This window comes from Pseudomonas sp. 9_2_1, assembly GCF_059295275.1.
This window is the reverse complement of the sequence record NZ_CM181239.1, coordinates 5,008,183-5,233,261: the sequence shown is the minus strand read 5'-3', so window position 1 is coordinate 5,233,261 and position 225,079 is coordinate 5,008,183. Positions and strand designations below refer to the sequence as shown.

Below are 225,079 nucleotides of genomic sequence, written 5' to 3'. Positions count from 1 at the left end.
GGGAAATCGGCAGGGCCTTGGCCGGGTAGCGCAACAGCAGCACCAGCCAGGTGAGTATGAGCAAGGCACCGATGATCATGGGGCTTGCAGACCTTGGTTGCGAGGGGTTCGACTATCGTAGCCTGAAATGGCATGTGCTCAAAAGCGGGAGGCTGCCTTGCAGTTGGCATGCGCTACGCCACGTGCAGCGCATGCGCTCGAAAGTCAGCGCAATCACATTGCGAGGCTATCTGTAACTCCCAACACTGTGAGTAGCAGCAGAGCGCAAATTCTCATAAATTTTTTCTCGCCACTGAAAATAAAACATTTTCGGGCGTGGGTCTTCAGGGCACTAAGGCCCAGTTAATGTCATTTGAATTTATCAACAACGTGCGAGTGAACAGAACATGATGAACATTCAGGAAAAACAGGGCGTGGAATTTGAACCGGAAATGATGACCGCACAGTGGAAAGCGCTTAAAGGCAAGAGCACTGCGGCGCTCTCTCCGGCTTACCTCGGTCACAACAGTTACTATACCGAGTCGCCTGAGATTTCGGAGGCTTCTGAGGGCGGTATGATCTTGCGGGCGTATGAAAATCTGAACAACGGGAAACTGGGCGTCTTCTTCCGCGCCGGCATAGATCGCGATGGAGAATTTATTATCTATCGGGCATTTGGTAATTTGGGTGCGGGTTTGTATAACGCGAGAAACCTGGTTGTGGAAAACATGAAATGGCAACCGGGCCAACAACTCAGCTTCAACTATCGTCTGAGCTTTGCAGTCGGGGAGGTAACGTATGAAATGTCACAAGGGCATTACTGCGTAAACTTTTAATTTTTTCTTTCGGGCGTGATGCCCTTGGACAGACCCGCTACGGTAAAGCCCGCAGCGGGTTTGTGCATTTATCGACTGCGCTTTACTGCGCGATGGTCTTCACCGAAACCCCACGCTCGACCGGCGTGGAGGTTCGCCCATACACATCCTCGAAGCGCTCGATATCATCCTCGCCCAGGTAGCTGCCGGACTGCACCTCGATGATCTCCAGCGGGATCTTGCCCGGGTTGCGCAGGCGGTGCACCGAGGCGATCGGAATGTAGGTCGACTGGTTCTCGGTCAGCAGGAACACGTTCTCGTCGCAGGTGACCTCGGCCGTGCCGGACACCACGATCCAGTGCTCGGCACGGTGGTGGTGCATCTGCAGCGACAGGCTGGCGCCCGGTTTGACGGTGATGTGCTTGACCTGGAAGCGGCCGCCCATGTCCACCGAATCGTACGAGCCCCACGGGCGATACACTTCCAGGTGGTTCTGGGTTTCGCTGCGGCCCTGCTCGTCCAGGGTCTTGACCATTTGCTTGACGCCCTGGACCTTGTCCTTGTGGGCAATCATCATGGCGTCCTTGGTCTCCACCACCACGATGTTCTCCAGGCCGATCACCGACACCAGCTTGCCGTTGCCGTGGATCATGCAGTTGTGGCTGTCCTGCACCACCACATCGCCCTTGGTAACGTTGCCATTGTGGTCTTTCTCGTGCACTTCCCACAGCGACGACCAGCAGCCCACGTCGCTCCAGCCAGCCGACATCGGTACTACACAGGCACGCTGGGTTTTTTCCATCACCGCGTAGTCGATGGAATTGTCCGGGCAGCAGGCAAACGTTGCCTCGTCGATGCTCAGCACATCGCCGTCTTCTTCGCTGCGTTCCAGGGCCAGCACGCAGGTGTCGTAAATGTCGCCGTCGTGCTTTTTCAGCTCTTCGAGGAAGCGGCTGGCACGGAACAGGAACATGCCGCTGTTCCAGAAGTAGCCACCGGCCTGGACAAATTCGGCGGCGCGTTTTTCGTCGGGCTTCTCGACGAACTGCGCAACGCGTGCCACGCCTTCGGGCAGCAACGCGTCCTGGCTGGAGCGGATGTAGCCGTAGCCGGTTTCCGGCCGGGTTGCCGGCACGCCGAACAGCACCATCTCACCACGCTCGGCGGCCACGGTGGCCAGGGCCAGTGCACGTTGCAGGGCTTTCTGATCATCGATCACATGGTCGGCGGGCAGCACCAGCATTAGCTCGTCGCGGCCTTCATTGACCAGTTTCATGGCAGTCATGGCCACGGCCGGCGCGGTGTTGCGGCCGAACGGTTCCATCAGGATGCCTTGGGTTTCCAGCTTCAGTGCGCTCAGCTGCTCCTGGACGATGAACTTGTGGTCCTTGTTGCAGACCACGATCGGCGTGTCCATGCCTTCGAACACCAGGCGCTCGATGGTTTGCTGGAACAGGGTGTGTTCACCGGTCAGGGCCAGGAACTGCTTGGGGAACTGCTTGCGCGACAGAGGCCACAGACGCGAACCGCTACCACCAGAAAGAATTACCGGGATCATCATGTTTCTCCAATAGTCGTTTAGAGGCAGGGGGATCAGTTGCTAGCCACGGGGCGAGTTACCCACACCGGCGACAAGCTGTTGCCGGAACCTGTTACGTACAGCACGGCAGCTTCGCCGCGCTCCAGAGCGACGGGTTTCACGTCACCGACTTTCTTGTCGCCCTGGTACAGCGCCAGGCTGACCTTGACCGGGTTGATCTCGCGCTCGCCACGGCCGTTGGCGGCCACCGGCTTGACCACTTCGGTCTTGCCGTCGGCAGTTTTCAGGGTCAGTTGCTGGTCGCTCAGGTTCTGCACGCGAACCAGGGCTTTCTGCTTGTTCTTGAACGGTGGCTCTTCGATCAACTTCGGGTTGCCGCCGCTGCTGTTGACCAGGGTGTAGTACTTGTCCGCGGCCAGCTTCACCGGCACGCTCTTGCCGCCGACCTGGGCGGTGTAGTCACCGCCCGGCAGGAAGCTGAAGTCGCTGCTGGCCTGGGCGCCAACCTGCTTGATCTGGGTGTTGCCGACGCTGGCAGCAGCCGGTGCGCTGGCGGCGTTGAACAGGCGCACGAAGGTGGAGCCTTTGGGTGCAGTCGGGCCATACAGCGCAGCGTCGGCGCCGGCGAAGGCGTGCATGGACGCAAGGGAAAGGCCGGCCGCAAGGGTGAGGGCTTTGGCAATGGAAGTCTTGGTAGTCATGTGCATTTCCTCTCTATCAATGGTTCGTCCGGGCGGACGACAAGGCCAGGTTTTCTTCGGATTTACGGGCGTTCTTCAGCTGCGCGATCCACTGCGGATCGAAGCTGCTCAGGTCGTTCTTCATGGGCAGGTAACGTTCGGGGAATTCCCACACCACCACTTGTGGCGCGGCGTTCTTGAAGGCGTCGCTTTGCAGGTACTTGAGCATTGGCAGCAGCGGGCCGTGGCCGTCTTCGGCGTAGTTGGCCACGTCGCTGCGCAAGGCCTGTTGCAGCGCACCGAGGAAGTTCCAGTGCGGGTTGGCGCTGTAGCTGGTGCCTACCAGCGCCACCGGAATCTGCGTGTCGGCAAACAGCGCATCGCCGCCTTCGCCCTCGGCCTCGGCAGGCCGGGTGGTGCGTTGCTGCAGGGTGTCCGGCGCCGGCAGCAGGTTGCTGAACAGCGGGTCAAGCGGCAGGAAGTTGGTCAGGTCGCCCTTGTACGGTGCGGTATCGCCGGCTTCGGTGATGAAGGTCTGCGGTTCGCCGTCGAGCAGGCTTTGCCGCGCCACCGCTTCGGCCAGGGCCTGGGCCACGACTTCGGCGCCCATTGGCGTCCAGTGGGTGTCGGTGCGCAGGAATACCTGGCCGCGGGCCTTGGCCTGCTCCAGCGGTGCCATCAGGTCCGGGGCGAACACGTTGGCCTGGCGTGCCTGGGCGTGGAACTGGTTGTACAGGTCGTCATGCAGGCTGGCAGGTGCTTCTTTACCGACATACTCGGAATAGACCCGCGCCTTGGCCGGCACGATCGCCAGCACCAGCTGGCTGCCGTGCTGCTGCAGGGTGTCGCGCACGCCGCGGATCAGTGCCAGGTTTTCCTGCATCAGTTGCTCGGCACCGGCGGTGGGCTTGAACTCTTCGTCGCTGAACAGCCACTGGTCGCGGCCCAGCACCACACCGGGGCGGCCTTCGTTGAACAGCTTGAAGTCCATCGCCGCCCACAGGTTGGTGCCCAGGCGCTTGATCGGGAATTCTTCGTCGTAGTGGGTCTCGGCTGCCTTGGCCAGCTTGCCGTTGAGCAGGGTCATCTGCTCGGTGCGCTGGAAGCTCTGCAGGCCACCGGTGGACCAGGCGCCCATGCCCACCAGCAGGCCGAGGAACGACAGCGAATAGGTGATGCGTAATGTCCGGGTCATGTCATCCACCTCAGAACTGGAAGTACAGGAACGGCGAGTAGCTCTGCGCCGAGAGCTTGAGGATCGAGGCCACGAACAGCAGCAAGACGAGGGCGCGGGTCATTACCCGGGTCCAGTCCAGGCCGAGCGAGCCGTCGCTGTTGATTTGCACCGGGGTGGCCGTTGGCGTCGGCCGGGCGTTGCGGTAGAAGTCGCGCAGGCCGAAGAACGCCAGGGTGAGGTAGGCGATCACCAGGGTGGCCACCTGCAGGCCGGTGAGCTGCGCGCGGTTGAGTTCCGACAGCTGCCAGTCGCCGAAGCTGAACATGGCGCCGTACATGCGGGCGGCCACGTGCAGGTTCTCGGCGCGGAAGATCACCCAGCCGACCACCACCAGCAGGAAGGTGAAGGCCCACTTGACCGGGTTGAAGCGCTGCGGGTTGGTGTCCAGGCCCAGCGCCCGCTCGATCGCCAGCCACATGCCATGCCAGGCGCCCCAGATGATGTAGGTGAAGTTGGCACCGTGCCACAGGCCGCCCAGCAGCATGGTCAGGAACAGGTTGCGGTAGGTGTTGAAGGTGCCTTTGCGGTTACCGCCCAGGGTGATGTACAGGTAGTCGCGCAGCCAGGTCGACAGGCTGATGTGCCAGCGCCGCCAGAACTCGGTGATCGACTGGCTGATGTACGGCTGCTTGAAGTTTTCCATGAAGCGGAAGCCCATCATCAGCCCAAGGCCGATGGCCATGTCGCTGTAGCCGCTGAAGTCGAAGTACAGCTGCGCGGTGTAGGCCAGGGCGCCCAGCCAGGCATCGCCGGTGGTGGGGTTTTGCAGGGCGAAGCAATGGTCGGCGACCACCGCCAGGGTGTCGGCGATGAACACTTTCTTGATGAAGCCCTGCATGAAGCGGGTGCAGCCTTCGGAGAACTTGTCCAGGGTGTGGGTGCGGTTGTTGAACTGGTCCACCAGGTCCTTGAAGCGCAGCACCGGGCCTGCGATCAGGTGCGGGAAGATCGCCACGAACGCCGCGAAGTCGATCAGGTTGCGGGTGGCCGGGGTGTCGCCGCGGTACACATCGATGATGTAGCTGATCGACTCGAAGATGTAGAACGAGATACCGATCGGCAGCAGCACATGGGTGAGGATGAACGGCTCCAGGCCAAACGAGCTGATGATCGCGTTGAGGCTGTCGACGCCGAAGTTGGCGTACTTGAAGTAGCCGAGGATCGCCAGGTCGACACCCACGCCCAGCAGTAGCCAGCGCTGCGCCGGCTTGGTGCGCACGCCAGCGGCACCGACTTTCAGGCCGATCCAGTAGTTCCACAGGGTGACCCCGGCGAACAGGGCCAGGAAGTCCACCCGCCACCAGGCATAGAAGACGTAGCTGGCGATCAGCAGCAGCAGGTTGCGATAGCGTTGCCCGCTCAAGTAGTACAGGCCGAGGAATATCGGCAAGAACAGGAACAGGAACACGTTGGACGAGAAGACCATCCCGGTTCTCCTAATTTGTTCACAGCATCCAGGGCAAAGCGCCCCCCAAACCCCCCAGCGCAAGACCGGAAGGCAACTTAGTACCTCTGTGGGAGCTGGCTTGCCGGCGATGCAAGGCGAAGCCTTGCCCATCGGTAGTCAGGGGCCGCTTCGCGGCCCCTCGCCGGCAAGCCAGCGCCCACAGATTCCACCCCCGCATTGGGGTGTGCTACTTCTTGCTTTCTGCGCTCGGGTCGTAGACCCGGGTCAAATCGCCGCCGAGCCTGAAACTGTTGAACGGCTGCATCTCATGCTTGCGCTCCAGCGTGTCGCCCACGCAGTGGTACAGCGCGCACCACGGCTCGAGCCAGGCGTACTTGCTGTCGACCTTGAGGTCTTTCATGTCCTGTTTCTCACCGGCCCGTGCCTTGAAATGGCTTGGGTCGCGGGCGCCCGCCAGCACGCCTTCGCCCAGGCGCTGCAGGGCGAAGTTGTTTTCGCTGCGCAGGTCCACGCCATTGGCCTGGGCGAAGCTGGCGATCATCGCCAGCGGCGGCAGGGCATAGTTGTGGTAGGCCAGGGCACGCTGCTTGCGCTTGATTTCGTTGGGCAGGAAACCTTGCTCGTCGACCTGGTTGGCACCCACCTTGAATTCCTTCACGGCCCAGTCGAACAGGTCGCGACGGTCGGTGGCCACGGCGGTGGCCATCACCGACCAGGCGGCCCAGTAGCTGTGGTTGTTGATCTTCTGCAGCGGCAAGTCGCTCCAGTCGCGCACGGTCTGTTCGGCCAGGCGGGCGAGCCACTTCTCGATCAGCTCGGCCTCGGCCTGGTGCGCGGCCAGTGGCTGCGAGTTGGAGAACTTCAGGCGCAACCACGACCCGCTCATGCTGCCCAGCGCCCATTTGCGCATGGACTTGCCGGTGTGGTTGTAGTCGGTGGACAGCAGCGCACCGGCGCGTGCCCAGTCGCCCAGCCAGGCCAGGGTGCAATCGAGCTGCGCCGGACGGCCGTCACGCATGTACTGGCCGACCATCTTGCTGACGCCTTTCTCCAGCGTGGTGATGTCGGCAGTGGAATCGCGAAAGGCCTTCTCCGAGGCGACATTCAGCGTCGCCCGGGCCTTGTCCGAACCCTCGTACTTGCTCCGGAACTGCAGCGCGCCGGTGTACGGCTTTGGCGCGGCTTCGCAGCGGAAGTTGCCGTCGCCGGTCTTGAGCTTTTCAATGCCCTCGTAATACCCCTGCGGGGGCACCAGCGCAGCCTGCGCGGCGCCTGCGCACAGCGCCAGGGCCAGTAGGGCAGGGCGGAAGATTCGCTTGGATACAGTCATGTTCGCCTCACTGGCCGGCCTGCGCGGTTTGCGCAGGCACGGCGAAGTTGTTGCGTTTGCAGAGCTTGGCCTCGACCTTCTGGGTACCGTTTTCCGGCCCTTGTACTTCGAACGCCAGCAGGCTCTGGCTGGCCCAGTCCTCGTCTTCGCGCATCTGGAAGACGAAACGGCCGTCGGTATCGGAGGTCTCGGGTTTTTCCAGCTTGATGTCTTCGTGGCGGCCGTTGAGGTACCACAGGGTGGCCTGCAGCACCTTCACCGACGGATCGTCGAACTTGACGTCCATCTGCAGGTTGCGGTTGATCAGGTCCTTGATCACGCCGCCCTTGCCGTTGACCATCAGCTCGTTCTTGCCCGGCTTGAGGGTGGCGCTGGCGCTCATCAGCGCCGGGCGGTCGTCGCAGCCGTCGTCGAGCAGGCCAAGGATTTGCCGCCAGATGGTTTCCTGGTCCAGGCGGTACAACGGGGAGAATTCCCAGATCAGGATCTTCGGCGGGTTTTTCTGGAACTCCTCGCTGCCCAGGTACTGGATCATCGAGCCTTCCAGGCCACCGCCAGGGAAGGCGACATTGAGCACGTCGGCGCCGATGTATTGTTCGAGGAAACCCGAGAAGTTGTAGTTCTTGCCGCTGTGGCTGGTGCCGACCAGGGTGATCTGCGCGTTGCCGCTGTCACCGAACAGGTCGTCGCCGCCGCCGGTGGAGCCTTTCGGCTCGGTGGCAAACTGGTCCATGTACTGGACGGCGTAGCTGGTGTTGCACAGCTGGCCGGCAACGTTGTGCAGGGTGCCGGTCTTGCCCATGCGCCCGGACTTGGTAGTCTCGAATTCCTTGCGCGGCACGCCTTCGAAGGCCGGCATGTGGTGCACGGTATCGGCCACGATCCTGGCCGCACGCTGGGCACCGTAAGGGGTCCAGTGCTGGTCGCCACGGAAGTAGAAGTCCTTGCCCTGGTCGGCGGCAGCCAGCTGCTCGTTGGTCAGCGGCGACAGGTCGGGGACGTTGTAGCCCATGCTGGCGAAGCGTTTGAGCATGGCTTGGTAGTTGCCCAGGGCCTTCTGGTAGTCGAACGCGGCTTTTTCGGCCGGGTTGAGCATGTTGCGGTTCACCAGGCCACGGGTTGGCTGGTACACCACCACCAGTTCCACGCCGCGCTTCTTGAAGGCGTCGTGCACTTGCTGCAGCCGCTTGTAGCCGGCCGGGGTGGTGTTGAACTCGGTGCGCAGGTCTTCGCGGGTACGGAACAGCCAGTCGCCCTTGGCCTGCACCAGCGTGGTGAAGTTCTGTTGGTAGCGGGTGGTATAGCGGCTGGCATCATGCGCTTCAGGGCACAGCTGGCAGCAAGGCTCGGCGCTGAAGGAAGGGGCCTTGACCTCTTCGGCGCGCACGCCCTGGCTGATCGCCAGGAGGGCGGCGGACAGGCCCAGCAGTTTCATCAGGTGTGGAGTCATGGTCTGGGCTTCCTTAATCGATCATTTCGGTCTGGCGTTCGACCGGGTCGATCAGCACTGCCTTCTGCTGGCGAACCAGCAGGTCGAGGATTTCGTCCTGGCGCTCGCCCAGCACGCCGTTGAGGCTGATGCCGCTGGCCTTGCGCGGGGCGAGCATGGCGACCTTGTACAGCTCGACCGACAGCGGCGAGTCGATCGACAGCGGGCCGGAGCCGTTGGCCACCAGCTCGCCACCCACCACGATCAGCGAGACCTTGGTGTCGAACGGGTCGAGGGCGATATCGCGGTCGGTGTCGGACAGGTCCTTGATGTGGCCATACACGCCCACCAGGCCGTTGGCCATGGCCACGTTCTCGTACAGGCGGATGTTCACGCTGTTACGCACGCGGATGCCGTGGCGACGGTTGTTGATCAGCTTGTTGCCCCAGATCAGGTTGTCGCCGCTTTCGTACAAGGTGATGCCGTCGGTGTGGTTGCGGTAGATCTCGTTGTAGGCGATCAGATTGTTGACGCTGTTACGGTCGATCACCACGCCCGAGAGCTTGTTGTCGTAGCTCTTGTTGTTGATGATCCAGCTGTCGTTCACCTCACGCGAAACGATGATGCCGTGCTTCTTCTTGGTGCCGTACACCGTGTTGCCGGCGATGATCAGGCGGTGCGAGCGGTCGTGCGGGTCGATGCCATAGACGATGTTGTCGCGGTAGGTGCTGTCCTTGACCACGAAATCCTGGGTCTCGTAGCAGTAGAAGCCGTACCACATGTCGCTGAACTCCGAGCCGATGATCCAGCCGGTGGGCTCCGGGCGGCCCATGCGCTTGGCCATGTTCGGCGTGTACTGCGAAATGCTCACGCCATACGACTTGGACTTGGCGTAGCCGAAGCTGGCCATTTTGCTGTTGACGATGTAGGTCTCGGTGCCGCCCCACGACAGCAGGAACGGGCGGAATTCCTTGGGCGAGCGGAAGGTGGCCGGGCCGTTGTCCTTTTCACGCCAGCCGGTCACCTGGGTGTCGCTGACAAACAGCTTGCCGTCGTTGACCAGGAACGAACCGCCTTCCTGCGACAGGCGCAGTTGCTTGACCTTGCCGTCGATCTCGAGAATGCCCTTCTGCCCGACCACGATCGGCAGGCGCGCCAGGTACACGCCAGGCTCGACTTCGCTGAAGTACTGCCTGGGCACCTTCTTGCTCAGTTCGACCAGGTCGACATGGCCGTCATCGACGAAGATCGCCTGCGGGATGCCGTGCTGGCGCTGTACCCATTCGGCCGCCTTGTTGTCGCCGCCGATAAACTCCTTGAGGCTGTCCTCCTGGAACATGCGGCGCAGGCTGACCTTGCCTTTGTGGCTGCGGTCGATTTTCTTCTGTACCGCCTCGGCCGTGAAACCGGTGAGGTCGGGCAGCTTTGGCGGGTCCATCTGCAGCGGCTCGATCGGCGCGCTGGAGATCGTGTAGGTCTTGGCCTGCTGCAGTTCCTTGGCGATCACCTGGGGCTCTGCGGCAGCGACCAGGCCGCTGGCCAGCAGCAAGGCGCTGGCCAACAGGCTGTGGCGTAAGTGCGGGTGAAGGTTCATGGCTGGTCCTCGGCCTCAGAAGCGCCAGATGACGTCGACGAAGGCGCGGTGCATGTACGAGTCCGCTTCCTTGCCATAGGCGTCGCCCGGCTTGAACACGCCGGCACGCAGGCGTACCAGGGCGGACGGTTCGTCGATGGCCTGGCTCATCGAAGCGGGCAGCAGGCCTTGCTTGAAGTACTTGGTCACGACCACGTCCATTTCCTGGCCAAGGTCTTTTTCGCCGTCGACCAGGGGGCGGTTGACGCCGTTGTCGTTGACCACCGCGTTGATGCCGCTGGAGCCGATGTTCTGGTTGCCATCGACACGCCAGAACTTGTGATAGATGAGGCTGGCGTCGTAGTCGTCGCGCAACTGCCAGGAGGCGAACAGGGTGGCGGCCTGCAAGTTGCCCAGCTCGCCGCGGAAGGCTTCACCGAAGCGGTGCACGCGCGAACGGGTGCCGGTGAAGTTGGAGCGGTTGCTCTCAAGGCCGGTCTGCTCGAAATTGTTCGAGCCGTCGTCGCCACCGCCGCCGCTGCCGCGAGCGTACGCCGCACCGACCTGCCACTGCGGGTCCAGGCGCAGGCGGATGCCCAGGTCGGTGGCCCAGGCGTTGACGTCGCCGCTCTGCTTGCCGGTAGCCACTTGGTCGTTGCCGACAGCCTGGCTGCTGAGGGTGTCGCGGTCACCGGTCAGCCAGGTGACGCTGCCCCAGTAGTTGACGGTGTGGTCATTGCGCCAGTTGTAGGCGTCGCTGTTGGCCTCCAGGCCCAGCCAGGTGAGGTCGCCGGTGCGGGTCTTGTCCAGTGCGTCGACGGTTTCGCCGGGGCTTTTAAGGCTGCCGCTGTCATGGCTGTGGTGGGCGCGCACGCCGACCCAGTGACCTGGGGTCCACTGCGTGGCGACGTTGCCGTAGATGTGCGTGCGGTCCTTGTCTTCCGGGGCCAGCTCGGTGAGGTCGGTGCGGTATTCGCTGAAGCGCTGGGCCACGCCCAGGTCGGCCTTGAGCAGGGTGGTGTCGAAGGTCCAGTTCAGCGCCTCGATGTTGGTGTCTCGCCACATGCCGTCGTCGCTACGCAGGCGTTGGCGGCCCAGGCGCAACTGCTCGCCCGGGTAGGCGGTGAGGCCGCTGTAGCCGACCCAGAACTCGCGCATGGCCAGGTAGCTTTTGTCAGGCTGGCGGCTGTCGTCGCCAGTGTCGGTGCTGGTGCCGTCGTCATTCTGGCGCAGGGTGTCGGTTTCGATGGTGTCGGTGGCTGCGACGGCCTGGCCCATGGCGTAGGCGCTCCAGTTGCCGCGTTCGCCGTAGACCCAGGGGCGCAGGTCCAGGCCCAGGCCGTTGACGTCGCCGCCCGAGCGGGTGCCCAGGTCACGGTCGTCTTCTGACTGGCCGGTGATTTTCACATCCAGGCCGAAGTTTTTTTCAGCGGTCATTTCCGCCAGGGTCGGGCAGGACCACAGCAGGGCGAAGCTCAGGCCGATGCCGGCTTTCACGAAGGGATTGAGCGTCATAGCGAGTCCTCACCGTCTACTTCTTTTTCGTCGTCTTGCAGGGCTTCGATGGCCAGGGTGCTGTTGGCGCCCTGACTCATGCTGCCGCGTGCCTGCTGCTCTTGCGCCAGCAGTTGCCGGGCCTGGTTGCGCTGTTCAGGCGTCAGTTGCTGATCGAGCTGCTGCAGCAGTTCGGCGGACTGCGGCGTCGGGTTGGCCTGGGCCAGCTGCGCAAATACCCACGCGTCACCCGGTTGCGGGCGAATGCCGTGGCCTTCGCTGAATAGCTGGGCCAGGGCGTAGTCGGCGCTGTTCTGCCCGCCACGGGCAGCAGTCAGCAGGTTGTCGACGGCTTTTTGCGGTTCGACATTGCCCAGGTAGCCGCGGCGGTACAGCTGGCCGAGGTAGTAATGGGCACTGATCTCGCCGGCATCGGCAGCTGCCTGCAGGTGCTGTTCGGCTTTGCTGGCGTCAGCCGGCAGGGTCTTGCCTTCGTAGTACAGGCGGCCCAGCAGCAGTTCGGCACGTGGCTGTTCGGCTTCGCGGCCCTTGTCGATGTAGGCCAGCAACTGGTCGGTGTCGCCCAGTTCGGGGAAGTCGTATACCAGCTGCGCCAGGCTGACCCAGGATGCCGGGTTGGCCGGGGCCACCTGCTCGAGCAGGGCCTTGGCGGTGTTCTCGTCGGTCTGGCCGAGGCTGCGGTCGGCCAGCACCCGGGCGACGCTGTCGACCCGGGTGGCCGGCACGGCGCCGCGGGCGTAGGCGGATTTCAGCTGGCCGAGCAGGGCGGCTTGCTGGTCGGCCTGGGCACGCTTCTGGTACACGGTGGCCAGTTCTACGTAACAGATGTCGGTGCTGTTCAGCGCCGCCTTGCAGATGTTCTCGACCTCGCCCAGGTGCTGGTCGTAGGTGCCCTGGGTGCGGTACAGCAGCACCTGGGCCAGGCCCGCTTCCGGGTTGCCGGCGGCGCGCCACTGGTCGATCTGCTGCTGCGCGTTGACCGCGGGGAAGCTCTGTGGGTAGCTGAGGTAGAGCATCGCCAACGGGATCAGGGTGTTGCTTTCGCCTTGGCGGGCCGCTTGCTTGAGCAGGGTTTCGGCTTCTTCGCGTTCGGCCTGGGTGCTGTCGGGCTTGGCCACCAGCAGGCGCCCGAGGCGTGCCTGAGCACGTGGCGACGTGGCGGCAGCGGCGCGGTAGGTGGCCTCGGCTTCCTTGATTTGCGACGGGTCGCGGCTGGCGACCTTGATGTCGGCCAGGCCCACTTGCGCTTCGCTGTAGCCCAGGTCGGCCAGGGCCTTGTAGTTGCGCTCGGCCAGCGCTGTGTCGCCGCGCTTCATGGCTTCGTTGGCCAGGCGCTGGTCGGGCAGACCGGCGCAACCGGCCAAGGCGATGGCTGCAGCCAGGGCACACAGGCCCAGGCTGGCGCTTTTCTTGTAGGGAATCATGTGGTGATCCTCTTACAGCCCACGGGCCATGGCTTTGTCGATCAGCCAGTTGAACGACGGGCCACGGTCGCTGTTGACCGAAGCCGGGCGGCCGGCCAGTTCGGCTGGCATGCCATCATCGGGCTTGATCTGCACACGGATGTCCGAGGCGAGGTTTTCACTGTCCAGGCTGCTGCTGCTGACGATCTGGCCAGTGCGCACTTCGTCTTCGCCAGCGACCTGGAAGTTGACCCGGGTACCTGGCTTGACCTCGTCGAACTGGCGGTAGCTGAAGCGCGCCTCGACCATCGGCGTGGTGGTACGCGGGATCAGCTGGAAGATCGGCTGGCCCTTGGCGGCGTACTGGCCGTCGTCCACCAGCTGGCGGGCGACCACGCAATCGCAGGGGCTGGTGAGGGTGCCGGACAGCTGTTTGCCGAACAGTTCCTCGATTTTTGCCGGGTCCAGCTGCGCGTCGTCCAGGTTGCCCTTGAGCATGTCCAGCATGCTGGTGGTGAAGCTGGCCAGTGGCGCGCCCTTGGCGACCTGCCCACCGCTTTGCACCAGGCTGTTCACGGTGCCGTCGCGCGGCATGGTGATGTTGGTGGTAGGCACCGCGACCACGCCGGCTTCGGCATGGCTGACGAAGTACATGCCGTACAGTGACTTGGCGACGAAGCCGAAGGCGGCGACGCCGACCACGAACACGCCGAGGGTGACGGTAACCGCTTTGAGGCGGCCGAAGGCGCTCAGGCCACTGCCGCCGTCCTTCTGCTTGCGGGCCTTGGTGAAGTTGTCGCGCTGCAGGGTGCTGAGCACGTCGCCGATGCTGATCAGCTCGCCGGACAGGTGGCTGGTGATGATGTGCCGCAGCGTGGCGATGTCGCGCGGTTCGAGGTTCTGGAACTGCGCACCGGTACGGCCGCTGCTCGGGTTGTACGAGCGCACCTGGAACTCGATGTCGATCGACAGGCCCAGGTTGTCGACCACGAACTGCAGGCGCCCGCGCAGCACATCGCCCACCTTCAGCGGCTGCTTGGTGTGGAAGCTCAGGCCACCGGCGGACAGGTCATCGACCTTCACTTCGTGGGTCTGGCGCTGGGCATCCAGAAAGCGCAGCTTGGCAGGAATGCGCACCCGGGCGTGTTGGCGCTGGGCTTCGGACTCATGCACGACATTGACGTTCACGGCGGTATTCATGGTGGTTTGTTCCTGTTAGATCCGATCCGGGTTGGGCTCACACGACCATGAACAGCACAGCAACGAAGATGCTGGCGGCCGAGAAGGTCATGGTCCGCGAGGACCAGGTGTTGAACCATTGTTGAAAGCTGGCGAGGTCACGCTTGAGGGCAGTGGGCTGACGCGTCCACGACTGCTTGTCGAGGCGGAAGAACACGTAGATCTTCATCAGCGCGCCGATGATCTGGTTGTAATAGAGAATCAGCGGGTAGGCCGGGCCGACCTTGTGGCCGGAGCACAGCAGCATCACGGTGAGGATCAGCCGGGTGATGCCGATCCACAGCAGGTACACCAGCAGGAAGGCAAGGCCGAACTTGAGGCTGGCGATGACCGCCACGGTCAGGCCCAGCAGGCTGGTCCACATCGACACGCGCTGGTCGAACAGCACGATGCTGGTGAACAGCCCCAGGCGGCGCATGCCCAGGCCAAGGGCACGGGAGTTCTGCCGCAGGTTGTTGCCGTACCAGCGGTACATCAGCTTGCGGCTGGCCTTGAAAAAGCTCTTCTCCGGCGGGTGCTCGACCGTGTTGATGGCGGCGTCCGGCACGTAGAAGGTGTCGTAGCCAAGGCGCATCAGGCTGAACCAGCTGGACTTGTCGTCACCGGTGAGGAACTTGAAGCGGCCCAGGCGCCAGTGCATCAGCGAGTCGCTTTCGACGTCGGCGATGAACTCGGGGTTGGTCACCACGCTGGCGCGGAACATCGACATGCGCCCGGTCATGGTCAGCACGCGCTTGGACAGGGCCATCGAGCACATGTTGATGTGGCGCTGGGCGAAGCGCAGCTTGTGCCATTCGCTCATGATGTAGCCGCCACGCACTTCGCAGAATTCGTTGGTGGTCAGGCCGCCGACATTGGCGAACAGCTTGAACCACGGCACGGTCTTGCGCACCACGCCATCGGCCAGCACGGTGTCACCGTCGATCACCGCCACCACCGCGTTCTCGTCCGGCAGCATGCGCGAGATGGCGCGGAAGCCGTAGGCCAGGCCATCGCGCTTGCCGGTACCGGCGATGCGCACGATGTCCAGCTTTACGTGGGCCGGCGGGTTGTACTTGGCCCACAGGCTTTTCACCAGCAGTTCGTCCGACATCTCCACCAGCGAGCAGACCACGGTGGTGGGGAAACCGCAGTTGATCGCTTCGCGGATCACCGAGCTGTACACCTGGGCGGTGGTCAGCGCTTCGATACGGAAGCTGGTCACCATCAGGTACACATGCGACGGGTTGGTCGCGTCGCCCATTTTCTGTACCTTGCGGCGCAGGTACGGGTACACGCCGTAGAGAAATATCATGCCGCGGATGAAATGGGTGGCGCCCATGGAATAGCGCCAGATGCCGACTGCGCCGACCAGGAAGATGAAGTGCTTCGACTGCGAGTCGAAGATATCGGCTGGCAGGGCCAGGGCGATCAGCATGAGCAGGCTCATGTAGAGCAGCCAACCGGCGCACTGCAACAGCACTGTCTGGAGCCTTTGCATGTTCAGCATCCGTGGAGAATTCGGGAAAGGGTGGGCGGCACAACGGCTCTGTACAGAACCCTTGTGCCGCCTGGCCGGGCACTTACCAGCAGATGCCTTCGGTGCGGCTGGTGGTGCTGGTCGGGTTGTTCATGAACCCGACCAGGTCGATCACCTGCTTGCCGGCCGGCGCTTGCTGGGCCAGCGCACGGAACTGCTCGTCACGGTTGCCGAGGACGATGATGTCGGCGTTGTCGATGACCTTCTGGAAATCGGCGTTGAGCAGCGACGACACGTGCGGGATCTTCGATTCGATGTAGTCCTTGTTGGCGCCGTGGACACGGGCGTACTCGACGTTCTCGTCGTAGATGTCCAGCTGGTAGCCCTTGCCGATCAGGCGCTCGGCCAGTTCCACCAGCGGGCTTTCGCGCAGGTCGTCGGTGCCGGCCTTGAAGCTCAGGCCGAGCAGGGCGACCTTGCGCTTGTCGTGGCTTTCGATCAGCTCGAAGGCGTTCTGCACCTGCGATTCGTTGCTGCGCATCAGCGAGTCGAGCAGCGGTGCGCGGACATCGAGGCTGGCGGCGCGGTAGGTGAGGGCGCGCACGTCCTTGGGCAGGCACGAGCCGCCGAAGGCGAAGCCTGGGCGCATGTAGTACTGGGACAGGTTCAGGACCTTGTCCTGGCAGACCACTTCCATCACCTCGCGGCCATCGACGCCTACCGCCTTGGCGATGTTGCCGATTTCGTTGGCAAAGGTGACCTTGGTGGCGTGCCAGACGTTGCAGGTGTACTTGATCATCTCGGCCACTTCGATCGGCTTGCGGATGACCGGGGCGTCGAGCTCTTCGTACAGTGCCTGGAGGATGTCGCCGCTGGCACTGTCCAGTTCGCCGATGACGGTCATTGGCGGCTGGTCGTAGTCCTTGATCGCGGTGCTCTCACGCAGGAACTCGGGGTTGACCGCGACACCGAAGTCGACCCCGGCCTTCTTGCCCGAGCAGTCTTCGAGAATCGGGATGACCACGTTCTTGACGGTGCCTGGCAGCACGGTGCTGCGCACCACGATGGTGTGACGGCGGGTGGTGTCACGCAGTACGTAACCGATTTCGCGGCACACCGACTCGATGTATTCCAGGCCCAGGTCGCCGTTCTTCTTGCTGGGCGTACCCACGCAGATCATCGACACGTCGCTGGCACGGATGGCTTCGGCGAAGTCGGTGGTGCCGCGCAGGCGGCCATTGGCGATGCCCTGTTGCAGCAGTGCTTCCAGGCCAGGTTCGACGATGGGCGACTTGCCCTGGTTGATCAGGTCGATCTTGGTGCTGGACACGTCCACACCGATCACTTCATGGCCACGCGCCGTCAGGCAGCCTGCACAGACTGCACCCACATAACCCAAACCAAAGATGCTGATACGCATCGCTATCACCTCATGTGTTTATCACGCCGGCCACTGCGGAAAGTGCCGTGCTGGATGGATTAACAACAGTTTCAAGGCGCACGGGTCCATGGCGAATGCACACTTCACCGAGCGCAGGCAAAATAAATCCGGAGCGCAAAAAGTTATGCACTCAAATAGGCATTAAATAGCCATTAATTAAAAACGTGCCCTGAAATGCAGCCGTCTTAATTGCAAAGTGCTACTTGGCGCTTTGCTGTGCTTGTTTTTTCAAGTGGGATAAATCCTTTGAAATCAACCACTAGGACGAGTTGTAAGGGACGCTTGTCTCCTGCATGGACAGGGGCTGCGGGAGATACCGGCCTGCCTGTCTAAGTTATCGCGGCAGGTAGCGGATACCTGCCATTGTCATCTGTAAGTCATCTCTCACAACCCGAAGGCAGGAAAATCGTTACGGCACTATGAGCGATGGGTTGCAGGAGAAGTTCCTGTGTGGATTCTGCCGGGATGAAAGATTTCTAAATATTTATTCAGTTGGGTGCAGTTTCAATTTGATAGCACACAGGTGTTTTACCCCCGTGTATCAAGGGTGAGACTGTTACGAGATGTTTTTATGCCAGTATCGGAAAATATTTTTCGAGATTCGTCAAAAAAGGTATGAACGGTCTTATGACGGTTGGCGATAAAGGGAGGGGTGGTGGATTATTGACGCCGGATTTGTGGCGTAGTGGCAGTTTGCGCCATGGCCGGCTACAGGGCGGCTGGCCTCTTTGCGGGTTAACCGGTCGCCGCACCGCCGCTCGCACAGGGCCCGCATCAGGGCTGACAGGCGCTGCATCTCTTGCGGCGAGCCCCTGTCAGCCTGGATGCCCCCCCCTGAAGGCGATCCGATTGACCCACGAAGAGGGCATAGCGGGCTTACTCAGCAGGCTGATCGCGCAAAAACACCAGATGATCCGCCTTGGACTGCTCGGCGCTGTAGTAGTAACCCTGCACATCGAACCGCTTGAGCTGTTCGGGATCGCTGATGCGCTGCTGGATCACAAAGCGGCTCATCATGCCGCGGGCTTTCTTGGCGTAGAAGCTGATGATCTTGTACTGGCCGTTTTTCCAGTCCTTGAAATCGACATTGATCGCCCGAGCGTTCAGCGCGCTACGTTTCACTGCACTGAAATACTCGTTGCTGGCCAGGTTCAACAGCACGTCATCGCCCTGTTCGGCCAGCGCCTGGTTCAGCCATTCGCTGATGCGCGTGCCCCAGAAGGCGTACAGGTCCTTGCCGCGGGCGTTGGCCAGCTTGGTGCCCATCTCCAGGCGGTAGGGCTGCATGAGGTCCAGCGGACGCAGCAGGCCGTAAAGGCCCGAGAGCATGCGCAGGTGGTCTTGCGCGTAGCTGAAATCGTCCTCGCCCAGGCTTTCGGCGTCGAGGCCGGTGTACACGTCACCCTTGAACGCCAGCAGCGCCTGCTTGGCATTGGCCGGGGTGAAGTCTGGCGTCCAGCTGCCGAAGCGCGCGGCATTCAGACCGGCAAGCTTGTCGGACAGGTGCATCAGCTCGCTGATCTGCGCTGGCGACAGGTCGCGCAGCTGCTGGATCAGTTCCTGGGAATCGTCCAGGTACTGGGGCAGGGTGAAACGCTCGGTCACAGGCTTGGTGTCGTAGTCGAGGGTCTTGGCGGGGGAAATCACCGTCAGCATCGGGTCGGCTCCTGGCATCTTTGACCGCAGATTCTACGGGTTGGGCGGTGCAAGTCCAAACTATGGCGACGATAGTCACAGACCATGGCCGAAGCAGGCGCTATAGTTCGCGTTTTGCCGTTGCGGAGCCTTCCACCGTGCGCATTGCCTCTGCCTTGCTGGTCGCGCTGCTGAGCCTGACTGTGCAAGCCGCCCCTTCCACCCAGGTCAGCCTCGACCGCAGCCTGTGGCCCGAGCAGCTGGACAGCCCGGCACTGTTTGACGTGGCTTCGCGCGCCGAGATCCTGTCGTTCGCCCAGGTGCTGCACGAAAGCGAGCTGCTCGACGACGCGGCACTGGCGGCGCGGCTGGGGCTACGGCAGATCAACCTGCAAAAGGTACGCCTGGTTCGGGCGCGGCTGTGGCAGCGATTGTGGCAGGGCTATCAGCAGGCGCAGCGCAGTTGCGAGCAGGATGCGTCGTTCTGCTACCCGGTAGCTTCGATGGCTGATTTGCGCACGCAAGCAGCTACTTTCGCCGCAGATGTAGGCACGTTCTATGCCGGATGGGTCGAGCCTAGCCATCAGTTCCATGTTCGTTACCTGGATGAACAACTGCGCAAGGCGGCGTTGCTGCCGCAGACCAGCAGCGAGGTGGAGCGGCTGTACCCCCGTGAGCGTAATGGTGATGAACTGAATGACCGCATGTTCCTGCTGACTTTCGTCGGTGGCCCCGGGCCGGACAGTGGCAGCACTGACCTGCTCACCGACTACCTGCGCAGACAGAAACTCCAAGGTACCTTCTTTGTGCTCGGCAACCGCCTGCAGCAACGGCGTGACGCGGGGCCGGCCAATGCCTTGCGCCAGCTCTACGACGGTCAGTGTGTGGGTATCCAGGGCTGGGAATACCGCTCCCACGCGCAGTGGACGGACTGGCAGGATTCGCTGCGGCGTAGTCAGGCGCGGGTGCAAGCCGACCTGCCAGCGCAGTATGTGCCGTTGTTCCGGCCGCCCTATGGCCAGCGCCGGGCTGACGGCGAGTCGTTCATGGCCAGCCAGCAGTTGCGCGTGTCATTGTGGGATATCGATGCCCAGGATGATGGCGCGTTGAGTGCCCAGGCCTCTGCGCAGCGGGTGTTGACCTTGATGTTGCTGTGGCGCAAGGGCGTGATCCAGTTCCATGACAGCCTGCCCAAGGCCCAGCCGGCAGTGGAATGGTTGCTGCGCAGCACCGCGCAGAGCGGTATCGGCTGGCAGGATTGCCGGGAATATGGATATGCCGAATAGAGGGTATGACTTTTGAATGTAGTACCCTCTGGCGTCCGCGCCAAGGCCTCATCGTCAATCGGAAAAATAAACTTCAAAATCTCGTAAAAATGCTTTTTCCGGTCATGGCTTTTGCGGTATGAAGAAACCAGACAGCCGATTCCTGCAGCACAGGTGGCGTCATCCAGGCCCACCTAGGCAGGTTCGCTTCCCGCCCGTAACAACGCGGATACGGGGAGACGGTAGTCACTTTGCGGCGTAACAGACCACGCCGTGTGGCTTCGACATAAGGTGACCGAGTATGGATGACCAAGGACGCAACCCTTCCTCCAGCAAGCCAATCCTCTATGTGCTCGATACCAACGTCCTGATTCACGACCCCAACGCATTGCTCAACTTCGAGGAGCACCACGTCGCCCTGCCGATGACGGTGCTGGAGGAACTCGACAAGCTCAAGACGGGCAAACAGACCATCGCCGCTGAATGCCGCCAAGCCATCCGCCTGATCGACCAGACCCTGGGCGACGCCTCGCCCAGCGATGTCGAGCAGGGCGTGCCGATTCAGCGTGGCAAGAGCGGGCCCAAGGGCTTCCTGTCCATCCTGATGACGCCGCGCAACGAGCCGAACAGGCTGCTGCCGGAAAACCTCAACGACAACATCATCATCAACCAGCTGCTTGAAGTACGGGCTCGGCGCAGCGACCTGGACGTGGTGCTGGTCACCAAAGACATCAACATGCGCCTGAAGGCGCGCGCTTGCGGGATTGCGGCCGAGGATTACAGCACCGACCAGCTGGTCGATGACGTGTCCTTGCTGTCCAAGGGCTACCACTCGGTCACCGGCTCGTTCTGGGACCGGGTGAGCAAGGTCGATACCCGTCAGGAGCGGGGGCGTACCTGGCATCGGGTGCAGATGATCGACAACCTGCCGGCCGTCCACGTCAACGAATTCATCATCGATGAGCAAGGCTTCGTCGGCTGGATCAAGGGCATCCGCAACGATGAGCTGCTGTTGCTCGACCTGCATCAGGAGCCCCTGTTGCACCAGGAAGCCTGGGGCCTGAAGCCACGCGACATCCATCAGAGCCTGGCACTCTTCGCCCTGCTTGACCCGGATATTCACCTGGTCAACCTGACCGGCCCTGCCGGCTCGGGCAAGACCATTCTGGCGCTGGCCGCAGCCATCGAGCAGACCATGGTCAGCAAGCGCTACCGGCGCATCATTGCCACCCGCAGCGTGCAGGGGCTGGACCAGGAAATCGGCTTCCTGCCGGGCACCGAAGCGGAGAAGATGGAGCCTTGGCTGGGCGCGATCACCGACAACCTCGAAGCCTTGCACATGGATGACGAAAGCACGCATGGCAGTGTCGAGTACATCCTCGAGCGGGTACCGTTGCAGTTCAAGTCGCTCAACTACATTCGCGGTCGCAGCTTCCAGCAGAGCCTGATCCTGATTGACGAGTGCCAGAACCTTACGCCGCACCAGATCAAGACCATCATCACCCGTGCCGGCTCCGGGTCCAAGGTGGTCTGCCTTGGCAACCTGGCGCAGATCGATACCCCTTACCTGTCCGCGACCAGCTCGGGCCTGACTTACCTGACCGAGCGCTTCAAGGACTTCCCCCACGGCGTGCACCTGACCCTGCAAGGGGTGCCACGCTCGGTGCTGGCCGAGTACGCCGAGTCGCATCTGTAAAACCATGCAGCCGGGCAGATCACTGCCCGGCCTTTTCGCGGGCACGCCCGCTTCCACAGGATCTCCACTTGATTCAAGGCGGTGAGGACCCTGTGGGAGCGGGCGTGCCCGCGAAAAGGCCGGGCCTGCCGACACATACCTCTGCTCAAACCTGACCCACAGGTTTACACTGCGAGTTCCCCTCACAGGAGCAGAGCAGTGCTGACACATCTTGATTCCCAGGGCCGGGCCAACATGGTCGACGTCACTGAAAAGGCGGTGACCGAGCGTGAGGCCATTGCCGAAGCGCGGGTGCGCATGCTGCCGCAGACCTTGCAGATGATCGTCGACGGTGAGCACCCCAAGGGCGACGTGTTCGCCGTGGCGCGCATTGCCGGGATCCAGGCAGCGAAGAAGACCAGCGACCTGATCCCGCTGTGCCACCCGCTGATGCTGACCAGCGTCAAGGTCGAGCTCAGCGCCGAGGGCGAGGACGCCGTGCGCATCGTCGCCCGCTGCAAGCTGGCCGGGCAGACCGGCGTCGAGATGGAAGCGCTGACCGCCGCCAGTGTCGCCGCGCTGACGATCTATGACATGTGCAAGGCGGTGGACAAGGGCATGGTCATCGAGCAGGTGCGCCTGCTGGAAAAGCTCGGCGGCAAGAGCGGCCACTACAAGGTGGAGGCGTGATGAAGGTCAAGGTGATGTACTTCGCCCGTTACCGTGAGCAGCTGGACGTGGATGCCGAACAGGTGGAGGGCGCGTTCCAGGTGCTCGACGATGTGCGCCAGGCGCTGGTGGCCAAGGGCGAGCGTTACGCGGTACTGGCCGAGCAGAACCTGATGTGCGCGCGCAATGAAGAGCTTTGCAAGCTCGATGAGCCCTTGGAAGACGGCGATGAAGTGGCGTTCTTCCCACCGGTGACCGGAGGCTGAACATGGCAGTGCGAGTGCAGGAAGGCGCGTTCGACCCTGGGGCCGAGGTGAATGCCATGCATGCGGCCAACGTGGGTGTGGGCGCGGTGGTCGGGTTTGTCGGCTATGTGCGGGACTTCAATGATGGGCGCGATGTGGCGGGGATGTTCCTCGAGCACTACCCGGGCATGACCGAGAAGGCCCTGGCCAAGATCGTGGTCGAGGCCGAGCAGCGCTGGCCGCTGCTGAAGGTGGAGGTGCTGCATCGCATCGGGACGCTGGAGCCGGGCGAGCCGATCGTGTTCGTCGGTGTCGCCAGTGCCCATCGGCAGGCCGCATTCGAGGCCTGCGATTTCATCATGGACTACCTGAAGACCCGCGCGCCGTTCTGGAAGAAGGAAACTACCCAGGAAGGGCCGAGGTGGGTGGAAGGCAGGCAGAGTGACCAGGACGCTGCCGGGCGCTGGTAGTCAAGGCTGCGCCGATCCCATGTAGGAGCGGCCTTGTGTCGCGAAAGGGCCGCGTAGCGGCCCCAGGATGTCAGCATTAATGCATGAATTGCTGGGGCCGCTGTGCGGCCCTTTCGCGACACAAGGCCGCTCCTACAAGGGCGGCGTTGGCATTCAGGCAATCAGTGATGCTTGCGCGGCACCGGCTTGAGTAGCTCATCCGGCGGCATCTCGCACTTGATCTTGCGCCCCAGCAGCTCCTCGATCCCCGGCAACTGATACGAATCATCCTCACCGGCAAAGCTGATCGACACGCCATCAGCCCCCGCGCGTCCGGTACGGCCGATACGGTGCACGTAGTCGTCCGGATCCTCGGGCAGGGTGAAGTTGATCACGTGGCTGATGCCATCGATATGAATGCCACGCCCTGCCACGTCAGTGGCCACCAGCACCGTGACCCGACCTTCGCGGAAGTTTTCCAGGGTTCGAATACGCTTGTGCTGCGGCACGTCGCCCGACAACTGGGCGGCATTGATGCCGTCGCGCACCAGCTTTTCCTCGATGCGCCGCACTTCGTCCTTGCGGTTGGCAAACACCATCACCCGTTCCCACTTGTTCTGGGTCACCAGGTTGTACAGCAGCTTGTACTTGTCGCTGCCGGCCACCGCATACACGTGCTGCTCGACCGTTTCGCTGGCCACGTTCTCCGGCTCGATCTCGACGATGGCCGGGTTGGTGGTCCATTGCTTGGCCAGGTTCATCACGTCTTCGGTGAAGGTGGCCGAGAACAGCAGGGTCTGGCGCTCGCTTTTTGGCGGCGTCTGGCGAATGATCTGGCGCACCTGCGGGATGAAGCCCATGTCGAGCATGCGGTCGGCCTCGTCCAGCACCATCACCTCGACCATGTCCAGGTGCACCTCGCCGCGCTGGTTGAAGTCCAGCAGGCGGCCAGGGGTGGCGACCAGGATGTCGCAGTGGCGCGCTTCCAGGGCCTTGAGCTGTTTGTCGAATTCCATGCCGCCGACAAAGCTCATCACGTTCAGGCCGGTGTACTTGGTCAGCGCTGCGGCGTCCTTGGCGATCTGCACCACCAGCTCGCGGGTGGGGGCGATGATCAGCGCACGCGGCTCGCCCATGTAGCGTTCTTTGGGGGGTGGCGTCTGCTGCAGCTGGGAAATGATCGAAATCAGGAATGCCGCAGTCTTGCCAGTACCGGTCTGGGCCCGGCCGATGGCGTCCTGGCCACGCAGGGTGTAGCCCAGCACCTGGGCCTGGATCGGCGTGCAGTACGGGAAGCCCAGGTCGTGGATGGCGTGCATCACCTCGTTGGACAGCTTGAAGTCGTGGAAGCGGGTCTTGCCTTCCTGCGGCTCGACCACGAAGTCTTCCAGCTTCCACAGGCTGGCCTGCGGCTTGGGTTTGCGCTCGCGGCGCGGTTTGGCATTGACCGGCTTTTCGACCGCAGGTGTCACAGCGGCAGGCTGTTCAGCCGCAGGGGTGGGATTGGCGCGCGGTGCGGCCGGGGTAGGCGCAGGCCGCGCCTCGGTGGGCGCGGGCGCAGGCGGCGTTGCACTGGCAGCAGGAGCGACGGCCTGTGGCGCGGCGTCTCCCTTGCCGAATATTTTCTTGAGTGCCTTGAGCACGATCGTCTCATCAACTGATTAAGGAATGTACGCCGGGCAGTGTAAAGCAAGAATCAGGCTCGGCGTAGTGGAATAGCCCTACAACTACAGGCGGCTTCTGCTTATTGCAGTTGCATGGCCAGCCACTCGTGGACGTCGTTCAACTCCTCGACCACCACTTCGTGCTCCATCGGGTATTCCTGCCAGCGGGCGGCGACGCCCCAGGTGTTCAGGTACTCGAAGGCGGTGCGGCCCATGGACGGGATCACCACCGGGTCGTGCACGCCATGCAGGCACAGGGCCGGGGTGCGTTGCTGGCACGCACTCAGCTGGTGCTGTTCGTTGAAGGTAGGGGCGTAGGTGGACAGGGCGATGACCCCGCCCAGTGCCTCTTGCCACTTTATATAGGCAGTGTGCAGCACCACCGCGCCGCCCTGGGAGAAACCGGCCAGGAAGATTCGCGCCAGGTTGATGCCTTTGGCCTGCTCGGCCTTGATCAGGGCGATCACCTGCTCGGCCGATTCCTCCAGCTGCGCTTCATCGATGGCGCGGGCCGGGGTCATCGCCTTGATGTCATACCAGCTGGGCATGGCGTAGCCGCCATTGATGGTCACCGGGCGGGTCGGCGCCTGCGGCATGATGAACCGCGTGGTGAGCAGGCGTTCCTGCATGAATTCGGCGACGGGTAGGAAGTCGTAACGGTCGGCCCCCAAACCGTGCAACCAGATCACACAAGCGTCTGCGGTTTTCTGCGGTTCGAGGATCAGTGGGTTGGTCATGACTGCTCCGAAAGTGTGCGGATCTTGTTATGGCGTGCGTGAAATGAAGGCGCGGGAAATGATTGTCGGAAAAAGAATGTCGCAACGATACAACTTTCCCTACTTGACGTGCGCTTAAACGCTACAGCCAGGAGTTCTGGTACGCGCTTTGCAATTGAACCTGCGATGCAAAGGGCAGGCCGAGACGGTAACACCCTTTGTAAGCGAAGGCTGTCACAGAACAGTCCATTGCGCCAATTGACCCAATAACAAGCCAACACGGGTCGGATACGCCTCAAAAGGGTGCGGTGCAATTCCGGCTCGATACAACAAGAGCGATTTGGAGGTTGTGAATGAAGATGTTGAAAACCACCCTGGCAGTCCTGACCGCTGCCGCCGCACTGGGCGCCGTGAGCACTGCCCAGGCCGGCGCCACCCTCGATGCGGTGAAGAAAAAGGGCTTCGTCCAGTGTGGCGTGAGCGACGGTCTTCCAGGCTTCTCGGTACCTGATGCGCAGGGCAAGATCGTCGGCATCGACGCCGATGTCTGCCGCGCCGTGGCCGCCGCCGTGTTCGGCGACGCCAGCAAGGTCAAGTTCAGCCAGCTCAACGCCAAGGAACGCTTCACCGCCCTGCAGTCGGGGGAAGTCGACGTGCTGTCGCGCAACACCACCTGGACCAGCTCGCGCGATGCCGGCATGGGTCTGGTGTTCGCCGGTGTCACCTACTATGACGGCGTCGGCTTCCTGGTCAACAAGAAGCTCGGTGTTTCCAGCGCCAAGGAGCTCGACGGCGCCACCATCTGCATCCAGGCCGGTACCACTACCGAGCTGAACGTGTCGGACTACTTCCGCGCCAATGGCCTGAAGTACACCCCGATCACCTTCGACACTTCCGACGAGAGCGCCAAGTCGCTGGAGTCCGGCCGTTGCGACGTGCTGACTTCGGACAAATCGCAGCTGTTTGCCCAGCGTTCCAAGCTGGCCGCGCCGACCGACTATGTAGTGCTGCCGGAAACCATCTCCAAGGAGCCGCTGGGCCCGGTGGTGCGCAAGGGCGACGAAGAGTGGTTCAGCATCGTCAAGTGGACCTTGTTCGCGATGCTGAATGCCGAAGAAGCAGGCATCACCTCCAAAACCGTCGAGGCCGAAGCCAAGTCTACCAAGAACCCCGACAACGCCCGGCTGCTTGGCGCTGACGGCGAGTATGGCAAGGACCTCAAGCTGCCCAAAGACTGGGTAGTGCAGATCGTCAAGCAAGTCGGCAACTACGGCGAAGTGTTCGAGAAGAACCTCGGCCAGAGCACCGACCTGAAGATCGACCGTGGCATGAATGCCCTGTGGAACAACGGCGGCATCCAGTACGCGCCACCTGTGCGCTGATGGCTGCATCCTGCGGCGGCATCCCGCCGCCGCAGGTTGTTCGGAACCCTACTTTCCGGGGCACCTCATGCAAAATCGAATCGGCGCACAAAAGGGCTTGTCCCTGAGTGATCCACGTGTGCGCGCGTGGCTGTTCCAGGTCCTCACGATCGTGTTCGTGGTCGGCCTGGGCTGGTACCTGTTCCACAACACGCAAACCAACCTGCAACACCGGGGGATCACCTCGGGCTTCGACTTCCTCGAGCGCAGTGCCGGCTTCGGCATTGCCCAGCACCTGATCCCCTATGTCGAATCCGACAGCTATGCGCGGGTGTTCGTCATCGGCCTGCTCAACACCCTGCTGGTGACCCTCATTGGCGTGGTGCTGGCGACCATTCTCGGCTTCATCATCGGCGTGGCGCGGCTGTCGCCGAACTGGATGATCAACAAGCTGGCGACCGTGTATGTGGAAACCTTCCGCAACATCCCGCCGTTGTTGCAGATCCTGTTCTGGTACTTCGCCGTGTTCCTGACCCTGCCGGGGCCGCGGGGCAGCATCAACATCGACGATATGTTCTTCATCAGCAACCGCGGCCTGAACATGCCCGGTGCTGCCATGACCGATGGTTTCTGGCCGTTCGCCATTGCCTTGGCCCTGGCGCTGCTGGCGACCGTGGCGATGGTGCGCTACGCCAACAAGCGCTTCAACGAAACCGGCGTACCGTTCCACAAGTTCTGGGTGGGGCTGGGGTTGCTGGTTGCCATCCCCGGGGCCTGCGTGCTGCTGTTCGGCAGCCCGGTTACCTGGGAAATGCCGCAGTTGAAGGGCTTCAACTTCGTCGGTGGCTGGGTGCTGATCCCCGAGTTGCTGGCGCTGACCCTGGCACTGACCATCTACACCGCAGCGTTCATCGCCGAAATCGTGCGTTCCGGTATCCGCTCGGTCAGCCATGGCCAGACCGAAGCCGCGCGCTCGCTGGGCCTGCGTGAGGGCCCGACACTGCGCAAGGTGATCATCCCCCAGGCACTGCGGGTGATCATTCCGCCGCTGACCAGCCAGTACCTGAACCTGGCGAAGAACTCGTCGCTGGCGGCCGGTATCGGCTACCCGGAGATGGTCTCGCTGTTCGCCGGTACCGTGCTCAACCAGACCGGCCAGGCCATCGAGGTGATCGCCATCACCATGAGTGTCTATCTCGCCATCAGCATCAGCATTTCGCTGCTGATGAACTGGTACAACAAGCGCATTGCGCTGATCGAGCGGTGAGGATACGCCCGTGAATGCCCATGTTTTCAAACCTGATATGCCGCCCCCGGTGAAAACCGTCGGCGTGCTCGCATGGATGCGTGCCAATCTGTTCTCCAGCTGGCTCAACACGCTGCTGACCCTGTTCGCCATCTACCTGGTGTGGCTGATCGTGCCGCCGTTGCTGCAGTGGGCGCTGATCGATGCCAACTGGGTTGGCACCACCCGCGCCGACTGCACCAAGGAAGGCGCCTGCTGGGTGTTCGTGCAGCAGCGCTTCGGCCAGTTCATGTACGGCTACTACCCGACGGAGCTGCGCTGGCGCGTGGACCTGACCGTTTGGCTTGCCGTGCTCGGCGCCGCGCCGCTGTTCATCAGGCAGTTCCCACGCAAGGCTTTCTACGGCCTGGGCTTCCTGGTGCTGTACCCGGTGCTGGCCTACACCTTGCTGCACGGTGGCTACCTGGGCCTGCAAAGCGTCCCGACCAGCCAGTGGGGCGGGCTGATGCTGACCCTGGTGATCGCCACCGTGGGCATCGTCGGCGCCTTGCCGCTGGGTATTCTGCTGGCCCTGGGACGGCGTTCGAAGATGCCGGCGGTGAAGGTGGTGTGCGTGACCTTCATCGAGTTCTGGCGCGGCGTGCCGCTGATTACCGTGCTGTTCATGTCGTCGGTGATGCTGCCGTTGTTCCTGCCCGAGGGCATGAGCTTCGACAAGCTGCTGCGGGCGATGATCGGGGTGATCCTGTTCCAGTCAGCCTATATCGCCGAGGTGGTACGCGGCGGCCTGCAGGCCATCCCCAAGGGCCAGTACGAAGCCGCTGCGGCGATGGGCCTGGGATATTGGCGGGCGATGGGCCTGGTGATCCTGCCGCAGGCGCTCAAGCTGGTGATCCCCGGCATCGTCAACACCTTCATAGCCCTGTTCAAGGACACCAGCCTGGTGATCATCATCGGCCTGTTCGACCTGCTCAACAGCGTCAAGCAAGCCGCCGCCGACCCGGCCTGGCTGGGCATGGCCACCGAGGGCTACGTGTTCGCCGCCCTGGTGTTCTGGATTTTCTGTTTCGGTATGTCCCGCTACTCCATGCACCTGGAGCGCAAGCTGGACACTGGCCACAAGCGTTAGGAGTTTCGACATGAGTGAAGCGATCAAGCAGCCTGCCGGCCCCGAGGGCATCATCCAGATGCAGGGTGTGAACAAGTGGTACGGCCAGTTCCATGTGCTCAAGGACATCAACCTGAACGTGCGCCAGGGCGAGCGTATCGTGCTGTGCGGGCCGTCCGGTTCGGGCAAGTCCACCACCATCCGTTGCCTCAACCGCCTGGAAGAGCACCAGCAAGGGCGCATCGTGGTCGATGGCGTGGAGCTGACCAACGACCTGAAGCAGATCGAGGCCATCCGCCGCGAAGTGGGCATGGTGTTCCAGCACTTCAACCTGTTCCCGCACCTGAGCATTCTGGAGAACTGCACCCTGGCGCCGATGTGGGTGCGCAAGATGCCCCGGCGCAAGGCCGAGGAAATTGCCATGCACTACCTGGAACGGGTGCGTATTCCGGAACAGGCGCACAAGTACCCGGGGCAGTTGTCCGGTGGCCAGCAGCAGCGTGTGGCGATTGCCCGTGCGCTGTGCATGAAACCGAAGATCATGCTGTTCGACGAACCGACGTCGGCGCTGGACCCGGAAATGGTCAAGGAAGTGCTCGATACCATGGTGGGCCTGGCCGAGGATGGCATGACCATGCTCTGCGTCACCCATGAAATGGGCTTTGCCCGCACCGTGGCGAACCGGGTGATCTTCATGGACAAGGGGGAGATCGTGGAGCAGGCGGCGCCGGATGATTTCTTCGACCGGCCGCGCAGTGACCGGACGCGGTTGTTCCTGAGCCAGATTCTGCATTGATACTGTTGGGGCTGCTTTGCAGCCCATCGCCGGCAAGCCAGCTCCCACAGGTACTGCACAGGGCTTGAGGCCGGTGCTATCCCTGTGGGAGCTGGCTTGCCGGCGATGGGCCGCAAAGCGGCCCCGTTTATTACTTCTCTTCTGTGGTCACTGCTGGTGCCGGTGGCGGCCGTAGCCCCACCTCGGCAATCAGCTTCAACTGTTGCCCATTGCGCATCACCTCGATGGTGATCTTCTCGTTGGGCTTGATCCGCGCCACCTGATTCATCGACTTGCGCCCGTCACCGGCGGGCTCGCCGTTGATGCTCATGATCACATCACCCAGCTGCAGCCCGGCCTTGGCCGCCGGCCCTTCGCGGAAGATGCCCGCCACCACGATGCCCGGGCGGTCTTTCATGCCGAACGACTCAGCCAGCTCCTGGCTCAGCGGCTGCACTTCGATACCCAGCCAGCCACGGATCACCTGGCCGTGCTCGATGATCGACTTCATCACCTCCAGCGCCAGTTTTACCGGAATGGCGAAGCCGATGCCCTGTGAGCCACCCGACTTGGAGAAGATCGCCGTATTGATGCCGACCAGGTTGCCGCTGGCATCCACCAGCGCACCGCCGGAGTTGCCCGGGTTGATCGCCGCGTCGGTCTGGATGAAGTCCTCATAGTTGTTAAGGCCCAGCTGGTTGCGGCCGGTGGCGCTGATGATGCCCATGGTCACGGTCTGGCCGACCCCGAACGGGTTGCCGATGGCCAGCGACACGTCGCCGATGTGAATGGTGTCGGAGCGGCCGATGGTGATGGCAGGCAGCTTCTTCAGGTCGATCTTCAGCACCGCCAGGTCGGTTTCCGGGTCGCTGCCAATTACCCGGGCCAGGGTCTCGCGGCCGTCTTTCAGGGCCACGACGATCTGGTCGGCGCCGCTGGTGACGTGGTTGTTGGTCAGCAGGTAACCCTCGGGGCTCATGATCACCGCCGAGCCCAGGCTCGACTCCCAGCGCCGCTGCTTGGGCAGGTTGTCGCCGAAGAAACGCCGGAACTGCGGGTCTTCGAACAGCGGGTGGGCGCTCTTGTTCACCACCTTGGTGGTGTACAGGTTGACCACCGCCGGGGCGGCCAGGGTCACGGCATCGGCGTAGGACACCGGGCCCTGCATGATCCGCGTAGTCTGCGGGGCTTGTTGCAGGTTGACGTCCTGGCTGGGCAGGCCGACCCATTGCGGGAAGCGCTGGATGATCAGCATGGCGATCAGTATGCCGGTAAGCAGGGGCCAGCCAAAGTAACGCAAAGCCTTGAACATGAACGAATCCTGGAAAGAGCGAAGGCCGGTGGCCGCGCGGTGGGGCATGAGCGCGCGCGATGATACACCGGTTCCCCCAGTGCCGGCGACGGCCCATAATGGCCGGCATTATACGGGCGTTCCATAGGCGTTGTGCCCGAGAAAAGCGCAGTTTTCGAGGAGATTTGCATGGCCGTCGCTCTAAACACCCTGGTCGAGGAAGCCGAGCGTTACCTGGGCAGCGCGAAGATCCAGGACTATTGCCCCAACGGCCTGCAGGTCGAGGGCCGGCCGCAGGTCAGCCGGATTGTCAGCGGCGTCACCGCCAGCCAGGCGTTGCTGAATGCCGCGGTGGAGGCGGGGGCCGACCTGGTGCTGGTACACCATGGGTATTTCTGGAAAGGCGAAAACCCGTGCGTCACCGGCATCCGCCAGCGCCGCCTGAAGACCTTGCTGAGCAACGATATCAGCCTGCTGGCGTTCCATCTGCCACTGGACGTGCACCCGGAGGTCGGCAACAACGTGCAGCTGGCGCGGCAACTGGACATTACCGTCGAAGGGCCGCTGGACCCAGCGAACCCCAAAGTGGTCGGGCTGGTCGGTTCGCTCGCCGAGCCGATCACCGCGCGTGATTTTGCCCGGCGGGTGCAGGAAGTGCTGGGGCGTGAGCCGTTGCTGGTCGAGGGTGATCAGATGATCCGTCGGGTCGGCTGGTGCACCGGGGGCGGGCAGGGCTACATCGACACCGCGATCGCGGCCGGGGTGGATTTGTACCTGACGGGCGAAGCGTCCGAGCAGACCTATCACAGTGCGCGCGAGAACGGCGTCAGCTTCATTGCTGCCGGGCACCATGCCACCGAACGCTACGGGGTGCAGGCGCTGGGTGATTACCTGGCACGGCGGTTTGCCGTGGAGCACCTGTTCATCGATTGCCCGAATCCGATCTGAGATCGGCGTTGCCTTCTTCGCGGGCGCGCCCGCTCCCACAAGGACTCCACCGTACCTGTGGGAGCGGGCATGCCCGCGAAGAGGCCGGGCCTGCAAGCCCAAACCCCCAGTCATATCGTTAGACTTTTTCGATCTAGCCCGCCTCCTAAATAGAAGCTACCGCTGTGATAAAGTGGCTCGCTCGAACACGGCCCGCAGGCCGTCCATAAGATCGTTTTTCGTGAGTAGCCATGGTCGACAAACTGACGCACTTGAAACAGCTGGAGGCGGAAAGCATCCACATCATCCGCGAGGTGGCCGCCGAGTTCGACAACCCGGTGATGCTGTACTCGATCGGCAAGGATTCCGCCGTGATGCTGCACCTGGCGCGCAAGGCCTTCTTCCCGGGCAAACTGCCGTTCCCGGTGATGCACGTCGACACCCAGTGGAAATTCCAGGAGATGTACAGCTTCCGCGACAAGATGGTCGAGGAAATGGGCCTGGAGCTGATTACCCACGTCAACCCGGAAGGTGTGGCGCAGGGCATCAACCCGTTCACCCATGGCAGCTCCAAGCACACCGACATCATGAAGACCCAGGGCCTGAAGCAGGCGCTGGACAAGCATGGGTTCGACGCCGCCTTCGGTGGCGCGCGCCGTGACGAAGAGAAGTCGCGGGCCAAGGAGCGCGTGTATTCGTTCCGTGACAGCAAGCATCGCTGGGACCCGAAAAACCAGCGCCCCGAGCTGTGGAACGTGTACAACGGCAAGGTCAACAAGGGCGAGTCGATCCGCGTGTTCCCGCTGTCGAACTGGACCGAGCTGGATATCTGGCAGTACATCTACCTCGAAGGCATCCCGATCGTGCCGCTGTACTTCGCCGCCGAGCGTGAAGTCATCGAGAAGAACGGCACCCTGATCATGATCGACGACGAGCGCATCCTCGAGCATCTCAGCGACGAAGAGAAAGCGCGCATCGTCAAGAAGAAGGTGCGTTTCCGTACCCTGGGCTGCTACCCATTGACGGGTGCGGTCGAGTCGGAAGCCGAGACCCTGACGGACATCATTCAGGAAATGCTCCTGACCCGTACGTCCGAACGCCAGGGCCGTGTCATCGACCACGATGGCGCCGGTTCCATGGAAGACAAGAAACGCCAAGGCTACTTCTAATTTCAGGGTTACTCCATGTCGCACCAATCTGATCTGATCAGCGAGGATATCCTCGCCTACCTGGCCCAGCATGAGCGCAAGGAACTGCTGCGCTTCCTGACCTGCGGCAACGTCGACGATGGCAAGAGCACCCTGATCGGGCGGCTGCTGCACGACTCGAAGATGATCTACGAGGACCACCTCGAGGCCATCACCCGTGATTCGAAAAAGTCCGGTACCACCGGCGAAGAAGTCGACCTGGCGCTGCTGGTAGATGGCCTGCAGGCCGAGCGTGAGCAGGGCATCACCATCGATGTCGCCTACCGCTACTTCTCCACCGCCAAGCGCAAGTTCATCATCGCCGACACCCCGGGCCACGAGCAGTACACCCGCAACATGGCCACCGGTGCCTCCACCTGCGACCTGGCGATCATCCTGGTCGACGCCCGCTACGGCGTGCAGACCCAGACCCGTCGCCACAGCTACATCGCCTCGTTGCTGGGCATCAAGCACATCGTGGTCGCGGTCAACAAGATGGACCTCAAGGGCTTCGACCAGGAAGTCTTCGAGTCGATCAAGGCCGACTACCTGCAGTTCGCCGAAGCCATCAACCTGACCCCGAGCAGCCTGCAGTTCGTGCCGATGTCGGCGCTCAAGGGCGACAACGTGGTCAACCACAGCGAGCGTTCGCCGTGGTATACCGGCCCGACGCTGATGGAAATCCTCGAAACCGTCGAAGTGTCGGCCGACCGCAACTTCACCGACCTGCGTTTCCCGGTGCAGTATGTCAACCGCCCGAACCTGAACTTCCGCGGCTTCGCCGGCACCCTGGCCAGCGGCGTGGTGCACAAGGGCGACGAAATCGTCGTGCTGCCATCGGGCAAGAGCAGCCGTGTCAAATCCATCGTCACCTACGAAGGTGAGCTGGAGAACGCCGGCCCCGGCCAGGCCGTGACACTGACCATGGAAGACGAGATCGACATCTCCCGTGGCGACCTGCTGGTGCATGCCGACAACGTACCGCCGGTGACCGACCAGTTCGACGCCATGCTGGTGTGGATGGCCGAAGAGCCGATGCTGCCTGGCAAGAAGTACGACATCAAGCGTGCTACCAGCTACGTGCCGGGCTCGATTGCCAGCATCACCCACAAGGTGGATGTGAACACCCTGGAGAAGGACGCTGCCAGCGCCCTGCAACTGAACGAGATCGGCCGCGTCAAGGTGTCCCTGGATAGCGCCATCGCCCTGGACGGTTACGACAGCAACCGCACCACCGGCGCGTTCATCGTCATCGACCGCCTGACCAACGGCACCGTCGGCGCCGGCATGATCATCGCCCAGCCCGTCCTGCCGCATGGCAGCACCGGGCAGCATGGCAAGCAGGCCCACGTGTCCACCGAAGAGCGCGCCTTGCGCTTCGGCCAGCAGCCAGCCACCGTGCTGTTCAGCGGCCTGTCCGGCGCTGGCAAGAGCACCCTGGCCTATGCCGTGGAGCGCAAGCTGTTCGACATGGGCCGTGCGGTGTACGTGCTCGATGGTCAGAACCTGCGGCACGACCTGAACAAGGGACTGCCACAGGACCGCGCCGGCCGTACCGAGAACTGGCGCCGCGCCGCCCATGTGGCGCGCCAGTTCAACGAAGCCGGCCTGCTGACCCTGGCCGCATTCGTGGCCCCGGATGCCGAAGGCCGCGAGCAGGCCAAGGCACTGATCGGCAAGGAGCGCCTGGTGACCGTTTACGTCCAGGCCTCGCCGCTGGCCTGCCGCGAGCGTGACCCGCAAGGCCTGTACGCTGCCGCTGGCGACAACATCCCGGGCGAAAGCTTCCCGTTCGATGTGCCGCTGGATGCGGACCTGGTGATCGACACCCAGTCCACCAGCGTGGACGAAGGCGTGAAGCAGGTGCTGGACGTGCTGCGTCAGCGTGGCGCGATCTAAGCGCTGGCCCGCAATTAAAAAACCCGCTTCGGCGGGTTTTTTTGTTGTGCGCCAGGCATGGCGCGTTGCGCGTAAGCGCAACCTGCTTGGCTGTGGTGGCCGAGCGGGTGACTTGGAGGTGAAAGTCCTCTACACACCCGGCAAGGGGAAGTGTTAGCCGGAGGCAAGGGTGTCGCGGGCGACTGCGAATCTGAAGGAAGCCCGAGGCAAAATGCTGGCCTGACGAACAGGAAGCGGATCAGGCGGCACAGCGGGGTCAGGCGGCAACAATCGCCAAAGCCCAATACTTGCACGGAGCGCTGTGACGTAAATCCGACAGGCATAAGCAGGAAGGTCGCGCGAATTACCCTGGGAGATCTGTACGCTTGCCATAGTGCTACCGAGCGTCGAGAGGCGATGGGATGAGCGTGCAGAAGTCAGCCGAAGCCGTAGTAAGTGGCGGTTAACCGCGCCACCAAGGGCCGAACAGGTTATGCCGCTAGTAGGCGTCACTGTCTCGTTGGTAGCCGTAATGCAGAAATTTCCTACAACGGAATCTGTCACTCCGAATCCTGGCCAGAAGCCGAGGGTGATGCCTGACAGTGCAAAGGTGCCGGCGGCGTCAGCGACGTGGACGAACGCAGAGCCGGACACGCTGATGGAGCGGGTGCTTGCACCGACCAACCTCAGGCGTGCGTATCAACGCGTGGTTAGCAACAAGGGGGCTCCGGGTGCTGATGGCATGACGGTCGCTGACTTGGCGGGCTACGTGAAACAGTATTGGCCAACCCTCAAGGCCAGGTTGCTGGCCGGTGAATACCATCCCCAAGCAGTGCGAGCGGTTGAAATTCCCAAGCCGCAGGGCGGCACACGGCAACTGGGAATCCCCACCGTCGTGGATCGCCTGATCCAGCAAGCACTGCAGCAGCAGCTCACACTTATCTTCGACCCACTGTTCTCGGACTACAGCTATGGTTTTCGTCCGGGCAGAAGTACGCATCAAGCCATCGAGATGGCTCGTGCTCATGTGACAGCGGGACACCGCTGGTGCGTGGAAATCGATCTGGAGAAGTTCTTCGATCGAGTCAACCACGACATCCTGATGGCCTGTATCGAGCGCCGGGTCAAAGATAAGTGCGTACTCAGGCTTATCCGCCGCTACCTTGAAGCGGGAGTCATGTCAGGCGGTGTCGTCAGCCCACGGCAGGAGGGGACGCCGCAAGGCGGCCCGCTCTCGCCGCTGCTGTCGAATATCCTGCTCGACGAACTTGACCGCGAACTGGAACGGCGGGGTCACCGCTTCGTGCGCTATGCCGATGACGCGAACATTTATGTACGCAGCCCTCGGGCTGGCGAACGGGTACTGGCCGGTGTCGAACGCTTCCTGAATCAACGTTTGAAACTGACGGTGAATCAGAAGAAGAGTCGAGTCGCGAGAGCCTGGAAGTGTGACTACTTGGGCTATGGGATGAGCTGGCATCAGCAGCCAAGGCTGCGGGTGGCAACGACGAGCCTGGGTCGCCTGCGCGACCGGCTCGCAGAGCTGCTACGCGGTGCACGGGGTCGCAAGATGACGAATACCATCGGGCGGATAAACCCTGTCCTGCGAGGCTGGGCGGGTTACTTCAAGCTTAGCCAGAGCAAACGGCCACTTGAGGAACTGGATGGCTGGATCAGGCACAAACTCCGCTGTGCCATCTGGCGCCAATGGAAGCAGCCCTCTACGAGGGCGCGCAACCTGATGCGTCTGGGCTTGAGCGAAGAGCGTGCCTGTAAATCGGTCTGTAACGGCCGAGGCCCGTGGTGGAACTCGGGGGCGCCACATATGAATCAGGCGCTGCCGAAGAAGCTATGGGATCGACTCGGACTGGTCTCGATACTGGATACGATCAACCGGCTTAGCCGCATAGCTTGAACCGCCGTGTACGGAACCGTACGCACGGTGGTGTGAGAGGACGGCGGGTGTGAGCCCGCCTCCTACTCGATTCTCGTTTCCACGGGACCGCGGGTGCCGTTCAGATATGTTTTTCAGACACTGGAATTACGCGCCGCTCCTTCACCGCCTTGTAGGAAAAACTCGAATAAATCTCCTTCACCCCCGGCAAGCGTTGCAGCACCTCGCGGGTGAATTCCCCGAACGACTCCAGGTCGCGCGCAAGAATTTCCAGCAGAAAATCATAGCGCCCCGAGATGTTGTGGCAGGCCACGATCTCGGGAATTTCCATCAGCCGTTGCTCGAACGCCAACGCCATGTCCTTGGTGTGCGAATCCATCATGATGCTGACGAAAGCGGTCACGCCAAACCCCAGCGATTTGGGCGAGAGGATGGCCTGGTAGCCAGTGATGTAGCCGTTGTCTTCCAGCAGCTTGACCCGCCGCCAGCAGGGCGAGGTGGTCAGTGCCACCTGGTCGGCCAGCTCGGCGACGGTAAGGCGGGCGTTGTCCTGCAGCGCGGCAAGCAGCGCGCGGTCGGTGCGGTCGAGAGTCGAAGGCATGTCTTGCCCTCCAGGTTTGGTTTTTGTTGTTTTTGTTCCAGCATCTACCCGAACGCATGGGCCAATTTGGAAAAAAACGGGCAGGCCAGTGGCATAAGCTTATAGCAAACCACAAGAGGCTGTTGCCATGCGCGACTCCCACAATAAAACCGGTTTTTCTACACGCGCCATTCACCACGGTTACGATCCCCTGCCTCACGGTGGCGCCCTGGTCCCGCCGGTATACCAGACGGCTACCTATGCCTTTCCCAGCGTTGAATACGGCGCCGCCTGCTTTGCCGGGGAGCAGGCGGGGCATTTCTACAGCCGCATATCCAACCCTACCCTGGCCTTGCTGGAGCAGCGCATGGCCTCGCTGGAGGGCGGGGAAGCGGGCCTGGCGCTGGCGTCGGGCATGGGGGCCATTACTTCGACGATCTGGACGCTGTTGCGGCCGGGCGACGAGTTGATTGTCGGCCTGACGTTGTATGGCTGCACCTTCGCGTTCCTGCACCATGGCATCGGTGAGTTCGGGGTGAAGATTCGCCATGTCGACCTTAACGATGCGCAGGCCTTGAAAGCGGCCATCAACGGCAAGACGCGGATGATCTACTTCGAAACACCCGCCAATCCCAACATGCAGATGGTGGATATCGCGGCGGTTGCCGACGCCGCGCGAGGGCATGACTTGTCTGTGGTCGTCGACAACACCTATTGCACGCCTTACCTGCAGCGGCCATTGGAACTGGGTGCTGACCTCGTGGTGCACTCGGCCACGAAATATCTGAGCGGCCACGGCGATATCACTGCGGGCCTGGTGGTGGGGCGCAAGGACCTGGTTGACCGGATTCGCCTGGAAGGACTGAAGGACATGACCGGCGCGGTGCTGTCACCGCACGACGCGGCGCTGCTGATGCGCGGGATGAAGACCCTGGCCCTGCGCATGGACCGGCATTGCGAAAATGCCATGCAGGTCGCGCAGTTCCTGGCCCGGCAGCCACAGGTTGAGCTGATCCATTACCCAGGGTTGACGTCGTTCCCGCAGTACTTGTTGGCCCAGCGGCAGATGCGCTTGCCCGGCGGGATGATTGCCTTCGAGCTCAAGGGGGGTATAGAGGCGGGGCGACGCTTCATGAATGCCCTGCAACTGTTTGCCCGGGCGGTGAGCCTGGGGGACGCGGAGTCACTGGCGCAGCACCCGGCGAGCATGACCCATTCCAGCTACACCGCCGAGGAGCGGGCGCAGCATGGCATTTCGGAAGGGCTGGTGCGGTTGTCGGTGGGGCTGGAGGATGTGGAGGACCTGCTGGCGGATGTCGAGCAGGCGTTGCAAGCCTGCACATGAGCTGGTCATGCGGAGACGGAAAGTTTGCCCGATGCCTGATTCGGCAGGACAGGGGCAGTCTGGATGGGCTGGCGCAATGGCCAGTTCATCCAGCAGGAGTATCACCATGAAAGTAGTGCCAGAATACCTCGAACTGTTCATCTGCCGCAGCGGCGGTGACGACGAGGAGGGCGGTCAGTCCTGGCGTAAGCCTTGATCTGAATGAAAACCCCGCTTCGGCGGGGTTTTCATTGTTGGCGCGTTATCGGCCGTCAGCGTTTGAGCCCGTAGCTCTCGTCGAGCATGCCCGGCGAGTTCGGCGCTTTTGGTGCATAGTCGCGCGGGACTTCGGCAGTGTCCTTCGGCGGGGTCAGGCGATCACGCGGGCCTTGCGCGCCTTCGGAGTGCAGTGCGGCCAGCAGGCGCTGGCGAGTGACGTCATCGAGGGCCAGGCTGTTGGCGCCTTCGGCCAGGTGATCCTGGACATCCTGGTAGCTCTGGGTCAGTTTTTTGACCAGCATGGCGGTGCTGTTGAAGTGGGTAACCACTTCGTTCTGGTAGCTGTCGAAGCGCTTCTGCATTTCATCCAGCTGACGCTGAGTGCTGCTTGGCGCGGCATTGGGCAGCAGGCGGGCCACGACGAAACCAACTACCACACCAATGACCAGGGCCAAGGTCGGCAACAACCAAACAAGGAGCGAGAGTTCCACGAGTCCTTCCTCTATAAACGGCTTTGCTTTACGTTAACGGCTCAGACCTGCGCTGTATACCGCGAGCGATCGCAAATCAGAACAGAATTCCTCACCTAGACGAATCGACCCTTCACCAGGTCACGGAGTAGTGCCTTGCTTGTCCGCGAAACCCCCTTGTTCATCGATGGCCCCAGCGGCCAGCTGGAAGCCTTGTACCTGGACGTGCCCGAAGCCCGCGGCGCGGTGCTGATCTGCCATCCCAACCCGGTCCAGGGCGGCACCATGCTCAACAAGGTGGTCTCGACCCTGCAACGCACCGCCCGCGATGCCGGCTATGTCACCTTGCGCTTCAACTACCGTGGCGTCGGCCAGAGCGCTGGCAGCCATGACATGGGCGCGGGTGAGGTGGCCGATGCCGAGGCTGCGGCAGCCTGGCTGCGTGAACAGCATCCGCACCTGCCACTGGTGCTGATGGGCTTCTCGTTCGGCGGTTTTGTCGCCACCAGCCTGGCCGGCCGCCTGGAAACCGACGGCGTGACGCTGCAGCGGCTATTCATGATCGCCCCGGCGGTGATGCGCCTGACCGCGCAATTCCCGCTGCCGCAGCGCTGCCCGATCACCGTGGTGCAGCCGGACGCCGACGAAGTCGTCGATCCGCAGCTGGTTTACCAGTGGTCCGACAGCCTGTCGCGCCCCCATGAGCTGCTGAAAGTGGCAGAATGCGGACACTTCTTCCATGGCAAGCTGACCGATCTGAAGGATCTGCTGCTGCCGCGCCTTTCGAACTGAGCCAAGCCTGAATAAGCGAACACCCATGACCACGCGCATTCTTACCGGTATCACCACCACCGGCACTCCGCACCTGGGCAACTACGCCGGCGCCATCCGCCCGGCGATTCGTGCCAGCCAGCAGCCCGGTGTCGATTCGTTCTACTTCCTGGCCGACTACCACGCCCTGATCAAGTGCGACGACCCGCTGCGTATCCAGCGCTCGCGCCTGGAAATCGCCGCCACCTGGCTGGCCGGTGGCCTCGACCCGGACAAGGTGACCTTCTACCGTCAGTCCGACATCCCGGAAATCCCCGAGCTGACCTGGCTGCTGACCTGCGTGGCGGCTAAAGGCCTGCTCAACCGTGCGCATGCCTACAAGGCCTCGGTGGACAAGAACGTCGAAGCGGGCGAAGACGCCGATGCCGGCGTGACCATGGGCCTGTTCAGCTACCCGGTGCTGATGGCTGCAGACATCCTGATGTTCAACGCCAACCAGGTGCCGGTCGGCCGTGACCAGATCCAGCACGTGGAAATGGCCCGCGACATCGGTCAGCGCTTCAACCACCTGTTCGGCCAGGGCAGCGACTTCTTCGCCCTGCCGGAGGCGGTCATCGAGGAAAGCGTGGCGACTCTGCCGGGCCTGGACGGGCGCAAGATGTCCAAGAGCTACGACAACACCATCCCGCTGTTCACCAGCGCCAAGGACATGAAAGACGCCATCTCGCGCATCGTCACCGACTCGCGGGCGCCAGGCGAGGCGAAAGACCCGGACAACTCGCACCTGTTCACCCTGTTCCAGGCGTTCTCGACGCCGGTGCAATGCGCCGAGTTCCGCGACGAGCTGCTGCAGGGCCTGGGCTGGGGCGATGCCAAGCAGCGCCTGTTCCAGCTGCTGGACGGCCAGTTGGCTGAAAAGCGCGAGTATTACCACCAGCTGATCGCCCGCCCGGCCGACCTGGAAGACATCCTGCTGGCTGGCGCGGCCAAGGCCCGGAAGATCGCCACCCCGTTCCTCGAGCAACTGCGCGAGGCCGTTGGCCTGCGTTCGTTCCGCAGCAGCGTGCAGGCCAGCACCGAAGTGAAGAAAAAAGCCGCCAAGAGCGCGCGTTTCGTCAGCTTCCGTGACGAGGACGGCAGCTTCCGCTTCCGCCTGCTGGCCGCTGATGGCGAGCAATTGCTGCTGTCGCGCAGCTTCGCCGACGGCAAGAGCGCCGGCGCTGTCAGCAAGCAGCTGCAGCAGGGTGGCGAGGCCGATGTACGCGTCGAAGGCCTGGGCTTCGGCCTGTGGCTGAATGGCGAGCAGGTTGCCGACGGGCCGCAGTTCGACAGCGCTGAAGCCCGCGATTCGGCTATCGAAAGCCTGCGTGTAGCGCTTCAGCCACAACAAGACTGAGGCATTTCGCCGCAAGTCGCATTGCCATTAGGCGGGCCTGTCGCTACAGTGACGGCCCGTTTTTTGTTGCCTCGCTAACGAATTATGACTCCCTTAGAACGCTATCAAGCAGATCTGAAACGTCCCGACTTCTTCCATGACGCGGCGCAGGAAACTGCGGTGCGTCACCTGCAGCGCCTGTACGACGACCTGGTACACGCGCAGAACAACAAGCCGGGCATGTTCGGCAAGCTGTTCGGCAAGAAGGAGCAGACCCCGGTCAAGGGCCTGTACTTCTGGGGTGGGGTAGGGCGAGGCAAGACCTACCTGGTCGATACCTTCTACGAGGCGCTGCCGTTCAAGCAGAAGATGCGCACGCACTTCCACCGCTTCATGAAGCGTGTGCACGAGGAAATGAAAACCCTCAAGGGCGAGAAGAACCCGCTGACCATCATCGCCAAGCGCTTCAGCGATGAAGCCAGGGTGATCTGCTTCGACGAATTCTTCGTCTCGGACATTACCGACGCGATGATCCTCGGCACCTTGATGGAAGAGCTGTTCAAGAACGGCGTATCGCTGGTGGCCACCTCCAACATCGTGCCGGACGGTCTGTACAAGGACGGCCTGCAGCGTGCGCGCTTCCTGCCGGCCATTGCCATGATCAAGCAGTACACCGACGTGGTGAACGTGGACAGCGGCGTCGACTACCGCCTGCGTCACCTGGAGCAGGCCGAACTGTTCCACTACCCGCTCAACGACGCGGCGCACCAGAGCATGCGCGCCAGCTTCAAGGCGCTGACCCCTGAGTGCACCCAGGCGGTCGAGAACGATGTGCTGATGATCGAAAACCGCCCGATCAATGCCCTGCGTACCTGCGACGATGTCGCCTGGTTCGACTTCCGCGCCCTGTGCGACGGCCCGCGCAGCCAGAACGACTACATCGAGCTGGGCAAGATCTTCCATGCTGTACTGCTGAGCAATGTGGAGCAGATGGGCGTGGCCACCGACGACATCGCCCGCCGGTTCATCAACATGGTGGACGAGTTCTACGACCGCAACGTCAAGCTGATCATCTCGGCCGAGGTCGAGCTGAAGGACCTGTATACCGGTGGCCGCCTGAGCTTCGAATTCCAGCGGACCCTGAGCCGGTTGCTGGAGATGCAGTCGCACGAATTCCTGTCGCGCGCTCACAAACCGTAAGAAAGCCGGGGCCGCTCTGCGGCCCATCGCTTGTGGGAGCCGCGCTTGCCGGCGATGGGCTGCGAAGCAGCCCCGAGGTCCTCAAGCCTCTTGCATGAACTGCTGCCGATACTGGTTCGGTGACAGCTCGGTATGCTGGCGGAACAGCCGTGCAAAGAAACTCGCATCGTCATAGCCGACCTCATAGCTGATGGTCTTGATGCTCTTGCGCGTGCTCGACAACAACCCCTTGGCCGTCTCGATCCGCAGCCGCTGCAGGTAGTGCAGCGGCTTGTCACCGGTTGCCCCCTGGAAGCGACGCATGAAGTTGCGGATGCTCATGCCGTGGTTGCGGGCCACGTCCTCGAAGCGGAACTTGTCGGCGAAGTGCTCTTCCAGCCAGTGCTGGATCTGCAGGATGATCAGGTCCTGGTGCAGCTTCTGGCCACCAAAGCCCATGCGCCCCGGGGTGTAGTTGCGCTGCACTTCGTAGAGGATGTCGCGGGACACCGCGCGGGCCACGTTGGCGCCACAGAACCGTTCGATCAGGTAGATGTACAGGTCGCAGGCCGAGGTGGCGCCACCGGCACAATAGATATTGTCAGCGTCGGTCAGGTGCTTGTCCTGATTCAGCCGGATCTTCGGAAACCGTTCGGCAAAGGTGGTGAAAAAGCGCCAGTAGGTGGTCGCCTCCTTGCCGTCCAGCAGGCCCGATTCGGCCAGCCAGAACACGCCACTGGCTTCGGCGCACAGCACCGCGCCACGCGCATGCTGCTGGCGCAACCAGGGCAGCACCTGTGGATAACGTTGCAGCAGGTTGTCGAAGTCGTCCCAGTAGGCCGGGAGGATGATCACATCGGCGTCGTCCAGGCCGCCGTCAACCGGTAGCTGGACATTGCTGAAACTGTCCACGGGCTGGCCGTCGGGGCTCACCAGGCGGATCTCGAACATGGGGTCGAGGCCCAGGCCCAGCTGTTTGCTGTAGCGCAGGCTGGCGAGGTGGAAGAAGTCCTTGGCCTGCATCAAGGTCGAAGCGAACACCTTGTCAATGGCCAGGATGCTGACGCGCCGCAGCGACGCGGGGGGTTGGGTAAACATCATTGTCATTGTTCTTATAGGGTAGAGTGGTCAATCACCGGCTGGATCGTCTTATTTTTTGGCGATTGTGTCTAGCCCAAGCAACAGAGGGGCTGCTGTGCAGCCCAATCGCCGGCAAGCCAGCTCCCACAGGTACAGCGCAGGCCTCAGGTTCGATGCCATCCTGCGGGAGCTGGCTTGCCGGCGATCGGGCCTCAAAGCGGCCCCTTTACGCTCAAGGCGCAGGGTTCGGCTGCTCCTGATGAATCGCCTCGATCGCCGCCAGCAGCTCGTCGCTCAGGTTCAGCTCAGCGCTGGCCAGGTTGCTCTCCAGCTGCTCCAGGCTGGTCGCTCCAATGATGTTGCTGGTCACGAACGGCTGCCGGGTGACGAACGCCAAAGCCATCTGCGCAGGGTCCAGGCCGTGCTCGCGGGCCAGCTGCACGTAGCGGCTGCAGGCTGCCACGGTCTGCGGGTTGGAATAGCGGGCAAAGCGGCTGAACAGGGTCAGGCGTGCGTGCTCAGGCCGTGCGCCATTCTCGTACTTGCCCGACAGCATGCCGAAGGCCAGCGGGGAATAGGCCAGCAGGCCGCACTGCTCGCGGATGGCCACTTCTGCCAGGCCCACCTCGAAGCTGCGGTTGAGCAGGTTGTACGGGTTCTGGATCGACACCGCCCGCGGCCAGCCACGGCTCTCGGCCAGCTGCAGGAACTTCATGGTGCCCCACGGCGTTTCGTTGGACAGGCCGATGTGGCGGATCTTGCCCGCGCGCACCTGCTCGTCGAGCACTTCGAGGGTTTCTTCCAGTGGGGTGAAATGGTCCTGTGGCAGGTGCTGGTAGCCCAGCTTGCCGAAGAAGTTGGTGTTGCGTTCCGGCCAGTGCAGCTGGTACAGGTCGATGCGGTCGGTCTGCAGGCGCTCCAGGCTGGCATCCAGCGCCGCGACGATGTGCTGGCGGTTGTGCTTGAGCTGGCCGTCGCGGATGTGGCTGATGCCGTTGCCGGGGCCGGCGACCTTGCTGGCCAGCACCCAGTCGTCGCGGTCACGGTTTTCGCGGAACCAGTTGCCGATGATGCGTTCGGTGGCTGCATAGGTTTCCGGGCGGGGCGGCACCGGGTACATCTCTGCGGTGTCGATGAAGTTGACCCCGGCGGCCTTGGCCCGGGCAATCTGCGTGAAGGCATCGGCCTGGACGTTCTGCTCGCCCCAGGTCATGGTGCCCAGGCACAGGGCGCTGACGGTGAGGTCGGTACGGCCGAGCTGGCGGTATTCCATCGGTTGGACACTCCTTGGCAATGGAAGCTCATCAAAGCAGGTTGAAATTTTTCGCGCAATCTGGATAATCCACCCCCTCTCCGCGTGGCGGAAGTGATGCACCACCGCGCAGGAAGAACCCCGTCGAACATTGGCGTGCCCGACCCGAGCCCCCAAAAGCGTCTGTGTTCGGCTGCGCGCTTGCCCTTGGCAAGCTGTGCACTATCCAGTAAGATTCGCCGTCTATTTTTCGCTGGGCGGCCTCTGAGGCTTTAGAGAATGAAAACTTTTACTGCTAAACCGGAAACAGTAAAGCGCGAGTGGTTCGTAGTCGACGCCGCTGGCCAGACCCTGGGTCGTCTGGCTACCGAAATCGCTAGCCGTCTGCGTGGCAAACACAAACCAGAATACACTCCTCACGTTGACACCGGCGACTACATCGTCGTCATCAACGCCGAGCAGGTTCGTGTGACTGGTGCCAAGTCTTCCGACAAAATGTACTACTCCCACTCCGGTTTCCCAGGTGGCATCAAGGAAATCAACTTCGAGAAGTTGATCGCCAAGGCCCCTGAGCGTGTTATCGAAACCGCGGTCAAAGGCATGCTGCCGAAGAACCCGCTGGGTCGCGACATGTACCGTAAGCTGAAAGTGTACGCGGGTGCAGCTCACCCACACACTGCTCAGCAGCCTCAAGAACTGAAGATCTAACGGGAAAGTTCATTATGTCGGCGACTCAAAATTACGGCACTGGCCGTCGCAAGACCGCAACCGCTCGCGTATTCCTGCGTCCGGGTACTGGTAACATTTCCATCAACAACCGTTCTCTGGACGTGTTCTTCGGTCGCGAAACCGCTCGCATGGTTGTTCGTCAGCCGCTCGAGCTGACCGAAACCGTTGAGAAGTTCGACATCTACGTCACCGTTTCCGGTGGTGGTGTCAGCGGTCAAGCCGGTGCGATCCGTCACGGTATCACCCGCGCTCTGATGGAATACGACGAAACCCTGCGTGGCGCTCTGCGTCGTGCTGGCTACGTCACCCGCGACGCTCGTGAAGTCGAGCGTAAGAAAGTGGGTCTGCGTAAAGCGCGTAAGCGTCCTCAGTACTCCAAGCGTTAATATCGCTTCGGCAGTCGAGAAAAGCCCGGTTCCTTGGAACCGGGCTTTTTTTTTGCCTTGAACTAACCTGTCAGCATGTCGGTGACCGCTTGTCGCATAGACGCAGATCAAGCAAAGCGCTGGTAGGGGCCCTCGCCGGGGTATTCACCTTGTCAGTGTGTGGTTTTGTTTCTTACCATGACGACCAAAATTTAGCGCCACTGACACAACCTAAGTACAGGTCTGGTGCAACAGGCCAAGCAAGCTGATGGGAGAGGACTGAATGAGCAATGACGGCGTCAACGCAGGCCGGCGCCGCTTCCTCGTAGCCGCGACATCCGTGGTCGGGGCAGCGGGAGCAGTGGGGGCTGCGGTACCGTTCGTGGGGTCATGGTTTCCCAGTGCCAAGGCGAAAGCCGCAGGTGCACCGGTGAAGGTCAATATTGCCAAGGTCGAGGCCGGGCAGCAGATGGTGGCCGAGTGGCGTGGCCAGCCCGTGTTCATCGTACGGCGAACGGAGGAAATCCTCGGCAACCTCAAGAAAATCACCGGCGAACTTTCTGATCCCGAGTCCAAGGCTTCGGTGCAGCCGACCTATGTCGACCCGGAGGTTCGCTCGATCAAGCCGGAAATCCTCATTCTCGTCGGCCTGTGCACGCATTTGGGCTGCTCGCCCACCTTCCGCCCGGAAGTCGCGCCTGCCGACCTTGGACCGAAGTGGGTGGGGGGCTACTTCTGCCCGTGCCACGGTTCCCACTATGACCTGGCTGGGCGTGTCTACAAGTCGCAGCCAGCGCCTCTCAACCTGCCAGTGCCACCGCACTCTTACGAGTCGGACGATGTCATCGTCATCGGCGTCGATCAGGAGAACGCATGATGAGCAAGTTCATGGACTGGATTGATGCTCGCTTCCCCGCCACCAAGATGTGGGAAGACCATCTGAGCAAGTATTACGCGCCCAAGAACTTCAACTTCCTGTACTTCTTTGGCTCCCTGGCGCTGCTGGTGCTGGTCAACCAGATCGTCACCGGGGTGTGGCTGACCATGAGTTTCACGCCCTCGGCGGAGGAGGCGTTCGCCTCGGTCGAGTACATCATGCGGGACGTCGAGTACGGCTGGATCCTGCGCTACCTGCACTCCACGGGGGCGTCGGCGTTCTTCATCGTGGTCTACCTGCACATGTTCCGCGGCCTGCTGTACGGCTCCTACCAGAAGCCACGCGAGCTGGTCTGGCTGTTCGGTATGCTGATCTACCTGGCACTGATGGCCGAGGCATTCATGGGCTATCTGCTGCCGTGGGGGCAGATGTCTTACTGGGGGGCCCAGGTGATCATCTCGCTGTTCGGTGCCATTCCGGTGATCGGTGATGACCTGACCCAGTGGATTCGCGGCGACTACCTGATCTCGGGCATCACCCTTAACCGCTTCTTCGCCCTGCATGTGGTTGCCCTGCCAATCGTGATTCTCGGTCTGGTGGTGCTGCACATCCTCGCGCTGCACGAAGTGGGCTCGAACAACCCCGATGGTGTGGACATCAAGAAGAAAAAGGACGAAAACGGCATCCCTCTGGACGGTATTCCGTTCCATCCGTATTACACGGTCAAGGACATTGTCGGTGTGGTGGTGTTCCTGTTCGTGTTCTGCGCCGTGGTGTTCTTCTTCCCGGAAATGGGCGGCTATTTCCTGGAAAAACCGAACTTCGAGCAAGCCAACGCCTTCAAGACACCGGAGCACATCGCGCCTGTGTGGTACTTCACGCCGTTCTACGCGATCCTGCGTGCTGTGCCTGACAAGTTGATGGGCGTTATCGCCATGGGTGCGGCCATCGCCGTACTGTTCGTTTTGCCCTGGCTCGACCGCAGCCCGGTGCGCTCCATGCGTTACAAGGGCTGGATCAGCAAGACCTTCCTGCTGGTGTTCTGTGTGGCCTTCGTCATCCTGGGCGTGCTGGGCGTACTGGCGCCGACACCTGGGCGCACCTTGCTGTCGCAGGTGTGCACGGTGTTGTACTTCGCCTACTTCCTGTTGATGCCGTTCTACACAAGGCTCGAGAAGACCAAACCGGTTCCGGAAAGGGTGACTGGCTGATGAAAAAGTTGATTGCAGTATTTTTGCTGGCAGTGATGCCTGCCTTTTCCTTTGCTGCCGAACATGGCCTGGAGCTGGACAAGGCCGATATCGACCTGACCGACAAGGCCGCCATGCAGGACGGTGCGCGTACCTTTGCCAACTATTGCATGGGTTGCCACAGCGCCAAGTTCCAGCGCTACGAGCGGGTGGCCGATGACCTGGGGATCCCTCACGAGCTGATGCTCGAGAAACTGGTGTTCACCGGTGCCAAGATTGGTGATCACATGCAGATCGGCATGAAGCCCAGCGACGCCAAGACCTGGTTTGGTGCTGCGCCACCTGACCTGACCCTGGTGGCACGGGTGCGCGGTACCGACTGGCTGTACACCTACCTGCGCAGCTTCTACGAGGACCCGTCGCGGCCTTATGGGGTGAACAACAAGGTGTTCCCTAACGTCGGCATGCCCAACGTGCTGGTCGGCCTGCAGGGTAACCAGGTGGTTGGCTGCAAGCAGGTGCAGACCGTGGTCGATGGCAAGAAGCAATTCGACCCGCTGACCGGCAGCCCATTGACCCATGAGGCCTGCGACCAGCTGACCATCACGCCGAATTCCGGTACTCTGACGACCGAGCAGTTCGACGAGAAGGTCAAGAACCTGGTGACCTTCCTGGCCTATTCGGCCAACCCGGTAAAACTGGAAAGCCAGCGCATTGGTACCTACGTGTTGCTGTACCTGGCTTTCTTCTTCGTATTCGCCTATTTGCTCAAGCGGGAATACTGGAAGGACGTGCACTGATCACGCAGTAGTTTCTGGTTGTTGAACGCGCCCGCGGGGCCCTGGCAAAACTGCCAGGGCCCCGCGGGCGCGTTTTCATTTACAGTTTCACGAGCATCCCGTGCGAGGAGGCGTTACATGGGCGCGACCAACCGGTTAGCCTGCTATTCCGATCCCGCTGATCATTATTCTCATCGGGTACGCCTCGTTCTGGCCGAGAAAGGTGTCAGTGTGCAGGTCATCGATGTCGACCCTGCGCGCATGCCGCCCAAGCTGGCTGAAGTGAACCCTTATGGCAGCGTGCCGACCTTGGTCGATCGCGACCTGGCGTTGTATGAGTCGACCGTGGTGATGGAGTACCTCGACGAGCGTTACCCGCACCCGCCGCTGATGCCTGTTTACCCCGTGGCGCGGGGTAATACGCGTTTGCTGATGCACCGCATCCAGCGCGACTGGTGTGCCTTGGCAGATACCGTGCTCGACCCTCGCAGCAGCGAGCCCGCGCGTGCCGAGGCACGCAAGGCCTTGCGCGAGAGCCTTACCGGGGTCTCGCCGCTGTTCAATGAGTTCGCCTGCTTCATGAGCGACGAGCAAAGCCTGGTCGATTGTTGTCTACTGCCCATCCTCTGGCGTTTGCCGGTAATGGCTATCGAATTGCCGCGGCCGGCCAAGCCGCTGCTGGATTACATGGAGCGGCAGTTTGCCCGCGAGCCTTTCGAGGCCAGCCTGTCCTCCGTAGAACGTGAAATGCGCAAGCTTTAAGGAGCCCGTTGATGAACTCCAGTCGCCCCTATCTGGTTAAAGCACTGTACGAGTGGATCGTCGACAACGATTGCACGCCCCATATGCTGGTCAATGCCGAATACCCCAAGGTGCAGGTGCCGGACGGTTTCGCCAGTGATGGCCAGATCGTCCTGAATATCTCGCCCAGCGCCGTGCGCAGCCTGCACATGGACAACGACGCCGTCAGCTTCGAGGGCCGCTTCGGTGGCGTGGCTCACTCGCTGTTCGTGCCGGTGTCCGCGATTCTGGGTATTTATGCCCGCGAGAATGGCCAAGGCATGGTCTTCGAGCTCGAGCCGTCGCTGATGGAAGGTGAAGATGACCTGGAAGACGATGCTGTTCAGCCAGATGACGATGGCCCGCCAGAAGGTGGCGGTCAGCCGCCGCGCCCGAGTGGCCGGCCAAGCCTGAAGGTGGTCAAGTAACAAAAAAAGGCGATCCAACCGGATCGCCTTTTTCTTTGCTGCACGTTCAGGGTTACAGGTCGCTGATGGTGCGTACCTGGTCCTTGTTGATGCGGGTGCGCTTGCCGTCGAGTTGCTGGAACTCGTAGAAGCCGGTGGCACGCTCGTACTTAGGAGCGTCGACAGCCTGGATTTCACGCCCATCGTTGAGAATGATCAGGCTTGGGGTGGAGCAGCCGGCCAGTGTGGCGAAGGCGCCAGACAGCAGGGCAGGCAGCAGAAGCTTTTTCATGCGGTGTTTCCTGGATTTCTGAAAAGAGAGGCTGAGCAATCAGTCGATGTACTCGAACAGCTTGACGATCTTCTGCACGCCCGACACACCCTGCACCACGGCGGTGGCCGAGTTGGCCTCTTGCTGGGTCACCAGGCCGAGCAGGTAGACGATACCGTTCTCGGTGATCACCTTGATGCGCGAGCTGGGCACGGCATTGTCGGTCAGCATCTGGGTCTTGATCTTGGTGGTCAGCCAGGCGTCGTTGTTGCGTGCCAGGATGGAGGAGGGCTGCATCACCTGCAGCTCGTTGTGCACTTTCTTGACCCGTTGTACCTGGCCGGCGGTCTGCTCGGCGAGGCTCTTGAGCTCGGCGCGAGGGGTTTGCCCGGCCAGCAGCACGATACCGTTGTAGCTGCTGACGACGATGTGCGAGCCCTTGTCCAGGTCGGGGTTGGCCTTGGCGATGTTGACCGCAGCCTTGGTCTCGATCAGCGAATCGTCGATCTTGCTGCCGATGGTGCGCGTACCGCGATCATCGTCGATCGGCGAATTGCGGGTAGAGGTGAGTACCGAGCTGCAACCGGTGACGCTCAGGCAAAGGGTCAAGGCCATCAGGCCGAGGCGCATAGGGGTCATTCTTCACTCCCGAACAGTTGGCTGTCGATCAGATCGCACAGGCAGTGGATCGCCAGCAGGTGGACTTCCTGGATGCGCGCGGTAACGGTCGAAGGCACGCGGATTTCCACGTCCTCGGGCAGCAGTAGCGAAGCCATGCCGCCGCCGTCGCGACCCGTCAATGCTACGACAATCATTTCGCGGTCATGTGCGGCCTGGATCGCCTGGATCACGTTGGCCGAGTTGCCGCTGGTGGAGATCGCCAGCAGTACGTCGCCGGGTTGGCCCAGCGCGCGAATCTGCTTGGAAAAGACTTCGTTGTAGCTGTAGTCGTTGGCGATCGAGGTCAGGGTCGAGCTGTCTGTGGTCAGCGCGATGGCCGGCAGGCTCGGGCGTTCGCGCTCGAAGCGGTTGAGCAGCTCCGACGAAAAGTGCTGCGCATCGCCGGCCGAGCCGCCGTTGCCGCAGGCGAGCATCTTGCCCTCGTTGAGCAGCGCATTGACCATGACCAGGCTGGCCTGCTCGATGTGCGGTGCCAGGATGTCCATTGCCTGTTGCTTGGTATCGATGCTGGCCTGGAACAGCCGGCGGATTCGGGATTGCATGTCCATCTGGTGACCTTAAAGGGGGCGGTGGCCGGTGCGGCGCGCAACAACGACCAGCCCGCGATACATAGAGCAAAAAAAACGAAGTGGGTTCAGCATTCGAAGGCGTTTTTCAGCCATTGAAGCGGTCTGCCTGCATGGTGGCTGCCCTGCAAGGCGACTACGTCGAAGCGGCAGGGGTGGTTGCCCCAATGGGGCTCCTTCTGCAGGAAAAGGCTGGCGGCGAGCACCAGCCTTTTCTGCTTGCGCCCGTCGATACTGTCGAGGGCGCCACCGAAGGCCGCGTGCAACCGGTAGCGGACTTCGACAAATACTACTGTATCGGCGTCGAGCATGACCAGATCAAGCTCACCGCCTTTGCATCGCCAGTTGCGTGCCAGCAGCTGCAGGCCGTGCCCCTGAAGGTACTCAAGGGCCTGGGTCTCTGCTGCCTGCCCGGCGCTGGTCGGCGATGCTGCTGCCATCAGCGCGGGGTGTCAGGCAGGCGCTTGACCTGGCCGCCGGCGAACTCGGCCCAGGGCAGCTGGCGCTCGACGCGCTGGTTGGGGTTGATGCTCAAGCTGCCCGACAGGCCCAAAATGCGGTTGTCCGGCAGTGCTTTCAGCTGGCCCAGGCGTGGCGCCAGGCTGTAGGCATCGACACCCATGGCGTACAGGCGGCCCAGGCTGCCGGCGGCCTGTGGCCACTGCTGCACGACCTGCTGGCGCAGGCTGTTGCTGGTGTCGAGCAGCCACGGCGTTTCGCAGAAGCGGATACCGTTCATGTCGTTGTACTGGTTCACGTCACCGCTGGCGCTGTACAGGTTCGAGGTGGCGTAGACCGGCACGTCACCGGCGTACTGGAAGTTCAAGGTCGGCTTGATCTGCTGCGCCTGTTGCGGGGTCGAGGCAAGGAAGATGAAGTCGATATCCTGGCGGCGCGATGGTTGTGCGGAAATGCTGCCGCCGACCGTGCTTTGCAGGCTTTTGGCTCGGCCTTCGCTCTGGCGCAGCTGGAACAGATCGGCGATCTGCTGGGCCAGGGCAACTGGTTGGGCGATGCGCTGGGCGGCGAGCAGGGTGCCGCCATTACCTTCCCAGTCCTGGCGGAAGGCGGCCAGCACGCGGTCACCCCATTCGCCGCTCGGCACCAGGGCTACCGCGCGAACCATGCCGTCGGCGCGGGCGCGGCGGGATACCTCGCGGGCCTCGTCTTCGGCAGCCAGGCCGAACTGGAACAGCTGCGGCGGGGCTTTCTGCCCAGCGTCAGCGTAGTTCAGTGCCAGGGTGGTGATCGGCAGTTGCGGTTTGGCGGCCAGTTGCTTCACCAGTGGTTTTTCCAGTGGGCCAATGACCAGTTGCACGCCAGCGGCCTGGGCCTGGCGATAGAAGTCGTCGAGCGAGCCGATGCGCGAGCTGTCGAACAACTGCACCGCAGGTGCTGCCTGGCCGGCTTGCTGGGCCTGGAAGTGGGCGGCCATGAAGCCGTCACGCAAGGCGCGGGCAACCCCGGCCAGCGGGCCTTCCTGAGGCAGTAGCAGGGCGATTTTGGTCAGCGGCTGGCTGGCCAGTTCCTTGAGCTTGGTCAGGGCTGTCGGCAGTTGCTTGGCGGCAGGGTGGTCCGGGTGCTGTTTCACCCAGTCCTCGATAGCCGCCTGCTGCTGTTCCAGGGTGCCGGCACTTTTCACGACGAAGGCCAGGCTGGTCCAGCCAGCCAGGGTCTGGTCGTTGCCAGGTTGCTGCAGTTGCTCTGCCGGCAGTGAGGCGACCAGGGCCCAGATGGCGTCGTTGTTGGCGCTGGCGGCCTGGCCGCTGAGCAGCGGGCCCAGCAGCATGCGCTGTTGCGCGGCAGGCAGCGCCTGGCCGTCGGCTTCGAGGGCGGCGGCGTGCACGCTGTAGGTACGCACTTGCTGCGCTTCAGGCAGCTCGGCAACGCGCTGCAGGCTGGGGTGGGCCAGGGCAGTCAAGGCTGCCTTGGGCTGGTTGCGGCTCATGGCCAGCTCGGCCGCCAGGGTGCTGGCGAACACTTGCTGGGCCGGCTTGAGCGTGTCCATCGGGACCTGCTCGAGGATGCGCGCGGCGCGCGGGAAGTCCTTCTGCTTGTAGGCCAGGTCGGCCGCGCTCAGGCGCAGCAGCGCAGCGTCTTCTGCAGACTTGCTGGAAGCAGCCTTTTCCAGCAACTGCTCGATGCTGGCGTCCGGGGTGCGCGGCAGTTCGCCCAGGCTGGATGAGGGCGAGCTGGCGCAGGCCGCCAGCAAGGCAGCGAGGCAGAGGGCTGTGAGCAGCCGCAGGCAAGCGATCATGTAAAGGTCCTGTTACTCGATCAAGTTGGCCGGCAATTGTACCCAAGCACTGGCCGGGGCGCGATGTTGCTGTGTCGATCCTTCACTATAGGTGGCCTGGCGCCGATCGCTGGCGAAGTTCTTTGCGCCCTGTTACGGGCGCTCGGGCTACAATGGCGCCTTTGATCCGAATGACAGGTGTGCGCAGTGACTGATGTGGCAGGGGCTTCGAAATCCGCGGTGGGGACGCTGTATGTGGTGGCAACCCCCATCGGCAACCTTGACGACATGAGCGCCCGGGCGCTGAAGGTGCTGGCGGACGTGGCGCTGATCGCCGCCGAAGACACCCGTCATTCGGTCCGCCTGCTGCAGCACTTCGGTATCGACACGCCGCTGGCAGCGTGCCATGAGCACAACGAGCGTGACGAGGGCGGGCGTTTTCTTACCAAGCTGCTGGCCGGCGAGAATGTGGCGCTGGTCTCCGATGCCGGCACGCCGCTGATCTCCGACCCCGGCTACCACCTGGTACGCCAGGCGCGGGCCGCAGGGGTGAGCGTGGTGCCGGTGCCGGGTGCCTGCGCCTTGATCGCCGCGCTGTCGGCCGCCGGCCTGCCGTCGGACCGCTTCATTTTCGAAGGCTTCCTGCCGGCAAAGACTGCGGGGCGCCGGGCGCGTCTGGAGCAGGTAAAGGAAGAGCCGCGCACGCTGATCTTCTATGAGGCGCCGCACCGCATCCTGGAATGCCTTGAAGACATGGAGGCCGTCTTTGGTGGTGATCGCCCGGCCTTGCTCGCGCGCGAACTGACCAAGACATTCGAGACCCTCAAGGGCCTGCCCCTGGCTGAGCTGCGTGCCTTCGTTGCCGGTGACAGCAATCAGCAGCGCGGTGAGTGCGTGGTGCTGGTGGGTGGCTGGAGTGCACCTGAAGGCGAACAGGCCATCAGCGTCGAAGCGCAGCGGGTGCTCGATTTGCTTCTGGCCGAGTTGCCGCTCAAGCGCGCGGCGGCGCTTGCCGCTGAAATTACCGGGGTAAGGAAGAATCTGTTGTATCAACTTGCCCTGGAAAAACAGAAAGCCGAATAGTGGCAGTTTGATATAAATGCCGGTATCACTTGTTCTTGGGCGCGTGTGCCGTTAACCTTGTCGGCGGAGAGTCGATCGGACAGTCGCTGCCGTCTTTTGTTCCGCAAAAGGCGGGGGAGGAAAGTCCGGGCTCCATAGGGCAGAGTGCCAGGTAACGCCTGGGAGGCGCGAGCCTACGGAAAGTGCCACAGAAAATAACCGCCTAAGCACTTCGGTGCCGGTAAGGGTGAAAAGGTGCGGTAAGAGCGCACCGCACGGCTGGCAACAGTTCGTGGCTAGGTAAACCCCACTCGGAGCAAGACCAAATAGGGTTCCATCAGGCGTGGCCCGCGTCGGAACCGGGTAGGTTGCTAGAGGCGTCCAGTGATGGCCGTCGTAGAGGAATGACTGTCCTCGACAAAACCCGGCTTACAGATCGACTCTCCACCTTTCCTTCCCTGCTGTAATCGTCAGCAGCGCCCTCTGGTAAGACCGAAAAAATCTTACTCTTGATAAATCACTTTAACTTCGAACTCCTACTGCTTGCGTGGGTTTGATTTTTATCGCGTTTTTTTCCCATTGGTATTCCTTCCACATTCCTTTATCGCGCTAAATCTCGGTCCTGTAAGACTTTTCCTCATGAACGTGCCTTGACGGTGCTGCGGGCGGATTCCTATAGTGTGCGCAAGTGGCAGAAAGTGGGATGAAGTGGGTTTTCTGACACAAAAAAGCTACCATTGTGGGGAATCGCAGCCGTGTTCCGCGGAGCCAACGCCGTCAGCCTCGATGCCAAGGGCCGTCTCGCCATGCCGAGCCGGTACCGTGACGAGCTCGATTCGCGTTGCAATGGCCAGCTGATCGTGACCATTGATGCTGTGGATCCCTGCTTGTGTGTTTATCCCCTCGACGAGTGGGAACAGATAGAAGCCAAGTTGCGTGCCTTGCCATCGTTGCGTGAGGAAAACCGCCGCCTGCAGCGTTTGCTGATCGGTAATGCGGTTGACCTGGAGCTCGATGGCAGTGGGCGTTTCCTGGTACCGCCCCGTTTGCGGGAGTACGCCAAGCTCGACAAGAAGGCGATGCTTGTGGGGCAACTGAACAAATTCCAGCTGTGGGACGAAGATGCCTGGAACGCGGTTTCGGCAGCCGATCTTGCAGCTATCCAACAACCGGGCGCCATGCCCGACGAATTGCGTGACCTGATCCTGTGACCATAGATAGCGGCTTCAACCACATCACCGTCCTGCTCGACGAAGCTGTCGAGGCATTGGCCCTGCGCGCCGACGGTTGCTATCTGGACGGCACCTTTGGCCGTGGCGGACACAGCCGGCTGATCCTCAGCAAGCTCGGGCCGCAAGGGCGGCTGCTGGGCTTCGACAAAGATCCACAGGCGATTGCCACAGGGCAAGCGCTGGCGGCCGAAGACGGCCGCTTTGTCATTGTGCAGCGCAGCTTTGCCGAGCTGGGCGCGGAAGTGGCCGAGCGTGGCTTGCACGGCAAGGTCAGCGGCGTATTGCTGGACCTGGGCGTGTCTTCGCCGCAGCTGGATGACCCCGAGCGCGGCTTCAGCTTCCTCAATGATGGCCCGCTGGACATGCGCATGAACCCGGGGCAGGGCATCAGTGCCGCCGAGTTCATTGCCACTGCGCCGGTCGAGGAAATCGCTCGCGTGTTCAAGGAGTACGGTGAAGAGCGCTTTGCCGGCCGCATGGCGCGTGCCGTGGTCGAGCGCCGCGAAAAGCAGCCGTTCACCCGTACCGCCGACCTGGCGGAAGTGCTCAAGGTCGCCAACCCTGCCTGGGAGAAAGGCAAGAACCCGGCTACCCGCGCCTTCCAGGGCCTGCGCATCCACGTCAACAACGAGTTGGGCGACCTCGAGGCCGGTCTTGAGGCCGCCCTGGATGCGCTCGAGATTGGCGGCCGCCTGGCAGTGATCAGCTTCCACTCGCTGGAAGACCGCATCGTCAAACTGTTCATGCGCAAGCTGGTGAAGGGCGAGGCCGACAACCTGCCGCGCAACCTGCCGGTTCAGCACAAGGCCTTCGAACCGAAAGTAAAGCTCATCGGCAAAGCCCAGTTCGCCTCCGAAGCCGAGCTCAAGGCCAACCCGCGGTCGCGTAGCGCCGTCATGCGTGTGGCGGAGAAGCTGCGGTGAGCAGGCTCTTTGCCAAACCCTTGCCAGGCGGAAGCTTCCTGATGCTCCTGCTGTTCGTCGGCGTGCTGGTTTCGGCCATCGCGGTGTCCTACAGCGCGCACTGGAACCGCCAGCTGCTCAATACCCTGTATGGTGAATTGAGCGAGCGTGACAAGGCCCAGGCCGAATGGGGCCGGTTGATCCTGGAGCAAAGCACCTGGACCGCCGCCAGCCGCATCGAGAGCCTGGCTTCCGAGCAACTGAAGATGCGCGTGCCTTCGGCTGACGAAGTACGGATGGTGGCGCCATGATGAAACTCGAAGGCGCACTCTACCCGTGGCGCTTCCGCGTGGTGATCGGCCTGCTGGCGATCATGGTCGGTGCCATCTGCTGGCGCATCATCGACCTGCAAGTGGTCGACCGTGCCTTCCTCAAGGGCCAGGGCGATGCGCGCAGCTTGCGGCATATCCCCATCCCGGCACACCGTGGCCTGATCACCGACCGCAACGGTGAGCCACTGGCCGTGAGTACCCCGGTCACCACCTTGTGGGCCAACCCCAAGGAAATGCAGGCGTCCCGCGAACGCTGGCCGCAGTTGGCCGCCGCGCTGGGGCAGAACCCGCAGCAGCTGACCGAGCGCCTGACCCAGCAGGCCAGTAAAGAGTTCATCTACCTGGTGCGTGGCCTGACCCCGGAGCAGGGCCAGCACGTGCTCGACCTGAAAGTGCCGGGCGTGTATGGCCTGGAAGAATTCCGCCGTTTCTACCCGGCCGGTGATGTCACCGCGCACATGGTCGGCTTCACCGACCTCGACGACCACGGTCGCGAAGGGGTGGAACTGGCCTATGACGAATGGCTGGCCGGCGTGCCCGGCAAGCGGCAGGTGATCAAGGACCGGCGCGGCCGGCTGATCAAGGACATCCAGGTCACCAAGAACGCCAAGGCCGGCAAGACCTTGGCGTTGTCGATAGACCTGCGCCTGCAGTACCTGGCCACCCGCGAGCTGCGCAACGCCATTGCCGAACAGGACGCCAAGGCCGGCAGCCTGGTGATCATGGACGTCAAGACCGGTGAAGTGCTGGCGATGGTCAACCAGCCCACCTACAACCCCAACAACCGCCGCAGCATGTTCCCGGCGGCGATGCGCAACCGGGCGATCATCGACGTGTTCGAGCCGGGCTCCACGGTCAAGCCGATCTCCATGAGCGCGGCGCTGCAGAGTGGCCGCTGGAAAACCACCGACAAGGTCGAGGTTTACCCAGGCAGCCTGCAGATCGGCCGCTACACCATCAAGGACGTGTCGCGCAGCGAGGGCCCGATCCTCGACCTGACCGGCATCCTGATCAACTCCAGTAACGTCGGCATGAGCAAGATCGCCTTCGACATTGGCGGCGAGGCCATTTACCGGGTGATGTCCCAGGTTGGCCTGGGCCAGTACACCGGCCTGGGCTTCCCGGGTGAGCGTGTCGGCAACCTGCCCAACCACCGTGAGTGGCGCAAGGCCGAGACCGCCACCCTGTCCTATGGCTACGGTCTGTCGGTAACCGCCCTGCAGCTGGTGCATGCCTACGCGGCACTGGCCAACGACGGCAAGATGGTGCCGCTGTCGATCCTCAAGGTCGACAAAGCCCCGGAAGCCGTGCAGGCGATCCCGAAGGAAACCGCCGAAACCGTCCAGGGCATGCTGCAGCAGGTGATCGAAGCGCCGCGCGGCGTGTTCCGCGCCCAGGTGCCGTTCTATCACGTGGCCGGCAAGTCCGGTACTGCGCGCAAGGCCACGGTGGGCTCCAAGGGCTACACCGAAAACGCCTACCGCTCGCTGTTCGCCGGGTTCGGGCCGATGAGCGACCCGCGCTACGCCATCGTCGTGGTGATCGACGAGCCAGGCAAGGGCGGCTACTTCGGTGGCCTGGTTTCGGCACCGGTGTTCAGCAAGGTCATGTCCGGCACCCTGCGCCTGATGAACGTGCCGCCAGACAACCTGCCGCCACCAACCGAACAACCGCAAGTCAATGCAGCAGCCGCCAAGGGAGGGCGTGGATGATGACAATGCCATTAAGCAAACTTTTCGCCCACGCCAGCCGCGACCCGCTGATCCGTGAACTCACCCTGGACAGCCGCAATGTGCGCCCGGGTGACCTGTTCCTGGCCGTGCCGGGTGCCAAGGTCGATGGCCGCGAGCACATTGCCGATGCCCTGGCCCGTGGCGCTGCCGCCGTGGCCTACGAAGAGCAGGGCGCCAACGTGCTGCCGCTGACCGATGTGGCGTTGATCCCGGTCAAGGGCCTGATCGCCCAGCTTTCGGATATCGCCGGGCGTTTCTATGGCGAACCGAGCCGCCAGCTGAACCTGATCGGCGTCACCGGCACCAACGGCAAGACCAGCGTCACCCAGCTGGTGGCCCAGGCGCTGGACCTGCTGGGCCAGCGTTGCGGCCTGATCGGCACCCTGGGCACCGGCTTTTACGGCGAGCTGCAAAGCGGTCGCCTGACCACGCCGGACCCGATCGCGGTGCAGTCGACCCTGTACGACCTGAGAAAAGCCGGCGCCAAGGCCGTGGCGATGGAGGTGTCCTCGCATGCCCTGGAGCAGGGCCGGGTGGCGGCGCTGGAATTCGATATCGCGGTGATGACCAACCTGTCGCGTGATCATCTGGACTACCACGGCAGCATGCAGGCCTACGAGGCTGCCAAGGCCAAGCTGTTCGCCTGGCGCAGCCTGCGTTGCCAGGTGGTGAACCTGGATGACGATTTTGGCCGTCGCCTGGCACAAGCTTTTGCCCGTCGCCCGAGTACCGATCATATCGAGACCCGGCTGCTCAGCTATAGCCTGGAAAACCCGGACGCCTCGTTGTACTGCCACACGGCGAAGTTCAGTGACGGTGGCGTGTGCGCCACACTGGTCACCGGCCAGGGCGAGCGGACCCTGCGCAGCCAGCTGCTGGGCCGCTTCAATCTCAGCAACGTACTGGCTGCCGTGGCGACCCTGCTGGCGCTGGATTATGCGCTGGACGAGATCCTCAAGGTAATCCCGCAACTGCAGGGGCCGGTGGGTCGCATGCAGCGCCTGGGTGGCGGTGACAAGCCGTTGGTGGTGGTCGACTACGCGCACACCCCTGACGCGCTCGAGAAAGTGCTCGAAGCCCTGCGCCCGCACGCCCACGGCAAGCTGCTGTGCCTGTTCGGCTGCGGCGGCGACCGTGACCGCGGCAAGCGCCCGCTGATGGCCGAGGTGGCCGAGCGCCTGGCCGACCGCGTGCTGGTCACCGATGACAACCCGCGCAGCGAAGACCCGCTGCGCATCTTCGACGACATACGCCCCGGTTTCACCAAGCCTGACGACGTCGAGTTCGTCGCCGGCCGTGGCGACGCCATTGCACACCTGATTGCTTCTGCTGGCGCCAATGATGTGATCGTGCTGGCCGGCAAGGGACACGAGGATTACCAGGAGATCAATGGCGAGCGCCATGATTTTTCCGACCTGACCGAAGCCGAGAAGGCACTTGCCGCCTGGGAGGCTCCACATGCTTAAGCCGATGTCGCTCAGCCAGCTGACCGCAGCACTGGATGCTCAGCAAATCGGTGCCGATGCCACATTCACTGGTGTCAGCATCGACAGCCGCAGCGTCGGCACCGGGCAACTGTTTGTCGCCTTGGCCGGCCCGCGTTTCGATGGCCATGACTACCTGGCTGATGTCAAAGCCAAAGGTGCAGTAGCTGCCTTGGTCGAGCGTGAAGTAGCCGACGTCGACCTGCCGCAATTGCTGGTCAAGGATTGCCGGTTGGCACTGGGTCAGCTGGGCGCCCTGAACCGCGCCGGTTTCGACAAGCCGGTGGTGGCCATTACCGGTTCCAGTGGCAAGACCACGGTCAAGGAGATGCTCGCCAGCATCCTGCGTACCCGGGGCCTTGTGCATGCCACCCGCGGCAACCTCAACAACGATCTTGGCGCGCCGCTTACCCTGCTGGAAATCGCTCCGGAGCACAGCGCCGCGGTGATCGAGCTGGGCGCTTCGCGCATTGGCGAAATCCGTTACACCGTCGGCCTGACCAAGCCTCAGGTTGTCATCATCAACAACGCCGGTACTGCCCACGTAGGCGAGTTCGGTGGCCCGGAGAAGATCGTCGAGGCCAAGGGCGAGATCCTCGAAGGCCTGGGCGAGGGCGGTATCGCCGTGCTCAATCTGGACGACAAGGCTTTTGCCACCTGGAAGGCCCGTGCCGGGTCGCACCAGGTCATCACTTTTGCTCGCAGCAACGAGCGGGCCGATTTCTACGCCACACGCATCGGTCGCGATGCCCGTGGTTGCCCATCGTTCACGCTGCACGGCGCCGGTGAAACGGTCGATGTGCAACTGAATGTGCTGGGTGAGCACAACGTCAGCAACGCCCTGGCGGCGGCTGCAGCTGCCCACGCCGTTGGTCTGAGCCTGAGCGGCATCGCCGCCGGCCTGGCGGCCGTGCAACCGGTCAAGGGCCGCACCGTGGCGCAGATTGCGGCAAACGGCGTGCGCGTGATCGACGACAGTTACAACGCAAATCCCACCTCGATGTGCGCAGCCATTGATATACTCGCCGGCTTTTCCGGACGCACCGTCCTGGTGCTTGGGGATATCGGCGAACTGGGGCAATGGGCGGAAGAAGGCCACCGTCAGGTGGGTGACTACGCGCGTGGCAAGGTAGACGCCCTGTACGCAGTGGGTTCCAACATGACACATGCGGTCCAGGCGTTTGGCGCCAATGGCCGCCATTTCGCTACTCAAGCTGAGCTTATCGACGCGGTTAGCGCCGAAAATGCCAGCGATACCACTATCTTGATCAAGGGCTCGCGCAGCGCTGCGATGGAAAACGTCGTGGCGGCATTGTGCGGTGCCAGCGGGGAGAAACATTAATGCTGCTGCTGTTGGCCGAGTATCTGCAACAGTTCCACAAAGGCTTCGCGGTCTTCCAGTACCTGTCCCTGCGCGGGATCCTTGGTGTACTGACCGCGTTGTCCCTGGCGCTGTGGCTGGGGCCGTGGATGATCCGTACCCTGCAAATTCGACAGATCGGCCAGGCCGTGCGTAACGACGGCCCGCAATCGCACTTGTCCAAGTCCGGCACCCCGACCATGGGTGGTGCGCTGATCCTGTCCGCCATCGCCATCAGCACCTTGCTGTGGGCCGACCTGTCCAATCGCTATGTGTGGGTGGTGCTGATCGTCACCCTGGCGTTCGGCGCCATCGGCTGGGTCGACGACTACCGCAAGGTGATCGAGAAGAACTCCCGTGGCTTGCCGAGTCGCTGGAAATACTTCTGGCAGTCGGTATTTGGCCTGGCTGCGGCCGTGTTCCTGTACAAGACCGCGCCGACCAGCGTCGAAACCACGCTGATCCTGCCGTTCATCAAGGACGTGACCATTCCGCTGGGCGTGGGCTTCGTGGTGCTGACGTACTTCGTCATCGTCGGCTCCAGCAACGCGGTCAACCTCACCGATGGCCTCGACGGCCTGGCAATCATGCCAACGGTGATGGTCGGCGGCGCCCTGGGCATCTTCTGCTACCTGTCGGGTAACGTGAAGTTCGCCGAATACCTGCTGATTCCCTACGTACCGGGCTCGGGCGAGCTGATCGTGTTCTGTGGTGCGCTGATCGGCGCCGGCCTGGGCTTTCTGTGGTTCAACACCTATCCGGCGCAAGTGTTCATGGGTGACGTCGGCGCGCTGGCGCTGGGCGCAGCGCTGGGCACCATCGCCGTGATCGTTCGCCAGGAAATCGTGCTGTTCATCATGGGCGGCATCTTCGTGGTGGAAACCCTGTCGGTGGTTATCCAGGTCGCCTCCTTCAAGCTGACCGGCAAGCGCGTGTTCCGCATGGCGCCGATCCACCACCACTTTGAACTCAAGGGCTGGCCAGAGCCACGGGTGATCGTCCGCTTCTGGATCATCACCGTGATCCTGGTGCTGGTTGGCCTTGCAACCCTGAAACTGAGGTAGATGAGCGTGTCTTTGATCGCTTCCGACCAATTCCGCATCGTTGTCGGCCTCGGCAAGAGCGGCATGTCCCTGGTTCGCTTCCTGGCGAGCCGGGGCATTGCCTTTGCGGTCGCCGACACCCGCGAGCAACCGCCGGAACTGGACACCCTGCGCCGTGACTACCCGCAGGTGGAAGTGCGCTGTGGCGAGCTGGACGTCGACTTCCTTTGCCGCGCCAACGAGCTGTACGTGAGCCCCGGCCTGGCCCTGGCCACCCCGGCCCTGCAGCAGGCGGCGGCGCGTGGCGTGAAGCTGTCTGGCGATATCGAGCTGTTCGCCCGTCACGCCAAGGCGCCGATCATTGCCATCAGCGGTTCCAATGCCAAGAGCACCGTCACCACCCTGGTCGGCGAAATGGCCGCCAAGGCTGGCAAGCGTGTGGCGGTGGGGGGCAACCTCGGCACCCCGGCGCTGGACCTGCTGGCCGATGACGTCGAGCTGTACGTGATGGAACTGTCCAGCTTCCAGCTGGAAACCACCGACCAGCTCAACGCCGAAGTGGCCACCGTGCTGAACATCAGCGAAGACCACATGGACCGCTACAGCGGCCTGCCAGCCTATCACCTGGCCAAGCACCGGATTTTCCGCGGCGCCCGCCAGGTCGTGGTCAACCGCCAGGACGCCCTCAGCCGGCCACTGCCGGTAGAAGGCATCCCCTGCTGGACCTTCGGTCTCAATCAGCCGGACTTCAAGGCCTTCGGCCTGCGTGAAGTGGACGGCGAAAAATACCTGGCGTTCGAGTTCCAGGCCCTGATGCCCGCGCGCGAGCTGAAGGTTCGCGGTGCCCACAACCAGAGCAACGCCCTGGCGGCGCTGGCCTTGGGTCACGCGGCCGGCCTGCCGTTCGAACCCATGCTCGAAGCCCTGCGCGAGTTCGGTGGCCTGGCCCACCGCTGCCAGTGGGTGCGCGAGCGCAACAGCGTCAATTGGTACGACGATTCCAAGGCTACCAACGTGGGTGCTGCCTTGGCCGCCATCGAGGGCCTGGGTGCCGACATCGAAGGCAAGCTGGTGCTGATCGCCGGCGGTGATGGCAAGGGTGCCGACTTTGCCGCCCTGCGCGGGCCGGTGCAGCGCTTCTGCCGCGCCGTGGTGTTGCTCGGCCGCGATGCCGAGCGCCTGGCCGAGGCGCTTGGCGAGGGTGTGCCACTGGTTCGCGTCAAGACCCTGGACGATGCCGTGCAGCAATGCGCCGCGCTGGCCCAGCCAGGCGATGCCGTGCTGCTGTCGCCAGCGTGCGCCAGCCTCGACATGTTCAAGAACTTCGAGGAACGCGGGCGCCTGTTCGCCCAGGCAGCGGGAGGTCTTGCATGATCTTCGGCATCCTCAAGCCTTATCCGTCGCCGCTGATCAGCGGCCGTGGCATCGACCTGGACTTCGCCATGCTCGCCGGCTGCCTGGCGTTGCTGGGCCTGGGCCTGGTGATGATCACCTCGGCGTCCTCGGAAGTGGCTGCGGTGCAGTCGGGCAACCCGCTTTACCACATGTTCCGCCACCTGGTGTACGTGGCCATCGGCCTGGTCGCCTGTGGCGCGACCATGCTGGTGCCGATCGCCACCTGGCAGCGCATGGGCTTCATGATGCTGCTGGGCGCCTTCGGCCTGCTGGTGCTGGTGCTGGTGCCGGGTATCGGCCGTGAAGTGAACGGCTCCATGCGCTGGATCGGCTTCAGCTTCTTCAACGTGCAGCCTTCGGAAATTGCCAAGGTGTTCGTGGTCATCTACCTGGCGGGTTACCTGGTACGCCGGCAGACCGAGGTGCGTGAAAGCTGGATGGGCTTCTTCAAGCCGTTCATCGTGCTGCTGCCCATGGCCGGCCTGCTGCTGATGGAGCCGGACTTCGGCGCCACCGTAGTGATGATGGGCGCGGCCGCGGCCATGCTGTTCCTTGGCGGGGTGGGGCTGTTCCGCTTCAGCCTGATGGTGGTGCTGGCCGTGGTGGCGGTATTCGTGCTGGTCCAGGCACAGCCCTACCGGATGGCGCGGCTTATCACCTTTACCGACCCCTGGTCCGACCAGTTCGGTTCGGGCTACCAGCTGACCCAGGCACTGATCGCGTTCGGCCGTGGCGAGTGGCTGGGCGTTGGCCTGGGCAACAGCGTGCAGAAGCAGTTCTACCTGCCCGAAGCGCACACCGACTTCGTGTTCTCGGTACTGGCCGAGGAGCTTGGCGTGGTCGGCTCGCTGGTGACCATCGCGCTGTTCGTGTTCGTCACCGTGCGCGCGCTGTACATCGGCCTGTGGGCCGAGAAGGCCAAGCAGTTCTTTGCCGCCTACATGGCATTCGGCCTGGCTTTCCTGTGGATCGGCCAGTTCCTGATCAACATCGGCGTGAACGTCGGCCTGCTGCCGACCAAGGGCCTGACCCTGCCGTTCCTCAGCTACGGGGGCAGCTCGCTGGTGATCTGCTGCGCCTGTGTGGGGCTGTTGTTGCGCATCGAGTGGGAAAGCCGCACGCACCTGGGCAGCGAGGAACACGAATTCAGCGAAAGCGATTTTGCCGAGGAGACCAATCATGGCCGCTGACGGCAAGAACGTACTGATCATGGCGGGCGGCACCGGGGGCCACGTGTTCCCGGCCCTGGCCTGCGCCCGTGAGTTCCAGGCGCGTGGTTACAGCGTGCACTGGCTGGGCACCCCGCGTGGCATCGAGAACGAACTGGTGCCCCAGGCTGGCCTGCCATTGCACCTGATCCAGGTCAGCGGCCTGCGCGGCAAGGGCAAGCTGTCGTTGCTCAAGGCGCCCTTCACCCTGGTCAAGGCCGTGCTGCAGGCGCGACGCATCATTCGCCAGCTCAAGCCGGTATGCGTACTGGGCTTTGGCGGCTACGTGACCGGCCCCGGCGGCGTGGCCGCGCGGCTGTGCGGCGTACCGCTGGTGATTCACGAACAGAACGCCCGGGCCGGAACCGCCAATCGGTTGCTGGTGCCGCTCTCGGCGCGGGTCTGCGAAGCTTTCCCGAACACCTTCGAGGCCAGCGACAAACGTCGCACCACTGGCAACCCGGTGCGCCCGGAGCTGTTCATGGACGCGCAACGCGCGCCCCTTGCCGAACGCCGTGCACGCCTGTTGGTGCTGGGCGGCAGCCTGGGTGCGGAACCATTGAACAAATTGTTGCCTAAGGCCCTGTCCGAAGTGCCCGCCGCCGTGCGGCCAGAGGTGTTCCACCAGGCCGGCAAGCAACACGCGCCGATCACCGCCGAGCGTTATCACGAGGTGGGCGTCGCGGCTCAGGTAGAGCCTTTCATCAAGGACATGGCTCAAGCCTATGGCTGGGCCGACATGGTGGTGTGCCGGGCCGGTGCCCTGACCGTCAGCGAACTGGCGGCAGCGGGCCTGCCCTCGATGCTGGTGCCCTTGCCCCACGCCATCGACGACCACCAGACCCACAACGCCCAATATCTGGCCCGCGAAGGCGCTGCCTTCCTGATGCCACAAGCGACAACTGGCGCAGCGCAGCTCGCTGAACGCCTGAACGAGGTGCTGATGCAACCCGAGAAACTCAACGTCATGGCAGGCACCGCACGGCGCCTGGCCAAACCTGCCGCAACCAGCACCGTGGTCGATATCTGCCTGGAGGTGGCCCATGGTTGAGAGCCAGAAAGCCATGCCCCAGCCGAAGATGGGCCGTATTCGTCGCATCCACTTCGTCGGTATCGGCGGCGTAGGCATGTGCGGCATTGCCGAAGTGCTGCTGAACCTGGGCTATGAAGTGTCCGGTTCCGACCTCAAGGCTTCGCCGGTCACCGAGCGCCTGGAGTCGTTTGGCGCCGAAATCTTCGTCGGCCACCGCGCCGAGAACGCCGCCACTGCCGATGTGCTGGTGGTGTCCAGCGCGATCAACCCGGCCAACCCGGAAGTCGCCACCGCCCTCGAGCGGCGAATCCCGGTGGTGCCGCGCGCGGAAATGCTCGCCGAGCTGATGCGCTACCGCCATGGCGTGGCCGTTGCCGGCACCCACGGCAAGACCACCACCACCAGCCTGCTGGCTTCGGTGTTCGCCGCCGGCGGCCTGGACCCGACCTTTGTCATCGGTGGCCGCCTGACCGCTGCCGGCACCAATGCCCAGCTGGGCACCAGCCGCTACCTGATCGCCGAAGCCGACGAGAGCGACGCCAGCTTCCTGCACCTGCAGCCGATGGTGGCCGTGGTTACCAACATCGACGCCGACCACATGGCGACCTACGAGGGTGATTTCAATAAACTGAAGAAAACCTTCGTCGAGTTCCTGCACAACCTGCCGTTCTATGGCCTGGCAGTGATGTGCCTGGACGACCCGGTGGTACGCGAGATCCTGCCGCAGGTGAAACGCCCGACCGTAACCTATGGCTTCAGCGAAGAGGCCGACATCCGCGCCATCAATGTTCGCCAGCAGGGCATGCAGACCCACTTCACCGTGCTGCGCCGCGACTGCGAGCCGCTGGAGGTATCGGTGAACATGCCCGGCAACCACAACGTGCTCAATGCCCTGGCTACCATCGCCATCGCCACTGACGAAGGCATCACCGACGAGGCCATCATTCAGGGCCTGTCCGGCTTCCAGGGTGTCGGCCGACGCTTCCAGGTGTACGGCGAGCTGCCGGTCGACGGCGGCAGTGTGATGCTGGTCGACGACTACGGCCACCACCCGACCGAAGTGGCCGCAGTGATCAAGGCCGTGCGCGGTGGCTGGCCAAGCCGCCGCCTGGTGATCGTCTACCAGCCGCACCGCTACAGCCGTACCCGCGACCTGTACGACGATTTCGTCCAGGTGCTGGGCGATGCCAACGTGTTGTTGCTGATGGAGGTCTACCCGGCCGGCGAAGAGCCGATCCCCGGTGCCGACAGCCGCCAGCTGTGCCACAGCATCCGCCAGCGCGGCAAGCTGGACCCGATCTACATCGAACGTGGTGCCGAACTGGCGCCGCTGGTCAAGCCACTGCTGCGTGCTGGCGACATCCTGATCTGCCAAGGTGCCGGTGATGTCGGCGGCCTGGCCCCGCAACTGATGAAAAGCCCGCTGTTCGCTGGCGCCAAGCAGGAGAAGTCGAAATGACCAGCGCCTACGACAAGCTGCACTCGACCCTGGACGTCAAGGCGTTCGGCCGAGTCGCGGTGCTTTACGGTGGCAAGAGCGCCGAGCGTGAAGTATCGCTCAAGTCCGGTGCTGCGGTGATCGAAGCGCTGACCTCTGCCGGTGTCGACGTGGTCGCCATCGACGTTGGTGACGACCTGCTCGACCGCCTGCAAAGCGAGAAGATCGACCGTGCCTTCATCATCCTCCACGGCCGTGGCGGTGAGGACGGCAGCATGCAAGGCCTGCTGGAGTGCCTGGGCATTCCCTACACCGGCAGCGGCATCCTCTCCTCGGCCTTGGCCATGGACAAACTTCGCACCAAGCAGGTGTGGCAGAGCCTGGGTATTCCGACCCCGCGCCATGCCGTGTTGAGCAGCGAAAACGATTGTGTTGCAGCCGGCACGGAACTGGGCTTCCCGCTTATCGTCAAACCTGCCCATGAAGGCTCTAGCATCGGCATGGCCAAGGTGAACAGCGTCGAAGAACTGACCGCTGCCTGGCAGGCTGCCGCCAAATACGATTCCCAGGTTCTGGTCGAGCAATGGATCCGCGGCCCGGAGTTCACCATCGCGGTGCTGCGTGGCCAGGTGCTGCCGCCGATCGCCCTGGGCACTCCGCACGTGTTCTACGACTACGACGCCAAGTACATCGCCAATGACACCCAGTACCGCATCCCGTGCGGCCTGGACAGCGTCAAGGAACAGGAACTGATCGACCTGACCGCACGCGCCTGCGATGCCATCGGCATCGAAGGGTGGGGGCGGCTGGACGTAATGCAGGACGAGCAGGGCCGGTTCTGGCTGCTCGAAGTCAACACCGCACCGGGCATGACTGATCATAGCCTGGTGCCCATGGCGGCCCGCGCGGCCGGCCTGGACTTCCAGCAACTGGTGCTGGCAATCCTGGCCGAAAGCGTGACGACGCGAGGTTAATCAACATGCAAGGCGCAATGATACGTCAGCAGCAACCCGTTACCGGCCGTAGCAAGCCGGTGCCGCGTGGTGCCAGCCGGCTGGTGGCCGACGAGCCCGTATCGGCGCGCCTGCCGCGGCCCAGCCTGGGCGGCCTCAAGCGCCTGCTGTGGCCGGTGCTGCTGGTGGCGGCCGGTTTTGCTGCCTATGAGGGCGCCATCCGGCTGATGCCGTATGCCGACCGGCCGATCACCAAGATCGATGTGCAGGGCGACCTCAGCTACATCAGCCAGCAGTCGGTGCAGCAGCGTATCGCGCCATACGTGGCGGCGAGTTTCTTCAGTGTCGACCTGCCGGCGATGCGCGCAGAGCTCGAGCAGATGCCATGGATTGCCCACGCCGAAGTGCGTCGGGTGTGGCCGGACGAGGTGGTGATCCGCCTGGAAGAACAGCTGCCGGTGGCGCGCTGGGGTGAAGAGGCTTTGCTCAACAACCAGGGCCAGGCCTTTACCCCGCGCGAACTGGCCAACTACGAGCACCTGCCGCAGCTGGCCGGGCCGCAGCGTGCTCAACAGCAAGTCATGCAGCAGTATCAGGTATTGAGCCAGATGCTGCGCCCCCTGGGCTTTTCCATCGCTCGCCTGGAGCTGCGCGAGCGAGGCAGCTGGTTCCTGACTACGGGCGCGAGCAGCGCCGGGCCGGGCGTCGAGCTGCTGCTGGGGCGCGACCATCTGGTGGAGAAGATGCGCCGTTTCATTGCCATTTACGACAAGACACTCAAAGACCAGATCACCACTATCGCCCGCATTGATCTGCGTTATTCCAACGGACTTGCCGTTGGTTGGCGGGAACCGATTGCACCGACGACGGCCCAACCCGCCGTTGCGAAGAATTAGAGAGAGGCAGGACCATGGCAAACGCGCATAGCGGCAAAATGATCGTCGGGCTGGACATTGGCACCTCCAAGGTGGTGGCGCTGGTGGGCGAAGTGGGCGAAGACGGCACCCTGGAGATCGTCGGGATCGGCACCCATCCGTCCCGCGGCCTGAAAAAAGGCGTGGTGGTGAATATCGAGTCCACCGTGCAGTCGATCCAGCGCGCCGTGGAAGAAGCGCAGCTGATGGCTGGCTGCCGCATCCACTCGGCGTTCGTCGGCGTGGCCGGCAACCACATCCGCAGCCTGAACTCGCACGGCATCGTCGCCATCCGCGACCGCGAGGTCAGCCTGGCCGACCTCGAACGCGTGCTCGACGCGGCCCAGGCCGTGGCGATTCCGGCTGACCAGCGCGTGCTGCACACCCTGCCGCAGGACTACGTGATCGACAACCAGGAAGGCGTACGTGAGCCACTGGGCATGTCGGGCGTGCGCCTGGAAGCCAAGGTCCACGTGGTCACCTGTGCGGTCAACGCGGCGCAGAACATCGAGAAGTGCGTACGCCGCTGCGGCCTGGAAATCGACGACATCATCCTCGAGCAGCTGGCCTCGGCCTACTCGGTGCTGACCGACGACGAGAAAGAACTGGGCGTGTGCCTGGTAGACATCGGTGGTGGCACCACCGACATCGCGATCTTTACCGAGGGCGCGATCCGTCACACTGCGGTGATCCCGATTGCCGGCGACCAGGTCACCAACGATATCGCCATGGCCCTGCGTACCCCCACCCAGTACGCCGAAGAAATCAAGATCCGCTACGCCTGCGCCCTGGCCAAACTGGCCGGCGCCGGCGAGACCATCAAGGTGCCAAGCGTGGGTGACCGCCCACCGCGTGAGCTGTCGCGCCAGGCCCTGGCCGAGGTGGTGGAGCCGCGTTACGACGAGCTCTTCACCCTGATCCAGGCCGAGCTGCGCCGCAGTGGCTACGAAGACCTGGTGCCCGCTGGCATCGTCCTCACCGGCGGCACCGCGAAAATGGAAGGCGCCGTGGAACTGGCCGAGGAAATCTTCCACATGCCGGTACGCCTGGGCGTACCGCACAGCGTTCGGGGGCTGAGCGACGTGGTTCGCAACCCGATCTATTCCACCGGCGTGGGCTTGCTCACCTACGGCCTGCTGAAGCAGTCCGAGGACTTGATCCTGACCGGTAACACCAACAGCAGCAACAACAGCTATGGCGATGAACCGAAGGCCCCAGTGCTTGAGCGCTTCAAGAAGTGGGTCCAGGGCAACTTCTAAGTTTCAAAGCAGTAGTGGTAGGCGCAACAACTAGAGAACTGTAAGGAGAGGGAAAATGTTCGAGCTCGTAGACAACGTCCCGCAAAGCCCGGTCATCAAGGTGATCGGCGTTGGTGGTGGTGGCGGCAACGCCGTCAACCACATGGTCAAAAGCAGCATCGAAGGTGTGGAATTCATCTGCGCCAACACCGATGCCCAGGCGCTGAAAAGCATTGGCGCGCGTACCATCCTGCAACTGGGCACTGGCGTGACCAAGGGCCTGGGTGCCGGTGCCAATCCGGAAGTCGGCCGTCAGGCCGCACTGGAAGACCGTGAGCGCATCGCCGAAGTGCTGCAGGGCACCAACATGGTGTTCATCACCACCGGCATGGGCGGCGGTACCGGTACCGGTGCAGCGCCGATCATTGCCGAAGTGGCCAAGGAAATGGGCATCCTCACCGTTGCGGTGGTGACCCGTCCGTTCCCGTTCGAAGGCCGCAAGCGCATGCAGATCGCCGATGAAGGCATCCGCATGCTGGCTGAAAGCGTCGACTCGTTGATCACCATCCCCAACGAGAAACTGCTGACCATCCTGGGCAAGGATGCCAGCCTGCTGTCCGCCTTCGCCAAGGCTGACGATGTGCTGGCCGGAGCCGTGCGCGGTATCTCCGACATCATCAAGCGCCCGGGCATGATCAACGTCGACTTTGCCGACGTGCGCACCGTGATGGGCGAGATGGGCATGGCCATGATGGGTACTGGCTGCGCCAGCGGCCCGAACCGTGCGCGTGAAGCGACCGAAGCGGCCATTCGCAACCCGCTGCTGGAAGACGTCAACCTGCAGGGCGCCCGCGGCATCCTGGTGAACATCACCGCCGGCCCGGACCTGTCGCTGGGTGAATACTCCGATGTGGGTAGCATCATCGAAGCCTTCGCCTCCGACCACGCGATGGTCAAGGTCGGCACCGTGATCGACCCGGACATGCGCGACGAGCTGCACGTGACCGTTGTGGCCACTGGCCTGGGTGCGCGCATCGAGAAGCCTGTGAAGGTGGTCGACAACACCCTGCAGACCGCGCAGCAGGCGTACGAAGCGTCCAACCCGGCACCGGTTCGCCAGGAGCAGCCTGCAGTCAACTACCGAGACCTGGAGCGCCCGACCGTGATGCGCAACCAGGCCCATGCAGGTGCTGCCGCAGCCGCTAAACTGAACCCTCAGGATGACCTGGACTACCTTGATATCCCGGCTTTCCTGCGTCGCCAGGCTGATTAATGGAATTTATCAGGGGTATAAAGGTGATTGGTATTCATCAAAGGTTGGGTCTGTTATCATCCTCAGCCTTTGTTGATACCTGTTCGCAATTTGCGCTGAAGCGGCCAATGCCATGATTAAACAACGCACCCTGAAGAATACCATCCGTGCCACAGGTATCGGCCTGCACTCCGGTGAGAAGGTCTACCTGACCCTCAAGCCTGCACCTGTGGACACCGGCATCGTCTTCCGCCGCGCCGACCTCGACCCTGTGGTCGAGATCCCTGCGCGTGCGGCCAACGTCGGCGAGACAACCATGTCGACGACGCTGGTCAACGGTGACGTCAAGGTCGACACGGTCGAGCACCTGCTCTCTGCCATGGCGGGCCTGGGCATCGATAACGCCTACGTCGAGCTCTCCGCCTCGGAAGTGCCGATCATGGATGGCAGCGCCGGACCCTTTGTATTCCTGATTCAGTCTGCCGGCCTGGAAGAACAGGACGCAGCCAAGAAGTTCATCCGCATCCTGCGTGAGGTAACTGTGGAAGAGGGCGACAAGCGCGCCACGTTCCTGCCTTTCGAAGGGTTCAAGGTGAGCTTCGAGATCGACTTCGATCACCCGGTGCTTCGCAACCGGACCCAGAGCGCCAGCGTCGACTTCTCCAGCACCTCGTTCGTGAAGGAAGTCAGCCGCGCCCGTACCTTCGGCTTCATGCGTGATATCGAGCACCTGCGCAAGCACAACCTTGCGCTGGGTGGCAGTGTCGAGAACGCCATCGTGGTCGATGAGGACGGTGTGCTCAATGAAGACGGCCTTCGTTACGAAGACGAATTCGTCAAGCACAAGATCCTCGACGCCATTGGCGACCTGTACCTGCTGGGCAACAGCCTGATCGGCGAGTTCAAGGGCTTCAAGTCCGGCCACGCGCTGAACAACCAGCTGCTGCGCAAGCTCATTGCTGAAACCGATGCCTGGGAAGTGGTTACGTTCGAAGATGCCAGCACGGCACCGATCTCCTACATGCGCCCTGTTGCGGCGGTGTAAGTTCGAACACTCTCTAGTTCATTGAGGCCACCGCGAGGTGGCCTTTTTTATTGGGGATTCTGTTCCAGGGCCTGAGTTATAGCGGTGTGGTGAATTTGAAGAAGTCCATGTAGATGTGATCCTGAGCCTCGATCACGATGCTGGCGATAGTTTCTGCATCGCCGCAGCGATAATTTATCGAATGATCAAGGCCATCCACTTTTTTCAAGTCCAGCGTATGCAAGGGTTTGTGCGAGGGGCTGAAAAACTGGATTTTTGCATCAGCCTGAAGCCAGGTCAGTTGAAAATCGACCTGGGAAAACGCTCCGTTCAGATCCAGCTTGAGTTCCTGCTTCTTGTCATCCATGCCCATCGCCAAGGCTTCTTTCTCCAGCTTTCCGGGGGTCTGATAAGTGTATCTGTGGATGCCTGCTTGTCCTTCGCCCGACACGAAGTGGACCGTCATGACTTCTCGATCAATCTTCGCGCCTTCGCGGATGAGCTGATGCGGGGAACCGTCAAAAAGTTCTTCGCATTGGCTTGGATGAATCCAGATTTCATCTAGTAGAAAATGGGCTGGTGACGGTGCTGAATCTGGGATTGGCGGGAGGCTGCGTACGGTCAGCGCTACTCGCTGCTCGCCCCCTGAGGCGGTAAAGCGCGCCCGGTAGGTGTGCCAATCTTGACTGGTCAATCGTTCGGCGGTGTTCGAATCATGGCCGTCAAATGTCCATCGGAGCTCTGGATCAAAGTCGCTTCCTTCCAGACGCTTCACGCGCGCGGATATTACATACTCAGTGCCACTTGTGAGCCCGCTGAAAGTTTTCGAAATGGTAGTGCCCAGCAGGTGCTGGGCGAAGCTCAGGCAGTGGTTGTCTGTGTGTTCTTCCTTGATGATAATTACCAGATGCTTGTAGGTCGGATTGACGCTCCAGTCGTTCCAGGCATCAGACTCAAAAGTGGTGTGATCAAAGAAGTAGCTCATGGCATTGAACCTCATGTGTCGGGGTTCAAATAGTCGGGCGCATCGGCAGGCTGCGTAAACTGGCAAAACTATCAGTTGCGGGAGGGCGGATATCGAGCGTCAGGGCTTTAACGAGGCGTGAGAAGCCAGGCGTTCCAGTGCCGCGCGCAATTTAGGGTCGGTGATACCTTCCGCCGTATCGCGCAAGCTTTCGGCAGCACTGCTCGACAGCTCAGCAATGTGCCCACCGCGCTTGGCCGGCACCAGCGGGGGCTGGACCTTGAACAGAATTCGCCTGAGATTGCCGAATGCCTCCATGCCCTGCAACACCGCCAGCAACCGCTTCTGCTGATAGCGCAGGCGTGTCGCCCAATGGCCGTCGGTTACCACCAGCAACAACGTGCCATCGCGCCACGACGCCACGTGGCAATGCTCGCGGGCAGCGGGTTGCAGCTGGCTTTCCAGCAGGCGCTGCAAGTGTTCCAGACGCTCGGCCTGGTTCAACAGCAGGCGCAGCGGGCGCACCTGGCGCAGCAGGGCGGACGGTGGCTGGGCGGGGGAGGGTTTGTAGGCCATGGGGTACGCATGTGGTTACAAGAACGGCAGTCTACCACCTCAGCTGCCCGTGCCGGCCTCTTCGCGTCGAACCGCCAAGAAGAGGCGACACAGGCAAGACGAGATAAGACTAATTCTCGATACCTTTCATGTAGCCAGGCCTTGAACTCAGGGACAATGCCCCTATCTAAGACAAGCCCCTGCCAAAACGCGGTAAAAGTATCGTGGAAATCCACCACTTTCTTCACCATCGTTTCCGGGTAGAATGCTCGTTCGCATGCGGCCTTAGGGCTGCACGGGCGACTCATGGGGCCGCCCTCCATCCCTACGTGTGGAAGATCCTGCCAATATGTTTGCGCCTTTGTTAAAAAAACTTTTTGGAAGCAAGAACGAGCGTGAAGTGAAACGCATGCTCAAGACGGTAGCTATCGTCAATGCCTTCGAAGAGAAGATGGTGGCCCTCTCCGACGAACAACTGCGGGGCAAGACCGCAGAGTTCAAGGAGCGCCTGGCCAAAGGCGAGACACTGGACCAATTGCTGCCCGAAGCCTTCGCTGTCGCGCGCGAGGCCGGCAAGCGCGTGATGGGCATGCGTCACTTCGACGTGCAGCTGATCGGCGGCATGACCCTGCACGAGGGTATGATCGCAGAAATGCGCACCGGTGAAGGCAAGACCTTGGTCGGTACCCTGGCCGTGTACCTCAACGCACTGTCGGGCAAAGGCGTGCACGTGGTCACCGTCAACGATTACCTGGCCCGCCGCGACGCCAACTGGATGCGCCCGCTGTACGAGTTCCTCGGCCTGTCGGTCGGCATCGTCTCGGCATTCCAGCCGCCGGAAGAAAAGCGCGCCGCGTACGCGTCCGACATCACCTACGGCACCAACAACGAATTCGGTTTCGACTACCTGCGCGACAACATGGCGTTCAGCCAGGAAGAGAAGTTCCAGCGTGAACTCAACTTCTCGGTCATCGACGAAGTCGACTCCATCCTCATCGATGAAGCGCGTACCCCGCTGATCATCTCTGGCCAGGCCGAAGACAGCTCCAAGCTGTACATCGAGATCAACCGCCTGATCCCGCGCCTGAAGCAGCACATCGAGGAAGTGGAAGGCCAGGTTACCCAGGAAGGCCACTTCACCATCGACGAGAAGAGCCGGCAGGTCGAGCTCAACGAAGCGGGTCACCAGTACATTGAAGACATGCTCACCCAGGCCGGCCTGCTGGCCGAGGGCGAGAGCCTGTATTCGTCGCACAACCTGGGCCTGCTGACCCACGTCTATGCCGGCCTGCGCGCGCACAAGCTGTTCCATCGCAATGTCGAGTACATCGTCCAGGACGGCCAGGTGCTGCTGATCGACGAGCACACCGGCCGTACCATGCCCGGTCGTCGCCTGTCCGAGGGCCTGCACCAGGCCATCGAAGCGAAAGAAAACCTGAACATCCAGGCCGAAAGCCAGACCCTGGCTTCGACCACCTTCCAGAACTACTTCCGCCTGTACACCAAGCTGTCCGGCATGACCGGCACCGCCGACACCGAAGCGTTCGAGTTCCAGTCCATCTACGGGCTCAACGTGATGGTCATCCCGCCGAACAAGCCGCTGGCGCGCAAGGACTTCAACGACCTGGTGTACCTGACCGCCGACGAGAAATACGCCGCGATCATTGCCGACATCAAGGAAAGCATGACTCTTGGCCGCCCGGTGCTGGTAGGTACGGCGACCATCGAAACCTCCGAGCACATGTCCAACCTGCTGCAGCAGGAAGGCATCGAGCACAAGGTGCTCAACGCCAAGTATCACGAAAAAGAAGCCGAGATCATCGCACAAGCAGGCGCGCCGGGTGCCCTGACCATCGCCACCAACATGGCTGGTCGTGGTACCGACATCCTGCTGGGCGGTAACTGGGAAGCCGAAGTGGCCGCGCTGGAAAGCCCTACGGCCGAGCAGATTGCCCAGATCAAGGCCGACTGGCAGAAGCGTCACCAGCAGGTGATCGAGTCGGGTGGCCTGCATGTGATCGCTTCCGAGCGCCATGAATCGCGCCGTATCGACAACCAGCTGCGTGGCCGTTCCGGCCGTCAGGGTGACCCGGGTTCCAGCCGCTTCTACCTGTCGCTGGAAGACAGCCTCATGCGCATCTTCGCCTCTGACCGGGTGAAGAACTTCATGAAGGCGCTGGGGATGCAGTCGGGCGAGGCCATCGAGCACCGCATGGTCACCAACGCCATCGAGAAGGCCCAGCGCAAGGTCGAAGGCCGCAACTTCGACATCCGTAAGCAATTGCTCGAATACGACGACGTGGCCAACGAGCAGCGCAAGGTGATCTACCACATGCGCAACAGCCTGCTGGCCGCCGAGAACATCGGCGACACCATCGTCGAATTCCGCAAGGAAGTGCTGGACGCTACCATCAGCCAGCACATTCCGCCGCAGTCGCTGCCCGAGCAGTGGGACGTGGCCGGCCTGGAAGCTGCGCTGGCCAGCGATTTCGCCATGAAGCTGCCGATCCAGCAGTGGCTCGACGAGGACGATCACCTCTACGAAGAGACCCTGCGCGAGCGGCTGCTCAGCGAAATCACCACGGCCTACACCGAGAAGGAAGACCAGGCCGGTATCGACGCCCTGCGCACCTTCGAGAAGCAGATCCTGCTGCGTGTGCTGGACGATCTGTGGAAAGACCACCTGTCGACCATGGACCACCTGCGTCACGGTATCCACCTGCGTGGTTATGCGCAGAAGAACCCGAAGCAGGAGTACAAGCGCGAGTCGTTCAGCCTGTTCCAGGAACTGCTCGAGTCGATCAAGCGCGATACCATCCGCGTGCTGTCGCACGTCCAGGTTCGCCGCGAAGACCCGGTCGAAGAGGAAGCCCGCCTGCGCCGCGAGGCCGAGGAGCTGGCCAGCCGCATGCAGTTCCAGCACGCCCCGGCCCCTGGCCTGGAAAGCGAGCAACTGAGCGAGGAGGGCGCTGAAGTGGCGGTTGCTGCCGCGCCAGTGCGCAATGACCAGAAGCTGGGCCGCAACGAGCCGTGCTGGTGTGGCTCGGGCAAGAAGTTCAAGCATTGCCACGGGCAGATCGAGTGATCTGATCCGGTTGTTGTAACCTGAACCATCCGGGGGCCGCTGTGCGGCCCATCGCGACACAAGGCCGCTCCCACAGGAATCGCGACAACCCTGTAGGAGCGGCCTTGTGTCGCGATGGGGCGCGAAGCGGCCCCGTTTTTCGCTATCAACCGTAATTTCTAGGAGCGCTCTAATGGCTGTTGGTCTTGGTCCTTTGCCTACCCTGCACCCGGTTCCGGGTTTTGAACTCGGCATCGCTTCTGCCGGCATCAAGCGCCCGGGGCGCAAGGATGTAGTGGTCATGCGCTGCGCCGAAGGCTCCAGCGTGGCCGGCGTGTTCACCCTCAACGCCTTTTGTGCCGCGCCGGTGATCCTCTCCAAGCAACGTGTACAGGGCACCGTGCGCTATCTGCTGACCAACACCGGTAACGCCAACGCCGGTACCGGCGCCCCAGGCCTGGCCGCTGCCGAGCGTACCTGCGCCAAGCTGGCCGAGCTGGCTGGTGTGCCCGCCGAAGCGGTACTGCCATTTTCCACCGGCGTGATCGGCGAGCCGCTGCCGGTCGAGAAGATCGAAGGTGCGCTGCAGGCCGCCCTCGACAACCTGTCGGAAAACCACTGGGCGGAAGCCGCCACCGGCATCATGACCACCGACACCTTGCCCAAGGGCGCCAGCCGTCAGTTTCAACATGATGGCGTGACCGTTACCGTCACCGGCATCAGCAAAGGTGCAGGCATGATCCGCCCGAACATGGCCACCATGCTCGGCTACATCGCTACCGACGCCAAGGTGTCGCCAGCGGTGCTCAAGGACCTGATGCTCGACGGCGCCAACAAGTCGTTCAACCGCATCACCATCGATGGCGACACCTCGACCAACGACTGCTGCATGCTGATCGCCACCGGCAAGGCCAACCTGCCGGAAGTGACCGAAGCCGGCGGTGCGTTGTTTGAAGCGCTGAAAAAGGCGGTGTTCGAAGTGTGCATGGAAGTTGCCCAGGCCATCGTCCGTGACGGCGAAGGTGCCACCAAGTTCGTCACCGTGCAGGTTAACGGTGGTGGCAACCACCAGGAATGCCTGGACGTGGGCTACGCCGTGGCCCACTCGCCGCTGATCAAGACCGCCTTGTTCGCCTCTGACCCCAACTGGGGTCGTATCCTGGCAGCAGTCGGCCGTGCCGGCGTGCCAGAGCTGGATGTCAGCCTGATCGACGTGTACCTGGACAGCGTCTGCATCGCCAGCCAGGGCGGCCGCAGCCCGAGCTACACCGAAGCGCAGGGTTCGGCAGTAATGGCCCAGGAAGAGATCACCATCCGCATCGAGCTGGGCCGTGGCCAGTGCAGCGAAACCATCTGGACCACCGACCTGTCGCACGAATACGTGAAGATCAACGCCGAGTACCGTACCTGATGTGATCGGGGCCGCAACGCGGCCCCGATTTTTCCAAATGATGGAGCCGAACCATGAGCTATCACCTGATCATCGGCGACAAGCTGTACTCCTCCTGGTCGCTGCGTGGCGCCCTGGCCCTTGAGCTGGCCGGCGTGCCATACGAAGAATCCTTGATCAAACTCAATCAGCCTGACACCCGTCAGCGCCTGCTCGCGTACTCGGCTACCGGCAAGGTGCCGTTGCTCAAGACCGAGCACGGAGTGATCGCCGACTCGCTGGCGATTGCCGAATACCTCAACGAACGCCACCCCGAGGCCCAACTGTGGCCTGCCGACGTGGCTGCCCGCGCCCAGGCGCGGTCGGCGTGCGCGCAGATGCACAGCGGCTTCTTCGCCCTGCGCGGGGCCATGCCGTTCGATCTGTCGCGCGATCAGGCACTGGACAGCGTGCCGCTGGACGTGCAGATCGACATCGATCGTATGGTTGCGCTGTGGTCCGAATGTCGGGTGCTGGCCAAGGACAGCGGCCCGTTCCTGTTCGGCAAGCCGAGCCTGGCCGATGCCTTCTTCGCCCCGGTGGCCGTGCGGCTGCGTACCTACCGGGTGGAGGTACCCGCAGAGGCGGCAACCTACATCGAGACCATTTATCAGTGGCCAGCGTTCAAGGCCTGGCAGCAGGCTGGCCTGGCGGAGCGTGCAGGGTGAAACGTATTCATGTAGTAGCCGCTGTGATTCGCGGCAGTGATGGCCGCATTCTGATCGCACGCCGTGCCGACACTCAGCATCAGGGCGGCCTGTGGGAGTTTCCTGGCGGCAAGGTAGAGGACGGCGAGGGCGTCGAGGCGGCGCTGGCCCGTGAGCTGCGCGAGGAGTTGGGTATCGAGGTGAGCCGTTCGCGGGCCTTGATCAAGGTCAGCCATGACTACCCGGACAAGCAGGTGCTGCTGGATGTTCGCGAAGTCGAGGCGTTCACGGGCGAGCCGCACGGCGCCGAGGGGCAACCGCTGGAGTGGGTTGCCCCGCGCGATCTGGCTCAGTACGAATTCCCCGAGGCCAACAAACCGATCGTTGCTGCCGCGCGCCTGCCTGATCAGTACCTCATCACCCCGGAGGGGCTGGAGGTGCCGCGGATGCTCAAGGGCATCCAGAAGGCGGTTGCCAGTGGCATCCGCCTGGTCCAGTTGCGGGCCCCGGACATGTACGACCCCAAGTACCGCGACGTGGCGGTGGATGCGGTCGGGCTGTGTGCAGGCAAGGCGCAACTGATGCTGAAAGGGCCGTTGGAATGGCTGGGTGACTTCCCGGCTGCCGGTTGGCACCTGACGGCAGCGCAGTTGCGCAAATACGCGGCCAAGGGCCGGCCGTTCCCCAAGGAGCGCTGGCTGGCGGCGTCCTGCCACAGTGCCGAGGAGCTGGCGCTGGCCGAGCAGATGGACGTGGATTTCGTCACCTTGTCGCCGGTGCAGGCCACCCAGACCCATCCCGAGGCCGTGCCATTGGGCTGGGACGAGGCGCAGCGCCTGATCGCCGGGTTCAGCAAGCCGGTTTATCTGCTGGGTGGGGTAGGGCCCGATGAGCGTGAGCAGGCCTGGAATATCGGGGCACAGGGTGTGGCCGGGATCCGGGCGTTCTGGCCTGACGCCTGAGTAATTGGGGCCGCCATGCGGCCCATCGCCGGCCAGCCAGCTCCCACAGAGCCCGCGCAGGGCTTGAAGTCTGTGCCAGCTCCCACTGAGCCTGCACAGGGTTTGAAGTCTGTGCCGTCTCTGTGGGAGCTGGCTTGCCGGCGATGGGCTGCGCAGCAGCCCCAAAAATATCAGCCTTCAGGCTTTACCGCCGGCTGCCACAAAACCTCGGCCACCCCCTGCCGCCGCCCTATGATCCGCGCGGCCACAAACAGCAGGTCCGAAAGCCGGTTGATATACGCCAACCCAACCCCTTCCAGCGTTTCAACGGTATTCAACTGCTGACACCGCCGCTCGGCACTGCGCGCCAGGCTGCGGCACACATGTGCCTGCGCCACCAGCATCGAGCCGCTGGGCAGGATGAAGTTCTTCAACGGCCCCAGCTCTTCGTTCCACACATCGATGGCCGCCTCCAGGCGCTCCACCTCTGTCTGGTTCAACGCCTGGTAGCTGGGCATCGCCAGTTCCCCGCCCAGGTCGAACAAGCGGTGCTGACAGGGCGCCAGCACTGTACTCACCTCATCCAGACCGGCCTCGGCCAAGCACGCCAACAGTACGCCCAACTGGCTGTTCAAGCTGTCCACCTCGCCAATCGCCTCGATCCGCGGGTGGTCCTTGGGCACTCGGCGTCCGTCGCCCAGGCCGGTTTCGCCCTTGTCTCCGGTGCGGGTGTAAATCTTCGACAGGCGGTAGCCCATGTCATTTCTCCGTGTTGGCCGGCGCCGTCGTTGCCGGCTGGCCCAGGGGCAGGCGCAAGGTGAAGCAGGTGCCTTGGCCCGGCGTGGACTGCACCTCCATCTGCCCCTTGTGGTTGTTGGTGATGATGAAGTACGAGACCGACAGGCCCAGCCCGGTGCCCTGGCCGATTTCCTTGGTGGTGAAGAACGGCTCGAAGGTGCGTTTGCGCACCGCCTCGGGCATGCCCACGCCATTGTCCTCCACCTGGATTTCCGCCCACGGCGGGTTCAGCCGGGTGCGCAGGGTAATACGCCCGGGCTCGCTCGGCTGCGGCCTCAGGTGAATGGCCTGGGCGGCGTTTTTCAGCAGGTTGAGCAGCACCTGCTCAAGTTCGTTGGCGGTGCACGGTACCGGCCCCAGCGCCGGGTCGAACTGGCGCACGATGGCCTGGCCCTTGAAGTCGAAGCCGATCGCCAGGTCGAAGTCGTTGCCGGCAATGTCCACCGCCTGGTCGATCAGTGCCGGCAGGTCGCATGGTGCCAGCTGGCGGTTGCTGCGGCGGCTGAAGCTGAGCATGTGGGTGACGATCTTGGCCGCGCGGGCACCGGCCTGCTGGATACCATCGAGCAGCTGCGGCACTTCGCGGCTTTGCAGGTAGCGGTTGACGGTGGACAGGTCGATGCCAAGCTCTTGGGCCTGCTCCAGGTTGCGCGGCAGGTCGGGCGACAGGCGCCGACGGATGTTCTGCACGTTATGCAGGATGGCACCCAGCGGGTTGTTGATCTCATGGGCCATGCCGGCAGCCAGGCCGCCGACGGAGAGCATTTTCTCGGACTGCACCATCATCTCCTCCAGCGACAGGCGCTGGGTGATGTCGTCGATGCGGATAACCACGCCACGGCCGCCCCCGCCGGTCAGCGGGTAGAAGGTCAGGGCGTAGTGGCGCAGGTCATCGCCCTTGGGCCAGGTCACCCGCTCGATCTTCGCCACCCGGTGCTTTTCCACGGTTTCCTTCAGCTGTGGCAAAAACGGCTTCAACGGCTCGAAGGCGATGAAGATCGGTTGGTTCAGCGCTTCGTCCAGTGGTGTGCCTGAAAGTACCGTGGCTTCGTGGTTCCACTGGGTCACGTAGAGCTGTTCATCGAGGGCGATCAGCGCCGAGGGCATGGAGTCGATGATGCTGTTGAGGTAGTTCTGGAAACCGGTGAGCTTTTTCTCGATCTTGCTGCGCACCTGGACTTCCAGCTCCAGCTTGCGGTTGGTATGGCGGGTTTCCTCGGCCAGGCCCTGGGCCTGATCATAGGCGTCCTGGAATTCATCGCGGGTGCGCTTGAGCTGGTGTTCGCGGGCTTCGATGCGCGAGAGCATGGTGTTGAAGGCTTCTGCCAGGCTACCGATTTCGTCATCGTTGCCACGCTGGGCGCGCAGTGCGTAGCTCTCTTCGCGGGTAACCTGGCGGCTGAGCTCTTCCAGCTGGTTGATCGGCTGGGTGATCAGGCGTTTGATCTGCCGGGCGATCACGATCCACAGCAGGATGCTGAACACCAGAATGCCCAGGCTGGCGCTGAGGGTACCGGTGTAGAAGGCGGTGGGCAGTTCGCTGCTGGCCACCAGCAGCAGGTGCGCCGGCGGGTTGGCCTCGCGCGGGATGCGGATCAGCTGGGTGCTGCGAAACTCCATCAGGCGCCAGCCGTCGATGTTGCGAAAACGCTTGGGCAGGGCCAGCGGGTCACCATGCTGCAGTTGCGCCAGCATCCGGCCATCGCCGCCGTAGACGGCGGCAGCGCGTAGCGGGGTGTAGCTGTCCAGTTCCTTGAGCAGGGCGCTGGCGGTTTCCGGGGTGTCGCCCGCGCGGGCCGCCAATTGTGGGTTGGCCACCAGCCGGCCGATGGTCTGCAGCGCCTGCGGCGCCATGCTTTCCTGGGTGATCCAGTAGGCGGCGCTGATGAACGTGAGGTTGGCCACCAGCAGGATGGTCACCAGCAACACCAGCAGGGCGGCCAGCAGCTTCTGCCCGACCGGGAGGTTTTCCAGGCGTTGGCGCAAGGTCATGGGCTAGGCAATGTCCGTATCCGGTTGTTGGGGCCGCGTCAGTCGCAGGGCAAGCCACGCAGGCGCAGGTTTTCGACCAGACGCTGCAGCAAGTGTTCCAGCTGCGGCAGCTGCAGGCCATGACGAGCAGCGGCGCGGCAGGCGTGGCCGAGCAGATAATGCACCTCGGTACGCCGGCCAGCACGCACGTCCTGGTACATGGAAGAGTAGTTGGCTGCGGTAGCAAGGATCACCCGTTGCACCTCTTCATCCAGCCCGTCCGCCGCTTCGGGCTGGCCACACCGGCGCAGCAACCTGGCCAGTTCGGCGCACAGCGCCTCGACCTCGTCCAGGTGGCCCAGCAGCCCGCCGTTCTGGCAGTCGTACAGCACGGTCAACGGGTTGATGGCGCAATTGAGCGCCAGCTTGCGCCACAGCCGGGTGAGGATATCCACCGTCCATTGGGCAGGGATGCCAGCCTGCTGCAGGTCATCGAACCAGCTCGGGACCGCCGGGTTGCGCGGGTCGCCCAGCCAGTTGAAACCGTGGCCGGCAAAACGCACCTGCCAGTCGCCTTCGCGGAACGCTCCTTCGGTACTGGACACGAATACGCAACGCGCGTGCGGCACCAGGTCGGCGGCTTCGTCCTGGCTACCCATGCCGTTCTGCAACAGCAGCACTTCGGCACCTTCAGCCAACCGTGGGGCCACGCTGGCGATGGCCGGCGCTGCGTCATAGGCCTTGCAGGCCACCAGCAGGCGGTGGATCGGCCCGTGTGCCCGTGCGGTTTCGGCGGGGATGGCGTAATGCCGGGGCTGCTCGTTTTCGATCAGCGTCAACCCGCCCGATTGTTGGTAGCCGCGCAGGCGCTGCTGGTCACGCACGATCAGCCGTACCGCTTTGCCCGCGCGTGCAAGGCGGCAGGCCCACAGGCTGCCCAGGCTACCGGCGCCGAGAATATGCCAGGTGCTGCTCATATGCGTTTCGCAACCCGTTATAATGAGTCCGCATTTTAACCGCCTAACCCTGACGCGCTCCATCTTCAGACTGAGCGCGCTTTCATTTTTGGAGAATCACCATGCCTTCGTTCGACGTGGTATCGGAACTGGACAAGCACGAAGTGCAAAACGCTGTCGACAATGCCATCAAGGAGCTGGATCGCCGCTATGACCTCAAAGGCAAGGGCAGCTTCGAGTTCAAGGACAAGGACCAGACCGTCCTGCTGACCGCCGAGGCCGAGTTCCAGCTCGAGGCCATGATCGAGATCCTGCGCGGTGCACTGGTCAAACGCAAGATCGACGTAAAATGCCTGGAAACCCAGGACGCCTATGCCTCCGGCAAGGAAATGAAGCAGGAAGCCAAGTTCCGTGAGGGCATCGACAAAGAGCTGGCGAAGAAGATCGTCGCGCACATCAAGGACGCCAAGCTGAAGGTGCAGGCCGCCATTCAGGGCGAGCAGGTGCGTGTCACCGGCAAGAAGCGTGACGACCTGCAAGAGGCGATTGCAGCCCTGCGCGCCAAGGAATTCGACATGCCGCTGCAGTTCAACAACTTCCGCGACTGATGCAGGTGCTACCCGGAACCCTGATGGCCTGATGATGTCCATGGGGGCCGGGGCTGCGCAAACAGGCGCGGCCTGTTTTACCGTGTACTTGCCGCTCGGCATCAGGAGATGAGTATGGATTTGAACGCTGAAGTCGATCAGCTGGTCCGCCAATCCCAGACGTGGGTCCCCTTGATCATGGAATACGGCAGCCGTGTGCTGCTTGCGCTGCTGACCCTGGCGGTCGGCTGGTGGATCATCAACAAGGTCAGCGCGCGCCTGGGCAAGCTGGTTGGCCTGCGCAATGCCGACCTGGCATTGCAGGGCTTTATCAGCACCTTGGCCAATATCGTGCTGAAGGTGCTGCTGATGGTCAGCGTCGCCTCCATGATCGGCATCGAGACAACCTCCTTTGTCGCGGCCATCGGTGCTGCAGGCCTGGCCATCGGCCTGGCGCTGCAAGGCAGCCTGGCGAACTTCGCCGGTGGCGTGCTGATCCTGATGTTCCGCCCGTTCCGCATCGGTGACTGGATCGAGGCGCAGGGCGTGGCCGGCACCGTCGACAGCATCCAGATCTTCCACACCGTGCTGCGTACCGGTGACAACAAGACGGTGATCATGCCCAACGGCAGCCTGTCCAACGGTATCATCACCAACACCAACCGCCAGCCTACGCGCAAGGTGGTGTTCGACGTGGGTGTGGACTATGAGGCCGACCTGCAGAAGGCCCGCAACGTGTTGCTGGAACTGGCGCAGGATCCACGCGTGCTGGCAGACCCGGCACCGCAGGCGGTGATCTCGACGCTGGGTGACAGCTCGATAACCGTGTCGCTGCGCATCTGGACCAAGACTTCGGATTATTGGGACGTGATGTTCATGCTCAACGAGCATGCCCGTGACCGGTTGAAGGCGGAAGGGATCGATATCCCGTTTCCGCAACGGGTGATTCGCGTGGTGCAGGAGACTGCAACGCAGTAACACCGTAGTGAAACCGGGGCCCAAACGGCCCCGTTTTTACACTTGTTCACAGCAATTTCCCGGCATATCTGGCATATAGGCTGACCCCTCCTGCCACACCCGATACGCCATCATGAAGCCATTGCTGTACATCACCCCGCTGCGCGCCTTGCTGTTCGGCCTGACCCTGGCACTGTTCGAGCTGCTGACCTACCTGGCCAGCGACGCCGTCATGCCGGCCATGCCGGTGGTGGTTGGCGACCTCGACGCCAGCCCTGAATACATCCCCCATGCCCTCAACCTGTATCTGCTGGGTGGCGTGGTCCTGCAATGGCTGATCGGCCCGCTGGCCGACCGCTACGGCCGGCGCCCGTTGCTGCTGATCGGTTGCACGTTCTTCGGGGTGGCCTGCCTGGCTACCTTCTGGGTGCATGACATCGGCCTGTTCAACTTGTTGCGCCTGCTGCAGGGCATTGGCCTGGGCTTTGTGGTCACGGTCAGCTACCCGGCCCTGAACGAAGCCTTCAGCGAGGCGGATGCAGTGCGCATGATGGCCTTGTTGGCCAACATCGCCTTGTTGTCGCCCCTGCTCGGGCCACTGCTGGGCACCTTGCTGCTGCAGTGGCTGGACTGGCGCTGGCTGTTCGTGGCCTTCGCCACGGGGGCGGTACTGGTCTGGGTACTGCTGTACCGCCTGATGCCGGAAACCCTGGGGGTGGAACGCCGGGACGGCACGCGCCTGGCGTTCACGCCGATTCACCTGCTGCCGCTGCTGGCGGGCTATGGCCAGTTGCTGGCCAACCGCCGCTTTGTCGCTGGCAGCGCGGCCCTGGGCCTGGTCGGTCTGCCGCTGATTGGCTGGATCGGCCTGTCGCCGGTGCTGCTGATTCACGACGAGGGGCTCAGCACCCTGGAATACGCCTTGTGGCAGCTTCCCGTGTTTGCCGGGCTGATACTCGGCAACCTGATCATCAACCGCATTGCCGACCGCTATCCGCTGCCGGCCCTGGTGCGCGGCGCGTTGTGGCCGTACCTCGCCGGCCTTTGTCTGATGGTGCTGGCCACCTGGTACTGGCCGAGCGTAACCAGCGTAGTGGCAGGCATGTCGCTGTACGCGCTGGGCCTGGGCGTGGCCAACGCGGTGCTGTACCGCATGACGCTGTTTTCCAGCGAACAGAGCAAGGGCCTGGTGTCGGCCATGCTGGGGATGATCACCATCGCCTTGCTGGGGCTGGGCGGGGCGCTGTTGGCGATGATCGGTGCCGGTGCCAGCTTGCTGCACTTTGCCCTGGCGGCGGGGGTGGCGGGGGCTCTGGCGCTGTGGCCGCTGTGGTTTGTAGTGGGTGGGCGGCCTGGGGAAGGGGCTGTTACTCAGTAAGCTTTTATTGCCTGTACCGGTCTCATCGAGGCGTCGAACCGCCGCGAAGAGGCCGGTGCAGGCGATGCAAACCTCTCACGGCCGCTCGGCCGCTGAGCTGTCCTCCGCCACCGGCGTACCCCGCCCAGCTTCCTGGCGCCACTGCAGGGCAATCAGGATCAGCGTCGGTACGCCCAGCAGCGCGGTGATCAGGAAGAAGTCGTGATAGCCGAACTTCTCCACTATCACTCCCGAATAGCCGCCGATCAGTCGCGGCAACAGCAGCATGATCGAGCTCAGCAACGCGTACTGGGTCGCCGAGAATTTCAGGTTGGTCAGGCTCGACAGGTAGGCGACGAAGGCCGAGGTGGCCATGCCCGAGCTGAAGTTGTCCAGCGAGATGGTCACCACCAGCATTTCCAGGTTGGGGCCCATGTCGGCCAGCATCAGGAACAGGATATTGGTACCCGCCGAAGCCACCCCTCCGATGAACAGGATCGGCATGATACCGAAGCGCACGATCAGCAGGCCGCCGACACCGGCGCCGACCAGGGTCATGATCAGGCCGAAGATCTTGCTGACGCTGGCAATCTGGTCCTTGGTGAAGCCCATGTCGATGTAAAACACGTTGGCCATCACGCCCATCACCGTATCCGACATGCGATAGGTAGCGATGAGGCCGAGCAGCAGCAGGGCCTGCCAGCGGTAGCGGGCGATGAAATCGTTGACCGGCGTCAGTACCGGGGCCAAGCCGCGGCGGCCAAGGCTCGACAGGCACGCCCAGCTCAGCAGTACGTAGAGGATCAGGCGCAGGAAGGCGCGGTCCTCCAGCAGCAGGTCGAGGGGGGTGGCATCACCGGCGATGACGCTGGACCAGCCGGTATTGAACATCTGGGTGAAGCTGGCCGGCACCGACACCAGCAGGATGATCAGCACGAACACCGAAGCCAGCTGATGCACCAGGCCGTAGCGCGCAGCCGAAAGCTGGGTGCGCATGGGTACCGGCGGCTCACGCATGACCAGGGTAGTGAACAGGGCAGGCAGCATCATCACCCCGAACATCACGTAGGTGCCGGCCCACGCCTTGTGCAGGTAGCTGTAGCCGGTGGAGCCGAACCACTCGGCGAAGAACAGGGCGCCAGCCGTGGCGAGCAGGGCAGCGACCCGGTAGCCGGCCATGTAGCTGGCGGCGAGTGCGGCCTGACGCTGGTCGTCGGCGATTTCCAGGCGGTATGCGTCGACGGCGATGTCCTGGGTGGCCGAGGCAAATGCCACCAGCACGGCCATGGCAATCAGCCAGGACAGGTGCTGCTGCGGGTCGCACAGGCTCATGCCGACCAGCCCGACCACCACCAGCGACTGCGAAAGCAGCAACCATGAACGGCGGCGCCCCAGGCCGCCGAGCAGCGGCAGGCGCCATTGGTCGAGCAGCGGCGACCACACCCATTTGAAGGCGTAGGCCAGGCCGATCAGGCTGGCGTAACCGATGGTCTCGCGGGCCACGCCCGCTTCGCGCAACCACACCGACAGGGTCGAGAACACCAGCATGTAGGGCAGGCCGGCGGCGAAACCGAGCAGTAAAAGTACCAGGGTTGACGGGCTGGCATAGGCAGCGAGCGCAGCGCGCCAGGTTTTACGGGGCATGGGCCAACATCTGCCTCAAGTTTCAGAAAACAAAGCGCGCACTCTAACCGCTGTGCTCCATTGGGCGCCAGCCATGGCGCGTCATATCCACACGATTATTGGCTACATTGATCCCCTCCGCGCGCAACCGCGCCCGTTGTTCATCACCCGACGGGGTGCCCAGTGTCAGGCTCAACCGGCCACCTGCGCCGAGCACCCGGTGCCACGGCAAGCGGGTATCCGCCGGCAACTGCCCGAGGGTACGCCCGACCCAGCGTGCCGCGCGCCCCAGCCCGGCCAGTTCGGCCAGCTGGCCATAGCTCACAACCTTGCCGACTGGCACTTGGCCCAGTACCGAATACAGCGCCGTTCGTCGGCCCTCGGCCGAATCCAGAGCGTGCTCGTAACCATCAGACATCACGCCCCCCCTGGGCTGCAGGTGAAACCGGACCGGTGGTCCGGTAAATGAGATTTGAACTCAACGGCAGGCTGCCGGTCAGTGCTTGCTCTGGTTGTCGGTATCTGGATAATGCCCGGCTTTTTCGTCAAACCGAACCCATCGTCCGCAATCCAAAGTCCGTTTATGAATTCTAGATCCCTGTTATGCCTCCTTGCTGCCTCCCTGTGCGCCTCCCCGGTGTTCGCCGACACCGTGTGGATGAAGAACGGTGACCGGCTAAGCGGCAAGATCAAAGTCTTCGACGGCGGCAAGCTGCTGCTGGAAACCCCTTATGGCGGCTCCATCGCGCTGGACTGGAAACAGGTCCAGACCCTGGAAAGCGACCAGGAGCTGCTGGTCAAGCAGGACGCCTACAGCGGTGAGAAAGCCAAGTCACTGAAGGCCGCGGAGGCTGGCAAGGTGATCCTGGCCAACGGCGAGGCGCCGAAGACCGTGGAGCTGGCCAGCATCGAGCAGATCATGAAGCCCAAGCCATTGGTCGAAGACTTCGTGTGGAAAGGCAACGTCGACGTCGCGCTGGACTACAAGCGCGCCGAGAACGACACCGACGACTATGATGTCGGCTTCAAGACCACGGCCCGCCACGGCCGCTGGCGGCATAACGCCGAGGGCGAATACAACCGCGAGACCAAGGACGAGGTCACTACCACCGACAACTGGAGTGCCGAGTACGCCCTGGACCGCTTCATCACCGAGAAATGGTTCTGGCAGGGGCGTGCGGAGTACAAGCGCGACCGCATCGAGGATCTGGCCCGCCAGCGTACGGTGGGTACCGGCCCGGGTTACCAGTTCTGGGACGATGAACTGGGCGCGTTCTCGTTGGGATCGCTGATCAACCGCACCGACTTCGAGTACCAGGACGGCGGCAAGGACAACTTCTATTCGGCAGCCGTGAAGTGGGACTACACCCGCTACCTGATCGGCAAGAATGTGCAGTTGTTCACCAACGGCGAGTTCGCCAAGCCGCTGGGCGGCGTGGCCGACTATTCCCTGGATGCCGAGGTTGGCCTGCGCTACAAGGTCACCGAGTGGGCTTCGCTGAACCTGAAGGCGGAGAAGGACATCATCACCGGCACCCGTGAGAGTGACCTGGACAAGACTCGCTATACTGCTGGGTTCGGCGTCACCTGGTAGATTGCGGGCTGCCCAGCAGCCCCATTGGCACTGGATCTGATAATGATTATCTTGTCTGTTGTCCAGTCCACAGCCAGGAGTCGTCCCCAAGTGAGTACCAACGCCATCCGCCCCGCCCGGGAACTGCTGCTCAGGGAATACCGCGGCGTGCTGTCGACCCATTCCAAGTCGATGCCCGGCTATCCTTTCGGCTCGGTCGTGCCGTACTGCCTGGACGCCCACGGCAACCCGCTGATCCTCATCAGCCGCATCGCCCAGCACACCCACAACCTGCAGAAAGACCCCAAGTGCTCGCTGCTGGTGGGTGAGCGCGAGGCCGAGGATGTGCAGGCGGTGGGGCGCCTGACGGTAATGGCCGAGGCGCACAAGCTGGTCGACGAGGCCACTGTCGAAGCTGCTGCCCAGCGCTATTACCGCTACTTCCCGGAAGCGGCCAACTACCACAAGGCCCATGACTTCGATTTCTGGGTGCTGCAGCCGGTGCGCCATCGCTACATTGGCGGTTTCGGCGCGATCCACTGGCTTGACCAGGTGACGTTGGCCAACCCGTTCGCGGGCAAGGCCGAGGCGAGCATGGTCGAGCACATGAACAGCGACCACGCCGACGCCATCGCCCACTACGTGGCGCTGACCGATCTGCCGCGCCATGTGCCGGCGCAGATGGCCGGAGTGGACAGCGAGGGCATGCACCTGCGTATCGGCCAGGGGGTGCACTGGCTGCCTTTCCCAAGTACTTGCAACACGCCGACACAAGTCCGCGAAGCCTTGGTTTTGCTGGCGCGCGCCGACCAGTGGCCGGTTGCGACTGAAGTCGAGGGTTGAAATCCGGAGCGCGCGCATCCATCTGAGGTCTTATTGGAAGGTCTCTTCCGCTGAGGAATCTTTGATGCGTGCTTTTCTACTGCTGTTTCTGATTTTTCCTGTGCTGGAGCTGTTCGTCTTCGTCAAGGTCAGCGCGGCCATCGGTTTCTTTCCGGCGCTGCTGCTGATCATCGCAGGCTCCGCCCTGGGTGTGCTGGTAATGCGGGTGGCCGGGCTGGCCACCGCCCTGCGCGCCCGTGAAAGCCTGCAGCGTGGCGTACTGCCCGCCGAAGACATGTTCCAGGGCATGATGCTGGCCGTCGGTGGTGGCCTGCTGTTGCTGCCGGGCTTCATCAGCGATGTGCTGGGCCTGCTGTGTCTGCTGCCGTTCACCCGCCGTCTGGCCGCGCGCAAGATGCGTGAGCGTGCCGAGGCCCAGGCCATGCGCCAGCGTGCGTTCCAGGACGCCCCGTTCCAGGCGCAGCCGCGGGATGACGGGCACCGCCCGAACGTGATCGAAGGCGAGTACGAGCGCCGCGACAAGTAACACCACCGGGGCCGCGCAAGCGGCCCCGGTCTTTTGTAGCCCGATGAAAAATTTTGTATCTCAAGCCTTGTAATTGAATATGCCGGCCTCATGTATGTGGTCACCGCAAGGTTTCTGGTGGCAACGCCAGACATTACACAGGTGGTTCGCCCTTTGCGGGCCACCTTCCGGCTCCGCCGGACAGCATCAACCCGCCGGTGTCGATACCGGCCGATGAAAACCATAATTTGGGAGAGATCGACAATGAAGCTTCGTCCTCTGCATGACCGCGTCGTTATCCGTCGCAGCGAAGAAGAATCGAAAACCGCTGGCGGTATCGTCCTGCCAGGTTCGGCCGCTGAAAAACCAAACCGCGGCGAAGTTGTTGCCGTCGGCACCGGTCGCATCCTGGACAACGGCGAAGTTCGCGCGCTGGCCGTGAAAGTGGGTGACAAAGTGGTTTTCGGCCCTTACTCGGGCAGCAACACCGTGAAAGTCGATGGCGAAGACCTGCTGGTAATGGCTGAGAACGAAATTCTCGCCGTTGTCGAAGGCTGATTTACCCGACTTCCCGTTACTCCAAAGAATTCCAAGGATTAAACGATCATGGCTGCTAAAGACGTAAAATTCGGCGATTCCGCTCGTAAGAAAATGCTCGTTGGTGTCAACGTTCTGGCTGACGCGGTAAAAGCGACCCTGGGCCCGAAAGGCCGTAACGTGGTACTGGCGAAGAGCTTCGGCGCGCCAACCATCACCAAAGACGGCGTTTCCGTCGCCAAAGAAATCGAGCTGAAAGACGCCTTCGAAAACATGGGCGCCCAGCTGGTCAAGGAAGTTGCTTCCAAGGCCAACGACGCTGCCGGTGACGGCACCACCACCGCTACCGTCCTGGCTCAGTCCATCGTCAACGAAGGCCTGAAAGCCGTCGCTGCCGGCATGAACCCGATGGACCTGAAGCGCGGCATCGACAAGGCCACCGCTGCCGTTGTCGCCGAGCTGAAAAACCTGTCCAAGCCATGCGCCGACTCCAAGGCCATCGCCCAGGTAGGCACCATCTCCGCCAACTCCGACAGCTCCATCGGTGAAATCATCGCCGAAGCCATGGAAAAGGTCGGTAAAGAAGGCGTGATCACCGTTGAAGAAGGCTCGGGCCTGGAAAATGAACTGTCCGTCGTAGAGGGCATGCAGTTCGACCGTGGCTACCTGTCGCCATACTTCGTCAACAAGCCGGACACCATGGTTGCCGAGCTGGAAGGCCCGCTGCTGCTGCTGGTCGACAAGAAAATCTCCAACATCCGTGAGCTGCTGCCAGTTCTGGAAGCCGTTGCCAAGGCCGGCCGCCCACTGCTGATCGTTGCCGAAGACGTTGAAGGCGAAGCGCTGGCTACCCTGGTAGTCAACAACATGCGCGGCATCGTCAAGGTTGCAGCGGTCAAGGCACCGGGCTTCGGCGACCGCCGCAAGGCCATGCTGCAGGACATCGCTGTCCTGACCGGCGGCCAGGTCATCTCCGAAGAAATCGGCCTGTCCCTGGAAACCGCTACCCTGGAGCACCTGGGCAACGCCAAGCGCGTCACCCTGTCCAAGGAAAACACCATCATCATCGACGGCGCTGGCGCTGAAGATGACATCCAGGCTCGCGTCAAGCAGATCCGTGCCCAGATCGAAGAAACTTCCTCGGACTACGACCGTGAGAAGCTGCAAGAGCGCCTGGCCAAGCTGGCTGGCGGTGTTGCCGTGATCAAGGTCGGTGCCGGCACCGAAGTTGAAATGAAAGAGAAGAAAGCCCGCGTTGAAGACGCCCTGCACGCTACCCGTGCAGCCGTTGAAGAAGGCGTGGTACCTGGCGGTGGTGTTGCCCTGGTGCGCGCCCTGTCGGCCATCGTTGACCTGAAAGGCGACAACGAAGACCAGAACGTCGGTATCGCCCTGCTGCGTCGCGCTGTCGAATCGCCGCTGCGCCAGATCACTGCCAACGCCGGCGACGAGCCAAGCGTTGTTGCTGACAAGGTCAAGCAAGGTTCGGGCAACTTCGGCTACAACGCTGCTACCGGCGAATACGGCGACATGATCGAGATGGGCATCCTGGACCCAGCCAAAGTCACCCGTTCGGCGCTGCAAGCTGCTGCTTCGATCGGCGGTCTGATGATCACCACCGAAGCCATGATTGCTGATGCTCCAAGCGAAGCTCCGGCTGGCGGCGGCATGCCAGACATGGGCGGCATGGGTGGCATGGGCGGCATGATGTAAGCCAGCCTTACCCCTAGCACCATGAAAAAGCCCCGGTTCGCGAGAACCGGGGCTTTTTCGTTTTCCTGTGCGGGCCTAGGGGGCCGCAAAGCGGCCCCTGGCTCAGGCTGCGCTACGTTCGGCCGCTGGCGTCTCAGCCATACCCCGGCGATACAGCACCAGGTAATACGACCCCAGCCCGATCAACCAGCAGAACACCCCCGTCCACACGTTGTGCGACAGAAAGTGCGCCCCCTGCATCATCCGCCCCACCCCCAACACCGACCCAGCCAGCAGGGCCACCACAAACGCCACCCGCGCCAATCGCGGTTTGCGATCACGCAACATGAAGAACAGGCCGAACAGACAGAAACCGGTCGCGGCATGCCCGCCAGGCCAGCACAGCCCGGGCTTGTCGGTTGCCGGCCGTGGCTCCAGCAGCTTGCTGTACGTTTCCGTGCCGCCAAACTGGGTCAGGCTCCATGGGCACTGCACCTGGGTGACTTTCTTCAGCGGCGTGACAAATGCCGTGGACACGCCCAACGCCAGCACCAGGCAGCCCAGTTCGCGGCGCCAGCCAAACAGAGGCTTGCAAAAAAAGCTCGCGGCAAAGGCCAGCAGCGACAATACCCCCAGCAAGATCACCCCCTGCTTGACCCGGTCGTGCAGGATGTTTTCCAGCCAGTAACTGTGGCGGCCAATGAACTGCCCGGCAGCAGGGTCGAAGAACAGCTTGGCTACGTCCATGTCGACCGAAGTGAGCTCCAGCAGGATCAACGCCACTGCAGTCGCCAGGGGAATGCCCAGGTACAGCCACAGATTGATCGGGCGAGGGCGGTTTTGTAGCTGCATGACGGCTCCAGGGCGCGAAAAGGATCGGGCATTGTCAGTCGCCCGCTATCCTCTGTCCGTGAAGGATCAGTGAAAAAACCGTCAAGTACGGTGAATTTTCCCTGGGGCTGGCACCGTGCAGGCATAGGCCTTAAGCTGCGCCTGCCGCGCACCACAGCGAGAAGCGCCGCACAGGAGAAACCGATGCGCATTCTTTTGGTTGAAGACAACCGCGATATCCTGGCCAACCTGGCCGATTACCTTGGCATGAAGGGCTACACCGTCGACTGTGCCCAGGATGGCCTGTCGGGCCTGCACCTGGCGGCCACCGAGCACTACGACCTGATCGTGCTCGACATCATGCTGCCCGGCATCGATGGTTACACCCTGTGCAAGCGCCTGCGCGAGGACGCCCGCCGTGACACGCCGGTGATCATGCTGACCGCCCGTGACCAGTTGGATGACCGCCTGCAAGGTTTCCGCTCTGGCGCCGACGATTACCTGCTCAAGCCGTTTGCCCTGTCGGAGCTGGCGGCGCGTATCGAAGCGGTGCTGCGCCGTGCCCAGGGCGGCGGGCGCCGCACCCTCCAGGTAGCCGACCTGAGCTACGACCTCGACACCCTTGAGGTAACGCGCCAGGGCCGCCTGCTCAAGCTCAACCCGGTAGGCCTCAAGCTGCTGGCGGTACTGATGCAGAAAAGCCCGCACGTACTGCGTCGCGAAGTGCTGGAAGAGGCCCTGTGGGGCGATGACTGTCCTGACAGTGACAGCCTGCGCAGCCACGTGCACCAGCTGCGCCAGGTAATCGACAAACCGTTTGAAAAACCGTTGCTGCATACCGTCCATGGCGTCGGCTATCGCCTCGCCGAGGGCCGCGATGGAGTTTAAGCAAAGCCTTGCCCAGCGCATCATCATCGCTTTTGCGCTGATGAGCGCGCTGGTGGCCGGGGCCTTTGCCTTCGGCATCGTCGCCACTGTGCACCTGGTCGAAGAACGGCTGATTTCCTCGGTGCTGGGTGGTGACCTGCAGCGCCTCCTGCGCATGGACAGCGTCAGTGACTGGAGCCACCGGCCGCGGCCCGATCAGCTGTTCTACTTCAGTGGCGGGCGCGACGACTTCGAACTGCCCAAAGACTTGCGTCACCTCGACCGGGGCTTCCACGAGGTGTTCCGTGACCAGCTGTCGTACCACGCCATGGTCGAGGTCGTCGATGGCCGTCGTTACGTGTTGTTGCAGGATCAGAGTGATTTCGAAGAACGCGAGCGGGTGCTGTTCGCCGTGGTGGTGGTGGGCTTCGTGCTTAGCCTGGTGCTGGCGGTGATCCTCGGTTGGCTGGTCGCGCGTCGGGTAATGGCGCCGGTAATCCGCTTGGCACGCCAGGTGCGCCACCGCGACCAGTTGCTGGGCCTGGCCCCGCCACTGGCGCCGGATTATGCCGCGGACGAAGTCGGCCAGCTGGCGGTGGCTTTCGACGATACCCTGGGCCGCCTGCGCGATGCGCTGACCCGCGAACGGTTGTTCACCAGCGACGTCAGCCACGAATTGCGCACGCCGTTGATGGTGCTGGCAACCTCCTGCGAGCTGCTGATGGAGAACCCGACGCTGGACACCCGCTCGCGCAGCCAGGTGGAGCGCGTGGCGCGGGCCACGGAAGAAATGCGTGAGCTGGTCAAGACTTTCCTGATGCTGGCCCGCGCACAGCGCGATGAGGGTGCCGTGGCGTCGCGCGCGACGCTGCGCGAGGTGGCCGAGGAGCTTATCGGCGTGTGGCGCGACACCATCGAGCAAAAGGGCCTGACCCTGTACTTCGATGGCCGGGTCAGCGCCAGCCCGGTGCTGTACAACGCCACCTTCCTGCAATCGGTGATGGGCAACTTGTTGCGCAATGCCGCGCATTACACCGACAGCGGCTACATCCGCCTGAGCCTCGAGGCAACCGGCTTCAGCGTCGAGGACAGTGGCGTGGGCATTCCCGTAGAGCAACGTGAAGCGATGTTCAAGCCGTTCGTGCGTGGCGATGAGCGGCGCGGCGAGGGCCTGGGGTTGGGGCTATCGCTGGTGCAGCGTATTTGTGACGACCAGGGCTGGCGGGTGACATTGACCTCGGTCTTGCCCCACGGCTGCCGGTTCCATGTAGACCTGAGCAATACCGTCGCCAAGGATGGCGGTGAGGTGCTGGTCGGGTAATCTGTTGTAACAGCTTGCCACGCGCTCGACATATTTTTCACATCGGCATGACCTGATTCCAACGCTTGCCTGCCTAATGTGGGCGCAATGGAGTCAGGAGATGCCCAATGCGTAGCCCCATCAAGCTTGAATTTTCCGAGAAGTACGACAAAGACCACGCGCGTGAGTACTTTCTCAAGCACCAGGACGGCCTGGCGCGACGCCTTTCCCACAAGCGAGATGAGCAGCTGGCGCGGCGCGCCCTGGCGTTGGCCGGCGAGCCCGGCCTGGTACTGGACCTGCCGTGCGGCGCCGGGCGCTTCTGGCCGCTGCTGGCCGAAAAGCCCAACCGCGTCATCATCGGCGCCGACAATTCCGAGGCGATGATCGAGACAGCCTGTGCCGCACAACCGCCAGAGGTGGTGGCACGGGTACGGCCCTTGCAGACATCCGCTTTTGCGATCGATCTGCCGGACAATTCGGTGGACAGCATCTTCTGCATGCGCTTGTTCCACCACATCGGCGAAGCCGCCCACAGAAAGACAATTCTTTCGGAATTTCAAAGGGTTAGCCGTGATAGTGTGATCCTGTCGTTGTGGGTGGATGGCAACTTCAAGGCCTGGCGCCGTAAACAACTGGAGCGGCGCCGCAGCACCAGGGCGGAACAGGACCATTATCAGAACCGTTTCGTGTTACCGGCGGACACGGTTGAAGAAGAATTCAAGGCTGCGGGCTTCAGGATCCAGGAACGTCTGGACTTCCTGCCGCTCTATGCCATGTGGCGAGTCTATGTTTTGCGCAAGGGGTAGTGTTTGATGGCTGTAGCCCAGAAAGGGGAGTCGCGGTTCGATTTTTACTGGCGCCAGCAGGGCGAATGGGTCGAGGAACCCAACCAGCGGCGTGGTGGCGAAAGTGGCGTGCAACGGCTCAATGATGCCAGTGGCAAGATGCTGTATGCCAAACGCCAGGTCGGGCACATCTACCGCAGCCTGCTGCACCCTTTTGGCCGGCCGACCGTATTACGCGAACTGGATGCACTGACCAGCTTCGAGCAGCTTGGTGTGCGGGTGCCGCGTATTGTCTTCTGTGGGGCCGAACGCGATGCCGAGCATCAGTGGCGCGCGCTGCTGGTCAGTGAGGCGCTGGACGGCTTCGTCGAGCTCGACACCTGGCACGCCGAAGGTGCCCGCGAGCGGTATCCGCAGGTGGTGCACGAGCGCATGCTCAAGGACCTGGCGGACAACCTGGCGCGCATGCACCTGGGGCATTGGCAGCACGGCTGCCTGTATGGCAAGCACGTATTCATCAAGGTGATCGGCCAGGGCGAACAGGCCCGGGTCGAAGTGGCGCTGCTGGATCTTGAGAAATGCCGGCGCCGCATCAGCTGTCAGCGCGCGGCGGGTAACGACCTGCGCCAGCTGCGTCGCCACTCGTCGCTCAACGACGCGGAATGGCAGACGCTGCTCTACTTTTACAAGATGGCGTTTGGCAGCGCTGTCAAAGGGTTAGAGTAATGAAACTAGAAATCGCTCGAGCTTTGTTCCTGATAGCTGGCCTCGCGGTGACCACCGTCGCTGTGGCTGCCTGGGAAGAGCCGAGGCCGACGGTGTTCAGCAAGGCCGAGATGGCCGACCAGTGTCCGTTGCCACGGGACGGCAAAGTGCAGCAACAGGCCAAGGCCGAGCCGGATCAGGACTTGTTGCTGTTCCTGTTCGGCATGCGCCAGGGGTTGCGGCCGTTCGGTTGAACCCTGTGCCAGGTAGCAGTGCCAGAGGCCTCGCAACTGCGGGGCCTCTGGCATTTTTGCATGTGCTTTGCCGGCCTCTTCGCGGGCGAACCCGCTCCCACAGGTACGGCGCCGCTTCTGAAGCTGGCGCCATACCTGTGGGAGCTGGCTTGCCGGCGATAGGGCCCGATCAGGCCACAGCAGTTTCTTTGGCCACCGATTTGTGCGCCAGCAAAGTGTAGATACAAGGCAGCACAAACAAGGTAAACAGCGTGCCAATCGACATCCCGGTGGCAATCACCGTGCCGATGTCGAAGCGGCTGACTGCCCCCGCTCCGGTTGCCAGAATCAGCGGCACCATGCCGAACACCATCGCCGCTGTAGTCATCAGCACCGGCCGCAGGCGAATGGCCGCCGCCTCTTCAATCGCCTCGCGCACGCTCAGGCCGCGCTCTTCACGCAGTTGGTTGGCGAATTCGACGATCAGGATGCCGTGCTTGCTGATCAGCCCGATCAAGGTCACCAGCCCGACCTGGGTATAGATGTTCATGCTCGATATACCCAGAAACAACGGCAGCAACGCGCCGCAGATCGACAGCGGAACCGTCACCAGAATCACCAACGGGTCGCGGAAGCTTTCGAACTGCGCTGCCAGTACCAGGAAGATGATCGCCAAGGCCAGACCGAAGGTGACCCACAGCGCGCTGCCTTCCTGCACATACTGGCGGGCCACGCCGGCGTAGTCGAAGGCGAAGCCCTCGGGGGCCTCTTCACGGGCGATGTCCTGTACGGTCTGCAGCGCTTCACCCAGGCTGACCATGGGCACGCCCTGGATGATTGCCGCGTTCAACTGCTGGAACTGGTTGAGCTGGCGCGGGCGGGCGCGGTCGCTGAGGGTGATCAGGGTCGACAGTGGCAGCAACTGGCCTTGGTCGTTCTTCACGTAGTAGCTGTTAAGCCAGCCGGGGTTGGCGCGGTACGCTCGCTCCACCTGGGCAATCACCTTGTAGCTGCGGCCTTCGAGGGTAAACCGGTTGATTTCCCCCTCGCCCAGCAGGGTCGCCAGGGTACCGCCCAGGGTGTCCATCGAAACCCCCATCTGCGCCGCCTTGGCGCGGTCGATATCCACCACCACCTCGGGTTTGTCGAACGCCAGGTCGACGTCGAGGAAGGCGAACTTGCCCGATTCCTGGGCGCGCGCCTTGATGCGCTGGGCCACCTCCAGCAATGCCGGATAGTTGCCAGCGGTGTTGATCACGAACTGGAACGGCAGGCCTTCGCCGGTGCCCGGCAACGACGGCAGGTTGAAGCCGAAGATCTGCAGCCCGGCGATTTCCTCGAGCTTGGCCTGCACCAGTGGCAGCAGCTCCATCTGGGTACGCTCGCGCTCGTTCCAGGGCTTGAGCAAAAAGCCGCCAATACCGGTTTGCACGCCGTTGAAACCGTTGATCTGGAACGACGAGTAGTACTCGGGAAAGCCCTTGAACAGTGGGGTGAACTGGTCGGTGTAGGCGTTGAGGTAGTCGAGGTTGGCCGGTTGCGGCGAGCTGCTCATCATGAAGATCACCCCCTGGTCCTCGTTGGGCGCCAGTTCGTTCTGGGTGAACTTGAGCAATACCGGGATCAGGCACAGGATGATCACGGCAAACACCAGCACCACCGGCCGGCTGTCGAGCGTGGCGTGCAGCAGGCGCTGATAACGCGCTTTCAGGCGTTCGAACAGCAGGTCCAGGCGATGCGCCAGGCCGCTGGGGTTCTGCTCATGGCGCAGCAGCAGGGCGCACATCATAGGCGACAGGGTGAGGGCCACGATGCCCGAGATGATCACCGCACCGGCCAGGGTCAGGGCAAACTCCTTGAACAAGGCGCCCGTCAGCCCGGTAAGAAAGCCGATCGGCGCGTACACCGCAGCCAGGGTGATGGTCATCGATACCACCGGCATGGCGATTTCACGGGCGCCCTCCAGTGCTGCGTCGAAGGGCGACTTGCCTTCCTCCATGTGCCGGTGAATGTTTTCCACCACGACGATCGCGTCGTCCACCACCAGGCCGATGGCCAGCACCATGGCCAGCAAGGTCAGCAGATTCAGCGAGTAGCCCATCATCTGCATGAAGAACAGCACGCCAATCATCGACAGCGGAATGGTCACTACGGGTATCAGCACCGAACGCAGCGCGCCGAGGAACAGGAACACCACCACGATGACAATCAGCACTGCTTCGCCGAGGGTCTTGATCACCTCGTCGATGGAGGCCTGGATGAACAGCGTCGCGTCGTAGGCTATCGACACTTTCAGCGCCGAGGGCAGCTGGCTTTCCAGCTCGGGCATGATCCGCCGCACTTCCTTGATGACGTCCAGCGGGTTGGCGGCGGGAGTAGCCTTGATGCCGATGTACACCGACGGCGTGCCGTCGAACGAGCTGACCGTGTCGTAGTTTTCGGCGCCCATCTCGACCCGCGCGACATCGCCCAGCAGCACGCGGCTGTCCCCGCTGGTTTTCAGTGGCAGCGCCGCGAACGCCTCGGCCGACTTCAGCTCGGTGCTGGCATTGATGCTGGTGACCACGTATTCGCCCTTGACCTCGCCAGCGGCGGAGAGGAAGTTGTAGCGGCGCACGGCATTGGTCACGTCGGTGGCCGACAGGCCGAAGCCGGCCAGCTTCACCGGGTCCAGCCAGAGGCGCATGGCGAACACCTGGTTGCCGAGGATCTCCGCCTCGGCCATGCCTGGCAGGGTGGCCAGCTTGGGCTGGATCACCCGCGACAGGTAGTCGGTGATCTGTGGGTTGCTCATTTCCTTGCTGTAGAAGCTGACATACATCAGCGCCGAAGCATCGGCGGCCTCCTTGCTCAGCACCGGGTCTTCGGAGTCCTGGGGCAGCTTGTTGCGCACCTCGTTGGCCTTGGCCAGCAGCTCGGTGAACAGCCGGTCGCTGTCGGCCCCGATGCGCGCGTAGATGGAAATGATCGAGAAGTTCTGCCGGCTCACCGAGGTCATGTAGTCGATGCCTTCGGCACTGGCCAGGCTTTGCTGCAGCGGTTGGGTGATGTAGCCCTGGATGGTTTCGGCGTTGGCCCCGGGGTAGGCCGTGGTCACCGTGATCAGGGCGTTTTCCATTTGCGGGTACTGGCGGATCTGCAGCTTGTTCCAGGCCTGGAAGCCCAGCAGCAGGATCAGCAGGCTGACCACGCTGGCCAGCACCGGGCGGCGGATGAACGGGTCGGTGAACGCCATGGCCAGCCTCCTGTCAGTCCATGCCCGCTGCGCCCGGGTCGGGCTTGAGGGCGTTGTCCTGGCCGATACGGATGGCGGCGCCGGGGGTGAGCTTTAGCTGGCCGGCAGTAACCACCTGCTCTCCAGCCTGCAGGCCCTTGCTTACCACCACCAGCCCGTCACGGCGTTCGCCGGTGTGCACCGTGCGTTGTTCTGCGACCAGCTGGGGCTGACCCTTGTCGTCGTTTTCCGGCTTGCCATCCTTGTCCTTCTTCGGCGCGGCGACATACACCGAGTTGCCATACAAGGTGTAGGTAATGGCGCTTTCCGGCACCACCACGCGCGGCTGCGGGTCGGGCAGCAGGATCAGCAGGCTGGCGAACATGCCCGGCAGCAGTTTGCCGTCCGGGTTGCCCATGGTCGCGCGGACCAGCAGGTTACGCGTGGCTTCATCGACCTTGGGGTTGATGGCGCTGAGGCTGGCGGGGAAGGTCTGGCCGGGGTAGGCGGCCACCTGCACCAGCACCTGCTGGCCCAGGCTCAGGTGAGGCAGGGTCTGTTCCGGCACGTTGAAGTCGACGTACAGGCTGGAGGTGTCCTGCAACGTGGCGATCACCGTGCCGGCGGCAAGGTAATCGCCGACGTCCACCTGGCGGATGCCGATGGTGCCGCTGAAGGGGGCACTGATGCTTTTTTTGGTCTTGGATGCCCTGAGTTGCTCCACTACCGCCTGGTTGCGCAGGTACTGCGCATTGAGGCGGTCGAACTCGCCGCGCGAGATCGCCGAATCACCAACCAGCTGCCTGCCGCGGCCAAAGTCGACTTTGGCCAGGCCCAGGTCGGCCTCGGCAGTGCCGAGCAGGGCCGTTTCCTGGTCGTCGTTGAGGCGCAGCAGCGGCTGCCCGGCCTTCACTTTTTGCCCGGAGTCGAAGTACAGGGTTTTGACGATGCCTTCTACCTCCAGGCTCAGCTCCACGCCCTGCAGCGCCTTGAGGCTGCCGACGGCGGGCAGGCGCTCTTGCCACTGGCGCTGTTCGGCCAAGGCGGCCGCGACGGTGATGGGCGGCTTGGGGGCAGTGAACATCTGGATCTGCTGGTAGATCGAAAACGCCTTGTAGCCAGCGAGGGCCAGCACGATCAGCAGAACCACGGCCAACATGATGAGCATGCGCCGGCGCAGCATAGGTCCGGTTCCTTGGATACGGTTGTTATTCGTCTGGACACGACAACGGGCGATCCTGCCCACGTGTGGATGGGGGAAGTATTGACTGTTTTTTGTAGAAAGGGTGTGAAATGCCTGCAAAGGCCCTTTCGCGGCTGAAGCCGCTCCCACAGGGACCACGTAATCATAGGGTTACGCGGTCCCTGTGGGAGCGGCTTCAGCCGCGAAAGGGCCGGCACCTACAGCAGAAAATTCAGACCAGATGCAGGTGGTTATCCCAGAACCCGGAGGGCAGGTTCATCGGCTGCCCGACCAGTTCGGCCTTGCGGCAGTCATAGAACCGGCAACGCCCCTGCCCGGAGGTGACGACAAAGCCGTCCTTCACCGCCCCCACCCCGGCGCAATCGGGCATCGGCGCATCCAGCCGCACTGCGCCGCTGTCCAGGTCCCAGACAAACAGGCGGTTGGCCCGTGGCGCGGTCAACGCCACCAGGCGCAACTCGCTGTGGATGGCCACGCTGGCGGTGTACTGGGCCATCGCCTGCAACTGCCGCTCTGGCACCGGGAAGGCCTTGAACGGCTCGCCCGGGCGTTTGATCGCCAGCAGTTCGGCTGTTTCGTCGGCATCGCCCATGAACTGCTGGCAGGCGGCGATGGTGCCATCGCTGCCCACCGCCAGGTGCCTCACGCTGTTCATCTGCTGGGCCAGGGTTTCCTTGCTCAGCAGGGTGCCGTCGCGCTGCATCAGCACCAGGCTGGGCTGCATGGCGTCGAGGTTCATCTCCACCCGGCTTTCGGCTTCGGTGCGGATGCCGCCGTTGGCCACGATCAGCGTTTCGCCGTCCGGCAGCCAGGCCACTTCGTGCGGGCCGATGCCGTGGGTCGGGATTTCACCGGTATGCACCAGGCGCTCACCCTCGAAGCGGTACACACCGAGCAGGCCACGGCCGGGATCGGTGGTGTCGTTCTCGGTGGCATACAACCATTCGCCGCCTTTGTGCACCACGGCGTGGCCGTAGAAATGCCGGTTCGGCTGCGAGGTGATCGTCTGCAACAGGCGCCCGTCGCGCAGGTCGACCAAGTAGCTTTCGGTACCGGGGCGACGGGCGACGAACAAGGCGATCGGCTGTTCGGGGTGGTGGATGATAGCGTGGCAACGCTGGGCGACCTGGGTGCTGAACACCTGGGTGCCGTCCAGGCGGAAACCGACGGCATAGTGCTTGCCGTCGCCATCGTCACGCGCCGAGAGCAGCAGGGGTTCGCTGCCTTTGTTGCGGAACAGGCTCCAGCCGCCCAGGGTCAGGGCGCTGAGCAATACGCTACCGAGTTTGAGGGCCTGGCGTCGCAGCATGATCAGTCACCGTCGTTGGCATTGAAGCCCAGCTGGATGTTCAACGCCTTGGCCAGCTCGCCTTCGTGCAGGCGGTGGACGACGTTGAGGCTGTCGTAGATCTGGTTGAGGGTTTGCTGGCCAGCCTCGTCGGCCAGCAGCTCGCCCAGGGTCTTCTGGTTGTCGGCCAGCAGCTTGAGCGAGGTAGCGTAGGCGTCGTCGATCTTGCCGGCCAGCGCTTTCTGATCGCTGGGCAGCAGGCCGCGCATGCCCTGGTTGTCGACCCCGACCCACACGGCCTGGGCCGCCTTGAGGGTGGCTTCCAGGCTTTTCATGGAAGAATGGCTGCGCCAGGCTTCCGCCTGCAGCGGCTGTGGAATGCCCTTGCTCTGACGGCCCATCGGCGCGCCCAGTTTTTTCTTCAGGCTGTCCAGTGCAGTGACCTGCGAGCGCAGCAGGTCGGCGATTGCCTCGTGCGAGTCGGCGTAGCGCTGGTTGGGGAACTTGGTCATCTGCGAGAGCATGCCGTCGGTGCTGTTCCAGCCCTTGAGGATCTCTTCGGCCAGCGCCTTCTGGTGTTCGCCAATGGCCACCAGCAGCGGGCAGTAGCGGGCTTTCTGCTCGGCTGTGGCGATGTCCGGCTTGCTGTCGAACAGGATGTACTCGTACGCCGACAGGCCACGTACCACCACGCTGGCCTTGCCCAGGGCGGCAGCGTCTACCGGCTTGTCGCCGTTGACCAGTTGCTCGACCTGGCGGCCCACCAGGTTCTTCTTGTCGGGCCAGAACTGTACCTGCCACGCGCGGTTGCCTTCGGCCAGCGGGCCGACCAGCAGCGGTTGCAGTTCAGCCCAGGCCTTTTGCGCATTGAGGAAGTCGGCGCGGGCCTTGTCCAGGCTTTCCTTGCCTTCGCAGTAGGCCAGGGCGCTGGCAGCCAGCGCACGGTCGGCTTCGACCCAGCGGCTGTAGGTTGGCAGGATCACCTGCTTGGCGATGGCCGCCGAGGTGACTGCTTGCGGGTCCTGCGGCGAGCAGGCACCGAGAGCAAGTGCGGCGAGGCTGGTGAACAACAGTTTGGGTCGGAACATGCCCGGCTCCTTAGCGCGTTTAAAGTGAGTTCAGGAACGCCAGCAACGCGGCGCGTTGCTCGGCATCGAATGTGAGCACGAAGTTGCGTGCCGCCTCGGCTTCGCCACCATGCCAGAGCACGGCTTCCAGCAGGTTGCGGGCGCGGCCGTCGTGCAGGAACTGGCTGTGGCCACTGACGGTTTCGCTCAGGCCGACGCCCCATAGTGGCGCGGTACGCCAGTCCTGGCCGTTGGCGGCGAATTCGGTACGCTCGTCAGCCAGGCCCGGGCCCATGTCATGCAGCAACAGGTCGCTGTAGGGGCCGATGACCTGGTTGGCCAGTTCGGGCTCGGCCGCATCGGCGGCGGTGGTGAATTGCGGTGTGTGGCAACCCTGGCAGCCGGCCTGGTAGAACAGGTTCTTGCCGGCCAGTACCTGCGTCGACCCTACGTCGCGGCGCGCCGGTACGGCCAGGTTGCGGGTGTAGAAAGTGACCAGGCGCAGGATGTTGTCGCTGACTTCCTTTTCGCCGTTGGCGCCGTCGCCGTTGGGCGCGGCCAGGCAGTCGGCCTGCGCCGCGGTGCAGTCGTCGCCAGGCTGCAGGGTGGTGGTCAGGCCCATGTCGCCGGCAAAGGCGTGCACGTTCTGCTGGTTGACATTGGGCTGCCCGGCTTTCCAGCCGAAGCGGCCGATCACGGTCTTGCCCTGGGCATCATCCCACACCCGGTTGGCCCGCCCGCGGATACCGTCGCGGTTGCGGTCGTCCGGGTCTTCGTTGGCCAGCAGGTCGGCTTCGGGGATGGCTTCGAGCAGGCCCAGGCCGATCATCGGCGGCGCCACCCTCGCTGAAAAGCGCGTGTCGGGGTGCATCACGCCGTAGCCAAGCTGGGTGATCTGCAGGGTCGGCTTGCGCAGCTCGACCTGGTGGCCATCCTTGAACGAAACAGTCTGGCTGCTGTAGCTCACCCGTACCTTGCCTTCTGGCGCCACCCCGGGAATGGCCATGTCCTGCAGCTGGGTGCCGTACACTGGCTCCGGCACCACGCCAAGGCGCTCGATCACCTTGGCCAGGTAGGGCTGATCGGGGATCGACAGGCGTACCAGCATGCCCACGGCGTTGTTGTCATCCAGTTCGGGCGGGTGGCCACGGCCGTCGCGCACGTGGCAGTTCTGGCAGGCGTTGGTGTTGAACAGCGGACCCAGGCCGTCACGCGCGGTCGTGGTCGATGGGGCGATCACCCAGGGGTTGCGGAAAAAGCTGTTGCCCACGGCAAAATCCAGGCGCCGCTCGGGCGAGAGGTTGGCCGAAGGCAGGGAATAGGCGTTGCGGTCGCTGCGCTGCACGGTCGCCTTGCCGCCTGACAACGCTTCGCCGGGCTCGGCCTGGGTAAAACGCGGGGCGTCGTCACAGGCGGCGAGGGCGAGGGCCAGCAGCAGCAGGGGGAGTCGGGACAGCGACAAGGACATCGAAAATCCTGGGCGTGAGCGAAAAACCGGCGTGCAAGCTTAGCAGGGTGGGGAAGTTTGAATAAGAGCAATTTGCAATTGCTGGATGAAATCGGTGTCAGTTGGCCAGAAGCCAAAAAGGCGACCCGAAGGCCGCCTCTTTCATGAACCGCTACCGCACGATCAGAATTCGTGATCCGCAGTATCCGGGTTCAGGTTGGAAATGCCCAGCTTGCCTGCGGCCTGCTCGATCGCGCCGGTCTGCTTGACCAGCGAAGCGATGGCATCACGCACGATCTGATTGCCGGCGGTGTTGTCGGCAGCGATCAGCTGGTCGTAGTGCTCGCCTTTGAGGGCGTGGTCGACGATCACCTGGATCTTGGCTTCGGTGGCTTCCAGGTCGGCCTTGAGGGTGGCGTCGGCGGCCGGGTCGACCTTGGCTACCAGCGACGACAGGCTTGGGCCTGTCACCTTGCTGCCGTCCGGACGGGTGTACTCGCCCAGGTAGACGTTGCGGATGCCCTTGGCGTCGTAGAAGTGCGAGTAGTGAGTGTTGTCGCTGAAGCAGTCGTGCTCGTCTTCCGGCGAGTTGGCTTCCAGCGAAACTTTCATGCGCTCGCCCGCCAGTTCGCCCAGCGACAGGCTGCCCATGCCGAACAGCATCTTGCGCAGGCCGTCGTTGACCGATTCGGCTTCCAGCTTGGCGCGGTAGTTGTCGGCCACGTTCGGTGCCCAGTTGCCGACCATCTCTTCGAGGTCCTTGACCAGCAGGTCGGTGACGGCCTTCAGGTAGGCGCGGCGACGGTCGTTGTGGCCGCCAGTGGCGCCCTGGCCTTCCAGGTAATCGGAAGCCGGACGGTTGCCAGCGCCCGGGCCGGTGCCGTTCAGGTCCTGGCCCCAGAGCAGGAACTCGATGGCGTGGTAGCCGGTGGCAACGTTGGCTTCGGAGCCGCCCAGTTCGTTCAGGCTGGCCAGCTTCTCGGGGGTGATGTCCTTGACGTCGATTTTCTCTTCGCCCACCTGGATCTCGGTGTTGGCGATGATGTTGGCGCTGGCGGCCGGGTTGCCCAGGGCGTGCTCGTAGCTCTTGTCGACGTAGTCGATCAGGCCTTCGTCCAGGGGCCAGGCGTTCACTTGGCCTTCCCAGTCGTCGATGATGGTGTTGCCGAAGCGGAACGCTTCGCTCTGCAGGTACGGTACGCGCGAGGCGAACCAGGCTTCCTTGGCGGCCTTCAGGGTTTCGTCGTTGGGCTTGGCCAGGAACGCGTCGACAGCGGTCTGCAGGGTTTTGGCGGTGCTCAGCGAGTCGCTGTATACGGCGTAGACCAGCTCGGCGTAATGCTTGACCACTGCTTTACCGGCGGCTTCGTCGACGGCCCCTGGCGCGGCAGCGGTGGTGCTGGCGGCAGCAGGTGCCTGGGCTTGCGGAGCAGCAGCCTTGTCATCTTTTTCGCCGCAACCGGCAAGGGCGATGGCGATGGCCAGCAGACTGGCCGAGGCCAGAGGCATACGAATCATTATTGGTTTTCCTGCGTCGTGTGGTTGGACAGTGCGCCGAGGCACGCGAAACCACAACATCATGCGAAAGATTTGCATTTGCTGTAAAGGGGCGGGGGCGCAATTGATGTAAATGCGGGTCACGGCCTGTAACCGGCGGGTTGCGTCAGAACATCGAAACCTGGTTACGCTGGGCCTGCTTGAGGAATTGGGTGAGCTCACGGGCCGACAGCGGCTTGCTGTAGTGGTAGCCCTGGCCCTCATGGCAGCCTTGGGCGACGATGTAGGTTTCCTGTTCGACGGTTTCCACGCCTTCGGCAATTACCTGCATGCCCAGGCTCTTGCCCAGCTGGATGATGGCGCGAACGATGGTGGCATCGTCATCGTCGTCGAGCAGGTCCTGGACGAAGCTCTTGTCGATCTTGATCTTGTCCAGCGGCAGCGATTTCAGGTAGCTGAGCGACGAGTAGCCGGTGCCGAAGTCATCGATGGCAATCAGCGCCCCTGAGCGGCGCAGGCTCAACAGGTGCTGGGCGGCGGTGCTGATGTCCTCCATCAGGCCTGTCTCGGTGACTTCCAGCTCAAGGCTGCGCGGCGGCAGGCGGTAGGCCTGCAACAGGTTGTTGACCACCCGCGGCAGTTCGCTGTGGTGCAGCTGCACGGTCGACAGGTTGACCGCCATGCGCAGGTCGCTGAAGCCTTGGTCATGCCATTCGCGCAGTTGCCGGCAGGCCTGGTCGAGCACCCATTCGCCGATGCTGATGATGCTGCCGTTCTGTTCGGCCAACGGAATGAACTGGTCCGGTGGCACCATGCCCAGCTCTGGGTGCTGCCAGCGCAGCAGCGCCTCGACCCCGACAACGCGGTGGTCGCGGTAGCTGATCTGGGGTTGGTACACCAGGTAAAGCTGGTTGCGCGGCAGGGCCTCGCGCAGGTCCTTTTCCAGCTCGCGGCGGCGGCGCATCTCACTGTCGACGCTGGCGATGTAGAACTGATAGCGGTTGCGCGAACGGGCCTTGGCCAGGGTCATGGTCTGTTCGGCTTTTTGCAGCAGTTTCTCGGTGCTGTCGCCATCTTCGGGGAACAGGGTGATGCCGATGGTGGCGCGCAGGCGAATCTGCTGATGGTCGAGGTCGAACGGCACTTCCAGGTCGTCAAGAATGCTCTGTGCCAGTTCGGCGGCCTCGTAGGGCTGTTCGATGTTGGCTTGCACCAGGGCAAACTGGTCACCGCCCAGCCGTGCCAGCGCACCCAGGCGGCCGCTGTGGGCGCGCAGGCGGTCGGCCAGCGCCAGCAGCAGTTGGTCGCCGACCTGGTAGCTGAATTGCTCGTTGATGCCCTTGAAGTCGTCCAGGCCCACGCACAGCACTGCCACACGGTGCTGCAGGCGGCCGCCGTCGACGAGGATCTTGTCCAGCTGCTGCTGCAGTTGCTGGCGGTTTGGCAGGCCAGTGAGGAAATCGTACTGGGCCATGCGTTGCAGGCTGTTCTCGGCCTCATGGCGCAGGTGGGTGTTGCGCTCGATCGATGCCAGCAACTGGTTGGCGGTATTGACCCACAGGCCCAGCTCGTTCTTTTCGTGGCCCTTGAGCAGCGGAATCTGGTGCTGGCTGGGGCGATCGGGGTTGATCTGGGTGAGGTGCTCGATGATTTTCGACAGGGGTTTGGTCAGCAGCCAGTGATAGACCAGGTACAGCACCAGGCCCATCGCCAAGGCCCGTAGCACGCCGGAGACGAAGATGATCACCGCGTTGATCAGGAAGTCTTCACCGTAGGAGGAGGTGTCGAGGGTGATGCTGAGGTCGCCGTAATATTCGCTGTAGGGGCCGCGACCGACCAGTTGCGTGGTGTAGGTGCGTTCCTGGCCGAAGATCAGGTCGGTCAGCCAGCGCATCGACATGTCCTGCAGCGGGCGGGACTTTTCTGCCAGCATGGTTTCGTTGGGGTGGCCGATGGAGGCCATGCGCACCGATTCGTCCTGGAACAGGCCTTCCATTACCTGCATGCCCATTTCGCGGTCCAGGCTGTACACCGCCTGGGTTGAAGGGTCGCGGAACATGTCGAGGATGCGCTGGGCATCGTTGTTCACAGCCTGGCGGGTCTTGTAGGTGTCATAGACGATTTGCGCACAGCTGAGCACGACGCCGACCGCCAGCGCCGACAGCAGCACGACCCTGAGCAACTTGACCGACAAGCTGTTCCGCAATTCCAGCTTCAATGGGGTTTCCTTAATCCATGCGCATGGCATCATTTTGCCATCAATGATGACGATACACTACCGGCCGACCATGAGCAGTGTATCGGTTGCCTGACCCCGCAACTTGAGTGCGCTGTAGCAATCTTCCAGAGGGTTGATGTTAGCGTGCTATGCGGGCTGAGCAAGCAAAAGTGTGCCGGCCCTGCCCCGCGGTGCAGGCATAAAAAACCCGGCACATGGCCGGGTTTTTTCAGGGCTGAATGACTCAGGCCTTGAAGGTCTTGCCTTCGAACTGTTCAGCAACGAAGGCCCAGTTGACCAGGTTCCAGAACGCCTCGACATACTTCGGACGCATGTTGCGGTAGTCGATGTAGTAGGCGTGTTCCCAGACGTCGCAGGTCAGCAGCGGGGTGTCGCCGCTGGTCAGCGGGCAGCCGGCGCCGATGGTGCTGGCCAGGGCCAGGGAACCGTCAGCTTTCTTCACCAGCCAGCCCCAGCCGGAACCGAAGGTGCCAACCGAAGTCTTGGTGAACTCTTCCTTGAACTTGTCGAAGGAACCGAAAGCGGCGTTGATGGCGTCAGCCAGGGCACCGGTTGGTTGGCCACCGGCGTTGGGTGCCAGGCAGTTCCAGTAGAAGGAGTGGTTCCAGACTTGAGCGGCGTTGTTGAAGATGCCGCCCGAAGAGCTCTTGACGATCTCTTCCAGGGACTTGCCTTCGAATTCGGTGCCTGGGACCAGGTTGTTCAGGTTCACGACATAGGTGTTGTGGTGTTTGTCGTGGTGATACTCCAGGGTTTCCTTGGAGATGTGCGGCTGCAGGGCATCGTGGGCGTACGGCAGCGGCGGCAATTCAAAAGCCATGGTGGATCTCCTGATTCAGGTCTGTTTGCGGTTTGCGCAAGGCCGATCACGGGCGGCCCGATAAGCGTCGGCGAGTTTTTACTCTTTGCGACGCAAGGGCTGGATCATAGCACCGGGCCCGGCGCATAACCACGCAACAAAGATAGGGAATAGAGGTTCCAGAGCGCTTGGCGGGGGGCGACAGGTGGTGGGGGGGCATGACGGGCACCGACGAAGCCAACTCAGCTGAAAACCAGCTGCGCCGCCACCGCAAACATCATCACCGCCACCATCAGATCAAGCATGCGCCAGGTCGCCGGCCGCGCCAGCCAAGGTGCCAGCCATGCCGCGCCAATCGCCAAGGTCGAGAACCACAGCAGCGAAGCACTCGCCGCTCCGGCCACATAGGCCCCAGGCTCGGTCTGCTGTGCCCCCAGCGAACCGATCAGCAACACCGTGTCCAGATACACGTGCGGGTTCAGCAGGGTCACCGCCAAGGCACTCAGCAGCACCGCGCGCCGCGAACGCGTACCCTGGCCTTGCTGATGTTGCAGGCTCTGTCTGGAGCAGGCACTGCGCAGCGCCTTGGCGCCGTACCAGATCAGAAACACCGCGCCACCCCAGCGGGCCACCGCCAGCAAGGTCGGGTTGTGTGCCAGCACCGTGGCCAGGCCGAACACGCCGGCGGCCACCAGGATGGCGTCACAGACAATGCACAGTGCCGCCACCGGCAGGTGATGCTCGCGGCGCAGGCTCTGGGCCAGGACGAAGGCATTCTGCGCGCCGATGGCCATGATCAGGCCGAAGGCCACCAGCATGCCGTTGAGATAGCTTTGCCACATGGCGAGTACTCCGTAAAAGATGCTGGCAATTTTGTGGGTTTGTGGCCTATAAGAAAAACAAATAAAGCTGATCTGGCATTAGGAAATGTGATGTTCGATTACAAACTGTTGGCCGCCCTTGCGGCGGTGATCGAGCAGGCTGGTTTCGAGCGCGCGGCGCAGGTGCTGGGCCTGTCGCAATCGGCCATCTCGCAGCGCATCAAGCTGCTTGAAGCGCGGGTCGGCCAGCCGGTGCTGATCCGCGCCACGCCGCCCAGCCCGACCGAAGTCGGCCGGCAGTTGCTCAACCATGTGCAACAGGTACGCCTGCTTGAGCGTGACCTGCAGCGCCAGGTACCGGCGCTGGACGAAGAGGGCATGCCGGAGCGCCTGCGCATCGCCCTCAATGCCGACAGCCTGGCCACCTGGTGGGCCGGCGCCGTGGGCAACTTTTGCGCGCAGCAGAACGTGTTGACCGACCTGGTGGTAGAGGACCAGGACGTGGGCCTCAAACGCATGCGCGCAGGCGAAGTGGCGGCCTGCCTGTGTGGCAGCGAGCGCCCGGTAGCCGGCGCACGCAGCCTGCCGCTGGGCGCCATGCGCTATCGGGCGCTGGCCAGCCCCGGGTTCATGGCGCGGCATTTTCCCCACGGTTTCGTGGCCAGTCGCCTGGCCCGCACCCCGGCAATCGTGTACGGCCCGGATGATTTCCTGCAACACCGCTACCTGGCATCGCTGGGCATCGAGGACGGCTTCCTGCACCACCTGTGCCCGTCTTCCGAAGGCTTTCTGCGCATGACCGAGGCCGGGCTGGGCTGGGGGCTGGTGCCCGAACTGCAGGCCCGCGAGCAACTGGCCGGCGGGCAACTGGTGGAAATCTGCAGCGATACTCCCATCGATGTGCCGCTGTACTGGCATCATTGGCGCAATGGCGGGCAATTGCTCGCGCAACTGACTGACCACCTGCGGCACACCGCACGACAATGGCTGGTGCCCTTGTAGCCACGGCTGGCGTCTGTTGCATCTGAAATCTGGCGAGACGGAGTCTTACATGCGAATTCTGGTCACCGGCGCGAGTGGCTTCATTGGCGGGCGCTTTGCGCGCTTCGCCCTGGAGCAGGGCCTGGACGTACGGGTCAGTGGCCGCCGCGCCGAAGGGGTCGAACACCTGGTCAAGCGCGGCGCCCAGTTCATCCCCGGCGACCTTGGCGATGCCGAACTGGCCAGGCGCCTGTGCCAGGGCGTCGAGGCCGTGGTGCACTGCGCGGGTGCGGTGGGCAACTGGGGGCGCTACCAGGACTTCTACCAGGGCAATGTGGTGGTCACGGAAAACGTGGTCGAGGGCTGCCTGAAGGAGCACGTGCGGCGCCTGGTGCACTTGTCATCGCCCTCGATCTATTTCAATGGCCGCTCGCGCCTGGACATCCGCGAAGACCAGGTACCCCGGCGTTTCCATGACCATTACGGGCAAACCAAGCATCTGGCGGAACAGAAGGTGTTTGGCGCCCAGGAGTTCGGCCTCGAAGTGCTGGCGCTGCGCCCGCGCTTCGTCACCGGCGCCGGCGATACCAGCATTTTCCCACGGCTGATGCAGATGCAGCGCAAGGGCCGCGTGGCGATCATCGGCAACGGTCTGAACAAAGTCGATTTCACCAGTGTGCACAACCTCAACGAGGCACTGCTCAGCGCCTTGTTCGCCGACGACCGGGCGCTGGGGCAGGCCTACAACATCAGCAACGGCCAGCCGCTTCCGCTGTGGGACGTGGTCAACTACGTGATGCGCAGGATGCAGCTGCCACAGGTTACCCGTTACCGCTCCTATGGCCTGGCCTACAGCCTGGCTGCGCTGAACGAGGCGGCCTGCATGCTGTGGCCGGGGCGCCCGCAACCGACCCTGTCGCGCTTGGGGATGCAGGTGATGAGCCGTGATTTTACCCTGGACATCAGCCGCGCCCGGCAGTACCTGGACTACCAGCCCAAGGTCAGCCTGTGGACGGCGCTGGACGAATTCTGCGCTTGGTGGAAGCACCAGCCGCCGGGGCAGTGAAGCCGCCGGGCGGACAATGGTCATCAATGCGCCGCGCTGGCGGTTTATACTCGTGCCTCTTTGCGACTACCGCGGTTGAATGTATCCATGCGTAACCATGCTCATGATGACTACGATGACGTGCCTTCCTTGCGGGCGGGCACGGTTGATGATGACGAACTGCTGCCGGCGCACGTGGTGCGCAGCCGTCAGAAAGCGGCCCGCGGCGCCAGTACCGCGCCGCTGTGGGCATTGCTGTGCGCCTCGTTCATTGCCCTGGCGGGCCTGGGCTGGTGGAGCTTCCAGCAGATCTCGCTGATGGAGCAGCAACTGGTGGCAACCCAGGAAAGCTTTGCCCGTATCAGTGAAGAGGCCGCCGGGCGTTTGCAGGCAATCAGCGGCAAGGTCGAGGCCAGCGAGTCGGGCGCCACCACCAGCAGCGAGGCCCTGAAGCGGCAGCTTCGCCAATTGCAGCAGGGTGTGGCCGGGCAGACCGGCGACCTTGGCAAGCGCCTGGAGCAGGTGCTGGCCGACACCCGTGAACAGCAGAAAGCCGTGACCGAGCTGCAAGGCCAGCTACAGGCCCAGCTGAAGCTGGTGAATGGCGAACTGGCTGCGTTGCGCTCTGGGCAGGTTGACGGTGGCAAGCTGGATGCCAAGCTCAAGGGCCTGGACGAGCAGGTTGTCGCACTGAAGGCTGCGCAGGTCGATGGCGGCAAGCTGGACGCGCAGCTCAAGAGCCTGGACAGCGAGGTGGCTGCGTTGAAGAAGCAAGGCAACCCGAGCGCGGCCATCCAGAGCCTGGAGCAGGACATGGTGGTGCTCAAGAGCCAGATCGACAACCGCCCGGCCGCAGCTGCGGCCAGTGGTGCTTCGGTGCAGGAGTTCGATGCCTTCCGCGCGCAGACGACGCGTAACCTGAACACCTTGCAAAGCCAGGTGCAGAACCTGCAGAAGCAGATCAGCGCCCGGCCGTAAGATCATCCGCGTCTCCTTCGCCGGCACGCCCGCTCCCACATGCCTTTTGTGGAAGCGGGCGTGCCGGCGAATGGTCCAGGATCACAAGCGCGGATAATCGATGTAACCCACCGGCCCCTTGGCATAGAAGGTTTCCGGCCGAGCCTCGTTCAGCGGCGCATCCGCCGCCAACCGCGCCGGCAGGTCGGGGTTGGCGATGAATGGCACGCCAAACGCAACCGCATCGGCTTTGCCGCTGGCAAGGGCGGCATTGGCACTGGCTTTGTCAAAACGCTCGTTGACGATGTAAGGGCCACCGAATGCAGCCCTGATCAGCGGGCCGATGCTGTCATCGGCTTCCCGCTCCCGCGAGCAGATGAAGGCGATGCCGCGTTTGCCCAGCTCCCGGGCCACATAGGTAAAGGTTTCTGCTCGGTCGGCGTCGCCCATGTCGTGGGCATCGGCACGCGGCGCCAGGTGCACGCCTACCCGGTTTGCGCCCCACACCTCGATTGCCGCGTCGGTTACTTCCAGTAGCAGCCGCGCACGGTTTTCCAGCGAGCCACCATAGCGGTCGGTGCGCTGGTTGGTGCTGCTCTGCAAAAACTGGTCGAGCAGGTAGCCGTTGGCGCCGTGGATCTCCACACCGTCAAATCCGGCGGCCTTGGCATTTTCGGCGCCACTGCGGTAAGCCTCGACCACATCGATGATTTCTTCGGTTTCCAGCGCGCGCGGGGTGGGGTAGTCACTGAGCGGGCGCACCAGGCTCACATGGCCCTTGGCCTGAATCGCGCTGGGGGCCACCGGCAGTTCGCCGTTGAGATAGCTGGGGTGTGAGATGCGCCCTACGTGCCACAGTTGCAGAAAAATGCGCCCGCCTGCGCCGTGTACCGCCTTGGTTACGTTGTTCCAGCCTCGGACCTGCTCATCGTTCCAGATGCCGGGGGTATCCGGGTAGCCAACGCCCATGGCGCTGACCGAGGTCGCTTCGCTGAGAATCAGCCCGGCGCTGGCGCGCTGCACGTAGTACTCGGCCATCAGCGCATTGGGGACGCGGCCCTCGTCGGCACGGCAGCGGGTGAGTGGGGCCATGATGATGCGGTTGGGCAGTTGCAGGTCGCCCAGGGTGATCGGATCGAAAAGCGTGGTCATAACGGTTACCTGCTGGTCAAAGCGCTTGGCGCAGTTGTTCGAGGAACGCCTGGAGGGTGGCTTCGTCGCGTCTGAAGAAGTGCCATTGGCCGATCTTCTGGCTGCGGATCAGCCCGGCGCGCTGCAATGTCGCCAGGTGGGCGGAAACAGTCGACTGCGAGAGGCCGCAACGTTGGTCGATCTGCCCTGCACACACACCGTTATCGGTGCTGTGGTACTGGTCGGGAAAGTGCGTTGCCGGGTCTTTCAGCCAGCTGAGGATTTCTCGCCTGACCGGGTGGGCCAGCGCTTTTATTATTTCGTCGAGATCGAGAGGCATGGGTTGAGGCTCTCTGTAGCGGCATATCGCGATAGGGCGAAATGTAAATCGGAAAATGACGATATACAAATATGAAAACGTTCTTGACTGAGTGCCAAACGCTATATCGGGTTATGACGATATACCCCCAGGCGATGCTAGACTGCGCTGATGAACTACCTCGCACACTTGCACCTGGGCGGCCCGGCGCCGCAACAACTGCTTGGCAGCCTGTATGGCGATTTCGTCAAAGGTTCGCTGGAGGGGCGTTTCCCACCTGCGCTGGAGGCGGCGATACGCCTGCACCGGCATATCGACAGTTACACCGATCAACACCCCTTGGTGCTGGCGGCGTTGGCACGTTTCCCACGGGAGCGGCGACGCTTCGCGGGTATTGTCCTGGATGTGTTCTTCGACCATTGCCTGGCGCGGCATTGGCATGACTACGCCGAGCAGCCGCTTGAGCAGTTTACCGATGAGTTCTATCAGGTATTGCTGGCCGAGCCAGAGCTGCCCGGGCGGCTGGCCCGGATCGCGCCGTTCATGGCAGCGGATGACTGGTTGGGCGCATATGGTGATTTTGCCACTCTGGAGCAGGTGTTCAATGGCATCGCCCGGCGGCTGTCGCGGCCGGAGGGGCTGGCAGGGGTGATGGGGGAACTGGAAAAGCTGTATGAGCCGCTGATGCTGGACTTCAGGGAGTTTTATCCGCAGTTGCAGGCGTTTGCGGCGGCGGGGCGTCGGGGACTGCATCAGGGCTGACAGGTGCTTGCCGAAAGATATGCAGCGCCTGTGAGATCGCGCGCCGCGCGGGCGGCGCTGGATCTCACAGGCGCTGCTTATGTTGTGGCACTCAAGCAGCCCGCGCCTGCCGCCGTGGTGCTACCTCAACGTCTTCAACCCCAAACAGCGCCAGGTGAATCGCCTGCTGCGCCTGCACCGCCAGCACCGCGCGTTCCTTGCCCACACTACCGATCGGTTGCAGCATGTGAATGCAAACCTCACCCCGCGGCTGGGCAAACAGGCGCATCAGGTGCGACACCATGTCGTCATCGCCAATGAACGGCGCAATCGTGTCGATCTGGCCATCGCGCAGGTACTGGATAGCCACCGGCTGCACCGCCACCCCACGGTCGATGGCGCCTGCCAGCAGACGCCCATGAAAGGTGCGCAGGCTGCGGCCGTTGGTGGTGGTGCCTTCGGGGAAGATCAGCAACGGCCGGGCCAGGCCCAGTTGCCCGGCGATCTGCTCGCGCAGGCGCTGGCTGTCGCCGCCGCCACGGCGGATGAACAGGGTGCCGGCTTTTTCCGCCAGCCAACCGGCCACTGGCCAGTGGCGCACTTCAGCCTTGGACAGGAACGACAGCGGCAGCAGCATGCCCAGCAACGGTATGTCGGTCCAGGAAACATGGTTGCTGACCCACAGCATCGGCCGTTGCGGCAGCGCGCCCACCACCCGCACATCGAAGGGCAGGGCGGCGACCAGGCGTTTCATGAACAGGCAGCTCCAGCGCTGGCGGCGCTCGATCGGCGCCTTGAAGCCCAGGCGCTCGCCCACGGCGATCACGCTGGCCATCAGCATGCCCAGAAGCAGCACCAGCAGCAGGCGAGTGAGGCGGGCCAGTGCCCGCAACTTCGGCATCAGACCGCTGCCTTGAAGTGGCGGGCGTAGCGTGGGCACAGATCGTCACGCTTGAGCAGGATGAACACGTCGGCTACCTGGAAGTCTTCGTCCCAGCACGGCTCGCCGCAGATCTTCGCGCCCAGGCGCATGTAAGCCTTGAGCAGTGGTGGCATTTCGGCGATGACGTTGCCGGGCAGGGCCAGCTTCGGCAACGGGTTCTTCGGCTCGGCGCGCAAGTGTTCGGTGCACAGGTAGCGCTCACGCAGGCGCTGCATCACAGCGTGGGCCTGCACGCCGCCGTCCTGCATAGGGATGCTGGCGCAGCCCATCAGGTAGCTGTAACGGCCCTCGTTGAGCACTTCGGCCAGTTCGCCCCAGAGCACGGCAATGGTGCCGCCGTTGCGGTAGTCGGGGGCCACGCAGGTACGGCCCAGTTCGAGGATCGGGCCCTGCAGTTGCAACAGACCGTGCAGGCTGAATTCTTCTTCGCTGTAGAAACGGCCCAGGCTGCTGGCGGCCTGATGGTCGAGCAGGCGGGTAGTGGCGACCAGCTTGCCGGTGCTCAGGTCGCGTACGCCAATGTGGCGGCAGTGCACGTCGTAGTCATCCATGTCCAGGCCTTGCTCGGCGCCTCTGAGCCGGGCCTTGAATTCTGCGCTGAACACTTTGTAGCGCAGGGCCTGGGCTTCTTGCAGGGCCGCGGCGCCAACCAGGCGTTCGGCTTGCAGACGGCGTTCAGTGCTGTTGTCGCCAGAGTGAGCGATCCGAGTCATTACGAGTCTCCATAAGCCAGCCATGAAGGGTTGCGGCCGGTCGGCTTTGTTGTGCAAAGTCAGCCTAGGTAGACGCGGTGTCACCCCCGTGAATGTTTGGTGATGCTTGCGTGACACCCCCGAAAGCCTTCACCGAAAGCCCCAGCGAGGAGCTGTCCAATGGCTTGGTTGCAACGACTCAACGACCCGCATCGGCAAACGCTGGCGGGCTCCCTGGGCGAGACCTACGCCGCGCTGCTTGAGCGCCTTGGCCCGGTTGTCCCGTTCGAACTGGCAGTTCTGGGAGGGCGCGCGATGGCCACCCCGGGGCTGGCGTTTCTGCTGGGCTATCAGGCGGCCTTGCGCGTGCTCTGGCCCAGCGCTCCGTCCAGTCTCGGGGCCCTGTGCGCGACCGAGCGGCGCAGTGTGCGGCCGGCAGACATGCGCACGCGCCTGGAGGATTTGCGCCTGACAGGCAGCAAGGACTTCGTCACTGCAGGGCTGGAGGCGCAATGGTTGCTGGTGGCGGCGCGCAGCGAAGCGCCCGGTGCGGCGCCGCAGTTGAACCTGGCAGTGGTGTACCCCGGGGTGCATGGCGTGACCCTGGAGCCACTGCCGACCCTGCCGCTGATGCCAGAGGTTGGCCACGGGCGGGTGCTGCTGGATCATGCCGCCTGCGAGTTGCTGGCCGGTGATGGCTGGGATGTTTATGTGAAGCCGTTCCGCTCGCTGGAGGACCTGTACGTGCTGACCGCATTGACGGCCTGGCTGTACGGCGTAGGGCAGGAATGCGCCTGGCCGCAAGGGTTGCGCCTGCAGTTGCTTGGGCTGCTGGCCGGGTGCGCCGAGGGCAGTCGGCAGTGTGCCGATAGCGTGGCTTGTCATTTGTTGCTGGGCGGGCTGTTTGCGCAGTTTCAGGCGTTGCGCGGGGAAATCGATGCGGCATTGGCGATGGGGCCGGAACACTGGGCACAAATCTGGCAGCGTGACCAAGGGGTAATGGCGCTGGCTGCGGCGGCGCGGGAGAAGCGGCTGAACAAGGCTTGGACTGCTGCGGGATTGTCATGAATGCCTGATAGGTTGTCGTGAACTATTGAATCCTGGGGCCGCTTTGCGGCCCATCGCCGGCAAGCCAGCTCCCACATTGATCGCGCAATGCCCGAGGTATATGCCGTACCTGTGGGAGCTGGCTTGCCGGCGATGGGCTGCACAGCAGTCCCAACGCAGGCGAACGCGATGAAGGCACTTCTGCTGATACTGGCGATGATTACGGGTTGCGCCTGGGCGGAGGAATGGCCTCAGCCTGACTGGCCGATCGATAAGGCTAACCTCAACTGGCAAGCCGTCGACGCCTACGCATTCCCCGCAAACCCCACCTCCGAGCGCAGCGGCATCCGCACCGATGCCCTGCTGATCATCCGCGACGGCCGTATCCTCCACGAGCGCTACGCAGCCCCCACCACCGCCGCCACAGCGCACCTCACCTGGTCGGTCAGCAAGAGCGTACTGGCCACGCTGCTGGGCGTCGCCCAGGGCGAAGGGCGCTTCCAGCTGCAAGACCCGGTCGCTCGTTTCTACCCGGCCATGGGCGCCCACCCCGGCGTGCGCATGGCCGACCTGCTGCACTGGGCCAGCGGGCTGGACTGGCAGGAAGACTACGAGTACGCCCCGCTCAAATCCTCGGTGGTGGCCATGCTGTATACCCGTGGCCGCGAGGACATGGCGGCCTACACGGCAGCGCGGGGCACGGCGGCCAGCCCCGGCCAGCGGTTTCTCTATTCCAGTGGCGATACCAATCTGCTGGCTGGCGCACTGCGCGGCATGCTCGATGCCGGGCAGTACGCCGATTACCCCTGGCATGCGCTGTTCACTCCGCTGGGTATCGACAGCGCAGTGTGGGAGCGCGATCGCGCGGGTACCTATGTCGGGTCTTCCTATCTCTACCTGAGCGCCCGCGACCTGGCCCGAATAGGCCTGCTGATGCAGCGCGACGGCCAGTGGCAGGGCCGGCAACTGCTGCCCAAGGCCTGGGTGGCCTTCAACCGCACGCCATTTGCCCTTGCCCAACCGGTACCCGGCGAGGCCAACCCCGGCGGCCACTGGTGGCTCAACCAGCCACTGGGCGGTGCCCAGCGGCCTTGGCCGAATGCGCCCGCAGACACCTATGCCGCCTTCGGTCACTGGGGCCAGGCGCTTTACGTGCTGCCCGCGCAAAAGCTGGTGATCGTGCGCTATGCCGATGACCGCGACGGCAGCTACCGCCACGATGAGCTGCTCAAGCGGGTACTGGCTGCGTTGGCCGGGGAGGGTGCATGAAGCGCATGTTGTTGCTGGTGCTGGCGGGGCTGTTGTACTGGGCCTGGCAGGAGCGCCAGGCCCTGGCAGACTTCCCCGGCATCCTCTCGGCCTACTCGGCCAAGGAATATTGTTCGTGCCGTTTCGTCATGGGCTTCGAGCAGGCGTATTGCCTGGGCTATGTGCAGCAATGGCTGCCGCTGAGTTCGCTGGAGGAAAACAGCCAGCAGCGCCAGGTGACCGCCGAGGGCCTGGGCCGGCGCAACCAGGCTGCCTGGCAAAGCCAGCGCGAGGGCTGCCGCTTGCTGCCGTGAAGGCGGGCGGGTAAGGTTGGCGGCTTGGTTTCACGAGATCTGTCATGTTCAAGTTGCCCCGTCTGCTACCCGCCCTGCTGCTGGCTTTTTGCCTGCCCGCCCACGCCAATTGGCACCTCGATGGCGAATCGTCTCGCCTGTCATTCATCACCGGCAAGAACGGCGACACTGCTGAAGTGCATCGCTTTCTGGTGCTGCATGGCAAGGTCGACCGCAAGGGCGTGGCGGGGCTGAGCATCGAGATGGACTCGGTCAGCAGCGGCATTCCGTTGCGTGACGAACGCATGCGTGACGGCCTGTTCGAGGTCGAGCGCTTTGCCGAGGCCAAGGTGCAGGCGCAACTGGATCTGCAGCCGATTAACGACCTGGCCAACGGTGCGCAGATCGAGCTGCGCCTGCCACTCACTGTCACCCTGCACGGCCAGTCGCACAGCTACAACGCGCTGTTGCTGGCCACTCGGCTGGACGAACGGCGTTTCCAGGTCGTCACCCTGGAGCCTGTGGTGCTGCGTGCCGAGGACTTCGGCCTGCTGCCAGGGCTGGAAAGCCTGCGCAAGTTTGCCAAGCTCGCGTCCATCAATCCGTCGGTACCGGTTAACGCGGTACTGATTTTCACCGCGCGCTGACATGCCGGGGCCGGTCTTCCCCTGGCGGGATGGCAATCAGTTCGAACTGCTGATCGACGGCCCCGAGTTTTTTCCGCGCATGCTCACCGCGATAGTGCGCGCCGAATTTCAGGTTGACCTGGAGCTGTATCTGGTCGAGGCCGGCGCCTGCGCCGAGGCGGTGGTCGAAGCGCTGGAACAGGCCGCCCGCCGTGGGGTTCGGGTACGCTGCCTGTTCGACGACTACGGCTCGTTGGCATTCAACAGCAAGTTGCGCCAGCGTCTGCTGGACGCGGGCGTGTACCTGCGCTGGTACAACCGCCTGCGCTGGAAGCGCGGCCTGCGCAACCTGTACCGCGATCACCGCAAGCTGCTGCTGGTGGACGAACGCTGGGCGGTGGTCGGCGGCACGGGGGTTACCGACGAGTTCTGGACGCCGGGCGACCAGACCAGCGAGTGGCACGAGGTGATGGTGCAGATGCAAGGGCCGGTGGTAAGCGACTGGCAGCTGCTGTTCGACCGCCAGTGGCACGCCAACAACCGCCGCACCGCCTGGCGCCCCGCCGAAGGCTTCGGCCTGCCGCGCCTGCCCAAGGTGCCTGCACAAGGGCAGGGCATGGCACGGGTCGCCTATGCCGACGCCCGTCAGCATCAGGACATCCTGCATTCGTTGGTGCGGGCCCTGAACAGTGGCAAGCAACGGGTGTGGCTGGCCACGCCGTACTTCCTGCCGACCTGGAGCGTGCGCCGCTCGTTGCGCCGCGCCGCCAGCAAGGGCCTGGATGTGCGCCTGCTGTTGACCGGCCCGCGCACCGACCACCCGTCTGTGCGCTACGCCGGGCATCGTTACTACCCACGCCTGCTGCGCGCCGGGGTGCGCATATTCGAATACCAGCCCTGCTTCCTGCACCTGAAGATGGCCGTGGTAGATGACTGGGTCAGTGTCGGTTCGTGCAACTTCGACCACTGGAACCTGCGCTTCAACCTGGAAGCCAACATCGAGGCGCTGGACCCACCGTTGACCGCCGCAGTGGTGGCCAGCTTCGAGCGTGACTTTGCCCACAGCGAGGAAGTCGACCTCGCCCACTGGCATGCCCGGCCACTGTGGCGGCGCGTCAAGCAGCGGGTATGGGGCTGGCTGGACCGGCTGGTGGTCAACCTGCTCGACCGGCGCGACTGATAGCGGCTATCGTGCATTGACTGTTCACGGGCAATGCAAGGAGTGGGTGCGATGACGGCGAAGAAGATTCTCATGCTGGTCGGCGATTACGTCGAGGATTACGAAGCGATGGTGCCGTTCCAGGCGCTAAGCATGGTCGGCCACACGGTCCATGCCGTATGCCCGGAGAAGGTGGCGGGGCAGACCGTACGCACGGCGATCCATGACTTCGAGGGTGAGCAGACCTACAGCGAAAAGCCCGGGCACAATTTTGCCCTGAACCATGACTTCGTGCGGGTACGGCCCGAGAGTTACGACGCGCTGCTGATCCCGGGTGGCCGCGCGCCGGAGTACCTGCGCCTGGATGAGAAGGTACTGGAACTGGTGCGTGCATTCGACAAGGCCGGCAAGCCGATTGCCGCGGTGTGCCATGGCGCCCAGTTGCTGGCTGCGGCTGGCGTGCTGGAAGGCCGTGAATGCAGCGCTTACCCGGCCTGTGCGCCGGAGGTGCGACTGGCGGGGGGAACGTTCATCGACATCGCTGTGGACCAGGCGCATGTGGACGGCAACCTGGTGACGGCACCGGCGTGGCCAGCGCACCCGGCATGGCTTGCAGCCTTCCTGAAAGTGCTGGGTACCCGTATCGCCTGACCGGGCCACTTCGCGGGCATGCCCGCTCCCACAGGATTACCACTGACTCCGGGAGCAGTGGGATCCCTGTGGGAGCGGGCGTGCCCGCGAAGAGGCCGGTACAGACAATGAGCTTGTCAGGCTCAGGCAACCTGCTCAACCCAGTCATTGAGGTTGTAGTAGTTGCTCACCCGCGCAATCTTGCCGCAGTGGATATAGAAGAACGCCCCCGCCGCCAGCACATAGGTCTGCCCGTTGGCCGCCGGCAACCCCTCGTCATCGGCCAGGTATTCCCCATGCACGGTGAACTCCGCCGCCGCACGGCTGCCGTCGGCGTTCTGCATTACCACGATATCGGCCAGGCGTTCACGGTAGCAGCGGTTCATCTTGTCCATGAACGCGGCAAACCTGGCCTTGCCCATCTGCCGCTCACCCTGGTTGATGTCGTGAATCACGTCTTCGCTGAGCAGCGCCAGAAAGCCCGGCATGTCGCCAGCGTTAAAGGCGGCGTAGTAAGCATTTACAAGTTCGGTAGCGGTCATGGAACAATACCTGTCGTGTAGGGAAAAGGCGGGACGTTGCCTCGGATGATAGGGTTTCCCCTCAAGCCCGGCTTAGCCGAGCGCGTCATCCACATCGACAAAACGACCGCCAAGCATGGAAATACGCCTGTTGCACGGCGCCGCTATCGCGCCTTACATCGATGACCTCGCTCGCCTGCGCCTTACCGTGTTCCGCGAGTTTCCCTACCTTTACGACGGCACCCCGGCGTACGAGGCCGACTACCTGGCGAGCTATGCCCGCTCCGGGCGCAGCCTGGTGGTGCTGGCGCTGGACGACGGCAAGGTGGTCGGTGCCTCCACCGGCCTGCCGCTGGTGGATGTTGCGCCGCAGTTTCAGCAACCGTTCCTGGCCCAGGGGCGCGACCCGGCCAGCGTGTATTACTTCGGTGAGTCGCTGGTATTGCCGCAATACCGTGGCCAGGGCCTGGGGGTGCGCTTCTTTATCGAGCGCGAGTCCTATGCGCACAAACTGGCCGAGTTCGACTACTGTGCTTTCTGCGCGGTCGAGCGGCCCGGCGTTCACCCGCGGCGGCCTGCGGACTACAAGCCGCTGCATGGCTTCTGGCGTAACCGCGGCTTTCTGCACGACCCGTCGCTGCGCACCCGCTATGCCTGGCGCGACCTGGACGAGCAGGAAAGCTCGGAGAAACTGATGTCGTTCTGGCTGAAGGAACTGCCGATATGATCCACCTGGCGGCCTGCCAGTACGCCATTGAGCTGCATGAAACCTGGGACGCCTATGCCGACCATCTGCAAGGCCTTTGCGCCGAGGCGGTGGAAATGGGCGCACGCTTGCTGTTGCTGCCGGAGTACGCCGGGCTGGTGCTCAGTGGCCAGCTGAGTGCCGAGCAGCGGGGGGACCTGAAGGCGTCCATCGCCGGCATCCAGCCGTTGATCGAACCCTGGAAAGCGCTGTGCGAGAGCATTGCCCGACGCTGGGGTATCTACCTGCAACCGGGGAGCATGCCAGTGCTCGACGGCGATGGGTGCTACCGCAACCGTGCCTGGCTGTTCGGCCCCAAGGGCGTACTCGGCTACCAGGACAAGCTGATGATGACCCGCTTCGAGCGCGAGCAATGGGGTATCACCGCAGGCCAGGGATTGCAGGTGTTCGACACCGAACTGGGGCGCCTGGGGATCCTGATCTGCTACGACAACGAGTTCCCGATGCTGGCCCGGCGCCTGGCCGAGGACGGTGCCGACCTGATCCTGGCGCCGAGCTGTACCGATACCGAGGCGGGTTATCACCGGGTGCGTATCGGCGCCCAGGCGCGGGCACTGGAAAACCAGATTGCCGTGTTGCAGAGCCCCACGGTCGGGCTGGCGCCTTGGTCGCCGGCGCTGGACGAGAATCAGGGCCGGGCAGGGCTGTTCGTGCCGCCGGATCATGGGATGCCGGGGGATGGGGTGCTGGCGCTGAGTGAGGACTTGAGCCCGGCTACCAGCCAATGGCTGGTGTGCGAGCTGGATCTGCAGCAAGTGCGGCGGGTGAGGACGCAGGGGCAGGTGTTTACCCGCAGGGATTGGCCGCAGCAGTTTGACAGAGTGCTTTGAAGGCAGGGGCGGCCTCTTCGCGGCGGTTCGACGCCTCGATGAAGCCGCTGGTACAGCAGGCTTACTTCACTTCAACTGCCAGGCTCTCGGCAATCTTGCTCTGCCACAGGGCAGGGCCAGTGATGTGTACCGACTCACCGTTGCTGTCTACAGCGACGGTAACCGGCATGTCCTTGACGTCGAACTCGTAGATCGCTTCCATGCCCAGCTCGGCGAAGGCCAGCACCTTGGACTTGCGGATGGCCTGGGCCACCAGGTAGGCAGCGCCGCCGACGGCCATCAGGTACACGGCCTTGTTGTCCTTGATCGCCTCGATCGCGGTCGGGCCACGCTCGGACTTGCCGATCATGCCCAGCAGGCCGGTCTGCTCGAGGATCTGGCGGGTGAACTTGTCCATGCGGGTGGCGGTGGTCGGGCCAGCCGGGCCTACCACTTCGTCACCCACCGGGTCGACCGGGCCAACGTAGTAGATGAAGCGGCCTTTCAGGTCGACCGGCAGTTCTTCGCCACGGTTGAGCATTTCGACCATGCGCTTGTGGGCGGCATCGCGGCCGGTCAGCATCTTGCCGTTGAGCAGGATGGTCTCGCCCGGCTTCCAGCTGGCCACTTCTTCCGGGGTGATGTCGTCGAGGTTGACGCGACGGGCGCTCGGGCCGGCTTCCCAGACGATTTCCGGGTAGGCGTCCAGCGACGGCGCTTCCAGCTCGGCCGGGCCGGAGCCATCGAGCACGAAGTGCGCGTGGCGGGTGGCGGCGCAGTTGGGGATCATGCACACCGGCAGGGAGGCGGCGTGGGTCGGGTAGTCCATGATCTTGACGTCGAGCACGGTGGTCAGGCCACCCAGGCCCTGGGCGCCGATGCCCAGCTGGTTGACCTTGTCGAACAGCTCCAGGCGGATTTCCTCGATGCGGTTCTGCGGGCCACGGGCTTTCAGTTCGTGGATGTCGATGGACTCCATCAACACTTCCTTGGCCATGACCGCAGCTTTCTCGGCGGTGCCGCCGATGCCGATGCCAAGCATGCCAGGCGGGCACCAGCCAGCGCCCATGGTCGGCACGGTCTTCAGTACCCAGTCGACGATCGAGTCGGACGGGTTCAGCATGGCCATCTTCGACTTGTTCTCCGAGCCGCCGCCTTTGGCTGCGACATCGACCTCGACCTTGTCGCCGGGGACGATGGAGTAGTGGATCACTGCCGGGGTGTTGTCCTTGGTGTTCTTGCGGGCACCGGCCGGGTCGGCCAGGATCGAAGCACGCAGGACGTTTTCAGGCAGGTTGTAGGCGCGACGCACACCTTCGTTGATCATGTCGTCGACGCTCAGGGTGGCGCCGTCCCAGCGCACGTCCATGCCTACGCGCACGAACACGGTGACGATACCGGTGTCCTGGCAGATCGGGCGGTGGCCGGTGGCGCACATGCGCGAGTTGATCAGGATCTGGGCAATGGAATCGCGTGCAGCAGGCGACTCTTCACGCAGATAGGCCTCGTGCATGGCCTGGATGAAATCGACGGGGTGGTAGTACGAGATGAATTGCAGGGCGTCGGCGACGCTCTGAATCAGGTCGTCTTGCTTGATCACGGTCATGCAGCGCGCTCCTCTTAAAGACGGGAACATTCATAGAGACGCTCGACGGTGCCGACCAGCATGTCGAAACGCCTTGCAAAGGCGCGCCGGCAGCATGGCCGACGCAAAAGGCGCGGCAGTATAGCGTGCCTCTGGGTGTGAAACACCTGCGCGTGGTCTGGACCTTGGTCGGCAAGGCGCAGGCATCCTTTTTGCTGGTATTGCCCGCTTGGCATACAGTGGCCTGATGAACGATGGAGAAACACCGACCATGCCGGAACTTTGCGTGGGCGAACGCCGCTGGGTGGTGCCGACCGGCAGCAACCTGCTCGATGCCCTGAACGACGCCGGGCTGCACGTCCCCTATAGCTGCCGCGCCGGCAGCTGCCATGCCTGCCTGGTGCATTGCGAGGTGGGCCAGCCGCTGGATGCCATGCCCGAGGCCCTGGCGCTGGACAAACATGCCCTGGGCTGGCGCCTGGCCTGCCAGTGCCGGGTGGTCGAAGACCTGCGCGTGGCGCTGTTCGACCCGCGGCGCGATGGTGTACCAGCCCGGGTCAGTGCGCTGGACTGGTTCGGTGATGTGTTGCGGGTGCGCCTGCGCCCGGAGCGGGCGCTGCGCTATCAGGCGGGGCAGCATGTGGTGTTGTGGCTGGGCGAGGCCGCGCGGCCTTATTCCTTGGCCAGCCTGCCGGGTGAGGATGATTACCTTGAATTTCATATCGATTGCCAGCGCCCAGGCGATTTTTGCGACAGGGCCCGGGGGCTGAAGCTCGGGGACACGCTGCGGCTGGGCGAACTCAGGGGCGGGGCGTTGCACTACGACCCGGACTGGCAGGAGCGGCCACTGTGGCTGCTGGCGGCCGGTACCGGTCTGGCACCGTTGTGGGGCATCTTGCGCGAGGCGTTGCGCCAGGGGCATCGGGGGCAGATTCGGGTGGTGCATGTGGCACGGGACCGTGCTGGGCATTATCTGGCCGAGGCGCTGATGCAACTGCAAGGCGTGGATGTCGAACTTGTGCTGGCGGAGCAGATGGATGAAGCGCTGGCGCGGTTGCGGCCGTCATCGCGGCAGACGCTGGCGCTGGTGTGCGGAGCGCCGGGGAGTGTCGAGCGGTTTGCCCGACGGCTGTTCATTGCCGGGGTGCCGCGGGGGCAGGTGTTTGCTGATGTGTTTGTGGAGCATGTCTGAAAGCCGGGAGGGCGTTGCCCTCCTTTCGCGACACAAGGCCGCTCCTACCGGGGAATGCATAACCCTTGTAGGAGCGGCCTGTGTCGCGAAGGGCCGCAAAGCGGCCCCTTTCAAGCTAAGGATCAGCCGACCAGCGGATCGCCAACGTGCAGGATCTTCATGCCATTGGTGCCACCGATGGTGTGGTAGCTGTCACCTTTGGTCAGGATCACCCAGTCGCCTTGCTGCACCAGGCCACGCTGGAGCAGTTCGTCGACCGCCGCCTGGCTCACCTTGTCGGCCGGCAGCGAGGCCGGGTCGAATGCGATCGGGTACACGCCGCGGAACATCGAGGCGCGCGCCTGGGTGGCGCGGTGCGGCGACAGTGCGTAGATCGGCACGTGCGAACGCAGGCGCGACATGATCAGCGGGGTGTAGCCGCTTTCGGTCAGGGCGATGATCGCCTTCACGCCCGGGAAGTGGTTGGCGGTGTACATGGCCGCCAGGGCGATGCTTTCGTCGCAGCGCTCGAAGGTGGTGTGCAGGCGATGGCTGGACTTCTGGCTGGTCGGGTGCTTTTCAGCACCCAGGCAGATGCGGGCCATGGCCTGGACGGCTTCGATCGGGTAGGAACCGGCGGCACTTTCGGCCGACAGCATCACCGCGTCGGTGTTGTCGAGCACGGCGTTGGCCACGTCGGACACTTCGGCACGGGTCGGCATCGGGTTCTGGATCATCGACTCCATCATCTGGGTCGCCACGATCACCGCCTTGTTGTTGCGGCGGGCGTGCTGGATGATCTTCTTCTGGATGGCGATCAGCTCGGCATCGCCGATTTCCACACCCAGGTCGCCACGGGCAACCATCACTGCGTCGGAAGCGGCGATCAGCTTGTCGAGGGTTTCATCGTCGGCAACGGCTTCGGCGCGTTCGATCTTGGACACCAGCCAGGCGCTGCCGCCGGACTCGTCGCGCAGCTTGCGCGCGTATTCCATGTCGCTGGCGTCACGCGGGAAGGAAACGGCCAGGTAGTCCAGGTCCATTTCTGCGGCCAGCTTGATGTCGGCCTTGTCTTTTTCGGTCAGGGCCGGTGCGGTCAGGCCGCCACCTTTGCGGTTGATGCCTTTGTGGTCCGACAGCGGGCCACCGATGATCACCACGCAGTGCAGGGCATCAGCGGTAGCAGTCTCGACGCGCATGACCACACGGCCATCGTCGAGCAGCAGTTCGTCACCTACGCCGCAGTCCTTGACCAGATCGGGGTAGTCGATACCGACGATGTCCTGGTTGCCTTCGGTCAGCGAGTGAGCGGTGGAGAAGGTGAACTTGTCACCGATCTTCAATTCGATGCGCTTGTTGGCGAACTTGGCGATGCGGATCTTCGGGCCCTGCAGGTCTCCCAGCAGTGCGACATGGCGGCCGTTCTTGGCAGCGATTTCGCGGATCAGGCGGGCGCGGGCCTTGTGCTCGTCCGGGGTGCCGTGGGAGAAGTTCAGGCGCGCCACGTCCAGGCCGGCAAGGATCAGTTGTTCGATCACTTCCGGCGAGTTGCTGGCGGGGCCAAGGGTGGCGACGATTTTGGTACGGCGGATGGTCATGCACAGACTCCTATAGTGAAGCGCAGCGAAAGGCTACTCCTGAATCTCGCTGTAGTCATTGTTCGGTTGCACTACCTGCGACCAAGGCAGGGTGGCATTTGAACGGGCAGGGTATCCTTGCAAAACGGTGTGAAGATTTGCAGGCAAGCGCCGATACACTGGCATCAAAGGAGATCCCCATGCGAGCCCTGATCGTTTTCGCCCTGGCCGCCAGCGCCGTCGGCTGCACCCGCTGGTCCATGGACCACCACCTGAACAATGCCTATCGCGCCTACGACCGTGGCGACTGCCAGCGGGTGATGCTGGAGCTGTCCCAGGTCGACCGCACCAGCCGCGCCCGACCGTTCATCCACCCCGAGGTTTCGCTGCTGCGCGGCCAGTGCCTGGAGCGCCAGGCGCTGTACGTGGATGCTGCGCAGACCTACCAGTACCTGATCCAGCAATACCCGGGCAACGAATATGCCTATCGGGCGCAGGCACGCCTGCAAACCCTTGAAAAGCTCGGCCATTACCGTGGTGGGGAAGCGGCGGTGGCCAACCCGGTGACGACTGCACCTTGGCGATAACACCAAGGTGTGATTTATTTCACGGGATTTGCGGCGCGCCCTGCGCTAATCTGTAACTCAGCTGTTACAACAACCGCCAGTTCCACGTATTCCTGGCTCAGGTACGGAATGCACTTGCGATCATGTTCAACAAGCGCCACATCGAACGTCACCAACTGCCTTGTGTCCTCAAGGTATTCAACCGCTTTACCGGCCAGGCGCTCGGCCAGCTGGGCAATGCCTCCGAAGACGGGTTGATGGTCATCAGCCAGCTGCCAGTGCTGGTAGGGCCAGATTACGAACTGCAATTGCGCTTGCCACTGGTCGGCGGCGGGCACCAGTTTGTCAACCTGACGGCCAGCTGCCTGTGGTGCCGCGAGGACCAGACGCCGGGGCACTACGACTCGGGCTTCATGCTGTTGCAGGCACCGCGCGAATACGATGAATTCGTTCGCTCATTGCGGGAGTATTTCAGTTTCCTTCCTGCCGACGCTTCGGTTTGAGGCTGCGTTAGAATCGGGTCGACCTCGATACAGGACGACCCCGTGACCTCCAGCATATTCTGGCACGACTACGAAACCACCGGCATCAACCCGCGCTGCGACAGGCCGCTGCAGGTGGCCGGCGTGCGCACCGACTTCGACCTCAACGAGATCGACGATCCGATCAGTCTTTATTGCCGGCCCTCCGACGACATCCTGCCGCACCCGGCCGCCTGCCTGGTGACCGGCATCACTCCGCAGCAGCTGGCCGAACACGGCCTGTGCGAAGCCGAGTTCATGACCCGGGTACACGCGCAACTGGCGCAACCGGGTACCTGTGGCGCTGGCTACAACACCCTGCGCTTCGACGACGAAGTGACGCGCTACAGCCTGTACCGCAACTTTTTCGACCCCTACGCGCGTGAATGGCAGGGCGGCAACAGCCGCTGGGACCTGATCGACATCGTGCGTACAGCCTATGCACTGCGCCCGGACGGTATTCACTGGCCGCAACAGGACGGGCGTACCAGCCTGCGCCTGGAGCTGCTGAGCAAGGCCAATGGCATTGACCATGGGCATGCCCACGAAGCGCTTTCCGACGTGCGGGCAACCATTGCCCTGGCCCGACTGATCCGGCAGCAACAGCCCAAGTTGTATGACTGGCTGTTCCAGTTGCGCAGCAAGCACAAAGTGATGGAGCAGGTCCGTCTGTTGCAGCCACTGGTGCATATATCCGGGCGCTTTTCGGCAGCACGTAGTTACTTGGGCGTGGTATTGCCGTTGGCCTGGCACCCGCGTAACCGCAATGCGCTGATTGTCTGCGACCTGCATCAGGAAACCCTGCCGCTGCTGACGGAAAGTGCTGAAGTACTGCGCCAGCGGTTGTATACGCGCCACGAAGAACTGGCCGAGGGTGAATTACCGGTGCCGCTCAAACTGGTACAGATCAACCGCTGTCCGGTACTGGCGCCATTGTCGGTATTGCGCCCGGCCGATCAACAACGCCTGGGCCTGGACTTGACGTTGTTACAATTGCGCGGCGAACAGTTGGCTAATCAACAGGCGCAATGGCAAGACAAGCTGGAACACATCTTCGGCCCGGAAGACTTTGCCCCGAGTGAAGACCCGGAACAGCAGTTGTATGCTGGTTTTCTGGGTGACCGGGACCGGCGCTTATGCGAGCAAGTTCGTGCGCTGGAACCGGCGCAGTTGGGCCGCGGGCAATGGATGTTCGATGACCCGCGTCTGCCGGAATTGTTGTTCCGCTATCGGGCGCGTAACTTTCCGGATACCTTGACCGGCGAAGAGCAGCAACGTTGGTTTGGCTTCTGCCAGCAGCGCCTGAGCGAGCCACAGTGGGGCGCGCCGAATACCTTGGGCGACTTTGCAAAGGCGTGCCAGCAAGCCTGGGATGGCGCCGACGAGGCGGGCCGGGGTGTGCTGGAGGCCTGGCAAGTGCATGCACGGCAATTGCAGGCACAATTTGCAATTGGCTGAGAGCAGACAAACAAAAACGCCGGCAATGTGCCGGCGTTTTTGTTGAGCGAAGCAAAAGGCGGAGGCGGACAATCAGTCCAGCAGGGTCGCCCAGCTTTCAACCACATCGCCGCCCCAGTTGGCTTTCCACTCTTTCAGGGTTTTGTGGTTGCCGCCTTTGGTTTCGATCACTTCACCATTGTGCGGGTTCTTGTATTGCTTGACCTTGCGCGCACGCTTGGTGGCAGTAGTCTTGACGGCGCCGCGTGGGGCCTTGCTCAGTTTCGACTCTGGGTCGAGCAGGGCAATCACGTCGCGCAGCGACTTGGAGTACTCGCCCATCAGCGTGCGCAGTTTGCCTTCGAACTCCAGTTCTTTCTTCAGCTTGTCATCCTGCGACAGGTTGGCCAGGCGGGCCTGAAGTTCCTTGATGGCTTCTTCGGTAGCGCGGTACTCGTTGATCAGGGACATGGAGTGTTCCTTAATGCGTGTTCAGAAATGTGTGGGGCAATAATAGACAGCCGATACTCGCAAGTAAACATAATATTGGCCAGTTAACTGCTAATTAAGCTGTGACAATATTTCTCTACGTGAACAAAAATTTACATAAATACCGTGCATGTGGTCATGTCTGTCAGACATTGCCCTCAAGCATCTGGCGACCTGGGCGCGCCATCGCGGCTACGATCAATACTGCGTTTTTTCTGGCGGGCCGCTAGAATGAGCGCCTTTGCGAAGTTCTGGAGTCTCATTCATGCGCACCTATCGTCTGGTGATCGCCTGCCCCGACCGTGTTGGCATCGTGGCGAAAGTCAGTAATTTCCTGGCCCTGTACAATGGCTGGATCAACGAAGCCAGTCACCACTCCGATGAGCAGAGCGGCTGGTTCTTCATGCGTCATGAAATCCGCGCCGAATCGTTGCCGTTCGGTATCGAGGCCTTCCGCGAAGCGTTTGCGCCGATTGCCGAAGAGTTCTCCATGACCTGGCGGGTTACCGACTCTGCGCAAAAGAAGCGCGTCGTGCTGATGGCCAGCCGCGAGTCGCATTGCCTGGCCGACCTGTTGCACCGCTGGCACACCGATGAACTGGACTGCGAGATCCCGTGCGTGATCTCCAACCATGACGACCTGCGCAGCATGGTCGAGTGGCACGGTATTCCGTTCTTCCATGTACCCGTCGACCCCAAGGACAAGGCCCCGGCCTTTGCCGAAGTATCGCGCCTGGTTCAGGAGCACACTGCCGACGTGGTGGTGCTGGCCCGCTACATGCAGATCCTGCCGCCGCAGCTGTGCCAGGACTACGCCGAGAAGGTCATCAACATCCACCACAGCTTCTTGCCCTCGTTTGTCGGTGCCAAGCCGTACCACCAGGCTGCCTTGCGTGGCGTGAAGCTGATCGGCGCAACCTGCCATTACGTGACCGAAGAACTGGACGCCGGCCCGATCATCGAGCAGGACGTGGTGCGTGTCAGCCATGCCGACAGCATCGAGGACATGGTCCGCTTTGGCCGCGATGTCGAGAAGATGGTGTTGGCCCGTGGCTTGCGTTATCACCTGGAAGACCGCGTGCTGGTGCATGGCAACAAGACGGTAGTGTTTGACTGATTTCGCAGGGGGCGCAAAGCGCCCCCCAGCACATCTGAGGGAGACACCAATGCCCGGACAGCGCAACCAACCCACCGCTTCACCCCCACCTACGCTCGGCGAAGGCTGCCTGGCCCGTTTCGACCCTGAAGCCCTGGCCGACACCGACGGTACCGATTTCCCGGGCGCTGTCGAACTCTGGCAGCAGCTCAACCCGCCTGGCGCCGCCAGCGCTCCAGCAACGGACGCGCCAGCAGGCACACAAACACCGGCCCACCCGCCAGCAGGTAGAAGTAGTAGGTAACCGCCCGCCATATCAGGATCGCCGCAGCCGCGGTCGAACTGCCCACCAGTGGCGTCAGCAGGCTGGCCGAAGTCAGCTCGGCGGCACCGGCCCCTCCCGGTAGCAGGCTGAACTGCCCTGCACTGAGCGAGAGCATCTGCACCAGGAAGCTGGGGATCCACGCCAGGTCCACGCCCAGCCCCCGCAACACCAGGTACAACACGCTGTAGCGCAGGCTCCAGTGTGCGCAGGTCAGGGTGAACACCAAGGTCAGCGTGCGCTTGGGCAGGCGCCAGGTCTGCGCCAGCGCATCAATGAAGTGCAGTACTTTGCGGGCCCAGCGGCGTTGGCGCTGTCGGCTTACGCCCAGGCGCTGCAGCAGCCTGCCGTTGACGCGCATCACCGTGCGCCGGTAGCGCAATAGCCCGATCAACCCGGCCAGCGCCGTGCACAACATTAATGCACTGCCCAGCAACATGCTCTGCTGGCTACGCCCCAGGCTGTGAAACAGCGCGTAGCCAGCAATCGCCAGCATCGCGCAGAAGAAGAACACCAGGTCGTTCAACTGGTCCATGGCGAACACTGCACCGCTGTGCGCCGGGCGTATGCGGTCGCGTGATAGCAGGGCCATCAAGGTCAACGGCCCGCCGCTGCCACCGGGCGTGGTGCAGATCGCGAACTCGGTGGCCATCACCACGCCCAGGCTGCGCAAGGGCCCCAGCCGTGCGCCATGCTGGCCGAGCAGCAGGCGCAGACGGATGGCATTGATCACCCAGCACAGCAGGATCATGCCCAGCAGGGTCAGCAGCAGTGTCGGGTCGAAGCGCTGCAGCCTCGGCAGCAGTTCGCTGCCGCCGAGCAAGGTTGGCACCAGCACCGCGCCAAGCAATGCCAGGCCGAGCCAGGCCAGGCGGTTCATGCGTTGGCCCGGCTGTCCAGCCAGGCCGACTTGGTCAGTGGTTGACGGCCTTGGGCCAGCAAGGTTTGCACGGTGTTCAGCCAGTACTCGCGGGATGTGCGGTGGCGCATGTCTACCGGGTGCAGGCCAAGGCGCAAGGTGTCGGCATCGCGCCAGCGTCGGCATTGCCAGTCGCAGAGCACTCGCGAGAGACCGCGACGCCATGCGCTGCGGGCGCTCCAGACCAGCCCCGGGGCTTCGATGGCAGTGAAATCCGGCAGCCGGTACAGGTGCTGCGGCGTGCTGGTGTAGCGCAGCGGCAGGCTGCGCAGAGCCTGGCGGGTGCCTTCGCTCATCAGCCAGGCCGGTGCGACAAAGCCCGCTACCGGCCAGCCCTGCTGGCTGAACAGCGCCAGCCCAGCTTCCAGGCGCTGCAGGGCCTGTTGCTGGTCGAGGGCATAGAACTCGCCTTCGTGGGTGTAGATGCGGCGCATGAAGTATTCGCCTGGCGTGCGCGGTGGTGGGCCGCTGTCGGCATGATAAAAGCCATGCAGGGCCAACTCGTCGCCCTGGGCCAGGCGTTGTTCCAGCAGGTGGCAGAAGGATGGCGAGCGCTGCAAGGGATTACGCTGGTGGAAGTCCGGAACCACCAGCCAGGTCATGGGGATGCCGCCGATGGCATCGATGGCCTGGACGAACGGTTGGTAGTCTGGCCAGGTCTCCGGCGCGACATCGTGCAGCACCAGCATCAGGCTGGGCGGTCCCGGCATGGGCTCAGCCATGCGCGCGGACCTGCGGCTGGTGGCCAAGCACGGCCTGGTAGTGCTGCAGCAGGCCGGCCACCACGTTGTCCCAGGAATAGTGTTGCTCCACGTGGTTGCGCGCCTGGGTGCCGAGGGTTCGCACGCCTGCCTCGAACGCTTCGCGCACGGCCGCCGCCATGGCCTGGCCATCGTTGGGGCGACACAAGCGCCCGCACTGTTCGTTGACGATTTCACTGAAAGCCCCGGCGCGCACAGCCACCACCGGCGTAGCGCTGGCCATCGCTTCGAGAATCACCAGCCCGAAGGTTTCCTGGTCGCCAGCGTGCACCAGCAGGTCGGCGCTGGCCATCAGCCTGGCCACTTCAGGCGCCGGGCAGAACCGGTTGATCACGCTGACGTTGCGCGGCACGTTGGCGGGCATATTCGAACCCACCAGCAGCAGATGATAGGGGCGGCCCAGCTGCTGCATGCAGTCGAGCAGCACGGGCAGGTTTTTTTCGCGCGAGCCGCGGCCGGCATAGATCAGCAAGCGGCTGGTGTCGGCAATGCCCAGTTCGGCGCGCAGCCGCGGGTCGCGTTGCTCGGGGTTGAAAGTGGTCAGGTCTACGCCCAAGGGTTGCACATGTACGTCGCGCACCCCCAGGCGGCGAAGTTTGTCGGCCATTACCTGGCTAGGGGCCAGCACCCGGTCGAAATTGCCATACAGTTTGCTGACATAGGCTTCGACATTGGGGGTGAACCAGTTGCCCATGCGGTTGCTGACCAGCAGCGGCAGGTCGGAATGGTAGAAGCCGATCACCGGTACGTCGAGCTGGCGACGGGCTTCGAGCGCTGCCCAGGCGGTCAGGTAGGGGTCGCCGACTTCGATCAGGTCGGGTTTGAGCGTGCGCAGCGTGTTGCACCACGGCGCCAGTCGCAGCGGGAAGCGGTAGCCTTTGCCGAATGGCAGGGGAGGGGCAGGTACCTGGTAGATACCGTCGCCGTGCTGGGCACTGGCACCGGGTATCAGCAGGCTGTGGCGTACGCCGTGGATGGCATCGAGGCGGCGGTGTTTGGCATCAAGATAGGTACGTACGCCGCCGCTGGCGGGGGCGTAGAACATGGTGATGTCGGCAATGTGCACGATCAGCATCCCTCCGGGATCGTCTTCGGGTCTGTCATCCGGCGGTTATGAGCCGGCGATGACGCGCCTTAAAGTTGACCTGTGTGAAGGATAGTTTGTTCGATCGGGTTGGGTGGCAGGACTGAAGCAAGAACTCCAGCCCTGCAGGCGACGCTGTCAGATGCGGAAACTGCCCACCAGCTGCTTCAGCCGGCCAGCCTGCTGCTCCAGGTCGGTGCACGCGCGCAGGGTGGCCTGCAGGTTCTCCACGCCTTCCTGGTTGAGCATGTTGATTTCGTTGATGTCCATGTTGATCGCTTCTACCACGGCGGTCTGCTCTTCGGTGGCGGTGGCCACCGACTGGTTCATGCCGTCGATCTCGCCGATGCGCACAGTGACGCTGTCCAGGCGTTCGCCGGCCTGGTTGGCGATCTGCACGCTGTCCTGGCTGTGGCGCTGGCTCTGGTCCATGGTCTCGACCGACTCGCGAGCGCCAACCTGCAGCTCTTCGATCATGGTCTGCACCTGCTGCGCCGACTCCTGGGTGCGGTGTGCCAGGTTGCGCACTTCATCGGCAACCACCGCAAAGCCACGGCCGGCTTCACCGGCACGGGCCGCTTCGATGGCGGCGTTCAGCGCCAGCAGGTTGGTCTGCTGGGAGATGCTGGTGATCACTTCGAGGATCTGGCCAATGTTGACGGTCTTGTTGTTCAGCGTCTCGATGTGCGCGCTGGAGCTGACGATCAGGTCGGACAGGCGGTTCATCGCCGCAATATTGCGCTCTACCACCTGCTGGCCCTCTTCGGCCAGCAGCCGCGCCGAGCTTGCGTGCTGCGAGGCCTGGGCGGCGTTGCCGGCAATTTCCTGGGCGGCGGCGCCCAGTTCGTTGATCGCGGCGGCCACGCTGTTGGTGCGGTTGGATTGCTCATCGGAATTGGTCATCGACGAGTTCGAGGCGCTCATCACCCGCAGGGCCACTTCGTTGACCTGCTCGGTGGCCGAGGACACTTCACGGATACTGCTGTGAATGCGCTCGACAAAGCGGTTGAAGGCGCTGCCCAGGATGCCGAACTCGTCGTGGTTATGGATGCGCAGGCGCTTGGTCAGGTCGCCTTCGCCTTCGGCGATGTCTTCCATGGCACGGGTCATGGTGTGCAGCGGCTGCATCAGCACGCGGATCAGCAGGCCAAGCAGGCCGATGATGATCACCACCGCCACCACCGTGGCAATCACTGCCGAGGTGCGGAAGGTGCTGAGCATCGCGAAGGCTTTGTCCTTGTCCACCGACAGGCCGATGTACCAGTTGGCCGACGGCAGCCCGGTGATCGGGGTGAAGGTCAGCAGCCGGGTCTGGCCCTCGCTCTGCACTTCGGTCAGCTCACCGGTCAATCGGGGGGTGTGCTGGGGGAACAGATCGGAGAGCGATTTCATCACCAGGTCTTGGTCCGGGTGCACCAGGATCTTGCCTTGGTCGTTGACCAGGAAGGCGTAGCCCATGCCGCCGAAGTTCAGCGAGTTGATGATCTGCACCAGCCCGTCCAGGGCCAGGTCGCCACCCACCACGCCGACACTGCTGGACACCTTGCTGAGGATGCCGATGACCGTCTTGTTGGTGGTCATGTCGATGTACGGCTCGGTCAGGGTTGCGCCGGCGGCGTTCATGCCGTCCTTGTACCAGGGGCGCGGGCGTGGGTCGTAGCCGTCGGGCATTTTCGTATCCGGGCGCACGCTGAAGCCGCCGTCGACCTTGCCCAGGTATACAGTAAGGAAGCTGGAAATCAGCGCATTCTGGCCCATCAGGTTTTCCGCATTGGCCGGGTCCTGGGCAATGTTCTGCGCCAGGTTCTCCACCAGTTTGATACGGCCTTCGAACAGGTTGCGGATGTTGGTCGAAGTGGAGGCGCCCATTTCAGCCAGATAGTTTTCCAGGTCCTCGCGGATCGCATTACGCTGGAGGTAATCGTTGTAGAGGGTGAACAGGCTGAAGGCGAGTATCACGATCAGTGATGCTGCGAAAAGAATCTTGTGGCTGAAACGAAGGCTTTTGTTCATGGCGTAATCGGTTCCGCTAAGGTTTTATATCAGGCGTTCGCACGAGTGGAGCGGCAAGGCCGTGCAACATGCCGAAAAGTCCCTTTTCGGTTGTTCCTCTCTATGTAAGGCGAATATCACCCACGGGTATCGGCCGAATTAAGCCAAAGCTTGAGTAGAGGATTAAAGAGATGTCGGAATCTTCGACCATCGTTGTAGGTGCAGGCCCGGAAGGCCAACCCGTCGGGCAAGCCATGCGGCTGGCCAATCGTCACGGTCTGGTAGCGGGTGCGACGGGTACTGGCAAGACCGTTACCCTGCAGCACCTGGCGGAAGTGTTCAGCGACGCCGGGGTGGCGGTGTTCGCCGCTGACGTCAAAGGCGACCTTTGCGGCCTGGGGGCAAGCGGTGCGCCGCAGGGCAAGGTAGCCGAGCGCATTGCCGGCATGCCCTGGCTGGGGCATACGCCCCGCGCGTACCCGGTAAGCTTGTGGGATATCGCCGGGCAGTCCGGCCACCCGCTGCGCACCACCCTCAGTGAAATGGGGCCGCTGTTGCTGGGCAACTTGCTGGAGCTGACAGACAGCCAGCAGGCGGCGCTGTATGCGGCATTCAAGGTGGCCGACCGCGAAGGCTTGCTACTGCTTGACCTCAAGGACCTCAAAGCGCTGCTCGCGCACCTGAAAGACAACCCGCAAATGCTTGGCGAAGACAGCGCGCTGATGACTTCGGGGTCTACCCAGGCCTTGTTGCGCCGCCTGGCAACTCTGGAGCAGCAAGGGGCCGAGGCTTTGTTCGGCGAACCGGCGTTGCAACTGGAGGACCTGCTGCGACCGGACGCGGACGGCCGTGGTCGCATCCACTTGCTGGATGCCAGCCGGCTGGTGCATGAGGCGCCCAAGGTCTATGCGACCTTCCTGTTGTGGCTGCTGGCCGAGTTGTTCGAGCAGTTGCCCGAGCGCGGCGACGCCGACAAACCGGTGCTGGCGTTGTTCTTCGATGAAGCGCACTTGCTGTTCAACGGTACGCCCAAGGCGTTGCAGGAGCGTCTGGAGCAGGTGGTACGGCTGATCCGTTCCAAGGGGGTGGGGGTGTACTTCGTCACCCAGTCGCCGGGGGACTTGCCGGATGCGGTGCTGGCCCAGTTGGGGTTACGTATCCAGCACGGCTTGCGGGCGTTTACTGCCAAGGAACAGAAATCCCTGCGGGCGGTGGCCGATGGCTTCCGCCCCAACCCGGCGCTCGACACCCTGGCGGTGCTGACCGAGCTGGGGATCGGTGAGGCGCTGGTAGGTACGCTGGAAGAGAAGGGCACGCCGGCCATGGTGCAGCGTGTGCTGATAGCACCGCCGCAGTCGCGGATCGGGCCGTTGAGTGCAACCGAGCGCAGTGCGCTGATTGCCGCTTCGCCGCTGGCGGGGCGTTATGACAAACCAGTGGACCGTGAATCGGCCTATGAAATGCTGACCCAGCGCAAGGGCGAGGCAGTGGAGCCGGCGCCGCAGCCCAAGGCTGATGAAGAGAGCTTTGCCGACAAGGCCGGCGAGTTTCTGCAGGGGGCGGCGGGGCAGGCGATCAAGTCGGCAGTGCGCCAGGCGGCCAACCAGTTGGGCCGGCAGTTGGTGCGCGGTTTGATGGGGTCATTGTTGGGGGGCAAGAAGCGCTAGTTTGCCTATGCCTCTTCACAGGACCAGCTAGCATGAAAAAGGCGCCCGAAGGCGCCTTGATCTATTGCTGCATCACTCAGCCAATGGCTTTGGACGCCAGCCAGAACAGGCCGGCCGCCAGGCCCATCGATGCGGGCAGCGTCAGGATCCAGGCCAGCAGGATGGTCTTCACGGTGCCGCCTTGCAGACCGCTCTTGTTGGCAACCATGGTGCCGGCAACGCCGGACGACAGCACGTGGGTGGTCGATACCGGCAGCGCGAACACGTTGGCCATGCCGATGGCGCAGGCGGCAGTGATCTGTGCCGACATGCCCTGGGCGTAGGTCATGCCCTGCTTGCCGATTTTCTCGCCAACGGTCAGCACGACGCGCTTCCAGCCGACCATTGTGCCCAGGCCCAGGGCCAGGGCAACGGCCACGATCACCCAGAACGGGGCGTATTCGGTGGTAGCGGTCAGGTCTTTGCGCAGTTTTTCCAGGTCGGCCTTTTCACGGGCGTCCAGGCCAGGCAGTTTGCCAACCTTCTTCGCCGTGTCATCCAGGCACAACAGGTAGCGGCGTACTTCGACGCGCTTGTCGGCATCCAGGCTGTGGTAGTCGGTCACGCCCTGCAGCGAGGACTGCAGCGCGGCGATGGTCGGCTCGGTCTGCTGCGGGTTGCAGCTGAACTGCTCTGGCAGGTCGCTGGACTTGGCCTTGCCCAGTGCCAGGAACTCGCCCAGCGTGCTGGCGTTGCGCTGGTAGAACTGGCTCATGTGCAGCGTGGCGTCGCGGGTGCGCTCGATCTGGTAGGTCGTGCTGTTCAGGTCGAGCACGAACTTGGCCGGCACGATACCGATCAGCACCAGCATGATCAGGCCAATGCCTTTCTGGCCATCGTTGGAGCCGTGCACGAAGCTCACGCCCATGGCCGAAACCACCAGCACCATGCGGTTCCAGAACGGCGGGTGCTTCTTGTCATCGAGCTTGCGGCGCTGCTCGGGGGTTTTGTGCATCTTCGACAGCGGGCGCCACCACTTCAGGCCGAGCAACACCAGGGCGGCAACGGCAAAGCCGGCCATTGGCGAGACCACCAGTGACATGGCGATATCGATCGCCTTCTGCCAGTTGACGCCGTCGCCCAGCGGGATGTCGTTGATCAGGGCGTTGGCCAGGCCGACGCCGAGGATGGAGCCGATCAGCGTGTGCGAGCTGGAGGCGGGGATACCAAAGTACCAGGTGCCCAGGTTCCAGGTGATGGCCGCGGCCAGCAACGAGAAGACCATGGCCAGGCCGTGTCCGGTGTTCACATTGATCAGCAGTTCGACCGGCAGCAGGTGCACGATGGCGTAGGCCACCCCCACACCGCCAAGCAGCACGCCAAGGAAGTTGAACACGCCGGAGAAGAACACGGCGAGGTGCGGTGGCATGGCTTTGGTATAGATGACGGTAGCTACCGCGTTGGCGGTGTCATGAAAGCCATTGATGAACTCGAAGGCGAGTACGAAGGTCAAGGCGAGCAGGAGGCTCACCAACACCCAGGCATCCAGTCCGCTGAATAAATCGATCATGAAGGTTGTCTGGCGGTCTTAGGGGGGCGGGATTATGCCAGAAAATGTTGGCAATCGATGCACCCGGTGCAGACCGATATCAATCTTCGTGGGCGGAACGTAATTTGCAGTGCGGTGCAGAAGGGCAGGGTAATGTCTGCTAAAAAACGCGAAAAATAGCGAAAAAAGGTGTTAAAGCAAGGAAAAATCCGACTGGCCATTATTCAAACAGTTGTATGAAATTTGTGAAATTCCATTTCATGTGAGGCCTGGCAGTAAAAATCGACCGCGCCCGGGCTGGCCGGGCGACGACGCGCTGGCGTGGCCCCGGGGTCAGGGAGCGTCGCTGCGCTGTTCCTTTTCCATACGTTCCAGTTCCTGGCTGAACGCCTGGTCGCGCACGCTGGCACGCTTGCGCCAGGGTTTGCGTTCCGGTTCCGGTTGTGCGGCGTAAGTGGTGACTTCACCACCGTAAACATCCTTGTAACGTTCAGCCTGGCGCTCGAGTTCCGCGCGCAGTTCATCTTTCGTCACATGTAGTACCTGAATGAAGTGTGGATCACTGTAGTTATGCATCGTGCAACGTGCATAGGCAACGCCAGCGTTGTGGCCGGCACATTCGATTATAGCAACCGATAATTCGGCGAACATGGTTATTTACTCCGCCCTGACATCATCAGACGCAATTAATCAACAGTGTCCGTTAACCAGGAAGCTTGCGTAGATGTTGAAACGCAAGAGCGGCAAAAGTTCGTCGCTATGGGCGGGTGCGGCCTTAACGAAAAACGGCCTCGCCGAAAGGCGAGGCCGTTGCCTGGGGACTTCTACGGTGGGTACCTGACCAGTCTCTCCAAAGAAGCCACAAGTGGCACGAGAAAGGTATAAGCAAAAGTGTCAGCGGTCAATTGCGATTATCGGCCGTTTGTTCGATAATCGCACGAACCGGCGTTTTTTTTGAGGTGTGCGATGAGTGACGAAACCTTGGGCAGCGATTCGGGCAACCCGGAGGCGGAACGGCCTGCTTCGGCTGCCATGGCGCCGCCAATCGTGGCGTCCCCGGCCAAGCGTATCCAGGCCTTTACCGGCGACCCGGATTTCATGACCTCGCTGGCACGTGGCCTCGCGGTGATCCAGGCTTTCCAGGAGCGCAAGCGCCACCTGACCATCGCCCAGATCAGCCACCGTACCGAGATCCCTCGCGCGGCAGTGCGTCGGTGCCTGCACACGTTGATCAAGTTGGGTTACGCCACCTCCGACGGGCGCACGTATTCGCTACTGCCCAAAGTGCTGACTCTTGGGCATGCCTACCTTTCGTCCACACCACTGGCCATCTCTGCCCAGCCTTATCTGGACCGCATCAGCGACCAGCTGCATGAAGCGGCCAACATGGCCACGCTGGAAGGCGACGACATTCTTTATATAGCCCGTTCGGCCACGGTGGAGCGGCTGATTTCGGTCGACCTGTCGGTGGGCGGGCGCTTGCCGGCTTATTGCACGTCGATGGGGCGCATCCTGTTGGCGGCCATGGACGACACCAGCCTGCGTGAGTACCTGGAGCGTGCCGACCTGAAGGCGCGCACCAGCCGTACCCTGCATGACCCGGAGTCGCTGTTCGCCTGCGTTCAGCAGGTGCGTGCACAGGGCTGGTGCGTGGTCGACCAGGAACTGGAGCAGGGCCTGCGCTCGATTGCGGTGCCGATCTATGACGCTTCCGGGCAGGTGTTGGCGGCCCTGAATGTAAGTACCCATGTGGGACGGGTGACGCGCAGTGAGCTGGAGCAGCGCTTCTTGCCAATTCTGCTGGCGGCCAGCCGGGACCTTTGCCATCAGTTGTTCGGCTGAGGCCGACGCGCTGCAAAGCGGCCCTGGGTCCGAACAGGTAAAACCCTTTCCTGTGCGATAAACGCACAGTGTCGTTCCGGGTGAATTGCGTCCAGCGCGCCCGCTGATTAATGTCTCTCGCAACGGTCGGCTGTGCCGACCGAACAAGAAAAACATAGAGGCACATACCATGAATACTGTCCCCTCGCTGCTGCGGCCGCACCCGCATGCAGTACCGTTGTATCCAGGCTGACGCAGGCCACATTACCTATTCATCGCTTTCTGTGCCGGCTACCCGCGTGCAGTGGCCTGGCTGTGCCCTTCATTCTGGATAACAACAATGAACCACGCGCAAAGCAACGTCGGCAAAAGCCTCGACGTCCAGTCGTTTATCAATCAGCAGCCTTTGTCCCGCTACCAGTGGCGGGTCGTGCTGCTGTGCTTCCTGATCGTCTTTCTCGATGGCCTGGACACCGCCGCCATGGGCTTCATCGCCCCGGCCCTGTCGCAGGAGTGGGGGATCGACCGGGCCAGCCTCGGCCCGGTCATGAGCGCCGCATTGATCGGCATGGTGTTCGGTGCCTTGGGTTCCGGGCCGCTGGCCGACCGTTTTGGCCGCAAGGGCGTGCTGGTGGGCGCGGTACTGGTGTTCGGCGGTTTCAGCCTGGCCTCGGCCTATGCCAGCAACGTCGATCAACTGCTGGTGCTGCGTTTTCTGACTGGCCTGGGCCTTGGCGCCGGCATGCCCAATGCCACCACGCTGCTGTCTGAATACACCCCTGAACGCCTCAAGTCGCTGCTGGTGACCAGCATGTTCTGCGGCTTCAACCTGGGCATGGCCGGTGGTGGCTTCATATCGGCCAAGATGATCCCCGCCTACGGCTGGCACAGCCTGCTGGTCATCGGCGGGGTACTGCCGTTGCTGCTGGCGCTGGTGCTGATGGTCTGGCTGCCAGAGTCGGCGCGCTTTCTGGTGGTACGCAACCGAGGCACAGACAAGATACGCAAGACCCTGGCGCCAATCGCACCGCAGGTGGTGGCCGAGGCCGGCAGCTTCAGCGTGCCGGAACAGAAGGCCGTGGCCGCGCGCAACGTGTTTGCGGTGATCTTCTCCGGTACCTACGGCCTGGGGACCGTATTGCTGTGGCTGACCTATTTCATGGGCCTGGTGATCGTCTACCTGCTGACCAGCTGGCTACCAACCTTGATGCGCGACAGCGGCGCAAGCATGGAGCAGGCCGCGTTCATCGGTGCGTTGTTCCAGTTTGGTGGCGTCCTCAGTGCCGTCGGCGTGGGCTGGGCCATGGACCGCTTCAATCCGCACAAAGTGATCGGCATTTTCTACCTGCTTGCGGGTGTATTTGCCTACGCCGTGGGGCAAAGCCTGGGCAACATCACGCTATTGGCGACCTTGGTGCTGATTGCCGGGATGTGCGTGAACGGTGCGCAGTCGGCGATGCCTTCGCTGGCGGCACGCTTCTACCCGACCCAGGGCCGTGCCACGGGTGTATCGTGGATGCTCGGCATCGGCCGCTTTGGTGCAATTCTCGGGGCCTGGAGTGGCGCGACGCTGTTGGGCTTGGGCTGGAATTTCGAACAGGTGCTGACGGCGCTGCTGGTACCCGCCGGGCTTGCTGCGGTAGGTGTGATCGTGAAGGGGCTGGTGAGCCACGCTGACGCAACCTGAAGCCTTGAAGCCGCTCCGGCCCCTGTCGGAGCGGCCTTGCGTCGCGATGGGTTGCGCAGCAGCTCCAAATGGAAATGAATAGCAGGACAACAAATGGTTCGATAACCGCCCAAATAGTCGATTATCGGATTGTAAGCTACCCGCCACCCTCCTTAATCTGAGCGCATCGAAGCACCCTGACCAGGAGCCTCCAGATGTCCGCAAATGCCCGGCTTGGCCGACACTCTGCAGACACCCCCTAACCCATACCGCCGCGGCCCACGGCCGACTGGCAGGAGAAGCCTGATGCACGATGTATTCATCTGTGATGCCATCCGTACCCCCATCGGCCGCTTCGGTGGCGCCTTGGCCGGTGTGCGCGCCGACGACCTGGCGGCGGTGCCGCTGAAGGCGCTGATCGAGCGCAACCCTGGCGTACAGTGGGACCAGGTTGACGAAGTGTTCTTCGGCTGCGCCAACCAGGCCGGTGAAGACAACCGCAACGTGGCACGCATGGCGCTGCTGCTGGCCGGCCTGCCAGAGAGCATCCCGGGCGTTACCCTGAACCGCCTGTGCGCGTCGGGCATGGATGCCATCGGCACTGCCTTCCGTGCCATCGCCAGCGGCGAAATGGAGCTGGTGATTGCCGGCGGCGTCGAATCGATGTCGCGGGCTCCGTTCGTCATGGGCAAGGCCGAAAGCGGCTACTCGCGCAACATGAAACTCGAAGACACCACCATCGGCTGGCGCTTCATCAACCCGCTGATGAAAAGCCAGTACGGTGTGGACTCCATGCCGGAAACCGCCGACAACGTGGCCGATGATTACCAGGTTTCGCGTGCTGACCAGGACGCGTTCGCCCTGCGCAGCCAGCAGAAGGCCGCCGCCGCCCAGGCCGCTGGCTTCTTTGCCGAAGAAATCGTCCCAGTGCGGATCGTGCACAAGAAGGGCGAAACCATCGTCGAGCGCGACGAGCACCTGCGTCCCGAAACCACGCTTGAGGCCCTGACCAGGCTCAAGCCGGTCAACGGCCCGGACAAGACCGTCACCGCCGGCAACGCCTCGGGCGTGAACGACGGTGCGGCGGCAATGATCCTGGCTTCGGCCGACGCGGTGAAGAAACATGGCCTGACCCCACGTGCCCGAGTGCTGGGCATGGCCAGTGGCGGTGTCGCACCGCGGGTGATGGGCATCGGCCCCGTGCCGGCGGTACGCAAGCTGACCGAGCGCCTGGGCGTGGCAGTGAGTGATTTCGATGTGATCGAGCTCAACGAAGCCTTCGCCAGCCAAGGCCTGGCGGTGCTGCGTGAGCTGGGTGTGGCCGACGATGCGCCGCAGGTGAACCCCAACGGCGGCGCCATCGCCCTGGGCCACCCGCTGGGCATGAGCGGTGCGCGCCTGGTACTGACGGCGCTTCACCAGCTGGAAAAGAGCGGTGGGCGCAAGGGCCTGGCGACCATGTGTGTGGGCGTCGGCCAAGGTTTGGCGCTGGCCATCGAACGGGTTTGAACTGTATCGGCCTCTTCGCGGGTAAACCCGCTCCCACAGGAAAAGCGTTGCCCACTGCACAATGTTGACCTGTGGCGGCGGGTTTACCCGCGAAGGGGCCGGTACATTCGACTCAAGGCCAATTGCCAGCCCGATAGCGGAACGAGTGTGTTACCAGGTATGTCTAGACTTATCTGGAACCCTCCTGGAGTAAAACCGTCATGACCTCAACCTATTACACCGGCGAAGAACGCAGCAAGCGCATCTTCGCTATCGTCGGTGCCTCTTCAGGCAACCTGGTGGAATGGTTCGACTTCTACGTCTATGCCTTCTGCGCGATCTACTTCGCCCCGGCGTTCTTCCCCTCCGACGACCCCACCGTGCAGCTGTTGAACACGGCAGGTGTGTTTGCGGCCGGCTTCCTGATGCGCCCCATCGGTGGCTGGATCTTCGGTCGCCTGGCTGACCGCCATGGTCGCAAGAATTCCCTGATGATCTCGGTGCTGATGATGTGCTTCGGCTCGCTGATGATCGCCTGCCTGCCCACCTATGCCAGCATCGGTGCCTGGGCCCCGGCGCTGCTGTTGCTGGCCCGCCTGATCCAGGGCCTGTCGGTGGGCGGTGAGTACGGCACCACGGCCACCTACATGAGCGAGGTCGCCCTGCGCGGGCAACGTGGCTTCTTTGCCTCTTTCCAGTACGTCACCCTGATCGGCGGCCAGTTGCTGGCGGTGCTGGTGGTGGTGATCCTGCAACAGCTGCTGACCGAAGACGAACTGCGCGCCTGGGGCTGGCGTATTCCGTTCGTGGTCGGTGCCATCGCCGCGCTGATCTCACTGATGCTGCGCCGCTCGCTGCACGAGACCAGCAGCGCCGAAACCCGCCAGGACAAGGACGCAGGGTCTATCAAGGGCCTGTTCCGTCACCACACGGCAGCCTTCATCACCGTGCTGGGCTATACCGCCGGCGGCTCGCTGATCTTCTACACCTTCACCACCTACATGCAGAAGTACCTGGTGAATACCGCGGGCATGTCGGCGAAGAGCGCCAGTTTCGTGATGACCGGTGCATTGTTCCTGTACATGGTCATGCAGCCGTTCTTCGGTATGCTCTCCGACCGTATCGGCCGACGTAACTCGATGCTGCTGTTCGGTGCGCTTGGTACGCTGTTCACGGTGCCGTTGCTGATGGCGCTGAAGACTGTAAGCAGCCCGTTCATGGCCTTCGTGCTGGTCACCCTGGCGTTGTGTATCGTCAGCTTCTACACCTCGATCAGCGGCCTGGTGAAGGCCGAGATGTTCCCGCCGCAGGTGCGTGCGCTGGGCGTCGGCCTGGCTTACGCGGTTGCCAACGCGATATTTGGCGGTTCAGCCGAATACGTGGCCCTGGGCCTGAAGACCCTGGGTATGGAAAACACCTTCTACTGGTACGTGACGGCGATGATGGCGATCGCGTTCCTGTTCAGCCTGCGCCTGCCCAAGCAGGCGGCGTACCTGCACCATGATGATTAAGGAAGTTGCATGAGCAACCAACTGTTCGACGCCTACTTCACGGCGCCTGCCATGCGCGAGGTGTTTTCCGACCGCGGCCGCCTGCAGGGCATGCTCGATTTCGAAGCGGCGCTGGCCCGAGCCGAAGCCGCTGCCGGGCTGGTCCCGCACAGCGCGGTGGCGGCCATCGAAGCGGCGTGCCACGCCGAGCGTTATGACGTTGGCGCGCTGGCCAATGCCATTGCCACTGCGGGCAATTCGGCGATCCCGCTGGTGAAAGCATTGGGCAAGGTGATCGCCAGCGGTGTACCCGAGGCCGAGCGCTATGTGCACCTGGGGGCCACCAGCCAGGACGCGATGGACACCGGCCTGGTCCTGCAGTTGCGCGATGCCCTGGAGCTGATCGAAAGCGACCTTGGCAGACTGGCCGAGACCTTGTCGCAACAGGCCCTGAAGCATGCCGATACGCCGATGGTAGGGCGCACCTGGCTGCAACACGCCACCCCGGTGACCCTGGGGATGAAACTGGCCGGTGTGCTGGGCGCCGTGACCCGCCACCGCCAGCGTTTGCAGGAGCTGCGCCCGCGCCTGCTGGTGCTGCAGTTTGGCGGTGCCTCGGGCAGCCTGGCGGCGTTGGGCAGCAAGGCGATGCCGGTGGCCGAGGCGCTGGCCGAGCAGCTCAAGCTCAGCTTGCCCGAGCAGCCCTGGCACACCCAGCGCGACCGCCTGGTGGAGTTTGCCTCGGTGCTTGGCCTGGTGGCCGGCAGCCTGGGCAAGTTCGGCCGCGATGTCAGCCTGCTGATGCAAACCGAAGCGGGGGAGATGTTCGAGCCTTCCGTGCCCGGCAAGGGCGGCTCCTCGACCATGCCGCACAAGCGCAACCCGGTCGGTGCCGCGGTGTTGATCGGTGCCGCCACCCGCGTACCCGGCCTGGTCTCGACGCTGTTCAGCGCCATGCCTCAGGAGCACGAGCGCAGCCTTGGCCTGTGGCATGCCGAATGGGAAACCCTGCCGGAGATCTGTTGCCTGGTGTCTGGTGCCCTGCGCCAGGCCCAGTTGATTGCCGAGGGCATGGAAGTGGATGCCGCGCGCATGCGCCGTAATCTCGACCTGACACAGGGCCTGGTACTGGCTGAAGCGGTAAGCATTGTCCTCGCCCAGCGCCTGGGCCGCGACCGCGCCCATCACCTGCTGGAGCAGTGCTGCCAGCGCGCGGTCGCCGAGCAGCGCCACCTGCGTGCCGTACTGGGTGACGAGCCGCAGGTCAGTGCCGAGCTGTCCGCTGAAGAACTCGATCGCTTGCTCGACCCCGCCCATTACCTGGGCCAGGCCCGCGTCTGGGTGGCGCGCGCCGTATCCGAACATCAACGTTTTATTGCCTGAAGGAGACCGCTGTGGCGCACTTGCAACTGGCCGATGGCGTTTTGAACTACCAGATTGATGGCCCGGAGAACGCCCCGGTGCTGGTCCTGTCCAACTCGCTCGGCACTGACCTGGGTATGTGGGACACCCAAATTCCGCTGTGGAGCCAGCACTTCCGGGTGCTGCGCTACGACACCCGTGGTCATGGCGCCTCGCTGGTCACAGAAGGGGCCTACAGCATCGAACAGCTGGGCCGCGACGTGCTGGCCTTGCTCGATGGCCTGGACATCGCCAAGGCGCACTTTGTCGGCCTGTCGATGGGCGGCCTGATCGGCCAGTGGCTGGGGATCAATGCTGGCGAGCGCCTGCACAGCCTGACCCTGTGCAACACCGCCGCCAAAATCGGCAATGACGAGGTGTGGAATACCCGTATCGACACCGTGCTCAAGGGCGGCCAGCAGGCCATGGTCGAGCTGCGCGATGCCTCGATCGCCCGCTGGTTCACCCCGGGCTTTGCCCAGGCCCAGCCCGAGCAGGCCCAGCGCATCTGCCAGATGCTGGCGCAAACCAGCCCGCAAGGCTACGCCGGCAACTGCGCGGCAGTGCGCGATGCCGATTACCGCGAGCAACTGGGCCGCATCCAGGTGCCGGCGCTGATCGTTGCCGGCACCGAAGACGTGGTTACCACCCCCGAGCATGGCCGCTTCATGCAGGCCGGTATCAACGGTGCGGAGTATGTCGACTTCCCGGCAGCGCACTTGTCCAACGTCGAGATCGGCGAGGCGTTCAGCCGCCGCGTCCTTGACTTCCTGCTGGCTCACTGAGGGCACCGCCATGGACGAGAAACAACGTTACGAAGCGGGCATGCAAGTGCGCCGTGCGGTGCTGGGCGATGCCCACGTCGACCGCAGCCTGGAAAAGCTCAACGACTTCAACGGCGAGTTCCAGGAAATGATCACCCGCCACGCCTGGGGTGATATCTGGACCCGCCCGGGCCTGCCACGGCATACCCGCAGCCTGATCACCATCGCCATGCTGATCGGCATGAACCGCAACGATGAGCTGAAGCTGCACCTGCGCGCGGCGGCCAACAACGGCGTCACCCGCGACGAGATCAAGGAAGTGCTGATGCAGAGCGCGATCTACTGCGGCATTCCGGCGGCCAATGCCACCTTCCACATGGCCGAGTCGGTATGGGATGAGCTGGGCGTAGAGTCACGTAGCTGATCGGTGTGGGAGCGGGTTCACCCGCGAATGCGGTGGAGGCGACAACGGTGAATGCCCAAGGATAGTGGCCCGCAGGTCCGGCCTCTTCGCGGCGGTTCGACGCCTCGATGAACCCGCTCCCACAGGGATCACGCACGCTTTTTAAATTTTGCGCAAGACAGTTGTTCCCACAGTGACCGCGTATGCATTTACAGAGAGCGCACGCCCACCGGCCCTGCGCTGCTTTCCACGGCCTGTTTCAGGGTCGGGCACAAGCCCAGCATGAACGCCGCTTCGGCGACCACGAACAGCGGCCCGATGATCAAGCCGCTGACATCGTCGACAAAGGCCGGTTTGCGGCCTTCGTAGTAATGGCCGACGAACTGGATGATCCAGCCCACCACGAACGCCCCCACCCCGGCGCTTAGCCACAGCGCCGTCGCCTGCACGGCCAGCACCTGGCCGAGCCACAGGCACAAGCCCAGCAACAAGCCCATCACCAAGCCGAAACGCAGGTCCAGGCGCAGGTAGAACCACACCGACGCTGCAGCTGCCAGCAACGCAGGGGATAGCCACATGCCGCCAACCGCCCAGCCTGGGCGCGATAGCAGGATGGTGACCGCCAGCACGATCATCGGGATGCCGATGAAATGGGTGGCGATGTTGCGTGGGTCGCGGTGGTAACTGGCGTATTGGCTCAGGTGGTCGACGAGGGTTTTCATTGCTGTGCCTCCCGCTACGGCTTTGCGTTGCCTGATAGTGATCAGGATAGCCCGCAGCCACCACCATCATCAGCTCAGCGAATGGCGGCAGCCTGCATTGGCGCATCCAGCCCCACCAGGGTCTCGATCATTGCCCGTGCCGCCGGCGACAGCCGGTAGCCGCTGCGGCTGACCACCCCACAGCGCACGCTCAGCACCTCCAGCGCCGGTGGCAGGTTGCGCCAGTGCAGGCGCACCAGCTTACCGCTGGCGAGGTCTTCGGCGACCGCTTCCTCGCTGGCCGTGCCAATGGCGTCGCTGGCTTGCACCACACTGCGCAGGATGGCCAGGTGTTCGGTCTGCAAGTGCGGGGCGAAGTCGCTGCGCCCGCTCAGGTTGGCCAGGCGCTTGCGAACCCCCGGGGCGAGCAGGGCGCTGGCCAGCGGGTAGCGAAAAAGGTCGTTGGTCGACAGGCTGTCCTTGCTCAGCAACGGGTGCCCCGGGCGGCAGAAGAACAGGCCCGGGCGGGGTGACAGCGGCTCGGTGTGGAAGTTGGGGTCGGCTTCGAAGAGGCGGATATCGTCGACGAAAAACTCGATCTGTTCACGGCGCAGGGCCTGGCCAAGGCGTTCGGCATTGTCCACCAGCAGCGCGGTGCGGATGCCCGGGTGGCGCTCGATGAAGTGGCGCAAAGCCTCGGGCACCAGGCGCACGGCCAGCGCCGGGCCGCTGCCGAAGTGCAGTTCGCCGGCATCGAGCTTGGTCATTTGCAGCACGTCGTTGCTCAGTTGCGCCGCGCCTTGTACCAGGCGACGGGCATGCTGCAGTACCACCAGGCCTTCGGGCGTGGGCGGCAGGGCTTTGCTGGCGCGGTCGACCAGCGGGCAGCCGAAGCTGTGTTCAAGGTTCTGGATGGCGCGGCTGAAGGCCGGTTGGGTGATGCCCATGGCCTCGGCGGCACGGACGAAACTGCGGTAGTCGGTGAGGGCGATGAAGTAGCGCAGCTGGCGGAGGTCCATGTCACGGCTCTGGGGCGGGGATCAGGGGCCTATTCAAGCGATTACTTTATATTCCGTCAAAGACGGTTTATTGATTTGGTTATATCCATTGGTTATTTATTGGGCGATTGGCCTTTCGCGGGCAAGCCCGCCAAAGGCCATCAGCTTCAAAGCAGATTCAGCGGGTAGCTCACAATCAGGCGGTTCTCATCGAACGCATTGGTGCTGAAGTCCCGGCGCATGGTGGAGTTGCGCCACTTCACCGACAGGTCCTTGAAGCTGCCCGACTGCACCACATAGGCCAGCTCGGTCTCCCGCGCCCATTCCTTGCCATCGTCCACAGCGCCGGCGGTAACGTTGTCACCCTTGATGTAGCGGTTCATCAAGGTCAGGCCCGGCACGCCGACGGTGGCAAAGTTGAAGTCATGGCGTACTTGCCAGGAACGCTCCTTGGCGTTGTCGAAGCTGGAGTTGTAGCTGTCGTTGGCCAGGGTGCCGCCGCTGGTGCCGTTGACCCGCATCCAGGCGTCGTCGCCGCTGACCTTCTGCAGGCCGACATAGAACGTGTGGCCCTGGTAGCGTGCCGAGAGCATCGCCGAGGCGGTGCGGTTGTCCAGCTTGCCGGCGCGTTCGGCGCCGTCTTCCTTGCCGATGAAGTAGCCCAGGTTGGCGCCCAGGGTCCAGTCACCCAGGGGCTGGCTGTGTACCAGGTTGAGGTACTGCTGGCGGTAGATGTCCTTGAGCTGGGCATTCCACAGGCCGACCATGGTGCGTTTGTCATTGAAGGTGTACTCGCCGCCCCCGAAGTTGAAGCGGTCGGAGGTGAACGCCGCCCGGCCGTTTAGCGACATGTCCTCCATGCTCGCGTCGTTGCGCGGGCTGTTGCCGCGGAACTGGCCGGCGTACAGGGTCAGGCCGGCGATTTCCTTCGAGGTCAGCTGGCCGCCGCGGAAGGTCTGCGGCAGCGAACGGCCATCGTCCGAGCGCAGGATCGGCAGTACCGGCATCCATTCGCCCACTTTCAGCTCGGTTTCCGAGAGCTTGGCTTTTAGCGCCACGCCCAGGCGGCCGAAGTCGTCGGCCGGCCGCCCATCGTCATGCACCGGCAGCAGGTGAGTGTTGGTGGTGCCTCTGCCGCCATCGAGCTTGACCGAATACAGGCCCAGAACGTCCACGCCGAAACCGACAGTACCCTGGGTGAAGCCGGAGCGGGCGTCGAGGATGAAGCTCTGGGTCCATTCCTCGGCCTTGCCTTGGGCGTTGGCCGGGTCGACGAAGTTGCGGTTGATGTAGAAGTTGCGCAGGTTGAGAGTGGCCTTGGCATCCTCCATGAAACCGCCTTCGGCGGCGCACAGCGGGAACGCGCAGGACATGGCCAACAGGCCGGGCAGCAGCTGGCGTGCGGGTTGCGAAATGCTCATCTGTCGTGGATCTCTTGTTTTTATGGGTGAGCCGGTGCGCTGCAGGATGCGGCCTGCAGGGGCGGGGCTTTATTGATGAACCTGGGCAACGTTGCGTGAGGGGATGGTGCGGGGTAGGGCGGGGGTGAGGCAATTCGCCGCAAACGGAACGGGGCGATAATCGAACGGAATGTTCCAGGTGGTTAATAGTTTGTCTTTACTGGCCCTATCGCCGGCAAGCCAGCTCCCACAGGGCCCCCACATTCATCAGGTTCTACGTGGTCCTTGTGGGAGCTGGCTTGCCGGCGATAGGGCCAGTGCAGGCAACACAAAACAAAAAGCCCACCATCAAGGGTGGGCTTTCTGCTAAACCAAGGCCTATCAGCTCTTCGGTACTTCCACCGATGCCTGCTGGTTGGCCTGCCCGGTCTGCTCATACCAGCCACCGCCCAACGCCTTGTACAGGTTGACCTCGCTGGTCAGCTGCGAAAGGCGGTCGCCGATCAGGGCCTGCTGGGCGCTGAACAGGTTGCGCTGGGCATCGAGGAAAGTCAGGTTGCTGTCGATCCCGATGCGGTAGCGGCGTTCGGCCAGACGGTAGTAGTCCTGGTTGGCTTGCACCAGATCGCGCTGGGCCTGCAGCTGCTCTTCGAAGGTCTTGCGCGCCGCCAGGCCATCGGAGACTTCCTGGAAGGCGGTCTGGATGGTTTTTTCGTACTTGGCGACGTTGATGTCCTTCTGGATCTTCGAGTATTCCAGGCTGGCCTTCAGGCTGCCGGCGTTGAAGATCGGCAGGTTGATCTGCGGCTGGAACAGCCAGGTGCCTTGACCACCGCTGAACAGGTGACCCATGTCCGGGCTCAGGCTGCCGGCGTTGGCCGTCAGGCTGATGCTCGGGAAGAACGCTGCGCGGGCGGCGCCGATGTTGGCGTTGGCAGCCTTCAGCAGGTGCTCGGCTTCCTGGATGTCCGGGCGACGCTGGAGAATATCCGACGGCAGGCCGGCCGGGACGTTGGCCAGCTGGTCGGCGTTGAGCTCCAGCGGCTTGGCCAGGTTGGCAGGAATGCCGGTACCCAGCAGCACGGTCAGGCTGTTGACGTCCTGGGCGACAAGGCGCTGGTACTGCGAGTACTTGACCCGGGCGCCTTCGACGGCGGTGCGTGCCTGGCTGAGGTCCAGCGCCGACGCTACGCCCACTTCGTTGCTGCGACGGGTCAGGTTGTAGCTTTCCTGGTAAGTCTTCAGCGTTTCTTCGGTCAGCTTGAACAGCGCCTGGTCGGCCTGCCAGGTGTAGTAGGCGTTGGCCACGCTGGCCACCAAGGCAATCTGCGTGGAGCGACGGGCCTGCTCACTGGACAGGTAGGTTTCCAGGGCTTGCTCGGACAGGCTGCGCACCCGGCCGAACAGGTCCAGCTCATAGGCGCTGACGCCCAAGGTGGCCGAGTACTGGCTGGTGATGCCCGATTCACCGGTTTGCGACATGTTCCCCGGCACGCGCTGGCGGCTGCCGCTGCCGGTGGCCGAAACCGCCGGGAACAGGTCGGCACGCTGGATACGGTACTGCGCGCGGTAGGCGTCGATGTTCAAGGCCGCGACGCGCAGGTCGCGGTTGTTCACCAGCGAGGTCTGGATCAGCTGCTGCAGTGCCGGGTCGTGGAAGAACTGCCGCCAGCCCTGTTCGGCAGCGGCGACGTCCGCCGACTGCGTCGGCGAGTACGCAGGGCCTTGCGGCCACTGCGCAGCCGCCGGCGATTCCGGGGTCTGGTAGTCAGGGATCAGCGAGCAGCCGCCGAGAATGAAAGCGGTTACCGCCAGGGACAACAAAGACTTGGTCATTGCCCAGCCTCATAACGTGGAGTTTCAGGGGTGGCGTCTTTTTCCGGCTTTTTGCTGCCGAACAGCGACGACACAGCGACGAAGAATAGCGGTACCCAGAAGATTGCCAACACCGTCGCACTGATCATGCCGCCGATCACGCCCGTACCGATGGCATGCTGGCTGCCGGCACCGGCGCCACTGGCGATAGTCAACGGTACCACGCCGAGGATGAACGCCAGCGAGGTCATGATGATCGGGCGCAGACGCATGCGGCACGCCTCGATGGTGGCGTCATACAGGCTGCGACCTTGCTCGTGCAGCTCCTTGGCGAACTCGACGATCAGAATGGCGTTTTTCGCCGCCAAGCCGATGGTGGTCAACAGGCCGACCAGGAAGTACACGTCGTTGGACAGCCCGCGCAGGCTGGTGGCGATCAGCGCACCGATGATACCCAACGGCACCACCAGCACGACCGCGATCGGGATCGACCAGCTTTCGTACAGCGCTGCCAGGCAGAGGAACACGAACAGGATCGACAGGGCGAACAGCGCCGGCATCTGCGAACCGGAGAGTTTTTCCTCGTAGGACATACCAGTCCAGGAGTAGCCGATGCCGGTTGGCAGTTCGCCGACGATGCGTTCTACCTCGGCCATGGCTTCACCCGTACTGTAGCCCGGAGCCGGAGCACCCAGCACTTCGACCGCCTCGACGCCGTTGTAGCGCGACAGCTTCGGCGAGCCGTAGGTCCACTCGCCCTTGGCGAACGAGGAGAACGGCACCATTTCGCCCTTGCCGTTGCGCACGTACCACTTCTGCAGGTCTTCCGGGCTCATCCGCGCATTCGGTTCGCCCTGGATGTACACCTTCTTGACCCGGCCACGGTCGATGAAGTCGTTGACGTAGCTGGCACCGAGCGCGATCGACAGAGTGTTGTTGATGTCGGCGATGGTCACGCCCAAGGCGCTGGCACGTTCGTCGTCGATGGTCAGCTGGTATTGCGGCTCATCGTTCAGGCCGTTGGGGCGCACCGCCATCAGGACCTTGCTCTGCGCAGCCTTGGCCAGGAACTGGTTGCGGGCTTCCATCAGCTTGGCATGGCCGACGCCGGCGCGGTCCTGCAGGAACACGTCAAAGCCGGTGGCGTTACCCAGTTCGAGTACTGCCGGCGGGGCGAAAGCGAACACCATGGCGTCGCGGAAGCCGAAGAAGTGTTGCTGGGCGCGGGTCGACAGGTTGAACACGCTGTTCTCGGCCGAACGCTCGCCCCACGGCTTGAGCATGATGAACGCCATGCCCGAGCTCTGGCCACGGCCGGCGAAGTTGAAGCCGTTGACGGTGAACACCGACGACACGGTATCGGCCTCGTCCTTCAACAGGTACTCACGCATCTGGTCGACCACCACCTGGGTGCGCTCGGCACTGGAACCGGCCGGGGTCTGGACCTGTGCGAACAGTACGCCCTGGTCTTCTTCCGGCAGGAACGCGGTAGGGATGCGGGCGAACAGCCAGATCATGCCTACAACGATCAGTGCATAGGCCAGCAGGAACGGCACCTTGTTGCGCAGGATGGTGCCCACGCTGCGCTCGTAGCCGGTAACGCTGCGGTCGAAGTTGCGGTTGAACCAGCCAAAGAACCCGCCTTTGGCCACATGGTGCTCGCCCTTTTTCAGCGGCGTCAGCATGGTGGCGCACAGCGCGGGGGTGAAGATAAGCGCAACCAGCACCGACAGGCCCATGGCCGAGACGATGGTGATGGAGAACTGCCGGTAGATCACACCGGTGGAACCGCCGAAGAACGCCATCGGCAGCAGTACCGCCGACAGCACCAGGGCGATACCCACCAGGGCGCCCTGGATCTGCTCCATCGAACGTTTGGTGGCCTCCTTGGGCGGCAGCCCTTCCTCGGACATCACCCGCTCGACGTTTTCCACCACGACGATGGCGTCATCCACCAGCAAGCCGATGGCCAATACCATGGCGAACATGGTCAGGGTGTTGATGCTGAAGCCCGCAGCGGCCAGGATGCCGAAGGTACCCAGCAACACGACCGGTACGGTCATGGTGGTGATGATGGTGGCGCGGAAGTTCTGCAGGAACAGGTACATCACCAGGAACACCAGCACCACCGCTTCGATCAGGGTGTGGATCACGCCGCTGATCGATTCGGTGACCACCGGGGTGGTGTCATACGGGAACACCGCCTTGACCCCTGGCGGGAAGAACGGCTCCAGGTCGCTGATGGTCTTGCGCAGTGCCTTGGCAGTGTCCAGGGCGTTGGCGCCGGTGGCCAGTTTTACCGCAAGGCCCGAAGCCGGCTTGCCGTTGAACTGGGCGCTGACCGCGTAGTTTTCACCACCCAGGCCCACCTCGGCGACATCGCCCAGGCGTACTTGCGAGCCATCGCTGTTGACCTTGAGCAGGATCTTTTCGAACTGCTCGGCGGTCTGCAGGCGGGTCTTGCCGATGATGGTCGCGTTCAGCTGGGTACCCGGCATGGCCGGCAGGCCGCCGAGCTGACCGGAGGACACCTGCACGTTCTGCGCGGCGACCGCGGTCTTGACGTCGACCGGGGTCAGCTGGAATTTGTTCAGCTTGGCCGGATCAAGCCAGATACGCATGGCGTACTGGGCACCGAACACCTGGAAGTCACCCACACCTGCGGTACGCGAGATCGGGTCCTGCATGTTGGAGACGATGTAGTTGGCCAGGTCGTCCTTGGTCATGCTGCCGTCTTCGGACACCAGGCCGATCACCAGCAGGAAGTTCTTCACAGCCTTGGTGACGCGGATACCTTGCTGCTGCACTTCTTGCGGCAGCAGCGGGGTGGCCAGGTTGAGCTTGTTCTGCACCTGCACCTGCGCGGTGTCGGCGTTGGTACCTTGTTCGAACGTGGCGGTAATGGTCATGCTGCCATCGGAGTTACTTTCCGACGACACATAGCGCAGGTTGTCGATACCGTTGAGCTGCTGCTCGATCACCTGTACCACGGTGTCCTGCACGGTTTGCGCCGAGGCGCCCGGGTAGGTCACGGCGATGGCGATGGCCGGCGGCGCGATGCTGGGGTACTGGTTGATCGGCAGCTTCAGGATCGACAAGGCCCCGACCAGCATGATCACCAAGGCGATCACCCAGGCGAAGATCGGGCGATCGATAAAGAACTTCGACATGGTTTACTCCGCTTTGGCGTCTGCTTTCGCCGTGTTGGCCTGGTCGGGGCTGGCCGGCTTCTGGACGTTGGTGGCTTCGCTGACCTTGACCTCGACGCCAGGGCGCACGTACTGCAGGCCTTCGGTGATCAGGCGATCGCCCGGGTTCAGGCCTTCCTCGATCAGCCAGTCGCTGCCCAGGGTACGGTTGGCCTTGAGCTGGCGCAGTTCGACCTTGTTTTCCTGGTTGACCACCAGCGCGGTCGGCGCGCCTTTCAGGTCGCGGGTCACGCCCTGTTGCGGGGCCAGGATGGCGTTGGCGTTGACCCCGGCCTTGAGCCGCGCATGCACGAACATGCCAGGCAGCAGGGTGTGGTCGGGGTTGGGGAAGATGGCGCGCAGGGTGACCGAACCGGTGGTCTCGTCGACCGCCACTTCGGAGAATTCCAGGCGGCCTTGCTGCTTGAACAGGCTGCCGTCTTCCAGCACCAGTTGCACCGAGGCGGCGTTGTCGCCGGCCTTCTGCAGCTGGCCGCTTTCGAGGTCACGGCGCAGCTTGAGCAGCTCGGCGGTGGACTGGGTGACGTCGACGTACATCGGGTCGAGCTGCTGGATGGTGGCCATGGCGTTGGTCTGGCCGTTGTTCACCAGTGCACCCTCGGTGAACGAAGAACGGCCGATACGGCCGCTGATCGGTGCCAGCACCTTGGTATAGCGCAGGTCGATCTGGGCGCTCTTGAGCGAAGCCTCGGCCTGCAATCGTTTGGCATTGGCGTCGTCGTATTCCTGCTTGGACACCGCCTGCTCGTCGATCAGCTGCTTGTAGCGCTCGGCCAGGGAGCGGGTGGCCTGCAGGTTGGCCTGGGCATTGCCCAGCGTGGCTTCGTACACGGCAGGGTCGATCTGGTACAGCTGCTGACCTTCCTTGACGTCGCTGCCTTCCTTGAACAGGCGCTTGAGGATGATGCCGTTGACCTGCGGGCGCACTTCGGCGACGCGGTAGGCACTGGTACGCCCCGGCAGTTCCGAGGTCAGGGTGAAGGCTTGCGGCTGGATGGTCACGACGCCGACCTGAGGAGCCTGCGCCGCTGGCGCTGCTTCTTCTTTCTTGCAGCCACTGAGCAGGGTTGCCAGGGCGACGGCGGAAACCAGAGCGGTAACGGCTGGCTTGAATTGCATGAGGATCCTCGGATCGCTAGAGCAGGGAGACGCTCAAGAGTAATGGAAGAGTCTGATCTGGAAAAATTGCTATCCGGTAGATAAATAGCTTGCTAAGGAATATACTTACATTCATGGTTGTTTGTAAATACCGCTGGGTGGTACTTGGGTACTGCCACAGCCCTGATTAGCTTATCCGTGAGGCCCCCTGCAGAGGTGCCCGAGAAGCGTTCTCCCGTGCGCGCCGCGCGTTCGGGCCAGATGAGGTTGTACTGCCATGGTCCGTCGAACCAAAGAGGAAGCCCAGGAAACCCGCGCCCAGATCATCGAGGCGGCGGAAAGGGCTTTCTACAAGCGCGGGGTTGCGCGCACCACCCTGGCCGACATCGCCGAACTGGCGGGTGTGACCCGGGGCGCGATCTACTGGCACTTCAACAACAAGGCCGAGCTGGTGCAGGCATTGCTCGACAGCCTGCACGAGACCCATGACCACCTGGCGCGGGCGAGCGAAAGCGAGGACGAAGTCGACCCGCTTGGCTGCATGCGCAAATTGCTGCTGCAGGTGTTCAACGAGCTGGTGCTCGATGCCCGGACCCGGCGTATCAATGAAATCCTGCATCACAAGTGCGAGTTCACCGATGACATGTGTGAAATTCGCCAGCAACGGCAAGGTGCGGTGCTGGATTGCCATAAGGGCGTTGCCCTGGCGTTGGCCAATGCCGTGCGCCGGGGGCAGCTGCCGGGCGAGCTGGATGTCGAGCGCTCGGCGGTGGCCATCTTCGCGTATGTGGATGGCCTGATCGGGCGCTGGCTGCTGCTGCCTGACAGTTTCGATCTGTTGGGTGATGTCGAAAAATGGGTCGACACCGGGCTGGATATGCTGCGCTTGAGCCCGGCTCTGCGCAAATGACACTTTGTTAAGGATTGTGAGGGAGTGTTTCCCCCACGTATTAACAGAGGATTAAATGCGCGGCGCGGGGCGCCCCTAATGGCCGCGTAACTGCCGGTCTGGCAAGGCAATCGCTGCAACCAGCCCCAGTACAGCCACGGCAGCACTGGCCATCAGCAGCTGCCGGAACGTCTCCAGTAGCCGCCCCTGCGTTGCCAGGTCCACCTCGCCAGCCTTCAAGCTGCCAAGCAATGGGTTGCCCAGCAGTTCGAAGCCGCCCTGGTGCAGCAGCGTCAGCAGCAGGCTGGACATGCACGCCACACCCATGGCACCACCGAACGAGCGGAACAGGTTGGTGGTGCTGGTGGCGACGCCAATATCCCTGCTGTCCACCGCACTTTGCGTACCCACCAGCGAGGTCGGGAACTGCAGCCCGCAGGCAATCCCGGTCAGTAACATGAACAGTGCGCTGAGCAGCGCCGACTGCGGCGGTGTCAGCGCCATGGCGAAGATGGCCAGCGGCATCAGCAGCGCCCCGGCAAGGATCTGCGGCTTGTAGCGCCCGGTTCGGCTGGTCATGCGCCCGCCGGTGAAGGCGCCCATGGGCAGCCCCATGGCCAGCGGCAGCAAATGCAGGGCGGCGCTGTCGGCGCCGGCGCCGGTGATGCCCTGGTAGCGCAAGGGCATCAGCATGGTCAGGGAAATCGACTGGAAACTGGCGAAAAAGATCACCCCCCAGCACAGCACTGCCACCCGGTTGCCGAACAGACCGAGCGGCAGCAGTGGCTCTGGGCAGCGGCGTTCATGGACGGTGAACAGCGCCAGGCCGAGCACGGCGCAAGCGAACAGCGCCAGTACGGCCGGATTGGCCCAGCTATGGCCCTGGCCGACCAAGGTGATGCCCAACAGCAAACTGCCCAGGCCAAGGATCAGCAGCACGGCGCCCACGTAGTCCACCCGGGCCTGGCGACGCTGCACCGGCAGGCCGCCCAGGGCCCGGCGGATTGCCCACAAGGCCACCAGCCCCAGCGGCAGGTTGATCCAGAACACCCAGCGCCACGACAGGTACTCGGTGAGCCAGCCGCCCAGCACCGGCCCGGCGACGCTGGCCACTGCATACATGCTGCTGAAGTAACCCTGGTAGCGGCCGCGTTCGCGCGGCGGCACGAAGTCGCCGATGATTGCCTGGCTCACCGAAACCATACCGCCTGCGCCAATGCCCTGCAGCACCCGGGCCAGCACCAGTTGCGGCATGTCCTGGGCCAGGGCGCAGGCAATCGAGGCCACCGTGAACAGGCTGATGCCGGTGAGGATCATCCGCCGGCGACCGTACAGGTCACCGAGCTTGCCGTAGATCGGCACGGCCACGGTCATCGCCACCATGTAGCCGGAGATGACCCAGGCCAGCAGACCGACATCGTTGAACTGGGCCGAGATCGCCGGCAGCGAGACGGCGACGATGGTCTGGTCGAGCGCGCCGAGGAAGATCGCCAGCATCAGGGCGGTGAGCACGTTGCGCAGGGAGGTGGGCGGCAGGGCGGCGGTCACGGGTTTACCTTGTCTGTGTTTGGCTGCTTCTTCACGGGCTTGCCGGCGAAGAACCCACGAATTGTAACCTGAGTTAGGTAGCTTCCTATGTACTATCTGCATCCCCTATGCAAGATCGGCATTGGCGCATTCATCCAGTGCTGCATGGCCGCGTGATATCGTTGGTATGCCACAGCGGCTGAAATCCGGGGCCTGCACCAGCTTGGTGCAACAATATGCCGCAGGTTTTCCGCCCGTTGTCTCCCACACCTTTTATTCCTCTGCCTGCATGTCGAGCATGACCGCCCGGAACGCGTCGGTTGGAACAGGCCAGGTAGACCCGATTACAGGGGTCGGTAGTTACCGTTCAAATTTCAACTTACATTGCGGAGTGATCATGCCCAAGGCTTCCCATCAAGATCTGCGTTTTGCCTTCCGCGAGCTGCTCGCTTCAGGTTCCTGTTTCCACACCGCATCGGTATTCGACCCGATGTCGGCACGCATTGCCGCAGACCTGGGCTTCGAGGTCGGCATCCTTGGCGGTTCCGTCGCGTCGTTGCAGGTGCTGGCCGCGCCGGACTTCGCCCTGATCACCCTCAGCGAGTTCGTCGAACAGGCCACTCGTATCGGCCGGGTAGCGCAGCTGCCGGTGCTGGCTGACGCCGACCATGGCTATGGCAACGCGCTGAACGTGATGCGCACGGTCACCGAACTGGAGCGCGCCGGTGTGGCTGCGCTGACCATCGAGGACACCCTGCTGCCTGCCCAGTTCGGCCGCAAGTCGACCGACCTGATCCCGGTCGAGGAAGGCGTGGGCAAGATCCGTGCGGCGCTGGAGGCGCGGGTCGATTCCTCGCTGTCGATCATTGCCCGCACCAACGCTGGCGTGCTCAGCACCGAAGAAATCATCGTGCGCACCCAGAGCTACCAGAAGGCCGGCGCCGATGGCATCTGTATGGTGGGTGTGAAGGACTTCGAGCAGCTGGAAAAGATCGCCGAGCACCTCACCGTGCCGCTGATGCTGGTCACCTATGCGAACCCGAACCTGCGCGACGACGAACGCCTGGCACGCCTTGGCGTGCGCATCGTGGTAGATGGCCATGCCGCCTACTTTGCCGCGATCAAGGCCACGTATGACTGCCTGCGGCTGCAGCGCGGCCAGCAGAACAAATCGGAAAGCCTGAGCGCTACCGAGCTCTCGCACACCTACACCCAGCCTGAGGACTACATCCGCTGGGCCAAGGAATACATGAGCGTCGAAGAGTGAGCGGCCGGGGCGCCGTCAACTCAACGGACGGCGCTCAAGGTTGCGCTGTGAGGCACGCAATGTGCCTGCTCGCAACTGGCGGCGGCGCTGGGCTGGCTGCGCAGCAGCTCGGCGCGCCAGCAGGCTGAGCCGTAGAGCCCTGCGACTGCAGTCAGGGCCATGACAAGGGCGACTCTTCTTGATTTGATGCCCATGGTGCTCACCTCCTGGTACAGCGATAGGTGATACCAAGAAGCATAGTCTATACGTTGACATGCACCGGCCTCTTCGCCGGCAAGCCAGCTCCCACAGGTACGCCATCGCAGCCAAAGCCAGCGCTATACCTGTGGGAGCTGGCTTGCCGGCGATGAGGCCACTATGTCCATTACAAATCGCGGTCCCACTCCGGCTCGTCCTGAAACCGCTGTACCAGAAAGTCCAGCATGCTGCGCAAGGTGGCCGGCATGTGCTTGCGCGAGGTGTACACGGCATTGAGACTCAGCTCGCGCGGCTTGGCTTGTGGCAGCAGGCGCACCAGCACACCTCTGCGCAGGGCCTCGGCGGCCTGGTAGGTGGGCAGCAGGGCGATGCCGGCGCCGGCCAGCGCGGCTTTCTGCAGGGTCATCGCCTCGTTGGCACTGATGTTCCCCGCCACCGGCACCGCGACCTGCTGGCCGGCCACCTCGAATTGCCAGAGGCTGTGCCCGAAGTAGGCATGGGTCAGGCAGTTGTGTCGGCTCAATTCCTCGACCCGTTGCGGCGTGCCATGCTCGTGCAGGTAGGCCGGTGCCGCGCAGACCACCGAACGGCACACGGTCAGGCGCCGGGCGATCAGGTTGGGGTCCAGGTCGTTGCTGGTGCGGATTGCCAGGTCGATGCGCTCATCCACCAGGTTGACGGTGCGGTCGAGCATCTGCAGTTCCACCTTCACCCCAGGGTAGCGGCGCACATAAGCAGCCACTGCATCCGCCAGCTGTGCCTGGCCGAAGGAGGTACTGACGCTGATACGCAGTGCGCCTTTCGGCGCGTCATCTGGCTGCTGCACCGCCGCCTGCAGGTCTCCGGCCAGTTCCAGCAATTGCCGGCAGCGCGGCAAGGTTTCCTGCCCGGCAGCGGTGAGGCTGAGCTTGCGGGTGGTGCGCTGCATCAGCCGGGCGCCCACCCACGCCTCCAGCTCGGCCAGGTAACGCGACACGACGGGGCGAGAAAGCTGCAGCTGATCAGCCGCCGCCGACTGGCTGCCCAGGTCGACGACGGTGACGAAAACGCGCATGGCGTTGAGACGGTCCATGATTTGCCCGGTTTCAGAAACAAACTATGTTCAAGCATCGCATTTTTTGTCACGGATCTGGCAACTAAGCTGTAGGGCATTGCTCATCTGAAGGCGTTGCCCATGTCTCTGTTCACCCCTTTGCGTGGCCTGCTGCTGGCCTGTGTAACCCTGGCCGGCCCGGTGCTGGCCGCCGAACCCTTGCAGCTGGAGGTCTACAACCCCGGGCACGCGGCGATTTTCCCGGTCAGCTCGGTGATCGTCAGCGGCCAGCACGACGCCGTGCTGGTCGATGCCCAGTTCGGCAAGGCCCAGGCGGAGCAGCTGGTACAGCGCCTGCGGGCCAGTGGCAAATACCTGGCCAGCATCTACATCAGCCATGGCGACCCGGACTACTACTTTGGCCTCGACACCCTGACCCAGGCCTTCCCCGATGCCAAGGTGCTGGCCTCGGCGGCCACCGTTGCGCACATTCGCCAGACGATGGATGCCAAGCTGGCGTACTGGGGGCCGCAGATGGGTGCGGACAAACCGGTAAGGCTGGTGGTGCCGCAGGTGCTCGAGGGCCACAGCCTGACCCTGGAAGGGCAGGCCCTCGAGGTGGTCGGCCTGGATGGCCCGCAGCCGGATCGCAGCTTTGTGTGGATCCCGTCGATCAAGGCGGTGGTGGGTGGCGTGGTGGTGTCCGAGCATATTCATGTATGGATGGCCGACACGCAAACGGCCAGGTCGCACGCCGACTGGCTTGGCACCCTGGCGCACATCGAAGCGTTGGCGCCGCGCACGGTCATCCCGGGCCACTACCTGGGCGATAGCAGCCGCTCGCTGAAGGCCGTGCGCTTTACTGCCGACTACATCCGTGCTTTCGATGCCGAAACCGCCAAGGCGAAAGATGCTGGCGCGTTGATCAAGGCGATGAAGCAGCGTTACCCGGGCCTGGCCGATGAAAGCTCGCTGGAGCTGGGGGCCAAGGTCGCCAAGGGCGAAATGAAGTGGTAATTCCGTTCAACTGATGGAGAGTATCCCATGAGCAAGATTGCAATCATCGGTGCCACTGGCCGCGCTGGCAGCCAGTTGCTGGAAGAGGTCCTGCGCCGTGGTCACAGCGTGCTGGCCATTGCCCGCGACCCTTCGAAGCTGCAGGGGCGTGACGGGGTGACCGTCATGGCACTGGATGCCAAGGACAGCGCGGCCCTTCAAGCGGCAGTGGCGGGTGTGGACGCGGTGCTGAGCGCGGCGCATTTCTCCACCATGGAGCCGCAGGCCATCATCGAACCGGTCAAGCGCGCCGGGGTCAAGCGCCTGCTGGTGGTGGGCGGTGCCGGCAGCCTGTTGCTGCCGTCGGGGCTTCGGGTAATCGACAGCCCGGACTTCCCGGAGGCGTACAAGGCCGAGGCCACTGCCGGGGTGCGTTTTCTGGAGGCGTTGCAGCGCGAGCCGAACCTGGACTGGACGTTCCTCTCACCGTCGGCGGAGTTCGTTGAAGGGGCGCGCAGCGGGCACTACACGTTGGGCAAGGACCATCTGCTGATCGGTGCGGATGGCAAGAGCTGGATCACCTTTGCCGACTATGCGATTGCCATGCTGGATGAGCTGGAGAAGCCGCAGCATTCACGTCAGCGGTTCACAGTCGGCTATTGAGTTGCCTTCTTCGCGGGCGAGCCCGCGAAGAGGCCTTCACAGGCTGGCCTGGCCCTCCAGCCAGTCCAGCAACTCCATCAATCCCGCCGGCAAGTTCCTGGCCTGGCTCACCAGGTAATAACCTTTACCGGTCAGCACCTTCAGCGCAAACGGCATGCACAACCGCCCACCACGCAAGTCATCGCCAATCAGCGACCAATCACCGATAGCCACCCCTGTCCCCTGTGAAGCCATGGCCATTGCCATGTCCAGCGTCTCGAAGTGTTGCTTCGGCCCCTGTGCAGCCAGCGTTACCCCAGCCGCCTGCAGCCATAACCGCCAGTCGTGCTCATCCCGCGAAGGGTGCAACAGCATGTGCCGGGCCAGGTCCTCGACCTGCTGCAACGGTACCGGCCCCTGGCGCAGTGACGGCGCACACACCGGCGTAAGCTGTTCATCGAACAGCTTACGCACATGCAGACCATGGTTTGGCGCATCGCCATAGACCACCGCGGCATCGAAGCCTTCCCGACGAAAATCAACCCCATGCTGCACGGTGGGGGTCAGTTCCACCGGCACATCCGGGCGCAGTGCCTGCCATTCCATCAGGCGCGGCAGCAGCCAGCGCATCACGCAGGTCGGCGCCTTGAGTTGCAAGGTCGCGCGGCGCCCACCCACTTCGTGCACCCCTTGTTCGATCAGCGCGAACACCTGCTGCACCCGTGGCAACCAGTCCTGGCCTTCACGGGTCAGGCTCAAGCCACGGGCCTCGCGCTGGAACAAGGCATAGCCCAGGTGCTGCTCAAGGGCGGCGATCTGGCGGCTCACCGCGCCTTGGGTGATGTGCAGCTGTTGCCCGGCACGGGTGAAGTTGCAGTGCTGGGCGGTGACCAGAAATGTGTGGAGGGCGGGCAGGGGCGGGAGGCGTTTCATTGCGCTAAGCCATGATTACAGGACATGGCTAGTATGTGTTTTTTTGCATTGTGGGCATAGCCACCGCTTGGGTCCAATAAGGGCTCAACCCAACAAGATACATGGTGAACCCCGATGGCAACGTGCGGCGAAGTACTGGTAAAACTCCTTGAAGGCTATGGCGTTGACCATGTCTTCGGTATCCCCGGGGTACACACCGTGGAGCTTTACCGTGGCCTGGCGGGCTCGTCCATTCGTCATGTCACGCCGCGCCATGAGCAGGGCGCGGGGTTCATGGCCGACGGCTATGCGCGCACCCGTGGCAAACCCGGGGTGTGTTTTATCATCACCGGCCCGGGCATGACCAATATCACCACCGCCATGGGCCAGGCCTATGCCGACTCGATCCCGATGCTGGTGATCTCCAGTGTGCAGTCCCGTGATCAGCTGGGCGGCGGCCGTGGCAAGCTGCACGAGCTGCCGAACCAGGCGGCGCTGGTAGCGGGTGTGGCCGCGTTTTCCCACACCTTGATGAGTGCGGCGGACCTGCCGCAGGTGCTGGCCCGGGCCTTTGCCGTGTTCGACAGTGCCCGGCCGCGCCCGGTGCATATCGAGATCCCGCTGGATGTGCTGGTGGAACCCGCCGACCAGCTGCTGCCGGGCCGCCCGGTGCGTGGCAGCCGGGCGGGCGCCGCACCGCAGGCCGTGGCGCAGATGGCCGCGCGGCTGGCCCGGGCGAAGCGGCCATTGATCCTGGCGGGCGGCGGGGCGCTGGCTGCCGGGGCTGCGCTGGCGCGCCTGGCCGAACACCTGCAGGCCCCGGTGGCGCTGACAATCAATGCCAAGGGTTTGCTGCCGGCCAGCCACCCGCTGCAGATCGGCTCTACCCAGTCGCTCCCGGCCACGCGTGCGCTGGTGGCTGAGGCCGACGTAGTGCTGGCAATCGGTACCGAGCTTGCCGAAACCGACTATGACGTGACCTTCAAAGGTGGTTTCGAGATTCCGGGCAGCCTGCTGCGCATCGACATCGACCCGGACCAGACCGTGCGCAATTACTTGCCAGAGCTAGCGCTGGTGGCCGATGCCGAGCTGGCGGCCGAAGCACTGCTCGGCGCCTTGCAGGCCCAGCCGCAGCCCGTGCGTGAGAGCACTTGGGGTGTGACCCGGGTGGCCAACCTGCGCCAGGTGCTGGCAGAAGGTTGGGATCAGCCAACCCTGAGTCAGACGCGTTTGCTGAAGGCGATTCTCGAACGCCTGCCCAATGCGATTCTGGTGGGCGACTCTACTCAGCCGGTGTACACCGGCAACCTGACCGTGGACATGGACCAGCCACGGCGCTGGTTCAATGCCTCGACTGGCTACGGCACCCTGGGCTACGCCCTGCCAGCGGCCATGGGCGCCTGGCTGGGCAGCGCGCAGCAGGCCGGCGAGCGGGCGCCTGCGGTGTGCCTGATTGGCGATGGCGGTTTGCAGTTCACCCTGCCGGAACTGGCCAGTGCGGTGGAGGCACAGGTGCCGCTGGTCGTGCTGCTGTGGAATAACCAGGGGTACGAGGAGATCAAGAAGTACATGGTCAACCGCGCTATCGAGCCGGTCGGGGTGGATATTCATACCCCGGACTTCATCGGTGTGGCGCGGGCGTTGGGGGCTGCGGCAGAAAACGTTGCGGATGTGGCGCAACTGCAGGCGGCGCTGGGGCAGGCGGTGGCGCGCAAGGGGCCGACCTTGATCCAGGTGGACCAGAATCAGTGGCAGGACACGGTCATTGGTTGAACTTTGATCCTGGATTGCTGGTGCTGGCCCAATCGCCGGCAAGCCAGCTCCCACAGGTACAGCGCATGCCGCCAGGTTGATGCGATCCCTGTGGAAGCAGGCTTGCCGGCGATTGGGCCGGTACAGCCACCATGAGCTTCACCCAGCGGTAGCCCGCAACCTGGCCACATCGCGAATCGGCGGTGCGCCATACAGCCGGCTGTATTCGCGGCTGAACTGCGACGGGCTTTCATAGCCCACCCGGTAGGCGGCCACTGCCGCCTCAAGCCCGTCATTGAGCATCAGCCGCCGCGCCTCCTGCAGGCGCAGCTGTTTCTGATACTGCAACGGGCTCATGGACGTCACCGCCTTGAACCTGTGGTGCAAGGTCGAGGTGCTCAGGTTCACTTCCCGGGCAAGATCCTCGATGCGCAGGGGCAACTGGTAGTTTTGGTTGAGCCAGCTGATGGCCTGGCAAACCCTGTGCGTCTGGCTATTGGCCAAGGCAATTTCATACAGCCGATGACCCTGCGGCCCACGCAGCAGGCGGTAGAGAATCTCACGACGGATCAGCGGCGCCAGCATACCGATGTCGCGCGGAGTCTCCAGCAGGCGGATCAGCCGCAGTAGGGCATCGAGCAACGCGGCATCGGTTTTTTCCACATACAGGCCTCGGCCCGAGGGGCGGTTGGGCACCAGCATCGGCCCGCTCTCGGCGATCAGCTGGCTGATCTCGGCAGGGTCCAGGTCCAGGCGCACGCCAAGGCTGGGGTTCTCGGGGCTGGCGTCGAGCTTCACGGCGCTCAGCGGCAGGGTCACCGATACCACCATGTAGTGCAGCGGGTCATAGGCGTACTGCTCGTCGCCGAGAAACAGGCTTTTGCTGCCTTGGGCCAGAATGCACAGCGCCGGTTGGGCAAAGGTTGGTACCGAGCGCACGTTTTCGGTATAGCGCACCAGGTACAGGTCATCGATGGCCGAAGCCGGGCCATGGGGATCGCCGGCGTGGCGACGGATCAGCTCGGCAAGCTCCTGGCGCTGCAGCTCCAGGGACGGCTCGGTGGAGGTGGCGGTGGTCATGTTGGCGTTCCTCTGATGACCCACGCAGCATAAGTTTGCGCCGTGTCGGGCGCTAGTCGAAAGCTGCAGCTCGATTGCCTGATCCTGCCGCATTGCAGGATCAGGCAATCGGCATGCAGTAATGGCCTAACGCGGCTCGCGCTCAAGACCCTAACCTTGGCAGCCTGGTTTATCCGTCCGCTGGCTTCAAGGAGATTGTGCAATGACCCTACAACAACCGGTCACCCACCTTGCTTTCATCCGTGCCAGCAGCGGGCGCTCGGCGGAGCTGGGCGCGCGCCTGCGTGACCTGCTCGAGCCCTCGTTGCGTGCACCAGGTTGCCTGAGTTTTACCGTGCAGCGATCGCAGGCGGATGCGGACTTGTGGTTGCTCAGCGGAAGCTGGCAAGACCAGCAGGCGATGAGTGGATACTTCGCTTCGCCGACGCTGGAGGTGTTTGGTGAGCTGGTGCAGGCGCAGGTGGTCAGCAGCCTGGATCTGCATACCTTTGATTGATGTATTGCCTGTACTGGCCCTATCGCCGGCAAGCCAGCTCCCACAGGTTCGGCGCAGGTGCTGAATGGAGTAATATGCCGCAAATTGATCAACGAAGCGGACAGCAACATGGCACGTAGGGAATTCCCGCAATTCGAAGCGGTTTCGGCGATGGTGCCGGTGGACGGTGGCGGCTACAACGCGGCCATCGCGGTCAAGGCTTTGGCAGGCGGCGCACCGCGCTTCCACAAGGTGCTCGATGGGCAGGTGTTCAAGGGCGCCGTGGCCGCCGACGAAGCGGCCACCGCCGAGCTGCAACGCCTGCAGGGCGTCAGCGAAGAGGGTGAGCTGGTCTGGTGATCAGGCCGGCGGCCGGGCCATCTTGAACAGGTTGCCCAGCTCGAAATAGTCCGCCGGGCCACCGCCTCGCAGGATCGGTTCGGCGGCAGCAGTATCGTAGATGCCGTTGTTAAGCAGGTGCTCGGCAATGTGCACCGCCACCACTTCACCCAGGATCAGCCAGCTGGGCACCAGCGCCTGGTCGGCCCGCTTGAGCTGCACGATCTGGCTGACCTTGCACTCGAAGGCTACCGGCGTTTCGCCCACACGCGGCACCTTGACGATGCGCGATGGCGCTGCGCTGAGGCCGCTCAATTCGAACTCGTTCACTTCGGCAGCAACCGGCGCGCAGCTCTGGTTCATCTGCTCCGCCAGTGGACGGGTGGCCAGGTTCCAGACGAATTCGCCGGTCTGCTCGATGTTGTTCAGGCTGTCTTTGCGCCCGACACTGCAGAAACCGATGATCGGCGGGATGTAGTTGAAGGCGTTGAAGAAGCTGTAAGGCGCCAGATTCAGGCGGCCTTCGCGGTCCTGTGAGGAGATCCAGCCGATAGGGCGGGGGCCGACGATGGCGTTGAACGGGTCGTGGGGCAGGCCGTGGCCTTTGGCGGGTTCGTAGTAATACATCTGTGCTGGGCTTGTTGGCCCTACCTCCTGGTGGACAAGGCGCCTAGTGTGCCAAGCCTGTGCCCGGCTGAAAATGATCAAGCCCGGCAAAAGCCGGGCTGGGCGCTCGCATCAGGGATCAGCTGATGCGGTGGGCGTTGGTGCGGTCGAAACCGTCTTCGGCAAAACGTTGGCCGCCGGTGCGGTCGAAACCGTCTTCAGCAAAGCGTTGGCCGCCGGTGCGGTCGAAACCGTCTTCAGCAAAGCGTTGGCCGCCGGTGCGGTCGAAACCGTCTTCAGCAAAGCGTTGGCCACCGGTGCGGTCGAAACCATCTTCAGCGTAGCTGGCGGATTGGCTCTGGGCTGTGGCGAAGGTGTGGGCGTCGGTGCGGTCAAAGCCATCTTCAGCGAAGGCGCCAGCAGCGAAAACCGAAAGGGCCAAGGTCAGGATAAGTTTGTTTTTCATGGTCGTTGCTCCGGGGTGGATGAAGTTGTTTGTTTCCATGGGTTTAATGCTACTCCGATTAAATTGATTAAAAAGCGCAAAAATATGCATTTTAAGATCTAATAAATCGATATGTTGAGGCGCGGGTCCGGTGAATTGGACAGCGGCCTGACTCTGGAAGCGTCCGCAGTTGCGGGCAGCGTTCTGCCAGCCAATGCAGCTTGATGGTGTGGAATTAATGGGGCGTTAAGAAGGAAAAACCTGACGGCCGAGGCCGATGACCGTATTTTTCATCAATCCCCAACCGATTTTTCAGGCGCTGCTCAGCACCATCGCCCCTTCGGCGCCACGTTCGGCGACTTCCTGACCAAGCCCCACGAATAGGGATGGCGACTGGCTCACTGTCCCGTTTGCATCATGAAAAAAGGGCGCCCCATGCGATGGAGCGCCCCTTCAGTCTTGCAACTCCAGCATCAGTCAGTAGTAATCCGCGAGTGCTGCTTGGTGTCCTTCATGGTCGCGTAAACCAGCAGCGAGCAGGCGATGCAGGCGGTGACGTACCAGTAGAAGCCGCTTTCCATGCCAACGCTCTTGAACCACAGGGCTATGTACTCGGCAGTGCCGCCGAAGATCGACACGGTCAGCGCGTAGGGCAGGCCCACGCCCAGTGCGCGAATTTCGGTAGGGAACAGCTCGGCTTTGACCACGGCGTTGATCGAGGTGTAACCGCTGACGATGATCAGCGCCGCCATGATCAGGAAGAACGCGCCCCACCAGGTCTGGATGGTGTGCAGCGTGCTCAGGATCGGCACGGTGAACAAGGTGCCGAGCACACCGAAGGCGATCAGGATAGGGCGTCGGCCGATCTTGTCGGACAGGCCGCCGATCACCGGCTGCAGGCACATGAACAGGAACAGCGTGGCGGCCGAGATGGTGGTCGAGTCGCTGATGCTCATGCCCACGGTGTTGACCAGGTACTTCTGCATGTAAGTGGTGTAGGTGTAGAAGGCCAGGGTGCCGCCCATGGTCAGGCCGACCACGGTCATCAGCTCCTTGGGGTGGCGCATCAGGGTGCGCATCAGGCTTTCCTTGGCCTTTTCCTTCTTGCTGAAGGACGCGGTTTCTTCCATGCCGCGACGCAGGTACAGGGCAACCACGGCGCACAGGGCACCGATCACGAACGGCACGCGCCAGCCCCAGGCATACAGCTGCTCGGTGGTGAGGGTCTGTTGCAGGACGATCAGCACCGCCAGGGCGATGAGCTGGCCGGAGATCAGGGTCACGTACTGGAAGCTGGAGAAGAAGCCACGGCGTTCCTTGCTGGCCATTTCGCTCAGGTAGGTGGCCGAGGTGCCGTATTCGCCACCCACCGACAGCCCTTGCAGCAGGCGTGCGAAGACCAGCAGGATCGGGGCGGCCACGCCGATGGTTTCATAACCCGGGGTCAGGGCGATGACCAGCGAACCTGCGCACATCAGCAGCACCGAAGCCATCAGCGCGGCCTTGCGGCCTTTGCGGTCGGCGTACAGGCCCATCAGCCAGCCACCGATCGGGCGCATGAGGAAGCCGACGGCAAAGATCGCAGCGGTATTGAGCAGTTGTGCGGTGGAATCGCCGGCCGGGAAGAAGGCCTTGGCGAAGTACAGCGAGAATGCGGCGTAGACGTACCAGTCGTACCATTCCACCATGTTGCCGATGGACCCGCTGAAGATCGACTTCAGGCGGCTGGCGGTGGTTTTTTCTGCGGCAGGCGCGGTGGCCGCCCCGGCGGGCAGGGAGGTGGCGTTATCCATCAGGGATACCTTCTCGTTGTTTTTGTGGAGCGCGCCGTGGCGCAGCTTGCCAAGGCCATTGCAGAAGGTGTGCCAAATGGGTGCGTGGTGATTCATTCGGGGGCATTCAACCCCAAGTGAACCCCGTAATAAGCAGGCCGGCGCTGTCCCTGCAGGAGCGGCCTTGTGTGGCGTGGGCTGCAAAGCAGCCCCAAAATCTCGAAGGAATAAGCGGAATTCCGCTTGCTGTACGCACCCAATAAGCGGATTTCCGCTCATTACCTCCCGATAAAATCCTCGCGCACCAACCCATGCCGCTGCATCTTTTCGTTCAGCGTACGCCGTGGCAGCTGCAACGTTTCCATCACCGCCTTGATCTCGCCCCCATGCTGGCGCAACGCCGCACGCAGGCACTGCGCCTCGAACGCTTCGATCTGTTCGCCCAGCGACCGCCCGGCCGGGGCCACTTCGATGTTCGGCGCACCCAACCCCAGCGCATGCCGCTCTGCCGCATTGGCCAGCTCACGTACATTGCCCGGCCAGTCATGCGACAGTAGCTGTGCCAGCTGAGCGCCCGACAGCGGCGGCGCCACACGGCCAAGCTTTTCGCCAGCAGCCCGGGCAAAGTGCTGGAACAGCAGCGGGATGTCTTCACGCCGCTCGCGCAAGGGCGCCAGGCGCAGTTCAGCTACGTTCAGCCGGTAGGCGAGGTCTTCACGAAAACGCCCGGCCCGGGCCTCTTCAAGCAGGTCTGGCTTGGTTGCGGCAATGATGCGCAGGTCGACGCTGATGCTCTGGTTGGCCCCAAGGCGCTCCAGCTTCTGCTCCTGTATGACCCGCAACAGCTTGGCCTGCTGGGCCAGTGGCATGCTTTCGATCTCGTCGAGGAACACCGTGCCGCCGTTGGCATACTCCAGCTTGCCGATACGCTTGCCCTGGGCACCGGTGAAGGCGCCGCTTTCATGGCCAAAAAGCTCGGCCTCGAACAGTGACTCGGGGATTGCCGCGCAGTTGAGGGCGACAAAAGGCTTGCCGGCGCGAGGGCCAAAATCGTGCAGGCAGCGGGCTACCCGCTCCTTGCCACTGCCGGTTTCGCCACGGATCAGCACATTGACCGGCAGGCTGGCCAGGTCCAGCACTTGCCGGCGCAGGGCTTGCAGGCCTTGCGACATGCCCAGCAGCGTGTCCTCCAGGCGTGACTTGAGGTCCGCCTGTTCGTGCAACCGGCGGTTTTCCAGCACCAGCTGGCGCTTTTCCAGGGCACGGCGCAGGCTGCCGAGCAGGTGCTGCGGGGTAAAGGGCTTTTCCAGGAAGTCATAGGCCCCGCTGCGCATGGCCTCCACAGCCATGGGCACGTCGCCGTGGCCGGTCAGCAGGATTACCGGCAGGTCGGGGTCGTCCGCCTGCAGGCGCTCGAGCAATTGCAGGCCATCCATGCCGGGCATGCGCACATCGCTGATGATTACTCCGGGAAAGTGCGCGGGCAGGTGGGCCAGGCATTCATCGGCGCGCGCGAACAACTGCACGCTGAAGCCGGACAGACTTAGCCACTGTTCGACCGCGCTGCGGATACTGGCTTCATCATCGACAACGATCACTGAATTCAACATACAGGCTCCAGGTCTCGGGGCAGGGTCAGGCTGAAGCGAGCACCGCCGGGCAAGTTTTCGGCCAGCAGCTGGCCACCGGCCTCGTGGACGATCCCGTAGGAGATCGCCAGGCCAAGCCCCAGGCCTTCGCCCACCGGCTTGGTGGTGAAAAACGGGTCGAAGACCTTGGTCAGGTCGGCCTCGGCAATGCCGCCACCGGAGTCGAGCACACTCAGGCGCCACAGTTCGCCATCGCGCTCGATGCGCATCTCCAGGCGTTTGTAACGCTTGTCGGCCATGGCGTCGAGCGCGTTGCGCAGCAGGTTGATCAGCACCTGTTCCAGGCGGATGGCATCGCCGCGCACCCAGGCAGGGCGGGCCAGGTACAGGGCTACCTCAACTTGTTCGCTGCGAATGCGTGCCTCCAGCAAGTGCAAGGCCTGGTCGACCACGGTGGCCAGGTCCAGCCGCTCGCGCAGGCCCACTGGGCTATTGCGGGCGAAGGTCTTCAGGTGGCTGGTGAGCGCGGCCATGCGCGTCAGCATCTGCTCCAGCGGTTCCAGCGCCTGACGTGCTTCGTCATGACGGCCATGGTCGAGCAGCAGCCGCAGGGTTTCGAGCTGCATGCGCTGGGTGGTCAGCGGCTGGTTGATTTCATGGGCCATGGCCGCCGACATCTGCCCGAGCGCCGCCAGCTTGGCCGATTGCACCAGGCCCTCCTGAGCGGTGCGCAGCTCGCGGGTGCGCTCCTCGACCTGGCGTTTGAGTTCTTCCCGGTTGCGTTGCCGCAGGCGCGCCAGGCGCAGGCGCTGGCTAACGAACAGCGCGGCAAACACCAGGCTCAGCCACACTGCGGCAGCCCCCAGGGCGGCATTGCGGCCACTGGCGGCGACCTGCGGTTTACGCAACAGGTGCAGGGTCCAGGCCTCGCCAGGCAGCGGCAGGCTTTCCCACAGGTATTCGGTGCTGCCTTGCGGGCCCTGCACACGGCTGAGGTGGCTGTTTTCGGCAAAACGGGTCAGCACCTGGTGTTGCAAGGGCACCAGGGGTTGCTTGTCGTATTGCCGGGTTTCAGCCAGCTCGGCGCGGTCGGCACTGCTGAGCGGTTTGAGCTCGCGGTAGCGCCAGCCATCCTGGTTGGCGATGAAGGTGATGCCGCGGGCGTCGCTGACCAGCAGGATATCGCTGCCTTGGCGCCACTCGCGCTCCAGTTCAGGGAACTCCAGCTTGACCACCATGGCACCGAGGAAGCGGCCCTGCTCATCATTCACCGCGCTGGCGAGGAAGTAGCCCGGCACGCCGCTGGTCACGCCCACGGCATAGAAGCGGCCACTGCCCTGGCTACGGGTTTGCTTGAAGTACGGGCGAAAGCCGTAGTTGGAGCCGACGTAGCTGCTGGGCAGTCGCCAATTGCTGGCGGCAATCGCCAGGCCAGTGCGGTCGAGCAGTTCGAGGGTGGAGGAATTGGCGGCGCCATTGATGCGCTCAAGCTTGCGGTTCAGGGCGTCCTGCACCGCTTCGCTGACCGGGCCGCGCAGGGCGGCGATCAGTTCCGGGTCCAGCGCCAGTACGGCGGGCAGGGCGCGGTAGCGGTCGATCAGGGTGTGCAGGGCGTTGGCGTACAGCCCCAGTTGCTGGCTGGCACGCCGGGCGTCGTCTTCCATGGCCTGGCGCTTGGCCTGGTGCATGGCCCAGCCGGCGCTCAGGGCGGTACCCAGCGCGATCAGCAGGGTGATCAGCCCCAGACGCAGGGCGCGAAAGGAAAAGGGCATGGGGCGGATCCAGATGATTGGAATATCGGGACCGGCCCCTTCGCGGGCAAGCCCGCGAAAGGGCCAATACAAGCGGCCGATCAGTTACAGCAATTCAAAACTCTGCTGCTGCACCGCCTGCGAATCCAGGCCCACCTGGACGTTGAACTCGCCAGGCTCGGCAACCCGTTGCAGTTGGCCATTGTAGAACTTCAGGTCTTCTTCGCTGATGCTGAAGGTCAAAGTCCGTGACTCACCCGGCTTGAGCATGAGCTTCTGGAAGTTCTTGAGCTCCTTCACCGGGCGGCTCATGGAGGCCGACACATCCTGCAGGTACAGCTGCACCACGGTCTCGCCGTCCCGCTTGCCGGTGTTCTTCACCGTCACCTTGGCCTGCAGCGTGTCGCCGCGCTTCAGGTCCTTGCTCGAGAGGGCCAGGCCCGACAGCTCGAAGCTGCTGTAGCTAAGGCCATAACCGAACGGGTACAGCGGGCCGTTGGGCTCCTCGAAGTACTGCGAGGTGTAGTTGCCCGGCTTGCCTGGGGTGAACGGCCGACCGATACGGGTGTGGTTGTAGTACATCGGGATCTGCCCGACCGAACGCGGGAAGGTAATGGCCAGCTTGCCGGACGGGTTGTAGTCACCGAACAGCACGTCGGCGATGGCGTTGCCGCCCTCGGTGCCGGCGAACCAGGTTTCGAGGATGGCGTCAGCCTGCTCGCGCTCCCAGCCGATCGACAGCGGCCGGCCGTTCATCAACACCAGCACCAGCGGTTTGCCGGTGGCCTTCAGGGCCTTGATGAGTTCACGCTGGCTGGCCGGGATCTCCAGGGTGGTGCGGCTGGACGATTCGTGGGACATGCCGCGGGATTCGCCGACCACTGCCACCACCACGTCGGACTGCTCCGCCGCCTTGACCGCCTCGTCGATCAGCACCGCAGGCGGGCGCGGGTCGTCGACGATTTCCGGGGCATCGAAGTTGAGGAAGTTCAGGTAGTCGAACATCGCCTTGTCGCCGGTGACGTTGGAACCCTTGGCATAGACCAGCTTGGCCTTGCCTTCGACGGCACGGCGCAAGCCTTCGCGCACGGTCACCGAATGCACCGGTTTGCCGTCGGCGGCCCAGCTGCCCATCATGTCGATCGGGGCATCGGCCAATGGGCCGACCAGGGCGATGGTGCCGGCCTTTTTCAACGGCAAGGTCTGCTTGTGGTTTTCCAGCAGTACCAGGCTGCGGCGTGCCACGTCACGCGCGGCATCGCGGTGCAGGCGGTCGTTGCCGTAGTAGTCCTTCAGGTCGTCTTCGGCCTTGGCGATGCGCACGTACGGGTCCTTGAACAGACCCATGTCGTACTTGGCGCCGAGTACCTCGCGCACGGCCTGGTCCAGTTCACCCTGGGTCACTTCGCCGGACTTCAGCAAGCCGGGCAGCTCTTCACCGTACAGGGTGTCGTTCATGCTCATGTCGATGCCGGCCTTGATCGCCAGCTTGGCAGCTTCACGGCCGTCACGGGCAACGCCGTGGCGGATCAGCTCCTGGATGGCGCCATGGTCGCTGATGGTCACGCCCTTGAAGCCCCACTCCTTGCGCAGCAGGTCGTTCATCAGCCAGGTGTTGGAGGTGGCCGGCACGCCGTTGATCGAGTTCAGCGCCACCATCACCCCGCCAGCACCGGCGTCGAGCGCGGCGCGGTAGGGTGGCAGATAGTCGTTGTACATCTTCGGCAGGCTCATATCGACCGTGTTGTAGTCGCGCCCGCCCTCCACCGCGCCGTACAGGGCGAAATGCTTGACGATGGCCATGATGCTATCGGGGTTGGCCGGGCTGCTGCCCTGGAACGAGCGCACCATCACCTGGCCGATCTTCGAGGTCAGGTAGGTGTCTTCACCGAAACCTTCGCTGGTGCGGCCCCAGCGCGGGTCGCGGGCGATGTCGACCATCGGCGCGAAGGTCATGTCCAGGGCATCGGCCGAGGCTTCGATGGCGGCGGTGCGGCCGACCTTGGCGACGGCGTCCATGTCCCAGGTGGCCGCCATGCCCAGCCCGATCGGGAAGATGGTGCGCTCGCCGTGAACGGTGTCGTAGGCGAAGAACATCGGGATCTTCAGGCGGCTGCGCATGGCGGCATCCTGCATCGGCCGGTTTTCGGGGGCGGTACGCGAGTTGAAGGTGCCGCCGATGCGGCCCGCAGCAATTTCCTCGCGGATCTTCTCGTGGGGCATTTCCGGGCCGATACTGATCAGTCGCAACTGGCCGATTTTCTCGGCCTCGGTCATCTGCCCGATCAGGTGGTCGATGAATGCCTGCTTGTCCTGCAGGGGCGGGGCGGAGGGGGCGGCCAAGGCCACCTGACTGGCAAGGCCCATGGCCAGGCCCAGCAAAGACAGTTTCATCATGAATTCCGTAGTAGGGCCTGTGCCGTATCCACGCTGATACGCGCGCGGCCGAAGTTTTCAGGCGGCTATTGTTGTACGATTCGCAGGCATTTCTTCCAGCGGCGGATTATGCCTGAATATGTGGCCCGCGGACGAAGCCCCGAATGCCGGGACAACAACAATAAGATCGCTCGAGAGACCGACGGCATGACCCCCTTCGACGAATATCACCAGCGGCAGATAGCCGAAGCCATTGCCCGTGCCGAACGGCGCACCGATGCCGAACTGGTCACGGTGCTGGCCCGTCGTGCCGACGATTACGCCTATTGGCCTTTATTGTGGGCCGCGGTGCTGGCCCTGGCGCTGCCTGGTTTGTTGCAGTGGCTGTCGGGGTGGCCCGGTGTACGTGGCCTGCTGGTGGCCAACGTGTTGCTGTTCATGGGTTTGTGCCTGTTGTTGCGCAACCCGCGCCTGGTCGGCTGGCTGATCCCCGGTGCGCTGCGCCGCTGGCGCGCCTCGCGGCTGGCACGGCAACAGTTTCGTGAACAGAACCTGCAGCGGACTGCGGGGGCCACGGGGGTGCTGATTTTTGTCAGTGAGGCCGAGCGGCATGTGGAGATACTGGTAGACCGTGGCATCGAGCGTTATCTGGATGCCGCCGCCCGTGCGGTGATCGTTGCCCGTTTTGCCGAGCAGGTGCGTCAGGGCCGGACCTTGCAGGGCTTTGTCGAGTGTATCGATGCCTGTGGCGAGCTGCTTGGCGAGCATGTGCCGCCTACGCATGCGCGTAACGAATTGCCGAACCGGCTGGTGATCCTCGATTGAGCAGCATGCAGCCGCCTCAACAAGGGCAGGCAGTTCAGGGCTGCTGTGCAGCCCATCGCCGGCAAGCCAGCTCCCACAGGTACAGCGCATGGCTTGAAATTGACGTGGTCGAAGTGGGAGCTGGCTTGCCGGCGATGGGCCGCAAAGCGGCCCTGAATGGCCAGGGTATGCCCGCTCGCACGGCACACGGTAGAATGAGTGTTCCGCTACTCAAGGCCCCTTTCTCCATGTCCGCCAGTAATTCCGCTCCCTCCGCGCCCGATGCGCGCGCCCGGTTTCTTGACCTGCTGAACGCCGCCCTGCACGGCAACACCTTGGTCAAACTGGTGCTGGCGCGCCATGTAGGTGCCGACCAGACCTTGCAACGAATCATTGCCAAGCCGCTGCAGGTCAAGGGCCAGCCGTGCCTGTCGCTGGTCTATCGTCACCAGACCCGCGATATCACCCAAAACCTGGCGCTGGACCAGGCCCAGGCGCTGGTCGCCGAGCTGCTGCCAGGCAGCTTCCGTAATGCCCACCTGTTCGACGCAGAGGGTGAAGTGCAGCTGACCTTCAGCAAGAAGGGCAAGCCCATGCTCCAGCGTCACGGCGCGCAGGCCGCACGCGAGGTTGCCGCCAGCAGCGGCCATGACCGTGAGAAAAAGCGCTACCTGGAGCTGGCACGGCCCTTCCTGCGTGACCTTGGCGTCACCGATGCACAAGGCGCACTGATCCCGTCCATGTCGCGCAAGTGGAAGCAGATCAACAAGTTCATCGAGGTCTTCGACCACGCCCTGGCCAGCGCCCCGGTGCCGCCAGAGCAGGCACTGCGGGTCGCCGATTTCGGTTCCGGCAAGGGCTACCTGACCTTTGCCATGCACGATTACCTGCGCAACAGCCTGGGCCGTGAAGCGCAGGTCACCGGTGTGGAACTGCGCCAGGACATGGTCGACCTGTGCAACGCGGCCGCCTCGCACCTGGAGCACCCGGGCCTGGAGTTCCAGTGTGGTGACGTGCGCAGCGTGGTACCCGAGGCCATCGAAGTGATGATCGCCCTGCATGCCTGCGACATCGCCACCGACTACGCCATCCATACCGGTATTCGCTGCAACGCCGCGATCATCATGTGCTCGCCGTGCTGCCACAAACAGATCCGCCCGCAACTGCACAGTCCGGGGTTGCTACAACCCATGCTGCAGTACGGTCTGCACCTGGGCCAGCAGGCCGAAATGCTCACCGACAGCCTGCGTGCGCTGTATCTGGAAGCCTGCGGGTACGAAACCAAGGTGTTCGAGTTCATCTCCCTGGAGCACACCAACAAGAACAAGATGATTCTTGCGGTGAAGCGCAAGCAGGCGGGGGATAACGGCGCGCTGCTGGAGAAAATTGCCCAGCTCAAGGCGTTCTATGGGGTGCAGGAGCATTGCCTGGAGACGCTGTTGCGGGCGGATGGGTTGCTTTGACAGGTTTCAGTGGCCGTCTTCAGCGCTGCCTATTGTGAGAGCGGTTGTCGCGAACGGTCGCGGATGGCTTGCTATGCTGCTGGGATCTTGCAGCCCATCGCGACACGAGGCAGATCCTGCAGGCCTCCTGCTAGCGCCCAGCGATTGGTGGCTTGACCGCCAACTCCGCCTGCCCCAACGGATGCGTAGTGGCATCGAAGAAATGCAGCTCAATCCCCGCCAGGTCGCCAAAGCGATCGACAAAGTGCTGCTTCTGATTGATCACCGACGCCTCGTTCAACGGCCGTACAGCAATCGACAACTGCTTCGGCCGGGCCAGCCGGATAGCGTCAAGCAAGTGCTGGTCACTGCTGTCCAGATGCTGCCCGAACAGGCATAGCCCCTGGCTTTCCCCGGCCAGTTGCCCCAGGCACCAGCTCAGGTAGTCAGAATTGCGGATCGCACGCAGTTTCTCGTCGCTGCGGTCTTCGTTGACGAACAGCGGTACCTCGCCCGGGATGTTCACGGCAAACCCATCGAGCAGTTCGGCGTTGTCGGCACTGCGTTGGCGTGTGGTGCCGTCGGGCAGCTTCAGCAAGTGCATGCCGCCATGCAGGTGCAGCACCCGGGTGCCTTCGGTTTGGGTGCGGCGTACATCGAAGAAGCCCTGCTCGTCGAACAGGTCGGCGAAGCCGTGCGGAGCATGTTGCACCGCCCACGGCAGCAGCAGGTCGTAATTGCTGGTATAGACGTTGCGGTAGCCGCGCAGGGCCTGGTTGAGGGTGGTCAGCGTAGCCGGCGTCATCAGTGGCCACGGCAGGTGCACGGTGCGCACGGCGTGAATCAGCGCTTCCTTGATCGAGTAGTAGCGGTTCAGCGGTGCGGTGGAATTGATCGCCAGCGCGGCGTTGGTGCGAACCGTGGTGTTGAGGGCGCTGAGCACGGGTTCGAACAGCTCTGTCCCCAGCGACTTGAACAGTGCCTGGTCGCTGACGGCCAGGCCCTTCTTGCGGCCGGCGCGTTGCGCTTGCTCGAACAGCGAGAAATAGCCGAACGGTTTCCATAGTGCGCGGCTGGCGCCGTTGCCCAGCAGCAGCGCGTCACAGGGGTGGCGGGCGGCGAGTTCTGGCCAGGGAGAAAGAGTGGCGTCAAGTGCGGGCATGCTGGGATCCGTTGGGTGGCGCGGAGAACGGGGGCGACTTTAGCATGTCATGCAAGCTGGGCGACGGTTGGCCGTCAAGGCAATGTTCATGTGTTGTCTGTTCAAGCCTGGTCCGGTAGGTTCGCGTCGTCCTTGTTCCCAGTTTCTCAACGTTGCGACCTTGACATCGAAGCCTGCTTCAGCCCTGTTCTGCCACCTGCACACTGCGGTTCCTGTTGCGCCAAACCCGATACGCCCGAATTCCCGCCCGCACCGAGCCGAACAGCAGTTTGTCTTCCATCTCCCGCGCCATCCCGGAGCGCACCAGCATGCGCAGGAAGGTGCCGCGGGCGCGGGCGATAGCGAAGAAGATGCCTTGCGCCGCCAGGGTGTCACGCACTTCGCGCAGGGCCGCGATGCCGCTGACATCGATGCTGGTTACCGCTTCGGCATCGAACAGCACGGCTTTGGGTTGGTCCTGGCTCTGTACCGCCTCAAGCAGCCGCATCTTGAAGTAGTCGGCATTGAAGAACAGGATCGCGTCGTCGAAACGGTACACCACCAGCCCGGGCACGGTACGGGCATCCTTGAACTTGCGGATGTCTACCTGGCCTTCGGTGCCCGGCAGCCAGCCGAGCACGGCGTCGGTGGGCTGGTAGATGCTGTACAGCAGGCGCAGGATCGCCAAGGTCACGGCAAACACGATACCGGGCAGCACGCCCAGGCCCAGCACGCCCACCGTGGTCAGCAGGCACAGCCAGAACTCGAAGCGGCTCAGGCGGCGGATATGCCCCAGGGATTTGATGTCGATTAGCCCCCAGCCGGCCATCAGCAGCACGGCACCCAGTGCGGCCTGGGGGATCCACGCCATCGGCGCGGTGAAGAACATCAGTATCATGGCGATGACCAGCGCGGCGATGATGCCCACCAGCTGGCTTTTGCCGCCGACCATGTCGTTGACCGCAGTGCGCGAGTCGGCGCCGCTGATGGCGAAGCCCTGGGACGCGCCGGCCGCCAGGTTGCTTACGCCCAGGGCGACGAATTCGTGGTTGGCGTTGATCGCGTAACCGTGCCGGGCGGCAAAGCTGCGTGCGGTAAGCATGGCGCTGCAGAAGCTGACGGTGGCGATCCCCAGGGCATCGCGCAGCAAGCTCTTCATTTCTGCCAGGTTGCTGTGTGGCCATGCCAGCTGCGGGATACCCGCCGGCACCGGGCCGAGAATCGCCACCCCCAGGCGGTCCAGTCCAAGCAGGCCGACCAGTGACATGAACAGTGCCACCACGATCAGGGCGGCGGGCAGGCGCGGGTAGCGCCGTGGCAACCAGATCAGCAGGCCCAGCGCCGCCAGGCCGATAAGCAGCGTCACCCAGTGGATTTCGCCCAGGCGCTGGAAGAAATTGATCAGGCTGAGGATGAAACCGTCACCTTCGATCCTGAAGCCCACCACCTTGGACAATTGCCCGGCGATCAAGCTCAGGCCGATGCCGTTGAGGTAGCCGATCAGGATCGGCCGCGAAAAGAAGCTGGCGATGAACCCGGCGCGGGCCAGGCCGGCGCCGATCAACATCATCCCGACCAGCAGGGTGACGATCACCGAAAGCTCGGCAATCCGCTGCGGGTCGCCCATGGCCAGTGGCGCCACAGCGCCGGCGATCATCGCGCAGGTAGCGGCGTCAGGGCCGACCATCAGCTGGCGCGAGCTGCCGATCAAGGCGTAGACCATCATCGGCAGCACGCAGGCGTACAGGCCGTACTGCGGCGGCAGACCGACGATCTGCGCATAGGCGATAGCGATGGGAATCTGGATCGCTGCTACCGATAGACCGGCCTGCAGGTCGGCGTGGAACCATTCCCGGCGGTACTGCAGCAGGTTGGCGAGGCCCGGGAGCCAGCGGGAGAGAAACATGCGTCGTCCTTTCGAAATGCTTCACAGATCCATTGAACATATGCGCTACAAGCCGTTTCGCTTGCACGCGCCTGCGCATTGAAACGGATCGGCAGGCAAATGGCCATGGTCCAGGTTGAGTGAAAGGCAGAAACGAAAAAAGGAGCCGGGGCTCCTTTTGACAGCGATGACGTTGCTGAAACGCCATGCGGAATGCAATGTGGAGCGGGTAGAGGGAATCGAACCCTCAACTAAAGCTTGGGAAGCTTTCGTTTTGCCACTAAACTATACCCGCGTCTGCGCAGCACTTTTTACCAGAACCCTCAACGAATTAGAAGCCCAAGTTATCAAAAAGCTTGTCGGCACCCAGTAGCCTTGCGGGTATCTGCCAAAGGGCGCCGAGCTGCTCAGATGGCCAATGCATGCTGCCCCTGTTGCACGTGCTGGTAGCGTGGACGGTGCTCGCGCGACGTCGGCTTGAGGAAGCCGAGCAGCACGTTGCGGGTATCTTCACAGGCAACCTTGTTTTCCATGTCGAGGAAGTGGCCAGCGTCCCGGATCACGCGGAAGTGGCTATTGCCCACGTGCTTGCCAAATTCCCGGGCATCTTCGACCGTGGTGTACTCGTCGCGGTCGCCGTTGATGAACAGCACCGGGATGTCGATATTGCGCGCACCTTTCAGCGCCCGCTCCAGGTCGTTCTGCAGCACTTCGTTGATGTGATAGTGCATCTGCGCGTACTCGTGGCTGTCCAGGCTGCTGACATGCCGGTAATTGAAGCGTTTGAACAGCGACGGCAGGTGCTTGCCGATGGTGTCGTTGACCAGGTTGCCGACCTGGTAGCGGTCGCAGGCGGCCAGGTACTGGCAGCCCCGGTCCAGGTAATCACGCATCGGTTCGTTGATCACTGGCGAGAACGAACTGACCACGGCCTTTTTCACCCGTTGCGGCTGGTGCGCCAGCGCCAGCAGCGTGCTTGCACCACCCCACGAGAACGACATCACGTGATCGGCCTGGAAATGCTCGATCAGCTCCAGCAGGATGTGCGCCTCGGTCTCCTTGGAGATCAGCCGCTCCTGACGGTTGTGCGGCTTGGATTTGCCCGCATACGGCTGGTCGAACAATACAACGTTGAATTGCGGGTGCAGGTTACGAACCGTCTGGGCGAACGAGGCCGTGGTGGCCAACGAGCCGTTGACCAGGATGATCGTCTTCTCGGCCGCATCCGCGCGATGGAACTCCGTGTAAACCCGATACTGACCTTGGATATCAAGCACAGCGATTTCTGGCCTCATGTCATCGACTCCTGGCGCAAAAAGGGTATTCGCGTCACCTAGGGTGCACGTTCTTTATGACAGGTAGGCATTCGCCTGAAGAGTAACCGGGGGGGCCCTGTGTCGATCCTTGGCACTTGCGTCGACGGTATTGTTTTTGGCGGGCAATCTGCCGTGCCCCAAGGCATCTAGGCCTTGGGTGGCCGGCAAAAAGTTGTCCTCGACTGCGGTTGTGACTTGGTAGTCACATGCAGACTGACGATTTGGATTCAAGCAGTGGGTTGCGGATCCCGCAAGTGCCGTTCGGGCGAAAGTGTGACTTTTGTCGCCGAGCGGTCGTGTGACGACCCTTTGCGGTCTGTTCCGGCCCTTTCGCGGGTGAACCCGCTCCCACAGGTCCAGCGCAGCTCTCGAGCGCGACGAGGTCCCGGTAGGGGCGGGTTTACCCGCGAACAGGCCAGGGCAGACACCCTAGACAGTGGCGATTTCACCCACCGTCAGTTCACGAAATGCCCCGGGCGCCAACCCCGGGTCCAGCTGGATCGCCCCCATCCTCTCGCGATGCAGCCCCACCACCTTGTTGTCGAAATGGCCGAACATGCGCTTGACCTGGTGATAACGCCCTTCGACGATTGCCAGGCGAGCCCGGCGCGGCCCGAGGATGTCCAGCTGCGCAGGCTGGGTGGTGAGGTCCTCGAAGGCAAAATAGAACCCTTCCCGGAACCTGGCGACATAGTGCTCGCCAATCTCGTCCTCGGTTTCCACCAGGTAATGCTTGGGCAGCTTGGTGGCAGGTTGGGTCAGGCGTCGCGACCATTGCCCGTCGTTGGTCAGGATCATCAGGCCGGTGGTGTTGAAGTCCAGGCGCCCGGCTATGTGCAGGTCATCACGCATTGCGGCTGGCAGCAGGTCGAGCACAGTGCGGTGTTGCGGGTCGCGCGTCGCGCTCACGCAGCCCGCAGGTTTGTGCAGCATCAGGTAGCGCGCCGGGCGGCCGGCCTGCAGCAGCTGGTCGTCCAGCTCGACGCGGCTGAATTCGCGGACCTCGGCCAGCGGGTCGCTGACCACCTGGCCGTCCACCCGCACACGGCGTTGCGCCAGCATCAGGCGGACTTGCTGGCGGTTGTAGCTGGGCAGGTTGGCGAGGAAACGGTCAAGGCGCATGGCAAGGGTCAGTCGGCGGCAGGTGATCGGAGTTGTTCTTCAACGGCTGCGCAGCGCGGGCACAGGCAGGCTTTGTCACGCAACTCGGCGGGCAGGGCCTGGAGCACCGCCGGGTCGATGCTCACGCTGTAGCACCAGCAGGCCTGGGTGGCGAGGCGCGGGTCAGCCAGGCTGCACTGGTTGAGCGCACCGCAAGCGGGGCAGTATTGGCTGTCATTCATGGTCGGTTTCACTGCAGACGCGGTTGCGGCCGGCCTGCTTGGCACGATAAAGCGCGCGGTCGGCGCGGGTCAGCAGGGTATGCAAGGTATCCCCAGGTTGCAGGCTGCTCAGACCGATGCTGGTGGTCAGCCGCAGCGGCTGGTCGTCGTAGCTGAAGGTCAGCTGCTCGGTGCGCCGGCGGATCTTTTCCGCCACTTCGATGGCCGGGCGGCCTTCGGCTTCACGCAGCAGCACGATGAATTCCTCGCCACCCCAGCGGCAGAGTATATCCGACTGGCGCAGGCTGCCTTGCAGCACATTGGCGAACTGGCGCAGCACTTCGTCGCCTGCCAGGTGGCCGTGGGTGTCATTCAGCGCTTTGAAATGGTCCAGGTCGATCAGCAATGCTACCAGCGGACCACTGTCGCGCTGGGCTTCGTGCAAGGCCTGGGCGGCCAGCAGGTCGAAGCTGCGCCGGTTGGGCAGGCCGGTGAGGCTGTCGAGGGTGGCCAGCGCCTCGGTGCTAGCCTGGTGGCGGCGGACCATGGCGTGAATCAGCGCCAGTACCACCAAGGTGATCATCGCGCAGATGACCAGGTTCAGGTACAGCGAGTGACGGATTCGGTCGAGGGCGCCGGTTTCGCGCTTGTCCACCAGCAGGTACCAGTCAAGCTCGGGCAGGTGGCGCACGTTCAGAAAGTGGCTGTGGTTATCGCTGTCGCGGTATTCGTGGCTGCCTTCGCCGGGTACCGGTTGCGCGGCCAGCAGGTCATCCAGTTCGGGGTTGGCGCTGAGCGGCTGGCCGACCCGCAAGCCCTGCGGGCCGCCTTCGGAGCCGGTCAGCAGGACCTTGCCCTTGGCGTCGGTGAACAGCACCGAACGCTGGTAGCGGCGTTGGTACTGATCGATCAGCTTGACCACCGACGAGACGCTCAGCCCGACCCCGGCGGCGCCGATGAAGCGTTGCTGGTAGTCATGCACCTGATAGTTGATGAACACGGTCAGGCTGTCCTGGTTGGCCATGTCCAGGTCGACGTTGATTTCGTAGGGGGCCTTGAGTTCGCGCAGGCGGAAGTACCAGGCATCGCGCCAGGTGCCGGGTTCGACTTTCTTGAGCACGCCCTTGGCCTGGTAGTAGGTCAAGGTACGGTTGGAGACAAAAAAGGACGTGAAGGTGTCCTGTTTGCCCATCACCTCGCCAAGGTAGCGGGTCATGCGCCGGGTATCCTGCTCACCGGACAGCACCCAGTCACGCAGGAAGGTGTCCTGGGCCATCATCGAGGCGATCAGGACCGGGCGAATCAGGTCTTTCTGGATTTCCGAGTAGACCGTGTCGGAGGTGAGCGGCAGCTCGGTGTTGATGATGCCGTCGCGGATGGCGCTGCGTGAGGCGAAGTAGCTGAGCAGGGAAGTGCCGAGGAAGCCGCACGCCAGCAGCAGCAACAGGGTCAAGATCAGCGAACGCTGTGAAAACAGAGCGGAACGTAAAGGCATGATCTTCCCGTGATGTGTGCCAGGGCGCTTATTCTAGTGAGATGGCCGGGAAATCACTGCAAGTTTTTTGGGCCAGCGCACCTGTATCAATTTGTTGCGTAAATGGCACTGCAACTCGGCCTCGCGGTCTTATTCTACGTCGATGATCGCGTTGTGCATCGACGCTCGCCAGCGCCGCTGTTCGGGCACTCCAGCGGTCCAGGAGGCCGCCATGTCCTACCGAATCCTGTTGATTGCCCTGCTCGGGCTGATGACATCCGCCTGCGCCCCTTACTACGGAAGCGGGGGTTATTACCGTTCGGACTATTACTCAACCGACCGCTATGTGTCGCCGGGATATTACCGTTCAGACCGTTATTACGTGACGCCGCAACCGCGTTATTACTACCAGCCGGCCCCGCGCTACTACCGCTCGGCGCCAGCGCCTTATTACCGGCCGCAGCCACACCCGGGAGCCAACCAGTGGCACGGTAACCCGCGCTATGACTACGGTAACCGTCAGCGTAATGACTATGGACGTGACCGGGATCGTCACGACTACCGCGATGGCAGCCAGCGTTACCAGCATGGTGACCGGCACTCCAACCGGCAGGGCAATGGCGGCGGGCGCTGGGATGGTCGGCGCGGGCAGGGGCAGGGGGGGAACTGGCAGCGCTAGCTGAGCCTAACCCTGGGCTGCAACGCAGCCCCAGGTTGCCCACGCTATTCCAGGTCGGCCAATGGATGCCGGCCCTCCCACACTTTGGCAAAATGCGCTTCCACCACCGCCGTTGGCACTTGCGCGACATCCGGCCAGTGCCAGCGCGGCTGGTTGTCCTTGTCCAGCAAACGGGCGCGCACGCCTTCGCTGAGCTCCGGGTGGCGGCAACAGTTCAGGCTCATGCTGTATTCCATCTGGAACACCTGCGCCAATGACATATGCCGCGCCCGGTGAATCTGCTCCCACACCAGGTGCGCAGTCAGCGGGCACCCTTCATGCAGGCGCTTGCCGGCGTCTGCCAGCAGCGGGTCGTCATGCTGCTTCAGCGCTTCCAGCGCCCGCCATGCCCCGGCGGCATCTGCCACGTCGAGCAAGCTGTCGATCACCTGCCGCCGTGGCAACCACTGCGCAGCAGGTAATTCGGCGCAGGCGCGATGCTGCTCGGCCTTGAGCAGGCTGTTGAGTTGCAGGGCGGTCTGTTCCTGCCAGTTCAGCTGCAGCAGCTCCTCGATCAAGGCTTCTTGCTGGTGTTCACCCATGAAGCGGTCGGCCAGGCCCAAATCCAAGGCGTCACGGGCGTTGATCGGCGCGCCGGTCAGGCCAAGGAACAGCCCCAGCTTGCCGGGCAGGCGCGCGAGGAACCAGCTGGCGCCTACGTCCGGATACAGGCCGATACTGATCTCCGGCATGGCCAGCCGGCTGCTGGGAGTGACCACCCGTATGTTGGCGCCCTGCAGCAACCCCATGCCACCCCCCAGCACATGCCCGTGGCCCCAACACAGCAGGGGCTTGGGGTAGGTGTGCAGGGCGAAGTCCAGGCGGTATTCGGCGGCGAAGAAGGTGGCGGCCAGCGGTGGCACGCTGCCTGGGTGGTCGCGGCAGGCCTGCACCAGCGCACGCACGTCACCGCCGGCGCAGAATGCCTTGGCCCCCTGGCCGCGCAGCAGCACGCAAACGATGCCCGGGTCGCGGGCCCAGGCGTGCAGCTGTTCGCCCAGCACCTCGATCATCGGCAGGTTCAGGGCGTTGAGCGCCATGGGCGCGTTCAGGGTGGCGATGCCGATGCGGGCGCCATCGGCGCCGGTGAGTACCTCGCAATGAATGGCCATGGACTACCTCGCTCAAGTCATCGCTCTAGTATGGCTGGCCTGGCCGATCATGCCGGTTGTCGGTCGGATCGTTTGACAAGCGGGGAGGGCTTACCTAGTGTCGCGCCATTGTTTACGGATGGCCCCATGACTGAAGACGATCGCATCAAACTCGAACCCAGCTGGAAAGCCGCATTGCGCGACGAGTTCGACCAGCCCTACATGCATCAGCTGCGTGAGTTCCTGCGTGGCGAATACGCCGCTGGCAAGGAGATCTACCCGCCAGGGCCGCTGATCTTCAATGCGTTGAACTCGACACCGCTGGACCAGGTGAAGGTAGTCATTCTCGGCCAGGACCCGTACCACGGGCCGGGGCAGGCCCACGGCCTGTGCTTCTCGGTGCAGCCGGGGGTTGCCACGCCACCCTCGCTGGTGAACATCTACAAAGAGTTGCAGCGCGACCTGAACATTCCGATTGCCAGCCATGGCTACCTGCAGAGCTGGGCCGAGCAGGGCGTGCTGCTGCTCAACACCACCATGACCGTAGAGCGCGCCAATGCGGCGTCGCACGCGAAGAAGGGTTGGGAGTTCTTCACCGACCGGATCATTCAGGTGGTCAGCGAGCAATGCCCGAATGTTGTGTTCCTGCTGTGGGGCGCGCATGCGCAGAGCAAGCAGAAGCTGATCGACGGGACCAGGCACCTGGTGCTCAAGTCGGTGCACCCGTCGCCGTTATCGGCTTACCGTGGGTTCCTGGGGTGTGGGCATTTCAGCCGGGCCAACGGCTTCCTCGAGCAGCGCGGGCTGGCGCCGATCAACTGGGCACTGCCGCCGCTTTGATTGCCTGACATACCGTGTCGCCCTCTTCGCGGGCAGGCGACGCGGTCAGTCCGGGTTTGTATTCCACAAGCGGAACAACGGCTCCGCCAGAAACAGCACAAACAGCAAGCGCATCACCTGCAACGCCGTCACCAGCGGCACCGACAGCTGCAAGGTTTCCGCCGTCAGGCTCATCTCGGCAATCCCGCCCGGCATCATCCCCAGTGTCAGCGAGCGCAGGTCCAGCGCGGTCGTCACGCTCAGTACCCACGCGGCACTGGCGGCGATCGCCATGCACAGCGCCGTGGCCAGCAGGGTGCGCCCGAGAAACGACGGGGCACGGCGGAAGAACGCGCGGTTGAAGTGGCAGGCCAGGCCGCTGCCGATCAGCCATTGGCCGATCTGGCTGGCGCCGTTGGGCAAGGCGATCTGCAGGTTGCCCGCCAGGCTCACCGCTGCCGCCACCAGCAATGGCCCGAACAGCCAGGGGTTGGGCTGGCGCAGGCGCTGCCAGAGCAACGCAACGACCACACCCAGCGGGGCGATCAACGCCAGCCAGCCCCAGCTGACACTGCCAGTGTGGTTCAGTGGCACCCCATCGCCCAGCAAGAGCTTGAACAATGCCGGCACACACAGCACCACCGCCAGCACGCGCAAGCTCTGCGCCGCCGCCACCTGGCTGAGCACCGCGCCATTGCGCGCGCCCAGGTTGACCATCTCCCCCGAACCGCCGGGCATGCTGGCGAAGAACGCGGTGGCGCGGTCCTCGCCGGTGCGCCGCAACAGCCACACGCTGATCAAGCTGGACAAGGTGGTGAACAGCGCGCCGAAGAAGATCAGCGCGAAATGGCTGGCCACCTGTTCGATTACGGCAGGGGTGAAATGCAGGCCAATGCCGATGCCGATGATCCACTGCCCGCATTTGCGGCCATTGGGCATTTCCGGCAGCTGCCAGGGTGTCAGGCAGCGCACCAGGATGATCGCCAGCAACGAGCCGACCATCCACGGCAAAGGCCAGCCGACCTTGCTGGCGGCAAAACCGCCAGCAATGCCGACCAGCCCGGTTGCGACAAACAACGGCAACGCGCGATCAGGCATCGGCCATGGCCCGACGCAGCTGGCTGCGTTTGCGCCAGCTGCGCAGCAGCGGCAATGTCAGCATGCAGACGGTCAGTGCCCATACCGACATGCTGATCGGGCTCGACCAGAGGATGCCCAGCTCACCGTTGGAAATCGACAGCGCCCTGCGCAGGTTCTGCTCCATCAGCCCGCCCAGGATGAAACCGAGCAAAATCGGCGACAGCGGGAAGTCCAGCTTGCGCAGGATGTAACCCATGATGCCGATGCCGACCATCAGGAACAGGTCGAAGGTGGTGGCATGCACGGCGTACACGCCGATACCGGTGATGATGGCGATCACCGGCACCAGCGCCCAGTTCGGCACGGCAAGGATGCGGGTGAAGATGCGGATCATCGGGATATTGAGGATCACCAGCATGATGTTGGCGATGAACAACGACGCGATCAGGCCCCAGACAATGTCGGGCTGCTGCTGGAACAGCAGTGGGCCCGGGGTGATGTTGTACAGCGTCAGGGCGCCGATCATCACCGCAGTGGTGCCCGATCCAGGCACGCCCAGTGTCAGCATCGGTACCAGGGCGCCACAGCAGGAGGCGCCAATGGCGGTTTCCGGGGCGGCCAGGCCGCGAGCGTCACCTTTGCCGAACTCGCCTTTGTCACCCGCCAGGCGCTTCTCGGTCATGTAGGCAACGGCACTGGCCAGTGTCGCGCCCGCGCCGGGCAGCACGCCCATGATGAAGCCAAGCAGGCCGCAACGGATGTTGACCGCGAACACCGAAGCCGCTTCCTTGAAGTTGAACAGCATGCGCCCGGTGGCCTTGACCGCCTGGTGGCCATGGTGGGTCTTTTCCAGCAGCAAGAGGATTTCGCTGATGGAGAACAGGCCCAGTACCAGCACCACGAACTGGATGCCGTCGGCCAGGTGCACGCTGTCACCGGTGAAACGGTACACACCGCTGTTGGCATCGATACCGACTGCCGAAAGGAACAGGCCGATCAAGGCGGCGATGAAGGTCTTCAGCGGCTTGTCACCCGCCATGCCGCCCAGGGCGACGATGGCGAAAACCATCAGCACGAAGTATTCCGCCGGCCCGAAGGCGATTGCCCATTTCGCCAGCAGCGGGGCGAACAGCACCATGCCGCAGGTGGCAATGAAGGCGCCGATGAACGAACTCCATGCCGACAACGACAGGGCCACGCCCGCCAGGCCCTTGCGCGCCATCGGGTAGCCGTCCAGGGTGGTCATCACGGTCGAGGCTTCGCCCGGGATGTTCAGCAGGATCGAGCTGATACGCCCGCCGTACTCGCAACCCAGGTACACCGCCGCCAGCAGGATCAGCGCCGACTCCGGCGGCAGGCCCAAGGCGAAGGCGATGGGGATCAGCAGGGCCACGCCGTTGATCGGACCCAGGCCCGGCAGCAGGCCGACCACGGTGCCGATAAGGGTGCCGGACAGGGCCGTGACCAGGTTGTAGGGGGACAGGGCGACGCCGAAGCCCTGGCCCAGGTAGCTCAAGGTATCCATGTGTCAGTTCTCCAGTACGCTCAGCAGGCCAAGGGGCAGGGGCACGTCCATCACGCGGTCGAACAGCCAGTAGAGGAACACGCTCATGCCGACCACCACGATGGCGCTGTGCAGCCAGCGACCGCCGTACAGGCGGGCCATTGGCAGACCGACGAGGATGGCGCTGAGGATAAAGCCCAGGGGTTCGAAGGTGGCGGCAAAGACCAGCAGCAGGCCGACGCAGGCGGCGATCTTGATCAGGGTGTGGCGGTCCAGCTCGGGCTCATCGTCCTTGCGCACGATGGGCGTAGGGCGGAACGCCAGGTACAGCAAACCCAGGCCCATCAGGCCCAGCATCAACAGTGGGTAGGCGCGCGGGCCTACCGGTTCATAGGAAAACGCCGCCTGGTAGGGCCAGGCCATCACGGCCAGGACGGCGCACACCGCCAGCAGGGCCAGGGCGAAGATGCGTTGCAGGATCATCAAGGAATCCTCTTGTTGTTCGGCAAGACGCAGATCCTTTGTAGGAGCGGCCTTGTGTCGCGAAAGGGCTGCGAAGCGGCCCCACGATTCCAGCAGCGGTGCACAAATCGCTGGGGCTGCTTTGCAGCCCTTTCGCGACACAAGGCCGCTCCTACAAAGAGCGGGTGTCGTTGGAGGCTTACTGGACCAGGCCGAATTCCTTGGCCAGTGCCTTGTAGTCAGCCACTTGCTTCTTCACATAGCCGTCCAGCTCTTCACCGGTCATGGCGAACGGGAACAGTTCGCGCTGGTCACGCAGCTTGGCGAAGTCTTCCGAGGCCAGCATCTTGTCGAACGAGGCCTTCCACCAGGCGTAGTCCTCGTCGCTCACCTTTGGCCCCAGGTAGAAGCCGCGCACCACCGGCCAGACGATGTCGTAGCCCTGCTCCTTGGCGGTAGGGATGTCCTTCATTTCCGGCTCGTCCAGGCGTTTTTCCGAGAACACCGCCAGGATGCGCATGTTGCCGCTCTGGATATGCGGCATGGAGTCGGAGATGTCCGTCGAACCGACCTGGATGTGCCCACCCAGCAGTGCCGTGGCGATCTCGCCGCCGCCTTCCAGGGCCACGTAGCGCAGGTCACGCGGGTTGATGCCGGCGGCCTTGGCGATCAGCGCGGTCTGCATCCAGTCCTGGCTGCCGACGGTGCCGCCGGAGCCGATCACGACCTTGCTCGGGTCTTTCTTCAGCGCCGCGACCAGGTCATCGAGGGTTTTGTAGGGCGAGTCGCTTTTCACCGCGATGGCGCCGTAGCTGGTGCCGACCGCAGCCAGCCATTTGACTGCGTTCTCGTCAAAGCGGCCGAACTTGCCCTGGGCCAGGTTCAGCAACGAGCCGCTGGACCAGGCCACCAGGGTGCCGGCATCGCCCGGGCGCTGGGCAACCACGGCGTTGTACGCCACGGCGCCGACACCGCCGGGCATGTAGGTGACGCGCATCGGCTTGCTGAGGATCTTTTCCTGCACCAAGGCGCTTTGCACCAGCTTGCAGGTCAGGTCGAAGCCACCGCCCGGCGAGGCCGGGGCGATGCATTCGGGGCGTTTCGGTTCGGCAGCGAGGGCGTTGCCGGCCAGCAGCAGGCAGCCGGTAGCGAGGACAAGGCGGCGCAGTGAAAAGGTCATCGTCGATCTCCGTGAGCGTTGTTGTTATCGGGTTATCGCTATTGGCTTACCACAGCGCCACGCTGTAGCTCACCAGCAGCCGCACTTCGTCGGCATCGCGGGCGAAGTTGGAGCGGAAGGTGGCGTTGCGCAGGCGCACGGCGACGTTTTTCAGCGCGCCGCTTTGTACCACGTACTTCAGTTCGGTATTGCGCTCCCACTCCTTGCCTTCACCACCGGCGGCGCGGCTGACGTTGTCGCCGCTGATGTAGCGGGTCATGAAGGTCAGGCCAGGTACGCCGAGCGCGGCAAAGTTGTAGTCGTAGCGCGCCTGCCAGGAACGCTCGTCGGCACCGGCAAAGTCGTTGATCTGGACGAAGTTGACCAGATACGGGTCGGCGCCATCGACATACGGGAAGGCGCTGTCGCCGGACAACTGCTGCCAGGCACCGCTGACCTTGTGTCCGCCCAGGCTGTAGCTGAGCATGCCGTTGACCGTGGTGTTGTCGATGTTGCCGGCCTTGGCGGCGCCGGCGTCGTCACTGACTGCCAGGCGCAGGTCGGCGCCGAAGGTACCCGGGCCCCACGGCTGGGTCGCGACCATGCCGATGAAGTGCTGGCGGTAGATATCGTCGAGCTGGGCGAAGTGGTAGCTGCCGGTGATGCGGTCGGTGAACTGGTAGTCCAGGCCACCCAAGGCCAGGTTGTCGGCGCTGAACGAGCCACCAAAGCGGCCGTTCTTGTTGTTCAGGGCCAGGTCTTCCCAGTTGGTGTCGTTGCGGTCCTTGGCCTTGTCCAGGCGGCCACCGGTGAACGTCAGGCCCTTGATCTCCTTCGAGGTAAGCAGGCCGCCTTCGAAGGTTTGCGGCAGGATCCGCCCATCGTTGGGCTGCAGGGTCGGCAGTTCGGGGATCAGGGTGCCGATCTTCAGTTCGGTCTGCGAGATCTTGACCTTGCCGGTCAGCCCGAGTTTGGAGTACTCGTCGGCAGCCTTGCCATCATCGTGGGTCGGCAGCAGGCCGCTGTCGGTGCGGTCGGGGCTGGAGTCGAGCTTGATGCCGAGCATGCCCAGCGCATCCAGGCCAAAGCCTACGGTGCCATCGGTGTAGCCGGACTCGAAGTTGAGGATGAAACCCTGGGCCCACTCGTCGCGCTTGGATTGTTGCGCGCTGGTGCCGTCGCGGAAGTCGCGGTTGAAGTACATGTTTCGGGTTTCGAAGGTGGCTGTGCTGTCTTCGAAGAAGGCGGCCTGGCTCATCGGGGCAACACCGGCAAGCGCAAGGGCGCTGGCGATGGCAGAGGGGCGTGCGGCAAAGGAACGGGTAGGCGCGAACGCCTGCGGCTGCGATGACAGCATCGATGATGACTCCGTTTATTGTTCTTATTCGTTGCACCTTGCTGGTGCTTTTTTCGGCGCGAGGAGCGACCGTGGTGCGATGCTAGGCAACGAACCTTTCGCTAACCTTTCAATGAGAAAGGTTTGTTACCAGGGGCTTCACAGGCCTGAGGACAGCGGTACACTCCGCGCCACCGCCCCACCCGAGCAGGGAGAAACCGATGCGTGTGCTGCTGGTCGAAGACCATCTGCAACTGGCCGAAAGCGTGGCCCAGGCCCTGAAGAGCCACGGCCTGACCGTGGATGTGCTGCATGACGGCGTGGCTGCCGACCTGGCCTTGGCCAGTGAGGAATATGCGGTGGTCGTGCTGGATGTCGGCTTGCCGCGCATGGATGGCTTCGAGGTGCTGGCGCGCCTGCGTGGCCGCGGCAAGACCGTGCCGGTGCTGATGCTGACCGCGCGCAGCGACGTCAAGGACCGGGTGCATGGCTTGAACCTGGGGGCCGACGACTACCTGGCCAAGCCGTTCGAGCTGACCGAGCTGGAGGCCCGGGTGAAGGCCCTGCTGCGCCGCAGCGTGCTCGGTGGTGAGCGCCAGCAACGCTGTGGGCCGCTGGTGTACGACCTCGACACACGGCGTTTCTCGCTCGGTGACGACAACCTGACCCTGACCTCGCGCGAACAGAGCGTGCTGGAAGCGCTGATCGCCCGGCCGGGCCGCGTGATGAGCAAGGAGCAACTGGCCGCCCAGGTGTTCGGCCTGGACGAAGAGGCCAGCCCCGACGCCATCGAAATCTACATCCACCGCCTGCGCAAGAAGCTGGACGGCCACCCGGTGGCCATTGTCACCTTCCGCGGCCTGGGCTACCTGCTCGAGCATCGCGATGCGTGACAACGGTAGCCTGCGCGGGCGCTTGCTGGGCAATCTGGCCCTGTTGCTGGTGGTGCTGATGCTGGCCAGCGGCCTGAGCGCGTACTGGAACGGCCGAGAGGCCGCCGACACCGCCTACGACCGCACACTGCTGGCGTCGGCGCGGACCATCGCCGCCGGTCTGTCGCAACGCGATGGCTCGCTGAGTGCGGACGTGCCCTACGTGGCCCTGGATACCTTCGCCTATGACAGCGCCGGGCGGATCTACTATCAGGTGCTGGATATCAAGCAGCGGCTGATTTCCGGCTACGAGAACCTGCCTGCACCACCTGCGGGCACCCCCCGCACCGACGACTACCCGGCGCTGGCGCGGTTCTACAACGCCACCTACCTGGGCCAGGACGTGCGCGTGGTCAGCCTGCTGAAGGCGGTCAGCGAGCCGAACATGAACGGCATGGCGGAAATTCGCGTTGCCGAAACAGAGGAAGCGCGGGTGCGCATGGCTCGCGGGCTGATGGCCGATACCCTGTTGCGCCTGGGGATGCTGGCACTGGGTGCGCTGGTGATGGTGTGGTTTGCCGTGAGTGCAGCGCTGCGGCCGCTGGAGCGCCTGCGCACAGCGGTGGAAGAGCGCCAGCCGGACGACCTGCGGGCCCTGCCGGTGGTACAGGTGCAGCGCGAGCTGGGTCCGCTGGTACGGGCCTTGAACCACTTTACCGAGCGCTTGCGCGGCCAGTTCGAGCGCCAGGCGCAGTTCATCGCCGACGCCGCACATGAGCTGCGTACACCACTGGCGGCGCTGAAGGCCCGGGTCGAGTTGGGCCTGCGCTCTTCCGAGCCGCAGGAGTGGCGGCAGACCTTGGAATCTGCGGCCCAGGGTACCGATCGCCTGACCCACTTGGCTAACCAGCTGCTGTCGCTGGCGCGGGTCGAGAACGGTGCGCGGGCGATTGCCGAGGGCGGCGCGCAGCGCCTGGACTTGAGCCAGCTGGCCCGTGAGCTGGGCATGGCCATGGCGCCGCTGGCCCACAAGCGCGGGGTCGCGCTGGCGCTCGAGGCCGAGGCGCCGGTATGGCTGAAGGGGGAGCCGACGCTGCTCAACGAGCTGCTGAGCAACCTGGTGGACAATGCCCTGGCGCATACACCGGCGGGCGGCAATGTGATTCTGCGGGTATTGGCGCCGGCGGTGCTGGAGGTCGAGGACGATGGGCCGGGGATTCCCGAGGCCGAGCGCGAACGGGTGTTCGAACGTTTCTATCGGCGTAGCGCGCAGGGTAGCGGGCTTGGCCTGGCGATTGTTGGCGAAATCTGCCGGGCGCATCTGGCGCAGGTGAGCCTGCATGATGGAGCCAATGGTGGGTTGCGGGTGCGGGTGAGCTTTATTGCCGACTGATGGGTTTGCCTGTGCTGGCCTCTTCGCGGGTGAACCCGCGAAGAGGCCAGCACAGGCTCAGCGCAACATGCTTCGCGCCTCCAGCAGCTCATCCACCTCCAGCTCGGTGCCGAACGGCAACCCCAGGTGGCGGTACGCCGGCAGCGCTGCCAGCGGCCGGTTGCGGCCGCGCTGGCTGATGCAGCGGGCGATCTGCACGATGTCGATGTAATCGACCTTGTCGGTCTGCCGGTCCAGGTCCTGGATCTGGCTTGGCAGGCTCACCAACTGCTCGGGAAACTCCCACGCCTTGAGGATCTTGTCGCCCAGCACCGGCTGAATCTGCTCGATCACATAGTGCAGGCACACCGGGTCCGACAACAGTTCGTTGTGCTCTTCGGCATAGATCAGCACCGGCAGGGCGCCAATCTGGTTGACCAGCCCGCCAAGGGTGGCCTGGTCGGGTTTGAGCTGGGTGAAGCGACGGCAGACTTCATAGCTGATACCGGCAACTTCCAGGCTGTTTGCCCAGATATCGCGCAGTTTATGCTCAACCGCCGGCGCCCGTGCGTGGAAAATCTGTTCGATTACCAGGCCGATGGCCAGGTTGCAGCTGTAATTGATCCCCAGCCGCGTGATAGCGGTATGCAGGTCGGTGACCTCGACCGCGGCGCGCAGCAATGGGCTGTTGACTACCTTGATCAGGCGCGCTGAAAGGGCCGCATCGCGACCGATTACCTTGCTCAGGGCCGCTACGCTGATCTCGCTGTCTTCCGCTGCCTCGCGGATGCTCAAGGCAACCTCGGGCAGTGTCGGCAGGACCAGGTCATCCTTTTCGATGGCATCAAGCAATTGTGCTTGAACCATCTCGGCCAGCTTGTTCATGGGCTTGTCTACCGCAGTGGTGGTGCGGCCCCGCCGCAGGGGCGGGGCAGGCTGGTCAGCGCAGGATTTCCTGGTCGCGGTCCAGTTCGTAGGGCAGGGTCAGCACCTGCAGGCGCGGGCCTTCCAGGCTGCCCAGGTGAAGATTGTCGTCGGCCACCGCATCGGCGCTGAGCACCGCGAGCAGTTCGCAGCCCGCGCCATTATTGGCAGCCAGCACCACCTCACCGACCGACGAGCCATGGGTAGGCGAGAATATCTCGGCACCCGGGGCGGGGGCAGCCTGCTGGTCCAGTGCCAGGCGGTACTGGCGGCGTTTGAGCTTGCCCAGGTACTGCATGCGCGCGACGATTTCCTGGCCGGTGTAGCAGCCCTTCTTGAAGCTGACACCGTCAACTGCCTGCAGGTTGATCATCTGCGGGATGAACAGCTCGCGGGTTGGCCCCATGACCTGGCCGATACCGGCGCGGATCTGCCCCAGCAACCAGTCGTCGAGGGTGCCTTCGGGAAGGGCGCCGGCCAGTGCCTGGCGCACCCTGGCGGCGCTGTCTGCAGGTACCCACAGTTCCACGCGGCCCGCCGACACTGCGATGGCGATCAGGCCGTCATGGCGCGCGGTGCTGCCGGCGTCTGCGGGCACATCGAGCCCCAGCGACTGCAGTGCAGTGTCGCCACCCTGCAGGCCGAAGCGTGCCCAGGCGGCACTTTCATCGGTCAGCGTGGCCTTGGAGAACACGGCGTACTTTTTCAGGTCAGCCAATTGCGCGTCTAGCAGCTCGCTGGCCATGGCCAGCAGGTAGCCGTTGCCTTCTGGCAGGATGCGGAAGCTTGACTGCATGCGCCCCTTGACCATGCAGCGGGCGCCGAGGCTGGCGTATTCAGGGCTGAGATAGTTGATGTTGCAGGTCAGCTGGCCTTGCAGGAACTTGCCTGCATCGGAGCCGCGGACGGCGAGGATGCCCTCGTGGGACAGGGGGCAGAAGAAAGCGGAATCGGCCATGGGTCATCGCGGTGGCTAAAGACTGGCGGCCATCATAGAACGCCGGTAACAAAATAGGTAGGTGACTAGACCAACGCCCGGTGCCGCTTCGCTCGCCTGGCTGTATACTGGCCGGCCATTCGAGGAGGGCCCCATGGTCGAACAAACTGAACTCAACCGGCTTTTCTGGCACAGCCGCCGCGGCATGCTGGAGCTGGACGTGCTGCTGGTGCCTTTCACCCAGGAAGTGTACGCCACCCTCAACGAGACTGACCGCGAGCTGTATGTGCGCCTGTTGAGCTGTGAGGATCAGGACATGTTCGGCTGGTTCATGGAGCGTACCGAGTCCGAAGACCCGGAGCTGCAGCGCATGGTCCGCATCATTCTGGACCGTGTCCAGCCCAAGTGAGTGCTTCGAGTGCCGCTGGCAGGGCTCGCGCCTGCTGCTGGCGGCCTACCTGACCTGTCAGGTGCTGGCATGGCTTGCCGTGTGTGCGAGCCCGCTGCCTGGGTGGCTGGCCGTTTCTGTGCTCGCCGCCTGCATTGCCCACGCTGGCTGCGCCATTCCCCGACGAATTCTGTTGACCCATGAACATGCCGTTGTCGGCCTGCGCCGTGATATGCGCGGCTGGCAGGTGTTCAGCCGGGCGCGTGGCTGGCAGCCGGTGCGGTTGTGTCGCGACAGCGTGGCGCTACCGGGGTTGGTGGTGTTGCGTTTTGTGCGGCCCGGGCGGTGTGTGGGGGAGAGCCAGTGTGTGCTGCGCGATGCGCTGAGGCCGGATGAGCATCGGCGATTGCGGGTGCGGTTGAAGTTCAGTCGGCGACGTTGGGCTGATGTGGGGGCGGGTCAGGGCTGACAGGTGTTCACCATGGCATTTTCGGCGCCTGTGAAATCGAGCGCCGCCCGCGCGGCACTCGATTTCACAGGCGCTGGAGATGGCAAGGCGGGCAACTGCCGGTCTCAACCCGCACGCTAGCCCAGTCCCCCTCTCACAAAGGACTCAGCACCGTATCCCTCGCCTCATCCAGCATTCCCGGGTAATCCAGGGTGTAATGCAACCCCCGGCTTTCCTTGCGCTGCATCGCCGACAAAATCATCAGCTCGGCCACCTGCGCCAGATTACGCAGCTCGATCAGGTCCCGGCTGACCTTGTAATTGCTGTAGAACTCGTCGATTTCGTCCAGCAGCAGGCGAATGCGGTGCTGGGCCCGCTGCAGGCGCTTGCTGGTGCGCACGATGCCGACATAGTCCCACATGAATCGCCGCAATTCGTCCCAGTTGTGCGCAATGATCACGTCTTCGTCCGAGTCTGTAACCTGGCTGGCGTCCCACCCAGGCAAGGCCTGGGGCATCGCCACTTGCTCCAGGTTCGCCTGGATGTCCGCAGCCGCCGCGCGGCCATACACGAAGCATTCCAGCAACGAGTTGCTGGCCATGCGGTTGGCGCCGTGCAGGCCGGTAAAGCTGGTCTCGCCGATGGCGTACAGGCCTGGTACGTCGGTATGCCCGCGGTCATCGACCATAACCCCGCCACAGGTGTAGTGCGCGGCTGGCACCACCGGGATCGGCTGGCGGGTGATGTCGATGCCAAAGCCCAGGCAGCGTTCGTACACGGTTGGGAAGTGGCTCTTGATGAAGTCGGCGGGCTTGTGGGTGATGTCCAGGTACACGCAGTCCACGCCCAGGCGCTTCATCTCGTGGTCGATGGCACGCGCCACGATGTCGCGCGGGGCCAGTTCCTCGCGCGGATCGAAACGTGGCATGAAGCGCTCGCCATTGGGCAGGCGCAGCAGGGCACCCTCGCCGCGCAGGGCTTCGGTAACCAGGAAGCTCTTGGCTTGCGGGTGGTACAGGCACGTGGGGTGGAACTGGTTGAATTCCAGGTTCGCCACCCGGCACCCCGCGCGCCAGGCCATGGCAATGCCGTCGCCGCAGGCGCCATCGGGGTTGCTGGTGTACAGGTAGACTTTGGCCGCACCGCCCGTGGCCAGTACCGTGAAGCGTGCGCCGAAGGTATCTACCTCACCGGTATTGCGGTCGAGCACATAGGCGCCCAGGCAGCGCTCGCCGGGCAGGCCCAGGCGGCGCTCGGTGATCAGGTCGACCGCCACACGCTGCTCCAGCAACTGGATATTCGGGCGCAGGCGGGCCTGGGCCAGCAGCGTGGTGAAAATTGCTGCACCGGTGGCGTCGGCAGCGTGAATGATGCGCCGGTGGCTATGGCCGCCTTCGCGGGTCAGGTGGAACTCGAAGCCGCCGTCGTCGACGCTGTTGTGCTCGTCGCGGGTAAAGGGCACGCCTTGCTCGATCAGCCACTGGATGGCCTCGCGGCTGTGCTCGACGGTAAAACGTACCGCATCTTCATGGCACAGGCCGCCGCCAGCATTGAGGGTATCCTCGACATGCGACTGTACGGTATCGGTATTGTCCAGCACCGCTGCAACACCGCCCTGGGCCCAGAAGGTCGAGCCGTTGGCCAGGTCGCCCTTGCTGAGCACGGCGACGCGCAGGTGGCTGGGGAGGTTCAGTGCCAGGCTGAGACCGGCGGCACCGCTGCCGATCACCAGGACATCATGTTGGAATTGTTGGCTCATGTCGGGACACTAGTAATCTTCGGGAGGGGCACGGCACAATAGTCACGCGCCGATGGCAATGTGAAACTATCGTTAAACTTGGCCGGGTAGCCTTTATAGCAGCCCCGGGTGGCCAATTTCCATGCCGCCCGCCAGTTCGCGACAACCTTTGCGGGAACTTTCCGGTATGCCCGGAAATCCTATGAAGGCTGCCCGCACGCCACAGTTTGCCGCGGCGACGCAGGGTGGCAGGCCTTTTCCGGGCTGTACCTGCGTATTCGAAACCTGATTATCGACGTAGCCGGCCGTGCCCGCGCCGCGTCTTCCGTGCAAGCCGACCAAGGGCTGCAGGAAACTTGCTTGGAGGGGAGAACTTTTGCGCAAAGCCCGAGTCTATGGTTGCAAGCCTGAACGATGGCTGATGCAGCGCTCCTTCGAGTTCACCGAGGAGTGTTCATGCTAACCCAGGAAGAGGATCAGCAGCTTGTCGAGCGCGTGCAGCGCGGTGACAGGCGAGCGTTCGATCTGTTGGTGCTGAAGTATCAGCACAAGATTCTCGGGTTGATCGTGCGGTTCGTTCACGATACCCACGAGGCCCAGGATGTAGCACAGGAAGCCTTCATCAAGGCCTACCGTGCGCTTGGCAACTTCCGCGGCGACAGTGCGTTTTATACGTGGCTGTACCGCATCGCCATCAACACGGCGAAGAACTACCTGGTGTCCCGTGGAAGACGGCCGCCAGACAGCGATGTGAGCTCCGAGGATGCGGAGTTTTATGACGGCGATCATGGTCTCAAGGATCTCGAGTCCCCAGAGCGCTCGTTGTTGCGGGATGAAATCGAAGGCACTGTCCATCGCACCATCCAGCAACTGCCTGAAGACCTGCGCACGGCGTTGACCCTGCGCGAGTTCGACGGACTGAGTTACGAAGACATTGCGAGTGTCATGCAATGTCCGGTGGGTACCGTGCGCTCTCGAATCTTCCGCGCTCGGGAGGCCATAGATAAAGCCCTGCAGCCGTTGTTGCAGGAAACCTGAGACAGCGGCGACAGCCAAGAGAGGAACCGCCATGAGTCGTGAAGCTTTGCAGGAATCGCTGTCCGCGGTGATGGATAACGAAGCGGACGAACTGGAACTGCGTCGGGTGCTGAGCGCCGTCGACAATGCCGAAACCCGTGCCACCTGGTCGCGTTACCAGGTTGCCCGTGCAGCCATGCACAAGGAGCTGCTGCTGCCGAACCTGGATATCGCCTCGGCGGTGTCTGCGGCGCTGGCTGACGAAGCCGTGCCGGCCAAGGTCAACAAAGGCCCGTGGCGCAGCATTGGCCGCCTGGCGGTTGCTGCCTCGGTCACCGTGGCCGTGCTGGCCGGTGTACGTATGTACAACCAGGACGAAATCACCGGCGCCGAGCTGGCTGCCCAGCAACCTGCCCAGCAGGGTCTGAGCGTGCCGCAAGCCCAGGGCCCGGCCGTTCTGGCAGGCTATAGTGAAAGCAGTGAGCAACCGACCGGGCCAATGGCCAACGGCGTGTTGCAGAACCAGGCCGGATGGGATCAGCGTCTGCCAGGCTATCTGCGCCAGCACGCCCAGGAATCTGCGCTCAAGGGCACTGAAACCGCCTTGCCGTATGCCCGCGCTGCCAGCCTGGAAAACCGTTAAGTAAGGAGGATCATGCGCGCGCTACCTCTCCTGTCGCTGCTGATTGGCAGCTGCATGGTGGTGCCAGCATTGGCGGCCAACTCTTCGCCCCAGGCGAATGAGTGGCTGAACAAGCTGGCACAGGCCGAGCAAAAACAGAGCTATCAAGGCTCTTTTGTCTACGAACGCAACGGCAGTTTTTCTTCCCACGATATCTGGCACAAAGTCGTGGACGGCAAGGTCAGCGAGCGGCTATTGCAGCTCGATGGCGCCGCCCAGGAAATCGTGCGCGTGGACGGAAAGGTAGAGTGTGTCAGCGGGGACTTGGTCAGCGGTGTGACAACGCCGCCGGACAATGCCTCGCGTGTGCTTGATCCGCTGAAACTGATGGGTTGGTACGACTTGAGCGTGGCGGGCAAGTCACGGGTCGCCGGGCGCGACGCCGTGATCGTGACGCTCACCCCCCGTGACCAGCACCGCTATGCTTTCGAATTGCATCTGGACCGTTTAACCGGTTTGCCGCTGCGCTCGTTGATGCTCAACGACAAAGGGCAGTTGCTGGAGCGCTTCCAGATGACCCGCCTCGATACCAGTCAGCCGCCCAGCGACAATGACCTGCGCCCCAGCGCTGCCTGCAAGCCGGTGCAGCAGGTTGCGGCCGCTGGCAACGACAGCGTCGCCGGCTGGCGCTCGGACTGGCTGCCGCCCGGGTTCGAGCTGGTCAACAGTTCGGTGCGCCCCGATCCGAAACGCGGGAGCACCGTCAGCAGCCTCATGTACGACGATGGCCTGGCGCGTTTCTCGGTATTCCTCGAATCGGTCAAGGATGATGGCGGCACCGACATGCGCACCCAGCTGGGCCCGACTTCAGCGGTTTCGCGTCGCCTGAACACGCCCAAGGGCAAGGTGATGGTGACCGTGGTCGGCGAAATCCCATTGGGTACGGCAGAACGCGTCGCACTGTCGATGCGCCCCCAGGATGCCCAGGCGCGCCAGTGATGGCGCGCTTTTCGCAATTTTGCCAAGGTGGGCGGACATACGGCTGAAATGAAATTAAAGCATTGTCATTTGCAATCCATCGGCAAATTTTCTATAGGTCAGGCTTTCAGGAGCCTGGCCTTTCCTGCGTTGTGCAGGGGCCTTTCTAAACTACCGCTCGTTGTGACGGGAGTCGTATGTCAACACCACGCTTGAAATCCTACCTATCGATGTTCGCCGCCGTGCTGATGCTCGGCCAGGTGCTCACCGCCCAGGCCGAGGAAGCCCTGCCGGACTTCACCACCCTGGTCGAGCAAGCCTCGCCGGCGGTGGTCAACATCAGTACCAAGCAGAAGCTCCCGGACCGGCGCATGGCCGCCGGGCAGATGCCGGACCTGGAAGGCCTGCCGCCGATGTTCCGCGAGTTCTTCGAGCGCAACATGCCGCAGCAGCCACGCTCCCCGCGCGGTGATCGCCAGCGTGAGGCGATGTCGCTGGGGTCGGGCTTCATCATTTCCAGCGACGGTTATGTGCTCACCAACAACCACGTGGTGGCCGATGCTGACGAGATCATCGTCCGCCTGTCGGACCGCAGTGAGCTGCAGGCCAAGCTGATCGGCACCGACCCGCGTACCGATGTGGCCCTGCTGAAGGTCGAAGGCAAGAACCTGCCGATCGTCAAGCTGGGCGATTCCGAGAAGCTCAAGGTAGGCGAGTGGGTACTGGCCATCGGCTCGCCGTTCGGCTTTGACCACTCGGTGACCAAAGGTATCGTCAGCGCCAAGGGCCGCACCCTGCCCAACGACACCTATGTACCGTTCATCCAGACCGACGTGGCCATCAACCCGGGTAACTCCGGCGGCCCGTTGTTCAACATGAAGGGCGAAGTGGTGGGTATCAACTCGCAGATCTTCACCCGTTCCGGCGGCTTCATGGGCCTGTCGTTCGCCATCCCGATCGACGTGGCGATCGATGTGTCCAACCAGCTGAAGAAAGACGGCAAGGTCAGCCGTGGCTGGCTGGGCGTGGTCATCCAAGAGGTCAACAAGGACCTGGCCGAGTCGTTCGGCCTCGACAAACCGGCGGGTGCGCTGGTGGCGCAGGTACTGGAAAACGGTCCGGCAGCCAAGGGCGGCCTGCAGGTGGGTGACGTGATCCTGAGCATGAACGGCCAACCGATCGTGATGTCGGCAGATTTGCCGCACCTGGTGGGCAGCCTGAAGGATGGCGAGAAAGCCAGGCTCGAAATCATCCGCGACGGCAAGCGCCAGAACCTGGATGTGGCCGTGGGTGCCATGCCGGATGACGATGCCGATATCGGCACCGGTGCCGAAGGCAGCGCCGAGCGCAGCAGCAATCGCCTGGGTGTATCGGTGGCCGACCTGTCCGCCGAGCAGAAGAAATCCCTGGAGCTCAAAGGTGGCGTGGTCATCAAGGAAGTCCAGGATGGCCCGGCAGCGCTGATCGGCCTGCGCCCGGGTGACGTCATCAGCCATCTGAACAACCAGGCCATCGGTTCGGCCAAGGAGTTCACCGAAATCGCCAAGGACCTGCCGAAGAACCGCTCGGTGTCGATGCGGGTGCTGCGCCAGGGGCGTGCCAGCTTCATCACCTTCAAGCTCGCCGAGTAAGCGCGTTCGCAGGGTACAAGGGCAGCTTCGGCTGCCCTTTTTCATGAACGTTCACAATTGCAGGGGCGAATCCTGTGTACAGTCGGACAGAGGAACCTCCCCTATCCCTGCTGTTTAAGGTACAATTCCCGGCTATTTTTCGGCGGGCGTCCGGCTCGCAGCCTTTTCGAGTGTTGACCCGTGAGTGATTTGAGTCATATCCGCAATTTCTCCATCATCGCCCACATCGACCATGGCAAGTCGACGCTGGCCGACCGTTTCATCCAGATGTGCGGTGGCCTGTCGGCGCGCGAAATGGAAGCCCAGGTGCTCGATTCCATGGACCTGGAGCGTGAGCGCGGGATCACCATCAAGGCCCACAGCGTCACGCTGCACTACAAGGCGCAGGACGGCAAGACCTACCAGCTGAACTTCATCGATACCCCAGGCCACGTCGACTTCACCTATGAAGTTTCGCGCTCGCTGGCGGCCTGTGAAGGCGCACTGCTGGTCGTCGATGCCGGCCAGGGTGTCGAGGCGCAATCGGTCGCCAACTGCTACACCGCCATCGAGCAGGGCCTCGAGGTCATGCCGGTGCTGAACAAGATGGACCTGCCGCAGGCAGATCCGGACCGCGTCAAGGACGAGATCGAGAAGATCATCGGCATCGACGCCACCGACGCCGTGGCCTGCAGTGCCAAGAGCGGCATGGGCGTGGACGAGGTGCTCGAGCGCCTGGTGCACACCATCCCTGCGCCGGTAGGCGAAATTGACGCGCCGCTGCAGGCGCTGATCATCGACTCTTGGTTCGACAACTACCTGGGCGTGGTCTCGCTGGTGCGTGTGCGCCAGGGCCGGGTCAAGAAAGGCGACAAGATCCTGGTCAAGTCCACCGGCAAGGTGCACCTGGTCGACAGCGTCGGCGTATTCACCCCGAAGCATACCCAGACGGCTGACCTGAAAGCCGGTGAAGTGGGCTTCATCATCGCCAGCATCAAGGACATTCACGGTGCCCCGGTGGGTGACACCCTGACCTTGTCCTCGACCCCGGAGGTCGAAGTACTGGCAGGCTTCAAGAAGATCCAGCCACAGGTCTACGCCGGCCTGTTCCCGGTCAGCTCCGACGACTTCGAAGACTTCCGCGATGCCCTGCAGAAGCTGACCCTGAACGACTCGTCGCTGCAGTACATGCCGGAAAGCTCCGATGCACTGGGCTTCGGCTTCCGTTGCGGCTTCCTCGGCATGCTGCACATGGAAATCATCCAGGAGCGCCTGGAGCGCGAATACGACCTGGACCTGATCACCACCGCACCTAGCGTGATCTACGAGCTCGAGCTGAAAACCGGCGAAACCATCATCGTCGACAACCCGTCGAAGCTGCCTGACGTCTCGGCGGTCACCGATTTCCGCGAACCGATCGTCACCGCGACCATCCTGGTGCCGCAGGAGCACCTGGGCAACGTGATCACCCTGTGCATCGAGAAGCGTGGCGTGCAGCGCGACATGCAGTTCCTCGGCAGCCAGGTGCAGGTGCGTTACGACATGCCGATGAACGAAGTGGTGCTGGACTTCTTCGATCGTCTCAAGTCCACCAGCCGCGGCTATGCTTCGCTGGACTATCATTTCGATCGCTATCAGTCGGCCAACCTGGTCAAGCTGGACGTGTTGATCAACGGCGACAAGGTAGACGCCCTGGCGTTGATCGTGCACCGCGACAACGCGGCCTACAAAGGCCGTGCGTTGACCGAGAAGATGAAGGAGCTGATCCCTCGGCAGATGTTCGATGTGGCGATCCAGGCAGCCATTGGCGGCCAGATCATTGCGCGGACAACCGTCAAGGCGCTCAGAAAGAACGTACTGGCCAAGTGCTACGGTGGTGACGTCAGCCGTAAGAAGAAACTGCTGGAGAAGCAGAAGGCCGGTAAGAAACGCATGAAACAGGTGGGCAACGTGGAAATTCCACAAGAAGCCTTCCTCGCCGTGCTCAGGTTGGATAGCTAGGTCCTATGTCGCTAAATTTCCCGCTGTTGCTGGTCATCGCCGTCTTCGTCTGCGGTTTGCTGGGCTTGATCGACCTGCTGTTCCTGGCCCCGCGCCGGCGTGCGGCAATCGCCAACTATCAGGGCAGCGTCAGCCAGCCCGAGATGGCGGTGGTCGAACGCCTGAACAAGGAACCGTTGCTGGTCGAGTACGGCAAGTCGTTCTTCCCGGTGCTGTTCATCGTGCTGGTGTTGCGTTCGTTCCTGGTCGAACCGTTCCAGATCCCTTCCGGGTCGATGAAACCGACCCTGGAAGTGGGCGACTTCATCCTGGTGAACAAGTTCTCGTACGGCATTCGCCTGCCGGTGGTGGACAAGAAGGTCATCGAGGTGGGTGACCCGCAGCGCGGTGATGTGATGGTGTTCCGCTACCCGAGCGACCCGAACGTCAATTACATCAAGCGTGTGGTCGGCCTGCCGGGCGACCAGATCCGCTATACCAACGACAAGCGGCTGTTCGTCAACGGCCAGCCGATTGCCGAGCAACTGGTGGGTACCGAACCGGGCACCTTGGGCAGCGCCGAGCTGTACAAGGAAAAGCTCGGCGAGGCCGAACACCTGATCCGCAAGGAAATGAGCCGTTATCGCATGCCGCCGGACCAGCAATGGACCGTACCGGCCGGCCATTACTTCATGATGGGCGACAACCGCGACAACTCCAACGACAGCCGCTACTGGGATGATCCGAACATTCCCAAGGAACTGCACGGCATGGTTCCGGACCGGAACATCGTCGGCAAGGCCTTTGCGGTCTGGATGAGCTGGCCAGAGCCCAAGCTCAGCCACCTGCCCAACCTGTCGCGGGTTGGTCTGATCCATTGATACCCTTCGGCGCTGTCCAGCAGACAGCGCCGAATGCATTTCTGACATAGGCTGTGTTCTCAGGGATCGGGAGATTCGCCGTGTTTCGCGGCGTACCACAGCCAAACAGTCTTTCAGGATGTTGATTTGAACAACGCGTTGAACAACCAACGGGTGGCCGCATGACTGCTTCCCTTGCCCGTCTGGAGCGAAAGCTCGGTTACACCTTCAAGAACCAGGACCAGATGCTCCTGGCCCTGACCCATCGCAGCTATGCCGGGCGCAATAACGAGCGCCTGGAGTTTCTCGGTGACGCCATTCTCAACTTCGTCGCCGGCGAAGCGCTGTTCGAGCGCTTCCCGCAGGCCCGTGAAGGCCAGTTGTCGCGCCTGCGAGCGCGGCTGGTCAAGGGCGAGACTCTGGCCCGCCTGGCCCGTGGTTTCGACCTGGGCGAATACCTGCGCCTGGGTTCGGGTGAGCTCAAGAGCGGTGGTTTCCGCCGCGAGTCGATCCTGGCTGATGCCCTGGAGGCGCTGATCGGCGCCATCTATCTGGACGCAGACATGGACACGGCACGCGAACGTGTGCTCGCCTGGTTGGCCGACGAATTCGAAGGCCTGACCCTGGTCGACACCAACAAGGATCCGAAAACCCGCCTGCAGGAATTTCTGCAATCGCGCAGCTGTGAGCTGCCGCGTTATGAGGTAGTGGATATCCAGGGTGAACCGCACTGCCGGACCTTCTTCGTCGAATGCGAAGTGGTGCTGCTGAACAACAAGAGTCGTGGCCAGGGCGTTAGCCGGCGTATTGCCGAGCAAGTTGCCGCCGCGTCTGCACTGATCGCCCTGGGCGTGGAGAATGGCAATGACTGATAACACCCCGACCCGCTGCGGCTACGTAGCCATTGTCGGCCGCCCCAATGTCGGCAAGTCGACCCTGCTCAACCACATCCTCGGCCAGAAGCTGGCGATTACCTCGCGCAAGCCGCAGACCACCCGCCATAACATGCTCGGTATCAAGACCGAGGGTGATGTGCAGGCGATCTACGTCGATACCCCCGGCATGCACAAGGCCAATGACAAGGCCCTGAACCGCTACATGAACCGCACTGCATCGGCTGCCCTGAAGGACGTCGATGTGGTTATTTTCGTGGTCGACCGTACCAAGTGGACCGACGAGGACCAACTGGTGCTGGAGCGTGTGCAGTACGTGACCGGCCCGCTGATCATCGCGGTCAACAAGACCGACCGCATGGAAGAGAAAGCCGAGCTGATTCCGCACCTGCAGTGGCTGCAGGAGCAACTGCCGAATGCCGAGGTGATGCCGATTTCTGCGCAGCAGGGGCACAACCTCGAAGCGCTGGAAGCGCAGATCGCCAAGCACCTGCCGGAGAACGACCACTTTTTCCCCGAAGACCAGATCACCGACCGCAGCAGCCGCTTCCTGGCTGCCGAGCTGGTTCGCGAGAAGATCATGCGTCAGCTCGGTGCAGAGCTGCCGTACCAGATCACCGTGGAAATCGAGGAGTTCAAGCAGCAGGGTCATGTGCTGCATATCCACGCGCTGATCCTGGTCGAGCGCGACGGCCAGAAGAAGATCATCATTGGTGACAAGGGCGAGCGCATCAAGCGCATCGGCTCCGAGGCGCGCAAGGACATGGAAGTGCTGTTCGACTCCAAGGTCATGCTCAACCTCTGGGTCAAGGTCAAAGGCGGCTGGTCCGACGACGAGCGCGCCTTGCGTTCGCTGGGCTACGGCGACCTGTAACTCCACCTGACTGCTCAGGTTACTCTGTGGGAGCGGGTTTCCCCGCGAATGCGTCAGTGGATTCACCACCGCATTCGCGGGTAAACCCGCTCCCACAGTTGTTTGTGAATAGTAGAGATCGCACATGGATCAAGTTGTCGGCCAACCGGCCTACGTCCTGCATAGCCGTGCCTACAAGGAAACCAGCGCGCTGGTGGACTTCTTCACCCCGCAGGGCCGCGTACGTGCGGTGCTGCGGCGGGCGCGGGGCAAGGGTGGCAGCCTGGTGCGGTCATTCGTGCCGTTGGAGGTAGAGCTGCGCGGACGCGGCGAGCTGAAGAACGTCGGGCGCATGGACAGCGCCGGTATTGCCGCCTGGCTGAACGGCGATGCACTGTTCAGCGGGTTGTACCTCAACGAGCTGCTGATGCGCCTGTTGCCTGCCGAAGCGCCGTTCCCGGCACTGTTCGAACACTACACCCTGACCCTGCAAGCGTTGGCCGCCGGTCGTCCGCTGGAGCCGCTGCTGCGTTCCTTCGAATGGCGGCTGCTGGACGAACTCGGGTATGCGTTTTCCTTGGCGCATGACGTCAACGACCAGCCGATCGCTGCCGACGGCTTGTATCGCTTGCGTGTAGATGCCGGCCTGGAGCGGATCGAGCTGGTGCAGCCGGGCCTGTTCCGTGGCACTGAGCTGCTGGCCCTGGCTGAAGCCGATTGGGACGCCCCTGGCGCCTTGTTGGCAGCCAAGCGCCTGATGCGCCAGGCATTGGCGGTTCACCTGGGGCCGAAACCGCTGGTCAGCCGGGAACTGTTTCGCAAGCGCTGATCACGACGTATGCTGTGGGGCTCATACCTCAGGAGAGCCTTTCGTGACTCACAGCAACCGCATGCTTCTAGGCGTAAATATCGACCACGTGGCGACCCTGCGCCAAGCCCGGGGCACGCGTTACCCTGATCCGGTCAAGGCCGCCCTGGATGCCGAGGAAGCCGGTGCCGATGGCATCACCGTGCACCTGCGCGAAGACCGCCGGCACATCCAGGAGCGTGACGTGGTGCTGCTCAAGGATGTGCTGCAGACCCGCATGAACTTCGAGATGGGCGTCACCGAAGAGATGATGGTCTTTGCCGAGCAGATCCGTCCGGCGCATATCTGCCTGGTACCCGAGACCCGTCAGGAGCTGACCACCGAAGGTGGGCTGGATGTGGCGGGCCAGGAGGCACGGATCAAGGCAGCAGTAGAACGCCTGGCACGTACCGGTGCCGAAGTGTCGCTGTTCATCGATGCCGACGAGCGGCAGATCGAGGCGTCGCGCCGCGTGGGCGCGCCGGCTATCGAGCTGCATACCGGGCGTTATGCCGATGCGCAAACCCCGAGCGAAGTGGCTGAGGAGCTGAAGCGTGTCGCCGATGGTGTGGCGTTTGGCGTGGGGCAGGGGTTGATCGTCAATGCTGGCCACGGGCTGCATTACCACAACGTCGAGGCGGTGGCGGCAATCAAGGGCATTAATGAACTGAACATCGGTCATGCACTGGTGGCGCATGCACTGTTTGTTGGTTTCAAAGCCGCTGTGGCCGAGATGAAGGCACTGATCGTCGCGGCTTCGCGCTGACAGGTAGGCTGCCTGTTCGGGCCCATTCGCGGGTAGACCTGCTCCCACATGGCGTTATACAAGCCATGTAGCAGCGGGTTTACCCGCGAATGGGCCCGAACAGGCGGCAGCTTACTCAGCAGGAAACACCAGGGTAAACCGCGTAGGCCCTAAGGTTTCGCTGTTCACTTCGACCCGCCCACCATGCAACTGCATGATCGACTTGACGATCGCCAGCCCCAGCCCTGTGCCTCCCTCCAGCCGCGAGCGCCCCGAACCTACCCGGTAAAACCGCTCGAACAAGCGCGACTGGTGTTCTGCTGCAATACCAGGCCCCTGGTTTTCCACTGATAGCCGAACTTCACACCCCTGGCGTTCGATTCGCAACTCCACAGGCTTGTCCTCAGGGCTGTGCCGAATGGCGTTGCTCAACAGGTTCGACAACGCTCGCTGAAAACTCAGGCGGTCGGCCAGTGCTGTCCCCCAGCCCTGCAAGTGCAACTCGATACCCTTTAGCTCGGCACTGAATGCGAACAACTCGCTGACGCGTGACGCCTCATTGGCGAGCGCCAACGGCTTCAGCGCCACCTGCGCTTGCGGCTGGCTGACCTGGGCAAGAAACAGCATGTCGTTGATGATGCGATTAAGCCGGGTCAGTTCCTCGACGCTGTCCTCCAGCACTTCCCGGTAGTTGGCGTTGTCGCGTTCACGCGCCAGGGTCACCTGGGCCTTGCCCATCAGGTTGCTCAGCGGTGTGCGCAACTCATGGGCGAGGTCGTCGGAGAATTGGGACAACTGACGCACGCCCTGGTCGAGGCGGTCGAGCATGATGTTGATGCTGCGCGCCAGCTCCGCCAGTTCCAGCGGCAGGCCGGCGACAGGCAGCCGGTGCTGCAGGTCCTGGGCCGAAACCTGTCCGGCAATGCGCCGGAACCGGCGCAGCGGCTTCAGGCCACGTTGCATCAGCCACCAGGCACCGGCGCCGATCAGCACCAGCAACAGTGGCAGGGCCAGCAGGGTCGAGCGTAGATAGGCCTGGAGCAGGTCCTGGTCGTCGGCGCGGTTGAGCGACATCATGACCCGCACCGGGGTGTCGTCGCGCAGGCGCATCTGGCGGGTGACGGTGAGGATCTGGTTGCCGCTGCTGTCACGCCATTCGTGGAAATTCAGGCGCATGTCGGTGTGCAGGTCGCCGACCCGCGATTCCACGGCAGGGCCCAGACTGAGCAGGTGTGGGTGGCGCCCGTCGAGGGCGAGTACGTTGAGGCTGAGGTTGTCGTGGCCCATCACCAGGTCGAGCAACGGATGGGCACGGCTGCCCAGGTCCTCGCTGCGCAGGTCGACGCGCAGGTTGTGCTCGACCTGCAGCATCTTGCGGGCCAGGTCCTTGCGCGCGCGGCTGTCCAGTTCGTGCTCCAGCGCGAACACCGCCAGGCAGGCCAGCAGCAGCACCAGTGCGGCGCCCATCAGGGTCACGCTCAGTCCCAGGCGAAGCGACAGGCTGGCGTTTTTCAAACGCGTGCCTCGAGCACATAGCCAACGCCACGCAGGGTATGGATCAGCTTGTTGTCGAAGGGGTCGTCGATCTTCGCCCGCAAGCGCCGAATCGACACTTCGACCACATTGGTGTCGCAGTCGAAGTTCATGTCCCACACCAGCGAGATGATCTGCGTCCGGGACAGCACCTCGCCGGTCTGGCGCATCAACAGGTGCAGCAAAGCGAATTCCTTGGCGGTCAGGTCGATACGCTGCCCGGCGCGGTAGGCGCGGTGGCGGCCCGGGTCCAGCTCCAGGTCGGCAACACGCAGGGTGCCGGGCTGCATTTGCTGGTCGTTGCGGCGCAACAGGCTGCGGATGCGTGCCAGCAGCTCCGGGAATTCGAAGGGCTTGAGCAGGTAATCGTCCGCACCCAGGTCCAGGCCTTTGACCCGGTCGGCCAGGCGGCCGTGGGCAGTGAGCATCATGATGCGCGTGGTCGATTCGGCGCGCAGGCGTTGGAGCACGGTCCAGCCATCGAGCTCGGGCAGGTTGACGTCGAGGATGACCAGGTCGTAAGGCTGTTGACGGGCCAAGTGCAAGCCGTCGGTGCCGGTGTGGGCGCAGTCGACCACGTAGCCGTTCTCGCGCAGGCCCTGTTGCAGGTAATCGGCGGTACGCAGTTCGTCCTCGATGATCAGTAGGCGCATGAGGGGGCTCGGGATGATGAAGAGAGGGGATTTTCCACCCTGTAGTGACATCAGGGTCAAGGCCCGGGATGTTACGGCATGAGTAAGGGCCTGCGGTGCAGATAACGGATTTGTAATCCTGGCGTTATCTGGCTGTCTGTTCGGCCCGAACAGGCAACGCATGGCCACATTGCAGGACTGTAATCCCGGCCTCACCTTGCCGTTAGCTAACCCTCGCTAGGATGGCCCCATCTGATCGGTTATCACGAGGCGACCACGATGAACCTGACCAAATACTTGCTGTTGGCCACCCTTGCCCTGGGCAGCGCCAGTGTCTACGCCGAGGGCGGTGGGGAGCGCTCCAGAGAGTTCTGGCAAGCCTTCCGCGAAGACCAGCAGCGCCTGTACGGCGACAGGCAACCGGCCGTTGCCGAGCGTGAGCGCAAGGCGCAGGAGAAGGCCCGCGAGGTGGCCAGGGACTGAAGTAACAGCACCTGCGTCGCGACAGCTCCTCGCCGCAGGTTCAGGCGCCCAACCGGGCGCCTTTTTTATTTGCGCGCCAGCAGGGTGGCGCGGCGCGGCGCCGGCAGGCCTTCGATGGTCTTGCTGTGGTCGTTCGGGTCGAGGAAGTCGCCCAGCGACTGGTAGCGCATCCACTCGGTGCTACGCTGCTCCTCGACGCTGGTCACGCTCACGTCGACGCAACGCACATCGCTGAAGCCGGCACGCCGCAGCCAGCGTTCCAGCGCCGGTACCGACGGCAGGTACCAGACATTGCGCATCTGCGCGTAACGGTCCTCTGGCACCAGCACTTGCTGCTCATCGCCCTCGACCACCAGGGTTTCCAGCACCAGCTCGCCACCTTTGACCAGGCAGTCCTTGAGCGCCAGCAGGTGCTCGATCGGCGAGCGGCGATGGTAGAACACGCCCATGGAAAACACCGTGTCGAACCCTTCCAGGTTGGCGGGCAGCTCTTCCAGGGCGAAGGGTAGATGCCAGGCTGGCAGGTCCGGCAGGTACTGCTGCACGGCCTGGAACTGGCAGAAGAACAGCCAGTTGGGGTCGACCCCGACTACCATGTCGGCGCCGGCACCGAGCATGCGCCACTGGTAGTAGCCGTTGCCACAGCCGACATCGAGCACACGTTTGCCCTTGAGGTCCAGGTGCGGGGCGATGCGTGACCATTTCCAGTCCGAACGCCATTCGGTGTCCACGTGCACGCCAAACAGGTCGAACGGCCCTTTGCGCCATGGCGACAGGCCCATCAGTGCCTGGTGCATCCGGGCCCGGGTGGCGTCGTCGCAGTCGCAGTCCAGGCGCAGCCCGTTGACCAGGTCGATTTCGCTCGGTTGCAGGGCGGGCAGGGCATCGAGCGCACCGCGCCAGCGGTCGAGGTCACCGTGGCCCTTCTCCAGCTTGGCTTCCAGTTGCGCTTGCAGGCCTTGCGACCAGGAAGCCAGGGGCGTACCCGCCAGGCGGCGGACGAGGGGGGACAGATCGATCATGGCAGGGCTATCAACGAGGCAAAGTTAAGGCATTGGAACCAGGGCACCACTTTCGAGAAGCCGGCGGCGTGCAGGCGTTCCTTGTGGGCTTCCAGCGTGTCGGGCTTCATCACGTTTTCGATGGCACTGCGTTTCTGGGCAATTTCCAGTTCGCTGTAGCCATTGGCCCGTTTGAAGTCCAGGTGCAGTTCGTTAAGCAGGTCCTGCTCGTCATCATCGGCGAAGCGCAGTTTTTCCGAGAGGATCAGCGCGCCTCCGGGCAACAGCGCCTGGCGGATGCGGCCAAGCAGCTGCAGGCGCTGGTCGGGGGCGATGAACTGCAGGGTGAAGTTCATCGCCACCACCGAAGCAGGCTCGAACGGCAGGGCGAGGATATCGGCATCCAGTACCTGAACTGGCAGCAGCTCCTGGAACATCGAATCCTGGGCAACCAGGTACTGCCGGCAACGCTCGACCATGGCCGCCGAGTTGTCGACCGCGATCACCCGGCAGCCGTCGGCGCGCACATGCCGGCGCAGCGATTGGGTGACGGCACCCAATGACGCGCCCAGGTCGTACAGCGCGGTGTTCGGCTGGGCGAAGCGCGCAGCCAGCACCCCGAGGTTTTCGACGATGGTCGGGTAACCGGGCACCGAACGCTTGATCATGTCCGGGAACACGCGCACCACGTCCTCGTTGAAGACAAAATCGGGCACCTGCTCCAGAGGCTGGGCGAAGAGGCGGTCGGGTTGTTTGCTCACGGTGAATCCAGGCGGCTGGCGATATGCAGGGTGCGCATTCTAGCCAAACTGTCGCCAGGATGCATGGTTGGCTGACCGGCGCTGCCCGTTCAGTTGACGCGCACCACGCAATCGAAGGTTTGCACTGGTGCTACGTCTCGGGCCCAGGGTTGCTGATAGACCAGCAACAAGTGGCCCTCGCCCGCGGTGCTGGCCTGGTAGCGCCAGGTGGAAACACCCGAGCTGCCTACCACGCCTACCTCATCGGGGGCGCTGTACACCTCCGGGCCGAGGCTGCGCAAAATGTTCGAAGCCGGGTTTTCGATGCGCCAGCGGTAGCCGGTGGACGGGTTGCTGGGCAAGGTGAGCGTCAGTGCCTGGCCAACCTGCAGGCGGATGGGGCATTCGCTTTCGGCGTCCAGCTCGATCGGGTTGGTGGGCTGTTGGGCACAGGCAGAAAGCAGGGTAAAACTCAGGGGAACGAGCAGACGAGGGACGGTCATGTTGGCTCCGGAGGCTGGGAATGGCCTGAGGATAACCGATGCGGGTGAGGTTTTGTGTTGCCGGTGCCGGCCTCTTCGCGGTCAAGCCTGCGAAGAGGCCGGTACGGGTCAGAACAGCACTTTGGCCACGTCGGCGAAGCGCTTGGCGAAATGTACCGTCAGGCCGTCGCGCAGGTAGTCGGGCAGCTCCTCATAGTCGCCGCGGTTAGGCTCCGGCAAGATCAGCTCGAAGATCTTCTGCCGCCGGGCGGCAATTACCTTCTCGCGCACCCCGCCAATCGGCAGCACCTGGCCGGTGAGGGTCAGCTCGCCGGTCATGGCCACGCCTTTCTTCGGCACCTGGTCGCGAGCCAGCGACAGCAGGGCGCTGGCCATGGTGATGCCGGCGCTCGGGCCGTCCTTGGGCGTGGCGCCTTCGGGAACGTGCAGGTGGATGAAGGCTTCGTTGAAGAAGCTCGGGTCGCCACCAAACTGCTTGAGGTTGGAGCTGACATAGCTGTAGGCGATTTCAGCCGATTCCTTCATCACGTCGCCCAGCTTGCCGGTCAGCTTGAAGCCACGGTTGAGGGTATGGATGCGGGTGGCTTCGATGGGCAGCGTGGCGCCGCCCATGCTGGTCCAGGCCAGGCCAGTGATGACGCCTTTGCCGGCCAGCACCTGCTCGCTGCGGAATACCGGCATGCCGAGGGTGGTTTCCAGGTCCTTGGGGCCGATCTTGATCTTGGCAGCCGGATCTTCCAGCAGCTTGACCACGGCTTTGCGAACCAGTTTGCCCAGCTGCTTTTCCAGTTGCCGCACCCCGGCCTCGCGGGCATAGCCCTCGATCACCAGGCGCAAGGCGCTGTCGCTGATGGCGAGGCTGGTCTTGGCCACGCCGGCCTTTGCCAACTGCTTGGGCCACAGGTGGCGCTTGGCGATGGCGAGTTTTTCTTCGGTGATGTAGCCGGACAGGCGGATCACTTCCATGCGGTCGAGCAGCGGCCCGGGGATCGAGTCGAGGGTGTTGGCGGTGCACACGAACAGCACTTTGGACAGGTCCAGGCGCAGGTCGAGATAATGGTCGAGGAAGTCGACGTTCTGCTCCGGGTCGAGGGTTTCCAGTAGCGCCGAAGCCGGGTCGCCCTGATAGCTCTGGCCCATCTTGTCGATCTCGTCGAGCATGATCACCGGGTTCATCACTTCGACATCTTTAAGGGCCTGCACCAGTTTGCCGGGCTGGGCTCCAATATAGGTGCGGCGATGGCCCTTGATCTCGGCTTCGTCACGCATGCCGCCGACGCTGAAGCGGTAGAACGGCCGCCCCAGCGACTCGGCGATGGACTTGCCGATGCTGGTCTTGCCCACGCCGGGCGGGCCCACCAGCAGCACGATCGAGCCGCTGATCTCGCCTTTCCAGGCACCCACGGCAAGGAATTCGAGGATGCGTTCCTTGATGTCGTCAAGGCCAGCGTGGTGCTGATCGAGGACCTTGCGCGCGTGCTTGAGGTCGAGTTTGTCTTTGCCGTAGACGCCCCACGGCAGGGCGGTGGCCCAGTCCAGGTAGTTGCGGGTGACGGCGTATTCGGGCGACCCGGTTTCGAGAATGGCCAGTTTGCCCATCTCTTCATCGATGCGTTTGCGCGCCTGCGGCGGCAGGGTCTTGCCTTCAAGACGCTGCTCGAACTGTTCAAGGTCGGCGCTGCGGTCGTCCTTGGTCAGCCCCAGCTCTTGCTGAATGACCTTGAGTTGTTCCTTGAGGAAGAATTCGCGCTGGTGTTCGCCGATCTGCCGGTTGACCTCGGCCGAGATCTCGTTCTGCAGCCGCGCCACTTCCACTTCCTTGCGCAGCATGGGCAAGACTTTTTCCATGCGTTTGAGCATGGGTACGCAATCGAGCACTTCCTGCAGCTGGCTGCCGGTAGCGGACGTCAGGGCGGCGGCGAAGTCGGTGAGCGGCGACGGGTCGTTGGGACTGAAGCGGTTGAGGTAGTTCTTCAGCTCTTCGCTGTACAGCGGGTTGAGCGGCAGCAGCTCCTTGATCGCGTTGATCAGCGCCATGCCGTACGCCTTGACCTCGTCGGTCGGGTCGGCGGGTTGACGCGGGTATTCGACTTCGACCAGGTAGGGCGGACGGTGATGCTTGAGCCAGGTGCGGATACGTACCCGGGTCAGGCCCTGGGCGACGAACTGCAGTTTGCCGTTTTCCCGGCTGGCATGGTGCACCTTGACCAGCGTGCCGTACTGCGGCAACGCCGAGGTGTCGAAGTGGCGATGGTCTTCTGGCGGGGTGTCCATGAAGAAAAGCGCCAGGCAGTGATCGGGTGACTTGGCCACCAGGTCGAGGGTTTCGGCCCAAGGTTCTTCGTTGACGATCACCGGCAGCACCTGGGCCGGGAAGAACGGTCGGTTGTGGATCGGAATCACGTAGACCTTGTCCGGCAACTGCTGGCCGGGCAGGGCGAGGGCGTGGCCAGGTTCGGCCTGGGTGGTGTGTTCGACTTCGCTGTGTTCTTCGGGGTGTTCCGGGAAATCCTGCTGGTCGCTCATGGGGCACCTGCGTGAATGACTATGGTGCTTAGATGGGGCGCGGGGGGATGGGTTTCAATGGTAGACGAAGGCAGCAGGGAAGGCTTTCATCTTTGCTGGCCCGTACCGGCCTGATCGCCGGCAAGCCAGCTCCCACACGTATCGCGCAGCTTTCAAGGCCTGCGCAGTACCTGTGGGAGCTGGCTTGCCGGCGATCAGGCCGGTACAGGTGAATGAGCCCCTGAAGAGGGGCCCGGTAGCATTACTCGGCCAATTTGTAAGCGATGATGTAATCGCCCATTTTGGTACCCAGCGAGCCATGCCCGCCGGCAGTCACCAGCACGTACTGCTTGCCGTCCTTGCCGGTGTAGGTCATCGGTGTGGCCTGGCCACCCGCTGGCAGGCGGGCTTTCCACAGTTCCTTGCCATTATTGGTGTCATAGGCGCGCAGGTACTGGTCCAGCGTGCCGCTGAGGAAGCCGACGCCACCGGCGGTGACGATCGAACCGCCCATGCTCGGCACGCCAACCGGCATGCCGATAGGTACCGGGGTGCTGTCACGGGTAGTGCCGTTCTTGTGTTTCCACACCACCTTGTTGGTGAACAGGTCGATGGCGGCCACATAACCCCAGGCCGGGGCCTGGCAGGGTACGCCCAGTGGCGACATGAACGGGTGCATGGTCACGGCATACGGCGCGCCGGTGTTCGGCTGCACGCCGCTGGTCTCGCTTTCGCGCTTGCTGCCTTCGGCCACTTGCTCGCGCGGGACCATCTTCGACACGAAGGCCATGTAGTTGGGCGAGGTGAACAGCAGCTGACGCACCGGGTCGACCGACACGCTGCCCCAGTTGAACACACCGACGTTGCCCGGGTAGATCAGCGAGCCCTGCTCGGACGGCGGGGTGTACTGGCCTTCGTAGCGCAGTTCGCGGAACTGGATGCGGCACAGCATCTGGTCGAACGGCGTGGCGCCCCACATGGCCTGTTCGGTCAGGTCCGGGCCAAGCAGGTTGAGGTCGGAGCGGGCCTGGGTGGGTGAAGTGTGGTCGCCCTTCACCGCGCCCTGCGGGGTCGGGATTTCACGGATCGGCACGATCGGCGTACCGTCGCGGCGGTCGAGCACGTACAGGCTGCCTTGCTTGGTCGGCACGATGATCGCCGGTTTCACGCCGTCATTGGTCTTCAGGTGGACCAGAGTCGGCTGGCTGCCAACGTCCATGTCCCACAGGTCGTGATGGGTGAACTGGTAGTTCCAGCGCGCCTTGCCGGTGGCCAGGTCCAGGGCGACCACGCCGGCGCTGTACTTCTCTGCACCCGGGGTGCGGTCGGCGCCCCATTGGTCGGGGGTCTGGTTGCCCAGCGGCAGGTAGATCATGCCCAGGTCTTCGTCGACGCTGGCGATCGACCACATGTTGGCCGAGTTGCGGCTATACATCTTGCCGGGGGCCAGTGG

The 225,079-nt window shown here is 63.1% G+C and carries 204 protein-coding genes, 1 tRNA gene, 1 other RNA gene and 2 pseudogenes (2 of these 208 running past the window's edge); 111 read left to right on the top strand and 97 right to left on the bottom strand.

All coding sequences use genetic code 11. The annotated features are described in order from the left end of the window. Positions 1-79, bottom strand: partial view of a multidrug transporter gene (locus AC5O5I_RS23740; RefSeq protein ID WP_172220758.1) — the start only. It extends 386 nt beyond the left edge of the window; the window shows 79 of its 465 coding nt (coding positions 1-79); its start codon is at positions 77-79; its stop codon lies off the left edge, out of view. A 307-nt stretch (positions 80-386) separates the two neighbouring features. Here AC5O5I_RS23740 and AC5O5I_RS23735 point away from each other — a divergent pair, with 307 nt between their 5' ends. Then, complete coding sequence (locus tag AC5O5I_RS23735) at positions 387-815, top strand: hypothetical protein (RefSeq protein ID WP_172220755.1); 429 nt, start codon at positions 387-389, stop codon at positions 813-815. An 82-nt stretch (positions 816-897) separates the two neighbouring features. Here the strand turns inward: AC5O5I_RS23735 and AC5O5I_RS23730 are convergent, their stop codons facing one another. From AC5O5I_RS23730 to yaaA, 13 genes are all read right to left on the bottom strand, one after another. Next, positions 898-2,352, bottom strand: coding sequence for a mannose-1-phosphate guanylyltransferase/mannose-6-phosphate isomerase (locus AC5O5I_RS23730; protein WP_172288098.1), 1,455 nt, complete (start codon positions 2,350-2,352; stop codon positions 898-900). A 35-nt stretch (positions 2,353-2,387) separates the two neighbouring features. Beyond that, positions 2,388-3,035: an alginate O-acetyltransferase AlgF gene (locus AC5O5I_RS23725; RefSeq protein WP_172220752.1), complete on the bottom strand. Its 648-nt coding sequence runs from the start codon at positions 3,033-3,035 to the stop codon at positions 2,388-2,390. Between the two features lie 16 nt (positions 3,036-3,051). Next, the gene (locus tag AC5O5I_RS23720) at positions 3,052-4,209 is read right to left on the bottom strand and encodes an alginate O-acetyltransferase (protein WP_494511657.1); all 1,158 of its coding nucleotides are present in this window, start codon (positions 4,207-4,209) and stop codon (positions 3,052-3,054) included. A gap of 10 nt (positions 4,210-4,219) precedes the next feature. Then, positions 4,220-5,677 (bottom strand): MBOAT family O-acyltransferase, encoded by a 1,458-nt coding sequence (locus tag AC5O5I_RS23715; RefSeq protein ID WP_172285686.1) that lies wholly within the window; start codon positions 5,675-5,677, stop codon positions 4,220-4,222. 208 nt (positions 5,678-5,885) lie between these two features. Next, entirely contained in the window at positions 5,886-6,989 is a 1,104-nt protein-coding gene (locus tag AC5O5I_RS23710) for a mannuronate-specific alginate lyase (protein ID WP_494511656.1), read from the bottom strand. 7 nt (positions 6,990-6,996) lie between these two features. Then, on the bottom strand, positions 6,997-8,439 hold the full coding sequence (locus AC5O5I_RS23705) for an alginate O-acetyltransferase (protein ID WP_172230687.1): 1,443 nt from the start codon (positions 8,437-8,439) through the stop codon (positions 6,997-6,999). A gap of 13 nt (positions 8,440-8,452) precedes the next feature. Further along, the gene (gene algG, locus AC5O5I_RS23700) at positions 8,453-10,012 is read right to left on the bottom strand and encodes a mannuronan 5-epimerase AlgG (protein WP_172230684.1); all 1,560 of its coding nucleotides are present in this window, start codon (positions 10,010-10,012) and stop codon (positions 8,453-8,455) included. Between the two features lie 15 nt (positions 10,013-10,027). Then, a complete protein-coding gene (locus tag AC5O5I_RS23695) occupies positions 10,028-11,506 on the bottom strand; it encodes an alginate export family protein (RefSeq protein ID WP_172285684.1) in 1,479 nt (492 codons plus the stop codon). Then, entirely contained in the window at positions 11,503-12,930 is a 1,428-nt protein-coding gene (algK, locus tag AC5O5I_RS23690; protein WP_172227169.1) for an alginate biosynthesis TPR repeat lipoprotein AlgK, read from the bottom strand. The genes AC5O5I_RS23695 and algK overlap by 4 nt, the downstream gene beginning before the upstream one ends. Positions 12,931-12,942: 12 nt before the next feature. After that, positions 12,943-14,109, bottom strand: a complete 1,167-nt coding sequence (locus AC5O5I_RS23685) for a PilZ domain-containing protein (RefSeq protein ID WP_494511655.1) — start codon at positions 14,107-14,109, stop codon at positions 12,943-12,945. 37 nt (positions 14,110-14,146) lie between these two features. Further along, complete coding sequence (locus AC5O5I_RS23680) at positions 14,147-15,628, bottom strand: glycosyltransferase family 2 protein (RefSeq protein WP_172227164.1); 1,482 nt, start codon at positions 15,626-15,628, stop codon at positions 14,147-14,149. 82 nt (positions 15,629-15,710) lie between these two features. Continuing rightward, on the bottom strand, positions 15,711-17,027 hold the full coding sequence (locus AC5O5I_RS23675) for a nucleotide sugar dehydrogenase (protein ID WP_172227162.1): 1,317 nt from the start codon (positions 17,025-17,027) through the stop codon (positions 15,711-15,713). An 897-nt stretch (positions 17,028-17,924) separates the two neighbouring features. Continuing rightward, on the bottom strand, positions 17,925-18,704 hold the full coding sequence (gene yaaA / locus AC5O5I_RS23670) for a peroxide stress protein YaaA (protein WP_494511654.1): 780 nt from the start codon (positions 18,702-18,704) through the stop codon (positions 17,925-17,927). 137 nt (positions 18,705-18,841) lie between these two features. Between yaaA and AC5O5I_RS23665 the strand changes: the two genes are divergently transcribed. From AC5O5I_RS23665 to moaE, 5 genes are all read left to right on the top strand, one after another. Continuing rightward, positions 18,842-19,969: a polysaccharide deacetylase family protein gene (locus AC5O5I_RS23665; protein ID WP_494511653.1), complete on the top strand. Its 1,128-nt coding sequence runs from the start codon at positions 18,842-18,844 to the stop codon at positions 19,967-19,969. 280 nt (positions 19,970-20,249) lie between these two features. Beyond that, on the top strand, positions 20,250-21,644 hold the full coding sequence (locus AC5O5I_RS23660) for a PhoH family protein (RefSeq protein ID WP_172285681.1): 1,395 nt from the start codon (positions 20,250-20,252) through the stop codon (positions 21,642-21,644). Positions 21,645-21,842: 198 nt separating this feature from the next. Further along, a complete protein-coding gene (moaC, locus tag AC5O5I_RS23655; RefSeq protein ID WP_172227154.1) occupies positions 21,843-22,313 on the top strand; it encodes a cyclic pyranopterin monophosphate synthase MoaC in 471 nt (156 codons plus the stop codon). Beyond that, on the top strand, positions 22,313-22,558 hold the full coding sequence (moaD, locus tag AC5O5I_RS23650) for a molybdopterin converting factor subunit 1 (protein WP_172227173.1): 246 nt from the start codon (positions 22,313-22,315) through the stop codon (positions 22,556-22,558). Before moaC ends, moaD begins: the two co-directional genes overlap by 1 nt. Positions 22,559-22,560: 2 nt before the next feature. Further along, positions 22,561-23,007, top strand: coding sequence for a molybdopterin synthase catalytic subunit MoaE (gene moaE, locus AC5O5I_RS23645; protein WP_494511652.1), 447 nt, complete (start codon positions 22,561-22,563; stop codon positions 23,005-23,007). 161 nt (positions 23,008-23,168) lie between these two features. Here the strand turns inward: moaE and rhlB are convergent, their stop codons facing one another. Both rhlB and AC5O5I_RS23635 read right to left on the bottom strand, forming a co-directional pair. After that, positions 23,169-24,629 carry an ATP-dependent RNA helicase RhlB gene (rhlB, locus tag AC5O5I_RS23640; protein ID WP_172227150.1) on the bottom strand — a complete coding sequence of 487 codons (1,461 nt, stop codon included), beginning with the start codon at positions 24,627-24,629 and terminating at the stop codon, positions 23,169-23,171. A gap of 101 nt (positions 24,630-24,730) precedes the next feature. Then, the gene (locus AC5O5I_RS23635; protein ID WP_172285680.1) at positions 24,731-25,387 is read right to left on the bottom strand and encodes an alpha/beta hydrolase; all 657 of its coding nucleotides are present in this window, start codon (positions 25,385-25,387) and stop codon (positions 24,731-24,733) included. 332 nt (positions 25,388-25,719) lie between these two features. Between AC5O5I_RS23635 and AC5O5I_RS23630 the strand changes: the two genes are divergently transcribed. The 4 genes from AC5O5I_RS23630 to AC5O5I_RS23615 all read left to right on the top strand — a co-directional run bounded on the left by AC5O5I_RS23630 (position 25,720) and on the right by AC5O5I_RS23615 (position 29,877). Continuing rightward, positions 25,720-26,748 carry an amino acid ABC transporter substrate-binding protein gene (locus tag AC5O5I_RS23630; RefSeq protein WP_172232636.1) on the top strand — a complete coding sequence of 343 codons (1,029 nt, stop codon included), beginning with the start codon at positions 25,720-25,722 and terminating at the stop codon, positions 26,746-26,748. Positions 26,749-26,815: 67 nt separating this feature from the next. Next, positions 26,816-27,994, top strand: a complete 1,179-nt coding sequence (locus tag AC5O5I_RS23625) for an amino acid ABC transporter permease (RefSeq protein ID WP_172285679.1) — start codon at positions 26,816-26,818, stop codon at positions 27,992-27,994. Between the two features lie 10 nt (positions 27,995-28,004). After that, entirely contained in the window at positions 28,005-29,102 is a 1,098-nt protein-coding gene (locus tag AC5O5I_RS23620) for an amino acid ABC transporter permease (protein WP_172229683.1), read from the top strand. A 10-nt stretch (positions 29,103-29,112) separates the two neighbouring features. Beyond that, positions 29,113-29,877 carry an amino acid ABC transporter ATP-binding protein gene (locus tag AC5O5I_RS23615; RefSeq protein ID WP_016498022.1) on the top strand — a complete coding sequence of 255 codons (765 nt, stop codon included), beginning with the start codon at positions 29,113-29,115 and terminating at the stop codon, positions 29,875-29,877. A gap of 130 nt (positions 29,878-30,007) precedes the next feature. Here AC5O5I_RS23615 and algW read toward each other — a convergent pair whose 3' ends face one another. Beyond that, positions 30,008-31,168 carry a Do family serine endopeptidase AlgW gene (gene algW, locus AC5O5I_RS23610; protein ID WP_172229686.1) on the bottom strand — a complete coding sequence of 387 codons (1,161 nt, stop codon included), beginning with the start codon at positions 31,166-31,168 and terminating at the stop codon, positions 30,008-30,010. Between the two features lie 168 nt (positions 31,169-31,336). Here algW and AC5O5I_RS23605 point away from each other — a divergent pair, with 168 nt between their 5' ends. The 4 genes from AC5O5I_RS23605 to ltrA all read left to right on the top strand — a co-directional run bounded on the left by AC5O5I_RS23605 (position 31,337) and on the right by ltrA (position 37,054). Continuing rightward, positions 31,337-32,095, top strand: a complete 759-nt coding sequence (locus AC5O5I_RS23605) for a Nif3-like dinuclear metal center hexameric protein (protein WP_494511651.1) — start codon at positions 31,337-31,339, stop codon at positions 32,093-32,095. Positions 32,096-32,325: 230 nt separating this feature from the next. Beyond that, positions 32,326-33,243 carry a sulfate adenylyltransferase subunit CysD gene (cysD, locus tag AC5O5I_RS23600; RefSeq protein WP_056801777.1) on the top strand — a complete coding sequence of 306 codons (918 nt, stop codon included), beginning with the start codon at positions 32,326-32,328 and terminating at the stop codon, positions 33,241-33,243. Positions 33,244-33,258: 15 nt separating this feature from the next. Then, entirely contained in the window at positions 33,259-35,160 is a 1,902-nt protein-coding gene (gene cysN, locus AC5O5I_RS23595; protein ID WP_172229710.1) for a sulfate adenylyltransferase subunit CysN, read from the top strand. A 472-nt stretch (positions 35,161-35,632) separates the two neighbouring features. Next, the gene (gene ltrA, locus AC5O5I_RS23590; protein ID WP_494511650.1) at positions 35,633-37,054 is read left to right on the top strand and encodes a group II intron reverse transcriptase/maturase; all 1,422 of its coding nucleotides are present in this window, start codon (positions 35,633-35,635) and stop codon (positions 37,052-37,054) included. A 100-nt stretch (positions 37,055-37,154) separates the two neighbouring features. Here the strand turns inward: ltrA and AC5O5I_RS23585 are convergent, their stop codons facing one another. Continuing rightward, a complete protein-coding gene (locus AC5O5I_RS23585) occupies positions 37,155-37,634 on the bottom strand; it encodes an Lrp/AsnC family transcriptional regulator (protein WP_025340567.1) in 480 nt (159 codons plus the stop codon). Between the two features lie 127 nt (positions 37,635-37,761). Between AC5O5I_RS23585 and AC5O5I_RS23580 the strand changes: the two genes are divergently transcribed. Next, positions 37,762-38,958: a methionine gamma-lyase gene (locus AC5O5I_RS23580; RefSeq protein WP_494511649.1), complete on the top strand. Its 1,197-nt coding sequence runs from the start codon at positions 37,762-37,764 to the stop codon at positions 38,956-38,958. 251 nt (positions 38,959-39,209) lie between these two features. On the opposite strand, the gene AC5O5I_RS23575 is transcribed toward AC5O5I_RS23580, so the two are convergent. Continuing rightward, the gene (locus tag AC5O5I_RS23575; RefSeq protein ID WP_172229061.1) at positions 39,210-39,647 is read right to left on the bottom strand and encodes a Z-ring associated ZapG family protein; all 438 of its coding nucleotides are present in this window, start codon (positions 39,645-39,647) and stop codon (positions 39,210-39,212) included. 135 nt (positions 39,648-39,782) lie between these two features. Here AC5O5I_RS23575 and AC5O5I_RS23570 point away from each other — a divergent pair, with 135 nt between their 5' ends. From AC5O5I_RS23570 to zapE, 3 genes are all read left to right on the top strand, one after another. Further along, a complete protein-coding gene (locus AC5O5I_RS23570) occupies positions 39,783-40,418 on the top strand; it encodes an alpha/beta hydrolase (RefSeq protein ID WP_494511648.1) in 636 nt (211 codons plus the stop codon). Between the two features lie 25 nt (positions 40,419-40,443). Further along, on the top strand, positions 40,444-41,793 hold the full coding sequence (locus tag AC5O5I_RS23565; RefSeq protein ID WP_172229057.1) for a tryptophan--tRNA ligase: 1,350 nt from the start codon (positions 40,444-40,446) through the stop codon (positions 41,791-41,793). An 84-nt stretch (positions 41,794-41,877) separates the two neighbouring features. Next, on the top strand, positions 41,878-42,972 hold the full coding sequence (gene zapE / locus AC5O5I_RS23560) for a cell division protein ZapE (protein WP_172229055.1): 1,095 nt from the start codon (positions 41,878-41,880) through the stop codon (positions 42,970-42,972). Between the two features lie 81 nt (positions 42,973-43,053). Here the strand turns inward: zapE and AC5O5I_RS23555 are convergent, their stop codons facing one another. Both AC5O5I_RS23555 and AC5O5I_RS23550 read right to left on the bottom strand, forming a co-directional pair. Further along, positions 43,054-43,974, bottom strand: a complete 921-nt coding sequence (locus AC5O5I_RS23555) for a GlxA family transcriptional regulator (protein WP_172229065.1) — start codon at positions 43,972-43,974, stop codon at positions 43,054-43,056. A 289-nt stretch (positions 43,975-44,263) separates the two neighbouring features. Continuing rightward, positions 44,264-45,304 (bottom strand): NADP(H)-dependent aldo-keto reductase, encoded by a 1,041-nt coding sequence (locus AC5O5I_RS23550; RefSeq protein WP_172229053.1) that lies wholly within the window; start codon positions 45,302-45,304, stop codon positions 44,264-44,266. A gap of 258 nt (positions 45,305-45,562) precedes the next feature. Between AC5O5I_RS23550 and rplM the strand changes: the two genes are divergently transcribed. The 7 genes from rplM (at position 45,563) to AC5O5I_RS23515 (ending at position 50,431) form a co-directional block, all read left to right on the top strand. Next, complete coding sequence (rplM, locus tag AC5O5I_RS23545; RefSeq protein ID WP_003260798.1) at positions 45,563-45,991, top strand: 50S ribosomal protein L13; 429 nt, start codon at positions 45,563-45,565, stop codon at positions 45,989-45,991. A gap of 14 nt (positions 45,992-46,005) precedes the next feature. After that, positions 46,006-46,398: a 30S ribosomal protein S9 gene (gene rpsI / locus AC5O5I_RS23540; protein WP_003260797.1), complete on the top strand. Its 393-nt coding sequence runs from the start codon at positions 46,006-46,008 to the stop codon at positions 46,396-46,398. 262 nt (positions 46,399-46,660) lie between these two features. Further along, on the top strand, positions 46,661-47,254 hold the full coding sequence (gene petA / locus AC5O5I_RS23535; RefSeq protein WP_172287389.1) for a ubiquinol-cytochrome c reductase iron-sulfur subunit: 594 nt from the start codon (positions 46,661-46,663) through the stop codon (positions 47,252-47,254). After that, positions 47,254-48,465, top strand: a complete 1,212-nt coding sequence (locus tag AC5O5I_RS23530) for a cytochrome b (RefSeq protein WP_172230771.1) — start codon at positions 47,254-47,256, stop codon at positions 48,463-48,465. Before petA ends, AC5O5I_RS23530 begins: the two co-directional genes overlap by 1 nt. Beyond that, positions 48,465-49,244, top strand: a complete 780-nt coding sequence (locus AC5O5I_RS23525) for a cytochrome c1 (protein WP_172287066.1) — start codon at positions 48,465-48,467, stop codon at positions 49,242-49,244. Before AC5O5I_RS23530 ends, AC5O5I_RS23525 begins: the two co-directional genes overlap by 1 nt. Before the next feature lie 117 nt (positions 49,245-49,361). Further along, complete coding sequence (locus tag AC5O5I_RS23520) at positions 49,362-49,985, top strand: glutathione S-transferase N-terminal domain-containing protein (RefSeq protein ID WP_172230765.1); 624 nt, start codon at positions 49,362-49,364, stop codon at positions 49,983-49,985. Positions 49,986-49,996: 11 nt separating this feature from the next. Then, positions 49,997-50,431: a ClpXP protease specificity-enhancing factor gene (locus tag AC5O5I_RS23515; protein ID WP_172287067.1), complete on the top strand. Its 435-nt coding sequence runs from the start codon at positions 49,997-49,999 to the stop codon at positions 50,429-50,431. Between the two features lie 52 nt (positions 50,432-50,483). Here the strand turns inward: AC5O5I_RS23515 and AC5O5I_RS23510 are convergent, their stop codons facing one another. The 5 genes from AC5O5I_RS23510 to AC5O5I_RS23490 all read right to left on the bottom strand — a co-directional run bounded on the left by AC5O5I_RS23510 (position 50,484) and on the right by AC5O5I_RS23490 (position 54,185). After that, the gene (locus AC5O5I_RS23510; protein WP_172287068.1) at positions 50,484-50,702 is read right to left on the bottom strand and encodes a YgdI/YgdR family lipoprotein; all 219 of its coding nucleotides are present in this window, start codon (positions 50,700-50,702) and stop codon (positions 50,484-50,486) included. Between the two features lie 39 nt (positions 50,703-50,741). Further along, a complete protein-coding gene (locus AC5O5I_RS23505) occupies positions 50,742-51,320 on the bottom strand; it encodes a BON domain-containing protein (RefSeq protein WP_172230756.1) in 579 nt (192 codons plus the stop codon). Then, the gene (locus AC5O5I_RS23500; protein WP_012274070.1) at positions 51,317-51,910 is read right to left on the bottom strand and encodes a phosphoheptose isomerase; all 594 of its coding nucleotides are present in this window, start codon (positions 51,908-51,910) and stop codon (positions 51,317-51,319) included. The genes AC5O5I_RS23505 and AC5O5I_RS23500 overlap by 4 nt, the downstream gene beginning before the upstream one ends. Positions 51,911-51,996: 86 nt before the next feature. Then, entirely contained in the window at positions 51,997-52,368 is a 372-nt protein-coding gene (locus AC5O5I_RS23495) for a YraN family protein (RefSeq protein WP_172230753.1), read from the bottom strand. Continuing rightward, a complete protein-coding gene (locus AC5O5I_RS23490) occupies positions 52,368-54,185 on the bottom strand; it encodes a penicillin-binding protein activator (protein ID WP_494511647.1) in 1,818 nt (605 codons plus the stop codon). The genes AC5O5I_RS23495 and AC5O5I_RS23490 overlap by 1 nt, the downstream gene beginning before the upstream one ends. A 186-nt stretch (positions 54,186-54,371) precedes the next feature. Here AC5O5I_RS23490 and rsmI point away from each other — a divergent pair, with 186 nt between their 5' ends. The 18 genes from rsmI to lpxC all read left to right on the top strand — a co-directional run bounded on the left by rsmI (position 54,372) and on the right by lpxC (position 73,788). Next, entirely contained in the window at positions 54,372-55,247 is an 876-nt protein-coding gene (gene rsmI / locus AC5O5I_RS23485) for a 16S rRNA (cytidine(1402)-2'-O)-methyltransferase (RefSeq protein ID WP_172287070.1), read from the top strand. A gap of 67 nt (positions 55,248-55,314) precedes the next feature. After that, positions 55,315-55,674: RNase P RNA component class A (rnpB, locus tag AC5O5I_RS23480), an RNA gene on the top strand. A gap of 307 nt (positions 55,675-55,981) precedes the next feature. After that, positions 55,982-56,437: a division/cell wall cluster transcriptional repressor MraZ gene (gene mraZ / locus AC5O5I_RS23475; protein WP_004575120.1), complete on the top strand. Its 456-nt coding sequence runs from the start codon at positions 55,982-55,984 to the stop codon at positions 56,435-56,437. After that, positions 56,434-57,381, top strand: coding sequence for a 16S rRNA (cytosine(1402)-N(4))-methyltransferase RsmH (rsmH, locus tag AC5O5I_RS23470; RefSeq protein WP_372242904.1), 948 nt, complete (start codon positions 56,434-56,436; stop codon positions 57,379-57,381). The genes mraZ and rsmH overlap by 4 nt, the downstream gene beginning before the upstream one ends. Further along, complete coding sequence (gene ftsL / locus AC5O5I_RS23465; RefSeq protein ID WP_172230011.1) at positions 57,378-57,671, top strand: cell division protein FtsL; 294 nt, start codon at positions 57,378-57,380, stop codon at positions 57,669-57,671. The genes rsmH and ftsL overlap by 4 nt, the downstream gene beginning before the upstream one ends. Then, the gene (locus tag AC5O5I_RS23460; protein WP_172230020.1) at positions 57,671-59,404 is read left to right on the top strand and encodes a peptidoglycan D,D-transpeptidase FtsI family protein; all 1,734 of its coding nucleotides are present in this window, start codon (positions 57,671-57,673) and stop codon (positions 59,402-59,404) included. Before ftsL ends, AC5O5I_RS23460 begins: the two co-directional genes overlap by 1 nt. Beyond that, complete coding sequence (locus AC5O5I_RS23455) at positions 59,401-60,891, top strand: UDP-N-acetylmuramoyl-L-alanyl-D-glutamate--2,6-diaminopimelate ligase (RefSeq protein ID WP_172230014.1); 1,491 nt, start codon at positions 59,401-59,403, stop codon at positions 60,889-60,891. Before AC5O5I_RS23460 ends, AC5O5I_RS23455 begins: the two co-directional genes overlap by 4 nt. Next, positions 60,884-62,251: a UDP-N-acetylmuramoyl-tripeptide--D-alanyl-D-alanine ligase gene (locus tag AC5O5I_RS23450; RefSeq protein WP_494511646.1), complete on the top strand. Its 1,368-nt coding sequence runs from the start codon at positions 60,884-60,886 to the stop codon at positions 62,249-62,251. The genes AC5O5I_RS23455 and AC5O5I_RS23450 overlap by 8 nt, the downstream gene beginning before the upstream one ends. Then, the gene (gene mraY / locus AC5O5I_RS23445; protein WP_043198036.1) at positions 62,251-63,333 is read left to right on the top strand and encodes a phospho-N-acetylmuramoyl-pentapeptide-transferase; all 1,083 of its coding nucleotides are present in this window, start codon (positions 62,251-62,253) and stop codon (positions 63,331-63,333) included. Before AC5O5I_RS23450 ends, mraY begins: the two co-directional genes overlap by 1 nt. Before the next feature lie 6 nt (positions 63,334-63,339). Continuing rightward, positions 63,340-64,686 (top strand): UDP-N-acetylmuramoyl-L-alanine--D-glutamate ligase, encoded by a 1,347-nt coding sequence (murD, locus tag AC5O5I_RS23440; RefSeq protein ID WP_172287536.1) that lies wholly within the window; start codon positions 63,340-63,342, stop codon positions 64,684-64,686. After that, positions 64,683-65,897: a putative lipid II flippase FtsW gene (gene ftsW / locus AC5O5I_RS23435; RefSeq protein ID WP_218584640.1), complete on the top strand. Its 1,215-nt coding sequence runs from the start codon at positions 64,683-64,685 to the stop codon at positions 65,895-65,897. Before murD ends, ftsW begins: the two co-directional genes overlap by 4 nt. Next, positions 65,887-66,966 carry an undecaprenyldiphospho-muramoylpentapeptide beta-N-acetylglucosaminyltransferase gene (gene murG / locus AC5O5I_RS23430; RefSeq protein WP_494511645.1) on the top strand — a complete coding sequence of 360 codons (1,080 nt, stop codon included), beginning with the start codon at positions 65,887-65,889 and terminating at the stop codon, positions 66,964-66,966. The genes ftsW and murG overlap by 11 nt, the downstream gene beginning before the upstream one ends. After that, a complete protein-coding gene (gene murC / locus AC5O5I_RS23425; protein WP_172230777.1) occupies positions 66,959-68,407 on the top strand; it encodes a UDP-N-acetylmuramate--L-alanine ligase in 1,449 nt (482 codons plus the stop codon). The genes murG and murC overlap by 8 nt, the downstream gene beginning before the upstream one ends. Further along, a complete protein-coding gene (locus AC5O5I_RS23420) occupies positions 68,404-69,360 on the top strand; it encodes a D-alanine--D-alanine ligase (protein ID WP_172230780.1) in 957 nt (318 codons plus the stop codon). The genes murC and AC5O5I_RS23420 overlap by 4 nt, the downstream gene beginning before the upstream one ends. A gap of 5 nt (positions 69,361-69,365) precedes the next feature. Beyond that, a complete protein-coding gene (locus tag AC5O5I_RS23415) occupies positions 69,366-70,235 on the top strand; it encodes a cell division protein FtsQ/DivIB (RefSeq protein ID WP_172230783.1) in 870 nt (289 codons plus the stop codon). Between the two features lie 14 nt (positions 70,236-70,249). Continuing rightward, positions 70,250-71,512: a cell division protein FtsA gene (gene ftsA, locus AC5O5I_RS23410; RefSeq protein WP_016488959.1), complete on the top strand. Its 1,263-nt coding sequence runs from the start codon at positions 70,250-70,252 to the stop codon at positions 71,510-71,512. Positions 71,513-71,567: 55 nt separating this feature from the next. Beyond that, entirely contained in the window at positions 71,568-72,764 is a 1,197-nt protein-coding gene (ftsZ, locus tag AC5O5I_RS23405) for a cell division protein FtsZ (protein ID WP_016488958.1), read from the top strand. A gap of 112 nt (positions 72,765-72,876) precedes the next feature. After that, positions 72,877-73,788, top strand: a complete 912-nt coding sequence (lpxC, locus tag AC5O5I_RS23400; RefSeq protein WP_494511644.1) for a UDP-3-O-acyl-N-acetylglucosamine deacetylase — start codon at positions 72,877-72,879, stop codon at positions 73,786-73,788. A 76-nt stretch (positions 73,789-73,864) separates the two neighbouring features. Here the strand turns inward: lpxC and AC5O5I_RS23395 are convergent, their stop codons facing one another. After that, positions 73,865-74,752: a hypothetical protein gene (locus AC5O5I_RS23395; protein ID WP_494511643.1), complete on the bottom strand. Its 888-nt coding sequence runs from the start codon at positions 74,750-74,752 to the stop codon at positions 73,865-73,867. A 99-nt stretch (positions 74,753-74,851) separates the two neighbouring features. Then, entirely contained in the window at positions 74,852-75,307 is a 456-nt protein-coding gene (locus tag AC5O5I_RS23390; protein WP_494511642.1) for a DUF721 domain-containing protein, read from the bottom strand. A gap of 328 nt (positions 75,308-75,635) precedes the next feature. On the opposite strand from AC5O5I_RS23390, the gene secA reads away from it, so the two are divergent. The 4 genes from secA to AC5O5I_RS23370 all read left to right on the top strand — a co-directional run bounded on the left by secA (position 75,636) and on the right by AC5O5I_RS23370 (position 81,388). Further along, positions 75,636-78,371, top strand: a complete 2,736-nt coding sequence (gene secA, locus AC5O5I_RS23385) for a preprotein translocase subunit SecA (protein WP_172287273.1) — start codon at positions 75,636-75,638, stop codon at positions 78,369-78,371. 172 nt (positions 78,372-78,543) lie between these two features. Next, positions 78,544-79,761 carry a bifunctional glutamate N-acetyltransferase/amino-acid acetyltransferase ArgJ gene (gene argJ, locus AC5O5I_RS23380; RefSeq protein WP_172233061.1) on the top strand — a complete coding sequence of 406 codons (1,218 nt, stop codon included), beginning with the start codon at positions 78,544-78,546 and terminating at the stop codon, positions 79,759-79,761. 53 nt (positions 79,762-79,814) lie between these two features. Continuing rightward, positions 79,815-80,447 carry a glutathione S-transferase family protein gene (locus AC5O5I_RS23375; protein ID WP_494511641.1) on the top strand — a complete coding sequence of 211 codons (633 nt, stop codon included), beginning with the start codon at positions 79,815-79,817 and terminating at the stop codon, positions 80,445-80,447. Continuing rightward, complete coding sequence (locus tag AC5O5I_RS23370) at positions 80,444-81,388, top strand: Nudix family hydrolase (protein WP_494511640.1); 945 nt, start codon at positions 80,444-80,446, stop codon at positions 81,386-81,388. The genes AC5O5I_RS23375 and AC5O5I_RS23370 overlap by 4 nt, the downstream gene beginning before the upstream one ends. A gap of 170 nt (positions 81,389-81,558) precedes the next feature. On the opposite strand, the gene AC5O5I_RS23365 is transcribed toward AC5O5I_RS23370, so the two are convergent. Genes AC5O5I_RS23365 through AC5O5I_RS23355 form a run of 3 tightly spaced genes read right to left on the bottom strand, consistent with a single transcriptional unit; the run spans position 81,559 to position 85,113 of the window. Continuing rightward, complete coding sequence (locus AC5O5I_RS23365; protein WP_172221015.1) at positions 81,559-82,125, bottom strand: cob(I)yrinic acid a,c-diamide adenosyltransferase; 567 nt, start codon at positions 82,123-82,125, stop codon at positions 81,559-81,561. Between the two features lies 1 nt (position 82,126). Next, positions 82,127-84,157 carry a sensor histidine kinase gene (locus AC5O5I_RS23360; protein ID WP_172221033.1) on the bottom strand — a complete coding sequence of 677 codons (2,031 nt, stop codon included), beginning with the start codon at positions 84,155-84,157 and terminating at the stop codon, positions 82,127-82,129. A gap of 38 nt (positions 84,158-84,195) precedes the next feature. Continuing rightward, entirely contained in the window at positions 84,196-85,113 is a 918-nt protein-coding gene (locus AC5O5I_RS23355) for a putative 2-dehydropantoate 2-reductase (RefSeq protein WP_494511639.1), read from the bottom strand. A gap of 101 nt (positions 85,114-85,214) precedes the next feature. Between AC5O5I_RS23355 and AC5O5I_RS23350 the strand changes: the two genes are divergently transcribed. From AC5O5I_RS23350 to AC5O5I_RS23340, 3 genes are all read left to right on the top strand, one after another. Then, complete coding sequence (locus tag AC5O5I_RS23350) at positions 85,215-85,700, top strand: YajQ family cyclic di-GMP-binding protein (protein WP_172221039.1); 486 nt, start codon at positions 85,215-85,217, stop codon at positions 85,698-85,700. 114 nt (positions 85,701-85,814) lie between these two features. Continuing rightward, complete coding sequence (locus AC5O5I_RS23345) at positions 85,815-86,657, top strand: mechanosensitive ion channel family protein (RefSeq protein ID WP_172221042.1); 843 nt, start codon at positions 85,815-85,817, stop codon at positions 86,655-86,657. Positions 86,658-86,769: 112 nt separating this feature from the next. Next, complete coding sequence (locus AC5O5I_RS23340) at positions 86,770-88,014, top strand: MFS transporter (RefSeq protein ID WP_172221045.1); 1,245 nt, start codon at positions 86,770-86,772, stop codon at positions 88,012-88,014. A gap of 75 nt (positions 88,015-88,089) precedes the next feature. Here the strand turns inward: AC5O5I_RS23340 and AC5O5I_RS23335 are convergent, their stop codons facing one another. Both AC5O5I_RS23335 and AC5O5I_RS23330 read right to left on the bottom strand, forming a co-directional pair. Beyond that, positions 88,090-89,637 carry an AmpG family muropeptide MFS transporter gene (locus AC5O5I_RS23335; protein WP_172288298.1) on the bottom strand — a complete coding sequence of 516 codons (1,548 nt, stop codon included), beginning with the start codon at positions 89,635-89,637 and terminating at the stop codon, positions 88,090-88,092. A 43-nt stretch (positions 89,638-89,680) separates the two neighbouring features. After that, on the bottom strand, positions 89,681-90,034 hold the full coding sequence (locus AC5O5I_RS23330; RefSeq protein WP_172288296.1) for an MGMT family protein: 354 nt from the start codon (positions 90,032-90,034) through the stop codon (positions 89,681-89,683). 165 nt (positions 90,035-90,199) lie between these two features. On the opposite strand from AC5O5I_RS23330, the gene AC5O5I_RS23325 reads away from it, so the two are divergent. From AC5O5I_RS23325 to groL, 5 genes are all read left to right on the top strand, one after another. Next, positions 90,200-91,210: a DUF481 domain-containing protein gene (locus AC5O5I_RS23325; protein ID WP_172221054.1), complete on the top strand. Its 1,011-nt coding sequence runs from the start codon at positions 90,200-90,202 to the stop codon at positions 91,208-91,210. Between the two features lie 90 nt (positions 91,211-91,300). Next, entirely contained in the window at positions 91,301-92,032 is a 732-nt protein-coding gene (locus tag AC5O5I_RS23320; protein ID WP_494511638.1) for a HugZ family pyridoxamine 5'-phosphate oxidase, read from the top strand. A gap of 64 nt (positions 92,033-92,096) precedes the next feature. After that, complete coding sequence (locus AC5O5I_RS23315) at positions 92,097-92,558, top strand: FxsA family protein (protein ID WP_172221060.1); 462 nt, start codon at positions 92,097-92,099, stop codon at positions 92,556-92,558. A 243-nt stretch (positions 92,559-92,801) separates the two neighbouring features. Continuing rightward, positions 92,802-93,095, top strand: a complete 294-nt coding sequence (locus AC5O5I_RS23310; RefSeq protein WP_016488938.1) for a co-chaperone GroES — start codon at positions 92,802-92,804, stop codon at positions 93,093-93,095. A gap of 48 nt (positions 93,096-93,143) precedes the next feature. Beyond that, entirely contained in the window at positions 93,144-94,787 is a 1,644-nt protein-coding gene (groL, locus tag AC5O5I_RS23305) for a chaperonin GroEL (protein WP_172221063.1), read from the top strand. Between the two features lie 102 nt (positions 94,788-94,889). Here the strand turns inward: groL and AC5O5I_RS23300 are convergent, their stop codons facing one another. After that, on the bottom strand, positions 94,890-95,618 hold the full coding sequence (locus AC5O5I_RS23300; protein WP_494511637.1) for a phosphatase PAP2 family protein: 729 nt from the start codon (positions 95,616-95,618) through the stop codon (positions 94,890-94,892). Between the two features lie 183 nt (positions 95,619-95,801). On the opposite strand from AC5O5I_RS23300, the gene colR reads away from it, so the two are divergent. The 5 genes from colR to AC5O5I_RS23275 all read left to right on the top strand — a co-directional run bounded on the left by colR (position 95,802) and on the right by AC5O5I_RS23275 (position 99,511). Next, positions 95,802-96,485 (top strand): two-component system response regulator ColR, encoded by a 684-nt coding sequence (colR, locus tag AC5O5I_RS23295; protein ID WP_003255215.1) that lies wholly within the window; start codon positions 95,802-95,804, stop codon positions 96,483-96,485. Continuing rightward, positions 96,475-97,785, top strand: coding sequence for a sensor histidine kinase (locus AC5O5I_RS23290; RefSeq protein WP_172221069.1), 1,311 nt, complete (start codon positions 96,475-96,477; stop codon positions 97,783-97,785). The genes colR and AC5O5I_RS23290 overlap by 11 nt, the downstream gene beginning before the upstream one ends. Before the next feature lie 107 nt (positions 97,786-97,892). Next, a complete protein-coding gene (locus tag AC5O5I_RS23285; RefSeq protein ID WP_172221071.1) occupies positions 97,893-98,573 on the top strand; it encodes a class I SAM-dependent methyltransferase in 681 nt (226 codons plus the stop codon). Between the two features lie 6 nt (positions 98,574-98,579). Then, positions 98,580-99,278: a lipopolysaccharide kinase InaA family protein gene (locus AC5O5I_RS23280; RefSeq protein WP_172221074.1), complete on the top strand. Its 699-nt coding sequence runs from the start codon at positions 98,580-98,582 to the stop codon at positions 99,276-99,278. Beyond that, positions 99,278-99,511 carry a hypothetical protein gene (locus AC5O5I_RS23275; protein WP_172221076.1) on the top strand — a complete coding sequence of 78 codons (234 nt, stop codon included), beginning with the start codon at positions 99,278-99,280 and terminating at the stop codon, positions 99,509-99,511. The genes AC5O5I_RS23280 and AC5O5I_RS23275 overlap by 1 nt, the downstream gene beginning before the upstream one ends. Before the next feature lie 169 nt (positions 99,512-99,680). Here AC5O5I_RS23275 and AC5O5I_RS23270 read toward each other — a convergent pair whose 3' ends face one another. From AC5O5I_RS23270 to AC5O5I_RS23230, 9 genes are all read right to left on the bottom strand, one after another. Then, positions 99,681-102,725, bottom strand: a complete 3,045-nt coding sequence (locus AC5O5I_RS23270) for a multidrug efflux RND transporter permease subunit (RefSeq protein WP_494511636.1) — start codon at positions 102,723-102,725, stop codon at positions 99,681-99,683. A gap of 13 nt (positions 102,726-102,738) precedes the next feature. Next, positions 102,739-103,887 (bottom strand): efflux RND transporter periplasmic adaptor subunit, encoded by a 1,149-nt coding sequence (locus AC5O5I_RS23265; RefSeq protein WP_172221081.1) that lies wholly within the window; start codon positions 103,885-103,887, stop codon positions 102,739-102,741. 232 nt (positions 103,888-104,119) lie between these two features. Continuing rightward, complete coding sequence (locus AC5O5I_RS23260) at positions 104,120-105,217, bottom strand: DUF1513 domain-containing protein (protein ID WP_172221084.1); 1,098 nt, start codon at positions 105,215-105,217, stop codon at positions 104,120-104,122. A gap of 2 nt (positions 105,218-105,219) precedes the next feature. Next, positions 105,220-106,284 carry an imelysin family protein gene (locus AC5O5I_RS23255; RefSeq protein ID WP_172221087.1) on the bottom strand — a complete coding sequence of 355 codons (1,065 nt, stop codon included), beginning with the start codon at positions 106,282-106,284 and terminating at the stop codon, positions 105,220-105,222. Positions 106,285-106,303: 19 nt separating this feature from the next. Beyond that, positions 106,304-107,731 (bottom strand): di-heme oxidoreductase family protein, encoded by a 1,428-nt coding sequence (locus tag AC5O5I_RS23250; protein ID WP_172221090.1) that lies wholly within the window; start codon positions 107,729-107,731, stop codon positions 106,304-106,306. A gap of 162 nt (positions 107,732-107,893) precedes the next feature. Continuing rightward, entirely contained in the window at positions 107,894-109,228 is a 1,335-nt protein-coding gene (locus tag AC5O5I_RS23245; protein WP_172221093.1) for an imelysin family protein, read from the bottom strand. Between the two features lie 145 nt (positions 109,229-109,373). Continuing rightward, entirely contained in the window at positions 109,374-111,425 is a 2,052-nt protein-coding gene (locus tag AC5O5I_RS23240) for a putative bifunctional diguanylate cyclase/phosphodiesterase (protein WP_494511635.1), read from the bottom strand. Between the two features lie 244 nt (positions 111,426-111,669). Further along, positions 111,670-112,266 carry a superoxide dismutase gene (locus AC5O5I_RS23235; protein ID WP_172227421.1) on the bottom strand — a complete coding sequence of 199 codons (597 nt, stop codon included), beginning with the start codon at positions 112,264-112,266 and terminating at the stop codon, positions 111,670-111,672. Between the two features lie 221 nt (positions 112,267-112,487). After that, positions 112,488-113,087: a LysE/ArgO family amino acid transporter gene (locus AC5O5I_RS23230; RefSeq protein WP_172227423.1), complete on the bottom strand. Its 600-nt coding sequence runs from the start codon at positions 113,085-113,087 to the stop codon at positions 112,488-112,490. A gap of 90 nt (positions 113,088-113,177) precedes the next feature. On the opposite strand from AC5O5I_RS23230, the gene AC5O5I_RS23225 reads away from it, so the two are divergent. From AC5O5I_RS23225 to AC5O5I_RS23215, 3 genes are all read left to right on the top strand, one after another. After that, positions 113,178-114,068, top strand: a complete 891-nt coding sequence (locus AC5O5I_RS23225) for a LysR family transcriptional regulator ArgP (RefSeq protein WP_172285605.1) — start codon at positions 113,178-113,180, stop codon at positions 114,066-114,068. Between the two features lie 49 nt (positions 114,069-114,117). Next, entirely contained in the window at positions 114,118-115,113 is a 996-nt protein-coding gene (locus tag AC5O5I_RS23220) for an NAD-dependent epimerase/dehydratase family protein (RefSeq protein WP_494511634.1), read from the top strand. An 87-nt stretch (positions 115,114-115,200) separates the two neighbouring features. After that, positions 115,201-116,070, top strand: a complete 870-nt coding sequence (locus AC5O5I_RS23215) for an ATPase (protein ID WP_172227429.1) — start codon at positions 115,201-115,203, stop codon at positions 116,068-116,070. An 81-nt stretch (positions 116,071-116,151) separates the two neighbouring features. On the opposite strand, the gene AC5O5I_RS23210 is transcribed toward AC5O5I_RS23215, so the two are convergent. After that, positions 116,152-117,201, bottom strand: coding sequence for an alkene reductase (locus AC5O5I_RS23210; protein WP_494511633.1), 1,050 nt, complete (start codon positions 117,199-117,201; stop codon positions 116,152-116,154). 16 nt (positions 117,202-117,217) lie between these two features. Next, on the bottom strand, positions 117,218-117,520 hold the full coding sequence (locus AC5O5I_RS23205; protein ID WP_172227433.1) for an ArsR/SmtB family transcription factor: 303 nt from the start codon (positions 117,518-117,520) through the stop codon (positions 117,218-117,220). 150 nt (positions 117,521-117,670) lie between these two features. Between AC5O5I_RS23205 and AC5O5I_RS23200 the strand changes: the two genes are divergently transcribed. Then, entirely contained in the window at positions 117,671-118,261 is a 591-nt protein-coding gene (locus tag AC5O5I_RS23200) for an acyl carrier protein phosphodiesterase (RefSeq protein WP_494511632.1), read from the top strand. A gap of 91 nt (positions 118,262-118,352) precedes the next feature. Here AC5O5I_RS23200 and AC5O5I_RS23195 read toward each other — a convergent pair whose 3' ends face one another. Together AC5O5I_RS23195 and olsB are read right to left on the bottom strand one after the other, a co-directional pair. After that, the gene (locus tag AC5O5I_RS23195; protein WP_172285606.1) at positions 118,353-119,141 is read right to left on the bottom strand and encodes a lysophospholipid acyltransferase family protein; all 789 of its coding nucleotides are present in this window, start codon (positions 119,139-119,141) and stop codon (positions 118,353-118,355) included. Then, complete coding sequence (gene olsB, locus AC5O5I_RS23190; protein WP_172227439.1) at positions 119,141-119,896, bottom strand: L-ornithine N(alpha)-acyltransferase; 756 nt, start codon at positions 119,894-119,896, stop codon at positions 119,141-119,143. Before olsB ends, AC5O5I_RS23195 begins: the two co-directional genes overlap by 1 nt. A gap of 159 nt (positions 119,897-120,055) precedes the next feature. On the opposite strand from olsB, the gene AC5O5I_RS23185 reads away from it, so the two are divergent. The 6 genes from AC5O5I_RS23185 (at position 120,056) to AC5O5I_RS23160 (ending at position 124,899) form a co-directional block, all read left to right on the top strand. After that, entirely contained in the window at positions 120,056-120,943 is an 888-nt protein-coding gene (locus tag AC5O5I_RS23185) for an acyl-CoA dehydrogenase middle domain-containing protein (protein ID WP_494511631.1), read from the top strand. 168 nt (positions 120,944-121,111) lie between these two features. Then, positions 121,112-122,191: a serine hydrolase domain-containing protein gene (locus AC5O5I_RS23180; RefSeq protein WP_494511630.1), complete on the top strand. Its 1,080-nt coding sequence runs from the start codon at positions 121,112-121,114 to the stop codon at positions 122,189-122,191. Then, positions 122,188-122,484, top strand: coding sequence for an amidase (locus AC5O5I_RS23175; RefSeq protein ID WP_172227445.1), 297 nt, complete (start codon positions 122,188-122,190; stop codon positions 122,482-122,484). The genes AC5O5I_RS23180 and AC5O5I_RS23175 overlap by 4 nt, the downstream gene beginning before the upstream one ends. Before the next feature lie 44 nt (positions 122,485-122,528). Beyond that, the gene (locus tag AC5O5I_RS23170) at positions 122,529-123,110 is read left to right on the top strand and encodes a YceI family protein (RefSeq protein WP_494511629.1); all 582 of its coding nucleotides are present in this window, start codon (positions 122,529-122,531) and stop codon (positions 123,108-123,110) included. A gap of 1 nt (position 123,111) precedes the next feature. Continuing rightward, positions 123,112-124,269, top strand: coding sequence for a phospholipase D-like domain-containing protein (locus tag AC5O5I_RS23165; protein ID WP_172285608.1), 1,158 nt, complete (start codon positions 123,112-123,114; stop codon positions 124,267-124,269). A gap of 51 nt (positions 124,270-124,320) precedes the next feature. Beyond that, positions 124,321-124,899, top strand: a complete 579-nt coding sequence (locus tag AC5O5I_RS23160) for a DJ-1/PfpI family protein (RefSeq protein ID WP_172285609.1) — start codon at positions 124,321-124,323, stop codon at positions 124,897-124,899. A gap of 122 nt (positions 124,900-125,021) precedes the next feature. Here AC5O5I_RS23160 and AC5O5I_RS23155 read toward each other — a convergent pair whose 3' ends face one another. Further along, a complete protein-coding gene (locus tag AC5O5I_RS23155; RefSeq protein WP_172285610.1) occupies positions 125,022-125,420 on the bottom strand; it encodes a nuclear transport factor 2 family protein in 399 nt (132 codons plus the stop codon). 115 nt (positions 125,421-125,535) lie between these two features. Here AC5O5I_RS23155 and AC5O5I_RS23150 point away from each other — a divergent pair, with 115 nt between their 5' ends. Then, a complete protein-coding gene (locus AC5O5I_RS23150; RefSeq protein ID WP_172231525.1) occupies positions 125,536-126,126 on the top strand; it encodes a GNAT family N-acetyltransferase in 591 nt (196 codons plus the stop codon). Continuing rightward, positions 126,123-126,995, top strand: coding sequence for a carbon-nitrogen hydrolase family protein (locus AC5O5I_RS23145; RefSeq protein ID WP_494511628.1), 873 nt, complete (start codon positions 126,123-126,125; stop codon positions 126,993-126,995). Before AC5O5I_RS23150 ends, AC5O5I_RS23145 begins: the two co-directional genes overlap by 4 nt. A 61-nt stretch (positions 126,996-127,056) precedes the next feature. On the opposite strand, the gene AC5O5I_RS23140 is transcribed toward AC5O5I_RS23145, so the two are convergent. Then, positions 127,057-128,580 (bottom strand): fumarate hydratase, encoded by a 1,524-nt coding sequence (locus tag AC5O5I_RS23140; RefSeq protein WP_172231519.1) that lies wholly within the window; start codon positions 128,578-128,580, stop codon positions 127,057-127,059. A gap of 250 nt (positions 128,581-128,830) precedes the next feature. Here AC5O5I_RS23140 and AC5O5I_RS23135 point away from each other — a divergent pair, with 250 nt between their 5' ends. After that, entirely contained in the window at positions 128,831-129,751 is a 921-nt protein-coding gene (locus AC5O5I_RS23135) for an iron-sulfur-binding ferredoxin reductase (protein ID WP_494512786.1), read from the top strand. A 122-nt stretch (positions 129,752-129,873) separates the two neighbouring features. On the opposite strand, the gene pyk is transcribed toward AC5O5I_RS23135, so the two are convergent. Continuing rightward, the gene (pyk, locus tag AC5O5I_RS23130; RefSeq protein ID WP_172230953.1) at positions 129,874-131,328 is read right to left on the bottom strand and encodes a pyruvate kinase; all 1,455 of its coding nucleotides are present in this window, start codon (positions 131,326-131,328) and stop codon (positions 129,874-129,876) included. A gap of 179 nt (positions 131,329-131,507) precedes the next feature. Between pyk and AC5O5I_RS23125 the strand changes: the two genes are divergently transcribed. The 3 genes from AC5O5I_RS23125 (at position 131,508) to sbcB (ending at position 133,852) form a co-directional block, all read left to right on the top strand. After that, positions 131,508-131,894: a tetratricopeptide repeat protein gene (locus AC5O5I_RS23125; RefSeq protein ID WP_172230950.1), complete on the top strand. Its 387-nt coding sequence runs from the start codon at positions 131,508-131,510 to the stop codon at positions 131,892-131,894. Positions 131,895-132,016: 122 nt separating this feature from the next. Next, complete coding sequence (locus AC5O5I_RS23120; protein WP_172230947.1) at positions 132,017-132,376, top strand: PilZ domain-containing protein; 360 nt, start codon at positions 132,017-132,019, stop codon at positions 132,374-132,376. A gap of 42 nt (positions 132,377-132,418) precedes the next feature. Beyond that, positions 132,419-133,852 carry an exodeoxyribonuclease I gene (gene sbcB / locus AC5O5I_RS23115; RefSeq protein ID WP_172230944.1) on the top strand — a complete coding sequence of 478 codons (1,434 nt, stop codon included), beginning with the start codon at positions 132,419-132,421 and terminating at the stop codon, positions 133,850-133,852. A gap of 72 nt (positions 133,853-133,924) precedes the next feature. Here the strand turns inward: sbcB and mvaT are convergent, their stop codons facing one another. Next, positions 133,925-134,302, bottom strand: coding sequence for a histone-like nucleoid-structuring protein MvaT (gene mvaT, locus AC5O5I_RS23110; protein ID WP_172230942.1), 378 nt, complete (start codon positions 134,300-134,302; stop codon positions 133,925-133,927). A gap of 283 nt (positions 134,303-134,585) precedes the next feature. Here mvaT and purU point away from each other — a divergent pair, with 283 nt between their 5' ends. Continuing rightward, positions 134,586-135,437 carry a formyltetrahydrofolate deformylase gene (gene purU / locus AC5O5I_RS23105; RefSeq protein WP_172285666.1) on the top strand — a complete coding sequence of 284 codons (852 nt, stop codon included), beginning with the start codon at positions 134,586-134,588 and terminating at the stop codon, positions 135,435-135,437. A 188-nt stretch (positions 135,438-135,625) separates the two neighbouring features. Here purU and gpgF read toward each other — a convergent pair whose 3' ends face one another. The 5 genes and pseudogenes from gpgF to AC5O5I_RS23080 form a co-directional block, all read right to left on the bottom strand. Beyond that, positions 135,626-136,618 (bottom strand): glucosaminyl phosphatidylglycerol flippase, encoded by a 993-nt coding sequence (gene gpgF / locus AC5O5I_RS23100; RefSeq protein ID WP_172285665.1) that lies wholly within the window; start codon positions 136,616-136,618, stop codon positions 135,626-135,628. After that, entirely contained in the window at positions 136,615-137,379 is a 765-nt protein-coding gene (gene gpgD, locus AC5O5I_RS23095) for an N-acetylglucosaminyl phosphatidylglycerol deacetylase (protein WP_172232545.1), read from the bottom strand. The genes gpgF and gpgD overlap by 4 nt, the downstream gene beginning before the upstream one ends. After that, positions 137,372-138,493, bottom strand: coding sequence for an N-acetylglucosaminyl phosphatidylglycerol synthase (gpgS, locus tag AC5O5I_RS23090; RefSeq protein ID WP_172285664.1), 1,122 nt, complete (start codon positions 138,491-138,493; stop codon positions 137,372-137,374). The genes gpgD and gpgS overlap by 8 nt, the downstream gene beginning before the upstream one ends. A 147-nt stretch (positions 138,494-138,640) precedes the next feature. Next, positions 138,641-139,237: pseudogene (locus AC5O5I_RS23085) on the bottom strand (methyl-accepting chemotaxis protein); the annotation flags it as partial. 261 nt (positions 139,238-139,498) lie between these two features. After that, a pseudogene (locus AC5O5I_RS23080) lies at positions 139,499-140,515 on the bottom strand (cache domain-containing protein); the annotation flags it as partial. Between the two features lie 170 nt (positions 140,516-140,685). Between AC5O5I_RS23080 and AC5O5I_RS23075 the strand changes: the two are divergent. After that, the gene (locus AC5O5I_RS23075) at positions 140,686-142,161 is read left to right on the top strand and encodes a helicase HerA-like domain-containing protein (RefSeq protein ID WP_172227501.1); all 1,476 of its coding nucleotides are present in this window, start codon (positions 140,686-140,688) and stop codon (positions 142,159-142,161) included. Positions 142,162-142,237: 76 nt separating this feature from the next. Here the strand turns inward: AC5O5I_RS23075 and AC5O5I_RS23070 are convergent, their stop codons facing one another. Then, positions 142,238-143,710: an inorganic phosphate transporter gene (locus AC5O5I_RS23070; protein ID WP_172227503.1), complete on the bottom strand. Its 1,473-nt coding sequence runs from the start codon at positions 143,708-143,710 to the stop codon at positions 142,238-142,240. Positions 143,711-144,022: 312 nt separating this feature from the next. Continuing rightward, the gene (locus AC5O5I_RS23065; protein ID WP_172227509.1) at positions 144,023-144,223 is read right to left on the bottom strand and encodes a hypothetical protein; all 201 of its coding nucleotides are present in this window, start codon (positions 144,221-144,223) and stop codon (positions 144,023-144,025) included. 432 nt (positions 144,224-144,655) lie between these two features. Between AC5O5I_RS23065 and pcaR the strand changes: the two genes are divergently transcribed. The 7 genes from pcaR (at position 144,656) to pcaC (ending at position 152,743) form a co-directional block, all read left to right on the top strand. Further along, entirely contained in the window at positions 144,656-145,531 is an 876-nt protein-coding gene (gene pcaR, locus AC5O5I_RS23060; RefSeq protein WP_372242438.1) for a pca regulon transcriptional regulator PcaR, read from the top strand. Positions 145,532-145,850: 319 nt separating this feature from the next. After that, entirely contained in the window at positions 145,851-147,197 is a 1,347-nt protein-coding gene (pcaK, locus tag AC5O5I_RS23055) for a 4-hydroxybenzoate transporter PcaK (RefSeq protein ID WP_172227505.1), read from the top strand. Between the two features lie 282 nt (positions 147,198-147,479). Continuing rightward, a complete protein-coding gene (gene pcaF, locus AC5O5I_RS23050; RefSeq protein WP_172227513.1) occupies positions 147,480-148,685 on the top strand; it encodes a 3-oxoadipyl-CoA thiolase in 1,206 nt (401 codons plus the stop codon). Positions 148,686-148,885: 200 nt separating this feature from the next. Continuing rightward, positions 148,886-150,175 carry an MFS family transporter gene (locus AC5O5I_RS23045; RefSeq protein ID WP_172227507.1) on the top strand — a complete coding sequence of 430 codons (1,290 nt, stop codon included), beginning with the start codon at positions 148,886-148,888 and terminating at the stop codon, positions 150,173-150,175. A gap of 9 nt (positions 150,176-150,184) precedes the next feature. Beyond that, entirely contained in the window at positions 150,185-151,537 is a 1,353-nt protein-coding gene (locus tag AC5O5I_RS23040; protein WP_494511627.1) for a 3-carboxy-cis,cis-muconate cycloisomerase, read from the top strand. 11 nt (positions 151,538-151,548) lie between these two features. After that, the gene (gene pcaD / locus AC5O5I_RS23035) at positions 151,549-152,340 is read left to right on the top strand and encodes a 3-oxoadipate enol-lactonase (RefSeq protein ID WP_172232359.1); all 792 of its coding nucleotides are present in this window, start codon (positions 151,549-151,551) and stop codon (positions 152,338-152,340) included. Positions 152,341-152,350: 10 nt separating this feature from the next. Next, positions 152,351-152,743 (top strand): 4-carboxymuconolactone decarboxylase, encoded by a 393-nt coding sequence (gene pcaC, locus AC5O5I_RS23030; RefSeq protein ID WP_172232362.1) that lies wholly within the window; start codon positions 152,351-152,353, stop codon positions 152,741-152,743. A 188-nt stretch (positions 152,744-152,931) separates the two neighbouring features. Here pcaC and AC5O5I_RS23025 read toward each other — a convergent pair whose 3' ends face one another. The 6 genes from AC5O5I_RS23025 to ttgA all read right to left on the bottom strand — a co-directional run bounded on the left by AC5O5I_RS23025 (position 152,932) and on the right by ttgA (position 161,964). Further along, a complete protein-coding gene (locus tag AC5O5I_RS23025) occupies positions 152,932-153,444 on the bottom strand; it encodes an Mpo1 family 2-hydroxy fatty acid dioxygenase (RefSeq protein WP_172285661.1) in 513 nt (170 codons plus the stop codon). Between the two features lie 74 nt (positions 153,445-153,518). Further along, complete coding sequence (locus AC5O5I_RS23020) at positions 153,519-154,442, bottom strand: LysR family transcriptional regulator (RefSeq protein ID WP_494511626.1); 924 nt, start codon at positions 154,440-154,442, stop codon at positions 153,519-153,521. A gap of 146 nt (positions 154,443-154,588) precedes the next feature. Further along, on the bottom strand, positions 154,589-155,794 hold the full coding sequence (locus AC5O5I_RS23015; protein ID WP_372242860.1) for an OprD family porin: 1,206 nt from the start codon (positions 155,792-155,794) through the stop codon (positions 154,589-154,591). Positions 155,795-156,202: 408 nt separating this feature from the next. Further along, positions 156,203-157,657, bottom strand: coding sequence for an AdeC/AdeK/OprM family multidrug efflux complex outer membrane factor (locus tag AC5O5I_RS23010; protein WP_494511625.1), 1,455 nt, complete (start codon positions 157,655-157,657; stop codon positions 156,203-156,205). Continuing rightward, positions 157,654-160,806 carry a multidrug efflux RND transporter permease subunit TtgB gene (gene ttgB / locus AC5O5I_RS23005; RefSeq protein ID WP_172226629.1) on the bottom strand — a complete coding sequence of 1,051 codons (3,153 nt, stop codon included), beginning with the start codon at positions 160,804-160,806 and terminating at the stop codon, positions 157,654-157,656. Before ttgB ends, AC5O5I_RS23010 begins: the two co-directional genes overlap by 4 nt. A 3-nt stretch (positions 160,807-160,809) precedes the next feature. After that, the gene (ttgA, locus tag AC5O5I_RS23000; protein ID WP_172226632.1) at positions 160,810-161,964 is read right to left on the bottom strand and encodes a toluene efflux RND transporter periplasmic adaptor subunit TtgA; all 1,155 of its coding nucleotides are present in this window, start codon (positions 161,962-161,964) and stop codon (positions 160,810-160,812) included. 256 nt (positions 161,965-162,220) lie between these two features. On the opposite strand from ttgA, the gene ttgR reads away from it, so the two are divergent. After that, complete coding sequence (gene ttgR, locus AC5O5I_RS22995; protein WP_172226635.1) at positions 162,221-162,853, top strand: efflux transport transcriptional regulator TtgR; 633 nt, start codon at positions 162,221-162,223, stop codon at positions 162,851-162,853. 75 nt (positions 162,854-162,928) lie between these two features. On the opposite strand, the gene AC5O5I_RS22990 is transcribed toward ttgR, so the two are convergent. Then, positions 162,929-164,380 carry an MDR family MFS transporter gene (locus tag AC5O5I_RS22990; RefSeq protein ID WP_494511624.1) on the bottom strand — a complete coding sequence of 484 codons (1,452 nt, stop codon included), beginning with the start codon at positions 164,378-164,380 and terminating at the stop codon, positions 162,929-162,931. 376 nt (positions 164,381-164,756) lie between these two features. Here AC5O5I_RS22990 and AC5O5I_RS22985 point away from each other — a divergent pair, with 376 nt between their 5' ends. Beyond that, complete coding sequence (locus AC5O5I_RS22985; RefSeq protein WP_172226641.1) at positions 164,757-165,626, top strand: isocitrate lyase/PEP mutase family protein; 870 nt, start codon at positions 164,757-164,759, stop codon at positions 165,624-165,626. Between the two features lie 364 nt (positions 165,627-165,990). Here AC5O5I_RS22985 and AC5O5I_RS22980 read toward each other — a convergent pair whose 3' ends face one another. Further along, positions 165,991-166,896, bottom strand: coding sequence for a LysR family transcriptional regulator (locus tag AC5O5I_RS22980; RefSeq protein WP_172226644.1), 906 nt, complete (start codon positions 166,894-166,896; stop codon positions 165,991-165,993). A gap of 102 nt (positions 166,897-166,998) precedes the next feature. Between AC5O5I_RS22980 and AC5O5I_RS22975 the strand changes: the two genes are divergently transcribed. Then, on the top strand, positions 166,999-167,874 hold the full coding sequence (locus AC5O5I_RS22975) for an MBL fold metallo-hydrolase (RefSeq protein ID WP_172287492.1): 876 nt from the start codon (positions 166,999-167,001) through the stop codon (positions 167,872-167,874). 27 nt (positions 167,875-167,901) lie between these two features. After that, positions 167,902-168,516 (top strand): NAD(P)-dependent oxidoreductase, encoded by a 615-nt coding sequence (locus tag AC5O5I_RS22970; protein ID WP_172226650.1) that lies wholly within the window; start codon positions 167,902-167,904, stop codon positions 168,514-168,516. 36 nt (positions 168,517-168,552) lie between these two features. Here the strand turns inward: AC5O5I_RS22970 and AC5O5I_RS22965 are convergent, their stop codons facing one another. Then, positions 168,553-169,428 carry a LysR substrate-binding domain-containing protein gene (locus AC5O5I_RS22965; protein ID WP_494511623.1) on the bottom strand — a complete coding sequence of 292 codons (876 nt, stop codon included), beginning with the start codon at positions 169,426-169,428 and terminating at the stop codon, positions 168,553-168,555. A 114-nt stretch (positions 169,429-169,542) separates the two neighbouring features. Between AC5O5I_RS22965 and AC5O5I_RS22960 the strand changes: the two genes are divergently transcribed. Continuing rightward, positions 169,543-171,180, top strand: coding sequence for a 5-guanidino-2-oxopentanoate decarboxylase (locus tag AC5O5I_RS22960; protein ID WP_494511622.1), 1,638 nt, complete (start codon positions 169,543-169,545; stop codon positions 171,178-171,180). Positions 171,181-171,318: 138 nt separating this feature from the next. Here AC5O5I_RS22960 and AC5O5I_RS22955 read toward each other — a convergent pair whose 3' ends face one another. Beyond that, a complete protein-coding gene (locus AC5O5I_RS22955) occupies positions 171,319-172,239 on the bottom strand; it encodes an AraC family transcriptional regulator (protein ID WP_494511621.1) in 921 nt (306 codons plus the stop codon). Positions 172,240-172,441: 202 nt separating this feature from the next. Here AC5O5I_RS22955 and AC5O5I_RS22950 point away from each other — a divergent pair, with 202 nt between their 5' ends. Together AC5O5I_RS22950 and AC5O5I_RS22945 are read left to right on the top strand one after the other, a co-directional pair. Then, on the top strand, positions 172,442-172,735 hold the full coding sequence (locus tag AC5O5I_RS22950; protein WP_172227842.1) for a putative quinol monooxygenase: 294 nt from the start codon (positions 172,442-172,444) through the stop codon (positions 172,733-172,735). Between the two features lie 108 nt (positions 172,736-172,843). Next, entirely contained in the window at positions 172,844-173,074 is a 231-nt protein-coding gene (locus AC5O5I_RS22945; RefSeq protein ID WP_172227844.1) for a hypothetical protein, read from the top strand. Here the strand turns inward: AC5O5I_RS22945 and AC5O5I_RS22940 are convergent, their stop codons facing one another. From AC5O5I_RS22940 to bglX, 6 genes are all read right to left on the bottom strand, one after another. Beyond that, complete coding sequence (locus AC5O5I_RS22940; protein WP_172227846.1) at positions 173,075-173,680, bottom strand: flavin reductase family protein; 606 nt, start codon at positions 173,678-173,680, stop codon at positions 173,075-173,077. A gap of 118 nt (positions 173,681-173,798) precedes the next feature. Next, positions 173,799-174,125 carry a hypothetical protein gene (locus tag AC5O5I_RS22935; protein WP_172287500.1) on the bottom strand — a complete coding sequence of 109 codons (327 nt, stop codon included), beginning with the start codon at positions 174,123-174,125 and terminating at the stop codon, positions 173,799-173,801. Positions 174,126-174,577: 452 nt separating this feature from the next. Continuing rightward, a complete protein-coding gene (locus AC5O5I_RS22930; RefSeq protein ID WP_172227850.1) occupies positions 174,578-175,897 on the bottom strand; it encodes an MFS transporter in 1,320 nt (439 codons plus the stop codon). 257 nt (positions 175,898-176,154) lie between these two features. Beyond that, positions 176,155-177,486: a sigma-54-dependent transcriptional regulator gene (locus AC5O5I_RS22925; RefSeq protein WP_172227852.1), complete on the bottom strand. Its 1,332-nt coding sequence runs from the start codon at positions 177,484-177,486 to the stop codon at positions 176,155-176,157. Next, positions 177,480-179,237 carry a sensor histidine kinase gene (locus tag AC5O5I_RS22920; RefSeq protein WP_172227854.1) on the bottom strand — a complete coding sequence of 586 codons (1,758 nt, stop codon included), beginning with the start codon at positions 179,235-179,237 and terminating at the stop codon, positions 177,480-177,482. The genes AC5O5I_RS22925 and AC5O5I_RS22920 overlap by 7 nt, the downstream gene beginning before the upstream one ends. Positions 179,238-179,321: 84 nt before the next feature. Next, positions 179,322-181,613 carry a beta-glucosidase BglX gene (gene bglX / locus AC5O5I_RS22915; protein WP_494511620.1) on the bottom strand — a complete coding sequence of 764 codons (2,292 nt, stop codon included), beginning with the start codon at positions 181,611-181,613 and terminating at the stop codon, positions 179,322-179,324. 186 nt (positions 181,614-181,799) lie between these two features. Between bglX and AC5O5I_RS22910 the strand changes: the two genes are divergently transcribed. Together AC5O5I_RS22910 and AC5O5I_RS22905 are read left to right on the top strand one after the other, a co-directional pair. Then, entirely contained in the window at positions 181,800-182,417 is a 618-nt protein-coding gene (locus AC5O5I_RS22910; protein WP_172227035.1) for a TPM domain-containing protein, read from the top strand. A 227-nt stretch (positions 182,418-182,644) separates the two neighbouring features. Further along, a complete protein-coding gene (locus AC5O5I_RS22905) occupies positions 182,645-183,859 on the top strand; it encodes a class I SAM-dependent methyltransferase (protein ID WP_172227038.1) in 1,215 nt (404 codons plus the stop codon). Between the two features lie 130 nt (positions 183,860-183,989). Here the strand turns inward: AC5O5I_RS22905 and AC5O5I_RS22900 are convergent, their stop codons facing one another. The 7 genes from AC5O5I_RS22900 to AC5O5I_RS22870 all read right to left on the bottom strand — a co-directional run bounded on the left by AC5O5I_RS22900 (position 183,990) and on the right by AC5O5I_RS22870 (position 190,997). Continuing rightward, positions 183,990-185,000, bottom strand: a complete 1,011-nt coding sequence (locus AC5O5I_RS22900) for a DUF4917 family protein (RefSeq protein WP_494511619.1) — start codon at positions 184,998-185,000, stop codon at positions 183,990-183,992. 178 nt (positions 185,001-185,178) lie between these two features. Beyond that, positions 185,179-186,885 (bottom strand): SulP family inorganic anion transporter, encoded by a 1,707-nt coding sequence (locus AC5O5I_RS22895; protein ID WP_494511618.1) that lies wholly within the window; start codon positions 186,883-186,885, stop codon positions 185,179-185,181. 200 nt (positions 186,886-187,085) lie between these two features. Beyond that, positions 187,086-187,159 (bottom strand) — tRNA-Gly (locus AC5O5I_RS22890). Between the two features lie 112 nt (positions 187,160-187,271). Continuing rightward, a complete protein-coding gene (locus AC5O5I_RS22885) occupies positions 187,272-188,159 on the bottom strand; it encodes an alpha/beta fold hydrolase (RefSeq protein WP_172227047.1) in 888 nt (295 codons plus the stop codon). Between the two features lie 450 nt (positions 188,160-188,609). Beyond that, the gene (locus AC5O5I_RS22880; protein ID WP_494511617.1) at positions 188,610-189,302 is read right to left on the bottom strand and encodes a pseudouridine synthase; all 693 of its coding nucleotides are present in this window, start codon (positions 189,300-189,302) and stop codon (positions 188,610-188,612) included. 8 nt (positions 189,303-189,310) lie between these two features. Beyond that, positions 189,311-189,523, bottom strand: coding sequence for a cysteine-rich CWC family protein (locus AC5O5I_RS22875; protein WP_172227053.1), 213 nt, complete (start codon positions 189,521-189,523; stop codon positions 189,311-189,313). Then, a complete protein-coding gene (locus AC5O5I_RS22870; protein WP_172227075.1) occupies positions 189,516-190,997 on the bottom strand; it encodes a sensor domain-containing diguanylate cyclase in 1,482 nt (493 codons plus the stop codon). The genes AC5O5I_RS22875 and AC5O5I_RS22870 overlap by 8 nt, the downstream gene beginning before the upstream one ends. A gap of 211 nt (positions 190,998-191,208) precedes the next feature. On the opposite strand from AC5O5I_RS22870, the gene AC5O5I_RS22865 reads away from it, so the two are divergent. After that, positions 191,209-191,655, top strand: a complete 447-nt coding sequence (locus AC5O5I_RS22865) for a hypothetical protein (RefSeq protein WP_172288901.1) — start codon at positions 191,209-191,211, stop codon at positions 191,653-191,655. A gap of 44 nt (positions 191,656-191,699) precedes the next feature. On the opposite strand, the gene dspII is transcribed toward AC5O5I_RS22865, so the two are convergent. Continuing rightward, a complete protein-coding gene (gene dspII / locus AC5O5I_RS22860) occupies positions 191,700-192,806 on the bottom strand; it encodes an enoyl-CoA hydratase/isomerase DspII (protein ID WP_494511616.1) in 1,107 nt (368 codons plus the stop codon). Positions 192,807-192,932: 126 nt separating this feature from the next. On the opposite strand from dspII, the gene ung reads away from it, so the two are divergent. Then, positions 192,933-193,625, top strand: coding sequence for a uracil-DNA glycosylase (ung, locus tag AC5O5I_RS22855; RefSeq protein WP_172227084.1), 693 nt, complete (start codon positions 192,933-192,935; stop codon positions 193,623-193,625). Positions 193,626-193,670: 45 nt separating this feature from the next. Here the strand turns inward: ung and AC5O5I_RS22850 are convergent, their stop codons facing one another. From AC5O5I_RS22850 to AC5O5I_RS22830, 5 genes are all read right to left on the bottom strand, one after another. After that, complete coding sequence (locus AC5O5I_RS22850) at positions 193,671-194,702, bottom strand: AbrB family transcriptional regulator (RefSeq protein ID WP_494511615.1); 1,032 nt, start codon at positions 194,700-194,702, stop codon at positions 193,671-193,673. Next, a complete protein-coding gene (locus AC5O5I_RS22845) occupies positions 194,695-196,209 on the bottom strand; it encodes a tripartite tricarboxylate transporter permease (RefSeq protein ID WP_172233157.1) in 1,515 nt (504 codons plus the stop codon). Before AC5O5I_RS22845 ends, AC5O5I_RS22850 begins: the two co-directional genes overlap by 8 nt. 3 nt (positions 196,210-196,212) lie before the next feature. Then, positions 196,213-196,671 carry a tripartite tricarboxylate transporter TctB family protein gene (locus AC5O5I_RS22840; RefSeq protein ID WP_172233160.1) on the bottom strand — a complete coding sequence of 153 codons (459 nt, stop codon included), beginning with the start codon at positions 196,669-196,671 and terminating at the stop codon, positions 196,213-196,215. A 178-nt stretch (positions 196,672-196,849) separates the two neighbouring features. Then, positions 196,850-197,830, bottom strand: coding sequence for a Bug family tripartite tricarboxylate transporter substrate binding protein (locus tag AC5O5I_RS22835; RefSeq protein WP_172233235.1), 981 nt, complete (start codon positions 197,828-197,830; stop codon positions 196,850-196,852). A gap of 46 nt (positions 197,831-197,876) precedes the next feature. Further along, complete coding sequence (locus AC5O5I_RS22830) at positions 197,877-199,166, bottom strand: OprD family porin (RefSeq protein WP_494511614.1); 1,290 nt, start codon at positions 199,164-199,166, stop codon at positions 197,877-197,879. A gap of 200 nt (positions 199,167-199,366) precedes the next feature. Between AC5O5I_RS22830 and AC5O5I_RS22825 the strand changes: the two genes are divergently transcribed. Together AC5O5I_RS22825 and AC5O5I_RS22820 are read left to right on the top strand one after the other, a co-directional pair. Continuing rightward, on the top strand, positions 199,367-200,038 hold the full coding sequence (locus AC5O5I_RS22825; protein ID WP_172232650.1) for a response regulator: 672 nt from the start codon (positions 199,367-199,369) through the stop codon (positions 200,036-200,038). Beyond that, on the top strand, positions 200,031-201,410 hold the full coding sequence (locus tag AC5O5I_RS22820; protein WP_172232647.1) for a sensor histidine kinase: 1,380 nt from the start codon (positions 200,031-200,033) through the stop codon (positions 201,408-201,410). The genes AC5O5I_RS22825 and AC5O5I_RS22820 overlap by 8 nt, the downstream gene beginning before the upstream one ends. A 57-nt stretch (positions 201,411-201,467) precedes the next feature. Here the strand turns inward: AC5O5I_RS22820 and AC5O5I_RS22815 are convergent, their stop codons facing one another. Further along, complete coding sequence (locus AC5O5I_RS22815; protein WP_172223514.1) at positions 201,468-202,274, bottom strand: HDOD domain-containing protein; 807 nt, start codon at positions 202,272-202,274, stop codon at positions 201,468-201,470. A gap of 55 nt (positions 202,275-202,329) precedes the next feature. Beyond that, positions 202,330-203,271, bottom strand: a complete 942-nt coding sequence (gene ygfZ / locus AC5O5I_RS22810) for a CAF17-like 4Fe-4S cluster assembly/insertion protein YgfZ (protein WP_172223517.1) — start codon at positions 203,269-203,271, stop codon at positions 202,330-202,332. A gap of 133 nt (positions 203,272-203,404) precedes the next feature. Between ygfZ and AC5O5I_RS22805 the strand changes: the two genes are divergently transcribed. Continuing rightward, positions 203,405-203,659 carry an FAD assembly factor SdhE gene (locus AC5O5I_RS22805; RefSeq protein WP_172223520.1) on the top strand — a complete coding sequence of 85 codons (255 nt, stop codon included), beginning with the start codon at positions 203,405-203,407 and terminating at the stop codon, positions 203,657-203,659. After that, positions 203,643-204,107 carry a protein YgfX gene (locus AC5O5I_RS22800; RefSeq protein WP_172286213.1) on the top strand — a complete coding sequence of 155 codons (465 nt, stop codon included), beginning with the start codon at positions 203,643-203,645 and terminating at the stop codon, positions 204,105-204,107. The genes AC5O5I_RS22805 and AC5O5I_RS22800 overlap by 17 nt, the downstream gene beginning before the upstream one ends. Positions 204,108-204,240: 133 nt before the next feature. On the opposite strand, the gene nadB is transcribed toward AC5O5I_RS22800, so the two are convergent. Then, entirely contained in the window at positions 204,241-205,845 is a 1,605-nt protein-coding gene (gene nadB, locus AC5O5I_RS22795; RefSeq protein ID WP_172223529.1) for an L-aspartate oxidase, read from the bottom strand. A 435-nt stretch (positions 205,846-206,280) separates the two neighbouring features. Between nadB and rpoE the strand changes: the two genes are divergently transcribed. From rpoE to pdxJ, 10 genes are all read left to right on the top strand, one after another. Next, entirely contained in the window at positions 206,281-206,862 is a 582-nt protein-coding gene (gene rpoE, locus AC5O5I_RS22790) for an RNA polymerase sigma factor RpoE/AlgU (RefSeq protein WP_003252049.1), read from the top strand. A 31-nt stretch (positions 206,863-206,893) separates the two neighbouring features. Then, the gene (locus AC5O5I_RS22785) at positions 206,894-207,484 is read left to right on the top strand and encodes a sigma-E factor negative regulatory protein (protein ID WP_172223533.1); all 591 of its coding nucleotides are present in this window, start codon (positions 206,894-206,896) and stop codon (positions 207,482-207,484) included. A 12-nt stretch (positions 207,485-207,496) separates the two neighbouring features. Next, positions 207,497-208,462, top strand: coding sequence for a MucB/RseB C-terminal domain-containing protein (locus tag AC5O5I_RS22780; protein WP_172223536.1), 966 nt, complete (start codon positions 207,497-207,499; stop codon positions 208,460-208,462). 209 nt (positions 208,463-208,671) lie between these two features. Next, positions 208,672-210,072 (top strand): DegQ family serine endoprotease, encoded by a 1,401-nt coding sequence (locus tag AC5O5I_RS22775; RefSeq protein WP_494512785.1) that lies wholly within the window; start codon positions 208,672-208,674, stop codon positions 210,070-210,072. 180 nt (positions 210,073-210,252) lie between these two features. Next, on the top strand, positions 210,253-212,052 hold the full coding sequence (gene lepA, locus AC5O5I_RS22770) for a translation elongation factor 4 (protein WP_016498174.1): 1,800 nt from the start codon (positions 210,253-210,255) through the stop codon (positions 212,050-212,052). Between the two features lie 5 nt (positions 212,053-212,057). Beyond that, positions 212,058-212,912 carry a signal peptidase I gene (gene lepB, locus AC5O5I_RS22765; protein WP_172223543.1) on the top strand — a complete coding sequence of 285 codons (855 nt, stop codon included), beginning with the start codon at positions 212,058-212,060 and terminating at the stop codon, positions 212,910-212,912. A 161-nt stretch (positions 212,913-213,073) separates the two neighbouring features. After that, complete coding sequence (rnc, locus tag AC5O5I_RS22760; RefSeq protein WP_012273927.1) at positions 213,074-213,763, top strand: ribonuclease III; 690 nt, start codon at positions 213,074-213,076, stop codon at positions 213,761-213,763. Then, positions 213,756-214,658, top strand: coding sequence for a GTPase Era (gene era, locus AC5O5I_RS22755; RefSeq protein ID WP_172223548.1), 903 nt, complete (start codon positions 213,756-213,758; stop codon positions 214,656-214,658). Before rnc ends, era begins: the two co-directional genes overlap by 8 nt. Positions 214,659-214,782: 124 nt before the next feature. Beyond that, positions 214,783-215,466 (top strand): DNA repair protein RecO, encoded by a 684-nt coding sequence (recO, locus tag AC5O5I_RS22750; RefSeq protein WP_172223551.1) that lies wholly within the window; start codon positions 214,783-214,785, stop codon positions 215,464-215,466. Between the two features lie 61 nt (positions 215,467-215,527). Further along, positions 215,528-216,250, top strand: a complete 723-nt coding sequence (gene pdxJ / locus AC5O5I_RS22745; RefSeq protein ID WP_175586180.1) for a pyridoxine 5'-phosphate synthase — start codon at positions 215,528-215,530, stop codon at positions 216,248-216,250. Between the two features lie 111 nt (positions 216,251-216,361). Here the strand turns inward: pdxJ and AC5O5I_RS22740 are convergent, their stop codons facing one another. Then, positions 216,362-217,744, bottom strand: coding sequence for a heavy metal sensor histidine kinase (locus tag AC5O5I_RS22740; RefSeq protein ID WP_494511613.1), 1,383 nt, complete (start codon positions 217,742-217,744; stop codon positions 216,362-216,364). Continuing rightward, positions 217,741-218,415: a heavy metal response regulator transcription factor gene (locus AC5O5I_RS22735; protein WP_172223560.1), complete on the bottom strand. Its 675-nt coding sequence runs from the start codon at positions 218,413-218,415 to the stop codon at positions 217,741-217,743. Before AC5O5I_RS22735 ends, AC5O5I_RS22740 begins: the two co-directional genes overlap by 4 nt. A gap of 258 nt (positions 218,416-218,673) precedes the next feature. Between AC5O5I_RS22735 and AC5O5I_RS22730 the strand changes: the two genes are divergently transcribed. After that, positions 218,674-218,877: a hypothetical protein gene (locus AC5O5I_RS22730; RefSeq protein ID WP_494511612.1), complete on the top strand. Its 204-nt coding sequence runs from the start codon at positions 218,674-218,676 to the stop codon at positions 218,875-218,877. 65 nt (positions 218,878-218,942) lie between these two features. Here AC5O5I_RS22730 and cmoB read toward each other — a convergent pair whose 3' ends face one another. The 5 genes from cmoB to AC5O5I_RS22705 form a co-directional block, all read right to left on the bottom strand. After that, positions 218,943-219,899 (bottom strand): tRNA 5-methoxyuridine(34)/uridine 5-oxyacetic acid(34) synthase CmoB, encoded by a 957-nt coding sequence (cmoB, locus tag AC5O5I_RS22725; RefSeq protein ID WP_172223566.1) that lies wholly within the window; start codon positions 219,897-219,899, stop codon positions 218,943-218,945. Further along, positions 219,896-220,639 carry a carboxy-S-adenosyl-L-methionine synthase CmoA gene (gene cmoA, locus AC5O5I_RS22720; protein WP_172223569.1) on the bottom strand — a complete coding sequence of 248 codons (744 nt, stop codon included), beginning with the start codon at positions 220,637-220,639 and terminating at the stop codon, positions 219,896-219,898. The genes cmoB and cmoA overlap by 4 nt, the downstream gene beginning before the upstream one ends. An 89-nt stretch (positions 220,640-220,728) precedes the next feature. Beyond that, complete coding sequence (locus tag AC5O5I_RS22715; protein WP_172223573.1) at positions 220,729-221,121, bottom strand: protease inhibitor I42 family protein; 393 nt, start codon at positions 221,119-221,121, stop codon at positions 220,729-220,731. Positions 221,122-221,229: 108 nt separating this feature from the next. After that, entirely contained in the window at positions 221,230-223,647 is a 2,418-nt protein-coding gene (lon, locus tag AC5O5I_RS22710) for an endopeptidase La (RefSeq protein ID WP_494511611.1), read from the bottom strand. Positions 223,648-223,888: 241 nt separating this feature from the next. Further along, positions 223,889-225,079, bottom strand: partial view of a glucose/quinate/shikimate family membrane-bound PQQ-dependent dehydrogenase gene (locus AC5O5I_RS22705; protein WP_172230287.1) — the end only. 1,221 nt of this gene lie beyond the right edge of the window; only the last 1,191 of its 2,412 coding nucleotides appear in the window; the start codon falls outside the window, past its right edge — the gene reads right to left on this strand; the stop codon is at positions 223,889-223,891.

What these genes read in the sequence shown, in the direction of transcription:
- AC5O5I_RS23735 (WP_172220755.1), top strand. Translation starts at nt 387, where the DNA reads ATGATGAACATTCAGGAAAAACAGGGCGTGGAATTTGAACCGGAAATG.
- AC5O5I_RS23730 (WP_172288098.1), bottom strand. Translation starts at nt 2,352, where the DNA reads ATGATCCCGGTAATTCTTTCTGGTGGTAGCGGTTCGCGTCTGTGGCCT.
- AC5O5I_RS23725 (WP_172220752.1), bottom strand. Translation starts at nt 3,035, where the DNA reads ATGACTACCAAGACTTCCATTGCCAAAGCCCTCACCCTTGCGGCCGGC.
- AC5O5I_RS23720 (WP_494511657.1), bottom strand. Translation starts at nt 4,209, where the DNA reads ATGACCCGGACATTACGCATCACCTATTCGCTGTCGTTCCTCGGCCTG.
- AC5O5I_RS23715 (WP_172285686.1), bottom strand. Translation starts at nt 5,677, where the DNA reads ATGGTCTTCTCGTCCAACGTGTTCCTGTTCCTGTTCTTGCCGATATTC.
- AC5O5I_RS23710 (WP_494511656.1), bottom strand. Translation starts at nt 6,989, where the DNA reads ATGACTGTATCCAAGCGAATCTTCCGCCCTGCCCTACTGGCCCTGGCG.
- AC5O5I_RS23705 (WP_172230687.1), bottom strand. Translation starts at nt 8,439, where the DNA reads ATGACTCCACACCTGATGAAACTGCTGGGCCTGTCCGCCGCCCTCCTG.
- algG (WP_172230684.1), bottom strand. Translation starts at nt 10,012, where the DNA reads ATGAACCTTCACCCGCACTTACGCCACAGCCTGTTGGCCAGCGCCTTG.
- AC5O5I_RS23695 (WP_172285684.1), bottom strand. Translation starts at nt 11,506, where the DNA reads ATGACGCTCAATCCCTTCGTGAAAGCCGGCATCGGCCTGAGCTTCGCC.
- algK (WP_172227169.1), bottom strand. Translation starts at nt 12,930, where the DNA reads ATGATTCCCTACAAGAAAAGCGCCAGCCTGGGCCTGTGTGCCCTGGCT.
- AC5O5I_RS23685 (WP_494511655.1), bottom strand. Translation starts at nt 14,109, where the DNA reads ATGAATACCGCCGTGAACGTCAATGTCGTGCATGAGTCCGAAGCCCAG.
- AC5O5I_RS23680 (WP_172227164.1), bottom strand. Translation starts at nt 15,628, where the DNA reads ATGCAAAGGCTCCAGACAGTGCTGTTGCAGTGCGCCGGTTGGCTGCTC.
- AC5O5I_RS23675 (WP_172227162.1), bottom strand. Translation starts at nt 17,027, where the DNA reads ATGCGTATCAGCATCTTTGGTTTGGGTTATGTGGGTGCAGTCTGTGCA.
- yaaA (WP_494511654.1), bottom strand. Translation starts at nt 18,704, where the DNA reads ATGCTGACGGTGATTTCCCCCGCCAAGACCCTCGACTACGACACCAAG.
- AC5O5I_RS23660 (WP_172285681.1), top strand. Translation starts at nt 20,250, where the DNA reads ATGGATGACCAAGGACGCAACCCTTCCTCCAGCAAGCCAATCCTCTAT.
- moaD (WP_172227173.1), top strand. Translation starts at nt 22,313, where the DNA reads ATGAAGGTCAAGGTGATGTACTTCGCCCGTTACCGTGAGCAGCTGGAC.
- moaE (WP_494511652.1), top strand. Translation starts at nt 22,561, where the DNA reads ATGGCAGTGCGAGTGCAGGAAGGCGCGTTCGACCCTGGGGCCGAGGTG.
- AC5O5I_RS23635 (WP_172285680.1), bottom strand. Translation starts at nt 25,387, where the DNA reads ATGACCAACCCACTGATCCTCGAACCGCAGAAAACCGCAGACGCTTGT.
- AC5O5I_RS23630 (WP_172232636.1), top strand. Translation starts at nt 25,720, where the DNA reads ATGAAGATGTTGAAAACCACCCTGGCAGTCCTGACCGCTGCCGCCGCA.
- AC5O5I_RS23625 (WP_172285679.1), top strand. Translation starts at nt 26,816, where the DNA reads ATGCAAAATCGAATCGGCGCACAAAAGGGCTTGTCCCTGAGTGATCCA.
- AC5O5I_RS23615 (WP_016498022.1), top strand. Translation starts at nt 29,113, where the DNA reads ATGAGTGAAGCGATCAAGCAGCCTGCCGGCCCCGAGGGCATCATCCAG.
- algW (WP_172229686.1), bottom strand. Translation starts at nt 31,168, where the DNA reads ATGTTCAAGGCTTTGCGTTACTTTGGCTGGCCCCTGCTTACCGGCATA.
- AC5O5I_RS23605 (WP_494511651.1), top strand. Translation starts at nt 31,337, where the DNA reads ATGGCCGTCGCTCTAAACACCCTGGTCGAGGAAGCCGAGCGTTACCTG.
- cysD (WP_056801777.1), top strand. Translation starts at nt 32,326, where the DNA reads ATGGTCGACAAACTGACGCACTTGAAACAGCTGGAGGCGGAAAGCATC.
- cysN (WP_172229710.1), top strand. Translation starts at nt 33,259, where the DNA reads ATGTCGCACCAATCTGATCTGATCAGCGAGGATATCCTCGCCTACCTG.
- ltrA (WP_494511650.1), top strand. Translation starts at nt 35,633, where the DNA reads ATGCCGCTAGTAGGCGTCACTGTCTCGTTGGTAGCCGTAATGCAGAAA.
- AC5O5I_RS23585 (WP_025340567.1), bottom strand. Translation starts at nt 37,634, where the DNA reads ATGCCTTCGACTCTCGACCGCACCGACCGCGCGCTGCTTGCCGCGCTG.
- AC5O5I_RS23580 (WP_494511649.1), top strand. Translation starts at nt 37,762, where the DNA reads ATGCGCGACTCCCACAATAAAACCGGTTTTTCTACACGCGCCATTCAC.
- AC5O5I_RS23565 (WP_172229057.1), top strand. Translation starts at nt 40,444, where the DNA reads ATGACCACGCGCATTCTTACCGGTATCACCACCACCGGCACTCCGCAC.
- zapE (WP_172229055.1), top strand. Translation starts at nt 41,878, where the DNA reads ATGACTCCCTTAGAACGCTATCAAGCAGATCTGAAACGTCCCGACTTC.
- AC5O5I_RS23555 (WP_172229065.1), bottom strand. Translation starts at nt 43,974, where the DNA reads ATGCAGGCCAAGGACTTCTTCCACCTCGCCAGCCTGCGCTACAGCAAA.
- AC5O5I_RS23550 (WP_172229053.1), bottom strand. Translation starts at nt 45,304, where the DNA reads ATGGAATACCGCCAGCTCGGCCGTACCGACCTCACCGTCAGCGCCCTG.
- rplM (WP_003260798.1), top strand. Translation starts at nt 45,563, where the DNA reads ATGAAAACTTTTACTGCTAAACCGGAAACAGTAAAGCGCGAGTGGTTC.
- rpsI (WP_003260797.1), top strand. Translation starts at nt 46,006, where the DNA reads ATGTCGGCGACTCAAAATTACGGCACTGGCCGTCGCAAGACCGCAACC.
- petA (WP_172287389.1), top strand. Translation starts at nt 46,661, where the DNA reads ATGAGCAATGACGGCGTCAACGCAGGCCGGCGCCGCTTCCTCGTAGCC.
- AC5O5I_RS23530 (WP_172230771.1), top strand. Translation starts at nt 47,254, where the DNA reads ATGAGCAAGTTCATGGACTGGATTGATGCTCGCTTCCCCGCCACCAAG.
- AC5O5I_RS23525 (WP_172287066.1), top strand. Translation starts at nt 48,465, where the DNA reads ATGAAAAAGTTGATTGCAGTATTTTTGCTGGCAGTGATGCCTGCCTTT.
- AC5O5I_RS23520 (WP_172230765.1), top strand. Translation starts at nt 49,362, where the DNA reads ATGGGCGCGACCAACCGGTTAGCCTGCTATTCCGATCCCGCTGATCAT.
- AC5O5I_RS23515 (WP_172287067.1), top strand. Translation starts at nt 49,997, where the DNA reads ATGAACTCCAGTCGCCCCTATCTGGTTAAAGCACTGTACGAGTGGATC.
- AC5O5I_RS23510 (WP_172287068.1), bottom strand. Translation starts at nt 50,702, where the DNA reads ATGAAAAAGCTTCTGCTGCCTGCCCTGCTGTCTGGCGCCTTCGCCACA.
- AC5O5I_RS23505 (WP_172230756.1), bottom strand. Translation starts at nt 51,320, where the DNA reads ATGACCCCTATGCGCCTCGGCCTGATGGCCTTGACCCTTTGCCTGAGC.
- AC5O5I_RS23500 (WP_012274070.1), bottom strand. Translation starts at nt 51,910, where the DNA reads ATGGACATGCAATCCCGAATCCGCCGGCTGTTCCAGGCCAGCATCGAT.
- AC5O5I_RS23495 (WP_172230753.1), bottom strand. Translation starts at nt 52,368, where the DNA reads ATGGCAGCAGCATCGCCGACCAGCGCCGGGCAGGCAGCAGAGACCCAG.
- AC5O5I_RS23490 (WP_494511647.1), bottom strand. Translation starts at nt 54,185, where the DNA reads ATGATCGCTTGCCTGCGGCTGCTCACAGCCCTCTGCCTCGCTGCCTTG.
- AC5O5I_RS23460 (WP_172230020.1), top strand. Translation starts at nt 57,671, where the DNA reads ATGAAACTCGAAGGCGCACTCTACCCGTGGCGCTTCCGCGTGGTGATC.
- AC5O5I_RS23455 (WP_172230014.1), top strand. Translation starts at nt 59,401, where the DNA reads ATGATGACAATGCCATTAAGCAAACTTTTCGCCCACGCCAGCCGCGAC.
- AC5O5I_RS23450 (WP_494511646.1), top strand. Translation starts at nt 60,884, where the DNA reads ATGCTTAAGCCGATGTCGCTCAGCCAGCTGACCGCAGCACTGGATGCT.
- mraY (WP_043198036.1), top strand. Translation starts at nt 62,251, where the DNA reads ATGCTGCTGCTGTTGGCCGAGTATCTGCAACAGTTCCACAAAGGCTTC.
- ftsW (WP_218584640.1), top strand. Translation starts at nt 64,683, where the DNA reads ATGATCTTCGGCATCCTCAAGCCTTATCCGTCGCCGCTGATCAGCGGC.
- murG (WP_494511645.1), top strand. Translation starts at nt 65,887, where the DNA reads ATGGCCGCTGACGGCAAGAACGTACTGATCATGGCGGGCGGCACCGGG.
- murC (WP_172230777.1), top strand. Translation starts at nt 66,959, where the DNA reads ATGGTTGAGAGCCAGAAAGCCATGCCCCAGCCGAAGATGGGCCGTATT.
- AC5O5I_RS23420 (WP_172230780.1), top strand. Translation starts at nt 68,404, where the DNA reads ATGACCAGCGCCTACGACAAGCTGCACTCGACCCTGGACGTCAAGGCG.
- AC5O5I_RS23415 (WP_172230783.1), top strand. Translation starts at nt 69,366, where the DNA reads ATGCAAGGCGCAATGATACGTCAGCAGCAACCCGTTACCGGCCGTAGC.
- ftsA (WP_016488959.1), top strand. Translation starts at nt 70,250, where the DNA reads ATGGCAAACGCGCATAGCGGCAAAATGATCGTCGGGCTGGACATTGGC.
- ftsZ (WP_016488958.1), top strand. Translation starts at nt 71,568, where the DNA reads ATGTTCGAGCTCGTAGACAACGTCCCGCAAAGCCCGGTCATCAAGGTG.
- lpxC (WP_494511644.1), top strand. Translation starts at nt 72,877, where the DNA reads ATGATTAAACAACGCACCCTGAAGAATACCATCCGTGCCACAGGTATC.
- AC5O5I_RS23395 (WP_494511643.1), bottom strand. Translation starts at nt 74,752, where the DNA reads ATGAGCTACTTCTTTGATCACACCACTTTTGAGTCTGATGCCTGGAAC.
- AC5O5I_RS23390 (WP_494511642.1), bottom strand. Translation starts at nt 75,307, where the DNA reads ATGGCCTACAAACCCTCCCCCGCCCAGCCACCGTCCGCCCTGCTGCGC.
- secA (WP_172287273.1), top strand. Translation starts at nt 75,636, where the DNA reads ATGTTTGCGCCTTTGTTAAAAAAACTTTTTGGAAGCAAGAACGAGCGT.
- argJ (WP_172233061.1), top strand. Translation starts at nt 78,544, where the DNA reads ATGGCTGTTGGTCTTGGTCCTTTGCCTACCCTGCACCCGGTTCCGGGT.
- AC5O5I_RS23375 (WP_494511641.1), top strand. Translation starts at nt 79,815, where the DNA reads ATGAGCTATCACCTGATCATCGGCGACAAGCTGTACTCCTCCTGGTCG.
- AC5O5I_RS23365 (WP_172221015.1), bottom strand. Translation starts at nt 82,125, where the DNA reads ATGGGCTACCGCCTGTCGAAGATTTACACCCGCACCGGAGACAAGGGC.
- AC5O5I_RS23360 (WP_172221033.1), bottom strand. Translation starts at nt 84,157, where the DNA reads ATGACCTTGCGCCAACGCCTGGAAAACCTCCCGGTCGGGCAGAAGCTG.
- AC5O5I_RS23355 (WP_494511639.1), bottom strand. Translation starts at nt 85,113, where the DNA reads ATGAGCAGCACCTGGCATATTCTCGGCGCCGGTAGCCTGGGCAGCCTG.
- AC5O5I_RS23350 (WP_172221039.1), top strand. Translation starts at nt 85,215, where the DNA reads ATGCCTTCGTTCGACGTGGTATCGGAACTGGACAAGCACGAAGTGCAA.
- AC5O5I_RS23345 (WP_172221042.1), top strand. Translation starts at nt 85,815, where the DNA reads ATGGATTTGAACGCTGAAGTCGATCAGCTGGTCCGCCAATCCCAGACG.
- AC5O5I_RS23340 (WP_172221045.1), top strand. Translation starts at nt 86,770, where the DNA reads ATGAAGCCATTGCTGTACATCACCCCGCTGCGCGCCTTGCTGTTCGGC.
- AC5O5I_RS23335 (WP_172288298.1), bottom strand. Translation starts at nt 89,637, where the DNA reads ATGCCCCGTAAAACCTGGCGCGCTGCGCTCGCTGCCTATGCCAGCCCG.
- AC5O5I_RS23330 (WP_172288296.1), bottom strand. Translation starts at nt 90,034, where the DNA reads ATGTCTGATGGTTACGAGCACGCTCTGGATTCGGCCGAGGGCCGACGA.
- AC5O5I_RS23325 (WP_172221054.1), top strand. Translation starts at nt 90,200, where the DNA reads ATGAATTCTAGATCCCTGTTATGCCTCCTTGCTGCCTCCCTGTGCGCC.
- AC5O5I_RS23315 (WP_172221060.1), top strand. Translation starts at nt 92,097, where the DNA reads ATGCGTGCTTTTCTACTGCTGTTTCTGATTTTTCCTGTGCTGGAGCTG.
- AC5O5I_RS23310 (WP_016488938.1), top strand. Translation starts at nt 92,802, where the DNA reads ATGAAGCTTCGTCCTCTGCATGACCGCGTCGTTATCCGTCGCAGCGAA.
- groL (WP_172221063.1), top strand. Translation starts at nt 93,144, where the DNA reads ATGGCTGCTAAAGACGTAAAATTCGGCGATTCCGCTCGTAAGAAAATG.
- AC5O5I_RS23300 (WP_494511637.1), bottom strand. Translation starts at nt 95,618, where the DNA reads ATGCAGCTACAAAACCGCCCTCGCCCGATCAATCTGTGGCTGTACCTG.
- colR (WP_003255215.1), top strand. Translation starts at nt 95,802, where the DNA reads ATGCGCATTCTTTTGGTTGAAGACAACCGCGATATCCTGGCCAACCTG.
- AC5O5I_RS23290 (WP_172221069.1), top strand. Translation starts at nt 96,475, where the DNA reads ATGGAGTTTAAGCAAAGCCTTGCCCAGCGCATCATCATCGCTTTTGCG.
- AC5O5I_RS23285 (WP_172221071.1), top strand. Translation starts at nt 97,893, where the DNA reads ATGCGTAGCCCCATCAAGCTTGAATTTTCCGAGAAGTACGACAAAGAC.
- AC5O5I_RS23280 (WP_172221074.1), top strand. Translation starts at nt 98,580, where the DNA reads ATGGCTGTAGCCCAGAAAGGGGAGTCGCGGTTCGATTTTTACTGGCGC.
- AC5O5I_RS23275 (WP_172221076.1), top strand. Translation starts at nt 99,278, where the DNA reads ATGAAACTAGAAATCGCTCGAGCTTTGTTCCTGATAGCTGGCCTCGCG.
- AC5O5I_RS23270 (WP_494511636.1), bottom strand. Translation starts at nt 102,725, where the DNA reads ATGGCGTTCACCGACCCGTTCATCCGCCGCCCGGTGCTGGCCAGCGTG.
- AC5O5I_RS23265 (WP_172221081.1), bottom strand. Translation starts at nt 103,887, where the DNA reads ATGCTGCGCCGGCGCATGCTCATCATGTTGGCCGTGGTTCTGCTGATC.
- AC5O5I_RS23260 (WP_172221084.1), bottom strand. Translation starts at nt 105,217, where the DNA reads ATGCTGCGACGCCAGGCCCTCAAACTCGGTAGCGTATTGCTCAGCGCC.
- AC5O5I_RS23255 (WP_172221087.1), bottom strand. Translation starts at nt 106,284, where the DNA reads ATGTTCCGACCCAAACTGTTGTTCACCAGCCTCGCCGCACTTGCTCTC.
- AC5O5I_RS23250 (WP_172221090.1), bottom strand. Translation starts at nt 107,731, where the DNA reads ATGTCCTTGTCGCTGTCCCGACTCCCCCTGCTGCTGCTGGCCCTCGCC.
- AC5O5I_RS23245 (WP_172221093.1), bottom strand. Translation starts at nt 109,228, where the DNA reads ATGATTCGTATGCCTCTGGCCTCGGCCAGTCTGCTGGCCATCGCCATC.
- AC5O5I_RS23235 (WP_172227421.1), bottom strand. Translation starts at nt 112,266, where the DNA reads ATGGCTTTTGAATTGCCGCCGCTGCCGTACGCCCACGATGCCCTGCAG.
- AC5O5I_RS23230 (WP_172227423.1), bottom strand. Translation starts at nt 113,087, where the DNA reads ATGTGGCAAAGCTATCTCAACGGCATGCTGGTGGCCTTCGGCCTGATC.
- AC5O5I_RS23225 (WP_172285605.1), top strand. Translation starts at nt 113,178, where the DNA reads ATGTTCGATTACAAACTGTTGGCCGCCCTTGCGGCGGTGATCGAGCAG.
- AC5O5I_RS23220 (WP_494511634.1), top strand. Translation starts at nt 114,118, where the DNA reads ATGCGAATTCTGGTCACCGGCGCGAGTGGCTTCATTGGCGGGCGCTTT.
- AC5O5I_RS23215 (WP_172227429.1), top strand. Translation starts at nt 115,201, where the DNA reads ATGCGTAACCATGCTCATGATGACTACGATGACGTGCCTTCCTTGCGG.
- AC5O5I_RS23210 (WP_494511633.1), bottom strand. Translation starts at nt 117,201, where the DNA reads ATGACCACGCTTTTCGATCCGATCACCCTGGGCGACCTGCAACTGCCC.
- AC5O5I_RS23205 (WP_172227433.1), bottom strand. Translation starts at nt 117,520, where the DNA reads ATGCCTCTCGATCTCGACGAAATAATAAAAGCGCTGGCCCACCCGGTC.
- AC5O5I_RS23200 (WP_494511632.1), top strand. Translation starts at nt 117,671, where the DNA reads ATGAACTACCTCGCACACTTGCACCTGGGCGGCCCGGCGCCGCAACAA.
- AC5O5I_RS23195 (WP_172285606.1), bottom strand. Translation starts at nt 119,141, where the DNA reads ATGCCGAAGTTGCGGGCACTGGCCCGCCTCACTCGCCTGCTGCTGGTG.
- olsB (WP_172227439.1), bottom strand. Translation starts at nt 119,896, where the DNA reads ATGACTCGGATCGCTCACTCTGGCGACAACAGCACTGAACGCCGTCTG.
- AC5O5I_RS23185 (WP_494511631.1), top strand. Translation starts at nt 120,056, where the DNA reads ATGGCTTGGTTGCAACGACTCAACGACCCGCATCGGCAAACGCTGGCG.
- AC5O5I_RS23180 (WP_494511630.1), top strand. Translation starts at nt 121,112, where the DNA reads ATGAAGGCACTTCTGCTGATACTGGCGATGATTACGGGTTGCGCCTGG.
- AC5O5I_RS23175 (WP_172227445.1), top strand. Translation starts at nt 122,188, where the DNA reads ATGAAGCGCATGTTGTTGCTGGTGCTGGCGGGGCTGTTGTACTGGGCC.
- AC5O5I_RS23170 (WP_494511629.1), top strand. Translation starts at nt 122,529, where the DNA reads ATGTTCAAGTTGCCCCGTCTGCTACCCGCCCTGCTGCTGGCTTTTTGC.
- AC5O5I_RS23165 (WP_172285608.1), top strand. Translation starts at nt 123,112, where the DNA reads ATGCCGGGGCCGGTCTTCCCCTGGCGGGATGGCAATCAGTTCGAACTG.
- AC5O5I_RS23160 (WP_172285609.1), top strand. Translation starts at nt 124,321, where the DNA reads ATGACGGCGAAGAAGATTCTCATGCTGGTCGGCGATTACGTCGAGGAT.
- AC5O5I_RS23155 (WP_172285610.1), bottom strand. Translation starts at nt 125,420, where the DNA reads ATGACCGCTACCGAACTTGTAAATGCTTACTACGCCGCCTTTAACGCT.
- AC5O5I_RS23150 (WP_172231525.1), top strand. Translation starts at nt 125,536, where the DNA reads ATGGAAATACGCCTGTTGCACGGCGCCGCTATCGCGCCTTACATCGAT.
- AC5O5I_RS23145 (WP_494511628.1), top strand. Translation starts at nt 126,123, where the DNA reads ATGATCCACCTGGCGGCCTGCCAGTACGCCATTGAGCTGCATGAAACC.
- AC5O5I_RS23140 (WP_172231519.1), bottom strand. Translation starts at nt 128,580, where the DNA reads ATGACCGTGATCAAGCAAGACGACCTGATTCAGAGCGTCGCCGACGCC.
- AC5O5I_RS23135 (WP_494512786.1), top strand. Translation starts at nt 128,831, where the DNA reads ATGCCGGAACTTTGCGTGGGCGAACGCCGCTGGGTGGTGCCGACCGGC.
- pyk (WP_172230953.1), bottom strand. Translation starts at nt 131,328, where the DNA reads ATGACCATCCGCCGTACCAAAATCGTCGCCACCCTTGGCCCCGCCAGC.
- AC5O5I_RS23125 (WP_172230950.1), top strand. Translation starts at nt 131,508, where the DNA reads ATGCGAGCCCTGATCGTTTTCGCCCTGGCCGCCAGCGCCGTCGGCTGC.
- AC5O5I_RS23120 (WP_172230947.1), top strand. Translation starts at nt 132,017, where the DNA reads ATGTTCAACAAGCGCCACATCGAACGTCACCAACTGCCTTGTGTCCTC.
- mvaT (WP_172230942.1), bottom strand. Translation starts at nt 134,302, where the DNA reads ATGTCCCTGATCAACGAGTACCGCGCTACCGAAGAAGCCATCAAGGAA.
- purU (WP_172285666.1), top strand. Translation starts at nt 134,586, where the DNA reads ATGCGCACCTATCGTCTGGTGATCGCCTGCCCCGACCGTGTTGGCATC.
- gpgF (WP_172285665.1), bottom strand. Translation starts at nt 136,618, where the DNA reads ATGAACCGCCTGGCCTGGCTCGGCCTGGCATTGCTTGGCGCGGTGCTG.
- gpgD (WP_172232545.1), bottom strand. Translation starts at nt 137,379, where the DNA reads ATGGCTGAGCCCATGCCGGGACCGCCCAGCCTGATGCTGGTGCTGCAC.
- gpgS (WP_172285664.1), bottom strand. Translation starts at nt 138,493, where the DNA reads ATGCTGATCGTGCACATTGCCGACATCACCATGTTCTACGCCCCCGCC.
- AC5O5I_RS23075 (WP_172227501.1), top strand. Translation starts at nt 140,686, where the DNA reads ATGTCGGAATCTTCGACCATCGTTGTAGGTGCAGGCCCGGAAGGCCAA.
- AC5O5I_RS23070 (WP_172227503.1), bottom strand. Translation starts at nt 143,710, where the DNA reads ATGATCGATTTATTCAGCGGACTGGATGCCTGGGTGTTGGTGAGCCTC.
- pcaR (WP_372242438.1), top strand. Translation starts at nt 144,656, where the DNA reads ATGAGTGACGAAACCTTGGGCAGCGATTCGGGCAACCCGGAGGCGGAA.
- pcaK (WP_172227505.1), top strand. Translation starts at nt 145,851, where the DNA reads ATGAACCACGCGCAAAGCAACGTCGGCAAAAGCCTCGACGTCCAGTCG.
- AC5O5I_RS23045 (WP_172227507.1), top strand. Translation starts at nt 148,886, where the DNA reads ATGACCTCAACCTATTACACCGGCGAAGAACGCAGCAAGCGCATCTTC.
- AC5O5I_RS23040 (WP_494511627.1), top strand. Translation starts at nt 150,185, where the DNA reads ATGAGCAACCAACTGTTCGACGCCTACTTCACGGCGCCTGCCATGCGC.
- pcaC (WP_172232362.1), top strand. Translation starts at nt 152,351, where the DNA reads ATGGACGAGAAACAACGTTACGAAGCGGGCATGCAAGTGCGCCGTGCG.
- AC5O5I_RS23025 (WP_172285661.1), bottom strand. Translation starts at nt 153,444, where the DNA reads ATGAAAACCCTCGTCGACCACCTGAGCCAATACGCCAGTTACCACCGC.
- AC5O5I_RS23020 (WP_494511626.1), bottom strand. Translation starts at nt 154,442, where the DNA reads ATGGACCTCCGCCAGCTGCGCTACTTCATCGCCCTCACCGACTACCGC.
- AC5O5I_RS23015 (WP_372242860.1), bottom strand. Translation starts at nt 155,794, where the DNA reads ATGTCCTGCGCGTTCCCGCTGTGCGCCGCCGAAGGCGGTTTCATGGAG.
- AC5O5I_RS23010 (WP_494511625.1), bottom strand. Translation starts at nt 157,657, where the DNA reads ATGACCAAGTCTTTGTTGTCCCTGGCGGTAACCGCTTTCATTCTCGGC.
- ttgB (WP_172226629.1), bottom strand. Translation starts at nt 160,806, where the DNA reads ATGTCGAAGTTCTTTATCGATCGCCCGATCTTCGCCTGGGTGATCGCC.
- ttgA (WP_172226632.1), bottom strand. Translation starts at nt 161,964, where the DNA reads ATGCAATTCAAGCCAGCCGTTACCGCTCTGGTTTCCGCCGTCGCCCTG.
- ttgR (WP_172226635.1), top strand. Translation starts at nt 162,221, where the DNA reads ATGGTCCGTCGAACCAAAGAGGAAGCCCAGGAAACCCGCGCCCAGATC.
- AC5O5I_RS22985 (WP_172226641.1), top strand. Translation starts at nt 164,757, where the DNA reads ATGCCCAAGGCTTCCCATCAAGATCTGCGTTTTGCCTTCCGCGAGCTG.
- AC5O5I_RS22980 (WP_172226644.1), bottom strand. Translation starts at nt 166,896, where the DNA reads ATGGACCGTCTCAACGCCATGCGCGTTTTCGTCACCGTCGTCGACCTG.
- AC5O5I_RS22975 (WP_172287492.1), top strand. Translation starts at nt 166,999, where the DNA reads ATGTCTCTGTTCACCCCTTTGCGTGGCCTGCTGCTGGCCTGTGTAACC.
- AC5O5I_RS22970 (WP_172226650.1), top strand. Translation starts at nt 167,902, where the DNA reads ATGAGCAAGATTGCAATCATCGGTGCCACTGGCCGCGCTGGCAGCCAG.
- AC5O5I_RS22965 (WP_494511623.1), bottom strand. Translation starts at nt 169,428, where the DNA reads ATGAAACGCCTCCCGCCCCTGCCCGCCCTCCACACATTTCTGGTCACC.
- AC5O5I_RS22960 (WP_494511622.1), top strand. Translation starts at nt 169,543, where the DNA reads ATGGCAACGTGCGGCGAAGTACTGGTAAAACTCCTTGAAGGCTATGGC.
- AC5O5I_RS22955 (WP_494511621.1), bottom strand. Translation starts at nt 172,239, where the DNA reads ATGACCACCGCCACCTCCACCGAGCCGTCCCTGGAGCTGCAGCGCCAG.
- AC5O5I_RS22950 (WP_172227842.1), top strand. Translation starts at nt 172,442, where the DNA reads ATGACCCTACAACAACCGGTCACCCACCTTGCTTTCATCCGTGCCAGC.
- AC5O5I_RS22945 (WP_172227844.1), top strand. Translation starts at nt 172,844, where the DNA reads ATGGCACGTAGGGAATTCCCGCAATTCGAAGCGGTTTCGGCGATGGTG.
- AC5O5I_RS22940 (WP_172227846.1), bottom strand. Translation starts at nt 173,680, where the DNA reads ATGTATTACTACGAACCCGCCAAAGGCCACGGCCTGCCCCACGACCCG.
- AC5O5I_RS22935 (WP_172287500.1), bottom strand. Translation starts at nt 174,125, where the DNA reads ATGAAAAACAAACTTATCCTGACCTTGGCCCTTTCGGTTTTCGCTGCT.
- AC5O5I_RS22930 (WP_172227850.1), bottom strand. Translation starts at nt 175,897, where the DNA reads ATGGATAACGCCACCTCCCTGCCCGCCGGGGCGGCCACCGCGCCTGCC.
- AC5O5I_RS22925 (WP_172227852.1), bottom strand. Translation starts at nt 177,486, where the DNA reads ATGTTGAATTCAGTGATCGTTGTCGATGATGAAGCCAGTATCCGCAGC.
- AC5O5I_RS22920 (WP_172227854.1), bottom strand. Translation starts at nt 179,237, where the DNA reads ATGCCCTTTTCCTTTCGCGCCCTGCGTCTGGGGCTGATCACCCTGCTG.
- bglX (WP_494511620.1), bottom strand. Translation starts at nt 181,613, where the DNA reads ATGATGAAACTGTCTTTGCTGGGCCTGGCCATGGGCCTTGCCAGTCAG.
- AC5O5I_RS22910 (WP_172227035.1), top strand. Translation starts at nt 181,800, where the DNA reads ATGACCCCCTTCGACGAATATCACCAGCGGCAGATAGCCGAAGCCATT.
- AC5O5I_RS22905 (WP_172227038.1), top strand. Translation starts at nt 182,645, where the DNA reads ATGTCCGCCAGTAATTCCGCTCCCTCCGCGCCCGATGCGCGCGCCCGG.
- AC5O5I_RS22900 (WP_494511619.1), bottom strand. Translation starts at nt 185,000, where the DNA reads ATGCCCGCACTTGACGCCACTCTTTCTCCCTGGCCAGAACTCGCCGCC.
- AC5O5I_RS22895 (WP_494511618.1), bottom strand. Translation starts at nt 186,885, where the DNA reads ATGTTTCTCTCCCGCTGGCTCCCGGGCCTCGCCAACCTGCTGCAGTAC.
- AC5O5I_RS22885 (WP_172227047.1), bottom strand. Translation starts at nt 188,159, where the DNA reads ATGAGGCCAGAAATCGCTGTGCTTGATATCCAAGGTCAGTATCGGGTT.
- AC5O5I_RS22880 (WP_494511617.1), bottom strand. Translation starts at nt 189,302, where the DNA reads ATGCGCCTTGACCGTTTCCTCGCCAACCTGCCCAGCTACAACCGCCAG.
- AC5O5I_RS22875 (WP_172227053.1), bottom strand. Translation starts at nt 189,523, where the DNA reads ATGAATGACAGCCAATACTGCCCCGCTTGCGGTGCGCTCAACCAGTGC.
- AC5O5I_RS22870 (WP_172227075.1), bottom strand. Translation starts at nt 190,997, where the DNA reads ATGCCTTTACGTTCCGCTCTGTTTTCACAGCGTTCGCTGATCTTGACC.
- AC5O5I_RS22865 (WP_172288901.1), top strand. Translation starts at nt 191,209, where the DNA reads ATGTCCTACCGAATCCTGTTGATTGCCCTGCTCGGGCTGATGACATCC.
- dspII (WP_494511616.1), bottom strand. Translation starts at nt 192,806, where the DNA reads ATGGCCATTCATTGCGAGGTACTCACCGGCGCCGATGGCGCCCGCATC.
- ung (WP_172227084.1), top strand. Translation starts at nt 192,933, where the DNA reads ATGACTGAAGACGATCGCATCAAACTCGAACCCAGCTGGAAAGCCGCA.
- AC5O5I_RS22850 (WP_494511615.1), bottom strand. Translation starts at nt 194,702, where the DNA reads ATGCCTGATCGCGCGTTGCCGTTGTTTGTCGCAACCGGGCTGGTCGGC.
- AC5O5I_RS22845 (WP_172233157.1), bottom strand. Translation starts at nt 196,209, where the DNA reads ATGGATACCTTGAGCTACCTGGGCCAGGGCTTCGGCGTCGCCCTGTCC.
- AC5O5I_RS22840 (WP_172233160.1), bottom strand. Translation starts at nt 196,671, where the DNA reads ATGATCCTGCAACGCATCTTCGCCCTGGCCCTGCTGGCGGTGTGCGCC.
- AC5O5I_RS22835 (WP_172233235.1), bottom strand. Translation starts at nt 197,830, where the DNA reads ATGACCTTTTCACTGCGCCGCCTTGTCCTCGCTACCGGCTGCCTGCTG.
- AC5O5I_RS22830 (WP_494511614.1), bottom strand. Translation starts at nt 199,166, where the DNA reads ATGCTGTCATCGCAGCCGCAGGCGTTCGCGCCTACCCGTTCCTTTGCC.
- AC5O5I_RS22825 (WP_172232650.1), top strand. Translation starts at nt 199,367, where the DNA reads ATGCGTGTGCTGCTGGTCGAAGACCATCTGCAACTGGCCGAAAGCGTG.
- AC5O5I_RS22820 (WP_172232647.1), top strand. Translation starts at nt 200,031, where the DNA reads ATGCGTGACAACGGTAGCCTGCGCGGGCGCTTGCTGGGCAATCTGGCC.
- AC5O5I_RS22815 (WP_172223514.1), bottom strand. Translation starts at nt 202,274, where the DNA reads ATGAACAAGCTGGCCGAGATGGTTCAAGCACAATTGCTTGATGCCATC.
- ygfZ (WP_172223517.1), bottom strand. Translation starts at nt 203,271, where the DNA reads ATGGCCGATTCCGCTTTCTTCTGCCCCCTGTCCCACGAGGGCATCCTC.
- AC5O5I_RS22805 (WP_172223520.1), top strand. Translation starts at nt 203,405, where the DNA reads ATGGTCGAACAAACTGAACTCAACCGGCTTTTCTGGCACAGCCGCCGC.
- nadB (WP_172223529.1), bottom strand. Translation starts at nt 205,845, where the DNA reads ATGAGCCAACAATTCCAACATGATGTCCTGGTGATCGGCAGCGGTGCC.
- rpoE (WP_003252049.1), top strand. Translation starts at nt 206,281, where the DNA reads ATGCTAACCCAGGAAGAGGATCAGCAGCTTGTCGAGCGCGTGCAGCGC.
- AC5O5I_RS22785 (WP_172223533.1), top strand. Translation starts at nt 206,894, where the DNA reads ATGAGTCGTGAAGCTTTGCAGGAATCGCTGTCCGCGGTGATGGATAAC.
- AC5O5I_RS22780 (WP_172223536.1), top strand. Translation starts at nt 207,497, where the DNA reads ATGCGCGCGCTACCTCTCCTGTCGCTGCTGATTGGCAGCTGCATGGTG.
- AC5O5I_RS22775 (WP_494512785.1), top strand. Translation starts at nt 208,672, where the DNA reads ATGTTCGCCGCCGTGCTGATGCTCGGCCAGGTGCTCACCGCCCAGGCC.
- lepB (WP_172223543.1), top strand. Translation starts at nt 212,058, where the DNA reads ATGTCGCTAAATTTCCCGCTGTTGCTGGTCATCGCCGTCTTCGTCTGC.
- rnc (WP_012273927.1), top strand. Translation starts at nt 213,074, where the DNA reads ATGACTGCTTCCCTTGCCCGTCTGGAGCGAAAGCTCGGTTACACCTTC.
- era (WP_172223548.1), top strand. Translation starts at nt 213,756, where the DNA reads ATGACTGATAACACCCCGACCCGCTGCGGCTACGTAGCCATTGTCGGC.
- recO (WP_172223551.1), top strand. Translation starts at nt 214,783, where the DNA reads ATGGATCAAGTTGTCGGCCAACCGGCCTACGTCCTGCATAGCCGTGCC.
- pdxJ (WP_175586180.1), top strand. Translation starts at nt 215,528, where the DNA reads ATGCTTCTAGGCGTAAATATCGACCACGTGGCGACCCTGCGCCAAGCC.
- AC5O5I_RS22735 (WP_172223560.1), bottom strand. Translation starts at nt 218,415, where the DNA reads ATGCGCCTACTGATCATCGAGGACGAACTGCGTACCGCCGATTACCTG.
- AC5O5I_RS22730 (WP_494511612.1), top strand. Translation starts at nt 218,674, where the DNA reads ATGAACCTGACCAAATACTTGCTGTTGGCCACCCTTGCCCTGGGCAGC.
- cmoB (WP_172223566.1), bottom strand. Translation starts at nt 219,899, where the DNA reads ATGATCGATCTGTCCCCCCTCGTCCGCCGCCTGGCGGGTACGCCCCTG.
- AC5O5I_RS22715 (WP_172223573.1), bottom strand. Translation starts at nt 221,121, where the DNA reads ATGACCGTCCCTCGTCTGCTCGTTCCCCTGAGTTTTACCCTGCTTTCT.
- lon (WP_494511611.1), bottom strand. Translation starts at nt 223,647, where the DNA reads ATGAGCGACCAGCAGGATTTCCCGGAACACCCCGAAGAACACAGCGAA.